A 225461-nucleotide genomic window follows, 5' to 3' on the forward strand; every position below is an offset into this window, starting at 1 on the left:
ATTGGCGATGGCAGTGACCACGATCATGCCAAAGGCCATGGCATAGCCAAGGTTCGGATTGCCCAGCACATCGCCCCGGATCTGGGCGAAAAGCTGGATCGGCACGATGTTCAGCGCCGAGCCGGTCAGTGCGATGGCGGTCGCCACGGCACCGAAGGCATTGGCGAACAGAAGCGCGAAAGTGCCCAGCAGCGAGGGGAACAGGATCGGAAAGGCCACCATGCGCCAGTATTGCGCGGTGGTGGCGCCCAGAACCTCGGCCGCCTCTTTCCATTCGCGCCGCAGCCCCTCCAGCGCCGGGGTGATGATGAGGATCATCAGGGGGATCTGGAAGAACAGATATGTGACCGTCAGCCCCCAGAAGCTGAGGATCGAGAAACCGAGATCACGTTGCAGCACGATGCCGAAATTGTTGCGCAAAAACAGCGTGACAAGGCCGACCGGCCCGAAAGTCGCCAGAAAGGCGAAGGCCAGCGGCACGCCCGCAAAGTTCGAGGCGACGCCTGAAAAGGTCATCAGTGGCGCCTTCATCGCCTTTGGCACCGCGCCAAAGACCACCGCCGCCGCCATGCCAAACCCGATCAGGCATCCCAGAGCCGAGGAGGCGACAGAAATCTTGATGGAAATCCAATAGCTTGACGGGATGGTCCCGGTGTTCAGGTCGCGCAGATTCTGAAGTGTGAACCCACCACTACGGTCCTGAAAGGCACCGATGACGATATACATGGTCGGCAGGATCAGGAACAGCGTGACGAAGATGACAAAGGGCAGAAGCCCCAGCCATGTCAGCGGCAGGCGCCGCCGGGGCGCGGTGGATGCGGTGCTCATGCGGCGCGGGTCTCCGGCTGTGCGGGCGCTGGGTTCCGGGGCGAAGGAACGGGAAACCCGGCCCGCGCAACGCGGGCCGGGCCGGATACATCAGACCTTACTGGACGTTGGCGCCGACGACGGCATCCCAGCCGCCGGTCACGGCCGCCTTGTTGGCGTTCACCTCGTCCAGCGTCGGGAAGTAGGCGGCTTCATAGGCCGCGGCCGGGGGCAGCTTGGCCATGGCATCGGCATCCAGCTTGCCCGCCGCCGACATCGCGTTGAAGCGCGCCGGGTGGCAGTAGCCCTTCAGCCAGAGGTTCTGGCCTTCATCCGAATACAAGTATTCCATCCACAGCTTCGCGGCATTCGGATGCGGCGCATAGGCCGAGATGCCCTGAACGTAGACACCGGCCAGAACGCCCGACTTCGGCACGACCACCTCGACCGGCGGGTTGCCGGCAAGCTCGTCCGACCAGGCAAGGGCGTTGTAGTCCCATGCCACGACGATCGGCGTGGCCCCCTGCGCGATGGTGCCCGCCTTGCCGATGACCGGGACGAAGTTGCCCGCCTTGTTCATCTCTGCAAAATAGTCGAGCCCGGCCTTGCCCGCAGCTTCGCCCGAGGCGGCACCCGTCGAGAGGCCAGCAGCCAGAACGCCGAGAATCGCCTGGTTCGAGGCGCGCGGATCGCCCGCCAGTGCCACCTGACCGGCATATTCCGGCTTCAGCAGATCCGACCAGTCGCCCGGAGCATTGGCCACCAGGTCCTTGTTCACGATGAAGGACATGACGCCGTAATAGTCACCATACCAGTGGCCTTCCGGGTCCTTGATGCTGTCCGGGATGTCATCCCAGGTCGACACCTTGTAGGGCATCAGCAGCCCTTCGTCCTTCATCGAGGGACCATAGGCCAGACCCACGTCGACAACATCCGGGGCCTGCGGGCCCTTGTTGTCCTTGTTGGCCTTCACGGCCTCCACCTCGTCAGCCGAACCCGCATCGGGGTTCAGTTCGTTCACCTGGATTTCCGGGTATTTGGCCTTGAAGCCGGCGATCACGTCGCCATAGCCACACCAGCTGTGCGGCAGGGCGATGGTGGTCAGCATCCCTTCGGCCTTTGCCGCGGCCTCCAGATCGGCCATCGCATCGGCCGAGACCAGACCCGTGGATGCCATCAGCATCCCCACGGTCACGGCGGCGGTGAGTTTCATCTGCATTCCGGTCAACTCCCTTGGGGCCACATCGGCCCATTTCGTCTCAGTCGGGTCTTATTCTTGGCATGTGACAGTTTTGTTTCACCGCCCTGCCAGATGATCTAAGCGCGGAAGAAAGTCTCGCGCAATGAATCTGTTACGTCGCTGTTACTTTTTCTTCACGCGCCGCGCGCATGAATGATCGTTTTCACGCCGAAATGCGCAAAAAAGCGAAACGGGCACCTTTGGGGTGCCCGTCTGCATCTTCGTTTCGCAGCGTTCGGGGCCGAATCGGCCTCAGGCTTCGGTGAACAGCCCCTCGGCCCTGACCTCGGCATAGGCTGCATCAAGCGACCTTGTGGCGCGGTCGATCAGCACGTCGATCTCTTCAGTCGTGATGACCAGCGGCGGCGAGATGATCATGCGGTCATAAACATGGCGCATGATCAGATTGTTGCGGAAGCAATGTTCGCGGGTGCGGAAACCGATGGTGCCGGGCTTGGCCGCGAACTTCGCCCGCGTGGCCTTGTTCGGCGTCAGCTGGAGCGAGCCCATGAGGCCGACAAGACTGGTCTGCCCCACCATCGGGTGATCGCCCAGCTTGTGCCATTTCTCGGCCAGATAGGGATGCGCCACGTCGCGCACATGGTCGATGATGCCGTCTTCCTCGATGATGCGCAGGTTTTCCAGCGCGACGGCCGAGGCGACGGGGTGCCCGGAATAGGTATAGCCATGGTTGAAATCATCATCGGCATTGCCGATCACATGCGCCACCTCGTCACAGACGATGGAGCCGCCGATGGGCTGATAGCCCGAGGACAGGCCCTTGGCGATGGTGATGATATGCGGCTTGATCCCGAAGGTTTCGCAGGCGAACCAGTTGCCGGTGCGGCCAAAGCCGGTGATGACCTCGTCCACGATCAGCAGGATGCCGTATTTGTCGCAGATGCGCTGGATTTCCGGCCAGTAGGTCGAGGGGGGTACGATCACGCCGCCGGCACCCTGGATCGGCTCGCCGATGAAGGCAGCCACCTTGTCGGCGCCGACTTCAAGGATCTTCTCCTCCAGTTCGCGGGCGCGCAGCAGGCCGAAATCTTCCGGCGTCATCTCGCCGCCCTCGGCCCACCAATGCGGCTGGCCGATATGTTCGATCCCGTCGATCTTGCCGCCCGCCGCATGGATGTAGGGCATACCCCCAAGGCTGCCGCCACCCATGGTGGAGCCGTGATAGCCGTTCTTGCGCGCGATGATCACCCGACGCTCGGGCTGACCCTTGATATCCCAGTAGCGGCGCACGAGGCGGATATTGGTGTCATTGGCCTCGGACCCCGAAGAGGCGAAGAACACATGGTTCAGGTCACCCGGCGCCAGTTCTGCCAGCTTCGCGGCCAGCGCGATGGCTGGCACATGGGTCGTCATGAAGAAGGTGTTGTAATAGCTCAGCTCACGCATCTGGCGCGCGGCGGCATCGGCCAGTTCACCCCGGCCGTAGCCCACGTTCACGCACCACAGACCGGCCATGCCGTCAATGATGCGGCTGCCCTCGCTGTCGGTCAGCCAGACGCCCTGCCCCGAGGTGATGACGCGCACGCCCTTCTTCGCCAGCGCCCCGTCCGAGGTGAAAGGGTGCATGTGATGCGCCGCGTCCAGCGCCTGAAGCTCTGCCGTCGGCAGGTGGTTGGTGATCTTGTTCATTCTCGGCCTCGTCGTCAGAAGTGCGGAACCCGGATGCGGATTCGACGGATTGCCCCCACCTTACGGGCTTCGTGTGACAGGCGCAAGAATTTGATCAAATTAAACCTGCCGTCAGTGCAGCCGGAATTCGCCGACCATGTTGCGCCACTCCCCCGGCCCGATCAGCTTGCGATGGGTGAAGCGGACGGAATGCAGCGGCCCCTCGATCTGTTCCTGCCAGAATTCGACAAAGCGGAACAGACGCGGGTAATCCGGCGCCAGATCGTAGTCCTGCCAGATGAAGCTGTTCAGCACATGACGGAAATCCGGCATTCGGTAATAGAATTCCGCGGTCGTCAGGCCATAGCCCTTCAGCATCAGTTCCGTCTCTTGGTGGTCCATATCATGCCTCCACGTTTCTTCTTGTGGAATCATCCTGCCAAATCCGGGTTATTTTTCAATGAAAACAGTTTGTTGTCAGACTGCCTCCCCGGCTGCCAGATCGCGGCCAGATGCGCGGTTGCACCCCATATCTGCGATGGTCTATAGTGCCGCCAACTAGATCCGGGGCCTTGAAACCCCAAGTCAGAAGAAGGCGCCCCGCGTGTCCGATCAGCCGGAAGATATTGAAAACATGGAAGAACCGCCGCGTGGCACCTATGATGGCCCGCAGGTTTCCATCGAGAAAGAGATGAAGACGGCCTATCTCGATTACGCGATGAGCGTGATCGTGAGCCGTGCCATCCCCGATCTGCGCGACGGCCTGAAACCTGTGCATCGGCGCATTCTTTACGCGATGCATGAAACCGGCAACACGCATGACAAGCCCTATCGCAAGTCGGCGCGTCCGGTGGGCGACGTGATGGGGAAATACCACCCGCATGGCGATGGCGCGATCTATGACGCGCTGGTGCGGATGGCGCAGCCCTTCAGCATGTCGCTGAAACTGCTGGACGGTCAGGGCAACTTCGGCTCGATGGACGGCGATAACGCCGCCGCCATGCGTTATACCGAAGTGCGGATGGACAAGCCTGCCGCCTTCCTGCTGGCCGATATCGACAAGGATACCGTCGATTTCCAGGACAATTACGACGGTAAGGACAAGGAACCGACCGTCCTTCCCGCCCGCTTCCCCAATATGCTGGTCAATGGCGCGGGCGGCATCGCTGTCGGCATGGCGACCAATATCCCGCCGCACAACCTTGGCGAGGTGATCGACGGATGCCTTGCCATGATCGAGAACCCCGACCTTTCGACCGAGCGGCTGATGGAGCTGATCCCCGGCCCCGATTTCCCGACCGGCGGCCAGATCCTCGGGCGCGGCGGCATCCGCAAGGCTTACCTTGAGGGGCGTGGCTCGGTCATCATGCGAGCCAAGACGCGGGTCGAGGAAATCCGCAAGGACCGCTGGGCCATCGTCGTCGATGAGATCCCCTATCAGGTGAACAAGGCCACGATGATCGAAAAGATCGCCGAGCTTGTGCGCGAGAAACGGGTGGAAGGCATCGCCAATATCGCCGACGAATCCGACCGGATCGGCGTGCGTGTGGTGATCGAGCTGAAACGCGACGCGACGCCGGATGTGGTGCTGAACCAGCTTTTCCGCTTCTCGCCGCTGCAAGGCTCGTTCGGCTGCAACATGCTGGCGCTGAACGGCGGGCGTCCCGAAACGCTGGCGCTGCGGGATTTCATCAGCCATTTCCTGACCTTCCGTGAGGAAGTTGTTGCGCGCCGCACTTCTTACGAACTCCGCAAGGCGCGCGAGCGCAGCCATATCCTCTGCGGTCTGGCGGTCGCTGTGTCGAACGTGGACGAGGTGGTCGCCACCATCCGGTCCTCGGCCGATCCGGCCGAAGCGCGCGAGCGGCTGATGACGCGCCGCTGGCCCGCGCATGATATCGCGGCCTATATCCGGCTGATCGACGATCCGACCCACAAGATGAACGACGATGGCACCTATAACCTGTCGGAAACGCAGGCCCGCGCCATCCTCGACCTGCGCCTGCAACGCCTGACGGCGATGGGCGTCAAGGAAATCACCGACGAGCTGGAAGAGCTGGCCGCCAAGATCAAGGACTACCTTGATATCCTGTCGTCGCGCGACCGCATCATGGGCATCATCTCGGCCGAACTGACCGAGGTGAAAGACCTGTTCGCCATCCCCCGCCGCACCGAGATCATCGACTGGGCCGGCGACATGGATGACGAGGATCTGATCGAGCGCGAGGATATGGTCGTCACCATCACCTCGGGCGGTTATATCAAGCGCACCCCGCTGGCAGAATTCCGCAGCCAGAACCGGGGCGGCAAGGGTCTGGCCTCGATGCAGACCAAGGAAGACGATGTGGTGACCACGCTGTTCGTGGCCAACACCCATACGCATCTTCTGTTCTTCACGACCGACGGCATGGTCTACAAGCTGAAATGCTGGCGCCTGCCACTGGCGGGGCGCACCGCGCGCGGCAAGGCCATCGTCAACATCCTGCCGATCGAAACCGGCATTTCCATCGCTGCGCTGATGCCGGTGGATGTGCCCGAGGCCGAATGGGACAGCCTGCAAATCGTCTTCGCCACCTCGGATGGGGATGTGCGGCAGAATGACCTCAGCGATTTCACCAATGTGAAGCGCAATGGCAAGATCGCCATGAACCTGCCCGAAGGCGTGTCGCTGGTGAATGCCGCGATTGCCGACGAGAATGACGATGTGATGCTGGTCACTTCGGGCGGGCGGGCGATCCGCTTCTCGACGACCGACATCCGGGTGTTCAAGTCGCGCGGCTCGACCGGCGTGCGCGGCATCCGTCTGGCCGAGGGCGACCGCGTGGTGTCGATGTCGATCATCCGCCATTTCGAGGCCGAACCGGCCGAACGCGCGGCCTATCTGAAACAGCGCCGCCTGATGGCGGGCACGGTGGAGGACGAGGTCGAGGCAGATGATGAAGAGGCCGTGGCCGAAGGGCAGCTTTCGCCCGAACGCTATGCCGAAATGTCGGCGGCAGAGGATCTGATTCTGACCGTGACGGCCAAGGGTCTGGGCAAGCTGTCCTCCAGCCACGATTACCCGGTGCGCGGGCGCGGCGGCATGGGTGTGACCGCTTTTGAAAAGACCATGCGTGGCGGGCAACTGGTGGCCTCTTTCCCGGTCGATCCGTCGGATCAGATCATGCTCGCGACCTCCACCGGGCAGTCGATCCGGGTGCCGGTGGACCAGATCAGCTTCCGCTCGCGTTCTGCCGGGGGGGTGAAGGTGTTCAACACCGGCGGCGACGAAGAGGTGGTTTCGGTCGCCCGCGTGGCCGAAACCGGCGAGGAAGAGTGACAAAGGCCGGGGCAACGCCCCGGCCTTAACCGTTTCGCAAGGCGACTCGGGGTCTGATGCGTCGAAAGGGAGACGCGGATGAACCTTTATCACTGCATGATCGAACTGAAGTCGGAGGCGCGGGCGCTGGCCTTCTCTGCGGCGGTGGATGGCTGGATGGCCTATCTGAAATCGGCGGGGCTGGTGCTGGACTGGCGGTTGATGCGTCGGAAACTGGGGCTTGCCTCGGGGCGGCACACCGATTTCCTGCTGGAAATCTCCCTCCCCGACATGGCCGCGCTGGATGCGGCCTTTGCGCTGCTGGCCAATGCTGATGAACAGGCGGCCCGGCGCTATGACCAGATGCATCAGATGATTGCCGGGGTGGAGGTCGGGCTGTACCGCCCCTATCCCGACCCCGCGCAGAGGGAGCGCATTGCCTTGATCTGAGCCGCGCATGGGTCTATCTGCGGGTCCATGCACGAGAAAATTCATATCATCGGCGGCGGAATGGCCGGATCGGAAGCGGCATGGCAGGCGGCTCAGGCCGGTGTGCCGGTGGTGCTGCATGAAATGCGGCCCGAGGTTGGCACTTTCGCCCATCGCACCGGCAGCTTTGCCGAAATGGTCTGTTCCAACTCCTTCCGCTCGGATGATGACGAGCGGAATGCCGTGGGCCTGCTGCATTGGGAAATGGGGGCGGCGAACGGGCTGATCATGGAAACCGCGCGCGCGCATCGCCTGCCTGCGGGTGGCGCGCTGGCGGTGGACCGCGATCCCTTTGCCGAAGCGGTGACTGCGCGACTGAAGGCGCATCCGCTGATTTCGGTGGAGTATGGCGAGATCACCGAACTTCCACGCGAGGGCCACTGGATCGTGGCGACCGGGCCGCTGACCTCCGGCGCGCTGGCGCAAAGCATCCGGGCAGAAACCGGGGCCGAAAGCCTTGCCTTTTTCGACGCCATCGCCCCCATCGTCTATGCCGAAAGCATCGACATGTCGGTGGCTTGGCGGCAAAGCCGCTATGACAAGGGCGAGACCGAGGAAGAACGCACCGCTTATATCAACTGCCCGATGACCAAGCCACAATATGAGGCGTTCATCGACGCGCTGCTGGCCGCCGACAAGACCGAGTTCCACGAAGGCGAGACGGCGGGTTACTTCGACGGTTGTCTGCCGATCGAGGTGATGGCCGAGCGCGGGCGCGAAACCCTGCGCCACGGGCCCATGAAGCCGGTGGGCCTGACCAATGCGCACAAGCCCGAGGAAAAGGCCTATGCGGTGGTGCAACTGCGCCGCGACAACCAGCTTGGCACGCTCTATAATATCGTGGGCTTCCAGACCAAGATGAAATACGGCGCGCAAACCGCTGTTTTCAAAATGATTCCGGGGCTGGAGAATGCGAGCTTCGCCCGCTTGGGCGGCATCCACCGCAACACATTCATCAACTCGCCCCGGTTGCTGGACAACCAGATGCGGCTGCGCTCGCGCCCGAATATCCGCTTTGCGGGTCAGGTAACGGGGGTGGAGGGCTATGTCGAAAGCGCCGCGATGGGCCTGCTGGCGGGCCGCATGGCCGCAGCGGAAATCAGGGGCGAGACCCTGCCGCCGCCGCCGCCCGAAACCGCGACGGGCGCGCTGATCACCCATATCACCGGCGGGGCGGAGGCCAAAACCTTCCAGCCGATGAATGTGAATTTCGGGCTGTTCCCGCCGATTGATGCGAAAGGCGGGCGCCGGGGCCGGAAGGACCGTTACAAGGCCTATACCGATCGCGCCAAGGATGCCTTCACGCAATGGCTGGCGGCGCAGTAACCCGTTTCGCGCCCTCGCCCACCGGGCCGCTGCACCTGGGCCACGCCTTCGCCGCTATCGTCGCGCATGACATGGCGCGCGACGATAGCGGGCGGTTCCTGCTACGGATCGAGGATATCGACCGCGCCCGCTGCCGCCCGGAATGGGAGGCGCAGATTTCCGATGATCTGCGCTGGCTGGGCCTGACATGGGATCAGCCTGTGCTGCGACAATCCGACCGCCTGCCGGTCTATGCCGCCGCGCTCGACACCCTTGCCGCGCGCGGGTTGACCTATGCCTGCACCTGCACGCGTGGCGATATCCGTGCCGCGCTTTCCGCCCCGCAGGAAGGCGCGCCGTTGATCGGGCCGGATGGGCCGGTCTACCCCGGCACCTGCCGCCATGCCGGGCATGACCGCCGGGAGGCCGCGATCCGGCTGGACATGGCGCGTGCCATGGCTGCGGTCGGGCCACTGGCGTTTACCGAAACCGGCCCTGCTCATGCCGGACATCACCGGATCGACGCGGCGCAGATGATTGCCGGCGTTGGTGACATCGTGCTGGCGCGGCGCGATATGGGCACCTCTTACCATCTGTCGGTGGTGCTGGATGACGCGGCGCAGGGCGTGACGCATGTGACGCGGGGCGAGGATCTGTTTGAGGCGACCGCCATTCATGTTCTGCTGCAACGCCTGCTGGACCTGCCGACGCCGGTCTATCACCACCACCGCCTGATCCGCGATGCAGCGGGCAAGCGGCTGGCCAAGCGCGACGATGCGCGCGCGTTGTCGAAATACCGGGCAGAAGGCGCCACCCCGCAAGATATTCGCGCCCTGATCGGATTGTGACGACGGAAAATGCCGCGCCATGCGTATCATCCGCCGGAACCGCGTGCAGCCGGTTGCCGGAGGATGTGGCCTGACCTAGCTTCTGCGGGCGCCCCACCGCCTGCGACCCAAAAAGAACAGGACCTACAGATGATTGCATCCCGCACAGCCAGCCTGATCGTGCTGGCCGTCACATTGGCCTCGGCGACAGCCTGGGCGCAGACCCCGCCTTCGGAGGCCGCGCGCGGACCTGCCAAGGTGGGCGTGATCGAGATGCGGTTGCAGCCGGTGCGGCGCAGTTCCACAGTGCCCGGACGCGCGGTGGCGTTTGAGCAGGCCAATATCCGCCCCCGCGTCGGTGGCATCGTGACCGAAATCCTTTACACGCCGGGCGCCGAACTGGCCCCCGGCACACCGATGTTCCGGCTGGACCGCACGCAATACGAGGCGGCGGTGGAAACTGCACGGGCGGCGCTGGCGCGGGCACAGGCGGCGTTGCCGGTGGCACTGGCGACGCTGGAACGGGCACGGGCGCTGGAAGGCTCGGGCAGCACACGCGCGACGGTCGAAAGCGCCGAGGCTGCTGCTGCCTCTGCCCGCGCGGATGTCCAAAGCGCCGAAGCCGCGCTGAACGTGGCGGAAACCGAACTGTCCTGGACCGTCGTCACCAGCCCCATCGAAGGGATTGCCGGGGTGCCCGAAGTTTCGGTCGGCGATCTGGTGACGGCGGGGCAAGGCGATGCGCTGGCGACGGTAACCCGTCTGGACCCGATTTATGTCGATATGTTCGAGCCTTCGGCGCGTATCCTGTCGATTCAGGATCAGATCGCGCGGGGAGAGCTGAAGCCTGACGAAACGCTGGAGGTGAAGCTGACGCTGGAAAACGGCCAGACCCATGCCAGCGGCGGCACGCTGGTCGCGCCCTCGGTCACGGTCTCGCCCACCACCGGAACGCAGGACATCCGGTTTCGCTTCGACAACCCCGATCACCGTATCCTGCCCGGCATGTTCCTGCGCGGCGAAGTGGTTCTGGGCACCGTGCAGGCCTATCTGGTGCCGCAGCGCGCCACCACGCTGGGCCGTGACGGCACGCTGTCAGCCTGGGTGGCCACCACTGAAGGGAAGGCCGAACAGCGCCGGTTCGAGGCGCGCGGAACACATGAAAATGCCTGGATCGTGACGGCGGGGCTGTCGGAGGGCGACCGGCTGATCATCGACGGGCTGAACGGGCTGCGCGACGGCGCGGCGGTGGAGCCGGTGCCGGTCACCATCGACGCCATGGGCGTGGTGCAGGATGTGAAGGCGAACTGAGATGGCGGGTTTCTTCATCGACCGGCCGGTCTTTGCCTGGGTTCTGGCCATCATCACCATGCTGGCGGGCGCCTGGGGGCTGACGACCCTGCCCGTCTCGCAATACCCCGACATCGCACCGACCACGATCCGCATTTCCGCAAGCTATCCCGGCGCCTCGGCGGAAACCATTGAGAACTCGGTCACTTCGGTAATGGAGGACGGGCTGACCGGCCTTGACGGCCTGCTTTACATGACCTCGTCCTCTTACGCATCGGGGCGCGCCACGGTCACGCTGACCTTCGGGGATTCGACCGACCCCGACATGGCGCAGATCCAGGTGCAGAACAAGTTGCAGCTGATCCAGAACGGCCTGCCGGAAACCGTGCGCCAGCGCGGCATCAGCGTCACGCGGTCGTCCTCGTCCATCCTGATGGTGGGGGCGCTGGTGTCGCGTGACGGGCGCTTCACCTCGTTGCAACTGGGCGATCTGATGGGCCAGATCGTCGAGGATGCGGTCTTGCGGACCGAAGGTGTTGGCTCGATCAACTCTTTCGGATCAGGCTATGCCATGCGCATCTGGCTCGATCCCCTGAAGATGGCGCAGTATCGGGTGACGACCGCAGATGTGACCTCGGCCGTATCGGAACAGAACAGCACAGTCACCGTGGGCAGCCTTGGCAGCCAGCCGGTCGTGCCGGGGCAGCAGTTGAGCGTGGCACTGAACGCGCAGGCGCAGCTTGCCACGGTGGAGGAGTTTGAACGCATCATCCTGCGCACCACCGCCGATGGCTCGACCGTCTTTCTGGGCGATGTCGCGCGGGTAGAGATCGGGCAGGAAAGCTATGGTGCGAGTTCGCGTTACAACGGCATGCCTGCCGCCGGTTTCGGTATCAACCTGGCCACCGGCGCCAATGCGGTGGACACTGCCGAGCGGGTGCGCGACACCCTGACCCGTGTCAGCGCCGCCCTGCCCGAAGGGGTCGAGGTGGTCTATCCCTATGACACCTCGCCCTTTGTGGAGGCCTCGATCGAGAAGGTCTATCACACGCTGGGCGAGGCGGTGGTGCTGGTGTTCCTCGTCATCCTCGTGTTCCTGCAAAGCTGGCGCGCGACGATCATCCCGACCATCGCTGTGCCGGTCGTGCTGCTGGGCACCTTCGGGATTCTGGCCGCGGCGGGCCTGACGATCAACACGCTGACCATGTTTGCGCTGGTGCTGGCCATCGGCCTCCTGGTCGATGACGCCATCGTGGTGGTGGAAAACGTTGAACGGGTGATGGAGGAAGAAGGGCTGGAGGCGCGCGAGGCCACGCGCAAATCCATGCACCAGATCACCCCCGCGCTGGTCGGCATTGCGCTGGTCCTGTCGGCGGTGTTCCTGCCGATGGCCTTCATGTCCGGCTCCACCGGCGTGATTTACCGGCAGTTCAGCGTCACCATCATCTCGGCCATGATACTGTCGCTGGCTGTCGCATTGATCCTGACCCCGGCGATGTGTGCGAGCCTCCTGCGCCCGCGCCGCCATGGTGACGGCATTGCCCCGGCGCGCTGGTTCAACCGGGGGCTGGACGCCTCGACCAACGGCTATGTGCGAGTGGTGAAACACACCGTGTTGCGGCCTTTCCGCATGGTGATCCTGCTGGGTGCCATCGGCGGTGGAGCGTTCTGGCTGTATCAACACCTGCCCGGCTCGTTCCTGCCGCAGGAAGATCAGGGCGTGTTGATGGCCCAGGTCCGGCTTTCGGAGGGATCGACCACCGCACAGACGCAGGCGGTGTTGGAAGAGGTGGAAAACTGGCTGCTGACGGAACAGGATGGGGTCGTCGCCTCTGCTTATGGCGCGCTTGGCTTTTCGTTCGGCGGTGGCGGGCAGAACTCTGCCATGCTGTTCGTGCGGCTGAAGGACTATGACGAACGCGCGGGCGGCGTGACGGCGGCGCAGTTTGCCCAGACCGCGAACCAGCGGTTTGGCGGGCATCGCGCCGGACGCATCGTCTTTACTCAGCCGCCCGCCATTCAGGGTCTTGGCAATTCCTCGGGCTTCACGATGTATCTGCTGGATCAGGCCGGGAACGGACAGGCCGCGCTGCAGGATGCTGCCACCGATCTGGTGGACCGCGCGACCGAGGACGGGCGCACCGGCTCGTTCCGGGGCTATGAGCAGACCTTCCGCCCGGCCCTGCGGCTGGACATCGACCAGCAGAAGGCCCGCGCCATGGGGCTGAGCCTCAGCGAGGTGAACAGCATGCTGGCGGTGATCTTCTCGGGGCGCGAGGTCAATGATTTCCCGCTTGGGACCGAGCTGAAGCCGGTGATCGTGCAGGGCGAGCCGGAATGGCGCATGCAGCCAGAGGATATCGACGGCTGGTTCGCCCGCAATTCCAGCGGTGAGATGGTGCCTTTTGCCGCCTTCATGTCACAGCGCTGGGATGAAACCTCACCCTCGCTGGATCGCTACGGCGGCGCGCGCGCCATCGAACTGTCGGGCGCGCCAACCGAGGGCACCAGCTCCGGTCAGGCGATGGAGGTGGTGGAGCAACTGGTCGCCGACCTGCCGGGCGGCTATGGCCTTGCCTGGACGGGGCTGTCCTATCAGGAACGGCTGTCGGGCAATCAGGCCCCCCTGCTGTTCGCCATGTCGGCGCTGGTAGTCTTCCTGTGCCTTGCCGCGCTTTACGAAAGCTGGACGGTGCCTTTCGCCGTCATGCTGTCGGTGCCGGTCGGCATTCTGGGGGCGCTGGGGTTTGCGCTGCTGTTCGGCCAGTCGAATGACGTCTATTTCAAGGTGGGGTTGCTCACCACCATCGGCCTTGCGGCGCGCAACGCGATCCTGATCGTTGAGTTCGCGCAAAGCTTGACCGAACGTGGCTATTCACTGGCCGAGGCCGCCGCCATGGCCGCGAAACAACGGTTGCGACCGATCCTGATGACCACATTCGCCTTCATGCTGGGGGTGTTGCCGCTTGCCATTGCGACCGGCGCCGGGGCCATGGCACAGCGCGCCATCGGCATCGGGGTGCTGGGCGGTATGACCTCTTCTGCGGTCATCGGCATCTTCATGGTGCCCGCCTTCTTTGTGATTGTGCGGCGGATGTTCCCGTCGAAGAAGCCGGTGACGGCTTAAAGAAAAACCGCCGCAGGGCATTCCCCTGCGGCGGTTTTACCCTGACGCGTGGTGCTGTGTCAGCCCGGCAGCGTCACCACTATCGGCCCGCGATCCGTGGCGACGACGGTATGTTCATATTGCACCACCGGGGCCGAGGGTTCGGCATAGAGCGTCCAGCCATCCTCGCCCTCCTCTGCCCAAAGCCCGCCGGTGGACAGGAATGGCTCTACCGTCAGCACAAGCCCTTTGGAAATGCGCCGCCGGTCGCCGCGCGTGGGCCAGGTGGCGATTTCCTCGGGCGCTTCGTGAAGGGCGCGACCGATGCCGTGACTGGCCAGATTGCGGATCAAGGTGTAACCCCGCGCCGAGGCAAAGCGCCCCACCGCCGCCCCGATCCCCGCGAGCGGTTTGCCGCTGCCAACCTGCGCCACACCGATCTCGGTCGCGCGCTTGCCGTCGCGGCAGAGCCGGTCCAGCACGGGCGAGACCTTGCCCAGCCGGAAGGTTGCGCCGGTATCGGCGAAGAAACCATCGCGCGAAGCGGAGACGTCGATATTCACCAGATCCCCCAGCGCCAGTTCGCGCGCGCCGGGAATGCCGTGGGCGATTTCCTCGTTCACACTGATGCAGGTTGCGCCGGGAAAGCCGTAGGTCGACTCAGGCGCCGAAATCGCCCCCTCCCGCTCCAGATGCGCGCGGCCGATTGCATCGAGCTCCAGCGTAGTCATGCCGGGCTGCATGGCACGGGCCATGACCTGAACGGTATCGGCGACAATACGACCGATACGGCGCAGCGCCTCCAGCTCGTCTTCCTGGGTGATCGTCATTCCGCGCCGCCGACCGGCAGCACCGCGATGGCGATGCGGCGGCCTTCGCTCAACAGCACGTTGTAGGTGCGGCAGGCAGCGGGCGAGGACATGACCTCGACGCCAAGCCCCGCGGCCTCAAGTTCCGCGCGCAGGGTCGCCGGGGCATGGGCGATGTCGGCCCCCATGCCGAGGAAGATCACATCCACCTGGCCCGCCAGCGCCAGCAGCGCGGCTGTATCCTCCAGCCCGCCCCAGGGGCCGGCGTCCCAGGGCGTGATGATGGCCGCGCCTTGCAGGGCGCGGCCCCCGATGCGGAAGAAGCCGGGGCCATAGCCCTCGACCGGCTGCGCCTCGCCATAGCTGATCTCGGTCAGGCGCATCCGGTCCTCCTCAGGCGTCGATATTGGCGAATTCGTGATCGCCTTTCGACCGCTCTTTCTTCTGCTTCTCGCTGCGGTCCACCCCGAGCATCAGAACGATGTTTTTCGCCACATAAAGTGTCGAATAGGTGCCGATGATGACGCCGAAGAACATGGCGAAGACGAAGCCGCGGATCACGTCGCCACCGAAGATGATCAGCGCGGCCAGCGCCAGAAGCGTGGTTGTCGCGGTCATCACGGTGCGCGACAGGGTTTCGTTGGTGGTCAGGTTCATCATGTCGCGCAGCGGCATGGCCTTGTATTTCGCAAGGTTTTCCCGAAGCCGGTCGAAGATCACGACGGTATCGTTCACCGAATACCCAAGGATCGTCAGCAACGCCGCCACGATGGTCAGGTCGAACTTGAGCTGGAAGATCGCGAAGATGCCGACGGTGACCAGCACGTCATGTACAAGCGCGGCGACGGTTCCAACCGCGAACTGCCATTCGAAGCGCAGCCAGACGTAGAAGGCAATCCCCGCAGAAGCGGCAACTACGGCGATGACAGCCTTCCAGATCAGCTCTTGCGAGACTTTGGGGCCGACGGATTCGACCGAAGGAAAGGTGATCGCCTCGTCAACCTTCTTCAGCGCCTGTTCCACCGCGTCGATGGACTCGGGCGTCACGGCCTCGTCCCCTTCCTGTGGCGCGATGCGCAGCATGGCGACATGCTGATCCTCGCGGAAGGACGGGTCGAACACCTGCGTGATCGACACATCGCCCAGCCCCAGATCGGAAACAGCGGCGCGGTAGACCCCGACATCCACCGCATTGGTGCTTTCGGTACGGATCGTGGTGCCGCCCTTGAAGTCGATGCCGAAGTTCAGCCCCATGATGACGACCGCAAGGATCGACACGATGGAGGCGACGATGGACCCCCCGAAGGTGATCCACTGCCAGCGGAAGAAGTCGATGTTCGTCCTGGTCGGAACAAGTTTCAGACGGAAAGCCATGGCTGCCCCCTCCTCAGACGGTGATCGTCTTGGGGTGGCGCCACCCCAGATACAGATTGATGATCGCCCGCGTCACATAAACGGCGGTGAACATCGAGGTCATGATGCCGATGCCGGTGGTGACGGCGAAGCCGCGCACCGGGCCCGAGCCCACGACAAACATGATGACAGCGGTAATGATGCTGGTCAGGTTCGAGTCGACGATGGCCGACAGCGCCTTTCCAAAACCAATCTCGATGGCCGCGCCGGGCGATTTGCCCTCGCGCAACTCCTCGCGCACGCGTTCATAGATCAGCACGTTGGCATCGACCGCGACCCCCATGGTCAGAACGATCCCCGCAATCCCCGGCAGCGTCAGCGTGGCCCCGATGACCGAAAGCACGGCAAAGATCATGGCGATGTTGAAGGCCAGCGCGATCACGGCGAAGGTGCCGAAGATCCCATAGCTCGCGATCATGTAAAGCGCGACGAGACCCGCCCCGACCAGCGCCGCCTTCTGGCCCGCGTCGATACTGTCCTGCCCAAGTTCCGGGCCGATGGTCCGCTCTTCAAGGAAGGTCATTTCGGCCGGAAGCGCACCTGCGCGCAGCAGCACGGCCAGTTCGGTGCTTTGCTCGACGGTGAACTTGCCGGTGATGATGCCGCGTCCGCCGGGGATGTGGCTCTGGATCACCGGGGCAGAAATCACCTCGTTGTCCAGCACAATGGCGAAGGGCTTGCCGATGTTGTTGGCGGTATAGTCACCGAACTTGCGGGCGCCGCCCGCGTTGAACTGGAACTCCACCGCCGGGCGACCGTTCTGGTCGAAGGCGGGCTGGGCGTTCGTCAGTTCCTCGCCGGTCACAACCGGGGTCTGCTCGACAATATAGTAGACGCCCTTCTCATCCATCGACGGAAGAAGCTCATTGCGCGGCCCCGGATTGGCGCCTGCATCCTGCGTAACACTGACAACCGGATGGAACGTCAGCTTCGCGGTGGTGCCGATCAGCGATTTCAGTTCGGCCGCCGATCCGATGCCAGGCACCTGGATCAGGATGCGGTCTTCGCCCTGACGCTGGATCGTCGGTTCGCGGGTGCCAACCTCGTCGACCCGGCGACGAATGATTTCAAGGCTTTGCTGGATCGTGCGCTGATCGGTGGCCTGCCGTTCGGCCTCTGAAAGCTGCACCACGATATCGGTGCCCTCAGAGGTGACCTCGATGTCGTTCGAGCCGATGCCCGTCAGGCTGACCACCGGGGTCGCCAGCGCGCGCACCTTCTCCAGCGCAACGGCCATGCCATCGGGATTGGAGATGGCGACGCGCAACACCCCGTCGACGGAGGGCTGGCGGCGCACATTGCCGACCTGATCGCGCACACCGCGCAGGGCGTCGCGCACATCGGGCCACATGGCGTCGATGCGGGCGGCATAGACATCCGCCACCTTGACTTCGGCCAGAAGATGCGCACCGCCCCGCAGGTCAAGCCCCAGCGGCACCACATAAGAGGGCAGCCAGTCGGGCCAGAGGCTGCGATCCGCCTCCTGCTCGGGCGTGGCCGTTCCGCCCGCCGTGGTGATCGCCGCTACGGCGTCGTTATGCTTTTCCACCCTGTCATAGAACAGGTTCGGTACGGAAAACGCGACACCGAGGAGCACAATGCTCCAGATCAGCAGGTTTTTCCACAGCGGGGTATGGGTCATGGCGGCCTTCTGTCCTCAGATGCCGGGCCTCAGGCGGCCGCGGCAGGCTCGGTCTTGTTCATCACCTGGGCGATGGTCTGGCGCGGGGTCTTGACCACGACACCTTGCGCGATCTCGACATCCAGCATGCCGTCGTCATGCACCTTCACCACCTTGGCGACGATCCCGCCCTGGGTCAGCACCTGATCACCGCGGCGCAGCTGTTCCACCATGGCCTTGTGGTCTTTCATCTTCTTCTGCTGCGGGCGGATCAGCAGGAAATACATGATGCCGAAAATCAGGATCAGCGGCACGAAGCTGGTAAAGGCCGAGGCGGCGCCTGCTCCGGCGGCCTGCGCATAGGCGGGGGTTACGAACATGGGCGGTCGTCCTCTCGTTAGGCATGGGCCGGCGGGCCGGCTCTTTCGGTGGCGCAACCTATCCGCGCCCCGGGTTCAAGGCAAGGCACGCAGGTGCCTGCCCGCGCTGCACATAGGTGTGAGCGAGCGGGCAGCCAAGGGGCGCACTGCCTTTCCGCTTCACCACGGCGCGCCGATGTTGCATATGAAGGGCATTCGTGACTTGGAGATCAGAGAAATGCACGACATCCGCGCCATCCGCGAAAATCCCGCCGCTTTCGATGCCGCCCTGGCACGCCGGGGTCTTTCGCCGCTGTCGTCGGAGGTGCTGGCGCTGGACGAGGCACGGCGCGCGCTGATCCATGCGGCCGAAACCGCACAGGCGGCGCAGAACGCGGCCTCCAAACAGGTGGGCGCGGCCAAGGCTAAGGGCGACGACGCGGAATTCGAGCGTCTGCGCGCGCTGGTGGCCGAGAAGAAGGCCGAGATCGCCGCGATGACCGCCGAGGCCGACCAGAAGGATGCCGCGCTGCGCGACATGCTGATGCGCATTCCGAATAGCCCGCTGCCCGAAGTGCCCGAAGGCGCCGATGAGGCGGGGAATGTGGAACTGCGCCGCTGGGGCACACCCCGCACCTTTGATTTCGCGCCGAAAGAGCATTTCGACATCGCCGGCGTGAAACCGGGGATGGATTTCGCAACTGCCGCGAAACTGTCGGGCTCGCGCTTCGTGGTGCTGCGCGGCGCGGTGATCCGCGTGCATCGTGCGCTGGCGCAGCTTATGCTGGACACCCATGTCGGAGACCACGGGCTGACCGAGACCTGGACCCCGGTTCTGGTCAAGGAAGAGGCGATGTTTGGCACCAACCAGCTGCCGAAATTCGCCGAAGACAGCTATCAGACCACGAATGGCTGGTGGCTCGTGCCCACATCGGAAGTGACGCTGACCAACACGGTCGCGGGCGACATTCTGGACGAGGCCGCGCTGCCGATCCGCATGACCGCTCATACCCAGTGCTTCCGGTCCGAGGCCGGATCGGCGGGCAAGGACACGACCGGGATGCTGCGCCAGCACCAGTTCGAGAAGGTCGAGATGGTGTCGATCACCACGCCCGAGGCCAGCCTTGCCGAACATGAGCGCATGACCCGCTGTGCCGAGGCGATCCTTGAGAAGCTGGGCCTGCCCTACCGGACCATCGTGCTTTGCACCGGCGACATGGGCTTTGGCGCGACCAAGACCCATGACCTTGAGGTCTGGCTGCCGGGGCAGAACACTTATCGCGAGATCAGCTCGGTCTCGGTCTGCGGCGATTTCCAGGCGCGGCGGATGAATGCGCGCTATCGCCCTGCGGGAGGGAAGCCCGAGTTTGTACATACGCTGAACGGATCGGGTCTGGCGGTCGGACGCTGCCTGATTGCGGTGCTGGAAAATGGCCAGCAGGCCGACGGCTCTGTCGATCTGCCCGAAGCGCTGTGGCCCTATCTGGGCGGCAAGCGGCGCATCGCAGCGAACGGCGATCTGGTCTGACAGAACGAAGGGAGGGGGCTTTCTGCCCCCTCTTGCCTGCGGCAATTCACCCCCGAGAATATTTTTGCCAGGATAAAGGCGCAGGGTGCGGGACAGCGGCCGATCAGCTGCCGAGGATCACCTTCACATAGTTCTTGGTTTCGGCATAGGGCGGGATGCCCCCATGCTTTTCCACGGCCAGAGGACCGGCGTTATAGGCCGCGAGCGCATGACGCCAGTTGCCGAATTTGCCATACATCATCGCCAGATAGCGCGCGCCACCTTCCAGGTTCTGATGCGGGTCATTGATGTCGACGCGCAGCAGTCTTGCGGTATCGGGCATCAGTTGCGCAAGGCCGGTTGCCCCCTTGGGTGAGACGGCATTCGGGTTCCAGCCGCTTTCCTGCTGCACCAGCCGCAGGAACATGTCTTCCGGCACGCCATGCTTGCGCGCCATGGCCTTGGCAACCTCAAGATACTGGCCCTTGTAGCGCCCCGAATAGCGCGGCACCGCCGCGGCGGCCGCGTTCTCGATCTTCGGCTTGTTGGGCTTCAGACGGTCGGAACCTTCATATTGCTTGGCCAGACGGCCATCCAGCAGCGCCGTCTGCGACTTGAACAGCAAACCCCGGTTCTTGGTGGAGCCCGAAAGTTTCAGCCCGTCCGCATGAACCGGCCCGCAGAGCGAGACCCCCGCGACCAGGGCGAGCGAAACCACTTTCCGACGCATGAGCAAACCTTCGGCACCTAATTCCGTTGGGCAGGACTATACGAATTTTCGTCTCGTCTGCCAGAGGATTCGCCGCCCCCCGCCCCGGCCCGGTCAGCCCTGCGCCGGAGCGTTCGGCAGGTTCCCGCCGCCACCGACCAGCGGCGCGCGCAGAAGATCCTCGATCAGGAGCGAGGTCAATTGCCCGCGCCCCGTCACCCCGGCCTTGCGGTAGATGGCGTTCAGATGGGTCTTCACCGTCGCTTCGGCAGAGCCGCGGAAGCCCGCGATCTCAGCGATGGAATAGCCCTTGATGGTGAAGGCCGCGATGTCCTGCTCCGAGGGGGTCAGCTTCCAGTCGCGGAAATAGTTCTCCATGACCTCGTGCAGCGCCCCGGCCGCCACGCTCATCTGTCGTTCCAGCTGCGCCTGGCGGCGCAGAAGCCGAAGCAGGTAGCGCAATTCGAAAGCGACCCCCAGCACAAGGCCGATGGTCGCCCCCAGTTCCGGCATGGTGTGCAGGTCGCGGACGCTTGCCCAGCCCTCGGCCCCGATATCCTCGATCACATCGGCGATGAAGAACAACACGCAGACACTTTGAAACAGGATCAGCGCGGCGAGGCCGATCGGGCGCGCGGGAGTGAAAGGCATGGTCGGGCAGTTCCGTCTGTCGGTCAGTCGCGGGGAAGTCTCTTGTAACCCGTAACCATCGACACGGGAAGGTTGATCCGCAGGCGGCGGCTTTCCAGCGCAACGGCAGCGATATGGGCGACCACCGAAATCTCGGCCCAGGTCACCGCGACCTCGTGCAGTTCCTCAACCCATTCCCGCCCGAAGAACATGAGCGTGGTCTGCATATAGCCACTGATACCGACAATAATCAGCGTGATCAGCAGGTTATAGATCATCAGCGCACCCAGCGGCGAATGGCCGTGATGCGGACGGCGGCGCCATGCAGCCATTTCGGCGGCCTGATCGAAGGCGGCGGAAAGGCTGGGCGGGAAATCGCTGAACCGGGCGTGGCGGCTGCCAATCACCCCCCAGACGATCCGCGCGGCGACAAGGGCCAGCACGAAATACCCGATCCAGTGGTGCAGATCGTGTTCGGGATTGGTGAACAGGGCATTGGCCGCAAAGGCCAGCGCCAGTGACCAGTGAAAGAGACGCACGAAGCCGTCCCATATGTAGGTTTTTTCAGTCATGCTTCGCATCCTGCTTCATCACTGCACACCGTCGACAGCCGGTCCGCCCTCCCGGACGAACCGGCCGGGTGCGGCGGATTATTCGTCGTTCGACTTGACGATGTTCATGGCGTCATCAAGGTACAGTTCGAAAGTCTTGCCGTCTTTCACGGCGTAAACTTCGATCATGCCGTCTTCCATATCGACCTTGCGGACCTCGTAGCCCTGCGCGGTCATGGCGGCGGTGACCTTCTCGCGGGTCGCATCGTCAATCTTGTCGCCCGAAGCGAAGACCGGAGCGGCAACGGCGAGGAAAGCGGCGGCGAGGAGGGGAAGGGTTTTCATCTTGCGTCCTTTCGGGAGCGTTTCGGGTTGCGCCGTGCCGTTGTGGCAGGGCTGGGGCCGATTTGCCCGGTGATCTGCCGGGCCGCCATCCGCAGCGGGTCGCAGGAACCGGCCCTGCAACCCCGGTTGCAGGGGGTTTTCGCAGGCGTTGAAGCCCGCCCCCCGGCCCGTTATAGGAGAGACAACGGAATGTTTACCAAAGCGGGCCAGCCTTGGCCTCGCGGACGAGAATCGAGGGAGTGCGCATGGCGGGTTCGGTCAACAAGGTCATCATCGTGGGGAACCTCGGCCGCGACCCGGAGGTGCGCAGCTTCCAGAACGGCGGCAAGGTCGTGAACCTGCGCATCGCCACCTCTGAAACCTGGCGCGACCGCAACTCGGGCGAGCGCAAAGAGCGCACCGAATGGCATTCGGTCGCCATCTTCAGCGAGCCGCTGGCCAAAATCGCCGAGCAATATCTGCGCAAGGGCAGCAAGGTCTATATCGAAGGCCAGCTGGAAACCCGCAAATGGCAGGATCAGAGCGGCCAGGATCGCTACACGACCGAAATCGTGCTGCGTCCCTATCGGGGGGAGCTCACGTTGCTGGATGGGCGCGGCGAAGGCGGCGGCTCGGGCGGTGGCGGCTATGACGATCAGGGTGGCGGCTACGGCGGCGGCAATGATTACGAGGGCGGCCGGGGCGGTGGCAGCTATGGCGGCAGTTCGGGTGGTGGTTACGGCGGTGGCCGTTCAGGTGGCGGCGGTGGCCAGCAGGGTGGCTTCGGCGGCGGCGGTGGCCGCAACGATATGGATGACGAAATCCCGTTCTGAGCCCCGGACAAGCTGACCGACCGCCATGCAACGCCGCCGCACGCTTGACCTGTTGAAGCTGGCGCTGGCCGTCATGGTGGTCGGCATCCACGTCAATCCCTTTGGGATCGACAGCCGCGCCGTGGTGCTGATCACCGGTGACGGGCTGTTTCGGGTCGCCGTGCCCGCCTTCTTTGTGATCAATGGCTATTTCTTCCAGCCGCGCGTGGCTGCCGGCACCGTCGGCCCCTATCTGCGGCGGCTGGTCTGGCTGTATCTGGTTTGGATGGCGCTGTACCTGCCGGTCTGGCAAAGTGCCTTCTTCGCCTCGGACTGGCTGACCATCGGACGGGTCTGGGCGGTGGGCTGGTGGCATCTGTGGTATCTGATCGCCGCCGCGCTGGCTGCCGCGCTTGCGACTCTGGTCGCGCACTGGTCAACCCAACGCCTGCTGGCACTGGCCGGTCTGGCCTTTCTGGCCGGAGCGGCGGTGATGTGGGGCTTTGCCTGGCAGATCTGGCCTCCGACGCCCTATTGGGTGGGCAGCCCGGTCTGGTTGCACCGGAACGGGCTGTTCCTCGGTCTGCCCTTCTTCCTGCTCGGCCTGCTGATCCGCCGTCACGACCTGCCTGCCCGGCTGGACCGGAACCATGTCGGCATTGTCGCCCTGCTGGCCTGCGCCGCGCTGCCACTGGAATCGCTGGCGCTGGAGGCCATCGCCCCGCAGGGCGTCAGCCATGACAACCTGCTGGGGCTGGCCGTCGCCGCACCTGCGCTTGTGCTCTGGGCGCTGATGGGCCGCAGCAAGACCACCCGCGATTACGGCACCATGGCCAATGCGATCTACTTTTTACATGTGTTCTTCGTGGCCTGGACGATCCGCCTGACCGACCTGCCCTACCCTCTGGTTTTCCTCTGGGCGCTCGCCGGCTCTGCCCTGCTGGGCTGGGGGATGATCCGCAGCGGGCTGGCGCGGCGGTTGCTGTAACGCCGCTCTGGACCTTCGCCCGGCAATCCCTATATATTCGGTCAACTAAATCGCGAGAGACCCATGACCGAGGCTCAGGACCAGATCGAGGGCGCCCCCCTCATCAAACCCTCCACCACCGACCATCCGCTTTATGACAATGTGGTGGAGGCCTGCCGCACTGTGTTCGACCCGGAAATTCCGGTGAACATCTTCGACCTTGGCCTTGTCTATACGGTCGAGATCGGCAGCGCGAACGAGGTGGAGATCGTGATGACCCTCACCGCTCCCGGCTGCCCGGTCGCGGGTGAGATGCCGGGTTGGGTGCAGGACGCTGTGGAGGCCGTGCCGGGCGTGCAATCGGTGCGCGTGCTGATGACCTTCGATCCGCCCTGGGGCATGGAAATGATGTCCGATGAGGCGCGGCTGGAACTGGGGTTCATGTAACCCCCGTGCCACCCCTTGAGGTGGCAGGCGCAAAAACCTATGTTTGTGCCATAGCATAAGGACCAACCCGATGTTCGGCATCCCCGGCAAGCAAGCCGTCACACTGACCCCCGCTGCGACCAGGCAGATCCTCCGTCTGATGGAAAAACAGGCGGCGCAGGGTCTGCGCATCGGCGTCAAGAAGGGTGGCTGCGCCGGGATGGAATACACCATGGATTACGTCTCCGAGGTGAATCCGCTGGACGAGGTGATCGAACAGGACGGCGCGCGGGTGCTGATTGCCCCCATGGCGCAGATGTTCCTCTTCGGAACCGAGATTGATTATCAGGTTTCGGCGCTGGAAGCAGGCTTCCGCTTCAACAATCCGAATGTGGTGGAGGCCTGCGGTTGCGGCGAATCCATCAAGTTCCGCGACGCCCCCGCAAGCTGAACCCTTCCCAACGGCGGACAGGTTTGGCATAACCCCTTCCGAACTTTTGGAAAGGGATGGATATGCGCAGACTGGCCGCCGGAAACTGGAAGATGAACGGCACCGCCGCCGATCTGGCCGAAGTGGTGGCGCTGACCGCCGCGCATCCGGCCCCCGGTTGTGACATGCTGCTCTGCCCGCCCGCCACGCTGATCGACCGCATGGCCCGCGCCGCCCATGGCACTGCGCTGCGCATTGGCGGGCAGGATTGCCACGCCAGGGCCACTGGCGCCCATACCGGCGATGTTTCCGCACCGATGCTGGCCGAGGCCGGGGCGTCTTATGTCATCCTTGGCCATTCCGAACGTCGCGCCGATCATGGCGAAACCGATGCGCAGGTCCGCGCGAAGGCCGAAGCCGCCTGGACAAGCGGCCTGATCGCCGTGATTTGCGTCGGCGAGACCGAGGCGGAACGCGATGCCGGTCAGGCGCTGGCCGTGGTCGGGCGGCAGGTCGAAGGCTCGGTGCCCGATGGCGCCACGGCAGAAAACATCGTGATCGCCTATGAGCCGGTCTGGGCCATCGGCACGGGCCGCACCCCCACCCTGCATGAAATCGCCGAGGTCCACCGCTTCCTGCGCGCCGAACTGGTCAGCCGCTTCGGTGCGGCGGCCAAGGGTATCCGCCTGCTCTACGGTGGCTCTGTGAAACCCTCGAATGCGGCCGAAATCTTTGCCACGGCCGAGGTCAATGGCGCGCTGGTGGGCGGGGCGAGCCTCAAAGCCGCCGATTTCGGCGCCATCGTCGCGGCGCTGTCGGCAGCTTGACCCTCAGCGACATCGCCGGTCGCATATGGTCGCGCGGCTGCGCGCGGCCCGCGCCAGTCTGGCGTCATGCGCATCCCGATGACTCCGCTTCTGGCAAACCTTCTCTGCCTCGGCTCCATGCTGGTCTGGGCCATGGGCCTGCCCGCCGCCGAATATCTGATCGGGCCGATCCCTGCCCTTCCCCTGACTGCGATGCGCATGTCGATCGCGGCGGCGGTGCTGTTGCCGGTCTGGCTGCTGATCGAAGGCCCCGCCCGACTCCGTGCCGCACCATGGCGCCGGGGCCTTGTGCTGGGCGGGCTGAGCTTCGGGCTCAGCGGCGTGCTGCTGGTCATGGCACAGGCGGCAACCGATCCGGTGACAGTGGCGGTGATTTCTTCCGCCATGCCGGTCATCGGCATCGCCATCGAATGCACGGCTGACGGGCGGCGGCTGACCCTGCCGCTGACCCTTGGCCTTGCCCTCTCGGTCGCGGGCGGTATCGTCAGTCTTGGTGGCACCCTCGGCGCGGTGGATCTGGGCTTCGGCGCGTTTTGCGCCGCCGCCTCGATCCTCGCCTATACGCTCGGCTCGCGGTTCAGCGTCACCGCCCTGCCAGGGCTGAGCGCATGGGGCCGAACCACCGTCACCCTGGCGGGCGCGGGGCTTGCCACCGGCATTGGCGCCGGGATTTCCGCCCTGACAGGCGGGCCAGCGGTGCAATGGGCCGCCATTGGCCCGACCGAAGTCGCGGCACTCGCGGTATTTTCGATCTGCGGCATGGCTTTGTGCCAGATCCTGTGGATCGCCTCGGTCTCGCATCTTGGCATCGGCTTCGCGGCACTGCATATGAACGCGGCGCCCTTCTATGTGATGCTGTTTCTCAGCCTGCTGGGACAGCCATGGAACTGGGTTCAGGCCTTGGGCGCGGCCATCGTGGGCACAGGCGTGCTGATCGCACAGCACCGGCCCGCACTGGCCCGATCCCCCTCCTGACGGAACCAGAATGCAAAGCTTCAGCCAGTCGCCTACCGATCCCGATTTTGTGCAGAACCCCTACCCGTTCTATGAACGCGCCCGCGCCGCGGGGCCGTTCTTCCTGTGGCAGGATTACGGGCTGATCTCGACAGGCAATTACGCCGCCGCCAATGCGATCTACCGCGACCGTCGCTTCGGCCGTGAAATCCCGCCCGGGGCGCGACAGCCGATCCCCGACCGGCTCGCCCCGTTCTACGCGGTCGAGGCGCATTCCATGCTGGAACTGGAGCCGCCGCGCCACACCCGCCTGCGCAGTCTCGTGCTGCGCGCCTTCACCTCGCGCCGTATCGCCGCGCTGGCGCCGGAAATCACCGCGCTGTGCCACGATCTGATCGACGGGCTTCCGCAAGGTGAATTCGATCTGCTGGCGGAGTTCGGCCAGCGCCTGCCGGTCATCGTCATCGCCCGCCTGCTGGGCGTGCCCGAAGAAATGGCACCGGACCTGCTGCGCTGGTCCAATGCCATGGTCGGCATGTATCAGGCCGGACGCGACCGCGCGCGCGAGGATGCGGCGGTAGCCGCGACCCAGGATTTCGTCGCGTTCATGCGCCGCTATGTCGAAGACCGCCGCAAGACCCCGCGCGACGACCTGATCACCGCGCTGATCGCAGCCGAGGAAGCGGGCGAGAAACTGTCGACCGACGAGCTGATCACCACCTGCATCCTGCTGCTGAACGCCGGGCACGAGGCAACGGTGCACAGTATCGGCAATGGGGTGAAGCTGCTTCTTGAACACGAAACCCCGCGCAGCACCCTCTCCACAGAGGCCATCACGGGCACGGTGGAGGAAATCCTGCGCCTTGATCCGCCGCTGCACGCCTTCACCCGCTGGGCCTATAAAGAGGTCGAGGTCATGGGCACCTGCATCCCGAAAGGCGCCGAGGTGCAGATCCTGCTCGCTGCCGCCAACCGCGATCCGGCCGCCTTCGATACGCCCGCCCGTTTCGATCCTGCCCGCCCGGTGAAACCAAACCTCAGCTTTGGTGCGGGCATCCATTTCTGCGTCGGCGCCCCGCTGGCCCGGCTGGAATTGCAGATTGCGCTGCCGATCCTGTTCGACCGCCTGCCCGGCCTGCGCCTCGCCGCACCGCCGCGTTACGGCGATGTCTACCATTTCCACGGGCTCGAAGCCCTCCGCGTCACCCCGACCTGAGCCTCTTGCTTCTTGCAAAAATACTCAAAATCCCCGTCGCGGCACCCGCGCCGGGCCAGGGTTAATGCGCCGCCGGCTTGCGCCCGGTCAGCGCCGCCACCACCGGCCCGATAACCCGCGTCACCACCGGGACCAGCAGCAATCCATAAAGCAGCCCCAGCACCCCGTCGCAGAAAGCCGTTACCGCCCAAGCCACCAGCCCGGTCGCCATCGGCACGGCCCCGGCGGCGAGTTCGGCAAGATGATGGATGCTGGCATAGGGTTCGTGGAGGCCAAGCTCATGCAGCCCGTGAATCACGATATTGCCACCGACCCACAGCATCGCCAGCGTCCCGACCGAGGACAGCACCGCCAAAAGCTTCGGCATCCCCCGCACAAGCCCGCGCCCGAGGCCCCGGACCGCAGATCCGCGCGCGGTGCGGGCCAGGTGCAGGCCTACATCATCCATTTTCACGATCAGCGCGACAGCACCATAAACCGCCGCCGTGATCATCACCCCCACCACGGCGAGGGTGATGGCCTCCATCCACGGGCCGCTGTCGGGAATGGCGGCCAGCGAGATGGTCATGATCTCGGCGGACAGGATGAAATCGGTCTTGATGGCACCCGCGACCTTTTCTTCCTCCAGATGTGCCGGATCACGGGTATCGAAATCCTGCTCCACCGCCGCATCGGCATGGGGCGCGAACAGGTGCAGCACCTTCTCCGCCCCTTCGAAACACAAATAGCTGCCGCCCAGCATCAGAAGCGGGGTGATGAAGCCCGGTGCGAAATAATTCAGCGCCAGCAGCGCGGGCAACAGGATCAGCAGCTTGTTGCGCACCGAACCCAGCGCGATGCGTCCGATGATCGGCAATTCCCGATCCGCAGAGAAACCATGCACATAGGCAGGCGTCACCGCGGTATCGTCGATCACGACGCCAGCCGCCTTGGCCCCCGCCTTGGCCGCCGCGGCCGCCACATCATCGACCGAAGCCGCCGCGACCTTGGCAATGGCCGCCACATCATCCAGCAGTGCCAGCAAACCGCTCATTACATTCTCCACATCGCACGCCCCGTCAGACTAGCGAAGCTGCGGCGCGGCGAAAAGGTGCCAAAGGGCAATATTTGTTAGCGAAAACACCGGAAGTTTGCGCTAACATTTTGAAAATGTGTCGTTTTTCAGCTTCCCTGACTCCCCCGCATCAGTTTATAGCCTGCCGCAGTTGCGGGGCTGGAACCACGGAGACGCGAGACATGACCATCACCATCGGCATCAATGGCTTTGGCCGCATCGGGCGCTGCACCCTGGCGCATATCGCGGAATCTGCCCGCAACGATGTGCAGGTCGTGGCGATCAACGCCACCGGCCCAATCGAAACCAATGCCCACCTGCTGAAATATGACAGCGTGCATGGCCGCTTCCCCGGCAAGGTGTCGGTCGAGGGCGATACGCTGGATCTGGGCCGCGGCCCGATCCGGGTGATGTCGACCTACAACCCTGACGAGCTGGACTGGGAAGGCATCGACGTCGTGCTGGAATGCACCGGCAAGTTCAATGACCGCGACAAGGCCGCCGTCCACCTTGGTCGTGGCGCCAAGCGCGTACTGGTGTCGGCCCCCGCCAAGAATGCCGACAAGACCATCGTCTACGGCGTGAACCATCGTTCGCTGCTGTCGGAACACCTGGTCGTCTCCAACGGTTCCTGCACCACCAACTGCCTCGCGCCGCTGGCCAAGGTGCTGAACGATGCCATCGGGATCGAAAGCGGCATCATGACCACGATCCATTCCTACACCGGCGACCAGCCGACGCTGGACCGCCGCCACAAGGATCTGTATCGCGCCCGCGCCGCCGCCATGGCGATGATCCCTACCTCCACCGGCGCCGCCAAGGCCATCGGCGAGGTGCTGCCGGAACTGAAGGGCAAGCTGGACGGTTCTGCCATCCGTGTGCCGACGCCGAACGTCTCGGCGGTCGACCTGACCTTCGTTGCAGGCAAGGATGTGACCGTCGCCGATGTGAACGAGATCGTGCGCGAAGCCGCTGCCGGCCATATGGGTGCGGTTCTGGCCTATGATCCGGAGCCCAAGGTCTCGATCGACTTCAATCACACCAGCCATTCGTCTATCTTCGCCCCTGACCAGACCAAGGTCGTCGGCGGCCGGACCGTCCGCGTTCTGGCATGGTATGACAATGAATGGGGCTTCTCCTGCCGGATGGCCGATGTGGCCGGTGCGATGGGGCGGCTCCTCCAGTAACGGAGGGGTCGTGACCGACCGCATCGCTCTTGTTCTTGGCCTGCTGATTGTGGGTCTTGTCGGCCTCGACGTTTTCCTGAACGGCGGGGCCAGTCTTATTTTTCTGGCCCGCAAGTTGCTGAGCCTGATGGATTACCTGCGCTTCTGGAAGTGACGCGGCCCCTGGGTCGCGGAGTTTTCGGTTGATCTTTGAGCTGTTTTCGCCATGTTAGCGCTACCAGAGCTGGCCGATTCGTCGGCCGGGCCGTGCATGGACAAGGAGGCAGCCATGACCGTCAAAGTTGCTATCAACGGATTCGGACGTATCGGGCGCAACGTTCTGCGCGCTATCATCGAATCGGGCCGCACCGATATCGAGGTCGTGGCGATCAACGATCTGGGTCCGGTGGAAACCAACGCACACCTTCTGCGCTTCGATTCCGTCCATGGCCGCTTCCCGGTCGAGGTCACCACCGGAGACGACTGGATTGACGTCGGCCGTGGCCCGATGCGGGTGACAGCCCTGCGGAACCCGGCGGACCTGCCGTGGTCGGATGTCGATGTGGTGATGGAATGCACCGGCATCTTCACCAGCAAGGAAAAATGCCTCGCGCACCTGGAAAATGGCTCGAAACGCGTGCTGATCTCGGCCCCCGGCGAGGGTGCCGACAAAACCATCGTCTACGGGGTGAACCACGACACTCTGACGGCGGATGACCTGATCGTCTCAAACGCCTCCTGCACCACCAACTGCCTCAGCCCCGTCGCCAAGGTGCTGAACGATGCCATCGGCATCGAAAAAGGCATGATGACCACGATCCACAGCTATACCGGCGACCAGCCGACGCTGGATACGATGCACAAGGATCTGTATCGCGCCCGCGCCGCCGCCCTGTCGATGATCCCCACCTCCACTGGCGCGGCCAAGGCGGTGGGTCTGGTGCTGCCCGATCTGAAGGGAAAGCTCGACGGATTCGCAATCCGGGTGCCGACGCCCAATGTCTCGGTCGTGGATCTGAAATTCCTCGCGAAGCGCGACACGACGGTGGAAGAGGTGAATGCCGCGATCAAGGCGGCTGCCGATGGCCCGCTGAAGGGCATTCTGGGCTACACGCTGTTCAAGAATGTCTCGTCCGACTTCAACCATGACCCGCATTCCAGCATCTTCCACATGGACCAGACCAAGGTGATGGACGGCCGCTTCGTGTCAATCCTCAGCTGGTATGACAATGAATGGGGTTTCTCGAACCGCATGGCGGACACCGCCGTGGCCATGGGCAAGCTGATCTGAGCCCCGCCAGGGATTTTTCTGAAAATCCTTGCAAATTTCCTGCAAGAGATCTGGGGCGCTTTCGGGCGCCCTTTGTCTTTTCCTCCAGCCATGCGGATGCTGCATTGCGGCATTGCCCGGGCTCACCTTGTTAGCGCTACCTTTCGAGCGCATCTAGGCAGTGTGACAGGCATCCGGCCTGACACGTTGACGCCACGAGATGTGGAAGGAAAAGATATGACGAACCTCATCGCCCGCCTGAAATCTGCCGCGGAAAAACGCGCGCGCTATATCGAAACCCGCAACGAGATCGCGCGGCTGCCGCAGGATGTGGCACTGGATCTGGGGCTGTTTCCCGGCGACGCGCATCGCATCGCGCATCAGGCTGTTTACGGCCGGGGCTGAAAAGCCCCTGCCCCTCAGCCGTATTTGCGGCGCAAGGCCGCCTGAACATCGGGCGTGACGAATTTAGACACGTCCCCGCCAAGCCGGGCGATTTCCTTCACCAGCTTTGAGGCAATGGCCTGACGCCGGGCATCGGCCATCAGGAAAACCGTCTCGATGCTGTTATCCAGCGCCCGGTTCATCCCGACCATCTGAAATTCGTATTCGAAATCGGCAACGGCACGCAGGCCGCGCACGATGACCTGCGCGCCGACATCGCGGGCGCAGTCGATCAGCAGATTCTCGAACGGATGCACCACGATCTCGCCGCCACAGGCTTTGGCGATTCCGGCGCATTCCGCCTCGACCATGGCGACCCGTTCCTCAAGCGAGAACAGCGGCCCCTTGTCACGGTTGATGGCCACGCCGATGACCAGCCGGTCCACCAGTTGCATGGCGCGCTGGATGATATCGACATGGCCGAGCGTGATCGGGTCGAACGTGCCGGGATACAGGCCGATGCGCATGGGCTCCCCCCTCATTTGCTGGCGCCACGCAACAATATTGCGCGGCGCTTTGCAAGTGCGAATTTGCCGCGATGCGGCAAGAGGCTCAGAAGCCCTTGATCATCCCTTCCAGCGCGTCCTTCTCGGCGGCCAGTTCCATCAGCCGCGATTGCACCACGTCACCGATGGAGATGAGGCCGATCATTTCGTCCCCTTCCATCACCGGCATGTGGCGGAAGCGGCCCGCACTCATCTTCTGCAACACGTCATGAGTCGTTTCATCCCGCGAACAGGTGACGAGCTTCGTGGTCATCAGCCCATCCACCGCCTCGGCCAGACAGGTCGGCCCGCGCTTGCCCAGTTCGCGCACGATATCGCGTTCCGAAACGATGCCAGCCGGGTGCTTGCCGTCGGAAGACACGATCACCGCCCCGATGCGACGCATCGAAAGAACATGCGCAACCTCGGCGACGCTGGTGCCGGGGGCGACGGTGACAACCCCATCATCCGACTTGGTCTTGAGAATCTGCGCGACATGCATGGCAACCTCCTTGGCTCATGTACAAAGCCTTGCGCCTGCGCAATTTTATGTCAAGAGACAGCTTCCAGGCGTAATACTTCTTTACGAATGCCGTCTCCAAGGAGATCGGCAAAGCGGTTGAGTCGCTCTACACGCTGATCGTCGGCGTGACGGATCAGCCAGAACGCTCGGGTCAAACGCATATCCGGCAGGATGCGTTCCAGTTCCGGCGCCGCGGGGCGGGCAAAGTCATGCACCACACCGATTCCGGCGCCGTGCCGCAGCCAGTTGAGTTGCACCGAAACCGAATTGGACGCCAGCGGCACCGCATCGAGACCAAGCTGGCTGAGGTAATCCAGTTCCTTGTCGAAGATCATGTCGGGGATATAGCCAACGATCCTGTGGCCGTGTAGCGAATCGGGGCCGGTGATCGGTGGATGCTTCGCAAGGTAATCGCGCGAGGCGGCAAGGCTCAGGCGATAATCGGTCAGCTTCTGCACCGTCAGTCGCCCGGTTTCAGGCCGCGACACCGCGATAGCCATGTCTGCCTCACGTTTCGACAGGTTGAAGACGCGCGGCAGGGCGACGATCTGCACCTCCAGCCCCGGATTGGCGTCGCAGATCGCGGCCAGAACCTGCGGCAGCAGATAATTGGCGCAGCCATCCGGCGCGCCGATCCGGATCTGTCCGGTCAGACCTTGCGTCCCGCGCAACTCCTCGGTCACGCCGGTCACCGCCTGTTCGGCGCGTTCGGCATGGGCGAGGATGCGCGCGCCCTCATCCGTCAGGGCATAGCCTTGCGGGCTTTTCACGAACAGCCGCGCACCAAGCGCCTCTTCCAGCCGCGCCACACGGCGGCCGACCGTCGCCGGGTCCAGCCGCAACGCCCGCCCGGCGCCCGACAGGCTTTCACTGCGCGCCACCGCCAGAAACAGTTTCAGATCGTCCCAGTCCATCGCCCGCCTTTGCAGAATTGCAAAACTGATTTGGAAACTTGCCGCTTTTGCCGTGAAATTTGCAAGCCTATTGTAGCGCCAGCAGATCGGGAGGATTCCAATGCAAGAGATCGGACACTGGATCAACGGCAAGATGGTGGCGGGCAAGTCGGGCCGCTTTGCCGATGTCTTCAACCCCGCCACCGGCGAATTGCAGGCGCGCGTCGCGCTGGCCAGCGCCGATGAGCTGGCCCATGCCATCGCCGAGGCAGAAAAGGTGCAGCCCGCATGGGCCGCCACCAACCCGCAGCGCCGCGCGCGGGTGATGATGAAATTCGGCGACCTCATCAATCAGCACATGGATGAACTGGCTGAGCTGGTCGCCCGCGAACATGGCAAGACTATCCCCGACGCCAAGGGCGATGTGCAGCGCGGGCTTGAAGTGATCGAGGTCTGCATGGGCACCCCCGCCCTGCTGAAAGGCGAATATACCGACAGCGCCGGTCCGGGCATCGACCTTTATTCGATGCGGCAGCCGCTGGGCGTGGTGGCCGCCATCACCCCCTTCAACTTCCCCGCCATGATCCCGCTGTGGAAGATGGGCCCCGCCCTGTCCTGCGGCAATGCGGTGATCCTGAAGCCGTCGGAGCGCGTGCCCTCCACCTCGCTGCGCCTGGCAGAACTGGCGAAAGAGGCTGGTATCCCTGACGGCGTGCTTCAGGTGGTGAACGGTGACAAGGAAGCCGTGGACGGGCTGATCGACAACCCGACGGTGCAGGCCATCGGCTTTGTCGGATCGACCCCGATCGCGCAATATATCTATGGCCGCGCCGCCACCAACGGCAAGCGCGCCCAGTGCTTCGGCGGCGCCAAGAACCATATGCTCATCATGCCCGACGCCGATCTGGACAAGGCGGCGGATGCGCTGGTCGGCGCGGGCTTCGGCGCGGCGGGCGAACGCTGCATGGCGATCTCGGTCGCAGTGCCGGTGGGTGATGAAACCGCCGACCGGCTGATCGAAAAGCTGGTGCCGCGCATCGAAAAGCTGAAAGTCGGCCCCTATACCGCCGGCAATGACGTGGATTTCGGGCCGGTCATCACGAAACAGGCGCAAGAGCGCATCCTTGGCCTGATCGGTTCAGGCGTGGATCAGGGCGCGAAGATCGTGGTCGATGGTCGTGGCCTGAAAATCCAGGGCTACGAGAACGGCTTCTACGTCGGACCGACCCTGTTCGATAACGTGACCCGCGACATGGACATCTACAAGCAGGAGATCTTCGGCCCGGTCCTGTCCACCGTGCGCGCCAAGACCTATGAGGATGCTCTGCAACTGGTGATCGACAACGATTACGGCAATGGCACCGCGATCTTTACCGCCGATGGCGACACCGCGCGCGATTTTGCGAGCCGGGTGAATGTCGGCATGGTCGGCATCAACTTCCCGATCCCGGTGCCGCTGTCCTACTACACCTTCGGCGGCTGGAAGAAATCCGCCTTCGGCGACCTGAACCAGTATGGCCCGGATGCCTTCCGCTTCTACACCAAGACCAAGACGGTGACGGCGCGCTGGTTCTCGGGGATCAAGGAAGGCGCGGCGCTGAACTTCAAGGCGCTGGACTGAGTTCGACGTTGCGAGGGGGGCTGTCTGCCCCCCTCTGCGCCTGACGGCGCATTCACCCCCCGAGGATATTTTCGGACAGAAAATGGGGGCGGGTCGCGTGAGGCCCGGCAAGATCGACCCTTGCAAAACTCTCGCAACAATCCAGAAATAAACATGTGTTCAATTCCAGCGGAGGAGGCTCGGGATGGATTTTGCATTGTCCGAGGAACAACAGGCCATTTTCGAAATGGCACAGGCGTTCGGGCAGGAACAGATTGCCCCCTTCGCGCGGGAATGGGAGGCGGCGGGCACCATCCCGCGTGACTTGTGGGCCAAGGTGGCCGAACTGGGTCTGGGCGGGCTTTACGTCAGCGAGGAGTTTGGCGGCACCGGCCTGGGCCGTCTGGATGCGACGCTGGTGTTCGAGGCGCTGGCCATGGCCTGCCCGGCGGTTTCGGCCTTCCTGTCGATCCACAACATGTGCGGCGGCATGATCGACAAATTCGGCAGTGCCGAGATGAAGGCCCGCTACCTGCCCGGCCTGTGCAGCATGGAAAAGGTGTTTTCCTACTGTCTGACCGAGCCCGGCTCAGGGTCCGATGCCGCAGCGCTGCGCACAAAGGCGGTGCGTGACGATCAGGGATGGCGTCTGACCGGCACAAAGGCCTTCATCTCGGGCGGCGGCTATTCCGATGCCTATATCGTGATGGCGCGCAGTGGCGCCGAGGGGCCAAAGGGGATTTCGGCGCTGGTGATCGAAGATGGCGCGGCGGGGCTGAGCTTTGGCGGGCTGGAAGACAAGATGGGCTGGCGCGCGCAACCAACCCGTCAGGTGCAGATGGATGATTGCGCGGTGCCTGCCGCGAACCTGCTGGGCGAGGAAGGCAAAGGCTTTGCCTATGCCATGGCCGGGCTGGATGGCGGGCGGCTGAACATCGCTGCTTCCGCCTTGGGTGGCGCGCAGGCGGCCTTTGACGCGACGCTGGCCTATATGGCAGAGCGGCGGGCCTTCGGAAAGACGCTCGATCAGTTCCAGGCGCTGCAATTCCGTCTGGCGGAACTGGAAGTGAAGCTGCAATCGGCGCGCATCTTCCTTCGACAGGCGGCATGGAAGCTGGATACCGGCGCGCCGGATGCCACAAAGTTCTGCGCCATGGCCAAGCTTTATGTCACCGATGCGGCTTTCGATGTGGCGAACCAGTGCCTGCAACTGCATGGCGGCTATGGCTACCTCGCCGATTACGGGGTGGAAAAGATCGTGCGCGACCTGCGGGTGCATCAGATTCTGGAAGGCACCAACGAGATCATGCGTCTGATCATCTCGCGCGCGCTGGTTTCGGCATGAGCGATATTTTCCTCCGCAAGGTCGGGCGTGCGGGCCGCGTGACCCTGACACGCCAGAAGGCGCTGAACGCGCTGAGCTACGAGATGTGCAAGGCGCTGGATGCGGCGCTGGTGGCCTGGGCCGATGACCCGGAAGTCGCTTTGGTCGTGATCGACGCCGAAGGCGACCGTGCCTTCTGTGCCGGGGGGGATATTGCCGAGCTTTATGCCGAAGGCACGGCGGGTAATGTCGCATATGGGCAAGAGTTCTGGCGTGACGAATACCGGATGAACGCCCGGATCGGCGCCTATCCCAAGCCGGTGGTCACGCTGGTGCAGGGCTTCTGCATGGGCGGCGGTGTGGGTGTAGCCTGCCACGCCAGCCACCGCATCGCCGGCGAAAGCGCACAGATCGCCATGCCGGAATGCGCCATCGGGTTGGTGCCGGATGTCGGTGGCTCGGCGCTGTTGCGGCACGGGCCGGGGCGGCTCGGTTGCTATCTGGGGGCCACCGGGACACGCATGGGACCGGCGGATGCGATCTATGCCGGTTTTGCCGATCATTTCGTGCCCGAAGCGGACTGGCCCGCGCTCATCGCGGCGCTGGAACGCTCCGGCGAGATTGCCGTGCTGCCACCCTTCCTGAAAGCGCCCGAGCCGGGCACCCTGCCCGGCCAGCAAGCCGACATCGACCGGCATTTTGCCAGCGCCGATCTGGCGGTGATCGAGGCGAGCCTTGCTGCCAAGGATTGCGCCTTTGCCCGCGACACGCTGAAGGCGCTGCACCGGGGGGCGCCGCTCGCCGTGGCGACGACGCTTGCGATGCAACATCGCCTGCCCGCCGATGTGGCCCTGCCTGTGGCGCTGGAGATGGAATATCGTGTCACCCATCGCGCGCAGGAAATGACCGACTTTCTGGAAGGCATTCGCGCCATGGTGATCGACAAGGATCGCAAGCCGCGCTGGCGCCATGGCTCGGGCGCCGAGGTGACGGCGGCCGAGGTCGATGCCCTGCTGGCGCCGCTGGGCGCCGAAACCCTGACCTTTACGGAGTAACAGAATGAAGATCGGATTCATCGGCCTTGGCAACATGGGTGGCCCGATGGCGGCCAATCTGGTGAAGGCGGGCCATGCGGTCACGGGCTTCGACCTGACCGCCCCGATGCCGGAGGGCGTGACCAGGGCCGCAACGGCGGCCGAGGCGGCGACAGACGCCGAAGTCGTCATCACCATGCTGCCGAATGGCGCCATCCTGCGCAGCGTGGCGGCGGAGGTGATCCCTGCGATGACGGCAGGGGCGGTGTTGTGCGATTGCTCCACCGTGGATGTCGACAGCGCGCGCGCCGTGGCGGATCAGGCGCAGGCGGCAGGGCTGGGCGCTCTGGATGCGCCGGTATCGGGCGGGGTTGGCGGCGCCACCAATGGCACGCTGACCTTCATGGCGGGCGGCGCGGATGCGGCTTTTGCCACGGTGAAGCCGCTCTTTGACATCATGGGGCAGAAGGCGGTGCATTGTGGCGCCTCAGGCGCCGGACAGGCCGCGAAGATCTGCAACAACATGATCCTCGGCGTGACCATGATCGCCACTTGCGAGGCCTTTGCACTGGCTGACAAACTGGGCCTCGACCGGCAGAAGATGTTCGACGTGGTTTCCACCTCGTCAGGCTATAGCTGGACCATGAACGCCTATTGCCCGGCGCCGGGTGTTGGCCCCGCCTCGCCTGCCGACAATGGCTACAAGCCTGGTTTTGCGGCGGAACTGATGCTGAAAGACCTGAACCTCAGCCAGCAGGCAGCGGTTTCAGCTGATGCCGATACCCCTATGGGTCAGCTTGCAGCCGAGCTTTACCGCCGCTTTGTCGAAGACGAGGCCGGGCGCGGGATGGATTTCTCGGCCATGCTGCCGCGTTTTGAAAGGCGGGGTCGCGCCTGAGGCGATTGCGCGGCGCCCGCGTCAAGGCGCCGCGTGACTTTTGCCCCGTTTCATTCCATATTATGAATATGGAAATGTTCCCGCTACGGAACGAAACGGAGGTTCCCATGCCCACCAATGTCGGCGGTATCGACCGCATCCTGCGCATCGTCATCGGGGCGGCGCTGCTGGTCTGGTTCTTCGTGGATCAGGGCAGCGGTTTCTGGCACTGGGCCAAGCTTATCGGCATCGTGCCGCTGCTGACCGGGCTTCTGTCGACCTGCCCGCTGTATTCGGTCCTTGGGGTAAATACCTGCCCGCTGAAACGCGGCTGAACCGGCAAAGAGCCGCCAAGCGGAAAAATGCTTGTGGAACCCTGAATGCAGGTCGGGAATTTCCTCCCCGACAGCGAGAGGAGGTTCCGATGCTGATGAAACAGATTTCCGTCGCGCTGGTCGCCGCAATTGCGATGGCTGGCCCTGCCCTTGCCGATGGCAAGGCCCATGGCAAGAAACACCACAAAGAGCGGCATGGTGTAATCTACACACAGTCGCATTGCCCGCCGGGCCTCGCGAAGAAATCGCCCGCCTGCGTGCCGCCCGGTCTGGCGAAGGACCGGGTGCATCGTGAGGTGGTGCGCGACGAACGGGTGGTTATCTATCGTCAGGGTGATGTGATCCGCCGCGACTACATCCTGATCGAAGATCCGCTGCGGTATGGGCTTATGGACGGCACCTATTATCGGGCCGGTGATTATGTCTACCGCGTCGACCGCAACACCCATGAAGTTCTGGCGCTGATGGGCGCGGTCAATGCAATCCTGAACTGACCGATGGGCGGCGGATCACTCCGCCGCCACCTTTTTCGGCATCAACATCGGGCCGAGGTAACGGCCTGTATGGCTTTCGGCAACCTGCGCCACCTGCTCCGGGGTGCCGGTCGCCACGATCCGCCCACCGCCATCACCGCCTTCCGGGCCGATGTCGATGAGCCAGTCGGCAGTCTTGATGACGTCGAGGTTATGTTCGATCACCACCACTGTATTGCCCTGCTCCACCAGTTCGTGCAGCACCTCCAGCAGCTTGCGCACATCCTCGAAATGAAGACCCGTCGTGGGTTCGTCGAGGATGTAGAGCGTGCGGCCCGTCGCCCGGCGGCTCAGTTCTTTTGACAGCTTAACCCGCTGGGCCTCGCCGCCGGACAGCGTCGTGGCCTGCTGCCCGACCTTGATATAGCCAAGGCCCACCTGACACAGCGCCTCCATCTTGTCCCGGATGGCCGGAACGGCGCTGAAGAATTCGCGCGCATCCTCACATGTCATATCAAGAACATCGGCGATGCTCTTGCCTTTGAAGCGAATTTCCAAGGTCTCACGGTTATAGCGGTGACCCTTGCAGGTCTCGCAGGTGACATAGACATCGGGGAGGAAGTGCATCTCGATCTTGATGACGCCATCGCCCTGACAAGCCTCGCAGCGCCCGCCCTTCACGTTGAAGCTGAACCGTCCCGGCTGATAACCGCGCGCCTTGGATTCCGGCAGACCGGCGAACCAGTCGCGGATCGGAGTGAAGGCGCCCGTATAGGTAGCGGGATTGGATCGTGGTGTCCGGCCAATGGGCCGCTGGTCAATGTCGATCACCTTGTCCAGATGTTCGAACCCCTTGATCGTCTCGCAGGGCGCGGGCGTCTCATGCGCGCCGTTCAGCCGGGTCGCGGCGGTCTTGAACAGGGTTTCAATGGTCAGGGTCGATTTGCCGCCCCCCGACACGCCGGTCACACAGACGAATTTCCCCAGCGGGAAATCCACCGTCACATCCTTCAGGTTATTGCCCGAAGCCTTTACAACGGTGAGCTTTTTTCCGTTCCCGTCGCGCCGGTCCTTCGGCACCGCGATCTCGCGTTTGCCGGCCAGATATTGCCCGGTCAGGCTGGCGGGATCGGCGGCGATGGCCTGGGGCGTGCCATGCGCCACCACGCGGCCGCCATGCACCCCGGCGCCGGGTCCGATGTCGAAGACGTAATCCGCCTCGCGGATCGCATCCTCGTCATGCTCGACCACCAGCACGGTATTGCCCTGATCGCGCAGCCCCTTCAGCGTGCCCAGAAGCCGGTCGTTATCGCGCTGGTGCAGCCCGATGGAGGGTTCGTCCAGCACATAAAGCACGCCGGTCAGACCCGAGCCGATCTGGCTCGCCAGCCGGATACGCTGGCTTTCACCGCCCGACAACGTGCCCGCATTGCGCGAAAGCGTCAGGTAATCCAAACCGACATTCACAAGGAAACCAAGGCGTTCCCGGATTTCCTTCAGAATGGCGCGGGCGATTTCGTTCTTCTGGTTGGTCAGGTGCTCCGGCACCGTGCCGATCCAGGCATGCGCCTCGCGGATCGACATTTGCACAACCTCGCCGACATGCAGACCGCCGATCTTCACCGCCAGCGCCTCGGGTTTCAGCCGGTAACCGTGGCAGGTGCCGCAGGGGCGGTTGTTCTGGTAGCGCTCCATCTCCTCGCGCGACCAGGAACTGTCGGTCTCGCGGTAGCGGCGTTCCATATTGGGGATGACGCCCTCGAAGGTGCGCGTCACCTGATAGATGCGGCCACCCTCGTCATAGCGGAACTCGATCTCCTCGCCGCCCGAGCCGTAAAGGAACACCTGCCGGACCTTCTCGGGCAGGTCTTTCCACTTCTTCTTGCGGTCGAAGTTGTAGTGCTTCGCCAGCGATTCAATGGTTTGCAGGAAATACGGGCTTTTCGATTTCGACCACGGCGCAATCGCCCCCTGCGCCAGCGTCAGGTTCTGGTCAGGCACGACCAGCCGTTCGTCGAAGAACAGCTCCACCCCCAGCCCGTCACAGGCCGGGCAGGCCCCGAAGGGCGCGTTGAAGGAAAACAGCCGCGGCTCGATCTCGGGGATGGTGAAGCCCGAAACCGGACAGGCGAAGTTTTCCGAGAATGTCTTGCGTTCCGGCGTGTCTGTCGCGGTTTCCAGCACGGCGATGCCATCCGCCAGATCCAGTGCGGTGCGGAAACTGTCAGCCAGCCGCGTCGCCAGATCGGGGCGCACCACGATGCGATCCACCACCACGTCGATGTCATGGCGGAACTTCTTGTCCAGCGTCGGCGGCTCATCCAGCTCATAGAACTGCCCGTCCACCTTCACCCGCTGAAAGCCCTGCTTGCGAAGCTCCAGAAACTCCTTGCGGTATTCGCCCTTGCGGTCGCGCACAATCGGGGCCAGCAGATAAGCGCGCGTGCCCTCTTCCATCGCCAGCACGGCATCCACCATGTCCTGCACCTGCATCGCCTCGATCGGCAAGCCGGTGGCGGGGCTGTAGGGGGTGCCGACGCGAGCAAACAGCAGGCGCAGGTAATCATAGATCTCGGTCACCGTGCCGACGGTCGAGCGCGGGTTTTTGGAGGTGGTCTTCTGTTCAATGGAAATCGCCGGCGACAGACCCGAGATATGGTCCACATCCGGCTTGCCCATCATGTCGAGGAACTGCCGCGCATAGGCCGACAGGCTTTCGACATAGCGGCGCTGGCCTTCGGCATAGATCGTATCGAAGGCGAGACTGGACTTGCCGGACCCCGACAGGCCAGTGATGACGACAAGCTGGTCGCGCGGGATATCCAGATCCACGCCCTTCAGATTGTGCTCGCGCGCGCCGCGCACCTCGATGAACTTCTGTTCCGCCATGACCGACCTCACTGAGACGGCCAAGATTTAAGGCATCACCGGGGAATCGCCAACCGGAAAACGTGAACAATTGGTGAACTTTTGTGATTTTCCGCAAAAGTCACGATTTTGTGGGCAGAGGATGATTTGATCCTCTTGCAAAGCAATCACATTCATTTATTTGAATACAAATTCCTCAAGCCGGAGTCGGAGCCGCGCATGTTTTCCTTCCTCAAACCTTCTGCCCATCGTTGCAAACCCATCGCCCCCGCCGATGCCGTGGCGCGCGCTGCCAGGGGCGATCTGGTGCTGATCGACGTGCGCGACATTTCAGAGCTGAAATCCAGCGGCAAGGCCAGGGGCGCAGTGCATGTGCCGCTGATGGCGCTGCAAAGCCGTATGGCGCCGGGCGCGGCCGATCTGCCCAAGGGCGTGGCGCTGGACACCCCGATCTGCCTTTACTGCGCCTCGGGCGGCCGGTCGGGCATGGCCGCCGATACGCTTTTGGGCATGGGTTACACCGAGGTCTATAACCTCGGGGGCCTCGGTCACTGGCAGGCGGGTGGCGGCGCGATTGAACGGGTCTGACGCCCGCGCCGCCAGCTCTGCACAAGATGCAGGGCAATCCCGGTCGCAGAACACAGCGCCACGAAGGCGGGCACTGCCATGACTCCATGCGCAAGGATCAGCGCTGACAGAAGCGGCGTGCCCAGCGTGGTGCCGACATTCCCCAGTTGCGCAATGGCCCCCGCCGCCAGCGTACGGTCACCTGCACTGGCATTGAGCGCGGGCACGGCGGCAAAGCTTGCCCCCTGCACCAGCCCCAGCGCCGCCCCGATCCAGAGGCTCGCGCCCAGCAGCAGCGCCTCGGACGGCCAGCCGAGCCAGAGCGCTGCGGCACCGATCACGGCCAGTGCAAAGCCCAGCATGACCACCCGCACAGCGCCAAGGCGCCCCATCAGCCAGACCCCCAGCGTCAATGACCCCGCGATGGAAACCAGAGGCAAAAGGCTTGCCATCACCGCATGCAGCCCCTCACCCGCCAGCGGCGGCAGCAGGGTCAGAAGTGCAACGTAAGTAGCTGTATAGCAGACAAAACCCGTGGCAGGCGCGGCGATGAAGGGCGAGGCATAGATCGCCAGATGCGCCCGCAGCACCCCGCCGGGAAAGCGCGGCGTGCGGGGGCGCGGCGGATCGGCGGGCAACATCCGCCAGAGCAGCGCCGCGAAAGCCGCCATCCAGCCCGCATGGGCCAGCAACAGGGCGCCCGGCCCCGCCGCATCGGCGAGCGGCCGCCCCAGCAGCGCCAGCGCGGTGAAGGTGAAGGCAAAGAAGGTGGACCACAGCGCCATGGCCAGCCCCAGCCGGGCGGGCGGCGCGGTCTGCGCGATCATCACCGGGGCGGCGATGACGATGGCCAGATGGCTCAGCCCCTCCAGCACGCGCAGGGCAAGCATGACGGCCAGTGGCGGGAACAGGCTTTCCACCAGCGACAGCACGGCACCCGCCAGCAGCGCCACCACCAGCACCCGCCGATAGCCCGCCCCCTGCACCAGCAGACCCGCCGTGGTGCCGAAGATCAGGCCCGGCACGCCGACGACCGAGACGAAGAGCCCCAGCGCCAGCGGCCCGGCACCGGGATAAAGCCCGGGCGCCAGATCGAAGATAACGCCGATCTTGCCGAATTGCGCGGCGGCCCCCAGCCCCGCGCCCCAAAGCGCCAGAACCAGCCAGAAAGCGGAATGGGTTTTCATGCCTCAGGCTTAGCCCGCACCTGCGTCCGAAGCCAGAGGCGACCGACAGGAAAAAGGGGGCTTTGCGCCCCCTCTTGCCTTCGGCAATTCACCCCTGAGGATATTTGTGAACAGATGAGCCGGCGCCGGATCAGATATGCAGGGCACGACCGTAAGCGTCCAGCACGGCCTCGTGCATCATCTCGCTGAGCGTGGGATGCGGGAAGACGGTGTTCATCAGGTCTTCCTCAGTGGTTTCGAGGCTGCGGCCGACAACATAGCCCTGAATCAGTTCGGTCACTTCAGCGCCGACCATATGGGCGCCCAGCAACTCGCCGGTTTTCGCGTCGAAGACGGTCTTGATCATGCCCTCGGCCTCGCCCAGGGCGATGGCCTTGCCATTACCGATAAAGGGGAAGCGTCCGACCTTCACGGTGTAGCCCGCGTCCTTCGCCTTCTGCTCGGTCAGGCCGACGCTGGCGACCTGCGGGTGGCAATAGGTGCAGCCGGCGATGGAATTGGGTTTGATCGCATGCGGATGCAGGCCCGCGATCAGTTCGGCCACCATGACACCTTCGTGGCTGGCCTTGTGGGCAAGCCAGGGCGCGCCCGCGATGTCGCCGATGGCATAGAGGCCCTCGACCCCGGTGCGGCAATATTCATCGGTCACCACATGGGTGCGGTCGATCTTGACGCCCAGAGCCTCAAGCCCGAGGTTTTCGACATTGCCCACGATGCCCACGGCGGAAATCACCGTGTCGAATTCAGCGGTGGTGGTGCCTTTCGCATCTTCCAGATGCGCAGTGACGCCCACGCCCGGTTTGCGGTCGAGCTTCTTCACCGTGGTCTTTTCGAGGATCTTCATGCCCTGTTTCACGAAGGCTTTCTTCGCGAAGGCACTGATTTCCGCGTCTTCAACGGGAAGCACACGGTCCATCACCTCACACACGGTCACTTCGGCGCCCAGCGTATTGAAGAAACTGGCAAATTCGATGCCGATGGCGCCCGAACCGATCACCAGCAGCTTTTTCGGCATGCGCTTGGGTTGCAGGGCGTGCTTGTAGGTCCAGACCAGATCGCCGTCCGCCTCCAGCCCCGGCAGTTCGCGGGCGCGCGCGCCGGTGGCGAGGATGATCGCGGGGGCCGTCAACTCTTCGGTGCCCTTGTCGGTCTTGACCGAGACCTTACCCCTGGCGGGCAGTGTGGCCGCGCCCATGAAGACGGTGATCTTGTTCTTCTTCATCAGGTGGCCGATGCCACCCGAGAGTTGTTTCGCCACCCCGCGCGAGCGGGCGACAACGGCATCCAGATCGTAGCCGATACCATCTGCCTTCAGGCCGAATTCCTTGGCACGGTGCATCAGGTGAAATACTTCGGCGCTGCGCAGCAGGGCCTTGGTGGGGATACAGCCCCAGTTGAGGCAGATGCCACCCAGATGTTCGCGTTCGACAATCGCGACATTCTTGCCCAGTTGCGCGGCCCGGATAGCGGCCACATACCCCCCCGGCCCGGCACCAACCACGATGACATCAAAATTTCTGGCAGCCATATTTCCCCTCCTCTGGAAAAGTAGTTTGCCATTAAACCATCACGCATCACCCAGCAATGCAGCGCAGCGCATGGGCCGTTGCGCTTAGCGCATGGCTTGGCTCCGAAGATCGTTTACCATTGAAGCATATCCGCCACCTTCCATGAAGGCAGTTTCCTCGGGGCTGGATTCCCGCCCCAGCGCCGCGTTGCGGAAGGGGAAGCGGCCGAAGCGGGCGATGATCGCCTGATGGGCGCGGGCATGCAGCAGGGTTTCATCTGCCTCGGGCAACCGGTCCGCGATCAATTCGACCGCCATCGCCTGATCAGCGGGATCTTCGCTGTGTTCGAAGGGCAGATAGAAGAACTGCCGCTCCGGCGCCGGAACCTCCAGATCCCAGCCCGCCGCCACCGCCTTGCGAGCAACCGCGCGGGCCAGCGGATCGGTAGAGAAGGCCTTGCCTTCGCCCCGGAACATGTTGCGGGAAAACTGGTCGGTCAGCACCAGAAGCGCCAGCGCCCCGGCAGGCCCTTCGGCCCAGTGATCCAGCCCGCCGTCATGGGCGGCCTGCCACAGATCCAGCCAGCGGTCCCGGATATCGGCGTCCAGCGCCTCGCCCCCGGCATACCAGCCTTCCGGGCCAACCTCGCCCAGCCAGTAATCCAGAACCTGAACCGGATCGGACATCGCCGCCTCCCTTGCCTGCCTCGCGTCAAGGCAGGGTGACAGGCTTTCCGGCGGGCCGCAAGTCAGGGTTGCGGCAGCGACGGCTCGCCCGTGTCAGCCTCTTCCATCACCGCACCGACCGCAAGGGCCGAGGCCGTGGGCGCCACCGCCGCATAGGCGCCGGTCACACCAGGCGCCGCGCGGCGCGTCATCCGCCAGGCGGCATAAAGCGCAAGGCCCAGGAAGTTCAGCCCGATGAACAGGAAGAAGCCGCGCGGACCGATCCCCTCCATCAGCCAGCCGGTCAGCAGCGGGCCGAAGATCGCGCCCAGCCCGTTCAGGAACAGCATCCCCGAAGAAGCCGCTGCCATGTCATCCTTGGTCAGAAAGTCGTTGGTGTAAGCGATCAACAGCGAATACAGCGGGTTGGCGATGCCACCCAGCAACATGGCCACCACGATCAGCCCGATGAAATGCACGGGAAACACCGTCGCCAGCGCCATGACGACCGAGGCCGCAGCCGCCAGCCAGAGGATCAGCCCGCGCCGGTCGCGCCGGTCCGACAGCCAGCCGATCGGATATTGCAGGATCAGCCCGCCGACATACATGGCGCCCACGAAAATCGAGATCTGCTGGACGCTGAGGCCGCTTTTCGCCCCCCAGACCGAGGCCATGCCGAACATGGCCGAGAAGATGCCTCCGGTCAGAAGCATGCCGATGCAGCCAAGGGGGGAGATGCGCCAGAGCTTCGGGAAACTGAGCCGCTTGTTGGTCTCGAAGGTCGGGGTCTGCGTCACCGTCAGCAGGATCGGCATGAAGGCAAGGCTCACCAGCACCGAGGGGATCACGAACAGCGTAAAGCTCTCGGGGCTCGCGACATTCATCAGGATCTGGGCCGAGATGATGCCGATCATCTGCACGATCATATAGGCCGACAGCGCCTGCCCCCGCGTCTCGTTGGTGGCGGTATTGTTCAGCCAGCTTTCGGCGGTGATGTAGACGCCGCAGAAGCTGAACCCGATCAGGACGCGCAGGGCAGCCCAGACGGTCCAGTCGGGCGCGACGGGATAGACCACAAGAACGGCCGAAATCGCAGAGCCGAGCGCGGCAAAGACCCGCACATGGCCAACCCGGCGGATCATGTCCGGCACCGTCAGCGACCCGAGCAGGAAGCCCGCGAAATAGGCCGACATGACAATCGACAGCTCGAACGTGCTGAAGCCCTCGATCGTGCCGCGAATCCCCAGCAGGGTGCCCTGCATGCCATTGCCGACCATCAGCAGCATGACGCCCATCAGAAGGGGCCAGGATGAAGAGATGACATTGGGCATGGCGGACTCCGGTTCGGCAGGTTCGGCAGGCAGATCTAGCAGCGGTTCAGAAACAGCAGTGTAACACGGGCGACACGCGGGCGGATGTCCCCGTCACCCCGGCAGCAGCAGCGATGCGTCGCCGTAAGAGAAGAAGCGATATCCTTCGGAAATCGCATGATCATAGACCCGCAGGATACGGTCACGCCCCATCAGCGCCGCGACCAGCATCATCAGCGTCGACCTGGGCAGGTGAAAATTGGTCATCAACCCGTCGGCCACGCGGAAGGTGAACCCCGGATAGATGAAGATGTCAGTCTCGCCCCGCCAGGGCGCAAGTGCGCCACCCTGCGCTGCGCTTTCGATCAGCCGCAGTGCAGTGGTGCCGACCGGAATGACCCGCCCGCCCGCGGCCTTGGTGGCGGCGATCTCGGCCACGGCGGCCTCGGTCACCTCGCCCCATTCGGCATGCATCCGGTGGGTGGTCACATCTTCCACCTTCACCGGCAGGAAGGTGCCCGCGCCGACATGCAGCGTCACTTCGGTGAACTCGACCCCGCGCGCCCTGAGCGCGGCCAGCAGACCCGCGTCGAAATGCAGGCTGGCGGTGGGCGCCGCCACCGCGCCGGAATGGCGGGCAAAGACCGTCTGGTAATCCTGATGATCCTGCGCATCGGGAGCGCGCTTGGCGGCAATATAAGGCGGCAGCGGCATCTGCCCGGCAGCAGCAAGCGCTGCATCGAAATCCGGCCCGGTCAGGTTAAATTCCAGCACCAGATCGGTCTCGCCCTTCCGGCTGACCTGCGCCGAAAGCTGATCTGAAAACACGATCACTTCGCCCTGGGCAAGCTTGCGCAGGGGCTTGGCCAGCGCCCGCCAACCGCCCGAGGCCACAGGTTCCAGCAGGGTGATTTCCACCTTCGCCGAAACCCGGCCCTGCCCCGTATCGCGCCAGCGCGTGCCGTTCAGGCGGGCGGGAATGACCTTGGTATTGTTCAGCACCAGCCGGTCACCGGGGCGCAGCAACGTCACCAGATCGCGGACATGGAGATCGCGGATCGCTTCCCCCTCGGCCAGCAGGAGCCGCGCGGCGGGGCGCGGTTTCACCGGACGGGTGGCAATCAGATGCTCGGGCAGGTCGAAATCGAAATCCGCAAGTTTCATTGCGCGGGCCTCAGCTTCGGCACCGGCTGCCGGAAAATCTCGCGGAACAGGCCAGGTGTCAGGATGGACAGCGGATTGACCGAAATCTCCGGCCGGTCCGATGTGCCGCGGATCTTGTAATTGAAACCGAACAAGCCTTCGCCCTTGCGTGTCAGAACCGAACCGATACCGTTGAGCAGATAGATGGGCGAGATCACGCCTTGCAGGTTCAGCCGCTTGTTGCGGCTGTCGAACGTGCCAGCGGCAGAGACGCCCATGGATGCACCCACAGCGGCGCCCCTGCTGACCTCGACCCCCGCCGGTGTCAAGCGGAACTGCGCGTCCGCCTCGGCAAAGACCAGCCCGGCCCCGTTCAATTGTTCGAGAATGCCAACGACCGATATGGCCGACAGCAGTTCGGCCAGAACCGGGGCATTGGTCACGCGGAAATTGCGGGCGGTCGCGATGCCGTTGTAGGTGTTGGCGCCGACGGGCACCAGTTGCAGATCCAGCGCGCCGCCCCGCGCATTGCCAAAGATCCCGGCCGAGGCGATCACCCCGCCAGCATCGTCCGAGGTGATGCGGATACCGCTGCCGCCCTTCATCGGTGCGACCGTGCCGCGCACCGCCGCCCCCCCGTTCACCCGGCCCGTGAAGGTGCCGCCAAAGCCGCCGCGCGTGGTGAACTCGCCCCGCAGGCCGGTCAGGGCTATGCCGTCGGTGACCTGTACGCTGTCCAGCGCAGCCCGCATCGGCGCACCGTCAGAGGCCCCCCCGCTGCCGCCGCGCTCCGGCAGGCGGCGCAGGTCGATGCGCCCCCCTGTGACCTCAACCCCGACCGCCCGGCCCTTGCCGCGCCCGGTCAGCGTGACCGGCGCGTCCAGCCAGTTTCCGGCCTGCACGCGGGCAAAACGGGCACGGTCCAGCCCGCCCCCCGCGCGCAACGAAATATCGCCCTTCGCGGTCAGGCCCGGCGCCTGCAATGACAGCGCCTGCACTTGTGGCGGCTGCCCCAGCGTCGCCGCCACCTCAAGCCGGCCGGCCGTGGCCGGTGCCTTACGCCAGCCGATTTCGGGCAAAGCCAGACCCAGCCCGCGCAGGTCCGATGTCAGCGCCAGCCGCCCCGCGCCCCCTTTGGGCAGCTCCAGCGTGAACTTCCCGCTGCCCTGCCCCGAAACCATCCGGTCCGGCAGACCCAGCGAGAATTCGGCCACCGCGCGCGGCGACAGTTCGACCGTGCCGGTGATCGTGGATTTGCCGCCCGCCGCCGGACCAAAGGGCAGCTTGTAGGTCGCATCGAACGGCACCGCACCGACCCGCCCCTTGCCGGTAATCGCCAGCCCCGATGGCCCGGCCGTCAGGTTCAGCGCGGGCGCCGACAACTCCTTGCCCGGCACCAGCACGGCAGAGCGCACATCGCTCAGCCTGCCCTCGACCTGATAGGAAACGTCGTCCAGCTTGATATGCGGTACCAGCGGCAGGCGCAGCACCGCCGAAACCTCGGCCCGGCCCTCGCCCAGTTCCACGGGGCGACCCGCTTTGGTCAGAAAGCGGAACGGCTCCTGATCCAGCAGCGACAGCGCGGCGGTCAGGCTGGATTTCGTGCGCAGCTGAATTTCGGATTGCGCGGGCTTTTGCAGGATGTCCAGAACCGAAAAGATCGAGCCATCCATCGTGATCCGCCCCCCCACCGGCGGCGTCACCTGCCCGCGATCCAGCACCATCGTATAGCTGTTGCCCTCGATCGTGGCATAGCCGCTGCCCTGCCGGATCGGCGGCAGGGTCTTGAGGAAACGCACATCGCCATCGGCGAAATCATATCCCAGCGAAAAGCGCGGCTCGGCCCCCGGCTCCATCCGCAGGGCGACCTTCACATTGCGCAGCAGGCCTTCCTGCACATTCTCAACCAGCCATTCGCGGGTCTTGTGAACCGCCGACACCGGCCAGAGGGCCAGCAGCCGGTCATGCCGGATCGCATCCAGCGCCAGATCCAGCGCCAGATGCCAGCCGGAAGCATCGGCGCGGGCCGAGCCTTTCGCCTCCAGCCGCCGCCCGTCCTCCAGCAGGGTCAGCTGCCCCACATCCAGCCGGAACGGATCAAGCCGCAACCGCAGATCCAGCGCACCCTGGCTGAAGGTGACAGGCTCGACGAACAGCCCTTCGGGATCGACCTTCACCTCGGAAAAGGCAATCTGCGCCAGAAACGCCGCCGGTCGGCCGCGCGTTACCCCAGGTGCATAGACGTGGCCGCTGGCACCCAGACGCAGCGACCGGCTTTGCACCGCAATCTCGGTCAGGTCGATACGCTCCTGCGCGGGATCATAGGCCAGGGCCAGACGCGCGGAATCAAATCCCACGGGCTTGCTTTCGGGGCTGGGTTGCAGCGCGCCAGCGCCGAGGGCCAGCTCCGCCTCCAGCCCGGCCACCTGCCCCTCGGCATCGACAGAGCCGTTCAGCCGCCCGGAAATCGGGGCGTCGAGCGCGGACAGGAAGCCCAGTACCGGCGCCTGCAAAGCCAGATCGCGCGCGGCCACCCCTTCGACCGTGGCGCGCAGGCGGGCGCCTGCCGTGCCCCGTTCGGTCCTGACCTGAAGCTGCGCCTGCGCCACCTGCGCGCCACCGGCAAGGGTAAAGCTCAGTTCGGCGCCCAGACCTTCGGGATCATTGGCCAGAACCGCCCGCCCGTCGCCCAGTTGCCAGACCCGCCCGGCGCGGGCATCATCCAGCCGCAGCGACAGCGCCTCGACCGTCACCTCCTGCAGGGCCGCGAGCTGAGGACGCGCGAACAAGGCGTCCAGCGCCGCCATCACCTCCGCGAAACTGCCAAGTTGCGGGCCTGCCCCCGCCTCGCCCAGATCTAGGTCGAACCGCCCCGTCGCATCGCGGCGCAGCCGGATCGACGCGCCGGACAGCACGACAGAGGCGGGGCGCAGACGCAGGGCGGCAATGCTCAGCGGATCGAAGGCCACCCGCGCTTCGGGCAGGCGCAGCAAAGGTGCACCACCCGAACGGGTCAGCCGCAGATCTTCCAGCCGCAGGCGCGGCACCCAGTCCCGGCCCACAGCGATCTCGACACCGCCGATGGACAGGTTGTTACCTCCCATGGGCAGCGCATCGTTCAGCCGCGCCTCGGCCTCCGCCACCGCCCAGACCGGCAGGCGGATCGGCTTTCCGGTCAGCGCCAGCAGACCGAACCCCGCCAGACCCACGACCAGCGCGAGGCTCAGCAGCATCCAGAGCCCGAACCGCATGACGCGGCGCGGCGCGCGGCTGCGCGGGCGAAGCTCCGTCTCTGGTTCTGTTTCGTCGGTCATGCCTGCGTCTTTTCCGGCATTCGGGCTTTTTTCGCCGGGGTTGCCTTTAACTTTGCCCGAAGGCAACTAAAATCCCAAGCATCTTCACAGTATTGGCATGGAGCCGCCCATGACACCTACCCCCGGAACCCTCGCCCCCGATTTTACCCTGCCGCGCGATGGTGGTGGTGAGATCGCGCTTTCGGCCCTGAAGGGTCGCAAGGTGATCCTGTATTTCTATCCCAAGGACGACACGCCCGGTTGCACGACAGAGGCGCTCGACTTCACCGCGCGCGCCGCGGATTTCGATGCGGCCGGGGCCATGGTGATCGGCATTTCCAAAGACAGTGTGAAGAAGCACGACAAATTCGTCGCCAAACACGGGCTGGGCATCGCACTGGCCTCTGACGAGCAAGGCACCACCTGCGAGGATTACGGCGTCTGGGTCGAGAAAAGCATGTATGGCAAGACCTACATGGGGATCGAGCGTACCACCCTCCTGATCGACGCAGAGGGCCGCGTGGCGCAGGTCTGGCCGAAGGTGAAGGTCGCGGGCCATGCCGACGAGGTGCTGGAGGCTGCACGCGCGCTATGACCACACTTGCCGAGATGGCGGTCGAGGTGCTGGCCACCGCCGATGGCCGTGCCAAATGCGCCCTGTCGCAACGCCACGCCGAAAGCTGGTTCGCCGCCCGCGCGGCGGGTGTGCCGATCCCGGTCGGCACCGCCAGCCCGCCGTCGCACCCCGCGCGTCCCGCGCAACCCGAACTGCTGGACCCGCGCGACGTGCCGCGTCGCCGCCCGAGCAGCCCGCAGGGCCGCATCGCGCTGCTGCATGCGGTCGCGCATATCGAACTGAATGCGGTCGACCTGCATTGGGATATCATCGCGCGCTTCGGCCATATCGCCATGCCCCCCGGTTTCTATGACGACTGGGTGAAATCCGCCGCCGAGGAATCCAGACATTTCAACATGATCTGCGATTGTCTTGAGGCATCGGGCAGCCATTACGGCGCGCTGCCCGCCCATGCGGGCATGTGGCGCGCGGCCTCGGACACGGCGGAAGACCTGTTCGGCCGCCTTGCCGTGGTGCCCATGGTACTGGAGGCGCGCGGCCTCGACGTCACCCCCGGCATGATCGACATTTTCCGCCGCGCCGGGGCCGATCAGGCCGTCGCCGCGCTGGAGGTGATTTACGCCGAAGAAGTGGGCCATGTTGCCTATGGCTCCAAATGGTTCAACTGGCTGTGCGGCCGGGATGGGCTGGACCCGAAAGAGGTGTTCCATACCCTTGTACGGCAGTATTTCCACGGCGCGCTGAAACCTCCGTTCAATGAAGAAAAACGCGCCGAAGCCGGGCTGCCCCCCGATTTCTACTGGCCGCTGACCGGGAAGGATGAACCCGTCGACTGATCGGCGGGATATTGCCGATTTCTGCACAGCAGCAGGCGGCATTCGCCTGCATCGGTTCAAATTTGTTGCGGCAGCGGCAGGCGCGCCTTAATCACGTCGCCGGGGATCAGGTGCCAATGCGCACCGATGGCCGGGTAACCGGGGACACGACGTGACTTCCGGTTCCATTGCCGCAACAAAAATGGAAAACCGTGTGCTGACGCGTCTCGCCTACCGGATCAACGCCACGCTCGACCGCTATCTGCCCGAGCAGCGCCTGTTCCTGAAATCGGATACCGCCACCCGCTTTATCCGCCTGCGTCCCGCGACCCAGGCCATTGCCCTTGCGGGCGGCGGCCTTCTGGTGGCATGGACCTTCATCGCAACTTCGATCCTGCTGATGGACAGCATTTCAGCCGGGTCCGACCGCGACCAGTCGCTCCGCCAGCAGGCCCTGTTCGAGGAACGGCTGACCACGCTTTCCAACGACCGCGACCGCCGCGCCGAGGAAGCGGTGAATGCGCAGGACCGCTTCAATCTGGCGCTGGCCGAGGTCAGCGACATGCAGGCCCGGCTTCTGGCCTCCGAAGACCGCCGGAAGGAACTGGAAACCGGCATCGACGTGATCCAGAACACGCTGCGCCGCACCATCAAGGAACGCGACGAGGCCCGCGCCGCCGCCGACAAGGCGCGCACGGCGCTGGCCAGCGCCGGCGGCACCCATACCGAAGCCGGTCGCGCCCGCGATGCGCTGGCCACACTCGACATCATGGCGGGTGCGCTTGGCAATACCGCCAAAGAGCGGGACGAAATGGCGCGTGTGGCCGAGGCCGCCCGCGACGAAACCGCCGCCATCACCCGCTCCAAAGAAGAGCTGGAACTGCGCAACGACGCCATTTTCGCCCGGCTGGAAGAGGCGGTGACCGTCTCGATGGGGCCGCTGGACAAGATGTTCCGCGCCGCGGGCATGTCGCCGGACGATCTGCTGAAACAGGTGAAACGCGGCTATTCCGGCCAGGGTGGCCCGCTGATGCCCTTCGTATCCACCAAGGGCACCACACTCAGCCCCGACGAACAGCGCGCCAATGCGATTCTCCAGGGTCTCGACCGGATGAACCTCTACCGGCTGGCGGCGGTGAAATCGCCCTTCGCCAATCCGATTCCCTCGGGCAACTACCGCTTCACCTCGGGCTTCGGCTATCGCCGCGATCCCAAGGGCGCGGGCACCCGCATGCATGCGGGCCTCGATTTCGCGGGCTCCTATGGCACCGCGATCCGCGCCACCGCCGATGGCGTCGTGGTCCATGCAGGCTGGAGCAACGGTTACGGCCGCATGGTCAAGATCCGTCATGACTTCGGGCTGGAAACGCTTTATGGTCATATGTCGCAAATCCGCGTCAGCGTGGGCCAAAGGGTATCGCGCGGCGACCGGATCGGTGATATGGGCAATTCAGGCCGGTCCACCGGCACACATCTTCACTACGAGGTTCATGTCGGGGGCCGCCCGGTCAATCCGATGACCTTCATCAAGGCAGCGAGCGATGTTTTCTAAAAGCAGAATCAACGAACCCGGTCCGAAACAGGTGGAAGGCGAAAAAGCCAAACCCGCGGACCTGCCTGCCGCCAAGCCCGCGATGGATTTCTCGGCTTCGGCGGTGAAGGCCAAGCCCAATGCTTCGGTGCTGTCCTCCGATCTGACGGTGGTCGGCAATCTGCGCACCACCGGCGATATCCAGGTGGAAGGCACGGTCGAGGGCGATATCCGCGCCCATTTGCTGACCGTGGGCGAAACCGCCACCATCCGGGGCGAGATCGTAGCGGATGACATCGTAGTCAACGGCCGCGTCATCGGTCGCGTGCGCGGTCTGAAGGTGCGTCTCACCTCCACCGCACGGGTCGAGGGCGACATCATCCACAAGACCATTGCCATCGAATCGGGCGCCCATTTCGAAGGCTCGGTCCAGCGTCAGGACGACCCGCTGAATGGCGTTAAGGCCATCGCCGGCCCGAAAGAAGACTGATCGGAGCCTTTCCGATCCATCAGGGGCGCCCGACGGCGCCCCTTTTTCTTTATGCCCTGCTTCTTGCCCAAATACTCAAAACGCCAGCCTCACCGCCCCACGCGCCGTCAGGTCAGTGCGCACCGATACAGATGCCACGAGGCATGGCCCAGCACCGGCAAGGCCACCAGAAGGCCCAGAAAGGCCGGAATCATCGCGACGAACAGCGTGATGGCGATGAATGCGCCCCATGCCAGCATGACCACCGGATTTTCCCGCACCAGCGCAAGGCTCGTCAGCATCGCCGTGACGAAATCCACCTCCCGCTCCAGCAGCAAGGGCAGGCTCACCACCGTCAGCGAAAACAGCAGAGTCGCAAAGACCGCGCCGATCGCTGTGCCCACCGCCAGCATCATCAGCCCCTGCCCGGTCAGGAACAGACCCAGCGAGCTGGAGACATTGGTCAGCGTCGCGGTGCCCAGGAACAACGCGAAGATCATATGCGCGAGGAAATTCCAGAACAGGAAGAACACCACGACCACCGCAGCAATCGAGGGGATCTGCCGGTCCTTCTGACGAAAGATCACCCCGGCAATGCCCCCCCAGTCCAGCGGCTCGCCTGCCTGCAAGCGGCGCGAGATTTCATAGAAACCGCAGGCGATGAACGGACCGAGGATCGGGAAGCCGGCACTTGCGGGTAGCGTCCACCACAATTGTCCGCGCGCGGTCAGCGCCCAGGCCACCAGCCAGCCGCCCAGCACATAGACCGAGGCGAAGGCCAGCCCATAGACAGGTGCCGCGCGGAAATCGCGCCAGCCCGCGCGCAGGCTCGCGCCCAGATCAGCAAAGGTGACCTCGTTGATTTCGGGCACATGCGGTGGCCCGGTCTCGACATGCGTCATAATGTCCTCCCTCTCGGGAGAACCTTAAGCGCGCGGTGTCGGGATCGAAAAGATGTAATTGCGCGGCGAGTTTACCGCGCGCCGTTCAATCCTCGGCGGTGGCCTCGGCACGGCTCTTGCCGGCCACATCCATGGCCAGCGTCGCCTGCATGAAACGGTCCAGATCACCGTTCAGAACCCCGTCGGTATCCGAGGTTTCCACCCCGGTCCGCAGATCCTTGACCATCTGATAGGGTTGCAGGACGTAAGAGCGGATCTGGTTGCCCCAGCCCGCATCGCCCTTCGCTTCATGCGCGGCGTTGATCGCAGCGTTCCGTTTGTCCAGTTCCATCTGGTACAGCCGCGATTTCAGCGCCTTCATGGCGATGTCGCGGTTCTGGTGCTGCGATTTTTCCGAACTGGTCACCACGATGCCGGTGGCAAGGTGGGTGATCCGCACCGCCGAGTCGGTGGTGTTGACGTGCTGGCCACCCGCCCCCGACGACCGATAGGTGTCGATGCGGATTTCGTTCGGCAGCACCTCGATCTCGATATTGTCGTCCACCACCGGATAGACCCAGACCGAAGAAAACGACGTATGCCGCCGCGCAGCCGAGTCGTAGGGCGAAATCCGCACCAGCCGGTGCACGCCACTTTCCGACTTCAGCCAGCCATAGGCATTATGGCCCGAAATCTTGTAGGCGACAGATTTGATGCCCGCTTCCTCGCCTTCCGAAATCGACTGAAGCTCGACCTTGTAGCCCTTCTTTTCCGCCCAGCGGGTATACATCCGCGCCAGCATCGAGGCCCAGTCGCAGCTTTCGGTGCCGCCAGCGCCCGCGTTGATCTCAAGGAAGGTGTCGTTGCCGTCAGCCTCACCGTCCAGCAGCGCCTCAAGCTCCTTCTCGCGCGCGGTCTGCACCAGCGCCCTGATCCCGGCCTCGGCCTCGGTGACGATCTCGTTGTCGCCTTCCATCTCGCCCAGTTCGATCAGTTCCAGATTGTCACGCAGCCCGCTGTCGATCATCCGGTAGGTGCCGATGGCATCCATCAGCATCTGCCGCTCGCGCATCAGCTTCTGCGCCTTGGCCGGATCGTTCCAGAGGTTCGGGTCCTCGATCATGGCGTTGAATTCTTCCAGCCGGTGCGGCGCCGTCTCGTAATCCATCCGCTGCGCCAGCAGGGCCAGCGACTTGCGGATGGTTTCGGCTTGGGACTGGGTTTCGGCGCGCATGGCGGGTTCTCTCGTATCGGATGGACGGCTGCGGGGCCAGGATGCCCGGCGCAGGGTAATAACGCCTCGCCCCCCGCCCGGCAAGGGCGGGGTGGGGACGGAAGTTCAGTAAAGCCCGCCGGAGGACAGGGTGCCAAAGTCGGCCTTCTTCGGAATGACCCGTGTCTTGCCGGTGGCGGTGGTGACGGTGGAGCCGCCGGTTTCCACCTCCCCCTGCGCGAACAGCGGCAGGTTCGCCCCCATCGCAAAGCCACCATCCACCATCGCGCCGATGCCGAAGATCGGGTCTTCGCCCTCGCGGAAATATTCCGACACCACATTGTCGCCGCTGGCGCTGTCCGGCAGACGGGCGCCGGTGAAGCGGTCGATCTTAACGAAATAGCCGCCGGGCGGCACGGCAAACTTGCCACCACCGTATTTCTTGATAGCGCTGCGCATGAAGCTTTCAAAGACCGGGCCGCACAGCCCGCCGCCCGAGGCGCGACCGCCCAGGGTGCGCGGATTGTCATAGCCGATATAGCAACCCGCCGCGATGTTCGAGGTATAGCCGATGAACCAGACATCCTTGGCGTCGTTCGTGGTGCCGGTCTTGCCTGCCACCGGAACCGGCAGGTTGATCCCGCGGGCCGTGCCGCGCTGCACCACGCCCTGCATCATCGAAGTCAGCTGATAGGCCGTGATCGGGTCCATCACCTGATCGCGGGTCGAGCTGATATGCGGTGCCTCACCCGCCGGCAGGGCCGGCGCGCCGCAATCCTCGCATTTGCGCGGGTCGTGTTTGTAGATCGTCTTGCCATAACGGTCCTGCACGCGGTCGACCAGTGTCGGCTCCACCCTCTCGCCGCCGTTGGCGAACATGGAATAGGCGGCCACCATCTTGAACAGCGTGGTTTCCTGCGAGCCCAGGGCGTTCGACAGGAAAGGCTGCATCCGGTCATAGACGCCGAAGCGTTCGGCATAGCCCGCCACCGTCTCCATCCCGATTTCCTGCGCGATCCGCACGGTCATCAGGTTCCGAGACTGTTCGATCCCGGTGCGCAGCGGCGTCGGGCCATAGAATTTATTCGACGCGTTCTTCGGCCGCCACAGGCCCTGCGGCGTGTTCAGCTCGATCGGGGCGTCAACCACGATGGTCGCCGGGGTAAAGCCCGAATCCAGTGCGGCGGCATAGACGAAGGGCTTGAAGCTTGAGCCCGGCTGGCGCGTGGCCTGCGTGGCACGGTTGAAAACCGAGTCCTGATACGAAAAACCGCCCTGCATCGCCAGAACGCGGCCCGAGAACACATCCATCGCCATGAAAGCGCCCTGCACCTGCGGCACCTGCCGCAGCGTCCAGCGTTTGAAGCTGCCGTCGCCATCATTGGTCATGGCACGCACCAGAACCACATCGCCCACGTCCAGCAGGTCAGATGCAACCTTCGCTTTCGGTCCCAGCTTGCCGCCTTGCAGCCGCTTGCGCGCCCAGGTCACATCTTCGGCCGGGATGAAATGGCCGTCCTCGTCTTCGTCCACGCCCTCGATGCCGATGCGGGCGGATTTCTCGCCCAGCGACAGCACGACCGCCGGATGCCAGCCCTCGATATCGCGCGGCACCTTGGCCCCGGCCAGTGCTGCGCGCCAATCGGCCTCAGAGGTCAGCTGCTCGGGCCCGATCTTCTGGCCCGTGCCACGCCATACGCCCTGCGCCCGGTCATAGCGTTCCAGACCAGTCCGCAGCGCCTTGGCCGCAACCTCCTGAAGATCGGGGTCAACCGTCGCCTTGATGGCCAGACCGCCGCCGAAGAATTCCTCATGCCCGAAGCTGCCCGAAAGCTGGCGCCGGATCTCATCGGTGAAATAGTCGCGCGGCGGCAGCGCGGTGCGGAAGGCCGGATAATCGCCGTTCTGCACCGATTTCAGCGGCATGTCCTTTTCGCGCAGATAGGTCGCTTCGTCGATATAGCCGTTCTGCCACATCTCGCGCAGCACATAGTTGCGCCGCTCGGTCACCCGCTTCTTGGCGCGGACCGGATGATATTCGCCCGGCGCTTGCGGCATCGAGGCGAGCATCGCCGCCTCATGCGGAGCCAATTCCGACAGCGACTTGTTGAAATAGGTCTGCGCCGCCGCCGCGACGCCATAAGAGTTCTGCCCGAGGAAGATCTCGTTCAGGTAAAGCTCAAGGATCTTGTCCTTCGACAGCGTCTCCTCCAGCCGGGTGGCGAGGATGATTTCCTTGATCTTGCGTTCGGCCTTGCGCTCGCCGCCCAGAAGGAAGTTCTTCATCACCTGCTGGGTGATGGTCGAGGCACCGCGCACGTTCTGGCCGCGCGATTTCACCGCCTCGATGGCAGCGGCCAGAATGCCCCGCGCATCATAGCCCTTGTGGGTATAGAAATTCTTGTCTTCAGCCGAAATGAAAGCGTATTTCACCAGATCCGGCACATCCTCGATCGGCACGAACAACCGCCGCTCTTCGGCAAATTCGTCGATCATCCGGCCCTCGCCGTCATAGATCCGGCTGATCGTGGGCGGCGTATATTGCGCGAGGCTCTCGTGGCTCGGCAGGTCGCGCGAATACATGTAGAAGACCGCACCGATGGACAGGGCCACGAACAACAGGCCCAGCGTCACCAGTGTGAAGATCGCACCGAAAAAGGATCCGACAAATCGCAGCACGTCTTACCCCCGTCCGAGCCGTGGCCCCCATATAGGCGCTGCGCGGGTCAAGGTCAAAACCTTGCGCCGCCCGCACAGGCACAATCTCGCCGCTGGCGGGGTCACTTCTGGCTTACTGACCCGCCATGCCGGACAGAACCGCATCCTTCGCCGCCCAGTCCTTCAGCCCCGCCACGATGGCCGCCGCCATTTTGGCCCGCCACGCCGCATCCTGCAACCGCGCCAGATCGCGGGCCGAGGACAGGAACCCCAGTTCCAGCAGCGCCGAGGGGATATCGGGCGATTTCAGCACCGAGAAGCCCGCCTCCTGATGCGGATGGCGATGCATCCGCAGCCCCGCCGCCTTGATTGCTGTCACCAGCGCCGCGCTTAAGCGTTCGACCCGCGGCACCGTCTCGGTGCGCGCCATATCCATCAGCACCCCCGCCACCAGATCGTCCTGTTCGGTCAGATCGACACCCGCCAGCAGGTCAGCCCGGTCATGCCGTTCGGCCAGCGTCTGCGCCGCCCGGTCCGAGGCATCGTCGGACAAGGTGTAAACGGTGGCCCCCACCGCCTCACCCTCGGCCAGCGCATCGGCATGCAGCGACAGGAACACATGCGCCCCGGCCGCCCGCGCGATGGAAATGCGGGTTTCCAGCGGCACGAAAACATCCTCCTCCCGTGTCATCACCACGGTGAAGCCCCCCTGCCGCAACAGCGCCTCTTTTAGTTCGCGTGCAAAACCCAGCACCAGTGCGGCCTCGGTCGCGCCGTCCCGCTCGGCCCCCGGATCAATACCGCCATGGCCGGGGTCCAGCACAACGACCAGCGCCCCGCTGCCCGGTGCAGGGGGCCTGGGTACATCCGCAGGCGGCGGCAGCGCCCAGCCCGGCGGCTCCGGTGCCGCCGCCTTTTCCGCGAAGGCCGCCGCATCTGCGGGATGCAGTTCCACCTCGACCCGCGTCGCGCCTTCCGTGACCATCCCCGCTTCGGCCACCAGCATCGGCCCCGGCAGTTCCGCGACCAGCCGCGACCAGCCAGGCCGGAACACACCCGCCCGCAGGTCCGGCAGGCCGGGATGCGCGATACCGCCGATTCCCTGCCAATCCACCTCGCGGAAATCCATCACCAGACGCGGCGGATCGGCCATGACGCGCACCCGCCATGGCACCGGCTGGCTGAGCGCCAGCGACAACCGCACCGTTCCATCCTGCGTGGCCTCGATGCGCGACTCCTGCGGCACCAGCCGGGCCAGCGCCGAAAGCTCCTGCGCCGCCGCACCGAACCCCGCCCAGATCATCGCCAGCGCCAGAATCAGCCTGCGCATCACGCCCCCATTTACCCTGGTCCAAATATCCCCGCCGGAGGCAGCCGACGGCTCAGCCACGCCGCGCCATATACTCTTCAAGACGCCGCAGCCCCTCGGCAATATCCGCCGTCGCCCGCGCATAGGAAAACCGCAAGGTCTGTGCCCCGCGCACCGGATCGAAGTCCAGCCCCGGCGTCACAGCCACTCCGGCATGTTCCAGAAGCTCCGCCGCGAAAGCCAGTGAATTGTCAGTGAGATGGCTGACATCGGCATAGATATAAAACGCCCCGTCCGGCGGCGCGATGCGGTCAAACCCCGCACGCGGCAGATGCTCCAGCATCAGGCGGCGGTTTTCGGCATAAACCGCGCGGTTCGCCTCCAGTTCGTCGATGCAGTCAAGCGCGGCCAGCGCCGCAATCTGGCTCGCATGCGGCGGACAGATGAACATGTTCTGCGCCAGACGTTCCACCACCCTGACATGATCCTCGGGCACGACCATCCAGCCGATGCGCCAGCCCGTCATGCTGAAATATTTGGAGAACGAGTTGATGACATAGATATTATCACTGACTTCCAGCGCACTGACCGCGCGGTCGCCATAATGCAGCCCATGATAGATCTCGTCCGAGACAAAGCTGATTCCACGCTGATCGCAATATCCGATCAGGGACGCCAGCGCCTCATGCGACAGCATGGTGCCTGAAGGATTGCCGGGGCTGGCGACGATCATCCCCGCCATTTCTACCCCGTCCAGATCGGCAGCGACCGGCTGAAGCCGGTTCTCTGGCGCCGCAGGAATGCCCACCGGCGTCAGGCTCAGCGCACGCAGGATCTGGCGGTAGCTCGGATATCCCGGCTCGCCCAGCCCGACGCGGTCGCCCGCATCGAACAGCGCGGTGAAAGCCAGAAGGAAAGCGGCGGAAGAACCCGCCGTCACCACCACCCGTTCAGGATTCAGATCAATGCCATACCAGCGTTTGTACAGCCCCGCGATCCCGGCCCGCAGTTCCGGCAGCCCCAGCGCCACGGTATAGCCAAGCGCCCCAGCCTCCATCGCCTGCGCCAGAGCGGCACGGGCCCCGGCGGGTGCGGGCGTGCCCGGCTGTCCCACCTCCATGTGAATGATGCTGCGCCCCGCCGCCTCGGCGGCGCGCGCCTTCTCCATCACGTCCATCACAATGAAGGGATCGACCAGAGCGCGTCTTGAAACCTGCATGTAAGCCCCCGTAAACTCGGGCCGACACTGGCCCGGCGGGTCGCGCGCGTCAAGCAGGGCCGGACCTGCGTTGTCATGCGTGCCCCGCCCATCGGAGAGACGCATGACCAAGACCTTCCTCGCCTCCACCGCGCTTGCGCTGACGCTGGGGCTTCCCGCCGCCGCGCTGGATCTTGGCGCGATGACCGACGCCGAGCGCGCCGCCTTCGGGGAGGCCGTGCGCGCCTATCTGATCGAGAATCCCGAAGTCATCATGGAGGCCGTCTCGGTGCTGGAACAGCGCCAGCAGCAGCAGGCCGAAGCCGATGATCTGAAACTTCTGGCAGACAATTCGGACGCCCTGTTCAACGACCAGAACTCCTGGCTGGGCGGCAACCCCGAGGGTGATATCACCGTAGTCGAATTCCTCGATTACCGCTGCGGTTATTGCCGCAAGGCCTGGGAAGAAGTCGAGGAACTTGTGAAAACGGATGGCAACATCCGCTTCGTCATTAAGGAATTCCCGATTCTGGGCGAGCAATCGACGATCTCGTCGAAATTCGCCATCGCCACCCGGATCGTGGCGGGCGATGATGCCTACAAGAAGGTCCATGACGCGCTCATCACGCTGCGCGGCGACGCAACGCCTGAAAGCCTGACTGCACTCGCGGGCGATCTGGGCCTCGACGGCGCGGCCATCGTGGCGAAGATGGAAAGCCCCGAGGTCAAGGCGATCATCGACGCCAACCACGCGCTTGGCACGAAAATGCAGATCAACGGCACGCCCAGCTTCGTGATCGACCAGACCATGGTGCGCGGCTACGTCCCGCTGGACGGCATGCGCCAGATCGTCGAGGGGCAACGTCAGGACGGGTGAGTTCCGGCTGCCTTGCGCAAGACAAGGAAAGGCCGCTGTCCGCAGCGGCCTTTTGCATATGTCCCGCAATGGTCAGCAAATCCGCTCTCGACCGGCAGCGACGCGGTTGCGGGGAGCCCCTACTCCGCCGCCTCTGCCTTCGCCGCCTCGATCTGCGCGGCGCGGTCTTCGACCAGGCCGACGATATGGTCGATCATCTGGTCATTGGTCATCTTGTGGCTTTGTTTGCCCGCCAGATAGACCATGCCCGCGCCTGCCCCGCCGCCGGTAAAACCGATGTCGGTCATCAAGGCCTCGCCGGGGCCGTTCACCACGCAGCCGATGATCGACAGGCTCATGCTGGTGGTCACATGGGCCAGCCGGTCCTCCAGCGCCGCCACGGTCTTGATCACGTCGAACCCCTGCCGCGCGCAGGAAGGGCAGGAGATGATGGTGACGCCGCGATGGCGCAGGCCCAGCGATTTCAGGATCTCGAACCCGACTTTCACCTCTTCCACCGGATCGGCCGACAGGCTGACGCGGATCGTGTCGCCAATGCCCATCCACAACAGGTTGCCCAGTCCGATGGCCGATTTCACCGTGCCGGACATGAGCCCCCCGGCCTCGGTGATGCCCAGATGGATCGGCGCATCGGTGGCCTCGGCCAGTTGCTGATAGGCGGCGGCGGCCAGGAAGACATCGGACGCTTTCACCGAAATCTTGAATTCGTGGAAATCGTTGTCCTGCAACAGTTTGATATGGTCCAGCCCGCTTTCCACCATCGCCTCGGGGCAAGGCTCGCCGTATTTGTCCAGCAGATGCTTTTCCAGAGACCCGGCGTTCACTCCGATGCGGATGGAACAGCCGTGATCCTTGGCTGCGCGCACCACCTCGGCCACGCGCTTCGCATCGCCGATATTCCCGGGATTGATGCGCAGGCAGGCAGCGCCCGCCTCGGCGGCCTCAATGGCGCGCTTGTAGTGGAAATGGATGTCCGCCACGATCGGCACCGGGCTTTCGGCCACGATCTCGCGCAGGGCGCGGGTGCTGTCCTCGTCGGGTGTCGAAATCCGCACGATATCGGCCCCGGCCACGGCGCAGCGCTGCACCTGCTCGATCGTCGCCTTCACATCCGAAGTGATGGTGTTGGTCATGGTCTGCACCGAGATCGGCGCATCGCCCCCCACCAGCACCTTGCCCACGCGGATCTGCCGCGACTTGCGCCGGTCGATGTTGCGCCAGGGACGGACGGGATTGTGCGACATGATCACGCCTTTCGGTGGTTTGAGGGCAGGCATAAAGGCAAGACGGCCCCGGGGCAATGCCGCCGGAGCCGTCTCTGGATCACGTCTTGCCGAGGCTTATTCCCGCGGAGCGTCGATCTGCGTAGCCTGCGCCACATTGACTATGCGGGCCAGATCAGCGTCATCCGAAAGATCGGCCTCGGCATATTTCTGGGTCAGCGCCTCTTCCGAAAGCGCGATGTTCTTCACGACCTGCGGGCCGGGCGCGGCGGGACCAAAGGCCTTGCCACCCATGACGAAATAGACCGAGCCGGAATTGCCCGAACGCAGCACCGGCGCCGTATCAAGCTGCGGCACCTTGTAGCGTTCGCCCGCGTTCAGGATCTTTTCGAACAGAGTGGAACCATCGGCCGAGGAAACCCGGACCCAGGAAGGCCGGACCGCGAGGATTTCGACCCCGGGTTCCGCCTGCGCCACCACCTGAACCTGATCCTGCGCCGGATCAGCCGGAGTCGCCACGGCAGCAACGCCCCCCGCCTGCGGCAGGCTGGCAGCGGCCAGCGTCCCGGTCTGACGCGGATCAATCGAGGCGATGGGGCCGTCACGCGATACCAGCACCGGCACATCCAGCGCCTGCGGACGATAAAGGCGGTTCATCAGGTCCGGCGAAGCGCCTGCCACCTGCTGCGCGGCCGGGTCTTCGGTCACCCCGGTTTGTGCCTGCACCGTCGCGCGACCGGCGGAAACACCATCCAGCTGCTCCAGCGGGTCGATGTCAGCCACCACGACCGGCGCCTGATCCACCGGCGCCAGTTGCACGCGCTGCACCTCTTGCAGCACGGACCAGCCGCCATATCCCAGCGCGCCGATCAGGGCCGCCAGCACAAGGACCGAGCCGATGGCACCGGGTTCCACCCGGTGAATCCAGCTTTCGCTGCGCGGCACGAACAGCGCATTGGGGTTGCCCAGCGGATCGCGGGTTTCAGATTGCGTGGCTACGCGCGAACGGGCCGCCGTGATCGTCGCGGGCGCGGCAGCGGCAGACATGCCATGCGCCACCTCGAAATTCGCCTCGGCACAGAAGCGCTTGAAGGCCCAGTCCGGGTCCATGCCCAGATACCGGGCGTAGGAGCGCACATAGCCCGCAACGAAGCCCTGCGTCTCGAAGGCCGAGACATCGCAATTCTCGATGGCGGCGATGTAGGTCGCCTTGATCTTCAGCTCGCGCTGCACATCCAGAAGAGATTTGCCCAGCGTAGCGCGCTCTCCGCGCATCACATCGCCGAGCCGCAGTTCGAAGTCGTCAAAGCCCTTTGGCTTGTCGGCTTCCGCCGTCGAAGGTTGGTTCCTCCGCCAGATCATACGTCGCCTGCCCCGTTTCTGTCCCGCCTGTGCCCTGAGTCGCCCGCGGGGCGACTCGGTGCCAATCTCATTGCTCCAACCCTAGCACAGCACAAGCGGCATTTGCAGCCGCAGAACTGATTCAGGCAGAAACCTCGGCACGATTTAGCGCACAGTGCTGCCAGAGGCGGTCCATCGCCTTCACAACCGCGTCAATCTGGCTTGACTCATGCACCGGAGAGGGCGTGAAGCGCAGCCGCTCGGTACCGCGCGGAACGGTGGGGAAGTTGATCGGCTGCACATAAATGCCGAACTGATCCAACAGCATGTCAGACAGCATCTTGCAATGTATCGGGTCGCCGACGTGCACAGGCACAATATGAGTGCCATGATCAATGATCGGCAGGCCCAGCCCCTTCAGCCGCATCTTCAGGATCTGCGCATGCAATTGCTGCTTGTCGCGCAGTGCCTGCCCCTCAGCGGTCTTCAAAAAGGCGATGGAGGCCGCAGCACCCGCCGCCACGACCGGAGGCAGCGACGTGGTGAAGATGAAGCCCGGCGCATACGACCGGATCGCATCCACCATCTTCGCACTTGCAGCAATATATCCGCCAAAAACGCCGAAAGCCTTACCCAGCGTGGCGTTGATAATGTCCACCCGCGCCATCTGACCATCGCGTTCCGCCACACCGGCACCGCGCGGGCCATACATGCCCACGGCATGAACCTCGTCCAGATAGGTCAGCGCGCCGACCTCTTCGGCCAGATCACAGATTTCACGGATCGGGCCAAAATCGCCGTCCATCGAATAGATCGATTCGAAAGCGATCAGCTTGGGCGCGGCAGGATCATCTGCCGCGATCAGTTCGCGCAGATGGGCGACATCGTTGTGCCGGAAGATGCGCTTGGCGCCGCCGTTGCGGCGTACGCCCTCGATCATCGAGGCATGGTTCAGCGCATCGGAATAGATGATCAGCCCCGGAAACAGCTTGGGCAGCGTCGAAAGCGTCGCGTCATTTGCGACATAGGCACTGGAAAACACCAGCGCCGCCTCCTTGGCGTGCAGATCGGCGATCTCGGCCTCCAGACGCCGGTGATACAGCGTGGTGCCCGAGATATTGCGCGTCCCGCCCGAGCCTGCGCCGGTGGCATCCAGCGCCTCGTGCATCGCGGACAGAACCGCCGGATGCTGGCCCATGCCCAGATAGTCATTACCGCACCAGACGGTGATATCCTTCTCCGTCCCGTCGGGCTTGCGCCAGACCGCATGGGGGAACTGGCCCTTGCGGCGCTCGATGTCGATGAAGGTGCGATAGCGCCCTTCGTCATGCAGGCGCTGGATCGCGCTGTCGAGTGCCTTGTCGTAGTCCATGTCCCGTCTCCTGGCTGCGGCTGGTCTGCCGTGCTGGGCCCTTTCTGAGCGGCCTTTGTGCGCGCCGCCTTGATATTGGTCAAATCCTGTATCGCAAAGGGGACATTTTGTCCCCCCTTTGCCCAGCCCGACCTTTCGGTCAGTCCTGCACCGCCACGATACAATCCTTCGTACCGGCCTTTTCATTGCAGGTCTGCACCGCAAGGTCACCCGCAGCCTCGCCCTTCGTCAATGCGAAACTGCCGGTCGAGGGCGAAATCGCCAGCGCACCGGGCGCCTTGTACTCCTTGCGCAGTGCCGCAGTGGCATCCTGCGACAGCGTCAGATCGGCGGGTTTCCAGCCCTTCGGCAGCAGATGCGCCACCACCACACAGGCCGCCTTACCCTTACGCTTTGCGTCGCAGCCCTGCCGGGCAGCGGTTTCGGCGGCCCCGATCGTGTGATGATTCACGGCGGCCACTGTGGCCTCGACCATCAGCCCCTCGTCGGGGGAAATTGCGATCGCGCCATACCAGGGCTGGCCGGTGCCGACCATGGTCAGCGCGGTCACATCCGCCTCCGGCAGGCCCGCACCGTCGAGCATCTGCACCACGGCGCCCTCGCCGCGATACATCAGCTTCGCCGCCGCCTTGCCGGTCATAGGCTCTGCCACCACGGGGGCCGCCAGCAGCGACAGGCACAAAACTGAAACCGGAACCTTCATCATCACACTCCCGTCAGATAGGAACGGCCCCTGAATACCCCGGCGCGGCGGCTCTGGACAGTGCAAAGCCACCTGCTAGGCTTCGCGCCAAAGTCACGAAAAGGAGATCCCCATGTCGCTCGATGCCGTGCTGAAGCGGATTGATGACGAGATTCCGGCCGCGCTCGACCGCCTGTTCGATCTGCTGCGCATCCCCTCGATCTCGACCGATCCGGCCTTCAGGGCCGATTGTGCCCGCGCCGCCGACTGGCTGGTGGACGACCTGCGCAGCCTCGGTTTCGCCGCAGCCGCCCATGCGACACCCGGTCATCCGATGGTGGTGGCGCAGGGCGGCGAAGGTGGCCCGCATCTGCTGTTTTACGGGCATTATGACGTGCAGCCCGTCGATCCGCTGAGCCTGTGGGACCGCGATCCCTTCGACCCCGAGCTTCAGGACGGCGCGCGCGGCAAGGTGATCCGGGCGCGTGGCGCCTCGGATGACAAGGGGCAACTGATGACCTTCCTTGAGGCGCTGCGGGCCTGGAAGGCCGTGCATGGCACCCTGCCCTGTCGCCTGACGATCTTTTTGGAAGGCGAGGAGGAATCGGGTTCCCCCTCGCTCATACCCTTCATGCGCGAACATGCCGATGCGCTGCGCTCCGATCTTGCGCTGATCTGCGATACCGGGCTGTTCCAGGATACCGCCCCCGCCATCGTCACCATGCTGCGCGGCCTTCTGGGCGAGGAGATCGTGATCCGGGCCGCCAGCAAGGATCTGCATTCCGGCATGTTCGGCGGGCTGGCGCGCAACCCGATCCATGTGCTGTCGAAGATCCTTGCCGACATGCACGACGAGACCGGCCGCATCACCATCCCCGGCTTCTACGATGGCGTCAGCGAATTGCCCGAGGCGATCCGCGCGCAATGGCAGAACCTTGCCTTCGACCATGCGAAATTCCTCGGCGATGTCGGCCTGTCAATCCCGGCGGGCGAGGAGGACCGCACGCCGCTGGAAATGATCTGGTCGCGCCCGACGGCCGAGGTGAACGGCGTGACCGGCGGCTATACCGGCGACGGATTCAAGACCGTGCTGCCCGGCGAAGCGCGTGCCAAGGTCAGCTTCCGTCTGGTGGGGCAACAAGACCCTCTGGCGATCCGCGAAGCCTTCCGCGACTGGGTGCGTGCCCGCGTGCCTGCCGATTGCGAGGTGACCTTCGAGGGCCATGGCGCCTCGCCCGCCGGGACCATGGGCATCGACCACCCCGCCTTCGAGGCCGCGCGCGCCGCGCTGGCCGCTGAATGGGGGCGCCCGGCGTCTTATGTCGGCTGTGGTGGCTCCATCCCGATCGCCGGTTATTTCAAGACCGAACTGGGCATGGATGCCATGTTGCTGGGCTTCGGCCGCGATGATGACCAGATCCACAGCCCGAACGAGAAATACGATCTGGAATGCTTCCACAAGGGCATCCGCAGCTGGGCACGCCTGCTGGCACGTCTGGCGTGATGCCGCCGCCGGGGCCTCACCGCCCCGGCTGCCCCAACAGAACGGACATTCACATGACCCTGACGATCCGCGACATCGCGCCCGCCGACCGCGCGGGATGGGAGGCCCTCTGGTCTGCCTATCTCGCTTTCTACAAGGTCGATCTTTCCCCCGACATCACCGCCCATACCTGGACCCGGATGATGGACCCCGCCAGCCCGCTCAAGGGTCGTCTGGCGGTCGAGGGCGATCAGCCGCTCGGCTTTGCGCTGCATCATCATCACTGCTCAACCTGGGTGATGGGCGAGGATTGCTATCTGGAAGACCTGTTCGTCGCCCCCGAGGCGCGCGGCAAGGGGGTCGGCCGCGCCCTGATCGACGATCTGCGCGATCTGGCCAAGGCGCGCGGCTGGCACCGGCTTTACTGGCACACCGATGAAAGCAATGCCCGCGCCCGCGCGCTGTACGACAGCTACGCACCCTATGACGGCCATGTCCGCTACCGGCTGAAGCTGTAAGCCCGTGCACGATCTGCTCGCCTCGCTGCCCGCCGACCAGCCGGTGCTGATCGCCGGGCCGACCGCCAGCGGCAAATCCGCGCTGGCGCTGGAAGTCGCGCGGGTGCAGGGCGGCGTGGTGGTGAATGCTGATGCGCTTCAGGTCTATGAATGCTGGCGGTTGCTGACCGCCCGCCCCTCGCCTGAGGAAGAAGCGCAGGCGCCACATGCGCTTTACGGCCATATCGGGCGCGACACGCCCTATTCCGTCGGTCACTGGCTGCGCGAGGTGGCAGCAGTGCTGCACAGCGGCCAGCGCCCCATCATCGTTGGCGGCACCGGGCTTTATTTCATGGCACTGACCGAAGGGCTGGCGGAAATCCCGCCGATCCCGCCCGAGGTGCGGGCCGAAGCCGATGCCCTGCGCACCACCGATCCCGCCACTATGATCGCAACACTGGACTCCGCGACCGTGGCAAAAACCGATCTGAACAACCTCGCCCGCGTCCAGCGCGCGTGGGAGGTGCTACGCACCACAGGGCGGGGGCTTGCCGACTGGCAGCGCGACACGCCGCCGCCGCTTTTGCCCCGCACCGCCTGTGCCGCCTTTGTATTTCGCCCTGATCCCGACTGGCTGAACGCCCGCATCGACCTGCGCTTTGACCGGATGATGGCCGCAGGCGCGCTGGAGGAAGCCCGCGCCGAACTGCCGTTCTGGGACCCCGCGCGCCCTTCGGCCCGCGCCATCGGCGCCCCAGAGCTTGTGGCTCATCTGCGGGGGGAAATGCCGCTGGGACAGGCGGTTGCGGAAGCGAAGCTGGCTTCGCGCCAATATGCCAAGCGTCAGCGCACTTGGTTCCGCGCCCGGATGTCGGACTGGACGACGATCCGTCTGCCCTGACACGTTAAGAACGTCGGTTATCCACAGGGCATTGCTGACTTTTCGTCACATATAACCGGCCAGCGGCGCAAATCGGCCGCTGCTGCCATCTTTTTGCTTGGGTCTTGCGGCACAGACTGCTTATCTGGGCCGGTCATCGAGTGTTCCGTTGCCCGTGCCTGCCACCCGAACCCGAAAGACCCTGCGGAATGGACGATCTGAGCGCGCTGAAATCCCTTCGCCTTGTGGCGATTCCCCGCCTGGCCGCCGGTGGCCGCTGGCGGGTCGAGGCGATGCGCGCCTATTCCGAATCCTGCCTTCTGTGGTTCACCAAGGGCCAGGGGCGCATCACCATTGCCGGTGTGACACGCGGTTATACCGCTCATAACGCCATCTTCATTCCGCCCGGCGTCATGCATGGATTCGAGGTCGGACCGCAGGTTTTTGGCACCGCTGTGTTTTTCGGGCGCGATTGCCCGGTGCCCCTGCCGAAAGACCCACAGCACCTGCGTATCCGCGAAACCTTTGCCGCGCAGGAACTGAACGTTACGCTGGATGCGATCCTGCGCGAAATGGATGCCGACACCCCCGCCCATGACCGGGCGACACTGGCGCATCTGGGGCTTCTGGGGGTCTGGCTGGAACGCCAGATCGCCCGCGCAGCGCCGGAACAACAGAAACCCGATGCCGCAAAGCGGCTCGTTGCACGCTACACTGCGCTGCTGGAACGCGAGTTCCGCTCTGGCATGGGCGTTGCTGATTTCGCGGCAAAGCTGGGCGTGACGCCGACGCATCTGACGCGCTGCTGCAAGCTGGCCTGCGGCCGTCCGGCATCGGCCCTGCTGCACGACCGGCTGATCTTCGAGGCCCGGCGCCTGTTGTCGGAAACCGACCTGCCGGTGAACCTGATCGCGGGCAGCCTCGGCTTCACCTCGGCCGCCTATTTCACCCGCGCCTTCCAGCACCAGACCGGCAAATCCCCCACCGCCTTCCGCCGCGCGGGCTGATCCTTTCCCCGGCTGGTCACAGGGCGATTCCGTTTTAACGGAATCGTCTTGTAATTTTAAATCGCTTTTTACGCCTATTTTCCGGGATTCCGTCCATTTCCGGTAGAATTATGTCGCAAAATTGCTTTGGCTTGCCGAAAGCGGGCGTTGACGTCCGGTCCAAAAAGGGCACGATAGTCCTTGTGAAACTCCGATGTGGCCGACCGTGGCACCCGAGGGTGCGACCGGCCACATGGCTATCGCCGCATAAAGACAACCAAAATACCTGTCAGGGAGTAGAGAATGATCCATACCAAACCTATCGCCGTTCACCCCGCCGCCCCGGCCTATGCGGAGGAAGTGCGCGCGGGCAGCCTGAGCCGGCGCGAATTCCTGACCCGCACCACCGCACTGGGGGTATCCGCGACTGCGGCCTATGGTCTGCTGGGTCTGGCGGCGCCGACCCCGGCGCTGGCGCAGGAAACTCCGGTCATGGGCGGCACGCTGCGCATGAACATGGAAACCCGCGCGATGAAAGACCCGCGCACCTGGGACTGGTCGGAGCTGGCGAATTTCGGGCGCGGCTGGCTGGAATATCTGGTGCAGTACAACAGCGACGGCACCTTCGAGGGGCGCCTGCTGGAAAGCTGGACCGCCAATGACGACGCCACCGAATACACGCTGAACGTTCGCAAGGGCGTGACCTGGAATAACGGTGACGAATTCACCGCCGAGGATGTGGTTCACAATATTGACCGCTGGTGCGATGCCGGTGTCGAGGGCAATTCGATGGCCGCGCGCATGGGCGGGCTCGTCGACGAGGCCACCAAGAAGATGCGCGATGGCGCGGTGACGGCGGTCGACAGCCACACCGTCAAACTGATGCTGCCCGCACCCGACATCTCGATCATCGCGGGCTTCGCCGATTATCCGGCGGCCGTGGTTCACAAATCCTATGACAACGGCGACCCGACCGCGAACCCGATCGGCACCGGCCCCTACAAGCCCGAGGCCAACGAGGTCGGCGTCAAGCAGATCCTCGTGAAGAACACCGATCACAAATGGTGGGGCGAAGGCGCCTATCTGGACCGGATCGAGTATATCGACTACGGCACCGACCCGGCCGCAGTGGTGGCCGCCGCAGAGGCGGGCGAGATCGACGCGACCTACCGGACCGAGGGCGATTTCGTCGCCGTCTTCGACGGTCTGGGCTGGGAGAAATCCGAGGCGCTGACCGCCGGTACGCTGGCCGTGCGCTTCCACCACGCCGCCGCGCCCTATGACAATGTCGAAGTGCGCAAGGCGCTGCAACTCGCCGTCGACAACAATGTGGTGCTGGAGCTTGGCTATGCCGGTCTGGGTCAGGTGGCGGAAAACCACCACGTCTGCCCGATCCACCCGGAATACGCCCAGCTGCCGCCGCTGACCGTCGACCCGGCCAAGGCGAAAGAGAACCTCGCCGCCGCAGGCCATGCCGATACGGAATTCGAGCTCATCTCGCTGGATGACAACTGGCAGTCGGCCTCCTGCGACGCCGTGGCCGCGCAGCTGCGCGATGCCGGGATCAACGTCAAGCGGACCATCCTGCCCGGCTCGACCTTCTGGAACGACTGGCTGAAGTATCCGTTCTCGGCAACCGAATGGAACATGCGTCCGCTCGGCGTGCAGATCCTGCAACTCGCCTACAAGACGGGCGTGGCCTGGAACGAGACTGCCTTCTCCAACGCCGAATTCGACGAAAAGCTGAGCGAGGCGCTGGCGATCGCCGATGCCGACAAGCGGCGTGAGGTGATGAAGCGGCTGGAAGAGATCATGCAGGAACAGGGTGTGCTGATCCAGCCCTACTGGCGCTCGCTGTTCCGTCACATGACCGACAAGGTGCGCGGCTGCGAGATGCATCCGACCTTCGAGCATCATCACTACAAATGGTGGCTGGCGGCCTGATCGCCGGACCGGGGCGCGCCGCAATGGCGCGCCCTTCTTTCCTCATACGGGCCACCCGCCCGCGCCCTGAAGCCTGCCGCCCGGAAAGGCCCGTGCCGCCATGGCCAAATTCCTGTTTCGACGCCTGTTCACGATGATCGCCACGGCCCTGTGCCTGACCTTCATTGTGTTCTACCTGACCAACCTGCCCCCAAACCTTGAGAAGATCGCCAAATCGGAGGCCGGATCGCGGATTTCCGATGCCGAGGTGGAAAGCTGGCTGCAAAAGAACGGCTATGCGCAGCCGCTTCTGGGCCGCTACGGTGAATGGCTTGGCGTGCTGCCCGGCTGGACCGCCACCGCCGCTGATGGCAAGGTCACTGGCCGCTGCATCGCCAGAGGGGCGGACCCGGCCGCCGCGCCACGGTTCTGCGGCGTGCTGCAAGGCAACTGGGGCTGGTCCAACGTCTTCAAGGAGCCGGTATCGCAGATCATCGCCACCCGCCTGTCGCTGACCGGCTGGCTGATGCTGTCGGTCATGGCGCTGATGGTGCCGGTCGCGCTGCTGATCGGGGTGCTGGCGGGGATGCGCGAGGGATCGAAGCTTGACCGCACGCTGTCCACCTTCTCCATCGCCACCACGGCGACGCCGGAATATGTGTCGGGCGTTCTGTTCATCACCATCTTCGCGTCTTCGATGACCGGGCTGAAATGGTTCAAAGGCTCGGCCACGTCGGCGATGGACGATATCACCTTTGAAAACTTCTTTCTGCCGGTGCTGACCATCGCGCTGTACGGCATCGGCTATATCGCCCGCATGACCCGCGCCAGCATGACCGAGGTGATGACCGCGCAATATATCCGTACTGCGCTGCTGAAGGGCGTGAGCTTCCGTCAGGTCGTGCTGCGCCACGCGCTGCGCAATGCACTGATCGCGCCCTTCACCGTCATCATGCTGCAATTCCCCTGGCTCCTGAACGGTGTCGTGATCGTGGAAACCCTGTTCAACTACAAGGGCTTCGGCTGGACGCTGGTGCAGGCTGCGGGCAACAACGACATCGACCTGCTGCTGGGCTGTTCCGTGGTCGCCGTCGCCGTCGTGCTGATCACCCAGCTTATTTCCGATATCGGCTATGCCTGGCTCAACCCCCGCATCCGGCTGTCGTGAGGAGCTGATCTGATGGACGCACTCGGCTTCACCCAGATCCTCGTGACGATGATCGGCCGCTTCTGGCCGGTCTGGATCGCGCTGGCCCTGACCTTCGCCCTTTCGATCAGCTTCAAGCGGCGGCTTGGCCTTTACGGCCGCCTGTTCGACAGCCCCATCGGCATGACCGGCTTCGCGCTGGTGATGTTCTGGGTCTTCACCGCTCTGTTCGCCAATATCGTCGCCACCCATGATCCGCTGGCGCAAATTTCCGGCATGAAGAACGCCCTGCCCGGCAGCCCGCTGAAAAACCCGGTCGAGGGCATCTATGCCCATTATCTGCTGGGCGGTGACAACCTCGCGCGCGATGTATTTTCACGCATGGTGGTCGGTGCGCGCTCGGTGCTGACCATCGCGCCCGCCGCCACCGCCTTCGCCTTCATGGCCGGGATCACGCTGGGCCTGCCTGCCGGATATTTCGGCGGGCGGCTCGATACCGGGCTCAGCTTCGTGGCGAACCTCGTGCTGGCCTTCCCGGTGATCCTGATGTTCTACCTGCTGGTCACCCCGGAAATCCGCGAGACCGGGCCGCTGCTGCTGGGCTGGCGCGCCTCGATCCCCAATGTGATGGCGGCAATCCTGTTCGCCTTCCCGATCCTGTTCCTCTGCATCCTGTGGAACGCGCGTTTCTTCACCACCCCCGCGCGGCGCAACCTCTATGTCGGCATCACGCTGGTGCTGGGTCTGTGGATCTATGCGGGCCTTGCCTTCCGGGCCGACCCGTTCGGTCTCTGGATCATGGAGCCGAACCTGCTGAACGTCTTCGTCTCGGTCGTGTTCGTGAACGCCCCCACCGTGTTCCGCATCGTGCGCGGCATCACCATGGACCTGAAATCCCGCGATTACGTCGCCGCAGCCCAGACCCGCGGCGAAGGCCCTTGGTATATCATGCTGTGGGAGGTGCTGCCCAATGCGCGCGGACCGCTGATCGTCGATTTCTGCCTGCGGATCGGCTATACCACCATCCTGCTTGGCACACTGGGCTTCTTCGGCCTTGGCGTCAGCCCGGAAAGCCCGGACTGGGGGTCCACCATCAATGCCGGGCGCAAACTGCTGTCGATCTTCCCGGTCCCCGCATTGGTCCCCGCCGTCGCCCTGATGAGCCTCGTGCTGGGTCTGAACCTGCTGGCCGACGGCCTGCGCGAAGAAAGCCTGAAGGATTGATGCGATGACACGTTCAGACTGGACCCCGGATCAACCCATCCTTGAAATCGAGAACCTCTCGATTTCCTTCTTCACGCGGCTGCGCGAAATCCCGGCGGTGATGGATTTCTCCTGCACCGTCCTGCCGGGCGAGGCGATGGGGCTGGTCGGCGAAAGCGGTTGCGGCAAGTCGACCGTTGCGCTCGCGGTCATGCGCTATCTGGGCAAGAACGGTCGCATCACCGGCGGCTCGATCCGCTTCAAGGGCCGCGATCTGACGCAGATGTCGGATGACGAACTGCGCCGCATCCGTGGCTCGGAAATCGCTATGATCTATCAGGAACCGATGGCCTCGCTGAACCCCGCCATGCGGATCGGCGCACAACTGGCCGAGGTGCCGATGATCCATCGCGGCATGGCAAAGGCCGAGGCCTGGGCGCTGGCCCGCCAGATCGTCGCCGATGTGCGCCTGCCCGACCCCGACCGCATCCTGCAAGCCTATCCGCATCAGCTTTCGGGCGGGCAGCAGCAGCGTATCGTCATTGCCATGGCGCTGATGTCGAAACCAGCGCTGCTGATCCTTGACGAGCCGACCACGGCGCTCGATGTGACGGTAGAGGCCGGGATTGTCGATCTGGTCAAGGAACTGGCCGAAAAATACGGCACTTCCATGCTGTTCATCAGCCACAACCTTGGTCTGGTGATGGAGGTCTGCGACCGCCTGACCGTGATGTATTCCGGCGAGGCCGTGGAAACCGGCAGCGTGGCCGAGGTCTTTGACCGCATGCGCCATCCCTATACGCAGGCGCTGTTCCGCTCGATCCCGCTGCCCGGCGCCGACAAGAACAGCCGTCCGCTGGTCGCCATCCCCGGCAACTTCCCCTTGCCGCATGAAAGACCGAAAGGCTGCAACTTCGGGCCGCGCTGCGATTACTTCGCGGAAGGCCGCTGCAATGCGGGCGACATCGCCATGGCCGAGGTTGGGCCCCGCCACGAAAGCCGGTGCCTGCGGGTGAACGAAATCGACTGGTCCGCGCCGCCGGTCGCCAAGGCAACGCAGGGCAAGGCCGAGATTGGCGAGGTGGTCTTGCGCATGGAAGATCTGCGCAAATATTACGAGGTCACCGGCGGCGGCGTCTTCGGTGGCGGCCCGGCCAAGGTGGTGAAGGCCAATGAAACGCTCAGCTTCGAGGCCCGCGCAGGCGAAACGCTGGCCATCGTGGGCGAATCCGGTTGCGGCAAATCCACCTTCGCCAAGGTGCTGATGGGGCTGGAAACCGCGACCAGCGGCAAGATCATGCTCTATGACCGCGACATCCAGAATACCCCCATCGAGAAACGCAACACCGATACCGTTTCAGGCGTGCAGATGGTGTTCCAGAACCCGTTCGACACGCTCAACCCCTCGATGACCGTCGGCCGCCAGATCATCCGCGCGCTGGAAATCTTTGGTCAGGGCGCGTCAGACGAAGACCGGCGCGAGCGCATGTTGCAGTTGCTGGATCTGGTGAAACTGCCGCGTGCCTTTGCCGACCGCATGCCGCGCCAGTTGTCGGGCGGGCAGAAACAGCGTGTCGGTATCGCCCGTGCCTTCGCGGGGGGCGCCAAGGTGGTGGTGGCGGATGAACCCGTCTCGGCGCTGGACGTATCGGTGCAGGCCGCCGTGACCGACCTTCTGATGGACATTCAGCGCGAGAATGGAACGACGCTGCTGTTCATCAGCCACGACCTGTCGATCGTGCGTTACCTGTCGGACCGGGTGATGGTGATGTATCTCGGCCATGTGGTCGAACTGGGCACCACCGATCAGGTGTTCCAGCCGCCCTACCACCCCTATACCGAGGCGCTGCTGTCGGCCGTGCCCATTGCCGACACCCATGTGCAGAAAAAACGCATCGTGCTGGAGGGGGATATTCCTTCGGCCATGAACCCGCCGCCGGGTTGCCCGTTCCAGACGCGCTGCCGCTGGAAATCGCAGGTGCCGGGCGGGCTGTGCGAACGCGAGGTGCCGCCAGTCCGGCATCTGGCGGGCGGGCATCAGATCAAGTGCCACCTGTCGGACGAAGCCCTGACCACGATGGAGCCGGTCATCAAGATCGCCGCCGAATAGGCGGCGATCCGGGCCGGGTTAGTCTTTCTTCTTGTCCAGATGCTTGCGCAGGCGCGAGGGCGTGCCCCAGTTCTTTTTGTCACGGTAGGGGTTTTTGTCACCCTGACCGCGGAACGTCACCCGGATCGGCGTGCCCGGCATATCGAAATGGTCGCGCAGACCATTGACCAGATAACGGCGATAGCTTTCGGGCATCAGATCGGGGTGTGAACACATCACCACGAAGCCCGGCGGCCGGGTCTTCACCTGCGTCATGTAGCGCAGCTTGATGCGCTTGCCGCCCGGTGCCGGCGGCGGATGCGCCTCGGTCATCGCGCCCAGCCAAGAGTTCAGCCGCGCGGTGGTGATCCGGCGGTTCCAGACGTCATGCGCCTTCAGGATCGCGGCATGCAGCCGGTCCAGCCCGCGGCCGGTCTTGGCCGAAACCGTGACCAGCGGCGCCCCCCGCAGCTGCGGCAGCAGGCGGTCGAACATCTCTTTCAACTCGGCCAGCTTTTCCTGCTTTTCGCCTTCCAGATCCCATTTGTTGACCGCCACCACGACGGCGCGACCCTCGGTTTCCGCGAAATCGGCGATGCGCAGATCCTGTTGCTCGAACGGGATTTCCACATCCAGCAGCACCACCACAACCTCGGCAAAGCGCACGGCGCGCAGCCCGTCGGCCACAGACAGCTTTTCGACCTTGTCAACGACCTTGGCCTTCTTGCGCATGCCCGCCGTATCGAAGATGCGCGTCGGCGTGCCCATCCACTCGCTCCGCACGGAAATCGCATCGCGGGTGATCCCGGCCTCCGGCCCGGTGAGCAGGCGGTCCTCGCCGATGATCTTGTTGATCAGCGTCGATTTGCCCGCATTCGGGCGCCCGATGACCGCGATCTGAAGCGGGTGGCGCGCGGTCGGCTTGTGAGCGTCTTCATCTGCCTCAAGCTCTGCCTCGTCTTCCGATACATCGACATCGACGATGGGCGCATCCTGCACGGCGCGTTCTTCGAACTCTTCGCTGACCGGACGCAGGATGTGATAAAGATCTTCCATCCCCTCGCCATGCTCGGCAGAAAGCCGCACCGGCTCGCCCAGGCCAAGGCTGAACGCCTCCAGCGCGCCCGCATCGCCCGCCTTGCCCTCGGCCTTGTTCACGCCAAGGATGACGCGGGCATTCTTGCGGCGCAGGATGTCGGCAAACACCTCGTCGGACGGTGTGACCCCCACCCGCCCGTCGATCAGGAACAGGCAGACATCGGCCAGTTCCACCGCCCGTTCGGTCAGCCGCCGCATGCGGCCTTGCAGGCTGTCATCCGTCACCTCCTCCAGACCGGCTGTGTCAATCACGGTAAAGCGCAGGTCAAACAGCCGCGCATCGCCTTCGCGCAGGTCGCGGGTGACGCCGGGCTGGTCATCGACCAGCGCCAGCTTCTTGCCGACGAGACGGTTGAACAGGGTCGATTTGCCCACATTCGGGCGGCCGACAACGGCGAGCGTAAAGGTCATCCTGCCCTCCGGGGGCGTGTCACGGGCAAGGCCCGGTTGAAACCGAAGAGGGGCCGATACACCGGATCGGCGTCAACGGAAAGCGTGAAGTTGCCCGTTGCCCCCGACGACGAACAGCATTCCCCCCGCCAGCGCGGGCTGAGCCGCCGCCCCGCCGGGGATCGGTGCGGTGGCAACCAGCGTGCCGTCAGTGGGTGAAAACAGTCGCAGCAGCCCGTCGCCCGAGGCAACGGCGATGCGCCCGCCCGCCAGCACCGGCCCGTAATGCGCGGTGATGGCCTTTTGCTTGCGCGGGTTTTCCTTGTCGAAATAGGGCATCGGAACCGACCACAGGATATCCCCTGTCGCGGCGTCCAGACGCACCAGCTGCGCCTCATCATTCACGAGGAACAGCGAACCGCCCGCCACGACCACCGGCCCCAGCGCGCCCTCGGGCGCCGTCCATTTGGTTTCGCCCGAAGCGGCATCCAGCGCATAGGTCCGCCCGGCGGCATTGCCGACATAGACGGTCTGTCCCGAAATCACCGGATCGCCGGTGATGTCGGTGACGATGCCATAGGCGCGGCCAAGACGCTGGCCGACCACGGCGGCGCCCCAGGTCTTGATCCCTGCATCCTTCAGCACCGCGATCATCTCGCCCGAGACAGTCGGCACCAGAACGGTGCGGTCGGCAATGGCCGGGCCTGCGGTGCCCGTCATGCCGGTCACCCCCGGCGTGCCCGGCACTTCCCAGCGCACCTTGCCGTCGGAAACCGCCACAGCCCAGGCGGCACTGTCGCGGCCCGCCACATAGACGGTATCGCCGTCCACAGCCGGGGCCCCCGCCACGGCGGCACCAAGGCGCTGGCGCCAGATCACATGGCCAGTGCCCGCATCAACCGAAATCAGCTCGCCATAGCTGGTGGCGATGAACACGCGGCCATTGCCATAGGCCAGACCGCCGCCCGAAATCTCGCTCGCGCGGTCGCCCTCAGGCGTCAGATCGGTGGTCCAGACCGGCGCGCCGCCCAGCGAGGTCGCCTGCAACCCCATGCGCGAATCCAGCGTATAGACCTTGCCGCCGCCAATCACCGGCGCGGCCGAGATGCGGTTGCGCCGGCTGTTGGCCTTGCCGATATTCGCCGACCACACCAGTTGCGGCGCGGCGCTCAGCGCGCCATGCGGCGCAAGGTGGCGGGCATTGCCCCCCCGGTGCGACCATTCCGCATTCGCCTGTGCAGCGGGCAGTGCGATCGGCACCGATCTGTTGGCGATCTTGCCCGAGGTATCGACCGGATTGGGCCGCTCCGCAGTCGGGATGCTGGCCTCCAGATCGGCGCGGGTGCCAAAGCGCTCGCCCGGCAGGATCACCTCTTTCTCGCAGGCGGCAAGCAGCGCAACGAGGGCAAGGCCGGAGACGGCGGGTCTGATGAAGGTCACGGAGTCTCTCCCGTTGCAACGTCTTGGCTTGCGGGCGCAGGTCAGCCCTGCGCCGGATCGCCCCCGAGGGCCACAATCATCTGCGAGGCGCGGTTGCGCAAGCCCCCCGGCGCCTCCTGATCCTGCGTCAGCGCGCGCAGGGCGGTGATCGCCTCATCCTTGCGGCCTTCCTCGATCAGCAGATAGGCAAGCTGTTCCGCCGCCATGGTCCGGTAAGGACGGCCCGGCTGGGCCAGCGGTTCCAGCGCGGCGCGGCGATCCGCCAGCGGTGCCTCGGCGCCTTGCAGGATCACGCGGCGCAGCACGGCGAGATCGCGCCAGACCGGCGGCAGCGTTGCATCCGCCTCGACCGCAGCCAGCGCCTGCAATGCACCCGCCCGGTCCTTGACCGGATCGGAGGACAGCAGCAGACCCTTCAGCGCCACCTGGTCGCCCTTTGCCTCGACGGCAGAAAGCGCGGCAATCCGCGCCTCGGGCGTATCAGCATCCAGCGCGCCCAGCAGCGCATCGCCAAAGGCGCGGGCCTGCGACTGCGCGCGGGCCTTCTGCCATTCGGTCCAGGCCGCACCGCCAACGATCAGCAAGACCAGCAGGACACCGATCCAGCCGTATTTGCGGAACATCGCGAACAGCTTGTCGCGGCGAACCTCTTCGGTCACCTCGTCAATGAAGCTTTCGGGGTTGCTCAATGGGTCTCTCCCGGAATTTTCCCTGTCTTACACGCAAGGAAGCGGATTTGCCAAGCCCCGCGCCGGGATCGGTGCCCGCGGGCAGACCACCCGCCCCCCGGTTTCCGGCCTGACCCCAAACCGTGCCGGTTTCGCCAATAATTGACCACAATCCCCGGCAATTGTCGGCCCAAGTGAAATTAGCCTGCCCAGCGGAGTGCGGCCATGGACGTGTATATGGCAATGTATGTCGGTCTCTTCATGCTCTTTCTGGGCTATGAAGCCGATTGGTTTGGCAGCTCCAGCGGCTCGGATGACGAGGCGCCGGAACCCGACCCGGATACCGAAAACCCGCTGTATATCGCTGATGATTACACCGACGAGGTTCAGGGCACCGCAGAGGATGACAATCTGAGCGCGGACGAGCAGGAATCGCTCGCCTGGTTCCTGAATGCGGGCAATGACACGCTCGATGCCTCGACGGGCAATGACTATGCCAATGCCGGTGCAGGCGACGATCATCTGATGATGCGTGAGGGCGATGACATTGCCATCGGCGGCGAGGGCAATGACACGATTGATGCCGGGATCGGACATGACATCGTGCTGGGCGGCCTGGGCAATGATTACATCCACGGCAACGGCGGACAGGATTCGCTGGCCGGTCAGGAAGGAGACGACACCGTTCTGGGCGGCACCGGCTCTGACGAGGTTTATGGCGGCGAAGGCAATGATTACCTGTCCGGCAAGGATTTCGACTCCAGCCAGAACGGCCATGCCACGATGATCGACGGCTTCGATTCGCTGTTCGGCGGCGCGGGCAACGATACGCTGCTGATGGGTGCGGGTGATCAGGGCACCGGCGGCGAGGGGGATGACCTGTTCCAGCTCGACAATCGCGAGGATGGCTTCGGACAGATTTCGCAGGTGCATGACTTCGGCTCGGGTGATCAGATCGAACTGCTCTATCGCCCCGAATACGACACTGACGGCAACGAGGTCGCCCCGAACATCTCGGTCACCGCCAATGACGAGGGAACTGCGGGCATCATCCGCTTCAACGATGTGGTGGTGGCCGAGGTGATCGGTGGCCAGCATCTGACCACCGACGATCTTGTCCTGAAACCGGAATCCGAAGACGCCTGAGCCTCAGGCGGCTTCGGCCTCGTCCTCGGCGGCCTGCCGCGCCCACATGGCAGCATAGCGGCCGCCCCGCGCCAGCAGCGCCTCATGCGTGCCTTCCTCGATCACCCGGCCCGCTTCCAGCACGACGATACGGTCGCTGTCCGCGATAGTGGACAGCCGGTGTGCGATGGTGATGACCGTGCGCCCCTGCCCCATTTCATGCAGGCTTTGCTGGATGTCGCTTTCGGTCTGGGTATCCAGCGCCGAGGTCGCCTCGTCCAGCAGCAGGATCGGCGGGTTCTTCAGCAGGGTGCGGGCAATGCCCACGCGCTGTTTTTCCCCGCCCGACAGCTTCAGCCCCCGTTCCCCCACCGTGGTGTCATAGCCATCGGGCAGCGACAGGATGAAATCGTGGATCTTCGCGGCCCGGGCGGCAGCCTCCACCTCGGCCCGGCTGGCCTCGGGGCGGCCATAGGCGATGTTGTAATAGATCGTATCGTTGAACAGCACGGTATCCTGCGGCACCACACCGATGGCGGCGTGCAGGCTGTCCTGCGTGATGTCGCGCAGGTCCTGCCCATCAATCGTTACCCGCCCGCCGGTCACGTCGTAGAAGCGGAACAGCAGCCGCCCGATGGTGGATTTACCCGACCCCGACGGCCCGACCAGTGCGATGGTCTGCCCGGCCGGAATGTCGATATCGACGCCTTTCAGGATCGGCCGCTCGCTGTCATAGGCGAATTGAACGCCCTCAAACCTGACATGCCCGCCCGCGACCACCAGCGGCGTCGCCTGCGGCGCATCCACGATCTCGGCCGGTTGCGCCAGCAGGCCGAACATCTGCCCCATATCGACCAGCGCCTGCCGGATCTCGCGGTAGACCGTGCCAAGGAAGTTCAGCGGCATGGTGATCTGGATCATGTAGGCGTTGACCATGACGAAATCGCCCACCGTCAGCAGCTTGGCCTGAACCCCCATCGCCGCCATCACCATCACCGCCACCAGCCCGGTGGTGATGATCAGCGACTGCCCGGCATTCAGGAAGCTGAGCGATTGCCCGGTCTTCACCGCGGCTGTTTCATACCCCTCCATCGCGCTGTCATAGCGCGCGGCCTCGCGCTTCGCGGCACCGAAATAGCGCACCGTTTCGAAGTTCAGAAGCGAGTCGATGGCCTTCTGATTGGCGTCATTGTCCTGATCATTCATCTTGCGACGGATCTGCACCCGCCATTCGGTGACCTTGAAAGTGAAAGCGACGTAAAGCGCCACGGTCAAGATAACCACGGCCATATATTGCCAGCCAAAGGCGACCCAGAAGATCACCGCCACCATGCTCAGTTCCAGGATCAGCGGCCCGATGGAAAACAGCATGAAGCGCAGCAGGAAATCGACGCCCTTCACCCCGCGCTCGATGATCCGGCTCAGACCGCCGGTCTTGCGCGTGATGTGATAGCGCAGCGACAGCGCGTGGATATGGGTGAAGGTCTCCAGCGCCAGCTTGCGCAGCGCGCGCTGACCGACCTTGACGAATACCGCGTCGCGCAATTCGCCGAAGACCACCGCGCCGAAGCGGGCAAGGCCGTAGGCCACCGTCATCCCCACCGCCGTCAGCCCGACCAGCAGCGCGGGCGGCGGCGCGTCACCTGCCAGCGCATCCACCGCCGCCTTGTAGAAGAACGGGGTCGAGACGGAGATGATCTTGGCGACAAACAGCATCACCATGGCGATGACCACGCGCTGTTTCACCCACGGCTCGTTGTCGGGCCAAAGGTAGGGCGCTACGCGGCGCAGGGTGGTCCAGCCCGAAGTCGAGGGCGTCTCGGCATCGCTGGAGGTCAGGGAATCGGAGGGTCGGCGCATCGTAAATCCTTGCCCGTGCGGCCTGCCCTGATGGTTGATCGGGCGGCCCTGACGGGCTATGCAGGGTGAATTCAACGTTTCACGAGTAGTTGAAGGATGGAGCGAAGTAAAGTCCTCTCGGCCCTGTCAGCGCTGGCGCATGAAAGCCGGCTGGACCTCGTGCGCCTTCTGGTGCCACGCGGCGACGAGGGCATGGCGGCGGGTGACATCGCACGCACGCTGGGACTTTCGGCCTCGCGCCTGTCCTTCCATCTTTCGGCGCTGGAACAGGCCGGGCTGATCCGCTCGCGCCGGGTGTCGCGCAATGTGATCTACAGCGCCGACCTGTCAGGGATCGGCGGGGCGATTTCCTATCTGCTGGCCGATTGCTGCATGGATCATCCGCAGGTTCTGGCCTGCTGCGGCGCCTCGGCCCGCCATGCGCTGCATCGCGTGGCCGAAGGGGACGCCGCGCCCCGGATCACTGATCCGGAATCAGGAACACCTGACCCGGATAGATGAGGTCCGGGTTGCGGATCTGATCCTTGTTGGCATCGAAGACCTTCACATACAGCACGCCGTCGCCAAAATTTTCGCGCGCGATGCGCCACAGCGTGAAGCCCGGCTGCACCGTTACGCTGACCGGCCGCAGCGGCGCGGTCTCTGCCCCGGTCGCGGCCGGAGCCTCGGGCGTGGCAGTGGCCACGGGCTCGGGCGCGGGTTGCGGCGCGGCGGCGTCGTTCCCGGCCGGGGCCGGAGCTTCCGGCTGCGCCAGCGCGGTCACTGTCGCCGGAACCTTTGCCGGGCCCTGTGCTGCTGGCGCGGGGCTGCCTGCGCCAGGCGGGACCGTGCGCACGGCGCGCGGCTTCATCGCGGCGGCCAAAGCCTCGGGCGCCTCTCGCAGGAAGGGCGTTTCGGATCGCGCCGTCACCTTGCCGTCACCGCCAACCTGATCGGCCCGCAGGGTGTAAAGCCGGGGCGCCACGCCCTGCAACTTTGTCACCCAGCCGCCGGTCGCGCCAACCGGGGCCTCACCGGCCAGCGCATTGTCGAGGTAAAGCCGCACCAGCGCCCCCGGCGTGCCGGAGCCTGCAAGCTGCACCGCGCCATCCGGCGTATAGGTAATGGCCGCAATGGTGACGCCTGATCCGGCGCCCGCCCCCTGCAAGACCTGCGCCCCACTGTCATCCACCAGAATCGCCGTCGGCGCCACGGCGGTTGCAGTTGCCTCGCTGGCCACGACCGGAGCTTCAGTCGGGGTTGCAGCGGGTGCGGCACTTTCCGGCTCTGCCGGAGCGGCAGCCGCCACGGCCTCGGGTGCCGCGACCGGCGCAACCGCCACCGATTGCTGCGATGGCAGTTCTCCCGCCGCCCCATGCGCCAGCAACGTCATCAGACGCGGATCGGCCGAAGGCGGCAGGTCGAACAGCGCCACGAAATTGCCGGTGGCATCGGCATCGGCCCGCGCCACTTCGGCCCCGTCCACCAGAATGGCGACCGAGGCTCCCGGCTCTGCCCGCCCTGCAACCACTGCCGCGCCTTCAGGCGTGATGCGCAACGTATCGAAAGCAGGCGGTTCAACCACCGCCACCGGCGCGGCCTCAGCAGGAGCAGCCGCCGCTCCGGGCGCCGCCTCCGGTGTGGCCGGGGCGGCGCTTTCCGCAGGTGCAGCCTGTGGTGCCGCAGCGGGTGCTTCGCTGACCAATGCCGCCGGCGCCACCGGCGCCGCCGGGCGTTGCGCATACCACAGGATCGCCCCTACGGCGACCGCCCCCGCGGCCAGTCCGGCCACCATGGCCGGGTTCAGCCCTTGCTTGTCGGACATCCCTTATCCCCTTCCCGGCGCAGGTTGTTCCGGCGCCGCTTCCTTTCGCTCAGGAACCCCGATACACGGTCAAAAGGCAACAGTTTTCCGAGGTCCGCGATGCCCAGCACCCCTTCCGTCTGTGTCTTTTGCGGCTCGCGCCCCGGCCGAAACCCGGCCCATGCCGAGGCTGCGCGTGCCACCGGCGCGATGCTGGCGGCCGAGGGCTGGCGGCTGGTCTATGGTGCGGGGGATGTGGGCCTGATGGGCGAGGTCGCGCGCGCCGCACAGGCGGCGGGCGCCATGACACTGGGTGTGATCCCGACCCATCTGATGAAACGCGAAGTCGGCAAGCGCGACCTGACACAGCTGGTGATTACCGAGAACATGCATGAGCGTAAGAAGGTCATGTTCATGAACTCCGACGCCATCGTGGTGCTGCCGGGCGGTGCCGGATCGCTGGACGAGTTTTTCGAGGTGCTGACCTGGGCGCAGATCGGGCTGCACCGCAAGCCGATCTTCCTGTTGGATGTGGCGGGCTACTGGCAGCCGCTGGTGGCGCTTGTCGATCACACGATTGCCGAGGGCTTTGCAGACCCCGGCCTGCGCGATCACTTCGCTGCTGTGGCCGACGTGCCCGCGCTGACCGCCGCCATGCGTACCGCCCTGTCCCGACGGAACCCCTCCAGCGTGTAAAGCGCGAGGCCCGCCCAGATCAGCCCGAAGGCGATGGCATGCCAGCGCCCGAAAGGCTCGGCGAAGATCAGCGTTGCGGTCAGGAATTGCAGCGTGGGGTTGATGTACTGGATCAGCCCGACCGTCGCCAGCCGCACCCGCGCGGTGGCATAGGTGAACAACATGAGCGGACTCGCGGTCAGCGCACCGGACAGCACCAGAAGCCCCGCCGTTCCCGCCGAATCGAGGAAATGCCCGTGCCCCGCCTCCGGGCCGTTCCCGGTGGCAATGATCGCCAGCCAGATCAGCGACAGCGGCGCCAGCACCAGAACTTCGGCCGTGACCGAAGGCACCGGCGGCGCGGCCAGCCGTTTCTTCAGCAGCCCGTAAAGCCCGAAGCTGGAGGCGATGGCCAGCGCGATCCAGGGCGCGACGCCAAGCCCCCAGGTCAGCACACCCACCGCCCCCACCGCCAGCGCGACTGCAACGCCCTGCCCCGGTGTCAGCCGCTCGCCAAAGGCCAGCACACCCAGGGCCACGGCCACCAGCGGGAAGATGTAATACCCCAGCGCCGCCTCGATCACATGGCCCGCCTGCACCGAGAAAATGAACAGGAACCAGTTGAACGAGATCAACCCCGCCGCCAACGCGACCATGGCCAGCCGCCTGCCCCGCAGCAGGGGCCGAAGCGCCGCCAGCCGCCCGGTCGCGGCCAGAAGCCCCAGAAAGATCACCGCCGACCAGAGCGTGCGATGGGCCAGAACCTCCAGCGGCGGCACCTGCGTCAGCAGCTTGTAGTAAAGCGGCGTGGTGCCCCACAGGATGCAGGCCAGCACCATGGCCAGAATTCCCTTGTGCTGTTCCGTCATGCCGCCTCTCCCGTCGCTGCCGCCCTTTCTGGCGCAAGCCGGGGCGAAGCGGAAGGGCTATCCCGTCTCGGCTACCTGAAGGATGGTGCCGGTATCATGGCGGCGGATGTAATCGACCCGCGTGCCGTTCCAGTGATAGCTGTAATGCGGCCCCTGCAACGGGATCGCCACGACATCGGGCCAGAACAGACCGAGACAAAGCCCCTCCGGGTAACGGACGCTGGTCCAGACCAGCCCGTCACTGCCGGCCGCGCGCAGGCTGGCCCCCGCCTGCTGCGAGGCGCCATAATCCGAAACATGCCGCGCCCCCGGCACCGCATCCATATCATGCAGATCACGGTCAACCCTGCCGATCAGCGCGCGGAAATCAGCGGTCCAGCCCTCCGGCTCGGCCGTGGCCGACATGAAGCGGCTGTGATGATGGATGGTCTCGGCCAGCGCCACTTCCTCACGGTCCCCGGCATAGTAAATGCCATAGCTGCCATCGGTGAACCGCCCCGGCCGCGCGATGGAACAATGCACGAAGGGCGCCATGACGAGGCTTGCCCCCGGCCCCGCGACCCGGCGCGCGGGCGGCACCTTGCCCAGATCACCGATTTCATTGCGGATGCGCGGGTTGGTCTTGGCCTCCACCGCCGCCAGCGCCTCCCAGTCGCGGGGGTCGGCAATGTCCTCGAACAGATCGACCGGCGGATAGATCGAGCGGATGATGCGCCATGTCTGCGGCCAGTCCACCCGACGCAGGACAGCGCCGCTCACCATGCGCCGCGCTCGGCGTCCAGCCATTCACGCATCAGCGCCAGATCCGACAATTCCCCGCGCAGCATGAGATCAAGCGCCGACAGGCCGTCGAAAGCCGCGTTCGGCTTGCGCAGCCAGGCGTAGCCGCGCGCGGGGTCGCGGAACAGGTAACGCAGACCTTTATGAATACCCATCAGATGCGCCATCCGCATCCGCAGATCACGGTCGATCCGCCCGGCTTCGCCCTCTTTCCAGCGTGCCCAGGTGCGGGCCGCCATGCCGCCCAGCAGCACCCGCGCCTCGGCATCCGAAAGGGCCCATGCCCGGAACAGGTTGACCGTGGCACGGGCCAGCGCACCTGCCTCGGCCTCGGTAATGACCGGCGAGTCGCTTCGCGCCGGGGTGGTGGTGATCGGTTGAAGCTGCATCGCATCCTCCATCTGGCATAGATATAGCATCTATTTGCCAAATGGCAACGGATACGTTCAGGCCAGCATCGGTGCCGGGCCGCGGCAGAGCAGCGTCACGCAGGTTTCCGCGCCGCGCATCTCGATCCGCGCCAGTTCCAGCGGGCGACGATCCAGCGTGCCGCCGTAAACCTCGATGGTGCCCGCGCCATGGAACGCCGCATCCAGCAGCGACAGCATCGCCCCCCCCTGCAACACCGCCTCCACGCCACCCGCCACCGCCTTCATGCGCAGCGGATTGACCTGCCGGTTGCCGATGATGAGCTGCATAAGCGAATCCCCCTGCCTGCCGCGCCCGGTTTTTCCGGGCCGTTGACAAAGGCTTAGGCGGATTCGGGGGTTTGAGTCCGGCCAGTTTTCCACAGGCCGGGGCGGATTCCTGTGGGCGGAATCGGTATGTCGGGCGGGATTAATCCTCGCCCTTCTCCTCAATAGCGTAGGTCTGGAACAGCCGCGCCTGAGTCATGAAAAAGGCGAACAGCGCCAGCGGCAGGCCGAAGGTCTTGAACTGCACCCAATGTTCCGTGCTGGTGAGCCGCCAGACCGCCTCGTTCGCGGCCGCCAGTGCAAGGAAGAACCACATCACCCGCTTGGTGAGGATCATCCAGCCCTCGGGGCGCATTGGCAGCGCCTCGCCCATCACCGCGCCCAGCCAGCTTTGCCCGCGCAAGAGGCCCAGACCCAGCGCGCCCGCGAACAGCAGGTAAATCATCGTGGGCTTCATCTTGAAAAAACGTTCGTCCTGCAACCAGACCGACAGGCCACCGAACACCACCACCAGAACCAGCGTCACGATCTGCATCTTCGACAGCTTGCCGGTCAGCCACCATGCGGCCGCAGTGGACAGGATCATCAGCGGGATGAAAGCGGCGGTGACGACAAGAAAGCCGGAATATTCGCCCCCGCCGATAAGGAAGGTCTGATCCTTCAGCCGCATATAGGCGACAAAGAACACCAGCAGAGGCCCGTATTCCAGAACGGGCTTCAGCCAGCCCGGGGCTTTCTTGCCGTTTTGCATCTCGGTCATCCGGTAAACTCCACCATGACGGCCCCGGCGGCGATCACCGCCATGAGCAGGAATTGCATGCGTCCCACCTTTTCACCCAGGACCAGCCAGCCGATCAGGGCGGCGAAAACGGTCGAGGTTTCGCGCAGCACCGCCGCCTCGCCCACCTTGTCGAGCCGTGTGGCGAGCATGATGGCGCCGAAGCTGAAATAGGCGACGATAGCGCCCATGACACCCCGTTTCAGCAGAGGCAGCACCTCGGTCCGGGTCAGCCCCCGCCAGCGACGGAAGGTCAGGACCGGCATCAGGAAACTGTCGATCAGGAAGAACCACGCGAGGAAGGTGAACGGATCGGCGGTGGCGCGGATGCCATAGGCATCGTAAGTGGTATAGGCTGCAACGAAGCCGCCTGTGGCGAAGGCAAGCCACAGCGCCGGGATCATCGTCGCGCGCTGCGCTGTGACATGGGCCAGGTTCCACAGCGCCAGCCCGAAGATCCCGCCCGACAGCATCAGCACGCCCAGCCACTGCCCCGGCGCGAAACGCTCGCCAAAGACCAGTCCGGCACCGATAACGGTGAACAGCGGCCCGGTGCCGCGCACCACCGGATAGACCACGGTATAGGCGCCACGCGAATAGGTCATTGCCTGCAAGAGTTTGTAGCCCGCATGGATGACAAAGGCGCCCGCGAAGATCGGCCACATATGCGGCTCGGGCCATGGCACGACAAACAGCGCGAAGGGCAACGCGATGACGCCATAGCTGGCGTCGATGGCAGCGCGGGCGAGCCAGGGATCGTGCCGCCCCTTCTGCAAGGCGCCGAACAGCGCATGCAGGACAGCCGCCATCAGCGCCAGCGCCAGCGCGAGGTCATGCCCGGCTTCGGTGCCTTCAAGGCTGAGGAGCCAGTCACTCATGCCCGGTGCCTGCGCGGGATGTCAGCCGCGACGAGGGGCCGTCTGCCCCCCGCGCCGCCCCCTGCGGGGCGGCCCCCCGAGGATATTTGCAAACAGATGAAGGCAAGAGGTTTACTCGGGCAGGCCTACGAGGGCGCGGGCGAAATCTTCGGGATCAAACGGGGCAAGGTCGTCGATCTGTTCGCCCACCCCGATGGCATGGATCGGCAGGCCGAACTTGTCGGCGAGGCTGACCAGCACACCGCCCTTGGCGGTGCCGTCGAGTTTCGTCATCACGAGGCCCGAGACATCGGCGATCTTGCGGAAGATATCCACCTGCATCACCGCGTTCTGGCCGGTGGTGGCGTCCAGCACCAGCAGCGTGTTGTGGGGCGCAGTTTCGTCCTTCTTGCGGATGACGCGGACGATCTTGGCCAATTCCTCCATCAGGTCGGCGCGGTTTTGCAGGCGGCCCGCAGTATCGATCAGCAGCAGGTCGGCGCCATCAGCCTGCGCGCGGGTCAGCGCGTCGAAGGCAAGGCTCGCGGGGTCAGAGCCTTCCGGCGCGGTCAGCACCGGAACACCGGCACGGGTGCCCCAGATCTGCAACTGTTCCACCGCCGCGGCACGGAACGTATCGCCCGCCGCGATAACCACCGATTTTCCGGCGGCCTTGAATTGCGAGGCGAGCTTGCCAATGGTCGTGGTCTTGCCCGAGCCATTGACGCCGACCACCAGCACCACCTGCGGGCGTTTGGCATAGACCGGCAGCGGACGGGCGACGGGTTCCATGATGCGCGCAACTTCGGCGGCAAGGGCGCGTTTCAGCTCCGTCGCGCCGATCTTGCGGCCCATCCGCCCCTCGGCGATGTTGGCCGCGACGCGGGTCGCGGTATCAACGCCCATATCGGCCTCGATCAGCAGTTCCTCCAGGCTTTCCAGCATCGCGTCATCCATGACGCGGCGCGGCTCCTCCGGCTCGCGGCCGGTCAGCCGGTCCAGCAGGCCGGGTTTCGCCGCCACCGGGGCCTCATCCTCGCTCACCAGCGCATCAAGGCTGCCCGCGATCTTGTCAGAGGACCGGAACATCCGGTCTTTGAGTTTCTTGAAGAAGGACATGGCCGCTCCGGGCTGGTTGCCTTTTTCACCTAGTCAATTCAGGCGCCGGATGGAAGGGCCGAGGCGCCTCAGGGCAGAAGCGCCCAAAGGATCAGCGCCTGACCGCCCCAGTAGGCGGGCCAGAGCGCACAGGACAACAGGCGGCGACGGGCTGGCGCGCGGATCACGAAAATCTCCAGCGCCAGCATCAGGTCGGAAGCCACGAACAGCGCGGCACCAAGGCGCAGCAGCGGTTCGGGCCGGGCAGCGGCCAGCGTGGCCATGGCGCAGATCACCAGCACATAGCCGCGCACCGGCCAGCGCAGCGCGCCCGTGTGCGGGGCCAGCCACGCTTCGGTCGAGGCGGCCAACAGGCCGAGCGCGATCAGCACCGGCCAGCCCGGCATCCCTGCCCCGAAAGCCAGCGCATAGGCCAGATGCCCGGCGGCGAAGGCGGCCATGCCGCCCAGAAAGGCGCCCTCGCCCTGTCGTGACAGCAGGAAATCCCCCACAGCGCCCAGCGCGAGCCCCGCCACGACCGGCGCGGGGGCGCCTCCGGTCAGGCCGGCCAGCGCCAGACAGGCCACCGAGGCGGTCTTGACGGTCGAGCGCGCCGCCGAAGTCGTTCGGGATGCAGCCCAGCGCAGGCCGTAAAGCAGCGCGCAGGCTGCGGCGAAAAGCAGGAAGACCCATGTCATCGCCCGATTGTGCCGCTTGTCCGGCAGGGCACCAAGCATGACGTTGCGGCGTTATCGCATTCGGTTAAGATGCCATTGCTCCGCACATTATGCGGCGAACCTCCTTATCTGCAAAAATTTCCATTGACTCCACATGGGTGGCCGCACATATTCCGAAAAATTCACAACCAAGCAGAACATTATCCGGACATGGACGAGACAGACCGCAAGATCATCGAACTTCTGGCGGAGGATTCCCGCCGCGCGCTTGCCGATATCGGCGCCGTGGTGGGGCTGGCGCCGTCCAGCGTGAATGAACGCATCCGCAGGCTCACCGCCTCGGGCGCGATCCGCCGCTTCACCGTCGACACCGACCCCGCCGCGCTGGGGTTGCCGATGCTGGTCTATCTGTGGCTCGCCCTGCGCGAAGATGCCGACGAGGCCGCCTTTCGCCGTTTTGCCGCCAGCCATCGGCGTGTTCTGGAATGCCATCATGTAACGGGCGCCTGGTCCTATCTCGTCAAGCTGCGGGTCGGGGCGGTGACCGAGATCGAGAGCGTTCTGGCCGAGTTGAAGGCGGGCCGGTTTCTGGGGCGCAGCGAGACGGTGATTGTACTGTCCTCTGCCGTCGCCGGGCCGCATGTTCCGGCACCGGGTGTGTGATGGAAGTCGCGCTTTTCCTCAAAAGCCTTGTGCTGGGTCTTGCGATTGCCGCGCCACTTGGCCCCATCGGGGCGCTGTGCATCAACCGGGTGCTGGAGCGCGGCTTCTGGGCCGGGGTCGCGGGCGGGCTGGGCACCGGCCTCGCCGATGCGGCCTATGCGACACTGGCGGCGCTTGGCTTTGCGGCCTTTTCCGATTTGCTGGCGCGGATCGACCTGCCGTTGCGGCTGGTTGGCGGGATCTTCATGCTGTGGCTGGGCTGGCGAAGCCTGCGCCCCGGACCACCTCGCGCAGCGGCCCGCGTCTCGGCCCGTGACCTTCTGGGCACCACCATCGCCACATTCCTGCTGACCGTGACGAATCCCATGACCATCTTGTCCTTTGCCGCACTCTTTGCGGGGCTGGGGCTGGCCTCGGGCAAGGGTGGCAGCTTTCCCGTCGTTGCGGGGGTCTTTGCAGGGTCGATGTTGTGGTGGGTGGTACTGAGTGGCGGCGTCGCTCTGGCACGCCACCGTCTGCTGCCGGGCTTTGCCCTCTGGGTCGCGCGGCTTTCCGGGGCGGTGCTGATCGGCTTCGGCCTCTGGGCGCTGGGATCGGTCTTCGCCTGAACCACGCGGCAGCCGGTCGCAGTGCGGGGGCTTTGCCCGGCCCGGCCGCGTGCTAAGGTGGCGCCATGATGCAGGTGCCCCCCCGTTTCCTTCCGCTGCCGCGCATGGCGCTGTTCGCCATCGCCGCGACCACCCCCTTCCTTCTGCTGGCCCTCGGGGTCTGGGCCGGAGGCGGTTGGGTCTGGCTGGGGCTGGGCTATATGGCGGGGCTGACCGCACTTCTGGACCGGCTGATCCCCTGGGTCGCCCCGGATGCGCCGGAAGGAGCGGAGTTTCCCGCCGCCGATCGCCTGCTGGCCCTGATCGGTACCGCGCATCTTCTGGCCTTTCCGCTGGCGGTCTGGGCGATTGCGGGCGACAGCGGATTGCCGCTCTGGGCGCGGATTGCACTGTTTCTGGGGTCCGGCCAGTTGTTCGGTCAGGTCTCGAACCCCGCCGCGCACGAACTGATCCATCGCGGCGACCGGCGGCTGTTCCGGCTGGGGATGGCAGTTTATGTCACCCTGCTGAACGGGCATCACACCTCAGCACACCGGCTGGTGCATCACCGGCATGTCGCGACACCGGAAGATCCGAACTCGGCCCGCGACGACGAGAGTTTCTACCAATTCCTGCCACGCGCCTATTTCGGCAGCTTCCGCGCCGGTCTGCGCGCCGAAACCGCGCGGTGGAAACAGACAGGTGGGCTCAACCCCTATGTGATCTATGTCGCGGGCGGTCTTGCCTGCCTCGGGCTGGGCGCCGTTCTGGCGGGCTGGGCCGGGCTTTTTGTCTGGCTGCTGCTTGCAGGTTACGCCACCGCGCAACTGATGCTGTCGGATTATGTCCAGCATTACGGCCTGCGCCGCCGCCTGCTGCCCGATGGCCGGCCGGAGCCGGTGGGGCCACGCCATAGCTGGAATGCCCCGCACTGGTTTTCGTCGGGCGTCATGCTGAACGCACCGCGCCATTCCGATCATCATGCCCATCCCGCGCGTCCCTATCCCGCGCTGCGACTGCCCGAGCCGGACGAAGCACCGTGGCTTCCGTATTCGCTGCCGGTTTGCGGGGCCATCGCGCTGATGCCGCGCCGCTGGCGGCGGATGATGAAGCCCCGTCTGGCGCACTGGCAGGCAGCGCCAACGCATGACGATCAAGCGGGCGTGACTGGCGCCTGACGCGCCGCTCTGTCACCCTGCCCCAAATCCGCAACCCGGAGTCCCCCATGCTGCTGCCCTCCCGCCCCGCCCCTGTGCTTGCGCTGGCCCTGCTTCTGCCGCCGCTTGCTGCCGCCGCGCAAACGCCAATGACGGCGACAGAATTCGAGGCCTATGCCACCGGCAAGACACTGACCTATGCGCAGGGCGGCACGATCTTCGGGACCGAGCAATATCTGCCGAACCGCCGTGTCCGCTGGGCCTTTACCGCGCAGGAATGCCAGGAGGGCCACTGGTACGAGGCCGACAGCCAGATCTGCTTTGTCTATGAAAGCGAGTCCGATCCTCAGTGCTGGGCCTTCTGGCAGGAGGGCGGCAGGCTGAAAGCCCGCTTTGCCGGTGATCCCGACGGCACGGAACTGACCGAGGTCGAGCAAAGCAAGACCCCGCTGGCCTGTGCGGGCCCCGATGTCGGCGTCTGATCGCAGGCTGCCCGATCCGGTGAACCGGCCCCTGCCCTGACTGATGCGCGCGGCACTTCCGACCCCGGCGACCTGACGGTCGTGCGGGGCCTTTTCGCATGCGCCTGCCGCAGGGCGCCGACAGATGCAATCGCACACCACATATACTTGTAATTTTAAAAATACATATGTATTGAGTCTTGAGGCGTCAGGGAGGAACCGCGCGCCGACAGCAGGAATGCCCGACGCCGGGCATACAATCTGGGAGGAATACCATGAAGAAACTGGCCGCCATGCTGGCCGGTGTGGCCCTTGCCATGCCGATTGCCGCCGCCGCGCAGGATGCTGCGGGCACCACCAAGAAAGACAGCTACCGCTTCCTGATCGTCCCGAAGGTGGTTCACCCCTGGTTCGACAAGGTGAACGACGGTGCGCAGATGGCCGCCGCCGCCCTGAAGGCGCAGACCGGCGCTGACGTCGAGATCGTCTATTCCGCACCGCAGACCGCCGATGTCGTGCAACAGGTGCAGATCGTGGAAAGCGCCATCTCCACCCGTCCCGACGGCATCGCCATTGACCTGCTGGACCCGGCAGGCAACCGCGGCTCGCTGGAAGCCGCGCAGGGGCAGGACATCCCGCTGGTGATCTTCGACTCGGTGCCGCCCGAGGGGATGCAGATCCCCTATATCGGCTCGGATTTCTGCGAGCAGGCCAAGATCGCCGCGCGCCGTCTGGTCGAGGTGCTGGGCGGTGAGGGCGAGGTCGCCATCATGATGGGCGTGCCGACCGCGCCGAACCACTCGATCCGTGCCGAATGCCACCGCGAGGTCTTTGCCGAACATCCGGGCATCAAGGTCGTGGCTGAAGGCATCGACAATGACAGCATCGAGACGGCGCAACAGCAGGCCGCTGCCATCATGCAGGCGAACCCCAATCTCAAGGGCTGGGTCGCCTCGGATGCCGCCGGTCCCATCGGCATCGGTCAGGCCATTGTCGAGGCCGGGAAGCAGGGTCAGGTCACGCTGGTCGGTCTGGATAACCTGCCCGAGATGCTCGACATGATCCGTTCGGGCGTCGCCGACAGTTCCTCGGCCTCGCAGCCGGAACTGCAAGGCTACTGGTCGGTCATGCTGCTCTGGGCACAGGCGACCGGCGCGCCGGTTCCGGGCTATCTGGATACCGGGAACGCCTTCCTCACCAAGGACAATCTGGGCAACTGAGCCACGCGCGGCCGGCACCCCGCCGGCCGCACACCAGCCGTGGGAGGAGACATGGCCTATCTCGAAGCACGCGGCCTCGGCCGTGATTTTCCGGGCGTGACCGCGCTTGACGGTGTCGATCTGTCAGTTGAACTGGGCCGCACGCATATTCTTGCGGGCGAGAATGGCGCCGGAAAATCAACGCTTGTGAAGATCCTGACCGGGGCGGATCGCGCCACACGCGGCAGCATCGCCATCGACGGGCAAAACCCGCTGGATCACCCCGACCTGTTCCGCAAGATCGCCTATGTGCCGCAGGAACTGTCGCTGTTCCCCGATGTCAGCGTGGCAGAAAACCTGTTCATGCCGTTTGACCGCACCGGCCATGGCGGGCTGGTGAACCGCCGCCGGATGGAGGCGGAAGCGCAGGAGTATCTGGATCGGTTCGGGATCGAGGCGAAACCATCCGATATGGTGCGCCATATCTCGGTCCCCGATCAGCAATTGTTGCAGATCGCCCGCGCCTCGACCAACCGTGACATGAAGGTGCTGATCCTCGACGAGCCGACTTCGGCCCTGACCGCGCGCGAGGTGGAGCGGGTGTTCAGGGTGATCCGCGGCTTTCTGGACCGCGATCATGCGATCATCTTCATCTCGCACAAGATGGAGGAAGTGTTCGGGATCGGGCAGGATTATACGGTGCTGCGCAATGGCCGGAAGGTCGATGCAGGCCGGGTGGACGAAATTGACGAAGCGGCGCTGATCCGCGCCATGTCGGGCCGCGAGGTGGCGATCGACGAACATTTCCGCCCCGATGGCCCGGTCACCGATACGATCCTGCAGGTCGACAACCTGTCCGGTCCACTGTTCCGCGATGTCAGCTTCACGCTGAAACGGGGCGAGATCCTGGGTTTCGCTGGCCTTGTCGGCGCCGGAAGATCCGAACTGATGCAGACCATCTTCGGCTACCGCAAGGCCAGCGGCGGCCGTGTCCGGGTGGAAGGCCGCGACTGGCGGCTGAATGACACCGCCGCCTCGGTCGCGGGCGGGATGCTGTATCTGTCGGAAGAGCGCAAGGCGCATGGCATCTTCCCGCTGCTGTCGCTGCGCGAGAACATCGGCCTTTCGGTCCTGTCGCTGACCACCGGCGCCACCGGCATCGACAGCGGCAAGGAACGCGGTATCGTCGCCCGCGTGATCGGTGATTACGGCATTCGCGCCTCCGGCCCCGGTCAGCGCATCGCCACCCTGTCGGGCGGCAATCAGCAGAAGGCCATCATCGGCCGCGCCATGGCCACGACGCCGCGCATCCTGATCTTCGATGAACCGACCAAGGGCATCGACATCCGCACCAAGGCCGAAATCTACCGCATCATGAAGCGGCTGGCCGGGGAAGGCGTGGGGATCATCCTCATCTCCTCGGAAATGACCGAGCTGCGCCGCTGTGCCAGCCGCATCATCACCATGCATGGCGGCCGCCTGACCGGCAGCTTCGATGCCGCCAGCACCGAGACCGAAACACTCGTCGGGGCGATCTTCGCCACCGGCACGGGGGCTGGCGGGTCCGCCCCCGAAGACGCAGAGGCTTCTCATGTCGACTGAACACTCCGCACAGACGCGCCGCCCCCCGGCGCTGACACTCCTGATGCGCAACCCGCTGGCCGGGGTTTTCGTGGCGCTTGTGGCGATCTTCGCCATCTCGGCGGTGATTTCCCCATATTTCCTGTCCGGTTACAACATGTCGGTCATCGCGCGGGGCCTTGCCTTCGTGGGGCTGGTCACCATCGCGCAATCTTCGCTGATGATCCTGGGTGAGCTTGACCTTTCGCTGGGCACCATTGGCGGCCTGTGCGGCGTGGTCTCCGGCATGCTGATGGTGCAGGCGGGATTGCCCGCGCCCATGGCGCTGATCCTCGCCCTGTGCCTTGGCCTTGCGCTGGGTTTCCTGAACGGCCTGCTGGTCACCGTGCTGGGGTTGCATTCGCTGGTGCTGACCATTGGCACGGCGGGCATCTATGGCGGCGCCATCCTCGTGCTGACCAAGGGCGTCGCGATCACCGGCATTCCGGCAGAGATCCAGTTCCTTGGCCGGGGCGATCTTCTTGGCGTGCCCGTGCCCTTCCTGATCATGCTGGCGGTGCTGGCCATCGCGCTGTTTCTGTCGCTGAAGACGCCGATGGGCCGGTATATGTATGCCATCGGCAACAACCCTGCTGCCGCCCGCATGCTGGGCATCCGGGTGGACCGCATCCGTCTGCTGGTCTTTACGCTGGCGGGGATGTTGTCGGCACTGGCCGGGCTGCTGATGGTGGCGCGGCTGGGCACGGCGCAGCCCTCCATCGGGCAGACCTGGGTGCTGGCCCCCATCGCCGCCGCCGTGATCGGCGGGGTTGCCACCACCGGCGGGGTAGGCTCGCCGCTGGGGGCGATCTTCGGGGCGGGGATCATCGCCATCATCGAAAACATCATCGTGCTTTTTGGCGTGTCGCCCTATTGGCAGGGCGTGGTATCCGGCGTGATCGTGGTTCTGGCGATCTCGTTCGACGCCCTGTCGCGCCGCTATCTTCGCCGCGACGGCGCCTGACCTGACGAAGTGGATATTCCCATGACTAAGACCAAGAAACTCATCAACGCGCCGGAAGACATCATCCCCCAGCTGATCGCGGGCATGGTCGCCGCCCATCCCGACATGCTGACGGTCGAAGGCCCCACCGGCCGCGCCGTGGTCGCGGTGGACGGGCCGCGCGACGGCAAGGTCGGCGTGGTGGTCGGCGGCGGCTCGGGGCATGAACCGGCCTTCGCAGGCTATGTCGGGCGCGGGCTCGCCGATGCGGCGGCGGTGGGCAATATCTTTGCCTCGCCCTCGCCCGAACAGATCCTCGATGCGGCGCGTGCCGCCGATGGCGGGGCGGGTGTGCTGCTGCTTTACGGCAATTACACCGGCGATGTGATGAACTTCACCATGGCGGCGGAAGAGCTTGCCGCCGCGGGCACCCCGGTGCGGCAGGTTCAGGTGGCCGATGACGTGGCCTCGGCCCCGGTTGAACGGCGCGGGGAACGGCGGGGCATCGCGGGCGATTTCTTTGTCTTCAAGGTGGCCGGGGCTGCCGCCGATCTGGGCGAGCCGCTGGCGCGTGTCGAGGCGTTGGCGCGCAAGGCCAATGACGCCACCCTGTCGATGGGCGTGGCACTGGGGGCCTGTTCACTGCCGCAGACCGGCAAGCCGAATTTCGAGATCGGCGATGACGAAATGGAAATCGGCATGGGTCTGCATGGCGAGCCGGGCATCCGCCGCGACAAGCTGGCCCCGGCCGATCAGGTGACCGATACGCTGATGGAGGCGATCCTGTCCGAGATGGCGCCAGCGCGGGGCGACCGGGTGGCAGTGCTGGTGAACGGGCTGGGTTCGACCTCACTGGTCGAGCTTTACATCCTCTTTGCCCGACTCAGGCAGGTGCTGGATGCGCGTGGCATCACGATCTACCGCTCCTGGGTCGGGGAATATGCGACCTCGCTGGAGATGGCGGGTGCCTCGATTACCTTGATGCGGCTCGATGATGAACTTGCCGCACTGCTGGACCACCCTTGCCGCACCCCGGCGCTGACGGTCGGCGCCATCGAGGGCACCGCCGCCAGCACGGCGCGGTCGGTCCGCAAGACCGTTACGGGGGCCGAACCTGCCGCCCGCAGCGCCCCGACGGTCGCGCTGATCCGCGATGGCGCGATCACGCCCCCGCTGTTCCGCGCCATGATGCAGCGCGCGGGGGACGAGATCATCGCCGCCCGCGACTGGCTGTCGGAACTGGACGGGGTGATCGGAGACGGCGACCATGGTGTCACCATGGAAATCGGCTGGAAGGCCGTGCAGGGCGCGCTGGAAAACGCCCCCGGCGACGAAACCATCGAAGGCAGTTGCAAGCGCATGGCCAAGGCGTTTCTGGATGCGGTCGGCGCCTCCTCCGGCCCGCTTTACGCCACCGCGTTCCTGCGGGCAGGCGCGGCGGTCAGCGACCGGCAGAACCTTGACGCGGGCGCGCTGGCAGCCTGGCTTGCCGCCGCGCTGCAAGGCGTGCGCGACCGGGGCCGGGCCGAACCGGGCGACAAGACCATGATCGACGCCTGGGTGCCCGCCGTGGCCCGCGCGCAGGAGGCCATGGCCACGGGTGCCGAACTTGCAGTGATCGAGGCCGCCCGCGATGGCGCCGAGGCGGGCATGAAGGCCACCGCCGGTCTGGAATCGCGGCGGGGGCGTTCCGCCAAGCTGGGCGCGCGCTCCAAGGGCCATATCGATCCCGGCGCCGCCTCGACTTTCGTGATCCTGCGCGCCATGGCCGCCGCCATGGCCGAGGCGCAGGCCACCGCCTGAGCCCTTACCGTGGCCCCGCCATGAGCGCGCGGGCCACGGCTTCATTCGTGACCAGACGGTTCACATAGCCGCCGCGCAGGATGGCGCGGATGATCTGCACCTTCTCGATCCCGCCTGACACCAGCATGGACATCGGCTTCAGCTTCAGCTTGTCGGGGCTGAGCGCGATGATTGATTCATTCAGGAAATGATCGACCGGCCGGCCCTGCGCATCCAGAAAACAGCCCAGAAACTCGCCCACAGCACCACGTTTCAGCACGTCGTCCAGATGATCCTTCACCACGCGGATCTGCGTCAGCGTCGCATCCTCGGCCAGCGACCCGCAGGAGGTGATACCCAGATCCGCAATTTCGGTGCGGGCCAGAACATCGGTCAGTTCGTCGATCAGCAACAGCGTCTCGCGACTTTCCGGCGAGGCGCAGTACAGCGGCGCGGTCAGGTAATGGCATTCCACCCCCAGACCGCGGGCGAAACTGGTGGCGACCTCGAATGTATTGGTGCCCGAGGACCGCGTGACCCCGCCGGTCAGCCCGACAACCCAGCTGTCGGGATGTGGTTTTGCATGCAGCCGGCGCACCGCGAAACTGAGCGTGCGCCCGGTGGCAACACCGATTCCCAGATCACGCCCTTCCACCAGCGCCCCGGCCATGGCCCCCGCCGCCTCGCCGATCACCCGCTTCTGTTCCAGATAATCCGGCACATCGGGCACCACCACCGCCTCGGCCAGCCCGTAACGCGCGGTCACCGCCTCGGCCAGCGCGATGCAGTCGGTCAGCGGCAGCGTCACGTCGATGCGCACCGCGCCATCCTCGCGCACCTGCCCGATGATCTTGTTGACGCGCAACCGCGTCATGTTCATGCGGGCAGCGATTTCCTGCTGGGTCAGCCCGCCCATGAAATAGAACCACGCGACCCGCGCGCGTTCCAGTTGTTCGGTCAGGTCTTCGGTCGGATCATCCATCGTGGTTTCCTTATACCCGCTGCACCGCATTCGGCCAGCGGCAAGGCGGCGGCAGACGAAAAAGACACCCCGGCGTTTCGCGGTTGACAGCGCCGCCCGAGGCCCCGATGATGCCCGGACGTCAGGGGAGTCCCGCCAAGGGGACTGAGAGGCTGACAGGGGTTCCGATCCGCTCGGACCCCGGTGACGCGACCCTTTGAACCTGACCCAGTTGACACTGGCGTAGGAAGACCGAAGGGTATTTCCGCATTCCTCGCACATCCGGGGGCGGTCCTTTCGGGCCGCTATGGCCCATTCGGCGCAGCCGGGGCCATGTGGTCCCTTTCTGCCGACTGTTTCACTTGGGTCTCATCGCAAGAGGAGACCACAATGAAAGACACGATCCCCGCCATCACCACCGGCGCCCTGCCCGCCTCGCGCAAGGTCTATGTCACCGGCGCGACGCATGACATCCGCGTGCCGCTGCGCGAGATCGGCATTTCCAACGAGGCACCGCTGACCGTCTATGACAGCTCCGGCCCCTATACCGATCCGGCGGCGCAGATCGACATTGCGCAGGGCCTGCCCGATGTGCGCGGTGGCTGGTTGCAGGCGCGTGGCGATGTGGAAAGCTACACGGGCCGCGCGGTGACGGAAGCCGACAACGGCTTTGCCACCGGCGCGCGGCTGACGCCCGCCTTCCCCGTGCAGCGTGCGCCCCTGCGCGCCACGGGCGACCGGGCGGTCACGCAGCTTGCCTATGCCCGCGCGGGCATCATCACGCCCGAGATGGAATTCGTCGCCCTGCGCGAGAACGAGGGGCGCAGCGCCGCCGTCACGCGCGACGGTGAAAGCTTCGGCGCCACGCTGCCCGATCTGGTGACGCCCGAATTTGTGCGCGCCGAAATCGCTGCGGGCCGCGCCATCATCCCTGCCAATATCAATCACCGCGAGTTGGAGCCGATGATCATCGGCCGCAACTTCAGGGTGAAGATCAACGCCAATATCGGCAATTCCGCCGTCACCTCCTCGATGGAGGAGGAGGTGGAAAAAATGGTCTGGGCGATCCGCTGGGGCGCCGACACGGTGATGGACCTCTCCACGGGCCGCAACATCCACAATATCCGCGACTGGATCATCCGCAACGCCCCGGTGCCGATCGGCACGGTCCCGCTGTATCAGGCGCTGGAGAAGGTGGGCGGCGTGGCCGAAGATCTGACGTGGGAGATTTTCCGCGACACGCTGATCGAACAAGCGGAACAGGGCGTGGATTACTTCACCATCCACGCAGGCGTGCGGCTGCACATGATCCCGATGACGGCGAAACGGGTCACCGGGATCGTTTCGCGTGGCGGGTCGATCATGGCGAAATGGTGCCTGCATCACCACCGCGAAAGTTTCCTCTACGAGCATTTCGAGGAAATCTGCGATATCTGCCGCCGCTATGACGTGTCATTCAGCCTGGGCGACGGGCTGCGCCCCGGCTCCATCGCCGATGCCAATGACGAGGCCCAGTTTGCAGAGCTGCGGACACTGGGCGAATTGACCAAAATCGCCTGGGCAAAGGACTGTCAGGTGATGATCGAAGGCCCCGGCCATGTGCCGATGCACAAGATCAAGGCCAATATGGACGAGCAGCTGAAACATTGCCACGAGGCGCCGTTCTACACGCTCGGGCCGCTGACCACCGATATTGCGCCGGGCTACGACCATATCACCAGCGCCATCGGCGCGGCGATGATCGGCTGGTTCGGCACGGCGATGCTGTGTTACGTCACGCCGAAGGAACACCTTGGCCTGCCCGACCGCGATGATGTGAAAACCGGGGTCATCACCTACAAGCTGGCCGCCCATGCCGCCGATCTGGCCAAAGGCCATCCGGGGGCGCAACGGCGCGACGATGCACTGAGCCGGGCGCGGTTCGAGTTCCGCTGGCAGGATCAGTTCAATCTTGGTCTCGACCCCGATACCGCGCGCGAGATGCATGATGAAACCATGCCCGCCGAAGCGCACAAGGTCGCGCATTTCTGTTCGATGTGCGGCCCGAAGTTCTGTTCGATGCGGATTTCGCACGACATCCGCGCCGAGGCCGAAAAACAGCAGGGCATGGCCGCGATGGCCGAGAAGTTCCGCGAGGCGGGGCAGCTTTACATCCCGGCGGAGCCTGCGGAATGATTTCGGTCCTTGGTGCGGGGGTGGCGGGGCTTTGTGCCGCCACCGCCTTGAGCGAGGCGGGGCTGGCGGTCGAGGTCATCACCCCGCCCGGCGCTCCGCCGCCGGTGTCGCGGCTGGCGGGCGGGATGCTCGCCCCGTTCTGCGAAGGTGAAAGCGCGCCGGAAACCGTGGTCACACGCGGTCGCGCGGCGGTGGACTGGTGGGCGGGGCATGTGCCCGGCGTGGTCCGGCGTGGCACGCTGGTGCTGGCTGCACCGCGCGACGGGGCAGAGCTTGACCGCTTCGCCCGCGCGACCACCGGCCACCGACCGGCCGATCCCGGCGCGCTGGAACCTGATCTGGCGGGCCGCTTCACGCGCAGTCTGTTTTACGCAGAGGAAGCGCATCTGGACCCTGTCGTCGCGCTGGCCTCTCTGATCGAGGGCCTGAACGGGCGGGGCGTTGCATTCCGGAGCGGACCGCCCCGTGGCCGCATCGTTGATTGCCGCGGCATGTCTGCCACCCTGCAAGGCCTGCGCGCAGTGCGAGGTGAAATGCTGGAGGTCAGCGCCCCCGGTGCCGCACTGTCGCGCACCGTGCGGCTGCTGCATCCGCGCTTTCCCTGCTACATCGTGCCGCGCGGACAGGACCGCTACATGATCGGCGCCACCATGGTGGAAAGCGCCGACCCCGGCCCGATCACCGCCCGTGCAGTGATGGAGCTGCTGTCCGCCGCCTGGAACGTCCACCCCGGCTTTGCCGACGCGCAGATCCTTGCCACCGGCACCGGCCTGCGCCCCGCCTTCCCCGACAATATTCCCGCCATCCACCAAAGCGGCGGGCACATCCACATCAACGGCATGTATCGCCATGGTTTCCTCATGGCTCCCGCGCTGGCGATGGATCTGGCCCGCCTGCTGACCAAGGAACCCGCCCATGCAGATTGACCTTAACGGAACCCCCGTCGTCACCCGCGCCACCACCCTTGCCGCCCTGATCACTGAGCAGGGCTTTGACGCCGCCTCGGTTGCCACCGCGCTGGACGGGCAGTTCGTCCCCCGACAGGCGCGGGCGGCAACCAGCCTTCACCCCGGCGCCAGGATCGAGGTTCTGGCCCCGATGCAGGGGGGCTGAGTCATGTTCTATGGCATCGACCTGCCCGGCCGCCTGATGCTGGGCACCGCGCAATACCCCTCGCCCGCCATCCTGCGCGACGCCATCGCAGCATCGGGGGCCGGGGTCATCACCGTCTCGCTGCGGCGCGAGGGGCAAGGCGGCGGCGCCTTCCGCCAGATCCTGCGCGACAGCGGCTGTCGCATCCTGCCCAATACCGCCGGGTGCCACACCGCACGCGAAGCGATCACCACCGCCCATATGGCGCGCGAACTGTTCGGCACCGACTGGATCAAGCTGGAGGTCATCGGCCATGCCGATACGCTGCAACCCGATCCCTTCGCGCTGGTCGAGGCGGCGCGGGTGCTTTGCGCCGAGGGCTTCAGGGTCTTTCCCTACACGACCGAGGATCTGATCGTGGGCGAACGTCTGCTGGAGGCCGGATGCCGCGTGCTGATGCCCTGGGGGGCACCCATCGGCTCGGGCCAGGGGCTGCGGCATGTCGAGGCGCTGCGCACGATGCGGGCGCATTTCCCCGAAGTGCCGCTGGTGATTGATGCGGGGATCGGCGCGCCTTCGCAGGCCATGGCGGCGATGGAGATGGGTTTTGACGCGGTGCTTCTGAACACCGCCGTCGCCCGCGCGCTGGACCCGGTGGAAATGGCCCGCGCTTTCGGGCAGGCGGTCAGCGCCGGACGGCTGGCCTACAGGGCCGGGCTGATGCCCCGGCGCGACATGGCGGTCGCCTCCACTCCGGTTTTCGGTCAGGCGGTGCTGGCATGATACGGCCCGACCCCTTTTACCTGATCGTGGGCGATGCCGGGCTGCTGGAGAGGCTGGTGCCACTGGGGGTGCGGCTGGTGCAACTGCGCGTGAAAGACCGGCCGGAGCCGGATCTGCGCGCCCAGATCCTGCGCGCGAAAGCCTGCTGTGCTGCCCATGGCACCCAGCTTGTGATCAACGATCACTGGCAGATCGCCCTGTCGCTGGGCTGTGATTTTGTCCATCTGGGGCAAGAGGATATGGACAGTGCCGATTTTCAGGCCCTGCGTCGCGCCGGGGTGCGCTATGGCCTTTCGACCCATGATCCCGCCGAACTCGACCGCGCCCTGGCCGCTGAACCGGCCTATGTGGCTCTGGGTCCGGTCTGGCCCACCTTGCTGAAGAAAATGAAATGGGGGCCGCAGGGGCTGGACCGTGTGGCGGAATGGGCGCGGCGGGCGGGCGATGTGCCGCTGGTCGGAATCGGCGGGCTGGTGCCCGAACGCCTGCCCGGCCTGTTCGCCGCAGGCGCCGCCAGTGCCGCCGTGGTGACTGACATCGCCCAGGCCAAAGACCCCGAGGCGCGCTGCCGCGACTGGATCGCGGCGACCGAAAGGTATCGGCAATGAACCGCTACATCCGGCAAAGCTGCCTGCCCGAGGTGGGCGCCGGGGGTCAGGCGCGGCTGGCGCAGGCACGGGTTCTGGTCGCCGGGGCGGGCGGACTGGGGTCCGCCCTCCTGCCACTGCTGGCGGGTGCGGGCGTCGGGCATCTGGTGATCTGCGATCCCGACCGGGTGGAGGAACACAATCTCCACCGCCAGACCTTGTACCGTATGACCGATATCGGCGCGCCGAAAGCCGAGGCCGCCGTGCGGCATCTGGCAGCGCTGAACCCCGATTGTGAGGCGCGGCCCGTCCTGGCCCGGCTGGACCCGGAAACCACGCCCGGGGCGCTTGCGGCGGCCGATCTCGTGCTGGACGCGGCCGATAATTTCGCCACCAGCTACGCGCTGTCGGACCTGTGCCGCGCGGCGGGCAAACCGCTCGTCAGCGCCTCGGTTCTGGGGCGACAGGGCTATGTCGGCGGTTTCTGTGGCCCGGCACCCGGCCTGCGCGCCGTCTTCCCCGACCCGCCGCCCCGCGCCGCCACCTGTGCCACCGCCGGGGTGATGGGCCCTGCCGTGGCGACGCTGGGTGCCATGCAGGCCCAGATGGCGCTTTCGGTGCTGCTGGGACACAGGCCGTCACCGCTTGGCCTGATGCTCAGCGTCGATTTCGCGGAATGGCGGGTGGCACAGTTCCGCTTCGACGAGGCCGCAGACCCGCCGCCCAGCCCCAGGGTCATTGCCCCCGGCATGATCCGCCCCGGGGATCTGAGTATCGACCTGCGCAGTCAGGAGGCCCCCGCGACCGTGCCCCATGACCGCCGAGTCGTCTTCCTTTGCGCCAGCGGGCTCAGGGCATGGCGGGCGGCACGCTCGCTGGCCGACCGGGGACATGCCGATGTCGCCATCTGCGCGGTCGGGCCATGAGGCCGCGCGTCCTGTGCATCGGCGGCAGCGATTCCGGCGGCGGCGCCGGGCTGGCGCGCGACATTGCCACCGCCACCGGCATGGGTGCTCATGCCTGCATCGCCGTCACCGCCGTCACCGCCCAGACCGATGCCGGGGTGCTGGCAAGTCATCCGGTGCCGCCTGAAACCGTCGCAGCGCAGATCCGCGCGGCGGGCCGGGTAGATGCAGTGAAAATCGGCATGCTGGTCAGTGCCGCCATTGTCGAAGCGGTGGCGGCGGCCCTGCCGCAGGCGCCAGTGGTTCTGGACCCGGTGCTGGCCTCCAGTTCAGGCCACCCACTGCTGGACCCGCAGGGCGTCGCCGCCCTGCTGCGCTTGCTGCTGCCGCGCGTCACACTGCTGACACCGAACCTGCCGGAATTGCAGGCCCTGACCACGCCGGGACTGGAGGCCGCGCAGGTGCAGACCCTGCGGGATCGGGGCTGCGCGGCGGTTCTGGTCAAGGGCGGCCATGCCGAAACGGCAGATTGCGAGGACCGGCTTTATGCGGCGCGGCGCGGTCCGCATTGCTATTCCGGTCCCCGTTATCCCGCCTCCCTGCGTGGCACCGGCTGCACCCTGGCCAGCGCCATCGCGGTGGCACTGGCGCGTGGCGAGCCGCTGCCCCGCGCCATCGGGACCGCGCGCGACGTGCTGCGGGCACGGTTCACGGAGGCCGCAAGCGTTGACAAGCCGCCGCCGAACCCCGATCCATGACGGGGTGCCGACAAGGCGGGGCAGATGGACAGCGGATCGCAGCGTGACAAGACGCCCGACGGAGGGCCGGAAGTTCTGCCCCTTGGCAGTACCGCATTGCTGCTGCGCTTTGGCCTGTCCGTCACGCCATCGGCCACCGCCGCCGTTCAGGTGCTGCACGACATGCTGGACCACGCTGACCTGCCAGGCGTGACCGAAATCCTGCCAAGCCTCGCCTCGGTCATGCTGCGCTTCGATCCAGCGAAAGTGACACGCGCCGATCTGGCGGCCCGACTGGCCACGTTGACAGAGGCGCGCGACTGGCACGCGGCCACTCCCCGACCCGCCACGCGCCGTTGGCAGGTGCCGGTGGCCTTTGGCGGGGTGCATGGCCCGATGCTGGAGGAAGCCGCCGCCCTTGCCGGTGTCAGCCCCGAAGCGGCGGTGCGGCAGATCGCGGAAACCGAGTTACGGGTGCTGGCCATCGGCTTTGCCCCCGGACAGCCCTATCTGGGCCTGCTGCCCGAGACCTGGAACCTGCCGCGCCTGTCGGACCTTGCGCCGCAGGTGCCACAGGGGGCGGTGACGGTGGCGGTGCGCCAGATCGTGCTGTTCGCCAATGCCTCGCCGACCGGCTGGCGCCAGATCGGCCGCGCGGCCTTCCGCCCCTTCCGCCCCGAGACTCGTGACCCGGCCCCCCTGCGCGCGGGCGACGCATTGCGGCTGGTCCCCTGTTCCGGCGATGAACTGGAGGCGCTGCTGCGCGCGGGCGATCCCGATGGCGGCGCACGCTGTCAGGTGCAGGCATGAGTGGCGCGCTGATCCTGCATCGCGCCGGGCCGGGGCTGACCGTGCAGGACATGGGTCGCCCCGGTCTGGCCCGGCTGGGCCTGTCGCGCGGGGGCGCCGCCGATCGGCTGGCGCTGCTGGAGGCCACGGCCCTGCTGGGCCTGCGCGCGCCCGTCGCCGCGCTGGAGATGCCCGCACTGGGCGGCAGTTTCGAGGTGACGCGACCGACCCGCATCGCGCTGACGGGTGCGCCGATGCGGGCCGATCTGGACGGCAGCGCGCTGCGCTGGTCCGCCAGCCATCTGATCCTGCCGGGTCAGCGTCTGACCATCAGCGCGGCGACCTCAGGGGTTTATGGCTATCTCACCCCGGCGGGCGGCATTCTGGGCCCCGAATGGCAGGGCAGCCGTGCGGCGCATCTGGTGGCGGGGATCGGCGCGACACTGGCGGCGGGCGACCGGCTGCCGCTGGGTGATGACCCCGCGCCTGACGAACCGGCACAGTTTCTGCCGGTCGAAGATCGCTTCACCGGCGGCCTGCTGCGCTGGATCGACGGGCCGCAGACCGCCCTGTTCCCCGAGGCAACCCGCGCGCGCTTTGCCGCCACGCCCTTCCACCGCGCCCCCACCGGCAACCGGCAGGGCATCCGGCTGGATTGCGACGGCCCGCCCTTTGCCGCCGATCTGCCGAAAACCGGCCTCGCCTCCGAGTTCATCCTGCCCGGCGACATCCAGATGACCGGCGACGGGCGACCCTATATCCTGTTGTCGGAATGCCAGACCATCGGCGGCTATCCCCGGATCGGAACCGTCCTGCCCGCCGATCTGCCCCGTGCAGCCCAGGCCGCCCCCGGTGCGGTGCTGCGTTTTCAGCGGGTGACGCTGGCCGAGGCCGATGCACTGGCCCGCCCCCGTGCCGCGCGTCTGGCCAGCCTGCGCGCCGCCTGCCGCCCCCTGCGCCGCGATCCGCGCGACATGCCGGACCTGCTGTCCTATCAGTTGATCAGCGGCGTGACGGCGGGCGACGATCTGGACCCGCCCACCCCTCTGCCCGACTTGGCGTAACCTCGCAGTTAGCGTAAACATGGCGCGCCGGAGAGGACCGGCATGGAGGAACGCATGACCGACACGCCGCTCGCCAGCCCCGCCGCCCCCCGCTGGATCGACGATCCGCAACATCGCGACTGGCTGGCCGCCGAGGCGCGGCGGCAATTCGCTTTCTTTCGTGCCAGCCCACGCAAGGACGGCGGCTTTCACGTTCTGGCCCATGACGGCACACCGCTGCCGGGTGAGGTGCAGGAACTGCATACCACGACGCGGCTGGTACATTCCTACGCTCTGGGCCATCGCGCCGGGGTGGCGGGATGCGAGGCTATCATCGACGCGGGCATGGCTTACCTCTGGTCGCATCACCGCGACGCGGATCATGGCGGCTATCTCTGGTCGCTGGACGGCGCCCCGCCCTGCGACACACGCAAGCTCGCCTATGGTCATGTTTTCGTTCTGCTGGCCGGGGCCAGTGCCCGGCTTGCAGGCCACCCCGATGCCGACCGGCTGATCGACGATGCGACCGCCGTGCTGGACCGGCATTACTGGGAAGACGGCGTGGGCCTGTTTGCCGACGAATGGAACCGCGACTGGGCGCCGTTTTCTGCCTATCGTGGCATGAATGCCAATATGCACGGGGTCGAGGCGCTGCTGGCAGCTTACGAGGCGACGGGGCGCGAGGTCTATCTGACCCGCGCGGGCCGGATTCTGGATTTCTTTCTGAACCGCATCGCCCCTGCCGAAGGCTGGCGCCTGCCCGAACATTACACTGAAAACTGGCAGATCGACCGTGCCTATTCCGGCAACCCGATGTTCCGCCCCGCAGGCACCACCCCCGGCCATTCGTTTGAACTGGGCCGGCTGATGCTGCAACACTGGGATCTGGCGGACCGTCCCAACAACGGCGCCCCGGCAACGGCGCGCCGGGTGATCGAACAGGCGCTGGCCGACGGCTGGGATGTAGAAAAGGGCGGTATCTTCTACACGCTTCAGTTCGGCGGCGCGCCTGCCATCCGTGACCGCTACTGGTGGCCAGTGACCGAAGCCATTGGTGCCTTGTCATCGCTGATCAAGCTGGGCGGCACCGAAGACGACGAGGCATGGTATCGCCGCCTCTGGCAGTTCGCCGATGCGCATTTCATCGACCATGCGCAGGGCGGCTGGTTCCCGGAAATCGACGCGGAAGGCCAGCCTACGGTGACGCAGTTCCACGGCAAGCCCGACATCTATCACTCGGTGCAGGCGGCCTTGCTGCCGCTGTCGCCGGGCGTTTCGCGGCTGGCCGAAACCCTGCCGCAGATCGGATAGCGCAGGGCCTTACTGGCCCTGCACCCCGCCTTCATTCGCCTGACCACGCTCCGCCTCGATGGCGCGCCAGCGCGCCACATTGGCGTTATGTTCCTCCAGCGTGGCCGCAAAGGCGTGACCGCCGCTGCCATCCGCCACGAAGAACAGATAGTCGCTTTGCGCCGGGTTCAGCGCGGCCTCGATGCTCAGCCGTCCCGGATTGGCGATGGGGGTCGGCGGCAGCCCTTCGATGACATAGGTGTTGTAGGGCGTGGCGCGACGCAACTCGCTTTGCCGCAGGCCCCGGCCCAGCACCCCCTCACCCTTGGTGATGCCATAGATCACCGTCGGGTCGGTTTGCAGCCGCATCCCCTTGTTCAGCCGGTTCACGAAGACACTGGCGACCAGCGGGCGTTCATCGGCGATGCCGGTTTCCTTTTCCACGATGGAGGCCATAACCATGGCCTGTTCCTTCGTGTCATAAGGCAGATCGCCCGCGCGCGAGGCCCAGAGATCATCCATGATCCGGGTCTGCTTGTCCTGCATCTGCACCAGCAGCGCCGCGCGCGAGGCGCCCTTGTCCACCTCATAGGCATCGGGGGCAAGCGTGCCCTCGGGCGGCACGGCTTCGATATTGCCGTCCAGGAAATCGGCGCGCTTCAGGCTGTCGACCACCTGCCAGCTGGTCACGCCTTCCGCCAGCGTGATCTGCCAGCGCAGATCGCCCGCCGCCACCGCATACACATATTCCTGCGGCGCGGCATCGGTCGCGGGGGCGAATTTGGCCACCTCGACATAGCGGTTGGTCCCGGCATCCAGTTCGCGCAGAATGATTTCCGCCTTGGCGACGCCGATACGGTAATTCACCTCGCGCCCGCAGGTCGAGGCGCCCCCTGCCGTCACCAGATCAAGGATCTGTGCCATCGACGCCCCTTCGGGCACCAGATAGGAGCCGAATTTCAAGCCCTTGGCCTTGCCGGAATAATCTGCACCGATGCGGAAGATCCGCGCGTCACTGACCGCGCCCTGCGCTTCGAGATTGCGGCTCACCTCGCTCAGCGACGAGCCACGCTCCACCTTCAGGCAGATCGGCTGCGCCAGCGGGCCGGGGCCGTTGAATTCCTGCCGTCCCCAGGCCAGAACCCCGGCGACGGCAATCAGCAACACGATGAACAGGGTCAGCGCGTTGGAGGCGACAGACCGCCACATCAGCCGCGCACCTTGCCCAGAACGAGGCTCGCATTGGTGCCACCGAAGCCAAAGCTGTTCGACAGCGCCACGTCGATCTTGCGCTTCACCGCCTTGTTCGGCGCAAGATCAAGCTTCGGCTGGATCGCCGGATTGTCGAGGTTGATCGTCGGCGGCGCCACCTGATCGCGGATCGCCAGCACGCAGAAGATCGCCTCGACCGCGCCCGCCGCGCCAAGAAGATGCCCGATGCTCGACTTGGTCGAAGACATCGTGGCCTTCGCCGCCGCATCGCCCATCAGCCGCTCCACAGCGCCCAGTTCGATCGTATCGGCCATGGTCGAGGTGCCATGCGCGTTGATGTAATCCACCTGGTTCGGCGAGATCCCGGCACGGGCCAGCGCCGCGCTCATGCTGCGGAAACCGCCATCGCCATCTTCCGACGGCGCGGTGATGTGATAGGCGTCGCCCGACAGGCCGTAGCCCAGCACCTCGGCATAGATCTTCGCGCCGCGCGCCTTCGCGTGTTCGTATTCCTCCAGCACGACGACGCCCGCGCCCTCGCCCATCACGAAACCGTCGCGGTCTGCGTCATAGGGGCGGCTGGCCTTCTCCGGCTCCTCGGCCCGCTTGGTCGACAGCGCCTTGCAGGCGTTGAAGCCCGCGATCCCGATTTCCGAGATCGGGCTTTCCGCCCCGCCCGCCACCATCACATCGGCATCGCCCCACATGATGAGCCGCGCCGCATCGCCAATGGCATGGGCGCCGGTGGAACAGGCGGTCACGACCGCATGGTTCGGCCCTTTGAAGCCGAAGCGAATGGACACCTGACCCGAGATCAGGTTGATCAGCGAACCGGGGATGAAGAAGGGCGAAACCCGCTTCGGCCCCTTTTCCTTGATCAGCACCGCGGTGTCGGCAATCGTCGACAGCCCGCCGATGCCCGAACCGATCATCACGCCGGTGCGCAGGCGGCTTTCCTCGTCCTCAGGCTCCCATCCGGCATCTTTCACCGCCTGAACGGCGGCGGCCATGCCATAGAGGATGAAATCATCGACCTTGCGACGCTCTTTCGGCTCCATCCAGTCATCGGGGTTGAACGTGCCGTTGCTGCCGTCGCCCAGCGGAATTTCGCAGGCATATTTCGTCACCACATTGCTGGCATCGAAGCGCTTGATCGGACCCGCGCCCGATTGCCCGTCCAGCAGCCGTTTCCAGGTCTCCTCCACCCCGCAAGCCAGCGGCGTGACCATTCCAAGACCCGTGACAACAACGCGACGCATCCGATCTTCCTTCTCGCAACGCCCGTGACAGGGCAAGACCTTGCGAAGCTAGATACACGCGGCATCCGCAGCGCGCAACATGGGGCCTCCGGGCGCGGCCGGGCTTTGCCGGAGGGGCGGTGCGGATGAGGAAGCGGATGGGACGCGCGCCCCAAAGGCCGGGACGCTCAACGTGGGTGAGGCTCAGGCCTTGCGGGTCTCGATCCGGTAGCTGCCTTCCGGCAGATCCAGCGCAGCGGCAAGGTCGCGCAACTGCACCATGGACAGCGTGATGACCATGGGTTCCTGCGTGACGGGATGCACCTGTTCCAGTGTGATGCAGTCGTCGAAAGCCGAAATGGTGATGTCTTCCTGCAACCCCTCATGCCCCTCGTCAATGAGGGTGATCACGGTCGCGTCGAATTCGTGCTCGATGGTAAACATGACCTCAGGCTAGCAGGCCCGGCGCGCGGCGCAACGGCAAAAAGGGCCGTGACACTTTGCCGTGACAGGCCACCAGCCCTGGCCGAGGGGTCTTTCCGCCGCCGGGCGTTTTGCTAGATTGGGGAAAACGGCAGGGCAGAAAATGACGACGATGGCAGGATATTCCGGGGCGGGGTTCATGGCGCTGTTGCGGCTGGGGGTTTTGCTGTCTGTCTCACTTGTCCTTGCGGGATGCGTGACCACCGGCCAGCCTGTGCCCGCCCCAGCACCGCCCCCCGCGCCTGCCGCCGCAGGAGCGGACGGCGGGCGCCTTTCGCCGCAGGATGCCGCGCGCAATTTCGTGACCGTGGTGGAACGGGTGGAGCCGGTGGCCGAACGCTTCTGCCGCCAGCAGGCCGGGCCCGGCCAGAACTGCGATCTTCAGATCGTGGTGGACCGCCGCCGCAACCTGCCGCCCAACGCCTTCCAGACCATCGACGAACAGGGCCGCCCCGTGGTCGGCTTCACGCTCGCGCTGATCGCCGATGCCCGCAATGAAGACGAGATCGCCTTTGTTCTGGGGCATGAGGCCTCGCACCATATCCTCGGCCATATCGGGCGCAAGCAGCAGGGCGCCGAAGCGGGCGCGGTTCTGGGCACCATGCTCGGGCAGGCCACCGGCGCCGATGCCGCGACGATGAAGCAATGGCAAAGCTTTGGTGCCAGCATCGGCGCGCGGCGCTATTCCAAGGAATACGAGCTGGAGGCCGATGCGCTGGGGGCCCGTATCGCCTGGTATGCCGGTTACGATCCGGTGCGCGGCGCGGGCTTCTTCAGCCGCCTGCCCGATCCGGGCGACCAGTTCCTCGGCTCGCACCCGCCCAACGCGCAGCGCCTGCAACAGGTGGGCGCCGTGGTCGCCGGGCTGGAGCGGCAGGCCGCATACTGAGAAGGTCGGGTTGAGAAGGTGGAGCAAGATCGGCGCAGGGGGCACCCTTCCCCTTGCACGCCTGCGAACCGGCAGCCCTTGACCTGCCGCGCACAAGGCCGCAGCCTGCCCGAAAACGGGAGGCAGGCGTGATCAGCAAGGCGCGGTGGATCTGGCGGCAGCTCAGCCGCAAGCTGTGGGTGACTTCGGTGGTCTATGCGCTGGCGGCGCTGGCCACGGCGGGCGCGGCCTCGTGGATCGGGCCGATGCTGCCCGAAGGGATCGACTACAGTATCGGCACCGACGCGGTGGAGGCGGTGCTGACCATCATCGCCTCGTCCATGCTGACGGTCACCACCTTCGCCTTCGGCACCATGCTGGGCGCCTTCAACGCCGCTGCCACCAATATCACCCCGCGCGCCACCAACCTGCTGCAACATGACCGGACCACACAAAAGGTTCTGTCGACCTTTCTGGGCAGCTTCATCTTCTCGCTGGTCTCGGTCATCGGGCTGAAGGCAGGCGCCTACGGGCCGAACGGCAAGTTCGTGCTGTTCGTCGTCACGCTGGCGCTGGTGGCGCTGATCGTCATTGGCATGCTGCGCTGGATTGCGCATCTGACGGCCTATGGCCGCCGGGATGATACCCATGACCGCGTGGAACAGGCCGTGGCCGAGGCGCTGCGCGCCCGCACGGACGAGCCGTGGCTGGGCGCGCATCCGATGACCGGCCCCGCGCCTTTCGATGCCCGCGCCGTGATGGCCGACCGGATCGGCTATGTCCGCCATGTCGACCTCGCCGCGTTGCAGGCGGTAGCCGAGGCTGCGGGATGCGCCATCTGGGTTGCGGCCCTGCCCGGCAGCTTTGTCCATCCCGGCGCGCCGCTGTTGTGGGTCGGCGCCCCGGCAAGCGAGGCTGAGGGCGCCACCTGCCTCGATGCCTTTGACATCGGTGCCACGCGCTCTTTCGACCAGGACCCGCGCTTCGGCCTGTCGGTGCTGACCGAAATCGCCGAACGCGCATTGTCACCCGCCGTCAATGACCCCGGATCGGCCATCGACATTCTGGGACGCGCGGTCCGGCTGCTGGCGATCTGTACCGAAACCCGCAGCCCCGAAGTGCGCTACAACCGGCTTTGGGTGCCGCCGCTGACTGTGGCCGAGATGATGGAGGATGTTTTTCCGCCCATCGCGCGCGACGGCGCGGGCATCTTCGCCGTGCAGATCCGGCTGCAAAAGGCGCTGCTGGCGCTGTGCGAGATCGACGCCGCCCTGTTTGGCCGGGCCGCCTCGGAACAGGCCCGCGCGGCGCTGACACGGGCCGAGCCGCAGATGCTGCCCGATGAACTCGCGCGTCTGCGCGACGTGGCGGGCCGGATCGGGGCGCTGTCGGACAACCGTCGCCCGCCAGGAATCTGACCTCTTCCCCCCGCGCCTTGACCTGCATCAAGGCGCGTCCGGCGGCCCCGCGCGACCCTTCCCTCAGAATTGCAGGGAGACGGGCAATGCTTGGATATGTCGAGGCGCCGCGCGCCTGGTGGCTGACACATGGCATGGCACGCGCGGTGGGCGTAGACCTGCCGCGCGCGGTGACGGAGGGCTGGCTGAAACGCAGCGAACTGGCGCAGATCGTCACGCGCTGTCAGGGCTGCGCCAGTTCGGCCGATTGCACGGGCTGGCTGGCCGATCCGGCACATGCCGCCGCCCTGCCCGGCTACTGCCAGAACAAGACGGCCATCGAATCTCTGGCGCCCTGAGTGCTGGCCCTTTCCGGCGCCCGCCGCTAACCTGCCCCAAAGCGGAGGCGGGATGCGTCAGATTGAAAATGTGGTTTCGGACCGGGGGTCGAAATATGCCGTCTCGGGCGGCAGGGTCACGGGCCGCAAGGGCTGCGACGCGTTCGTTGCCGATCTGAAGCGGGTGAAGAAATACGCCAAGGCCACACATAACTCCTGGGCCTGCATCCTGTCGGACGGCGGTCCGGTGAAGAATGACGACGGCGAAAGTGGCGCGGGGGCCGTGATCCTGCGCATGCTGGAACGGGCCGAACTGAAGGACACCATCGTCGTCGTCACCCGCTGGTATGGCGGCGTCCATCTTGGCGGCGACCGTTTCGCCCATGTCGTCACCTGCGTGCGTGCCTTTCTGGCCGGGGAAACCGCGTCTCCACCCCAAGGTTGAGGGCTGCGCCGTGGACAGGCCGGGCGTTTTCGCGATATGCGGCGGCATTCGACCTTACGTCAGTCGGGGAACAGGCATGATCGCACGGCTGCTGGCGGAACTCGCCCGGCTCAGGAATACCGCAACCTGGTCATGGGAGGGCTGGGCCGCCTCATGGCGCAACGAGAAATCGCTGCGGCAGTGGTTTGCCGTCAACATCGCCTCGGCCGCGCTGGCTTTCACGCTGGACCTGACGCCGGGCGAAAGGGCCCTGATCCTTGCGCTTGGCGTATTGCTGCTGGCGGCAGAGCTGATGAACACGGCGGTGGAGGAGGTGGTGGATTACATCTCCACCGATCATGACCCCCGTGCCAAACGCGCCAAGGATGCCGCTTCGGCTGCCGTTGCTGTGACCGCCATCGCGGGTGGTCTGGCCTGGCTGATGATTCTGCTGGGTTAAGCGGATCAAAGCGTCTTGTGCGTGCCGTCGCAGAACGGCGCCTTACCGGACTGCTTGCAGCCGCACAGAAAGGCGGGCTTCGTGGCCTCGGCGGTGAATTTCACCGGGGTGAAGCCGGTTTCCTTGTGGCTGCCATCGCAGAAGGGCTGTTTCTGCGACCGCCCGCAAGCACACCAGAAATAGGTTTTGCCTTCGGTCAGTTCGACCCTGTAGGGCGCTTTCTGCGGGCATTCCGGGCTGTCGGTCATCGGGCTCTCCGCTGGCGGTTGGCTGCGGGAATGCTAGCGCGCGCGCCCCGAACCGCCAAGCGGGGATTTCCGACCTGACGGAACCGGCGGGATGTGGCATCCTGCGGGAAAGGCGGAGGTTCCCATGCGCACCCTATCCATGCTTGTCGCCCTGCTGCCGCTGTTGGCCTGTGTGCAGCCTGCCCCGCCCGGCCCAACCAGCCTGCCGCTGATGGGCGGCTATCGCAACCCGGCCGATCCCTGCCGCCGGGTGGGTGAGGATGCCTTTACCAACCAGTTCCTTGACGATGCCGCCGATCTGGTCGCCTGCCCCGCCGGGATGGAGAACATGGGCGTCTTCGTTACCGAAACCGGCGCCCGCCGCCTTACCGGCGCGGCAGGCTACACGCTGTTCAGCGTGCCACGGCGGTGAGGGTCAGGTCGTGGCGACCCAGCCCCGAAAGGTGAAGCCCGCGTAGAACAGGCCGACATCGGTAAATCCTGCCTCTTGCAACAGGGCCTCATCTTCGGTCGGGGAAAGAAGCGGCAGACGCTCTGCAATCGCCGCAGCCGCCGTTCGGGCGCTTTCCGGCGGAACACCATTGCTTGCCGCGAAATCGGCATAGCGCCGCAACCATAGCGCCCGTCCGGCCTCGGACACACTGTGATGCGCCACGATCAGAGGCGCGCCGGGTTTCAGCCTGCGGTGCAATTCGATCAGGGTGCGCAGACGTTCTTCGCGGGGCAGAAAGTGCAGCGTCAGCAAACAGGTGGCGCCTTCGAACGGCCCCGGCGGTGCATCGTCGATATAACCTTCGTGCCAGCCGATGCGCCCGGCGTGATCCCGCGTGACCTGACGCGCCAGTGTCAGCATTTCTGCCGAGGGATCGACGCCGACGAACCGCCAGTCAGCCCGGTAGCGCGCGAACAGATCCAGCTCCTGCCCGCCGCCCGCGCCCAGCACAAGAATGCCCGCCCCCTCGCCCGCATGTTCCGCCAGCAGCAGCGCCGTCATGCGATGAAGGTCGCGCAGACCGGGAACGAGGCGCGCGGGTCCTTCGGTATAACGTGCAACGGTATCGGGATCGGTGAAAACGCTCATGCCGCCAGTCTAGGGGCGCGGCCCGTCGCTGTCGACCGCCTCAGACCACCCGCCCCCACAGATCATATTCGCTGGCTTCCTCGACCTCGACCGTCACCATGTCGCCGGGCGACAGGGTTTCGAAATCCGCGTCGATGAACAGGTTGCCGTCGATTTCCGGCGCATCGGCCATGGTGCGGCAGGTGGCGCCCTCTTCGTCCACCTCGTCCACCAGAACCTGCATCACCTGCCCCACCTTGGCGGCGAGCTTGGCTTCGGAAATCGCCTGCGCCTTTTCCATGAAGCGTTCCCAGCGGTCCTGTTTCACCTCGGCCGGCACATGGTCGGGCAGATCGTTCGAGCGCGCCCCGGCGACGTTCTCATACTGGAAGCAGCCAACGCGATCCAGTTGCGCCTCATCGAGCCAGTCCAGCAGGGTCTGGAATTCCGCTTCCGTTTCACCGGGATAGCCCACGATGAAGGTCGAGCGCAGCGTGATGTCCGGGCAGGCGGCGCGCCAGGCGGCAATCTCGTCCAGCGTCTTTGCCGCCGCCGCAGGGCGGGCCATGCGTTTCAGCGTCTCGGGATGCGCATGCTGGAACGGGATGTCCAGATAGGGCAGCACCAGCCCCTCGGCCATCAGCGGGATCAGGTCGCGCACATGCGGATAGGGATAGACGTAATGCAGCCGCACCCAGGCGCCCAGCTTGCCCATCTCGCGCGCCAGATCGGTGATATGCGCCCGCACCTCGCCGCCCTTCCAGGGCGAGAGGTCATGCTTGCGGTCCACCCCATAGGCCGAGGTATCCTGCGAGATGACCAGCAATTCCTTCACCCCTGCCTCGACCAGCTTTTCCGCCTCGCGCAGGACGGCATGAGCCGGGCGGCTGACCAGACGGCCGCGCATGTCGGGGATGATGCAGAACCTGCACTTGTGATTGCAGCCTTCCGAGATCTTCAGATAGCTGTAATGGCGCGGCGTCAGCTTCACCCCGCTGGCGGGCAGCAGATCGACGAAGGGGTCGGGCTGCGGCGGCACGGCCTTGTGCACGGCATCCAGCACGGCCTCATACTGATGCGGGCCGGTGACGGCCAAAACCTTGGGATGCGCGCCGGTGATGTAATCCGGCTCTGCCCCCAGACAGCCGGTGACCAGCACCTTGCCGTTTTCACGCAGAGCTTCGCCGATGGCATCAAGGCTTTCCGCCTTGGCACTGTCCAGAAAACCGCAGGTGTTCACGATCACCGCATCGGCGCCCTTGTAATCCGGGCTGATCGCATAACCCTCGGCGCGCAGGCGCGTCAGGATGCGTTCACTGTCCACCAGCGCCTTGGGGCAGCCAAGCGAGACCATGCCGATGGTCGGCTGGCCGGGGCGTGCCACGTCGGGGATCATGGCACGGGCGAGATCGGGGCGGAGGTTCGGCGGGTTCTGCGACATTGGCCCCATATAGCGGTGAAGCAGGCCGCCGCAAAGGGGCCACGCGCAGCCCACCGCCGACCAGCGCCACACGGGATTGTTGCCCGCAACAGCTGCGGTTAGGCTGCGGGCAAGAGTGGAAGGAGGGCCGGATGCGCTGGTTGATGCGGATCGTCTCGTCATTGCTGGTTCTGGTGCTGCTGTTGGCGCTGATGGTGTTCCTAATGCCGAAGGACAGGATCGCCCGGCTGGCGGAAACGGAATTTGCCCGCACCACCGGCCGCGTCATCGAGATCGGCAACCAGATCCGCCCGACGATCTGGCCTGTGCTGGGGGTCACCGCCGGGCCGGTGCGCATCGCCAATCCTGACTGGGCAGCCGGACCGGACCTGCTGCATGCCGACCGCATTGCCATCGGGCTGAAACTCGGGCCTTTGTTCGATGGCCAGATCCGCATGACGGAGGTGGAGATCGACAAGCCCGAACTGCTGCTGGAGCGGCGCAAGGACGGGCGCACCACCTGGGCCATGGGGGGCAGCGGCGGGTCGGGCCCCGCAAGCGGCGCATCCTCCGGCGCGGGCATGACGCTCGGGCGGGGCACGATCCGCGATGGCCGCCTGCGCTTCATCGACCGTCAGAGCGGCACCGAGATCGAGATGACCGACGTCAATATCGACGCCGCCATACCCGAGTTCGATGGCCCGGCCCGGATCGACCTGCGCGGGCTGGTGCGCGGGCAGCCGGTCACACTCAATGCCTCGGTCGAGGCGCTGGGGCCGCTGCTGGCCGGAGAACTGGGCGCGATCGAGCTTCAGGCAGGCGCGGGCAAGGCGGCTTTCGGCTTTAAGGGCAAGGCAAGTCTCGCGCGGGCCGAGGCCGAAGGCCATCTGACCGCCGATCTGGGCGACCGCCCGGCACTGGAGGCGGTGCTGGGCCGCCCCCTGCCCGATCTGCCAGAAGGCCTGGGTGCGCGCGCCATCGGGCTGAGCGCCGATCTGACGCGCACGACCAAGGGCGCGCTGCATCTGCGCAAGGCCGAAATCGCGCTGGACGATACCGTGATCAGGGGCGAGGCCGACCTGTTGCCCGGCGCAGACCGCCCGCGCCTTCAGGGTCGCTTCACGACCGAACGGCTGACCCTGCCCGGCAGCACGACGCAAGGGGACGGCAAGAACACGGGCGATGCGGGCTGGTCCACCACCCCCATTGACGTCTCGGGCCTGTCGGCGCTGGATGCCGAAATCAGTCTGTCCGCCGGGGCCATTGCAGCCGGTCCGCTGAAGCTGGGCCAGACCCAGGCGGGCGTCACGCTGGACCGCGCGCGTGCCGTGGTGAAACTGACCGAAGCCGCAGCCTATGGCGGCGGGATCACCGGGCAATTCGTGCTGAACGGGCGTCAGGGCCTGTCAGTCGGGGGTGACCTTTCGCTGAAGGAGCTCAACCTGCAACCCCTGCTGCAAGACCTGACCGGAACCGACCGGCTGCTTGGTCGCGGAAATGTGAAGCTGAGCTTCCTCGGCTCCGGCGCGTCGGTCGATGCGATCCTCCGCAGCCTGTCCGGGGACATTGCCGTCAAGATGGGCAAGGGCGAAATCCTTGGTCTCGACATCGTGGGGATGCTGCGCACCATGGACCCCGGCTATGTCGGTGAAGGCAAGCGGACGATCTTCGACACCGCCGGAATGACCGCGAAAATCACCAATGGCATCGCGGTTTCGGACGACCTGAACATCGCCGCCAACCTGTTCACCGCAGGCGGCGCCGGGCAGATCGACCTTGGCGCGCGCAGTCTCGACTACCGGCTGCTGCCGCGTCTGGGCGGAGACGACGGCGTAGAAATTCCGGTGCTGATCAAGGGGCCATGGGCATCGCCCAAGATCCGGCTGGATCTGGAATGGCTGACCCAAAAGCGGCTGGATGCCGAAAAGGCCCGCGCGGAAGAACGCGCCAAGGCCCGGCTGGAGGAACTGGCGAAAGACAAGCTAGGTGTCACCCCACAGGAGGGCGAAAGCCTTGAAACCGCCGCCAAACGCCGCGCGCAAGAGGCGCTGGAGGCGGAAACCGGCCGCATCCTCGACAAAATCCTGAACGGAAACTGAGGCTTGCGCGGCCTTACCGTTTAAGAACCTCGACGGTGGCCAGATCGGTCAGCGACAGGCCCGCCGCGCGGAAGGCTGCCAGCGACAGTTGCGCAGCGCCCTCGCCCGGCATCAGGTCAACCTGCACGGTCACGCCACCGGCCGTCCGGATCACCCCCGGCACCGGCGCCGACACCAGCGACGACCGCAGCCAGAATCCCGGCGTGGTCGGATCGCCCAGTGTCACCACCACCTTGCCCAGCGAGCCTCCGGCCGGAACCGTCGCCGCCGTGGCGGCCTTGCGCTGTTCGTCGGTGGTCGTGTCCAGCGTCTCGGCCGTGCGGGCGCCGGGTTTCGGCGGCGGCGCCGAAAGCTCGGGCGTGGGCAGCGGCAGCGGCTCGGAAATTGCGCTTTGCGGTGCAGAGGGGCGCTTGCCGAACTGAGGCATCTTCAAGTCGGCGCAGCCCGCCAGTAGCAGGCACCCCCCCAGAATCGTCAGACCACGCAGCATTCCGCACCTCCTTCTCACGCGCCCGCATCGGGCAGAGTGCAACGATAGTCGGGGGGGAACGGCGCTTCAACTGTCGGATTCGCGCTTGCTGGCCGTTCGGCGAATGCCTACCTTTCAGGCATGAACGCGCCCCTGATCGACCCTTTCGCCCGTGCCATCCGATACCTGAGGGTTTCGGTGACGGATCGCTGCGATTTCCGCTGCACTTATTGCATGGCTGAACACATGACATTCCTGCCGAAGGCAGAGTTGCTGACGCTGGAGGAACTTGACCGGCTTTGCACCGCTTTCGTGCATATGGGCGTGGAAAAGCTGCGCATCACCGGGGGCGAGCCGCTGGTGCGCAAGGGTATCATGACCTTCTTCCGCGCCATGTCGCGCCATCTGGACAGCGGCGCGCTGAAAGAGCTGACACTGACAACCAACGGCAGCCAGCTTGCCCGTTTCGCACAGGAACTGGTCGATTGCGGGATCCGTCGGATCAACGTGTCTCTGGATACGCTCGATCCCGCGAAATTCGCGGAAATCACCCGCTGGGGGCGCCTGCCGCAGGTGCTGGACGGGATCGAGGCCGCGAAGGCGGCCGGACTGCGCGTGAAAATCAATGCCGTGGCGCTGAAGGGCTTCAACGAGGACGAGCTGTTCCCGCTGGTCGACTGGTGCGCGCGGGAGGGCCATGACCTGACCTTCATCGAGGTCATGCCGATGGGCGATCTGGGCGGCGAGGACCGGCTGTCGCAATACTGGGCGCTGACCGACCTGCGGGCCCGGCTGGCCGAACGCTTTGCCCTCACCGATCTGGCGGAACGCACCGGCGGTCCGGCGCGCTATGTGCGGCTGGAGGAGACGGGGCAGAAGATCGGCTTCATCACGCCGCTGACGCATAACTTCTGCGAAAGCTGCAACCGGGTGCGGCTGACCTGCACGGGCGAGCTTTACATGTGTCTCGGGCAGGAAGACATGGCAGACCTGCGCGCGCCGCTGCGCGCCAGCCCCGATGACGCCGGGCTGGAACAGGCGATCCGCGCCGCCATCGCCCGCAAGCCCAAGGGCCATGACTTCGATTACTCGCGCCAGGCCATCGCCGGCCAGATGACCCGCCACATGAGCCACACGGGTGGCTGAAGCCGTGAGCGACAGGCGGAAATGGCTGACTGCCGCGGCAGAGCATCTGCTACCCGCCATGATGATGCCGCGCGGCATCGAAATGCTGCGCGCGGCGGGGGCCATCGGGCTGACACTGGGTCTGGCCGCGCTGATGCAGATGCTGCTTGGCGCCAACGATGCGCGGTTCTCGCTGATCGCCCCGCTGGCGGCCACCACCTTCCTGCTGATCTCGGTTCCCAACAGCCCGCTGACACAGCCCTGGTCAGTGGTGATCGGCAATGGCGCGAGTGCTGCGGTGGCGGTGACCGTGTTGCAATTCGGCCTGCCCGTCCCGCTGACCATTGCGCTGGCGGTGGGCGGGGCGACGCTGGCGATGATGCTGCTGCGTGCCATGCATCCGCCCGGCGCTGCCGTTGCCATGGCCGCCGTACTGTCAGCCCCGGCGACGATGAAGCTGGGCTACCAGTTCGCGCTGACGCCGGTGATGCTGGACAGCACCATTCTGGTGATCGCAGCCATCGCGGTAAACCGGCTGACCGGCCGGGTCTATCCTTTCCGCCTGCCCCATGACGCCACCGCCGCGCCGCGCCGCGCCGACCGCCCCTCGCCAGAGGTGCTGGAGCGGATTCTGGGCGACCTGCGCCTGTCGGCCAATATCGGGGTCGAAGACCTGCGTCGCGTGCTGGACGAGATCGAGAAGCGCGAAAAACCGCCTGTACCGCACCGGAAGCCCCGCTTCAGCGGAGCTGTCGGAGCATTCCGGCCACGCTCTCGTCGCTGAACGGCAGGTCCAGCACCAGGGGCGGCGGCTGTCCCGGCAGCGCCTCGACCGAGGCGCGCAGACTGACATATCGGCCACCCAGCGCCGCTATACGCTCCAGCAGACCGCTGTCGCGCGCCGTGGCGAAAGGCAGGTTCAGGAAAGCCGCCGCCAGATCCACAGCATCGGCCAGTTCGGCCAGCGCCGCCTCGATCTCGGTCGCGACCAGAACCGTCGCCATGCGGTCAGCCTCGCCGATCAGCATGCCCAGATCCTCGGCCACCAGCCGGACCGGGTCGACCACCAGAAACAGCCGTCGCATCCCATTCTCCCTGCGCCAGGATCTCCGGTCACCCGATTCTCCGCCCGATTCCCCGGTAGCATGGAACCGTCTGCGCAGGTTCGCATTAAACTGTGACATAGCCGAAGAGGAATTCGCCATGCCCACAGCCTGCGCCGACTGCCCCCTGCGCTGCCAGCCGATGTTCCAGCCGATGAATGCCGGGGAGGTCGCCTTCATGCAGGCCTTCAAATCGTCAGAGGTGGAGGTGGCCGCCGGACAGGTCTTGCTGTGGGAGGGGCAATCGAGCCCGTGGCTTTACACCGTGCTGCGCGGTCAGGGCCTGCGCAGCAAATCGCTGCCGGATGGTGAACGGCAGGTGGTGAATTTCGTTTTTCCCGGGGATTTCCTTGGCTTGCAGTCGGGAGTTATGGGCGAGATGAAACATTCGGTCGAGGCTACGACCGACATGACCCTGTGCCGTTTTGAACGGAACGAGTTGTGGCGGGTGTTTCGCGATCAACCCGCCCGCGCCTTCGACCTGACTTATCTGGCGGCGACGGAAGAACATTTTCTGGGAGAGGCCTTGCTGACCCTCGGCCAGCGCGACGCGACCAGCCGTCTGGCCTGGGCCTTGCTGCGACTGTGGCGACGGGCGGTTGCGACGGGGATGCAGGGGCCGCGCGGCGTGCCGCTGCCCTGGCGCCAGCGCGATCTGGCCGATGCGCTGGGTCTTTCGCTGGTTCATACCAACAAGACGCTGGCCCGGCTGCGCATCCTGGGCGCCGCGCACTGGTCCGGCGGCTATCTGGCGGTGCCTGATCCGGCGCGGCTGGCCGAACTGGCACAGGAAGAGGACGGGGCTTCGACGCCCCGCCCGCTGTTCTGACCGTCAGGCGGCCGGCATCCGCGTTTCCACCATGCCCGCATACCAGCTTGCGCCGAAGGGAATGGCATTGTCGTCAAAGTTATAGGCCGGGTGATGCACCATCGCGGTATCGCCATTGCCAAGGAAGATATAGGCGCCGGGGCGTTCGTTCAGCATGAAGCTGAAATCCTCGGCCCCCATCAGCGGCGCGGTATTGGTGTCGACATAGCCGGACACCGCCTGCGCCACCTCGGCGGCGAAGCCGGTATTTTCCTCGGTGTTCATCGTCACCGGATAGCCGCGCTGATAGTTCAGCTCGGCCTTCGCGCCCAAAGCCAGCGCCGTGCCCTCAACGATTTCCTTCAACCGCTGTTCCACCTGATCCTGCACCGCCGGGTCCATGGTGCGCACGGTGCCTTTCATCTTCACCACCTGCGGAATGACGTTATGCGCGGTGGAATCGGTGGCGACAGTGCAGATCGAGACGACGACCTGTTTCAGCGGATCGACCGTGCGGCTGGCGATGGTCTGCGCCGCGACGATGATATGGGCGGCGACAACGGTGGTGTCGATGCAGTCATGCGGCTTGGCGGCATGGCCGCCCTTGCCGGTCACGGTGATGTCGAACTGATCCGCCGCCGCCATCATGGCGCCGGGGCGGATGGCGAAATGGCCGACCGGGATGCCGGGCATGTTGTGCATCCCATAGACTTCCTGAATGCCGAAGCGGCCCATCATGCCATCGGCGCACATCTCGCGCCCGCCGCCGCCGCCCTCTTCGGCGGGCTGGAAGATCACCACGGCGGTGCCGTCGAAATTGCGGGTCTCCGCCAGATATTTGGCCGCGCCCAGCAGCATGGCGGTATGGCCGTCATGGCCGCAGGCATGCATCTTGCCGGGGGTCTTGGAGGCATAGGCAACCCCGGTCTGTTCGATGATCGGCAGCGCATCCATATCGGCGCGCAACCCGATGACACGGCCCGTGCTGTCCGTCCGGCCCCTGATGACCCCAACAACGCCAGTGCGGCCGATGCCCTCCACCACCTCGTCGCAGCCAAAGCCGCGCAGCAGTTCGGCCACCTTGCCCGCCGTGCGGTGCACTTCGAACAGCAGTTCCGGGTTTTCATGGAAATCACGCCGCCAGGCAGTGATTTCGGGCAGCAGTTCGGCAAATCGGTTCTTCGGGGGCATGGCGTTCCTCGTGTCCTGGCCGCGCGTGCGGACTTGGATGCCAGCCTGTTACAATCACCGCGCCGCTTCAACCCCGGCGTGTCGGGATTTGATCACAATGACGGGCCGGGTGCGATTTTGCTGCCGTCGGTGAAGCGGGTCAGCCGGAAACGGTGCAGATCGTGGCCGGTATCGTTCCCGGCCACCAGATCGGCGATGACGCGGCCGAAACCGGGGCCGATGCCGAAGCCATGGCCGCTCATCCCCGTTGCCAGCACCAGACCGGGCAGCGCCGCCACCCGGTCCACCACTGGCACCACATCAGGCATCGTGTCGATCATCCCGGCCCATGCTGCCTTGAGCTTCGGCGCCCCGAGATGCGGGAAGCAGGCGGCGAAGCTTTGGCAGACATCGGCAACAATCCGGGCCGAGGGTTCGGGGTTCAGCACGCGCATCCGTTCAAACGGGCTGGTTGCATCCGCCGCCCAGCGACGCGGAGTGCCCCAGGCATCGGGGTAATGCGAAGGTGCGGCGGGATGGAACTTCGTGGAGCGGAAATCCTTTTTCAACACAGGCAGATAGAGGCCGAAGTTGCGAAAGGCATCCGGCCCGATGAAGAAGTCATGCGCCGCACCGGGGGCGAGCGTATAGCCGCCATCGGCACGTCGGCGGAAGGCGAAGGCATCATCTGCCGCATTGCCGGCAAAGACCTGCGGCAAGGGTTCGGTCGCCATCACGGTCGCCCGCACCGAAAGCTGCGGGATCGCCACGCCATGAGCGCGGGCAAACAGCGCCGACCAGGCGCCGCCCGCCAGAACCACCTGATCGCAGGCGATGCGGCCCTGTTCGGTGACAACGCCGGTGACGCGACCGCCCGCGATGTCCAGCGCCCGCACCGCGCAGTTTTCCACGATCACCGCGCCACGCGCCTGCGCGCCCTCGGCCAGCAGCGGCACCGCCACCCAGGGTTCGGCCCGCGCGTCGGAGGCGGTGAACAGCCCGCCCTTCCACGGCGTCGCCGCCCCTGCGATGCGTTCGGCCACCTGCCCCGCGCTCTGCATCTCGGTATCGACGCCAAAGCTGCGGGCCTCGGCGCGCCAGGCCTCGAACCCCGCCATCTCGGCTTCGGTCCGGGCGAGATACATCACGCCTTCCTGACGGAACCCCAGCGCCTCGCCAAATTCCTGCGACAGCGATTTCCAGTGGCGCAGCGATTCCATCATGATCGGCAATTCGCCGAAATCGCGGCCCTGCTGGCGGATCCAGCCCCAGTTGCGGCTGGATTGTTCGCCCGCGATCCGTCCCTTTTCGCACAGCGTGACGCGCAGCCCGCGTTCGGCAAGGTTCCACGCGGTCATCACCCCGATGACGCCGCCGCCGATCACCACCACGTCGCAGGCGTCGGGCAGCGGGCCGGCAAAGCGGACCGGCGTTGCCTCGGAAATCGGGAATGGCATCATTGCGCCAGATCCTCGACCAGCGCCTGCATGAAGCGCCAGCCTGCCTCGAATTCGCTGACCTCCAGATATTCGTCGGGCTGATGAGCCTGCGCGATGTCGCCGGGGCCGCAGACCACGGCGGAATAGCCCTCGGCCTGGAACTGCCCGGCCTCGGTGCCGTAGCTGACAACCATGGTGCCGTTGTCGCCGGTCAGGCGCCGCACCAGCGCCTCGGCCGCGCCATTGGTTTCCGGGGTCAGCGCGGGCACCACGAAGATGCGGTCCAGCAGCACCGCCGCTTCGGGGCGCACGGCCTTCATCGCAGCCTCAACCCGCGTGCATTCAGCCTCGAACCGCGCGGCCCAGTCCTCGACGCTTTCACCCGGCACCACGCGGAATTCCATGACGAACCGACAATCGGCGGCGGTGATGTTATGCGCCGTCCCGCCCGAGATCTGGCCGGAATGCAGCGTTGTGAAGGGCGGGCGGAACAGGCCCGCAATCTCGGTGACCGGCTTCGCCCGGTTCTCGTCATTGCGGTCATTCATCCACTGGATCAGCCGCGCAGCTTCCATGATGGCGCTGACCCCTTCGGGCAGAAGCGAGGAATGCACCTCGAACCCCTTCACATGCACCCAGAAGCCGGTGCCGCCCTTGTGACCATTCACCAGTTTCATCCGCGACGGCTCGCCAATAACTGCCGCAGATGCGCGCGGCAGAGTGCGGGCCATTTCGGCGATCATCGGCGGCGCGCCGGTGCAGCCCAGTTCCTCGTCATAGGACAGCGCGAATTGCAGCGGCCGCTTCACCCCGCGCTGCACCGCCAGCGGCACGGCGGCCAGTGCCAGCGCGACGAAGCCCTTCATGTCGCAGGTGCCGCGCCCGTAAAGCCGCCCGTCCCGCTCGGTCACGGTCCAGGGATCAGAGCTCCAGTCCTGTCCGTCAACCGGAACGACATCGCTGTGCCCCGAAAGGATGACGCCCCCCTCCACCGCCGGGCCCGCGCTGGCATAAAGCGCGGCCTTGTCGCCGGTTTCATTATAGACGCGATGCGCTGCCACGCCCCAGGACGCCAGATAGCTTTCCACCCAGTCCACAAGGTCCAGATTGCTTCCTCGACTGACGGTCGGAAAGGCCACCAGCCGGTCCAGAATCTGACGTGGCGTAAGCTGCTCGGGCATCGCGATCTCCATTTTCCGGGGCGAGCCTGCCCAGTGCCCATGCAATTTGCAAGTGCCGTAGCGTCCATCGCAGGCAGAGCGCAAACTCTTGCCGTCAAAGTGATAGAACTGCCTTGCTAGGTGAAGAAAAATATCTGACACTCTGGTCAAAGATGGCGGCAAAATCCAAATGAGACCGTCCAAACAAGAATAAAAACAAAAACTTGGGGAGTTACATATGCCCGACGGGGCGATGCCCGTACTTGAGGTTCGCGGCCTGAAAACCGTTTTCCACACCCGTGGTGGATCGGTTCACGCGGTCAATGATGTCAGCTTCCATCTGATGCCCGGCGAGCTTCTGGGCGTTGTTGGCGAAAGCGGTTCGGGGAAGTCGGTGACGATGATGTCGCTGATCGGCCTGCTGCCCTCGCCCCCGGCTGATGTGCAATCCGGTCAGGTGCTGCTCGGCGGTCAGGATCTGCTGAAAGCGACGCCGGAGGCCCTGCGCAAAGTGCGCGGCGCCCGCATCGGCTTCGTGTTTCAGGACCCGATGACCTCGCTCAACCCGGTGTTTACCGTGGGCAGTCAGATCATGGCGCCGCTGCGCAAGCACATGGGGCTGTCGAAGGCGCAGGCCGAAGTCCGCGCCGTGGAACTTCTGGAACTGGTGGGCATTCCCGATGCGCGGCGGCGGCTGAAAAGCTATCCGCATCAGTTTTCCGGCGGGATGCGGCAGCGCGTGATGATCGCCATTGCGCTGGCCTGCGACCCCGAGGTGCTGATCGCGGATGAACCGACAACGGCGCTGGATGTGACGATTCAGGCGCAGATCCTCGAACTGGTGAAAGAGCTGCGGCAGAAGCTGGGCATGGCGATTGTCTGGATCACCCATGACCTTGGCGTGGTGGCCGAAATCGCCGACCGGGTGATGGTGATGTATGGCGGTCAGGTGGTGGAACAGGCCCCGGTGAAAGAGCTGTTCCGCAACCCGCGCCACCCCTATACCCGTGCCCTTCTGAAGACGATCCCGAAGCTGGGCGGCCAGCGCGGCGAACGCTTGCAGGTGATCGAGGGGCAGCCGCCGATCCTTGGTTCCGCCCCAGCCGCCTGCCCGTTCCGCGCCCGCTGTGCCCATGCCTTCGCGCGCTGCGAGGCGGAAAACCCGGTCCGCCGCCCGGTGGATGGCCGCCCTGTCGGTCAGGGGCATGACGTGGCCTGCCACTGGTCGCCCGAAGGTGCAGAAGACCCGTCGCAGGAGGCCGCCCATGCGTGACACCACGACGCGCCCTCTGGTCGAGGTGCGCAATCTGAAAATGTATTTCCCGATCCACAGCGGTCTGATGCGCAAGCACACCGGCGATGTGAAGGCGGTGGATGACATCAGCTTTGACATCTATGAGGGCGAGACGCTGGGCCTTGTGGGCGAAAGTGGCTGCGGCAAGTCCACGGTTGGGCGAGCCCTGCTGCGGCTTTACGAACCCACCGCAGGACAGATCACCATTGCGGGCGACGATGTGGCGAGCCTGTCGCCCGAGGCGCTTCGCCGCAAGCGGCCCACCATGCAGATGGTGTTTCAGGACCCGCAGGCCAGTCTCAACCCGCGCATGACGGTGGCCGATATCATCGGCGAGCCGCTGGACGAACACAGCGGGCTGTCGAGTGCGGACAAGCTGGCGCGGATTTATGAGCTGATGGATGCCGTCGGCCTGAACCGCGCCTTCGCCAACCGCTATCCGCATGCCTTTTCCGGCGGTCAGCGGCAGCGGATCGGCATTGCCCGGGCCCTGGCGCTGAACCCCAAGTTCATCGTCTGCGACGAACCCATCGCGGCGCTGGATGTGTCGATCCAGGCGCAGGTGGTGAACCTGCTGGAGGATTTGCAGGACAGGCTGGGCCTGACCTATCTGTTCATCAGCCATGACCTGAGCATGGTGCGCCATATCGCCGACCGCGTGGCGGTGATGTATCTGGGCCAGATCGCGGAAATCTCGCCGGTGGACGCGCTTTATGCCCGGCCGCTGCACCCCTACGCCGAGGCGCTGCTGTCGGCTGTGCCTGAACCCGACCCGAGCCGCGAGGGCGCGCGCCAGCGCATCATCCTGAAGGGCGATGTGCCCTCGCCCGCCAACCCGCCGAAAGGCTGCAACTTCTGCACCCGCTGCCCGAAGGTGATGCCGGTCTGCCGCGAGGTGGAACCTCGGCTTCAGGAGGCGGCGCCCGACCGCCTGGTCGCCTGCCATCTTATTCATCCGATAGACGCCGCGAGAGCCGGGCAAACCGGCCAAGCCGGGGCACAAGAGCACAGCCAACAACAAGGAGTGTAACAATGAAAATGAAAGCCGCCCTGTTGGGCGCCGTCGCTCTGGCCGGGCTCGCCCCGGCCGCCTATGCAGAGCGTGGCGCCGACGGCCATGTGAATATCCTCTATTCCCAGGCGCCCTCGACGCTGAACCCCTATCTGTCCTCGGGGACCAAAGACATCGAGAACGCCTCGCTGGTGATCGAACCGCTGGCAGGCTACGACGAGAAGGGCGTCATGATCCCGCGTCTGGTGGACGAGATCCCGACCCTGGAAAACGGCGGCGTGGCCGAGGACCAGAAATCGATCACCTGGAAGATCAAGCCCGATCTGAAATGGTCCGACGGCTCGCCCGTGACTGCGGATGACGTGGTGTTCACCGCCGAATACTGCATGCATCCCGAAGGTGGCTGCGCCCAGCTTGCCAAGTTCGAGGGCGTGGAAAAGGTGGAAGCGGTCGATCCGCAGACCGTGAAGATCAGCTTCAAGGAAGCGAAGCCCAACCCCTATCTGGCTTTCGTGGGTTCGACGACGCCGGTGCTTCAGAAGGCGCAGTTCGCCAATTGCCTTGGCGCTGCCGCCTCGACCTGTACCGAACAGAACTTTGGCCCCATCGGCACCGGCCCGTTCCGGGTGGTCGAGTTCAAGACCAATGACGTGATCCAGCTGGAAGCCAACCCGGAATACCGTGACCCGGCCAAGCCCGCTTTCGCCACCGTGACGGTGAAGGGTGGCGGCGATGCCGCCTCGGCCGCGCGCGCCGTGATGGAAACCGGCGAATTCGACTATGCCTGGAACACCCAGATCCCGCCGGAACTGCAACAGGCGATGGAACAGGGCGGCAAGGGCGAATTCGTCAGCGGCTTCGGCACGCTGGTCGAACGGATCGAGATGAACATGACCGATCCCTCGCCCGATCTGCCGGAGGGCGAACGCTCCACCGCCAAGCACCCGCACCCGATCCTGTCGGATCTGAAGGTGCGTCAGGCCCTGTCGATGGCGATCGACCGCAACCTGCTGGTGGAAATCGGCTATGGCAATGCCGGTCGTCCGACCTGCAATCTGGTGCCCGCACCGGAAATGTATGCCTCGACCGATAACACCGGCTGTCTGACGCAGGACATCGAAGGCGCCAAGAAGCTGCTGGACGAGGCCGGCTGGACCGACAGCGACGGCGACGGCATCCGCGACAAGGACGGCAAGAAGTTCAGCCTGCTGTATCAGACCTCGGTCAACCCGGTGCGGCAGGACTTCCAGGCGCTGATCAAGGGCTGGTGGAACGAAATCGGCATCGAGGTCGAACTGAAGGCCGTGGACGGTTCGGTGTTCTTCGGCGGCGACGCCGGTTCGCCCGACACGTTCCAGAAGTTCTATGCCGATGTCGAGATGTACGCCAACAACTTCGACGGCACCGACCCGGAGGCCTATCTGGCGGAACATACCTGCGCCAAGGCCCCGCGCCCGGATACCCAGTGGCAGGGCGAGAACATCAACCGCTACTGCGACCCGGCCTATGACGCCATGATCGCGGAGCTGGGCAAAACCGGCGATCTCGAAAAGCGCGCCGAGCTTGCGAAGAAGCTGAACGACATGCTGACCAAGGAAAGCATGACCATCGTGCCGCTGGTGGATCGTGGCCGTCTGTCGGCGCGGTCGAAAACCCTGGGCGGTGTCGTGCTGAACACCTGGGATTCCGAACTGTGGAATGCCTCGGACTGGTATCGCATGAAGTGATGCGGGCCTGAGCCCCGGCTCTGATCCCGGCCGGTGCGGCAACCGCACCGGCCCCCTTCCCGACAAGACCAGGAGGCCAAGACCCATGACCCGAGGTGTCGTGCCATGCTGACATTCACGATCCGCCGCCTGTTGCTGGCCATCCCGACCCTTCTGTTCATCAGTCTCGTGATCTTCCTGCTGCTGGAGCTCGCCCCCGGCGACCCGATGTCGGAAGTGCCACTGACCGTTCCGCCCGAGGTGAAGCAGAAGATGCGCGAGGCGCTTGGCGCCGACCAGCCGATGTTCTTCCGCTATATGCTGTGGCTGAAACAATTCTTCGTCATCGAACCGCTGCACATCCTTGGCGCCATCACCGGCTATGACCTGGCAGGTGACGCGCAGCGCATCATCTCGTGGCAAAGCCGCAGCCCGGTGGCCGACATCATCGCGCAGCGCATCCCGCAGACGCTGACCGTGATCGGCGCGGCCTATCTGATCGGCGTGCTGATCGCCCTGCCCATCGGCATTTATTCCGCCTATCGGCAATACAGCTGGTTCGACCAGCTTGGCACCTTCATCTCGATGATCGGGTTTTCGGTGCCGACCTTCTTTACCGGCGTCCTGCTCATCGTGATCTTTTCGGTGAAGCTGGGCTGGTTCCCCTCGATCTACGACACCACGTTGCGGGTGACGGACTGGGCCAGCTTCGGCAAGCAGGTCAAGCAGATGGTGCTGCCGGTCTCGGTGCTGGCACTTTACAATGCGGCGCAGATCAGCCGCTACATGCGGTCCTCGATGCTGGACAATCTGGGGCAGGATTATGTGCGCACCGCGCGGTCGGTCGGCATGACCGAGCGGGTGGTGGTGCTGCGCGACGTGCTGCGCAATTCCATGATCCCGGTGGTCACGGTGATCGCGCTTGGCATCCCGACAATCTTCGGCGGCGCCATCATCACCGAACAGGTGTTCAAGGTGAATGGCCTCGGCCAGCTGCTGATTTCTGCCATCCACGGCAATGACCTGCCAATGGTGCAGACGCTGACCTTCATCTTCGCAATCCTGATCGTGCTGTTCAACCTGATCGCCGATATCCTTTATGGCATCCTGGACCCGAGAATCCGCTATGACTGAAACCGCTGCCTCCCCCGCCGCGCTGAAACCGCCGCGCAGCCAGTGGCGTGATGTCTGGGATCAGTTCCGCACCCACAAGGGTGCGCTTCTCGGGCTGATCGTGCTGGTGTCTCTGGTGCTGTTCGTCACCATCGGGCCGTTCTTCCGCGATGCGCCCGATCTGACCATCGCGCAGCAGATCAAGCTCCGCAACAAACCGCCAAGCTGGGAATTTCCCTTCGGCACCGACCAGTTGGGCCGCGACATGCTGCTGCGCATGATGGAGGGCGGCAAGGTCTCGATCTCGGTCGGGCTGGTCGCCATGCTCATCTCGATCACGCTGGGATCGACCGTCGGCGTGCTGGCGGGCTATTTCAAGCGCCTGGACGGGCCGCTGATGCGGATGACCGATCTGTTCCTTGCCCTGCCCCTGCTGCCCTTGCTGCTGGTCATGGTGATGCTGTTCCGCGAAAAGCTCGCGGGCGCATTGGGGCCGGAGGCGGGCACCTTCCTGCTGATTGTCTCGGCCATCGGCGTGACAAGCTGGATGCAAGCCGCGCGCATCGTGCGGGGCGAGGTTCTGGCGCTGAAGGAACGCGAATTCGTGCTGGCCGCCCGATCCATCGGCACGCCGCCGCGCCGGGTGATCCTGCGCCATGTGCTGCCCAATGTGATGTCACCCATCATGGTGGCCGCGACCCTGGGCATCGCCAGCGCCATCATCACCGAAAGCGCGCTGAGCTTTCTGGGCCTCGGCTTCCCGCCGGATTTCCCGACCTGGGGGCGGCTTCTGTATGACGGGGTGGAGCAGATGCAGCTGTTCCCCGCCCGCGTGATCTGGCCCGGCCTTGCCATTTCACTGACGGTGCTGAGTGTGAACTACATCGGCGACGGGCTGCGAGACGCGCTGGATCCGCGGATCCGCGGGCGCTGAAACAACAGCCGGGGGCCTCGTGCCCCCGGTTCGCATTTCCAGTCAGTGCATCGCTTGCCGGATACGGCGGATCATCAGCCAGACCCCCAGTATGACCGGCAGCACCAGAAGCGCGGTCAGCATCTCTTTCGGCAGATGCACCAGCTTGCCAAGCGGATACAGCAGATAAGAGGCAAGGCTGACGGCGTAATAGCTGATCGCCACCACAGACAACCCTTCAACCGTATGTTGCAGCCGCAGTTGCAGATCAGCGCGGCGGTCCATGCTTTCCAGAAGACGCTGGTTCTGGGCGCTGCGGTCCACATCGACACGGGTGCGCAGCAGTTCGGCAGCGCGGGCCGTCCGTTCCGACATGGTGGCCAGTCGCGTCTCGGTCGATTTCACCGTACGCATCGCCGGATCATAGCGGCGCATCATGAACTCACCAAAGGTCTGCCGCCCGTCCAGCCGGGTTTCACGCAGCACCGCGATGCGTTGCGATACGATGGCCTCATAAGCCCCTGTCGCGCCGAAGCGGAAGGAATAGCGCACAGCAAGCGACTCCAGCTCGGCCGAAATCGACAGCAGATCATGCAGCACCGCCTCCGGCCCCCGATCCATCGCGTCGAGGCTGGTGACCAGCGCCGACAACCGCGGATCAAGCGCATTGAGCCGCGATGACAGTTCGCGCCCCCGGCTGAGGCCCAGCATCGACATGGCGCGGTAGGTTTCAATCTCGCACAGGCGCTGCACGATCCGGCCCACGCGCCGCGTGCCGACGCCCGGCGCCACGAAAACCGCAAAGCGCATGTGTCCCGCCGCGTCGATGCGGAAATCGCCCGCGATGATCGCCGCGCCATCGACCACGCGTGACACCGCCAGGCTTTCCGAAACAAACCAGTCGTCGATCCGGGCCAGAATCTCTTCCTCGGTTTCCGGCATCGGTTCGACCCGGATCAGGAGCGAGGCAAGCCGCTTGCCCGGCGCCGCCGCCAGCCATTCTGTCGGAAAGACCTTGGCCTCCACCGCATCGAACGGGCGCTCTGACAGGCCCGGAGTAAAGGCGGAATAGGTGACGAACTCGGTATGGCTTTCCCATTTCAACGTCGCACGCCCGATCTCGCCCGAGAAATGCGTGGCATCGGGCTGCGGATGGGCCGAGCCATGCCGGTCCAGCAGCGCCAGCAGATGCGCACGGTCGGCATTCCGGTCGCGGTTATGGGCGTCCACCGGCTCCTTGATCGCCACATAGGCGGCCATGCAGGGCACCTCCAGCGACGGGAAGGGCCGGGCATGAAGTTCGTTCACCAGCGGATAGCGCAGGGGATGGTCGGGGATCTTGGGCATTTTCGGTCTCGGGCTTTTGCCCCTTGATGGGTCGGTCGCCCCCGGATTTGGAAGCGGAATCGAGGCATACCCGCGTATGCATCGCCCCTGTTGCTGAAATGCAAAAGGCCCCGGCGGTGCCGGGGCCTTTCATCATGTCGCGGCGATCACTCGATCATCGGCAGCAGGGCGTCGATGCTCTTTTTTGCGTCACCGTAGAACATGCGCGTGTTCTCTTTGTAGAACAGCGGGTTTTCGATGCCGGAATAGCCGGTGCCCTGCCCGCGCTTGGACACGAAGACCTGTTTCGCCTTCCAGCATTCCAGCACCGGCATGCCGGCGATGGGGCTGTTGGGGTCTTCCTGCGCGGCCGGGTTCACGATGTCGTTCGAGCCGATGACGATGGCAACATCCGTTTCGGGGAAGTCCTCGTTGATCTCGTCCATCTCCAGCACGATGTCATAGGGCACCTTCGCCTCGGCCAAGAGCACGTTCATATGCCCTGGCAGACGGCCCGCCACCGGGTGAATGGCGAAACGGACGTTCTTGCCCTTGGCGCGCAGCTTGCGGGTCAGTTCGCTGACCGATTGCTGTGCCTGTGCCACCGCCATGCCGTAGCCCGGAATGATGATGACAGAGTCGGCATCGTTCAGCGCCGCCGCCACGCCTTCGGCGTCAATGGCGATCTGCTCACCCGTGACTTCCATCGCCGGGCCGGTCGTGCCACCGAAGCCGCCGAGGATCACGCTGACGAACGAACGGTTCATCGCCTTGCACATGATGTAGCTGAGGATGGCACCGGAAGAGCCCACCAGCGCGCCCACCACGATCAGGAGGTCATTCGACAGCGAGAAGCCGATGGCCGCCGCCGCCCAGCCGGAATAGCTGTTCAGCATCGACACCACGACCGGCATGTCGGCACCGCCGATGCCCATGATCAGGTGGTAGCCGATGAAGAAGGCCGCCAGCGTCATCACGATCAGCGCCAGCGTCGAGCCCGATTGCAGATAGACCAGCAGCAGCGCCAGCGACAGCACCGCCGCACCTGCGTTCAGCATGTGACCGCCCGGCAGCTTTTTCGCCTTGCCGTCCACACGCCCCGCCAGCTTGCCGAAGGCGATGACCGAGCCGGTGAAGGTGACCGCCCCGATGAACACGCCGAGGAAGGTCTCGACCCGCAGGATCGACACTTCGACCGGCGTCTTGTGCGCCACCACGGCGGCAAAGCCGTGCAGCGCGGCGCGGGCCGCTTCGTCCATGCCTGCCACGCGGGCAAGTTCGATATGAGTGTTGTACCCGATGAACACCGCTGCCAGACCGACGAGGCTGTGCATCGCCGCCACCAGTTGCGGCATTTCGGTCATCTGCACGCGCTTGGCGACGACCCAGCCGATCGCGCCGCCCGCTGCCACCATGACAACCGAGATCAGCCAGTTGCCCGCACCGGGACCGACCAGCGTGGCCGCCACGGCCAGCGCCATGCCGACAATGCCATACCACACCGCGCGCTTGGCGCTTTCCTGCCCCGAAAGGCCGCCCAGCGACTGAATGAACAGAACTGCCGCAACGACATAGGCGGCCGTGGTGAATCCGTATTCCATTTCCCGGCCTCCCCCTTACGACTTCTGGAACATGGCGAGCATCCGCCGGGTGACCATGAAACCACCGAAGATGTTGATCCCGGCCATGAAGACCGAGGCCGCTGCGAGAATGACGACCAGCCAGTTGCCCGAGCCGATCTGCATCAGCGCGCCCAGAATGATGATCGACGAAATCGCATTGGTCACCGCCATCAGCGGCGTGTGCAGGCTGTGGCTGACGTTCCAGATGACCTGAACGCCGACATAGACCGACAGCACGAAGACGATGAAGTGCGCCATGAAGCTCGCGGGCGCGAACAACCCCGCCAGCAGGATCAGCCCGCCGCCGATGGCCAGCATCAGCACCTGATCACGGGTCTGTTTCCTGAAGGCCGCGGCTTCCTGCGCGCGTTTTTCCTCGGGCGTCAGCTCCTTCGCCTTTTCCTTCGGCTTCTGCGCGGCGATGGCCTGCACCTTCGGCGGCGGCGGCGGATAGGTGATGGCACCGTCTTTGGTCACCGTCGCGCCGCGGATCACGTCATCTTCCATGTTGTGATCGACCACACCGTCTTTCTTCGGTGTAAGATCGGACATCATGTGACGGATATTGTTGGCATAAAGCGTCGAGGCCTGTGCCGCCATCCGGCTGGGGAAATCGGTGTAGCCGACGATGGTCACACCGTTTTCGGTGACGATCTTTTCGTCCGGCACCGTCAGGTCGCAGTTGCCACCGCGCTCGGCCGCAAGGTCGACGATGACCGAGCCCGGCTTCATCATCTGCACCATATCCTCGGTCCACAGTTTCGGCGCGGGCCGACCGGGGATGAGGGCGGTGGTGATGACGATGTCGATGTCGGGCGCCAGTTCGCGGAACTTCTTCAGCTGCGCTTCGCGGAACTCCGGGCTGGACGGGGCGGCATAACCGCCGGTCGCCGCGCCATCGGTCTGCGCTTCACTGAAATCGAGGTAGACGAACTCCGCACCCATCGATTCGATCTGCTCGGCCACTTCGGGCCGCACGTCGAAGGCGAGCGTGATGGCGCCCAGCGAGGTCGAGGTGCCGATGGCCGCAAGACCCGCCACACCGGCGCCGACGATCAGCACCTTGGCCGGGGGCACCTTGCCCGCTGCCGTCACCTGCCCGGTGAAGAAACGGCCAAAGTTGTTGCCCGCCTCGATCACCGCGCGATAGCCCGCGATATTGGCCATCGACGACAGGGCGTCCATCTTCTGCGCCCGGCTGATGCGCGGCACCATGTCCATGGCGACGACCGTGGCGCCGCGTTCCTTCGCGGCCTCCAGCAGTTCGGGGTTCTGGGCAGGCCAGAAGAAGCTGATCAGAGTCTGCCCCTGCCGCAGCATGGCGACCTCGGAAGGCTCCGGCCCGCGCACCTTCACCACCACATCGGCGGCGGCATAAAGCTCTGCCGCAGTGGTGACGATCTCGACCCCGGCGGTGCGGTACGCCGCGTCCGAAAAGCCTGCCTTGGCCCCGGCGCCCGCTTCCAGAACACAGACATGCCCCAGTTTCTGCAACTGCACAGCCGAGTCGGGTGTCAGCGCCACCCGGTTCTCGCCTTCGAATATCTCTCTCGGTGCCCCGATCTTCACTGTTTCTCCCCCGTTCGATGGCGCGTTTCAGCGCGTCAGGTTTCTAGTCGATAATCGCCGCGCAAGAAAATTTCAAAAAGAAAGTTCTGCTCTGCGGCAAAATTGCGTCGCTACGCTGCGGCATATCATATCCATCGCCGCACCTGCGCGGTCCAAAGGTCGTAAGCCGCGCCAAACCGCTGCCGCAGCACCACCTCCTCCGGCAGGATGAAACGGTGCTGGATCACCGCCATGAACACCAGCAGTACCGGCAGTGCGAGCGGCACATCCCACCACAGAATCGCCGCTGCCAGAATCAGCGCATCGCCGAGATAGATCGGATTGCGTGACAGGCGGAACACGCCCCTCGTTACCAGCGCCTGCGGAACGCGGCGCGGAATGACCGTCGTGCGCCCGCCCCACATCTGCATCGCCGCAGCCAGCATCAGAGCCAGACCAAGCCCCGCCAGCACGGGGGCGACGACCGCCCCGGCCGTACCGAAGCCCGCGAAAGGAACAACCCGGTCCATCACCCAGACGAGGGCAATGGCACATGCAAGCCAGAGCGGCGGCCAGTCCAGCGACAGCAAGGCGCGTCCCTCACGTTAGGTCAATACCGGCTTATTCCCGCTCATTTACGACTTTGCAACCCTGTTCGGTCCTGCGTATGGCTATGACAAGGAAAGGTTGCCGCCGCCCCATAAGTTTTAAACTTGAAATTTATGACTTTCAGGATAGAGATATAAGTTGTCGCCCCTCGCCCGACACGCCAATCTGATGCAAAGGCCGTGCGCGTGACTCCCGGCCGCTGACTGCAAGGATCAAGATGACCCGCGATTTCGCTGATACCCGCGCCCTGTTCGATCTGCCCGAAGGGGTGATCTATCTTGACGGAAATTCGCTGGGACCGCTGCCGAAGGCCGCCGCCGCCCGCGTTGCCCGCACCGTGACCGAGGAATGGGGACAAATGCTGATCACCGGCTGGAACAAGGCCGGATGGATGGAACAGCCCTCGAAGACCGGCGACCGGATCGGACGGCTGATCGGCGCCGAACCTGGCCATGTGGTGATGGGCGATACACTGTCGATCAAGGTCTATCAGGCGCTGGCCTCGGCACTGGAAATGAACCCGACGCGGCGGGTGATCCTGTCGGATACCGGCAACTTCCCCTCCGATCTTTACATGGCCGAGGGGCTGTGCCGCACGCTGGGCCCGGATTACAGCCTGAAAACCGTGGCGCCGGAACAGGTGCTGGAGGCGCTGGACGACACGGTTGCAGTGATGATGATCACCGAAGTCGATTACCGCACCGGCCGCCGGCATGACATGGCGGCGCTGACGGCGCGGGCGCATGAGGTGGGCGCGCTCGCGGTCTGGGATCTGGCGCATAGCGCCGGGGCGCTTCCGGTCGAAGTGGCAAAGGGCGGCGCCGATTTCGCGGTGGGCTGCACCTACAAATACCTGAATTCCGGCCCCGGCGGCCCGGCCTTCATTTATGTCGCGCCGCGACACGCGGAAACCGCGCGCCCGGCCCTGTCCGGCTGGCTGGGGCATGAGGCGCCTTTTGCCTTTGACCTGGACTATCGCCCCGGCCGCGGGATCGAGCGCATGCGCGTCGGCACCCCGCCGGTGCTGCAACTCGCTGCGCTCGACGCCTCGCTCGACATCTGGGACAAGGTGGAAATGGCGGATATCCGTGAAGCCTCGCTGGCCCTGACCGACCGCTTCATCGCGGGGGTGGAAACCGCCTGCCCCGGCCTGGAACTCGCCACGCCGCGCGATCATGCGATGCGCGGCAGCCAGGTCAGCTTCCGCCACCCGGAAGGCTATGCCATCATGCAGGCGCTCATCGCGCGCGGCGTCATCGGTGATTTCCGCGCCCCAGACATCCTGCGTTTCGGCTTCACGCCCCTGTTCATCAATGCGGAAGATGTGGACAAGGCGGTCGCCATCATCAAGGATGTAATGGACGGCGCCCTGTGGGACCGCCCCGAATACAAGACCCGCGCCCGCGTGACCTGACCCATAAAGAAACCCGCCCCGTGCTTTACCTTGGTCGAAATATCCCCGCCGGAGGCTCCCGGCCCAACCGGAGGCGCCTCCGGCGGGAGTATTTTGCCAAGGAGCAGGTGCAGAGCGTGCCGCCCCTGTGCCGGCCGGCGGGATGGGTTTGTCTGTGGCGGCGGATCGGTACGGTTTCGGTACTGAACCGGCAGGTGTGCGGCTGACCGCCGCCCTGCCCTTTCAGACACCGGAGTTTCCCATGACCACCTACGATCCCGCCCGCGACGGCGCGCAGATGTCTTTCGACGGCCGCATGTCCTATGGCGATTACCTGCATATCGACACGATCCTGAACGCCCAGAAATTGCTGACCGGCGCGCATGACGAGATGCTGTTCATCATCCAGCACCAGACATCCGAGCTGTGGATGCGGCTGGCGCTGCACGAGCTGGATGCCGCGCGCCGTGCAATTGCGGCGGACGAGGCGCGCTCTGCCTTCAAGATGCTGACCCGCGTCGCGCGGATCTTCGAGCAGCTCAATTCCGCCTGGGATGTGCTGCGCACCATGACGCCCAGCGAATATACCCGCTTCCGCGACGGGCTTGGGCAAAGTTCGGGCTTCCAGTCCTGGCAATACCGGCTGATCGAATATGCGGTGGGCAACCGCAACCTGGCCATGCTGCGCCCCCATGCGCATCGTCCCGACCTGACGGCGAAGCTGGAGGCGGAACTTGGCCGCCCCTCGCTTTACGACGAGGCGCTACGGCTGCTGGCGCGGAAGGGTCTGCCGGTGCCGGAGGCCGTGCTGGCCCGCGACCTGCGCGCACCCTGGGTGGCCGATCCGGGGGTGCAGGCGGCCTGGGAGATCGTTTACCGCGATCCGCAGGCACATTGGGAAGCCTATGAAATGGCCGAGAAACTGGTGGATTTCGAGGATTATTTCCGGCGCTGGCGGTTCAACCATGTCACCACGGTCGAACGTGTCATCGGCTTCAAGCGCGGCACCGGCGGCACGGCGGGCGTGAGCTATCTGCGCCGCATGCTGGAAGTCGAACTGTTTCCCGAATTGTGGCACTTGCGCACGGCTCTGTGAACAATCCGTGATGGACCAAGACGGAACCCTGCAATATCTGTGGGAATTGTGTATCGGGTAAACGGGTTCCGTCCGTTCGGATTCGCTGGGAGAAATTGATGCTGCGTAATGTTCTGGCTCTGGTTCTTGGCGGGATGCTTGTGGGCTCCCTCGGGGCTTGCGTCCAGCCTGCCGTCACCGAGGCGACCAAGTCGCCCGAGCCGCCCGCGCCGGTGGTGAAACAGCCTGTTCCCGAAGATTTCGTGAACAGCTATGTCGCGCGTCAGGACGGCCCCTTCACCATCCCCGCCGTGCCGGAAGAAAAGATCCCGCCGCAGTTCAAGCGGCAGCTGGTAGATTTCCCGACCAATGATCCGGTCGGGACGATCATCATCAACCCGACGAACAAGACGCTGCATCTGGTGACCGCGCCGGGCAAGGCGATGCGCTATGGCATCGCGGTCGGCGCTGACGGCTTCCAGTGGGCGGGTGAGGCGCTTGTGACCAACCGCAAGCACTGGCCCACCTGGACGCCGCCGAAGGAGATGATCGAGCGCAAGCCGCAGCTTGAGAAGTGGAAAGACGGCCAGCCGGGCGGTCCGACCAACCCGCTGGGCGCCCGTGCATTGTATCTGACGACCAATGGCGTCGATTACGGTTTCCGCATCCATGGCACGCCGGAATGGAAGTCGATCGGGCGCAACGCCTCGTCGGGCTGTTTCCGCATGATCAACCAGGATGTGATCGACCTCTATGACCGCGTTCCGAACGGGGTGAAGGTGGTTGTGCTGAATGCCGATGGGTCGCGTCCCGCCGCGCTGAAGCTGCCGCCGCCGCAACCCAAGAAAGCTTCGGTCAAGCCGAAGCAGACGCCGAAACCCGCCGATGCGCCGGTTCCAGCCAAAGCGCCGGGCGCGCCTGCGCCGGGTTTCCCCACCATGACGGCACCTGCTCTGAACCCGCCCGCTCTGGGCGGCGTGCCTGCCGCGCTGGTGGCACCGGCCCAGCCCGCCGCCCCGGCGCCGGAAGCTGCCGCCGTGACCGTGACCCCGCCTGCGGCCGAACCGGCCACCCCCGAGGCTCCGGCCCCTGCCGCAACCTGCGTGCCCACGGCGGAAAAGCCCTGCCCCTGAGGCCGATTGGTGCATCTAATGACAAAGGCGCGGCTTTTGCCGCGCCTTTTGCTTTGCAGGTTGCCGCTTTCGGGATCAGGCGGAGCGAACCGCTGCCGCGCCCTGCCCGGCCCATTCCGCCGCCGCCCGCCCGAAGGCCGCGAACAGCGGCCGCGAGACCGGATCAGCCACCGCATTCCATTCCGGGTGCCATTGCACCGAAAGCGTGAAGCCCGGCGCGTCTTTCACATAAAGCGCCTCGGGTGTGCCGTCGGGGGCCTGCCCGTCGATGACAATGCGCGGACCGGGCCGGTTGATCCCCTGCCCGTGCAGTGTGTTGGTCATCACCTCTTCGGCCCCCATCAGCCGCGCAAATACCCCGCCGGGGGTAAAGCGCACCGGATGGCGCAAGGCGAACTTCTCCTCCAGCGATCCATCGGGTGGCATGCGGTGGTTCATGCGCCCCGGCAGATCGCGGATTTCGGGGTAGAGCGTGCCGCCCATGGCCACGTTCACTTCCTGAAAGCCGCGACAGATGCCAAGGAAGGGCTGCCCCCGGTCCACACAGGCACGGATCAGCGGCAGCGTGATCGCATCGCGCGCGCGTTCAAACGTGCCATGGGCGGGGGTTTCCGCCTCGCCATATTCGCTGGGATGCACGTTCGGCCGCCCGCCGGTCAGCAGGAAGCCGTCACAGAGCGCCAGAAGTTCGTCAACGCTGACCAGCCGGGGGTCCGAAGGGATGATCAGCGGCACGCAGCCCGCCACCTGCGCCACCGCCTCGGAGTTCATCGTGCCCCCGGCATGAACCGGATAGCTTTCGTTCAGCAGGCTCATGTTCCCGATGATCCCCACGACGGGGCGGCGGCTGGCGGCGTGAACTGACATGGTCTGAGCGCATTTCCCTGTGTTTCGCCAAGTCTAGGCCCGCAGCCCGCGGTTTTGAAGCGTGAAACCCGGCTGTTTCGGTGCATGGGTGCAGAACTCGCCGTCATTCCGCGCAGGCTGCCCCGGCTTTGCCCGCCGGACAGGCCGGAAATAATGCCGCTCCAGAGCCGGAAATTGCCCCTTTGCCCCCCGTTCGGGGGATGGCCCGGCAACGGGTCCGGCCGTTAGAAGCAACAGACCCGGAAGGGACACCCCATTGTTCCGACAGAAATTTGTGGAGAGTGCGCATGGCCAAGACCATCGAAAAGGTGAAAACCTGGTTCAACAACACCAAGGATCTCGACCTGCTGGCCTTCGACGCCACAACCTTGTCCAACGGCAAGGTGATGGTGGCCTTCGGGGGTTCGGCGCTGATTGATTCAGGCATCTATGCCAATTCGGTGGTCTATACGGCCACGCTGAACCTCAGGACCGACAAGCTTGGCCCGATCACCACCGCCTCGGTCGCCACCACGCCCGGCGGCTTCGCCCCGATCAGCACATTTCAATATGTGGATCTGATCGCGGGGACCAAGGGCCGCGCATTGCTGACGGGGATGTTCTACAACAACCGCATCGACGGCGACGACCATAACTGGTCGCTGGCCGCACAGGGCTATCGCGGAACGGCGCCGGTTGGCGGCCCCCGGCTGGAGCCGCATTCGGTGACGCCCGGCCAGCCCGGGATCAACCCGGCGACCGACTGGTCGGGGGTCCGGCTGAAGGATGGCAGCTATGCCGTTTTCCACACTCAGCCCGGCGCCAGCGCCACCGACATCTCGACCGGCATCCTGATGACCAAATTCAAGGCCAGCGGCGCGCCCTCGGGCAAGGCCAAGGTGGTGGTCGAGGATCATTCGGTCGGCATCAGCCCCTGGGCGATCGAGGCAAGCCCGGTCGCCCCTTCGGCGGTGGTGCTGGGGAACGGGCGCATAGGGGTCTTCTACAAGGAGGTCGGGGGCGAGACGATCAACGGCATCACCTATACCGACAAGCAGATCACCTATCAGCAGATCACCGCGAGCGGCAAACGTGTGGGCAAGGCCATTGCCATAGACGACACGCTGGGCGCGGGAACCCTGCGCCCCGAGGCGGTGGCGCTGGACAATGGCCGCGCGGTGGTGACGTGGTATGACTCTGCCGATGGAGGGGCGCACAAGGCACGGATCGTCGGTGCCAATGGCAAAGTGGCCAGCAAGACCATCACCCTGAACGAGGACGGCCACGACAGCTGGACCGACCTGAAGGTCATCGCGCTGGCGAAAAACACCTTCGCGCTCAGTTGGTTCGACAGCGACAACAGGCTGTGGCTGGGGCAGGTGTTCGACGGCGACGGCGCAGCCCGCACCGGGCGCTTTCTGCTGACCGACAATGGCGCCGATCTTTCGGTCGTGGAGGGCGAAAAGAACGATGGCGGCATTATCCGTCAGGGCAAGGGGTTTCTTGGCTGGACCATCGGACGGGAAACCGAACTGACGAAGGAACACCTGGACGGTCAGGCCTTCAGCCTGATCTCGACGCAGGGCGCCGAGCGCAATGGCAACGGGCGCGGCAATACCCTGAACGGCACCACGAAGGACGACATGCTGGACGGGCGTGGCGGCAAGGACAAGCTGGACGGGCGCGCGGGCAATGATCTGCTGACCGGCGGGAGTGGGAATGACCGGCTCAAGGGCGGCTCCGGGTTCGACTGGCTGGAAGGCGGCTCGGGCAATGACACGCTCGACGGCGGCAGCGGCACCGATGTGCTCTATGGCGGTGCGGGGCGCGACCGCGTGCTGGGCGGAACCGGGAACGACCGGATCCATGGCGGCGCGGGGGCAGATACGCTGACGGGTGGCGCCGGGGCCGACCATTTCATCTTCACCGCGCGCAGAGAGAGCTTCCGGTTCGTCTTTGACGAAGGCGGCGACACGATCACCGATTTCCGGCCTGGTCAGGGCGACAAGCTGATGTTTTCGGGCTTCGGCGGCGCCAATCCGTTCAATCCGCTGCCCAACGGGACTGCCGCCAGGCCCACCGAGATCGGGTTCTATTTCAACACGAAAACCCATGTGCTGAGCTACGACCCGGATGGCTCGGGCACGCTTTATGAACGGCAGACCGTCGCCAAACTGGTCGGCGTCAATTCTCTGGGCTGGGAGGATATGATCCTGCTGCCCTGAATCCTGCTGCGCGGAGCGGCAATCACAGCGCCTTGCGGAAAAACACGCGGGAAAAGCCCTGATCGACCCGCCGCCCCGTCTCGGTATAGCCGAGGCGGGGGTAAAGCCGCAGGGCACCCGCCATCGCCGCATTGGTGTAAAGCGTGACGGCGGGCAGCCCCGCCGCCCGCGCCTCGGCCTCGCACAGGGCGACCAGCCGGGCGCCAAGACCCCGTCCCTGCGCCTCTGGCACCACCGCCAACACGTCGAGAAGCATGGCCCCGTCTTCGGGCCAGCAGGCCATGACAGCGCCCTCGTCCAGCAGCCAGACCTGACCCGCCGCGATCAGCGCCGCATAATCGGCATCCATCGGCGCCGGACGGCGGCCGATCAGCGGCACATAAGGCGCAAAGGCGGCCTCGACCACCGTCTGCACCTGCGCCAGATCGGCGGGCATGGCGCGGCGCGCGGTCATGCGCCAGCCGCCCCGGCCACCGCATGCGCCGCCGCCGTCAGCGCGCCCGGCCCATGCGGGATGTCCAGCGCGATCATGCCGGCCTCCATCGCCGCCAGTACGCCCAGCGTCATATGGGCATTCACATGGCCCATATGCGCCACCCGCAGAAAGCCGTGATAGGCGGGCTCCGACGGCAAGGCCATGCCCAGACCGATGCCCAGCGTGACCCCCGCACGTTGCTCCAGCCAGTCGCGCAGGCGGCTGGCATTCGGCGCCGGGCCAATCCGGGCCGCTGTCACCGAATGGCCGCGAGACGCCGGATCCGCCACGTTCAGCGCAATCTCGGGGTGCCCCGCGCCCCAGGCATCGAACGCCGCCCAGACGGTGCGGGCAAGCGCGGCATGCCGCGCCCAGACCGCCTCCAGCCCCTCCTCGGCGATCATGTTCAGGCTTTCGCGCAGACCGAACAGGTGATGCGTCGGGGCGGTGCCTGCCCAGTGCTGCCAGAACTCGGTCGCGGTCGCGCGGGGCGTCCAGTTCCAGTAGGGCGTGCGCAGGTCGCTGGTCTTGCAACGCTCCATCGCGCGGTCTGAAAACCACAAAATCCCCAGCCCCGGCGGCACCATAAGCCCCTTCTGGCTGGCCGCTACCACCACATCCACGCCCCAGTCATCCATGAAGAACGCATCGCAGCCCATCGAGGCAATGCAATCCACCGCCAGCAAGGCCGGATGGCCCGCAGCGTCTATGGCGCGGCGGATGGCCGGGATGTCATTTTTCACCGAGCTGGCGGTATCGACATGAGTGACCAGAACCGCCTTGATCCCATGCGCGGTATCGGCCCGCAGCGCTGCCTCGATCCGGGCGGGATCGGCGGGGGCGGCCTTGCCGAAATCCAGAAGTTCGGCCTGCACGCCCTGCGCCGTGGCACTTTCCGCCCAGCCGATGCCGAACCTTCCCGTTGCCACGACCAGCGCCCGGTCCCCGCGCGAGAACAGGTTGGCATTGGCCGCCTCCCACGCACCATGGCCATTGGCGATATAGAGCGCCACATACGCCTTCGTCCCCGCCAGCCGCCGCAGATCGGGCCAGAGGCTTTCCACCATCTCGGGCAACGCCCCGGCATAGATATTGGGCGCCGCCCGGTGCATCGCGTTCAGCACGCGATCCGGCATGGTCGAGGGGCCGGGAATGGCGAGGTAGGGGCGTCCGTTGGCGAGGGTCATCTGCTTCTCCGCGAGTCCTGCCAAATGGCTACGCCCGCGCCGGAGCGGCGTCAACGCGGGGCACGCACGCGCACGCGCCTTGCCCTGCCCTGCCACGCGGGCTATCCCAAGGGCCAGCCGTGACAGGAGCCGCCCTTGGCCAGACCGCCGCAAGACCCGCGTTACACCTCGCGCCGCCTGTTCGGCAGGCTCTGGTCGGGCTACCTGCGCCCCCATGCGGGGCTGATGGCGCTGGCCTTCGGGCTGATGGTGATTGAAGGATCGACGCTCGGCGCGTTGTCCTGGCTGCTGGAGCCGCTGTTCGACAAGGTCTTCGCGCCCGGTGGGGAAGGCGCACTGATCTGGGTCGGCCTTGCCATTCTTGGCCTGTTCCTTGTCCGCGCCGTCACCTCGGTCGCGTCGAAAACCACGCTGACGGCGGTGGCGCAGAAAAGCTCCACCGCCATGCAGGTGGATCTTCTGGCGCATGTGCTGCGGCTGGGTGGCCGGTTCTTTCAGGACAACCCGCCCGGCGCGCTGATGGAGCGGGTGGTGGGCGATACCGCCGCCGTGCAGGGCGTCTGGTCCTCCATCATCATCGGGGTCGGGCGCGACACCATTGCACTGGTGTCACTGTTCGCCGTGGCGCTGTCGATCGACGTGCACTGGACGCTGGCGGCGCTGGTGGGGGCGCCGCTGCTGATCCTGCCGGCGGTGGTTGTGCAGCGCTATATCCGCCGAAAGACCATGCTGATGCGCGAACAGGCAGGCAGCCGCGCCACCCGCCTGGACGAAATCTTTCACGGCATTCTGGCCATCAAGCTGAACCGGATGGAGGACTACCAGACCGGCCGCTTCCGCCGCATCGTCGGCACCATCGTCCGCGCCGAGGTGCGCACCGCCTTTGGCCGCTCCACCATCCCGGCGCTGATCGACGTGGTGACCGGCATCGGCTTCTTCACCGTACTGATGCTGGGCGGGGCAGAAATCGCCGAAGGCGAGCGCACGACGGGCGAGTTCATGTCTTTCTTCACCGCCATGGCACTGACCTTCCAGCCGATCCGCCGCATCGGTGATCAGGCCGGGGTCTGGCAGGTGGCCTCTGCCTCGCTGGAGCGTATCTTCCGCCTGTTCGACACCGCACCGCCCGAACGCCCCCGCGCCGGTGAGGCAGAGCCCGGCCCCCCGCCGGTGGGCATTGTGCTGAACGACATCAGCTTCGGCTATGGCGAAACGCCGGTGCTGCGCGGGCTGAGCTTCACGGCAGAGCCGGGCCAGATGACCGCGCTGGTCGGCGCTTCGGGGGCCGGGAAATCCACGGTCTTTCATCTGCTGACCGGCATGGCAGAACCACAATCCGGGGTGATCACGCTGAACGGGCGCGACATCGCCGGGATGCGCCTGCCGGAGCTGCGCGCGCAATTCGCCGTGGTTTCGCAGGATGCCATGCTGTTCGATGAAACCATCCGCGAGAATGTAACGCTGGGCCGCGACATCGCGCCCGATCGGCTGGAGCGCGCCTTCGAGGCCGCGCATGTCGCCGATTTCCTGCGTGCCCTGCCGGAGGGCGCCGATACCCATGCCGGGCCGCGCGGCTCGGCCCTGTCGGGCGGGCAGCGGCAGCGCGTGGCCATTGCGCGGGCACTGGTGGCCGACGCGCCGGTCCTGCTGCTGGACGAAGCCACCTCGGCGCTGGATGCGGCGTCCGAGGCCATCGTGTCAGAGGCGTTGACCCGTCTGGGCAGCGGCCGCACCACGCTGGTGATCGCGCATCGTCTGGCCACCGTCCGCGCGGCTGACAAGATCGTGGTGATGGATCGCGGTCGCGCCGTCGAGGAAGGCACGCATGACAGCCTGCTTGAAAAGGGCGGGCTTTATGCCGATCTCTACCGTCTGCAATTCCAGGAGTGAGCCATGCGCCGCCTCGTCCGTCTGACCGGCCCCGATGCCCTGAGCTTCCTGCAAGGGCTGGTCAGCAATGATGTATTGCCGCTGAAAGCGCGCGGCATCGTCTATGCGGCATTGCTGACGCCACAGGGGCGGTATCTCGCGGATTTTTTCGTGGTGAACACCGGAACGGAGCTGCTGCTGGACCTGCCCGAAAGCCTTGCTGACGGGGTGATGCGGCGGCTGGCCATGTATCGGCTGCGCGCCGACGTGGCCTTCGCGGCGTCGGATCTGTCGGTCAGCCGCGGCATCGGCGACGCGCCCGAAGGCGCCCTGCCCGATCCGCGCCACCCCGCGCTTGGCTGGCGTCTCTATGGCGCGCCCTTGCCCGAGGCCGCGGTGGACTGGGATGCCATTCGCGTGGCGCATATCATTCCCGAAACCGGGATCGAGCTGATCCCCGACGAGACGCTGATCCTCGAAGCCGGGTTCGAGCGGCTCAATGGCGTCGATTTCCGCAAGGGATGTTATGTCGGGCAAGAGGTGACCGCGCGGATGAAGCACAAGACCGAGCTGCGCAAGGGCTTGGTCCGGCTGCATATCTCGGGCACTGCCCCCGCTGGAACGCCGATCCTGATGGCCGACGGGCGCGAGGCAGGGCGGCTTTTCACGCAATCCGGCGACCGGGCGCTGGCGCAGATGCGACTGGACCGTCTGGCAGGCCCGTTGCAGGCCGGAGATGCCATTTTGCGGACGGACGCATAAAATGCGAAGATTGACAAGCTTTCCCGCAACATGATTTCGGCGCGGGAACGCGCAACCACCCCGAAAAACTGGCGAAAGTTTGACCAGTCCTTGAACCGTTCGGGGCGTATCCTATATCTCGTCGGCACACCCCGGATTTGACCCCAAAACCTAGTGGTATGCGCTGCCAGCCATGACGTAGACGCATGGCAGCCATATCAAACCCGAGATACCGAATCGTCTCGAAAACGTCATATTCCCCGGGCGCCGGAATACGCAAGAGCAAGAACAGGAAAACGGACATGGCTGATTTCATCGACGGCACCGCGTTCAACTATGAGCAGGGGCAACGTGCCCGCAAGCTCTTCGCGGCTGTCGTTCTGGCGGCCCTCGACGATGCCATCGCCGATGACAAGAAATACGGCAACGGGCCGGAGCAGATCGCCCGCTGGGCGCGCTCGCGCGACGGGCGCGAGGTTCTGTCCTGCGCCGGGATCGACCCGAACGAACGTGTCGTGAAGGGCCTTATGGAATTCGTGGCGAAAGGTGTTCGCACCTCTGTCGCGCTGTCGCGCGAGGAAAGCGAACGCCGTCACGCCGCCGAGCTGGAGGCCGAAGCGGCCTGAGCCGCCGGCACCCTGCGAAATGCAAACGCGCGCCGGATGGCGCGCGTTTTTGCTTTTGACGTCAGTCCGATTTCAGGAAAGATCGCGGCTGGCAATCGCGCGACTGATCTCGGCCCGCACCAGCTTGCGCACATTGCGCGTGATGCGTTCACCCAGAGCCCCCTGAAGCTCTTCGCGGATGATGTCGCGCACGACTTCGCGCAGTGCCTCTTCATCGAAATCATCGGCATCGCCGGGTGCGAACAGACCGGGTTCAGCGGCGGCCTGTTCGGCTACCTCGTCCTCGACCGCGCGGCTGAGCTCGGCCACCACCTCAGCCTCAGCCAGATCCGCCGCTGCCGGATCGCTGTCGATCTCGGCCACGGGTTCCGGCTCGTCCAGTTCGGCGGGCTGCGGACCATCCGGCCAGGCCCCGTCGCGCCAGGCATCTTCCATGCGCGCCTGATCGGCCGAAACGAACTGCACCACCTCGGCCTCGGCCACGCTGTCCAGATCCACCTCGACAACCTCGGGCAGGCTCGGCCAGCTTGCCTCGCCCCACTCCGGCTCGGCCGCCTCAGTTTCCCAGGCTTCGTCGGGTTCGACCGCCGCCCCAAGCGAGGCGACCACATCCTCGATGCGCCGCGCCGAAGCGGGCTCTTCCGTCAGGCCGGTGATATCGGTTTCCGGCTGTTCCGGCGGGGCCGCAGGCGCGGGCACAACGCGCAGGGCGGGTGTCAGCAACAGCTTGCCCGGAACGGCTGGCGGGTTGGTGGGCGTGCGATGCGCGGGACGCAGATCGTCGGAGACAAGCCGACGAATCGACGACAGCACATCCTCGATTTCCCGGGAACTCATCGGTTCGTTCATGCCTGCCCCGTTATTCGCCTTTCGGTCCAGACTAGCCGCAGGCGCGCCCGCTTACAAGCGGGCGCCGCCTTATCCGTCAACTTGCGTGCAATCGCCGGTCACGGCTTCTTGCCGATGGACTGCAACACACGGTCCAGTTTCTTGCCCTGGAACGAGGTCGCGGGCGCGTCCTTGACGGCGTTGTAGTAGCCGGTCACGTCATAGGTCGGGATACCGAGGTTCAGATCCGTCACCGTCAGACGGCCCATGGCTGACAGCACGTTGTAGACCGCGAAATAGCGCTCCGCCTCGGATTGCACGCGGGCAGCGCGGGCATCCAGAAGCTCCTGCTCGGCGTCCAGCACCTCAAGCGTGGTGCGCGCACCCAGCTTCGCCTCTTCGCGCAGCCCGTCGAACGCGATCTGCGCCGCCTCGATCTGGCGGTTGTTCGCTGCGATCTGCGCCGCCGCCACATCAAGGCCGGACCAGGCATTGCCCAGATTCTGTTCAATGGAGACGCCGGTCTGGTGCAGCGAGGCGCGTTGTGCCTCACGCTGCGCCATGGCCTTGCGATAAAGCGCCGACAGCCTGCCGCCCGCATACAGCGTCTGGCGGCCGGTGATCCCCACGGTGGCGAGGTTGTAATCGCTGCTGGCCGAGGCCGTGCCTTCGTACATCCCGGCGGTCGCATCGAGCGTCACCGTCGGCTTCATATTCGCCTTGGCGATGTCGACGCCCAGATCGGCGGCCTTCACCAGATGCTGCGACCGGATCATGTCGGGGTGATTGCGCCGCGCAATACCCAGTGCCGCATCTTTCGACGCCGGAAGCTTCGGTGCCTTCGGCAGGGCCGACAGACGCCCCGGGTAGGCGCCGGTCATGGCCTTGTAGGCCTCGCGCGCCACCATCAGATCGCCCTCGGCGGCCGTCAGCGCGGCACGGGCCTGCGCCAGACGCGATTCCGCCAGCGCCACATCCGTCCGCGTCACCTCGCCCACATCGAAGCGGTCCCTGGAGGCTTGCAACTCCTGCGTGATGACGCGGCTGTTGTTCTGCCGCAGCACCACGATCTCCTGCGCCAGGCGCACGTTCACATAGGCGTTGACCGTATTCAGCAGCACCTGCTGTTCCACCGAGACCAGCCCGGCGCGGGTGGCCAGAACCGCTTCTTTGGCGGCTTCGATGGCGAAATGGGTGCGGCCGAAATCAATCAGCAGAAGCTGGAAGGACAGCTCCAGCGAATTGGTGGTGGCGGTCGCCTCGTCCGGAACGGTGCTGAACAGGCCGCTGGACTGCCCGGCATTTTCATAGATCTGGCGCGAGCGGCGGAAATTCGCGGTGAATTCCACCACCGGGCGCAGCGCCGAGACCGCCGAGGCCACATCCTCATCCGCCGCGCGCAGCACGGCCCGGTTCTGGTCCAGCAGGTGCGAGTTGCGGTAAGCGGCAATCAGCGCATCCGCCAGCGTTTCGGACTGTGCCGCAGGGGCCATCATCATGACGGACACCGCCGCCGTCGCAAGAATCCGCCTCATGCCGAACATCGCCTGCTCCTGTTCTATTGCCCGCCTGCCGGGGTCGTTCAGAGTGTAAAGGCTCTCCGCGCCGCGAAGCCCGGCAGAACCGGGGCGGAAGCGTTGAAAGCATAGCGCCAGGTGATCTGGCCGTCGATCTTGTAACCGATGCGGGCGACGCCCAGCGCGCCTTCCATGAACAGGCAGCCGATGCGCCCGCCCTCTTTCAGCTGCGCCAGCAGCGCGGCGGGAACCACCTCGGCTGCGCCCTGCACGGTAATCACGTCATAGGGGCCAGCCTTGGGCGCGCCATCGGCCAGCTTGCCAGCCATCACTGCGGCATTGTCCACGCCATGCGACGACAGCGTGCGCTGTGCCTCGGCCACCAGCGCCTCGTCCTCTTCCACGGCCACCACAGCCTCGGCCATGCGGGCGATGACGGCGGTCGAATAGCCAAGGCCACAGCCGATATCCAGCACGGTTTCCGTCGGCTGAATATCCAGCGCGTCCAGCATCTTGGCCAGCGTGCGCGGCTCCATCAGCACGCGGCCACCGCCCATGGCGACATGCTCGCCCACATAGGCGGCCTCGCGGCGGTCCTGCGGCACATAGGCTTCGCGCGGGACAGTCAGCATGGCCTCGATGATCGGGAATTTCGTGACATCCGAGGGGCGGATCTGCGTGTCCACCATCATGGTGCGGCGCGTGGCGAAATCGGTCATGCTAAACTCGTCGGTCTAGTTTCGGCTCACAAGGTGATGCCACAGAAAACCGGCAACGGCAACAAGCCATCTTCGCCTTCCCGCAGAGACATATTCGATTCACTGAATGCAAATCGCAACCGCCTTTTGCCCGGCTTGACGACAAGCCCGCCTGGCCACAGGATCGGATTATGACAAAGACCGATTTTCCCGTAACGATCTGGCACAATCCCGGCTGTTCGACGTCGCGCAAGGCGTTGCAGGCGATCCGTGATGCGGGGGTGGACCCGCGCGTGATCCGCTATCTTGAAACCGGCTGGGAGGAGGCCGGGCTGCGCGCCCTTCTGGAGGCTGCCGGGCTGACCCCGACGCAGGCGCTGCGCCGCAAGGGTGATCTGGTGGCAGAGCTTGGGCTGGCTGCGGCCGGGGATGCGACGATCTTCGCCGCCATGCTGGCCCATCCGGTGCTGGTGGAGCGGCCCTTCGTGCAAAGCCCGCAGGGAACCGCGCTGTGTCGCCCCCTGGAAAGGCTGACGCCGCTGCTGCCCTGAGGGTCAGTCGATCCAGACCGGCGTGACGCCAAGGCTTTCCAGCCAGCGCAGCAGATCGGCCGGGGCCATGGCCACGGTGCGGTCATTCACCAGCGGATGCATATGCACCAGCCGCGCCTCTTTCAGCGCGCGTTCCAGCACCAGCACCACCCCGGTTTCCGCCCCCGTCACCATGGCCAGCGGGCTGACCGCGCCGGGGCGGATGCCCAGATGCTCCATCAGCCGGTCGGCCGAACCGAAAGACGGGTTCTGTGCCCCGATGGCGGCGCCCAGCGCCTTCAGATCCACTGCGCGATCCTGTTCGACCGTCACCAGATAGTTCCGCTTCTTGCGGTCGCGCAGATAGAGGTTCTTGATGTGATAGCCGCCCGCCTCGCTGCCCAGCATGGCATGCTGCACCTGTTTGGCATCCTCGACCGTGCGCAGGGGCGCGTGGTCGTAGCTTTCAAAGGCGATCCCCGCCGCACGCAGCGCCGCCATCAGCGCATCCGAACTGACCGGCAGTTCATGCTGCGCGGCGGAACTGGCGTCGGGGGCAAGCGTCTGGTCCATGGGGGCACTCCTTTGCCCCCATGAAACGCATGACGCCCCGCGCCGCAAGGCCGGATGCGGCTATTCCCAGTCCAGAACGACCTTGCCGGACAGGCCGGAGCGCATGACCTCAAACCCTTCGGCGAAATCTGCCACCTTGAAGCGGTGGGTGATGACGCGGCGGATGTCGAGGCCGTTTTCCAGCATGGCGATCATCTTGTACCAGGTCTCGAAAATCTCGCGGCCATAGACACCCTTGATCGTGATGGCCTTGAAGACGATGCGCGACCAGTCCACCGGGCTTTTGCCCGGCGGGATGCCCAGCATGGCGATACGCCCGCCCATCACCAGTTGTTCGACCATCTGGTCCAGCGCGGCCTGATTGCCGCTCATCTCCATCCCCACGTCAAAGCCTTGCGTCATCTTCAGCCGTGATTGCACGGCCTTCAGATCCTCGGTCGCCACATTGACCGGCACCACATCGGCTACCTGCCCAGCAAGTTCCAGCCGCGCGGGGTTCACATCGGTAATCACCACATGCCGCGCGCCGACATGCCGCGCCACCGCCGCCGCCATTATGCCGATAGGCCCGGCGCCGGTGATCAGCACATCCTCCCCCACCAGATCGAAGCTCAGCGCAGTATGCACGGCATTCCCCAGCGGATCGAGAATGGCGCCGATCTCGTCATCAATCGAGTCGGGCAGCGGCACCACGTTGAAGGCGGGCAGTTTCAGATAGGTGGCGAAGGCGCCGTTCTCATTCACGCCGATGCCGCGCGTGGCAGGGTCCAGATGGAACTTGCCCGCACGCGACTGGCGCGAGTGGCGGCCGATCAGATGCCCCTCGCCCGAGCAGCGCTGGCCGATGGCCAGATCGGTGACATTACGGCCCAGTTCGACAATCTCGCCCGCGAATTCATGCCCGGTGATCAGACCCACCGGCACGGTGCGCGCCGCCCAGTCATCCCAGTTCCAGATATGGATGTCGGTGCCGCAGATCCCGGTCTTGCGGATGCGGATCAAAACGTCATCCGGCCCGATTTCCGGCACAGGGCGCGTTTCCGCCCAAAGCCCGACTTCGGGTTTCGCCTTCACCAGCGCTTTCATCTGATTGGTCATGCCAGGGCTCCCACCGCCTTGCCCGCTGCCCGGAAGGCATCAAGCGCGAAATCCAGATCATCCCGCGTCAGCCGCGCATTCATCTGCGTGCGGATGCGCGCCTGCCCTTTCGGCACCACCGGGAAGAAGAACCCGGCCACATAAACCCCGCGCTCATACAGGGCCGAGGCCATGTTCTGCGCCAGCACCGCATCGCCCAGCATCACCGGCACGATAGGGTGTTGGCCGGGCAGCAGGCGGAAGCCCGCATCCTCCAGCCCCGCGCGCCAGTAGCGGGCGTTTTCGAACAGTTGCGCCCGCAGATCGTCGGCGGCTTCCACGATGTCCAGCGCCGCGAGACCTGCCGCCACCACGGCCGGCGGCAGGGCGTTGGAAAACAGATAGGGCCGCGCGCGCTGCCGCAGCAGGTCGATCACCGGCTGCGGCCCGGCGATATAGCCGCCCAGCGCACCGCCCAGAGCCTTGCCCAGCGTGCCGGTCAGAATGTCGACCGAAACCCCGGCATGGGCCGGCGTCCCGCGCCCCTGTGGCCCCATGAAGCCGGTGGCATGGCAGTCATCCACCATCACCATCGCCCCGTAACGGTCTGCCAGCGCCCGGATCTCCGCCAGCTTCGCCAGATAACCATCCATCGAGAACACGCCATCCGTCGCCACCAGAATGAACCGCGCGCCATCGGCGCGGGCGGCCTGCAACTGCACCTCCAGATCCGCCATATCGGAATTGGCGTAGCGGTAGCGCTTCGCCTTGCACAGGCGGATGCCGTCAATGATGCTGGCATGGTTCAGGCTGTCGGAAATCACCGCATCCTCCGGCCCCAGCAGCGGTTCGAACAGCCCGCCATTGGCGTCGAAACAGGCGGCAAAGAGGATCGCATCCTCCATCCCCAGAAAGCCCGCGATCCGTGCCTCCAGCGCCCGGTGCATGTTCTGCGTGCCACAGATGAAGCGGACCGAGGCCATGCCATAGCCCTGCCCCTCCATCGCGCCGCGCGCCGCCGCCACCAGACGCGGATCATCCGCCAGCCCAAGGTAGTTATTGGCGCAGAGGTTCAGGAGCCTGCGCCCCGCCACCTCGACATGCGCGCCCTGCGGGCCGTGGATCAGCCGCTCGCGCTTCATCAGCCCCTCGGCCTCAATCCCCGCCAGCACCTCGCCAAGATGCGCCAGAAACGCCGCCTTCCCCGAATCCGTCATCGCAGAACATCCTCCGTTATGGCGGACAAATTGCCGCAAAACCGGAAATCCGTCAAGATAGCGGATACGCATCCGCCAAAACGGATTTCTTTTTCACTGCCCGAGCCGCCGCCCTAGCTGTCCTGCACGATCAGGATGGCCCGCGCCCCGGCTTCGGCCCGGATGGCATGGGCGCGATCCGCCGCATAGCGCGCGGTATCGCCCACGGCCAAAGCCTGTTCATCCTCGCCGCTTTGCACCAGCAGCGCACCTTCGATCACGGTCAGATGTTCGCGGCAGCCGGGGCTGTGCGGATCGGACACCAGCGCGCCGCCGGGCTGGAAGATCAGTTCGTAAACCTCGTGTTCCCCCACCGCCTCGGCAGGGGAAAGGATGCGGATGCGCACGCCACTGCCCCGCCCGGCAATGACCGGCGCAGCACCGGCACGGATCACCTCGATCCCGCCAGAGGGGCGGCCTTCCAGCAGCCCCGCGAAATCGACCTGAAGAGCCTGCGTCAGGTTCCACAGCGTCGCCACGGTGGGCGAGCTTTCGCCACGTTCGATCTGGCTGACCATGGAGCGGCTGACACCCGACAGCTTTGCCACCGCATCAAGGCTCAGCCCGCGCGCCTTACGCGCCTCGCGCAGCGACGCGGCCAGCCGGTCATGGATGTCGGATCTTGCGTTCATGACTCATAGTCCCCGGCGGCACCGCGCCGCGCAACTGGTATTTTCGCGGCGTCAGGTGCCACAGAAGGTGCGGAAGCCCTGCGCAAAGTCCTGCGGCGCGGGCAACGCATAGGCCTCCAGCCCCGGCCTTTCGCCAAAGGGCTGCGTCACCACATCCAGCAGCGCGTGGAAAGGCGCCATGTCACCCGCCTCCGCCGCCGCCAGCGCCTCTTCCACCCGCAAATTGCGCGGGATGTAGACCGGATTGATCGCCGCCATCCGCGCCGCGAAATCCGGCGCGCGCCGTGCCTGCCAGCGCGGCCACCAGACGGCCAGCGCGTCCGGATCGGCGAACAGCCCCGCCAGGGCCGCCGCATCGGGTGCGTCCGCTAGCCGGTGAAAGCCCAGCGTCCAGTCAGTGCCTTCCAGCGCTTTCAGGAAATCGCCAATCAGCGCACCATCGCCGTCCTCCTCGCCCGCCAGCCCCAGCTTCGCCCGCATCACTGCCAGCCATTCGGCGCGGAACTGCCCGGCAATCGCCTCCAGCCGCGCATTGGCCAGATCCACGGCGCGATCCTCGTCGGCATCGAACAGCGGCAGCAGTGTCTCGGCCAGCCGCGCGAGGTTCCAGCTCAGGATCTGCGGCTGGTTGCCATAGGCATAGCGCCCCTGCCGGTCGATGGAAGAAAACACCGTGCCCGGCGCATAGGCCTCCATGAAGGCGCAGGGGCCATAGTCGATGGTTTCGCCAGAAATGGTCATGTTGTCGGTGTTCATCACGCCATGAATGAAGCCAAGCCCCATCCAGCGCGCCACAAGCCGCGCCTGCGCCGCCGTCACCGCCTCGAACAGCCCGAGATAGGGGTTTCCGGCGTTCAACGCCTGCGGATGGTGCCGGGCAATGGCATAATCGGCCAGCCGTTTCACCATGTCGCCCTGCCCGCGCGCGGCGAAGAACTGGAAGGTGCCGATACGCAGATGGCTTGCGGCAACGCGGGTCAGCACCGCGCCGGGCAGCGGGCGCTCGCGCAGCACCTGCGCGCCGGTCGCCACGGCGGCCAGCGCCCGGCTGGTCGGCACGCCCAAAGCCGCCATCGCCTCGCCCATCAGATATTCGCGCAGGACCGGCCCCACCGCCGCGAAACCGTCGCCGCCACGCGAAAAGGCGGTGGGGCCAGAGCCTTTCAGCGCGATATCGCGGCGCTCGCCCTTCCGGTCGATCACCTCGCCCAGCAGCAGCGCCCGGCCATCGCCCAGTTGTGGGGAAAAGCCGCCGAACTGGTGGCCTGCATAGGCCTGGGCGACAGGTTCGGCGCCGTCAGGCAGCAGATTGCCGGAAAATACCTCGGCTGCGCGGGCCTCCAGTGCTTCAGGTTCCGCGCCAAGTTCCTCTGCCAGTTCCCTGTTGAACATCAGAAGCTTCGGCGCCACCGCCCGGCGCGGTGCCTGTTCCAGCCAGGCGCCCGGCAGATCGCGCACATAGCTGTTGTCGAAGCGCAGCCCAAAGCTGCCCGCCGCCTGTTCCGCCTGTGCCATGATCCGCCCTTTCCTGTCGCGCCTTTCCGATATGGACCCCGCGTGCCGGGGCGGCAAGCCTCAGCGCGGCAGGGTCAGGCGCATCTCGGCGCCGATCTCGGCCGCGCGCCCCTCGTAAACCCGCGCCTCGCCCGCCAGAGCCACACCGCGGCGCGGTTCTTCCAGCACCAGCCCCAGCCGGGCGTAGGGGCGGCGTGTCATCACGGTTTCAGAAACGTCCAGCAAGGCCGAACGCACCGTCACCCGCGACCGTGCCGCCTGCATCCCCAGCCCCAGCACCACCTGCCCCGAAAGGGCGCCAAGATCCGCGCGGCGGCTCAGCGCCAGTTCGGGCGTGACCGACAGGCTGCGAAAGCCGATGTCCACCGGATCGGTCAGGATGCCCATGCCCTTGGGCAGGCGGTAGCGGCTTTCGCCGATCCCGGTCAGCACCGAGGCCTCCAGCCCGAAGCCCGCGCCCAGATCGGTCTCGCGCGACAGCCGCAGCCCGATCAGGCGGTCGCGCACCAGATCATGCGGCGTGTCGCTGTCCGGGCCAAGCACTTCGGGGTCGATCTCCAGCCCGAAGGCGGGGGACCGGTTCCGCGCAGGAACCGCCGCAGGTGCCATGACGAAGCGAGCCGCGGTGACGCGCAGCGCAGGCTCCACATGACCGCGTCTGTCCTGCCCCAGAACCAGCGCACTGCGGCAGCCCTGACAAGCCCCCGTACAGCCCGAAAAAACGGCCAGAACCGAAGCCGCCGCGACAAGGCGTCGCCACCCCCTTTGGCGGGGCTGGAGGGGCCACAATTGCCCTTGCATTCCCAGCGTCGCCCTTCCAGATTTGCTGCAATTTTCCAAGGAGGTATACATGTCCACGCTGCGCATCAACACATCGCTTGTCGATGTCATCCAGAAGACGGTCGCCCAGATCGGCGCGAAACCCGGCCTTTACCTCCCCTCGCTCAAATATGCGGACCGGCTTGACCTGTTTGGTGATGTCATCGACGCCGTCACCCCACGCGTGACGCAGCTGTCCTCCACCAAGATCACGCTGGCTTTCAGCGCGGAGTCCAACTGGACGCTGAGCCTTGCCGGCAAGGGGATCAGCCCGGTCGGCAATATCCAGACCCTCATCGAAGCGATCCAGGATGGCGTGGCAAAGGGCGAGTTCGACAGCCTGACCCTGAAACAGGGCAAGACCACGCTGATGAACATTGATTTCTCGCCCACCGGCTACACGCTGAAAACCGGCACTGACACGCTGCGCATCACCGGCAGCCTGCCGGATTCGATGGCTGACATTTATGCAATCGCCGCTGTCGTCGGCCAGATCGGCGATCTTGAGGACATGACGCCCAGCCAGCGCGAACAACTGGCCGATGCGCTGTCTGATTACGGCATCACCGGGCTGAGCCTTACCAACGCGACTCGCGAGGTGTTTTCGTTCAGCCTGACCGAAGACACGCTGGCGCTGAAGCTCTTTGGCTATACGCTCCAGTTCGATGGCGTCTTCCCCACCAATTTCGGCGAGATGCTGACGGTGGGCTGGGATCTGCTGGCCCAGATGGGCGAAGACCCGGATCTGTCGTCCATCGCGGGGCTGGCGCTGGATGGCATGAAGCTGACCGCGCCCGACGGCACGACGCTGATGAACCTGACCGGCCCGCTCGACACTTCCGATCCCGGCCATATCGACCGCTTCGTGGTGGATGGCGTCCGCTCGCCGGTCGGGACGATCCTGATGTTCGATCCCACCGCCGAAGGGGATCGTGACAACGAACTGATCATGGGCACCTGGGGCCGCGACAGCCTCAGCGGCAATGGCGGGCGCGACCATCTGATCGGCTACAAGGGCAACGACATGCTGTCCGGCGGCACGGGGGCGGATACGCTGGTCGGCAGTCAGGGCAACGACAGCCTGTATGGCGGCAGCCAGAACGACCGGCTGGAAGGCGGCGTCGGGCGCGATGTGCTGACCGGCGGCAAGGGCGCCGATCATTTCGTGTTTGGCAATGGGTCTGGCCGCGACACGATCACCGACTACCGCGATGGCACTGACAAGATCGTGATCGGCTGGAGCCGCGCCGACAGCTTCGCCGACCTGACGATCACCGACACGAGCCTTGGCGCCCGGATCACCGATGGCAAGAATATCGTCATTCTGCACGATGTTGCGGCTTCGGTTCTGGATGCAGGCGACTTCATCTTTGCCTGAAACCCCCGGCGGGGCGGCCCCGCGCAGGGGCCCCCCGCCCCTGCGGCGTTTTCCGCCAATACCGGCCTCGGGCCTTTTCTCGACCCCGTCCTGCGTCTATGCTAATGCCATTCCGGCGGCAGGGCAGTTGCCGCAACGAGCGAATGAAGCGCAGCCCGGCAGAAGGCGCGCCATAATGAGGGTTAGGAATGGCACGAGCAGCGGTCGGACATCTGGTCATGGCGGTGGTTTCCGTCGGTCTTCTGACAGCCTGTGAAGCAGGCAAGAATCCTTTCGCCCCGAAACCGAAGCCGGAGGTCGCGGCCACCGGCAGCGGAGAAAGCCCGGCGGCGACCTCGGTCAAGCTGGTCGACCGCGATGTCGAGGCGCCCGAGATCTTTCAGACCACCGATACGGCGCTCTGGGATGGTCGTCCCTCACTGGGCGGCGTCTGGGTGGCCTCGCCCGATGCGAAAGACCCGGAGCGGGTGATCCTGCGCAATCCGGCGAACGGCAAATTCGTCATCGGGGCGCTGTTCCGCCGCGAACGTGACAATCCGGGGCCGAAGCTGCAAATTTCCTCCGATGCCGCTGCCGCGCTGGGGCTTCTGGCCGGGCAGCCCGGCAAGATCAACGTGACCGCCCTGCGCCGCGACGAGGCGCCGACGCAGACCGATGCGTCGAAGCCGATCCTTGACGCCGCCGAAACCGTGGCAGCGGAACAGCCCGCAGCCCCCGCGCCCGTTGCAGGGGCCAAGCCGATCGCGGGCGCGCCCGTCACCGCGCAGCCGCTGGACAAACCGGCAGCCGCCGCTGCGGCCCCGGCCGCGAAACCGGCGGCCCCGGCGGCCAAGGCAGCCCCCAAGGGCAAGACCACGACGATCCAGATCGGGATCTTCTCGGTCGAGGCCAATGCCAAACGCGCCGCCGATGCGCTTGGCAAGGCCGGTGTCTCGGCCAGCATCAAGCCCGGCCAGACCCAGGGCAAGGCACACTGGTCGGTCACTGCCTCGGGCAGTGGCGACCGCACCGCCCTTCTGAACAAGGTCAAGGGGCTGGGCTTCGCCGACGCCTATCTTCTGTCGAAATGACCGCCTGACACACACGCGGCGCCCGCCCGATGCGGGCGCCCCCAGACCACGGATCGCTGCCATGATGAAACCGCTTCGCCTCGCCCTTGCGCTCCTTCTGCTTTCGGCGCCTGCGCAGGCGTTCGAAACCCAGGCCCGCGCGGCATGGGTCTATGACATGACGACCCATACCGTTCTGATGGACAAGGATGCCGACGAGCCGCTTCCGCCGGCCTCGATGTCCAAGCTCATGACCATCAACATGCTGTTCGAGGCGCTGCGCGACGGGCGCGTGCAGTTGTCGACGCCTTTCGCCGTGTCGTCGCGCGCCAAGGCGATGCAGGGGTCGACCATGTTCCTCAACGAACGCGACCGCCCGACGGTCGAGGAACTGATCCATGGCATGATCATCAATTCGGGCAATGATGCCTGCGTGGTGGTGGCCGAGGGTCTGGCGGGCACGGAAGAGGCCTTCGCGCGCCAGATGACCGAACGCGCCGCCGCGCTGGGAATGGAAAATTCGCATTTTGCCAATTCCAGCGGCTGGCCCGACCCGAACCAGCGCATGAGCATGGAGGATCTGGGCATCCTTGCCGTGCGGCTGATCAGCGAATTTCCCGAATATTACCCGATCTTCGCGCAAACCGAGTTTGATTATCAGGAGCGTTCGCCCGCCAACCGCTTCAACCGCAATCCGCTGCTGAAACTGAACATCGGCGCGGACGGGCTGAAGACCGGGCATACTGCCGAGGCGGGCTATGGCCTTGTCGGTTCGGCCAAGCAGGGTGACCGCCGCATCGTCTTCACGATCACCGGCCTGCCGAGCGACAAGGCCCGCGCCGAAGAGGCAGAGCGGATCGTGAACTGGGCCTTCCGGCAGTTTTCGATGAAGACCGTGGTGAAATCGGGCGTGCGCATTGCCGAGGCCGATGTCTGGATGGGCGAGCAGGCCCGCGTGGGCCTTGTGGCCGCCGAGGATGTCACCCGCCTGGTGCCCGCGCTGGCGCAGGACACCATGACGGCCGAGGTGGTCTATTCCGGCCCGGTCAAGGCACCGATCACGGCCGGGCAGAAGGTCGCCGATCTGGTGATCCACATTCCCGACCTGCCGGATGCGCGGATCCCGCTGGTGGCTGAAACCGATGTCGCCAATGCGGGCTTCGCGCAGCGGATGCTGGGCGCCGCCAGGGTACTGATCTCGCGCGCCCTGCCCGCCGACAGCCCCGCGAGCTGATGCCGGGACGGTTCATCAGTTTCGAGGGCATTGACGGCTCGGGCAAAAGCACGCAGGCGCGGCTGCTGACCGATGCTTTGCGCGCGCGTGGCCAGTCGGTCGTGCTGACGCGCGAGCCGGGCGGCAGCCCCGGCGCCGAAGAAATCCGCCGTCTGGTGCTGGAGGGCAACCCCGACCGCTGGTCGGCGGAAACCGAGTTGCTGCTGTTCACCGCCGCCCGCCGCGACCATCTGGAAAAGACCATCCGCCCGGCTCTGGCGCGGGATGAGACCGTGATCACCGACCGCTTCGCCGACAGCACCCGGATGTATCAGGGCATCTCGCGCGGGGATCTGGCGGCTGTGGTCGACCAGTTGCACCGGCTGATGATCGGGGTGGAACCCGATCTGACGCTGCTGATCGACATTGACCCGGAGGTCGGCCTGTCGCGTGCCGTGGCGCGGCAAGGGGCGGAACAGCGGTTCGAGGATATGGGGCTGGATCTGCAACGCCGGATGCGCGCCGGGTTCCTTGCGCTGGCGGCGGCCCATCCGGGCCGCTTTCGCGTGATCGACGGCGCCCGCGATCCGCAGGCGGTGGCCGCCGATGTGCTGGCCGCCGTGACGGGGGGCTGACATGCCCTCGGTCTTTCTGGACGACTTTCCCGAACCCGACCGGATCGAGGGTGCCCCCCATCCGCGCGAGACCGCGCATCTTTACGGCCACGCGGCGGCACAGGCGGATTTCCTCGCTTCCTATCGGGCGGGACGGCTGCACCATGCCTGGCTGATCACCGGGCCGCGGGGCCTTGGCAAGGCGACGCTGGCCTGGAAGCTCGCGCGCTTCCTGCTGGCCACGCCCGCCGATGACGGCGGCATGTTCGCCCCGCCCCCGCCCGAGACGCTGGACATTCCAGCCGACCACCCGGTCGCCCGGCGCATGGCGGCGCTGTCGGAGCCCCGGCTTTACCTGCTGCGGCGGGGCCTGAACGAAAGCGAAAAGGCGGTGGCGCAGGATATTCTGGTGAAGGAAGTCCGGCTGCTGAAGGAATATTTCGCGCTTTCCGCCGCCGATGGCGGCCGCCGCGTCGCCATCGTGGACAGCGCCGACGACATGAACGTCTCGGCCGCCAATGCGCTGCTGAAGCTCTTGGAAGAGCCGCCGGGCAATGTGACCTTCTTCCTGATCTCGCATCAGCCCTCGCGGCTCTTGCCCACCATCCGCTCACGCTGCCGCGAATTGCGTCTGTCGCCGCTGGCGGCGGGCGACATGGCCGCCGCGCTGGATCAGGCGGGCACCGCCATTGACGACGCTCAGGCCATGGCGGAACTTGCCGGCGGCTCGGTCGGCGAGGCGCTGCGGATGATCCACCTCGACGGGCTGGAGCTTTACGGCAAGCTCGTCACCCTGCTGGGCGCCCTGCCCCGGATGGACCGGCCGCGCCTTCTGACGCTGGCGGAGACCGGCACCGGCAAGGGGAACGAGGCGAAGTTCGACCTGATGGTGTCGCTGATCGACCTCATGCTCGCACGTCTGGCGCGGGCGGGCACGCTGGGCATGACACCGCCCGAGGCCGCACAGGGCGAAGCCGCGCTGCTGGCCCGCCTGTCGCCCGACCCCTGGGCCGCGCGGGCATGGGCCGACCTTGCGCAAAGCCTGTCGGCGCGGGCACGGCGCGGCAAGGCGGTCAACCTTGACCCTGCCGCGCTTCTCATGGATATGTTCCTTCAGATCGAACAGACGGCGGCCATGCTCGCCGCAAGGTGACGCATGACCCTGCCCGAAATCGTAGACAGCCATTGTCACCTCGACTTCCCGGATTTCGAGGGTGAACTGCCGCGCATCATCGACGCGGCCCGCGCCGCCGGGGTGCGCCGCATGGTGACAATCTGCACCCGGCTGAAGAACGAGCCCCGCGTCCGCGCCATCGCCGAGGCGCATGACGGCGTATTCTATGCCGCAGGCACCCATCCGATGAGCGCGGCGGAAGAACCTATGGCGACGCTGGACGAGTTGATCGCGCTGGCCGCGCATCCGAAATTCGTGGGCATCGGCGAGACGGGCCTTGATTACCATTACACCGCCGACAGCGCCGAGGTGCAGAAGACTTCGCTGCGTCTCCATATCCGGGCGGCCCAGGAAACCGGGTTGCCGCTCATCATCCATTCCCGCGCGGCGGATGACGACATGGCGCAGATCCTGACCGAAGGCTTCCGCGAAAAGCCCTATGCCTGCGTCATGCACTGCTTTTCCTCCAGCGCGGAACTGGCGCGGGCGACGCTGGATCTGGGGTTTTACCTCTCGATGTCCGGCATCGCCACCTTCCCCAAAAGCCAGGAGCTGCGCGACATCTTCGCTGCCGCGCCGCTGGACCGCATCCTATTGGAAACCGACAGCCCCTATCTGGCCCCGGTGCCCTATCGCGGCAAGCGCAATGAACCGGCCTATACTGCCTTCACCGCCAGGACCGGCGCGCACCTGTTTGGCCTGACCGAAGCCGAGTTTGCCGCCGCCACAACCGCCAATTTCGACCGGCTGTTCCGCAAGGCCCGTGTGAGCGAGGCCGCCTGATGCATCGCTTCACCATCCTCGGCTGCGGATCGTCGGGCGGCGTGCCGCGCATCGGGGGCGACTGGGGCGACTGTGATCCGATGAACCCGAAGAACCGCCGCCGCCGCTGTTCCATGCTGGTGGAACGGATCGGGCCGGAGGGCACGACACGGGTGCTGATCGACACCTCGCCCGACATGCGCGAACAACTGCTGGATGCGGGCGTCGGCACGCTGGATGCGGTGGTCTTCACCCATTCACATGCCGACCATGTGCATGGCATCGACGACCTGCGCCAGATCGTGTTCAACCTGCGCCGCCGCCTGCCGGTCTGGGCTGACGGGCCGACGCAGGGCGCGCTGATCGACCGTTTCGGCTATGCCTTCGTACAGCCCGCAGGCTCGCCCTATCCGCCGATCCTGGACCTGAACACCATCGACGGCGATTTCACCATCGACGGCGCGGGCGGGCCGATTGTGCTGACCCCGTTCCTCGCCGATCACGGTTCCATCGACGCGCTGGGGTTCCGTATCGGCGGGCTGGCCTATCTGCCCGATGCCGTGGCGATCCCCGAGGCCAGCTGGCCTGCGCTGGCGGGGCTGGAGATCTGGGTGCTGGACGCGCTGCGCCGCAAGCCGCACCCCACTCATGCCCATCTGGCGCTGGCGCTGGAATGGATGACCCGTGCCGCGCCCCGGCGCGGCGTGCTGACCAACATGCATCTCGACCTTGATTACGAAACGCTGGCGGCCGAATTGCCGCCGCATATTGAACCCGCCTTCGACGGTATGGTTCTGGAGCTTCCTGACATATGAGCGCCCTTCTCGACGTCATCATGCCGGTCTTTCTGGTCATCGGGGGGGGCTGGCTGGCGGCGCGGGCGAAGCTGTTCAGCGATGCGGCCGTTGACGGGCTGATGCGGTTTGCACAGACCTTCGCGGTGCCGGTGCTGCTGTTCCTGTCAATCTCGCGGCTGGACCTGTCGGCGGCCTATGACATCGGCCTGTTCATCAGCTTCTATGCCGGGGCCTTTGCGGCCTTCGGCCTTGGCATCCTTGGCGCGCGTCTGCTGGGGCGGCCCGGCACCGATGCTGTGGCCATCGGTTTTGCCTGCCTGTTTTCCAACTCGCTGCTGCTGGGCCTGCCGATCACCGAACGCGCCTATGGCACTGATGCGCTGGCGGCAAACTACGCCATCATCTCGATCCACTCGCCGCTGCTTTACGCAACCGGCATCACGGTGATGGAACTGACGCGTAGCCATGGCCAGGGCCTGCCTGCAGGGCGGCTGGCGCGGCAGGTGCTGCGCGCGATCTTCTCGCAGCCCATGGTGCTGGGTATCTGTGCCGGGTTTTTCGTCAATCTGACCGGCCTGCCGCTGCCCGATTTCGCATGGTCGGCGCTGAAGATGATCGGCGGCGCGGCGATCCCGACAGCGCTGTTCGGGCTGGGTGGCGTTCTTTATCGCTACCGCCCCGAGGGGGACGGCCGTGCCATCGCGCTGGTCGTCGGGCTGTCGCTGCTGCTGCATCCGGCGATCACCTGGCTGCTGGGCAGCAAGGTTTTCGGCCTGTCCGTCGAGCAACTGCGCTCGGCGGTGGTGACCAGTTCGATGGCGCCGGGGGTGAATGCCTATCTGTTCGCGCATCTCTACGGCGTGGCGAAACGGGTGAATGCCTCGGCTGTGCTGCTGGCCACCGCCGCCTCCATCGGAACGATCTGGATGTGGCTGCATATCCTGCCGTGATCCCGGGAAATCAGAATGAAAAAGGGGGCCGCATGGCCCCCTTTCTGCATTCCTGACACCCGGATTACTGCGGGGTGACGCCCCGGATCCGCTCCGACCGGCGGCGCAGCAGTTCCACCGTGGCCAGCAGGGCAATCGAGATCAGCACAAGGATGGTTGCCACCGACAGGATGGCCGGGCTGATTGCCTCGCGGATCCCGTTCCACATCTGGCGCGGGATGGTCTGCTGGTCGGGACCGGCGATAAACAGCACCGCCACCACCTCGTCAAACGAGGTCACGAAGGCAAACAGCGCACCCGAGATCACACCCGGCAGGATCAGCGGCAGGACCACCTTGAAGAAGGTACGCGAGGGCGACGCGCCCAGCGAGGCGGCAGCGCGGCTCAGCGACTGGTCGAAACCGATCAGCGTCGCTGTCACGGTGATGATGACAAAGGGAATACCAAGTGTGGCATGGGCCAGCACGACGCCGGTATAGGTGGAGGTCAGCCGCCCGCATTCGAAGCCAAGCATGGAACAGGGGTTCGAATAGAAGAAGAACAGGCCGGTGGCGATAATGATGATCGGCACGATCATCGGCGAGATCAGAACCGCCATGATCAGCCGCCGATAAGGCATTTCGGACCGCGACAGACCAAGCGCCGCCAGCGTCCCCAGAACGGTCGCGACAATGGTTGACCAGAAGCCGATGATGACCGAGTTTTTTGCGGCCTTCACCCAGGCGGCATTGGCCCAGACATCTTCCCACCAGCTGCTGTCGCGCGGGGCATCCGGTGCGACCATGCCGTGCGTCAGCAGAAGGTCATACCAGCGCAGGCTGTAGCCCTCGGGGTCGAAGGTCAGCATCTTCTGCGTGAAGGTGAAATAGGGCTCGGCGTTGAAGCTGAGCGGCATGACGATCAGTATGGGCGAAATCAGGAAGACGAAGATCGCCACGCAGATGACGTGGTAGGTGTAATACCACAGGCGTTCCAGCGGATCGGCATAGACGGGAAGAGCCATCGGTTTCTCCTCGGGCCGGATCGCCGGGGGCGCTGCCCCCGGACCCCCGGGATATTTGGACCAGGATAAAGGGAGGCGCGGGGGCGCCTCAGCCCAGTTTCAGCTTGTCGATGCCGACGAGGCGGTCATAGAGCCAGTAGAGCACCAGAACCCCGGCCAGCAGCATCGCCGAAAGTGCGGCAGCCAGCGACCAGTTGGATTTGCTCATGTGGAACTGGATCAGGTTCGAGATCAGCTGCCCGTCGGCCCCCCCGACCAGAGCAGGGGTGATGTAGTAGCCGACCGCAAGGATGAAGGTCAGCAGCGCCCCTGCGCCGATCCCCGGCAGGGTCTGCGGCAGATAGATGCGGCGGAACGTTGTCCAGCTGGTCGCGCCCAGACTGCGCGCGGCACGGGCATAGGAGGGCTTGATCGTGCGCATCACCGAATAGAGCGGGAGCACCATGAAGGGCAGCAGGATATGCGTCATCACGATGATGGTGCCGGTCTGGTTGTAGATCATGGTGATCCGGCCATCATCACCGATCACGCCCAGTGAAACTAGGATATTGTTCACCACGCCCTGCCCTTGCAGAAGCACAATCCAGCTGGTCGTCCGCACCAGAAGCGAGGTCCAGAACGGCAGCAACACAAGGATCATCAGCAGGTTGGATTTCGACATCGGCAGCGTGGCCAGCAGATGTGCGATCGGGAAGGCGAGGATCAGGCAGAGGAACGTAATGACGCCGGACAGGATGAAGGTCTTGCCAAACAGCCAGAGATAGATGCGCTCGTTTTCCGGCACCCGCTCGATCCCGCCGTCGGCAGTGCGCTGGCGGTCGGTGGCGATCAGGTAGAAATCCGAGGTCCAGGGGCTGGAGGCTTCGCGCATCGCCTGCCAGATCACCGGCTCGCCCCATTTAGCATCCAGCGCCAGCAACGCCTCCTTGTAGGGCGGCTCCAGCTTGTCGGCGCCACGGGCGGAGGAGGTGAACAGCGACCGGGTGCCGGGCACGGTATAGTTGATCCGCGTGCCTGCCTCCCCCGCCGTCTTGTCCTTTTTCATCAGCGCGAGATCGGAGGCCAGCGCGGCATAGGCGCTTTCGTCGAAGTCGCTGCCATCGGGATGGCTGCTGAACCATTCGCCAAGCGCGGGGGCAGAATTGGAAAATCCGTCGTGATAGACCGAGCGTTGCAGCATCTGGCCAATCGGCAGAATGAAGGTCACCACCACGAACAGCAGAAGGGGCGCCACGAGGAGGAAGGCACGGCGTCGCGCGCGCGCCTGAGCGGCGGCCAGAGCCGCCTTGAGGGGGCGGCCGTCGGCAGTGGTCAATTGCGAGTATGCATCGGTCATCGTCAGTCCTTGAACAAGGCTGAAGCAGGGTCAGTCCGGGGAAACGGGAAGCCGGGCCGGGGTGAAATGCCCCGGCCCGGATCTGCCATCAGTTGGCGGCGAGCCAGGCGTTGAAACGCTCATTCAGCTCGGAATCGCGGTCGACCCAGAACTCGTAGGACGACGGCAGCGCGTTGGTCAGGTTTTCAGCGGCGGTGGGCATATGCGGGCCCATCTCGGTCTTGCCGTCCTGATAGAGACCGACCAGCGCGCCCGAGGATTTGCGGGCCGGGCCATAGCTGATCCACTTGGCCTGATCGGCAAGGCGCTGGGTGTCCGTCGCATAGGCGAGGAACTTCTTGGCCTCTTCGAGGTTCGGGGCACCTTTCGGGATCACGAAGAGGTCATATTCATAGACCTGACCGTCCCAGACCACCTGGAAGGGTTTGCCCTCGGCCACGGCGGCGGCGAAGATCCGGCCGTTATAAGCGGTGGTCATCGCCACCTCGCCATCGGCGAGCAGCTGCGGCGGCTGGGCACCGGCTTCCCACCAGATCGTGTCCTTCTTGATCTTGTCGAGCATCGCGAAGGCACGATCCACCCCTTCCGGGGTTTCCAGCGTAGCGTAGACATCGGCCGCCGGCACGCCGTCAGCCATCAACGCCATTTCGAGGTTGGCCTTGGCGCCCTTGCGCATCGCGCGCTTGCCGGGGAATTTCTCCAGATCGAAGAAATCGTGGATCGAGGTCGGACCTTCCGGGAACTTCGACGAGTCGTAGGCGAAGACGGTCGAGAACACGATGGTCGCAACGGCGCAATCGGTCAGCGCGCCCGGCAGGAAATCCTCGGTCGCCGGGGTGCCATCGGGAGCCGGGGGCAGCATGGCCGGGTCGATCTCTTCCAGCATGCCTTCGTCGCACAGGCGGATCGCATCGGCATATTCCACGTCGGCGATATCGACCGTCACGTTATTGGCTTCGACCATGGCCTTCACCGGGGTCGCCGGGTTGTCGGCGTCGACCATGGTGACCTTCACGCCGGTCTCGGCGCTGTAGGGCTTGATATAGGCTTCGGTCTGGCTGGTGCCGTAGGCGCCGCCCCAGGACATGACCGTAACATCGGCCACGGCCGGAAGGGCCATGCCGGTCAGGGCGGTCGAAAGGACGAGAAGTTTCTTCATGTTATGGTGCTCCCGTTGGTTGGACGTTATTGGCCGCGTCCTTGCGGCATCTCCGGCGGCAACCGCCGGACATTCGATATCTTACATCGGATCCAGCGCGCGGGCATCCGCCGGATGCCAGCCCACCTTGATCTGCTGACCGGGCGACAGTTTGGTCTGACCCAGCGTGTTGCGCATCTTCATCACGAAATCATCGCTGCCCGCCACGCGCAGCCGCACGCGCAGGATATCCCCCATATAGATCACCTCAAGCACGGTGGCGTCGATCATATGGGCGCCTGCCGGCATCATCTCGGGCTTAAACTCCACCCGCTCGGGGCGGATTGACACAAGGGTCTTCTGACCCTTCGCCGTCACGTTGACGGGCGTCGCGTCGATCAATTCGCCGGTTCCCAGACGCACCAGCGCCTTGTCGCCCGAAAGCTCCTCGATGGTGCCCGGCAGTTTGTTGTTCTCGCCGATGAACTGCGCGACAAAGCTGTTGTCGGGGCGTTCATACAGATCGGACGGCGGGCCAAGCTGCTGGATCTTGCCATCGTTGAACACCGCCACGCGGTCGCTCATCGTCAGCGCCTCGCCCTGGTCGTGAGTCACATAGACCACGGTGATGCCGAGGCTTTCGTGCAGGTGCTTGATCTCGAACTGCATGTGTTCGCGCAACTGCTTGTCGAGCGCGCCCAGAGGTTCGTCCATCAGCACAAGTGCCGGGTCGAACACCAGCGCGCGGGCCAGCGCGATCCGCTGCTGCTGGCCACCGGAAAGCTGGGCCGGGCGGCGGTTGGCAAAGGCACCCATCTGGACCATATCCAGCGCGCGCCTGATCTTGGCTTCGCGCTCGTCCTTGCCCATGCCGCGCACTTCCAGCGGGAAGGCGAGGTTTTCGCCCACCGTCATATGCGGGAACAGGGCGTAGTTCTGGAACACCATGCCGATGCCGCGCTTGTGCGGCGGTACGAGGTTGATGTTGCGCCCGTCCAGCCGGATCTCACCATGAGTGGCGGTCTCGAACCCGGCCAGCATCATCAGACAGGTGGTCTTGCCAGAGCCGGACGGCCCGAGCATCGTCAGAAACTCGCCCTTGCCAATGTTCAGGTTGAGGTCTTTGACCACCAGAGAAACGCCGTCATAGCTTTTCTGCACATGGTCGAAGACGACGAAATCGTCGTTGCGGGCTTCTGTCGTCACCCTGGTCTCCCCGTGTATCGGCAGGTCGTCCTGCACTTTCTCTTGTTCCGACTAAAGCGGATGCGTCGCTGCATTGCAACGCTGTTCTGATGCCCGGCAGTGTCGTTGCGTCACTGCCCCCATACCGGCAATAAAACGACACTTGTCCGCACGGCAGCGGCGAGAATGGAAAAGGCGGGCCTGAACCTGTCAAAATTGGCGCATTTCAGGTTCACAACCGGCATGACAGAGTCGATTCGCGGCATAATTGACAGAATCACTCAAAGTGCGGGCGAGGTCGCGATGTATGCAATGGCACACGAAAACGACATCGCGTGAACGGCGCCGGATGTCGTTTTCCATCATGCTGCAACTGCGAGATAGCCGGCCAGAATGACAAAAGCGCCGCGGCTTTCGCCCGGCGCTTCAGTCAGTCATGGTGCGGTTGAAAGGACTCGAACCTTCACGGGAGTTACCCCACAGCGACCTCAACGCTGCGCGTCTACCAATTCCGCCACAACCGCATGCTCTGGCTTGGTGACGGGCTGTTTAGCGAAGCCTCTGCGCGAAGGAAAGGGGGATTTCACCGCCCGCCGGAAAAATTTTATCCGACGGGCGGGGAGCGATCAAACGGCCTATTGGCCGAGCATCAGGCGGGGCAGCGCGGTCATCACCGAAACCGCCCGCGCGGCGACCGGCGTCGTCGCTGGGGGCGTAGCGGACGTGGCCTGCGGGGCCGCCGCGATCACCGTTTCCGCCGGAGCCGGTGCGGCCTCGACCACCACTTCGGGCGCGGAGGGTGCCGGCGCCAGAACCGGCAGCGGCGCGGCAGGCTGGGCCGGGCCATCGCTGCGGCCGTTCAGCATGAAGACTGCCTTGCGCACCAGATCCCCCTGCCCTGCGGGCGTGCCGGGCAGGCCAGGCGCCCCCGCGGGTGTCAGCTCAAACCAGCCCATCGCCAGATCGGGCCGCCGCGTCGCGCCGATCCCGTCGGCGAGGTGATAGCCCGGCAGGGCGGCATAGCCGCTTTCTCCCAGCGCGGTCAGCACCAGTGCCGATCCCAGCGCCACATCGGCATCATCCAGTGCATAGCCGACACCCAGACAGATCTTCGACGTGCCAGAAAGCTGCGCGGGCGACATGCCCGATCCGGCGATGAACTGTGTTACACCAGCCAGAACCTCGGGCGCAGGTTTCAGCGATACCGCCGTCACCTGATCCTTCAGCACGGGGCCAAAGGCCTTGCACTGATCCGCCACCTGCTGCGGTGTGACGCCCGGCACCGCACGCGACAGCGCCTCGCCCTGCTGGATCGCCGCCGCACGGCTAAGGCAGAACTGTTCTGACAATGCCTGTGCCGGATCGCTCATGTTGGCGACCGTCATATAACCGCCGTTGGCGTTGGTTTTCAGTGCGATCGTGTTGCAATGCGAGCTGAGCGAAACCAGAGTGCCACCGAAGGACGGCAAGGCTGGCGCTGCCGGGGCAGGCGCGGGTTCGGCCACCAGCGCGGGCAGCGCCGGTGCGGGCGCCACCGGCTGCACCGGCTCGGCGGCCATCATCGCACCGGCCCCGGCCATCGCACCGGCAACGGCCATGCCCTGCCCCGTCATCTGGCCCGCCATCTGACCCGGCATCTGCGTTGGCAGACCCGCCATCTCGTCCCGTTGCAGCAGCAGCAGGCCCTTGATCCCCATGGGATGCGTGCCCATCACCTGCATGACCTGCGGACCGCCCGCGACGGCACGGTGATAGGCCGTCACCAGCAGCGTGCGTTCATAGTCGGTCAGCTGCCCGGTGGGCGGATAGCCCAGCGTCGCCTGATAGGACGAGATCGCCGACCGGCTCTTTGGCCCCAGCGAACCGTCCGGCGTACCGACCGGATAGCCGAAGTGATTGAGCGCGGTCTGCACCTCGCGGTTCTGTTCGCGCTGCGCAGCCGAGATGCCGGTGGATTTCGTTGATTTCGTGCTGGTCGACCGCCGGGTGGTCGTCGTCTGCTTGCGGCGCTGCTGATCCTTGGCAATGGCATGACCGATGATGCCGCCAATCAGTGCACCGGCAATCGCATCGCCCGCATCGGCCCGAACCGGGCTGGCAGGCGACAATGCCATGGCTGCCGCCACGGCACAGGTGGTTGCAACTGTCCTGACTTTCATCGAAAGACTCCTGAAGAAAGGCGTAAGCTATCCTGTCAGCGTAACACGCCATCGTTACATTGCGAGAAAAAACCGCGTCTGAGGAGGATGCCCATGGTCGAATGGCGCCACATGCCGGGCCTCAGCCCCTATGCCGAGACACTGGCCGCGATGGAGGCCCGGGCGGCAGCCATCGCCGCGGGCGAGGCGGAGGAGGCGATCTGGCTTCTGGAACATCCGCCGCTTTACACCGCCGGAACTTCGGCCCGGCCCGAGGATCTGGTGGAGCCGGACCGCTTCCCGGTTCATGCGGTCGGGCGCGGCGGTCAGTATACCTACCACGGCCCCGGCCAGCGCATCGTCTATGTCATGCTGGATGTGAAGAAGCGCGGCGGCGATGTGCGCTGCTTCGTGCGCCACTTGGAAAACTGGGTCATCGCCGCGCTGGCCGAATTCAACGTGAAAGGCGAAATCCGCCCCGGCCGCGTCGGCGTCTGGGTCGAACGGCCTGACCGGCCACGCAATGCCGATGGCTCGGTCGCCGAGGACAAGATCGCCGCGCTTGGCATCAAGATCCGCAAATGGGTCAGCTTCCACGGCATATCGATCAATGTGGAGCCGGACCTGAGCCACTTCGGCGGCATCGTGCCCTGCGGCATCCGCGACCATGGGGTGACCAGCCTCGTCGATCTGGGGCTGCCCGTTACTATGGCCGATCTGGATGCCGCGCTGATGGCCACCTTCGACGCCGCGCTGGAGGCGCCGTCCTGCCGGGCCTAGACATTTTGACAATTGTCAAAGCGCGACAAGCCGCCTCATGGTAAAGCCTCGTGGCACGGCACTATCCATCTGCCGAAGCCCTAGCCACCGGACGCGCCCGCCGCGCGCCGGGCCTGACGCCAGACAAGGACGATCACGATGAAACTGACACTCACCGCCGCCCTCGCCACCCTTGCGCTCGCCGCCCCGGCCTTTGCCGGAGACGCCGCCAAGGGCGAGGCCGATTTCAAGAAATGCAAGGCCTGCCACATGATCGTCGCCCCGGACGGGACCGAGATCCAGAAAGGCGGCAAGACCGGCCCGAACCTTTATGGCGTGGTCGGCCGCAAGGCGGGGTCGCTTGAGGGCTTCAATTACTCCAACGCCCTGGTCAAGCTGGGCGAGGCCGGTGAGGTCTGGACGGAAGAAGACATCGCGCATTACGTCGCCGATCCGAACAAATACGTCGATGAAAAGACCGGCGACAAGACGCTGAAGACCAAGATGACCTTCAAGCTGACCAAGGGCGGCGAGGACATGGCGGCCTATCTCGCCTCGGTCGCTCCGGCGCCCGAAGGTGCGTCGAACTGACGCACCATCTTGCGGAGTTTGCGCGGCTTTTCTTGATCTGCGTCAAAGTCTGCGATTGCCCGCAGGGCAGTGCCGCTCTAGTAATGGCTCATAATGCGGCCGGGATTCCCTTCCCGGCCGCTGGGACATAAGGGAGCAACGTATGGCAGACGCAGCCATTCATGGTCATGACCATGATACCCGCGGGTTCTTCACCCGCTGGTTCATGTCGACCAACCACAAGGACATCGGGATCCTCTATCTGTTCACCGCCGGCCTCGCCGGGCTGATCTCGGTGGGTTTCACCGTTTTCATGCGGCTTGAACTGATGGAGCCGGGCGTTCAGTACATGTGCCTCGAAGGCACCCGGCTTTTCGCGGATGCCACCCGCGAATGCACGCCGAACGGCCATCTCTGGAACGTGTCGATCACCGCGCACGGCATCCTGATGATGTTCTTCGTGGTCATTCCGGCGCTGTTCGGCGGCTTCGGCAACTACTTCATGCCGCTTCAGATCGGCGCGCCGGACATGGCGTTCCCGCGCATGAACAACCTGTCCTACTGGCTTTATGTCGCGGGCACTTCGCTCGCCGTGGCCTCGGTGTTCTCGCCGGGCGGCAATGACCAGCTGGGTTCGGGTATCGGCTGGGTGCTCTATCCGCCGCTCTCGACCTCGGAAGGCGGCTATTCGACCGACCTCGCCATTTTCGCCGTGCACCTCTCGGGCGCCTCGTCGATCCTCGGCGCGATCAACATCATCACCACCTTCCTGAACATGCGTGCCCCCGGCATGACCATGCACAAGGTGCCGCTGTTCGCCTGGTCGGTCTTCGTCACCGCCTGGCTGATCCTGCTGTCGCTGCCCGTGCTGGCTGGCGCCATCACCATGCTGCTAACCGACCGGAACTTCGGCACCACCTTCTTCCAGCCCTCGGGCGGCGGTGATCCGATCCTCTACCAGCACATCCTGTGGTTCTTCGGTCACCCGGAAGTGTATATCGTGATCGTGCCGGGCTTCGGCATCGCGTCGCAGGTCATCGCTACCTTCTCGCGCAAGCCGATCTTCGGCTATCTGCCGATGGTCTATGCGATGGTCGCCATCGGCGTGCTGGGCTTCGTCGTCTGGGCGCACCACATGTACACCGTCGGCATGTCGCTGACCCAGCAATCCTACTTCATGATGGCCACCATGGTGATCGCGGTGCCCACCGGCATCAAGATCTTCTCGTGGATCGCGACGATGTGGGGCGGCTCTATCGAGTTCAAGACGCCGATGCTGTTCGCGCTCGGCTTCCTGTTCCTGTTCACCATCGGCGGCGTGACCGGCATCGTTCTGAGTCAGGCCGGTGTGGACCGCGCCTATCACGACACTTATTACGTCGTGGCGCACTTCCACTACACCATGTCGCTGGGCGCTGCCTTCTGTATCTTCGCCGGGATCTACTTCTGGTTCGGCAAGATGTCGGGCCGCCAGTACCCGGAATGGGCGGGCAAGCTGCACTTCTTCATGTTCTTCATCGGTGCGAACCTGACCTTCTTCCCCCAGCACTTCCTCGGCCGTCAGGGGATGCCGCGCCGCTACATCGACTATCCCGTGGAATTCGCCTACTGGAACCACGTCTCGTCGATCGGCGCCTTCATCTCGTTCGCCTCGTTCCTGTTCTTCCTCGGCATCGTGTTCTACACGCTGTTCGCGGGCAAACGCGTGCCCGAAAAGAACTACTGGAACGAATATGCCGACACGCTGGAATGGACGCTGCCCTCGCCGCCGCCGGAACACACCTTCGAGCAACTGCCGAAGCGTGAGGACTGGGACAAGGGCCACGCCCACTAAGCGCTGAAACCACAGAAGGCCCCGGCACCGCGCCGGGGCCTTTTGCATTCCGCCTCCCGCCCCTTCATCTGTTCGCAAATATCCCCGGGGGTGAATTGCCGCAGGCAAGAGGGGGCGGAAAACCCCCTGTCGACAGCAGACATATCCCATGCCCTATGAATGGCTTCCCCCCTCGCCCGAAGGCGCACGGCTGCATCTCTGGCCCTATCGCTCGCTGCCGCGGCGCGGTTTCGTGTGGTTTGTCGGCGCCACTGCCGCGCTGATCGCCGTGCCGCTGATCGGGGTGCTGGGGTCGCCCGTGCTCTGGGCGCTGCTGCCCTTCCTGATCGCCGCCATCGCCGCGATCTGGTGGGCGCTGGACCGCTCATACCGTGATGCCGAGATCGTCGAGGATCTGCTTCTGACCCCGGCGCGGATGACGCTGACCCGCCACGGCCCGCGCGGCCGTCACCAGAGCTGGGAGGCGAACCCGCATTGGGTGCGGGTGGAGCGTCACGAAACCGGCGGGCCGGTGCCGCAATACCTTACCTTCTCCGGTGGTCCGCGCCCGGTGGAGATCGGCGCCTTCCTGACCCCCGAAGAGCGGCTGACGCTGGAGCATGAGCTGCGCCAGCATCTGCGCGCGCTGCGCTGAGACTGTCGCCTTTGTTCAATACGGCGGCGACCTGCATGCGCAATCTGGCCCGGTCGAAAGGAGCCAGACATGATTTTCCGCTATACGATCCTTTACGTTCAGGATGTGCCCGCCACCCTGGATTTCTATACCCGCGCCTTCGGGCTGGAGCGCGGCTTTCTGCATGACTCCGGCGATTATGGCGAGGTGCAGACCGGCGAGACTCGGCTTGCCTTCAGTTCGGTCGCGCTGATGCAGCGGCTGGGCAAACGCATCGCGACCGGGGCGCCCGCCCTGCCCGCTTTCGAAATTGCCTTTGAAACCGCCGACGTCGCCGCCGCGCTGGAGAGGGCCGTCGCGGCCGGTGCCGAACAGGTGCAAGGGGTCGAGCGGATGGAGTGGGGCCAGACCACGGCCTATGTCCGCACCCCGGATGGCACGCTGGTCGAGCTTTGCACAAAAGTCGGCTGACCGCCTAAAGACCCGGCGCCAGCAGCGCCGCCATGGCCACGGGATCGGCCAGAAGCCGGGCGGGCGGCGCGCCATGGAAGTGGCGCGCCTCGCGGGTGAAATGCGCCTGATCGGCATAGCCGGCACCGGCGGCGGCCATGGCCAGGGGCATGCCCTCGGCGGCTTCAGCCATCGCCCGGCGCAGGCGCGCCAGCCGAAGCCAGAACAGCGGCGGCTGGCCGGTTTCCGCACGGCTCAGTCGTTGCAGGCTGCGCAGGCTTTGCCCCAGTCTGCGGGCCAGCGCCCCGGCCCCGTCCGGTGGTTCCGCCAGCGCCGCAAGCATTTCGGTCAGGGCAGGATTGCCGGTGCAGATCGCACTGATCGCCGCCACCTCGTCCGGTTTCTCGGGGTCCAGCGCCGACCAGAGCGTCGCGGGCACACGAATTCCCGGCGCCAGACGAAAGCCCCGCATCGCTGTGCCGGTCAGTCCTCGCACCACCCGGACCCGAAGGTCCAGCGTGGAAACTTTCCAGACCGGCGCCTGTCCGGGCATATGTTGCCAGATCACATCCTGACAGCCATCTGGGAAGATCCGCACCGGGCCGGGACGCAACCGCGCCACCTGCCAGGTCTCAAGGCCCCCCCCCCCGTCATGCGCGGTCCTTCAGGCCAGCTTGTCCTTCACCATCGGGCCGACTGCACCAAAATCCATCTGGCCGGTGTATTTGCCCTTCAGCACCGCCATGACCTTACCCATGTCGCGGATGCTGGTGGCGCCCGCCTCGGCAATTGCGGCCTCGATGGCGGCAGCGACTTCCGCTTCGGTCAGCTGCTTCGGCAAGAATTCGGAAATCACCGAGATTTCGGCCAGTTCCTTCTCGGCCAGTTCCAGCCGCCCGCCCTCTTCATAGGCGCGCGCGCTTTCCTGACGCTGTTTCACCATGCGGCCCAGAATAGCCAGAATGGCAGCATCATCGACCACGGCACCGTCGCTTTCGCCCCGCACCGCGATCTCGCGATCCTTGATTGCGGCGTTGATCAGCCGCAGCGTGGAGAGCCGGTCGGCCTCCTTCGCCTTCATGGCATCTTTCAGCGTGGCTTGAAGCCGGTCACGCAAGCTCATGAAACACCCATCCCCAGGTTGCCCGAAGTCGGCAGTCTAACCGTTCACGCTCTGTAACACAACCAGCCGAAAAATGTGTAAGATACTGATTTTTATGAAATAATAATTTCACGCTTCGTAAGGATCATCGGCCTTGACCCCGCCGCCTGTCGCCCTTAGGTTCCCCCCGTTTATCCGGAGAGTCGCCATGCCCCAGACGCAAGTCCCCACCGCCTGCCTCGCGCTTGCAGACGGAACGATCTTCTACGGCAAGGGTTTCGGCACCCCCGGCGAAACGGTGGCCGAACTGGTGTTCAACACCGCAATGACCGGCTATCAGGAAATCATGACGGATCCCTCCTACGCCGGGCAGATCGTCACTTTTACCTTCCCGCATATCGGCAATACCGGCGTCACCGTCGAGGATGACGAAACGGCCGAGCCGGTGGCAGCGGGCATGGTGGTGAAATGGGATCCGACAGAGCCGTCGAACTGGCGCGCGACTTCGGATCTGCAAGCCTGGATGGCCGCGAAGGGCCGTATCGGCATCGGCGGGATCGACACCCGCCGCCTGACCCGCGCGATCCGGCAACAGGGTGCGCCGCATGTGGCGCTGGCCTTTGATCCCGAAGGCAAATTTGACCTTGAGGCGCTGGTCGCCAAGGCCCGCGCCTGGCAAGGGCTGGTGGGCCTCGATCTGGCGAAAGACGTGACCTGCGCACAAAGCTATCGCTGGGACGAAATGCGTTGGGCCTGGCCCGAGGGTTACAGCCGCCGCGAAGGTCCGGGCCTGCGTGTCGTCGCCGTGGATTACGGCGCCAAGAGGAACATCCTGCGCTGCCTCGCCTCGGCGGGTTGCGAAGTGACCGTGCTGCCCGCCACCGCGACTGCGGAAGAGGTGCTGGCGCATGACCCGGAAGGCGTGTTCCTGTCGAACGGACCGGGCGACCCGGCCGCGACCGGCGTTTATGCCGTTCCGATGATCCAGGAAGTGCTGAAGCGCGACCTGCCGGTCTTCGGCATCTGCCTCGGCCATCAGATGCTGGCGCTGGCACTTGGCGCGCAGACCGTGAAAATGGGCCACGGCCATCACGGCGCCAACCATCCGGTGAAGGAGGTCGGCACCGGCAAGGTGGAAATCACCTCGATGAACCACGGCTTCACCGTGGATGCGCAGACCCTGCCCGCCGGTGTGGTGGAAACCCATGTCTCGCTGTTTGACGGCACCAATTGCGGTATCGCCGTTGAAGGCAAGCCGGTGTTCTCGGTCCAGCATCACCCCGAGGCCAGCCCCGGCCCGCAGGACAGCTTCTATCTGTTCGACCGTTTCGCCGAGGCGATGCGTGCCCGTCGCGCCGGCTGAGCCAGACCTCCGGCCGTTAACCCCGCGTTAACGGCTTTCCGTCGATCCTGCCGCCGGATTGCACGGGATCGGCATGACGGCACACAGACCCGAGTTGCGGCAGGACCGGACCGCGCCCGTTGCGGGCGGCGGCGGGCTTGGTGTTGCCCTGCTGCGCGAGGGTCTGGTTCCGCCGCATGAGATCGTCACAGCGCTTGCCGATGTTCAGGCCACGCACCACGACCTCGCCGATGCTCTGCGGGGCGGCGGGCCGCAGCGTCCCGCGGTTTACGACAGCATGGCACGGCACTGGCGCGTCGATATCGCCAACCTGTCGCGCCAGCCGCCCGATCCGCGCCTGATCGACCGGCTGGGCATTGCCGCCTGCCTGCGGGACCGGCTGGTGCCCTGGCGACAAAGCGGGGCGCTGACCATCATTGCCGTGTCTCACCCCGATGTCTTTCATCGCCAGCAATGCTCGCTGGAGGCGGTCTTCGGGCCGGTAGGCATGGCCATCGCCCCGCCTGAGGAGATCGAGGCTGCCCTGATCGCCGTGCGCGGGCCGCAGATGGATCGTGCCGCCCGGTTCAAGGTTGCGGCAGAGGAAAGCTGCCGTGACTGGGGCGGGCACCGCCATGCCAGTGTCGCCCGCACTGCGCTGGTTCTGGCAATCATCTGGCTGACGCTCGCGCCGGTCAGCCTCGCGGCGGCTCTCGCCTTCTGGGCAGTGCTGACGCTGCTGTTCGCGACGCTGATGAAGTCCGCCGCCATCCTTGCCGCGCTGCGCAAACCGCCACCGGAGCCACCCCTGCCGCATATCGCCCGTCAGCCCGCCATCTCGATCATGGTGGCACTTTACCGCGAGGCCGATATCGCCCCGCGTCTGGTGCGGCGGCTGGGCCGTCTGGATTATCCGCGGGACTGTCTTGAAATCCTGCTGGTGGTCGAAGAGGAGGACAGCCTGACCCGCGCCGCGCTGGCCAGCGCCCGCCTGCCCGACTGGATGCGCGTTGTCGTGGTGCCGGATGGACCGCTGAAAACCAAGCCACGCGCGCTGAACCACGCGCTGAAGGCCTGCCGGGGCACCATCATCGGCGTCTATGACGCAGAAGACGCGCCGGAGCCTGACCAGCTGCGCCGCGTGGTCGAGCGTTTCCATCGCCGCGGCCCCGAGGTCGCCTGTCTGCAAGGAGTGCTGGATTTCTACAACCCGCAGACCAACTGGCTCAGCCGCTGTTTCACCATGGAATATGCCACATGGTTCCGCATCATCCTGCCGGGACTGGAGCGGCTGCGGCTGGCCATCCCGCTGGGCGGCACAACCCTGTTCTTCCGCCGCGATGCGCTGGAGCGGCTGGGCGGCTGGGATGCCTATAATGTGACCGAGGACGCCGATCTGGGCATCCGCCTCGCCCGCCACGGCTTTCGCACCGAGCTGTTGCCGACCACCACCTTCGAGGAGGCGAACTGCCGCGCCCTGCCGTGGATCAGGCAGCGCTCGCGCTGGCTGAAGGGCTACATGATGACCTATGCGGTGCATATGCGGTCACCCCGCCTGCTGCTGCGGCAGTTGGGCTGGTGGAAATTCGCAGGCTTTCAGGTGTTCTTCCTGACCACATTGTCGCAATTCCTGCTGGCGCCGGTGATGTGGTCGTTCTGGCTTGTGCCGCTGGGTGTGCCGCACCCGCTGGTCACCGCCATGCCCGGCTGGCTTTATGCGCTGACCGCCGGGATTTTCATGTTTACCGAGGTCATGCTGCTGATCGTCACCCTGGTGTCACTGCGACTGACCCCGAACCGGATCAACCCACTCTGGGCGCCGGTGCTGCATTTCTATTTCCCGCTCGGGGCGCTGGCCTCCTACAAGGCAGCGTGGGAGCTGGTGACGCGCCCGTTCTGGTGGGACAAGACGCATCACGGTCTGTTCGACCCGCTGAACGACGGCTGAAATCAGCGCAGCCGCAACTCGCCCGCATCAACCCTCAGCCGGGTTTCGAATGCCTTGGAAATATGCGCCTTCAGCGCCGCATAGGCGGCATCGCCGTCCCGCGCGGCAATCGCCTGCACGATTTCGTCATGTTCGCAGATCGCCACCTCGTCGCGCCCTTCGGCCGCGAAAGAGGTATTGGCCATCAGGGCCATCGAGCGATGCACGAGGTCGAGCTGCTGCACAAGAAAACGGTTGTGCGAGGCAAGGTGAATCTGCTTGTGGAACCGCTTGTTCGCCCGGCTCAGCGCACGAGGGTCGCCCCCCAGCAGCGCACGGTCTTCCTCGACCATCGAGCGCAGCACGCGGATTTCCTCATCCGTGGCATGGCGGGCGGCGAGCCGCGCGGCCAGCCCCTCCAGTTCCGTCCGCACGGTATAAAGCTCAGCCAGCTGGTTGTGATCCAGCGTCGCCACAATCAGGCTGCGGCCATCGCGGGTCAGCATCGACTGGGTCTCCAGACGCTGCAAGGCCTCGCGCACCGGGGTGCGGGACACGCCCAGCCGCTCGGCCAGCTCGGATTCAACCAGCCGCGAACCCGGCTTGTAATCCCCGGCCTCGATCGCTTCGAGGATCAGCGTGTAGGCGTCTTTCTGCAAGGGGTACTCCTTATCGCATCGCGCGACACTAAGCCGGGCGCATTGTCCGGTGCAAGCGCCATTGCCGCCAGAAGCCCGCTGCGATAGCTCTGGGATATGGTAGCCCAATCCTTCTCGCATGTCCGTCACTGGGTCTTCGACCTCGACAATACGCTTTACCCGCCCGAGGCGCGGCTGTTCGACCAGATCGAGCGCCGGATGACCGCTTGGGTGATGCAGGAGTTGAAGATGGACCAGCCGGAGGCCGACCGGCTGCGCCGCCACTACTGGCAGCTTTACGGGACCACCCTTGCCGGGCTGATGGCAGAACACGGCATCGACCCGCATGGCTACATACACGAGGTCCATGACATCGACTTCACGGTGCTGACGCCGGACGCCGGTCTGGCCGCACGCATCCGTGACCTGCCGGGGCGGCGGATCGTCTATACCAATGGCAGCGCGCCTTACGCAGAAAAAGTCCTGGCCGCGCGGGGGCTTGCCGGGGTGTTCGACGCCATCTACGGGGTGGAGCATGCCGGTTTTCGCCCGAAGCCGGAGCGCGCGGCCTTCGAGACGGTCTTTGGCCGCGACGGGATCGTGCCGGAAACCGGCGCCATGTTCGAGGATGATCCGCGCAACCTTGCCGCCCCGCATGACATGGGGATGCGCACAGTGCATGTGGCCCCCGCCCCTGCCCCAGCGCCGCATATCCACCACCATACCGACGATCTGAGTGGTTTTCTCGCCCGGCTGCTGCCCTGACGACCTGCGACAGCCTGTCGCGCGTCAAGTTGTATTCTGGAAACACCTTTGAGCGGCGGCGATAAACCGGCCACGCAAACAGGAGAGTTCCATGACCGCGCTTCCCGCCACCGGCCTTGGCCGTCTGCCGCTGATCGGCTTCATCGCCCGCGATATTGCCCGTGACATCAACGTCATTTTCTACATGCTGACCATTGTGGTGACGATGATCACGCTGGCGGTGATGACATGGGGCGTCGTCGCCCTCGCCATGGTGGCGCTGGCCATGGTGCCGGTGATGTTCTGTATTCTCATCGCCATCACGCGGGGCTGACGCTTCGTCGCGTGGACGACCCCTGCCTTCTGGTCTATCTGACAGGAGAACGGAGGGCTGGCCATGCGTGAGACGACCGACATCCTGATTTCCGGCGGCGGCGTGGCGGGGCTGGCGGCAGCCTGTGCCTTCGGCAGCGCGGGTTTTTCGGTGATCTGCGTAGAGCCGAACCCGCCGGTGACCGAGGCGGAGGCCGATGGCTCGGACCTGCGCACCACCGCCTTCCTGCATCCGTCAATTCCGGTGCTGGAGGCGGCGGGGCTTTGGCAGCGGCTGGAACCCCATGCCGCTGCGCTTCAGATCATGCGGATCGTCGATGCGGGTGGCGAAAAACCCGAGCCGCGCGTCATCAAGGATTTCGACGCCGCCGACCTGTCGGACAAGCCCTTTGGCTGGAACTTGCCAAACTGGCTTTTGCGGCGCGAGATGCTGGCACGGATCGGGGAGTTGCCCAATGTGCGGTTTCTGCCCGGCGTCGGCACCGCCAGCGTGCTGACCCGCGAGACCGAGGCGCTTGTCGGCCTCAGCGACGGGCGGCGCATCGCGGCGCGGTTGCTGATCGGCGCCGACGGGCGCAACAGCACGGTCCGGCAGGCGCTGAACATCCCGGTGAAAACCCTGCGCTACGGCCAGAAGGCGCTGGCCTTCGCGGTCAGCCACCCGATACCGCATGGCAATATCTCGACCGAGATCCACCGCTCCGGCGGGCCCTTCACCTTCGTGCCCCTGCCTGACCGCGACGGGCTGCCGCGATCTGCCGTGGTCTGGATGGACCACTCGGCCGAAATCGACCGCCGCATGGCGCTGTCCGTGGCCGGTTTCGAGGCCGAGATGATGGAGCGCTCCTGCGGGCTGCTGGGGCCGCTGACGCTGGTAAGCCGCCTGACAAGCTGGCCGATCATCGCTCAGATCGCCGCCCGCATGTCGGGCGAGCGCGTGGCGCTGATGGCCGAGGCCGCGCATGTGATGCCCCCCATCGGGGCGCAGGGCCTGAACATGAGCCTCGCCGACCTGACCGCGCTGCTGGATCTGGCGCAGGCTGATCCCGCGCATCTGGGTAATGCCGCGATGCTGGACGCCTATCACCGCAAGCGGCATCTGGATGTGGAAGCACGGGTGCGCGGCATCGACCTGTTGAACCGCGCCTCGCAGATCGGGGCGCAGCCGCTGCGTGATCTGCGGGCGGCAACGCTGGACGCGCTCTATTCCGTGGCGCCGGTCCGGCGCGGGCTGATGCGGGCGGGGATCGGGGTGCGGTGAGACACGGCTGAACCGGGGTCTGCCCCCGGTTCGCCACCCTATTTTCGGCGGAGTGAATGCTCTGCCCGTCAAAGCACCTTGTCGAGCACGGCTTTCAGGCGGGCCACGGTGCCATCCACATCCTTCAGCTTGTCGAGACCGAACAGACCGAGGCGGAAGGTGCGGAACTCCGGCCCTTCGCCCACCTGCAAGGGCACGCCCGCCGCGATCTGCATGCCTTCGGCGAGGAACTTCTTGCCATTCTGAATGTCGGGATCGTCGGTATAGCTGACCACCACGCCCGGCGCACCAAAGCCTTCGGCCGCCACCGACTGCACGCCCTTTTCCGCCAGCAACGCGCGGACGGCGCGGCCTAGTTGCCACTGCGCGGCCTTCGCCGCCTCGAACCCCAGCGTGCGGGTTTCGGCCATGGCATCCCGGAAGCCGATCAGCGCGTCGGTCGGCATGGTGGCGTGGTAGGCATGGCCGCCCCCCTCATAGGCCGCCATGATCGCGCGCCATTTCTTCAGGTCCAGCGCAAAGCTGCTGGAAGTCGTGGCCTCCAGCCGTTCGACGGCGCGCGGCGACAGCATCACAAGGCCGGCCGAGGGCGAGGCCGACCAGCCCTTTTGCGGCGCCGAGATCAGCACATCCACGCCGGTCGCCGCCATATCGACCCAGATCGTGCCCGAGGCGATGCAGTCGAGCACCATCAGCGCGCCGACCTCATGCGCGGCCTCCGCCATCGCGCGGATATAATCGTCGGGCAGGATCAGCCCCGCCGCGGTTTCCACATGCGGGGCAAAGACCACATCGGGGCGGGTGTCGCGGATCTTCGCCACCACCTCGTCAATCGGCGGCGGTGCAAAGGGGGCGCGGGCGCCATTGCCGGATTGCCGCGCCATGACGACCGTCGTGTCCCCGGCAAAGCCGCCTGCTTCGAAAATCTGGCTCCAGCGGTAGGAGAACCAGCCGTTGCGCACGATCAGCGCATGGGCGCCGCTGGCGAACTGGCGCGCGACCGCCTCCATCGCATAGGTGCCGCCCCCGGGCACCAGCGCCACGGCGGCGGCGCCATAGACCTCGCGCAGGAGGCCGGAGATATCGCGCATCGCCTGTTGAAAACGGTGCGACATATGGTTCAGCGAGCGATCGGTGAAGACCACCGAAAATTCCTGCAAGCCTTCCGGGTCCACTTCGGGGCGCAATCCGGGCATGACGATCTCCTCTCATTCTTCCGGGGAACCCTAGCGCGAGACGGCACGGCTGCGCCCGCGAAATCCGACATGAATTCCGCCGGATTGCGCGAAAGCACTTGTTTCGGTTTGCGAAAGCCGCCCTCAGCCCAGCGGGCCGGGGCGCGGTTCTTCGGACAGGACCACATTCGCCTCGACCTGCCCCACCCCGGGCAGGGTCATGATCCGCCGCCGCAGCACGCGTTCGAAATCCGAAATGTCGCGGGCGACAACGCGCAGGCGGTAGTCGAACAGGCCAAGGACATGCTGCACCACCTGCACCTCGGGAATGGCGGTCACGGCGCGTTCGAAGTCCTCAAGACTGACGCGGCCCTTGGTGGCCAGCTTCACACCCAGAAACACCGTCACCCCGAAGCCAAGCGCCGCGCGATCCACCAGCACGCGCTGGCCCTTCAACACACCGGCATCGGTCAGCCGCTTCACCCGACGCCAGGCGGCAGGCTGGCTCAGGCCATGACGGCGGCCCAGTTCGCCTGCCGACAGCGTGCCGTCACGGGCAAGGTCGCGCAGCAGCGCACGGTCGGTGTCGTCCAGGTCGATCACAGCGGCAGCCCCGCGCTGTCCTTGATGGTGGCCACCAGCATCAGCGCCTCGATGTCATTGATATGCGGCAGGGTCAGGATGCGTTCGCGGTAGATCTGCTGATAATGCTGCAGATCGCGCGCGATCACGTTCAGACGCACGTCGACGCGGCCCAGAAAGGTTTCGAAACCAATGACCTCGGGCACCTCGCGCGCCGCTTGCAGGAATTCATCGAAAGCGCGGGGGTGGGTCTTGTCGAGCGTGAAGCGCAGCGAGACTTCCACCTCATACCCCAGCGCATGCCAGTCGATCACCGCCTGCCGGGCCTGAATGACCCCGCTGTCGGCCAGCCGCTCCAGCCGGCGCCAGCAGGTCGCGGTGGTCAGGCCCGCACGCTCTGCCAGCGTGGCGGTCGGCAGGCCTGGTTCGGCCAGCAGATGCCGCAAAAGCCGCCTGTCGCTGTCATCAAGCATGATGCTCACATGAATCCTCTATTTCGCGAATGAGATTTTCGCAGAAACCCTGTCCCGGGTCAAACCGGCGCCAGCCACCTTTCTGCCACAGTGCCGGATAAACCGCTGCCCCACCGCCGAATTCCGGCAACATCATGCAGCCGTGCGGGTAAGCTTGGCCAAAGCAGTGCGCCCTGCAACGACAGGGTACGAGAAGAACAGGCCCCATCGGATGACCGAACGCACCATCTATGTCTTCGCCAAAAGCGGGGTCTCGATCACCCGTATCAACGGCGCCGCCACCAACCAGAATGACATCATCGGCAATGCGCTGAACGGAGATGCCTTCAGCTGGGAAGTGCCTTATGATCTTGCGCTGACCTTCTCGGGGCCGACCACCGCCATTCATTTCGATGACAGCGACGGCTATCTGACGGATGATCCATTCTCCGGCGCCACCGTGATCGACCAGCGGCTGACGCAATCGCTGAACATCAACGGCACCACCTACAACCCGTCGAATGAAACGATCCGTTGGAAATACCCGCCGCCGGTGGGCGTGGAAAACGAATATGAGGTCACGCTTTATGATGCGGCGGGGCACAGCTACCGCATGGTGGGCGTGTCGATCACCCAAGGCTATACGACCCAGGTTGTCGGTGTCATGTTCGAGGGGGAGCAGCCCCCCGCAGGCACCAAGCTTTATTACCTGCAGCGGATCTCCAGCTATTCGGGCTATGGCCAGTCCACGCCGATCATCGACCCGGTCACCTGTTTCCTCGCCGGAACCCGGATCGAAACCGGGGATGGTCCGCGCCCGATCGAAAGCCTGCGCGCGGGCGATATGGTGCGGACCCTGCATCACGGCATGCAGCCGCTACGCTGGATCGGGCACAGCACCGTGCGCGGCATCGGGCTGAATGCGCCGGTGCAGATTGCCGCCGGGATCATGGGCAATACCGAGGCCCTGAGCGTTTCGCCCAATCACCGCATCCTGCTGCGCTGCGCCGAGGCCGAGCTGTTCTTTGGCAGCACCGAGGTACTGGTGCCCGCAAAATTCCTGATCGATGGCCAGAGCGTGCACAGCATGCCCGCACGGCAGGTCGATTACCTGCATCTGCTGCTGGACCGGCACGAAACCGTGTTTTCCAACAACGTGGCAACCGAAAGCCTGTTTGCCGGTCAGGTGGCTCTGGATTCGCTCGATACCGCCGCGGTGGACGAGTTGCGTGACCTGATGCCCGGTCTGGATCTGCGGCACCACCGGCTCAGCCACCGCAGCCTGAACCGGGGAGAGGCAGCATTGCTGCTGTCGCATCTGCGGGCCGGTGGCACGGGGATGCGGCTGCCCGGGATCGTGCTGTCAGCCCCCCCCGCCCGTACGCGCAAAGCGGCATGATGAATTGAAATCCGACTGATAGCTCATCTGGCGCATGATTTTTGCGGCAGACCGGATCAATCAGAGAATTTTGCACAGAACCGCGCAGGAATTTCCCTATTCTGCCCATCATCAAGGCAAGGAAAGGACCGCCTCATGCGCGTGTATTACGACCGCGATTGCGACATCAACCTGATCAAGGACAAGAAAGTGGCCATCCTGGGCTATGGCTCGCAAGGCCACGCCCATGCGCTGAACCTGCGCGACTCGGGTGCCAAGAACGTGGTCGTCGCGCTGCGCGCCGGTTCGGCCTCGGCCAAGAAAGCCGAAGGCGAAGGCCTGAAGGTCATGGAAATCGCGGAAGCCGCCGCCTGGTGTGACGTGATCATGTTCACCATGCCCGATGAGCTGCAAGCCGAAACCTACAAGAAATACGTCCGTGACAACCTCAAGCCCGGCTCGGCCATCGCCTTCGCCCACGGCCTGAACGTGCATTTCGGCCTGATCGAGGCGCCGGAAGGCGTGGACGTCATCATGATGGCGCCGAAAGGCCCGGGCCACACCGTGCGCGGTGAATACGTCAAAGGCGGCGGCGTGCCCTGCCTCGTGGCCGTCCATCAGGACGCGACCGGCAAAGCGCTGGAAATCGGCCTGAGCTACTGCTCGGCCATCGGTGGCGGCCGCTCGGGCATCATCGAGACCAACTTCCGCGAAGAATGCGAAACCGACCTGTTCGGCGAACAGGCCGTGCTGTGCGGCGGTCTGGTCGAACTGATCCGCATGGGCTTTGAAACCCTGGTCGAAGCCGGTTACGCCCCGGAAATGGCCTATTTCGAGTGCCTGCACGAAGTGAAGCTGATCGTGGACCTGATCTACGAAGGCGGCATCGCCAACATGAACTACTCGATCTCGAACACCGCCGAATATGGCGAATATGTCTCGGGCCCGCGCATCCTGCCCTACGAGCAGACCAAGAAAGCCATGAAGGAAGTCCTGACCGACATCCAGACCGGCAAGTTCGTGCGCGATTTCATGCAGGAAAACGCCGTGGGTCAGCCGTTCTTCAAGGGCACCCGCCGCCTGAACGACGAGCACGAGATCGAGCAGGTCGGCGCCAAGCTGCGCGCGATGATGCCCTGGATCTCCAAAGGCAAGATGGTCGACCGTTCGCGCAACTGAGCCGCGACCATTCGCATCAGAAGGGGCGCCTTGCGGGGCGCCCCTTTTTCGTTCAGGGTCAAGGCGTTGAAAGAGGTGCCCCATGCCCGATCTGCCACCTGACAAGATTGACGCCATTCTGGCGGAACGCGCGCGGTTCTTCACCGCCGGCTGGTTCCGCGAGTTGCTGGCGGGGCGGATGACGCCGGGCGAAACCTTTTGGGCGGGCACCTATGGGCCGCTGCTGTTTCTGGTGCCGGGGCTGGTGCTGCTGGCCATGCTGCTGGCGATCTTCGCGCCGGCCGCCAGCACGCCGGTGATGGCGCTGAGTTCGATCTTTTTCGGCATCTACCTGCTGGTGCTGCTGCGGGCGCTCGTCCGCAGCACGGCACGCGCGACGAGGCCAAAGACCTGGCCCCGCGTCGGGATCATTGTCACGCTACTGAATGCGCTGGCCAATATCGGCACAGGCGTGGTGCTGCTTGTGGCCTAGACAGCCGCCTCCACCGCCGCGACGATGCCCGCGACCTCGGCCTGCAACAGCGCCTCATCCTCACATTCGGCCATGACGCGGATCAGCGGTTCGGTGCCCGACTTGCGGATCAGCACGCGGCCCCGGCCGGTCAGCCGCGCTTCGGCCTCGGCAATGCGGGCCTTGACGGTTGCGTCGGAAAGCGGTTGTTTTCCAGCCTCATAGCGCACGTTCTTCAGAAGCTGCGGCACGGTTTCGAACGTGTGCAGCAGGTCCGAGGCCGGACGCTCGGTACGGGCCATCTCGGCCAGGAATTGCAGTCCGGCCACCAGCCCGTCACCAGTGGTGGCGTAATCGGTCATCACGATATGGCCAGATTGCTCGCCGCCCAGGTTGAAGCCACCGCGCCGCATCGCCTCGACCACATAGCGGTCGCCAACGGCGGTGCGTTCCAGCCGCAGCCCGCGCCCTTGCAGAAAACGTTCCAGCCCGAGGTTCGACATCACCGTTGCGACCAGCGTGCCGCCGCGCAGCCGTCCCTCCTCGGCCCAGCGGGCAGCGAGAAGCGCCATGATCTGATCGCCGTCCGCCGTACGGCCGTTCTGATCGAGGATCATCACCCGATCCGCATCGCCATCCAGCGCGATACCGACATGGGCGCCATGCGACACCACCGCCTCGGCAGCGGTCTGGGTATGGGTCGAGCCGCACCTTTCGTTGATATTGGTGCCGTTCGGGGACACGCCGATCGGGATGACCTCGGCCCCCAGCTCCCACAGCACCTCCGGCGCGGCCTTGTAGGCGGCCCCATTCGCGCAGTCGATCACCACTTTCAGCCCGTCCAGCCGCAGGCCCGCCGGGAAGGTGGTTTTGACGAATTCCTGATAGCGCCCGCGCCCGTCTTCGATCCGCCGGGCGCGGCCGATGTTCTGCGGCTGGGCGGGCGCAATTTCGCCCTCAAGGATCGCCTCGATCTCGGCCTCGGCCTCGTCGGACAGCTTGAATCCGTCGGGACCGAAAAACTTGATCCCGTTATCGTGGTGCGGATTGTGGCTGGCCGAAATCATCACGCCCAGATCGGCGCGCATGCTGCGGGTCAGGAACCCGACCGCCGGTGTCGGCACCGGCCCCAGCAGCAACACATTCATGCCGGTCGAGGTCAGCCCGGCCGTCAGCGCGTTTTCCAGCATGTAGCCGGAAAGCCGGGTATCCTTGCCAATCACCACGCGATGCGCCGAACCGCCGTCACGGCGGAAAAACCGCCCGGCGGCTGCGCCAAGGCGCAGCGCCATCTCGGCAGTCATCGGATAGGTATTGGCGCGGCCCCGAACCCCGTCGGTGCCGAAAAGCTTGCGGCTCATGCCACATCTCCTGTCGTGACGGAGCGCCACAGGGTCAGGGCCTGCCGCGTCTCCCATACATCATGGACACGCAGAACCTGCGCGCCCTGCGCCACCCCGGCCAGCGCCACGGCAACCGAGCCGGGCGCCCGGCGCGCGGCTTCAGCCTCGCCGCCCAGCGTGCCGATGAACTTCTTGCGGCTGACCCCCAGCAAAATCGGGCAGCCAAGGCCGTGAAACAGGCTCAGCCCCCGGATCAGCATCAGGTTATGGTCCAGCGTCTTGCCAAAGCCGATACCGGGATCGACCATGATCCGCGCGCGGGGAATGCCTGCGGCTTCCGCCTCGGCCACCTTGGCGGCGAGGAAATCATAGACATCCAGCAGCACGTCATCATAGCACGGGTCCAGTTGCATGGTCTGCGGCGTGCCCTGCGCATGCATGAGGCAAACCGGCGCACCGGCATCAGCCGTCACCTGCTTCAGCGCCGGGTCATAGGTGAAGGCGGAAACATCGTTGACGAAGCTCGCCCCCGCAGCCAGCGCCGCCGAAGCCACGGCCCCCTTGCGCGTGTCGATGGAAATGGCCGCCTCGATCCCGCCGGCGCGCAGGGCGGCGATCACCGGGGCGGTGCGCGCGGTTTCCTCCGCCGCCGGCACCTCGACCGCACCGGGCCGCGTGCTTTCGCCTCCGATGTCGATGATATCGGCCCCCGCCCCAGCCATCATCTGCCCCTGGCTCAGGGCCGCTTCCGGCGCAAGGAACTGGCCGCCGTCGGAAAAGCTGTCGGGCGTAACGTTCAGGATACCCATGAGGCGCGGGCGGTCCATCGAAAGCCCGGCGAAATCGGCGCGCGGCGCCGTCAGTCGCGCGCGTGCCTCTTCCGGCAGGTCCGCAGCGGCGATGAGATGTGACGGGCGGTCGCGCTCCCGCACTTCGACGCGGTCAAACCAAAGCCAGCCACCGGCCAGCGTCAGGGCGCCGTCGGGACGGCAGGGATCGGAGGAGGTGACAGGTCTGTAATATCGCATGCCTTCGGATAGGCCCTTGCTGCGATACAGGCAAGCCGCCCGTGTCAGCCGCGCTCCAGCCGCACGCGGCTTCCCGCCGGAACTGTTACATCGCCGTGAACGATCAGCGCCTCGGCCGCGGTCAGTTCCGCCAGCCAAAGCGCCAGCGCCTCGGGGGCGCGGGAATGCGGGCCATCGACAGCATCCAGCACCAGTTTCGAGGGTGCCCAGACAATCGTTTGCCCGTGCTTCATGGCCCAGTCTATTTCGGTGCGGGTGGACACCACCACACAGCGGTCATCGCGCGCGGCAAGTGTCCAGGCGTTCTGTTCGATGGCCAGAAGGTCGATCCGGCGCTGCGTCGGCTTGTGGCCGGTCACCGGGCGCGGGAAATCGGGCAGACCTACCGTCAGGATCAGCGGCAGGCCCCGTGCCTGCCAGGCATCAAGGCGCTGCGGCAGATCGGGCGCCGCGATGGCGGCATTGTCGAGATGGATCACCAGCGGATGCAGCGCCTGCATCGCGCCCTCGCTGTCCAGCGCCTGTACCGGCGCCTCCGCCCGGCTGCGCACGATTTCCACCCCCAGCGCACCGGGGCCACGGTCCAGCTTTTCGACCCGCACGAAAACCCGCATCGCCTGCGGCTCGGCCAGCACACGCTCCGCCACCTTTTCGGCCAGCGTTTCCAGCAGGTTCAGCCGCTCTTCCGCCAGTTCGGCGGCTATCGCCTCGGTGATCCGGTCGTAGGACAGGATGCGGTCGACATCATCTTCCAGCGGGGCAGGATGTGGGCGCACCTCGACCACCACATTGAAGCGCAGGCGCTGCTTGTGGCCACGTTCCTGCTGGAAGGCGCCAATATCGGCCTCAACCACATGGTCACGCAGGGAAATGCGATCCCGCGGGGCGGCCCCGGCCGATGCAAGGCTGCGCTCTTCCGGGTGGGCAAAGGCGAGACGGGTGTCGCTGGTCATATCGCCCTCCGGCGTTCGGGTCTTTCTGCGGGCAGTTTAGAGGCCCGAGACGGCTATGCCCTGCCCGCCAGCGGCAGGCAAGGCCCAAGACCCGACATCAACGCGGTTACTGCCGGTAGAAAAGATGCGCGCCGATCGCGGCGGTCCGCTCGAAGCGGCGCGACCAGGACGGCCGAATATTGACCGTATGGAAATGCGTCGCCCCCGCTGTCAGCGCACGAGGCGCCCCATCCAGCATCAGCCGCGCGATTTTGCCGGCGCGATTCCACGCGCCCTTCTCGTTCGCGCGGTCGGATTTGCCATCACAGGTATAGGAGAACTGACACCCCTGATTGACGACACCGCAGATCGTTCCGGGATAAGAGGCACTGTCGACCCTGTTCAGAATGACCTCGGCCACTGCGAACTGGCCCCGGATCGTTTCGCCACGCGCCTCGTGATAAAGCGCGGTGGTCAGGCACTGCCATTGCTGATCGCCCGAGGTAACCGGCAGCGCATCAAGGAAACTGTTGTCATACCGGATGAGGTTTGGCGTCGAAATCTCTGGCAGGCCAGACTTTTTCGCCACGCGCTTCACCGCCGGACGCTTGACCTGCACCCCGTCTGCCAGCGCAGCAAGCCGGGCGGGCGCCACCTGGCCCATGGCCGTGCGCTCCATCCCCAGCAGCGACGTCATCTGACCTCCCAGCGTGATTGAGGGGTCATTCGACTGGCTCACCGTCACATCGGCGAAGGCCGCTCCACTGAGGACGACAGTAGCCGAAACGGCCATCGTCCAACCTTGTAGCAAGCGCATTAACTCTGTTCCCGGTCCTGTTCCAGCGCCGCGCGCAGCTGAGAAAATTTGTAAACAACGCGCAACAAGGGGCGCCCTTAGCCCAGGACAGCGGTCCGAGTCTACCCTAGTGGCAAAAAAACCACACAGAATCAGCGAATTTTGCGCAATTTGTTGCCGAAGCTCTTTTTGAAACCGCAAGAGGAAACAGCGGAAGCATCGCCGTTTCCGCTTGTTTTTCCACAGTTTTCATTGCTTCGGATCGGTCAGCGCCAGATGTGCCGCCGCAAGTCGCGCCAGAGGAACGCGGTAAGGCGAACAGCTGACATAATCGAAGCCCGCCTTGCGGCAGAAGGCGATTGATTCGGGGTTTCCGCCATGTTCGCCGCAAATCGAAAGGGTGAGATTCGGCCGGGTCTGACGGCCCCGCTCCGCCCCGATCAGCAGCAGTTCCCCTACGCCATCCACATCGAGAATGTGGAACGGATCTTCGCTGAACACCCCCTCCTGCACATAGGTATTCATGAAGCGTCCGGCGTCATCGCGGCTGAGCCCGTAGGTCATCTGCGTCAGGTCATTGGTGCCGAAGGACAGGAAGGCCGCGTGCTGCGCGATCTCGCCCGCCCGCAGCGCGGCGCGCGGGGTTTCCACCATGACACCCAGCCGGTAGTCGAAGCTGACCCCGGTTTTCGTCCGCACCAGCGCCGCCACCGCGTCGATCCGGGTTTTCACCAGTTCGACCTCGCGCCGCGCCGATACGAGGGGGATCATGATTTCCGGCACCACCGGCTCGCCCGCGCGCACGGTTTCCACTGTCGCCTCGAAAATAGCACGCGCCTGCATGTCATAGATTTCGGGCAGGACAACGCCCAGCCGGACGCCCCGCATCCCCAGCATCGGGTTGAACTCGGCCAGCGCCTCGGCCCGACGCGTGACCTCGGAAAGCGGGCGGTCCAGCGCCTCGGCCAGTTCGCGCATACCTTCGCGGGAATGCGGCAGGAACTCATGCAGCGGCGGGTCGAACAGGCGGATGCAGACTGGCAAACCCTTCATGATTTCAAAGAGTTGCACAAAGTCCGCGCGCTGCATCGGCAAAAGCCGTGCCAGCGCCGCAGCCCGGTCGGGGGCGGTATCGGCGAAGATCATTTCGCGCATGGCCACCAGCCGCGCCTCTTCAAAGAACATGTGTTCCGTCCGGCACAGCCCGATGCCCTGCGCCATGAAGTCGCGCGCGGTCTGGGCATCCGACGGCGTGTCGGCATTGGCGCGGATTCCGATGTCGCGCAGCTCGTCCGCCCAGGCCAGAAGCTGCCGGAACGACTCCCCCTGCGCCGAGGGCAGCATGTCCGCCGCCCCCACCAGCGCCTCGCCCGAGGTGCCGTCGATGGTGATGATATCCCCCTCACGGAACACCCGGCCATCGCGGGCGGTCAGCTTGCGGTCTCGGGTATCCAGCCGGATATCGGAGGCGCCCACGATACAGGGCAGGCCAAGGCCGCGCCCGATCACCGCCGCGTGGCTGGTCATGCCGCCACGTTCCGTCAGCACCGCCGCCGCCGAATGCATGCCGCGAATGTCTTCCGGCGCGGTTTCCCGGCGCACGAGGATACAGGCCTCGCCCCGCGCGGCGCTGGCCTGTGCCGCCTGCGAGGAAAACACGATGCGCCCGGTTGCGGCACCGGGGCTGGCGGCGATGCCACGGGCGAAAACGTCGCGCGGCCCGCGCGGATCGACCTGCGGGTGCAGCAGTTCGGACAGCGCGCGGGGTTCGACCCGCAGCACCGCCTCGGCGGGGGTGATCACACCGTCGCGCGCCAGCGCCACGGCGATCTTTAGCCCTGCACGGGCCGACCGCTGCACCTTCACCGCATCCAGCACAGCCAGCTTGCCATCCTCGATGGTGAATTCGATCTGCATTTCCTCACGCAGGCGCTGGCGGCAGATCGCGCCCTCGCGGATCAGCTCGGCGAAGATTTCAGGCGCCAGTTCCTCCAGCGAGGGGCCGCGCGGGTCACGGGTCAGATACAGCGCCTCGCCCTTCTTCAGCGCGTCGCGGCCCTGGCTTTGCCCCAGATAACGGCCGATCACCTTGGGATTGCCCGTCACCGGATCGACGAACTGGATCACGCCCGAGCCAGAGATCCCCTGCCCGATGCCTTGCGCCATCTGTTGCACCACCAGCCCCAGCGCCGCCTCCGCCGGGGCGCCCTTGGCCTGCCGCAACAGCCGCGCGGTCGTTCCCTCCCATGCGCGGGCCATGGACCGCAGCACATCGGCCAGTTGCCGCGCCGGGTCTTCGGGGAAGGGTTCGTCCATCTCCATCTCATAGGCGCGCAGCGCGTCGTTCAGCCCGCGCGCGCCGGGTTCCAGCCCCTCGAACATATCGGGGTCAAGGCGGGCGACGTGCACGGCATAGCCCTGAACGAAGCGCAGATACAGCGCATCAGCCGCCGCCTGCCCGTGGCTTTTGGCCAGCAGATCATGGCGCGCTGCGTTGAACCCGATGTTGAGGATGGTGGCAGGCCCGCCCCAATCGGGGTTTTCCGGGCTTGGGCGCACCGAAATCAGCGGGCTGTCGCCGAAATGGCCCAGCACCGCCGGGCAATCCAGCATCTGCCCGGCCGCAATGGCCCGCACGGTCGAGGCGGGCAGCGTTACCGTTTTCGGGACGGGCAGTTCCAGCCGGATCAGCCGTTGCAGGCATTTCGCCCGCCAGCCATGGCGCGGGGTCGAGACCTCGGCCGAGGGGGTGATGACGGTGAAATCGGTAAGAAGTTCGGTTTTCTGCACTGCGGCGCCCTTTCGGTTCGCGGGCAGAATACGCCGTTCGGGGCGTGGCGCAAGCGGCGCTGGCAAAAGGGGGGCTTTCCGCCCCCCTCGCCCGTTCCGGGCTCACCCCCCGGAGGATATTTTGGCCAAGATGAAGGGGATCAGCCCTCGACCTTGGTGAAGTCGGCCACCTGTGCCACCAGCGCGCGGATGCGGTGGAGCAAGTTCAGACGGTTGCGCCGCACGATGGCGTTGTCGGTATTGATCTGAACGGCGGTGAAGAAGGCGTCGATGGGCGCGCGCAGTTTGGCCATGGCGGCCATGGCGGCGGCGAAATCTTCCTGCACCATGGCCGGAGCAATGGCAGCCTCGCCCGCGTCGAGCGCGGCGAACAGGGCGCGTTCCTCGTCGGTTTCGGCGAATTTGGGATCGGCGCCGAAGGAATATTCCACTCCGTCCTTCTGTTCGGCCTGTGTCAGGATGTTGTTCGCCCGCTTGAAGCCTTGCAGCAGGTTGGTGCCATCGTCAGAGCCAAGGAAGGCTTGCAGCGCCTCGGCGCGTTTCACCAGCAGGGTGAGGTCGTCATTGCCGGGCATGGCAAGGCAGGCGTCGATGACGTCGTGGCGAATACCCTGATCGCGGAGGAAGACCTTGAGGCGGTCGTGGAAGAAGGAGAGGAGATCCGCCATCACCTCATTTGAGAACTTAAACGGTCCATTTTCAGTGAGCTTTTGCTGCAAGAGATGGACCATACGGATATCGGCAATTCGCCAACGCACCCCATTCCCCAGCACCAGCCGGATCACCCCCAGCGCGGCGCGGCGCAGCGCGAAGGGGTCTTTGCTCCCCGTCGGCTTCTCGTCGATGGCCCAGAACCCGGTCAGCGTGTCGATCTTGTCGGCCAGCGCCACCGCCACCGAAACCGGCTCTGACGGCACAGCATCAGAAGGCCCCAGTGGCGAGTAATGGTCGCGGGCGGCGTTGGCGATGGTTTCGGGTTCGCCCGCCTCCAGCGCGTAATAGCGGCCCATGGTGCCTTGCAGTTCGGGGAATTCACCGACCATGGCAGAGCGCAGGTCGAGCTTCGCCAGACCGGCGGCGCGGGCGGCCTGATCCGGGTCAGCCCCCACCAGCGGCGCGATCTCGCGGGCGAGCGCGGCGATACGGGCGATGCGGTCGGCCTGACTGCCCAGCTTGTTGTGGAAGGTCACGGCCTTCAGCCCCTCGGCCCAGTCGCCCATACCGGCCTTGGCGACGCGCAGGTCGTTTTCCCAGAAGAAGCGGGCGTCGGACAGGCGGGCGGACAGCACCTTCAGGTTGCCCTTCAGGATGGTCGCGCCATTGTCGGCGGTTTCGCGGTTGGCGACGGTCACGAAGCCCTCGATCCGGCCCGATTTCGGGTTTCTGACCGAGAAGAATTTCTGATGCTCGCGCATCGAGGTTTGCAGCACTTCGGGCGGCAGGTGCAGGAATTCGGCGCCGATGGCGCCCATCAGCACCACGGGCCATTCCACCAGCCCCGCCACCTCGGTCAGCAATCCCGCATCAGGGACAAGTTCAAGACCGCGCGCAAAGGCCTGATTTTGCGCATCATTCCAGATATGCGCCTCACGTTCAGCGCTGTCGAGCATCACGAAGGCGCGGCGCAATTTCGCGGTATAGTCGTCAAAGGACGAAACCGCGAACCGCGCGGGCGCCATGAAACGGTGGCCCCCGGTGGTATTGCCCGCGACGATCCCGTCAACCGACATCGGCACGACCTCGGCCCCGCCCTCGTCGCCCAGAAGGCAGAGGATGGAGTGCAGCGGCCGCACCCAGCGCAGGCTGCCCGAGCCCCAGCGCATCGACTTCGGCCAGGGGAACGTGCGGATGGTGCGTTCCAGCACCTCGGCGATGATTTCGGCGGCCTTGCGGCCGGGTTTCTCGATGACGGCGAAATAGACCTCGGCCTTCTTGTCGGCGCGCTTTTCCAACTGGTCCAGCGTCAACCCGGTGGAGCGCAGGAAGCCGTCCAGCGCGGCCTGCGGCGCGTCGGTGCGGGGGCCTTTGCGTTCCTCGCGCACGGGTTTGCTTTCGGGCGTCAACCCCTGCACCGTCAGCACCAGCCGGCGCGGCGTGGAAAACGCCCGGGCGCTTTCATAGGTCAGACCCGCCTCGACCAGACCGTCCGTCACCAGCTTCTTCAGGTTCTCGCGCGCGGCGGCTTGCATCCGCGCAGGGATTTCCTCGGAAAACAGTTCGATCAGCAGGTCGGACATGGAGATCTTCTTTCAGCTTCGCGGATCATCCGGGCGCGGCCGCGCCCTGCCTGCGGCATACAGGCCCGGCCGTCGCCACGCAAGCGGACCGGGGCGATTTTGCGGCACATCCCGAGGGCGAAACGGCACCGCGCCCGGCCCTGCCGCTTACTTCAGGATGCCCTTGGTCGGGTCTTCCTTCAGCTTGTCGTTCAACTGGTGCCAGGCATAGGCATTGCCGTTCGGAAAGACCGCGACAACCCGATCCACGCCCGGCACGATGTCATGGACCGACAGGAAGGCGATGGCTTCGCCCGTTTCCAGCGCCTCGCCGATCTTTTCGGCATTGAAGCAATCGAACCACGGCGGGCCGACCAGCGGTTCGGCCTGATCATAGACCCTGTAGGTCTCGGTCAGCATGGCTTGGCTCATCGGGGTGTGGAAACAGGCCCGGAAGCGCAGCGGCGAGGATGTGGCGTCAATGCCTTCCACATTCTCGGCCAGAATCGCCTCGGGCGCATCCCCAAGGATCGGGGTCAGCTGGATTTCCGCCCCCGGCTGAAAGGTGGCGGGTTCATAGAAGGCGTAGACCTGCAACCAGTAGATTGCGATTCCTGCGATTGCGGCGATCAAAACGATTCCCCCCGCGATGAGCTTGCCACTCACGCCGCCGTCTCCACCGAGGCGCCCGCCTCGGTCTGGACGAAGGCATCGGCGCATTTCTTCGCCAGCGCGCGCACCCGGCCGATATAGGCCTGCCGTTCGGTGACCGAGATCACGCCGCGCGCGTCGAGCAGGTTGAACAGATGGCTGGCCTTGATGCACTGGTCATAGGCGGGATGCGCCATGATGATGCGCTTGCCGCTGTTCGGATCTTGCGGATCAAAGGCCAGCAGGCGTTCGCATTCAGCCTCGGCATCCTCGAAATGGCGCAGCAGCATCTCGGTCGTGGCGCCGTCGAAATTGTGGCGGCTGTATTCCTCCTCCGTCTGGCGGAAGATATCGCCGTATTTCAGGGGGATCGGCGATTTCGGGTCGTTGAACGGCATGTCCATGACGTGATCAATGCCCAGCACATACATCGCCAGCCGCTCCAGACCATAGGTCAGCTCGCCCGAGACCGGCTTGCAGTCATGCCCGCCGACCTGCTGGAAATAGGTAAACTGGCTGACTTCCATGCCGTCGCACCAGACTTCCCAGCCCAGCCCCCAGGCGCCCAGCGTCGGGCTTTCCCAGTCATCCTCGACAAAGCGGATGTCATGCAGGCTTGTGTCGATGCCGATGGCGTTCAGGCTGCCCAGATACAGCTCCTGCAGATCGGGCGGCGAGGGTTTGATCAGCACCTGATACTGATAGTAGTGCTGAAGCCGGTTCGGGTTCTCGCCGTAACGGCCATCGGTCGGGCGGCGCGAGGGCTGCACATAGGCGGCGGCCCAGGGTTTGTTGCCAAGGCTGCGCAGCGTCGTCGCCGGGTGGAAGGTGCCCGCGCCCACCTCCATGTCATAAGGTTGCAGCACGGCACAGCCCCTTGAACCCCAGTAGGTCATCAGGCGCAGGATGATTTCCTGAAAGCTGCGGGGCGTATCGGTGGCGGACATGGCGGACCTCAGGGAAGACGGGGCCGGACGGCGGCAATTCCCCGTCTGCATAGGCAGAAGGGCCGCGAGGGTCAATGGGATGCCGCCCCCGCTTCGCGGCGGCGCGCCTGCTCGCGGAACTGTCAGATTTCAGGGATGCACAGCGTTTGCATGCGGCGGCGGGCGAGTGTAACGCTCGGGTGAGGTGGACGTGACGGGATTACAGTGGGAATGAGACATATTCTTTATCTGCTTGGCCTTGTGGTGCTGCTGGCACTGCCGCAGGGAGCACGGGCGCAACAGCAATACTGGCTTCAGATCGAGGCGCAGCCGACCCTGCGCGAGGCCGAGGATCGCGCGCGCGCCTGGTCGGCGCTGTTTCCCGATGTGGCGGGCTTCACCCTGGGGGCGGGCTGGTATGCGCTGACGCTGGGTCCGCATCTGGATCGCGACTCTGCGCAGGAACGGCTGGTGCAACTGAAACGCGAGGGGCTGATCCCGCGGGACAGCTATGTGACCGACAATCGCGCGCTGCGCGAGCCCTTTTGGCCCACCGGCATGAATCTGGCTCCAGCCCCCGCCGAACCCGAGGCACAGCCCGTTACCGTACCCGAAGTGCAGACCCTGGCCCTGCCCGACGCCGGAACCGGCACCGACCCGGCCCCCGCACCGGAACCGGAGGCGCAGGCGGCGCCCCCCGAGCCTTCGCCCCCGGCGATCATCGAGGAAAGCCCGGCCGAAGCCCGCGCCTCGGAAGCCCTGCTGAGCCGGGATCAGCGGATGGAATTGCAGGCCGCCCTGCAATGGTATGGCTTCTACAATGCCAGCATCGACGGCGCCTTCGGACCCGGCACCCGCAAGAGCATGGCAGACTGGCAGACCGCGAACGGGCTGGAGCCGACCGGCATCCTGACCACGATGCAGCGCGACACGCTGGTCGCGGCGCACCAGCAGGCGCAGGCGGAACTCGGCCTGCAAACCGTGACCGAACAGGAGGCGGGGATCGAAATCACCCTGCCGACCGCGCTGGTGGAATTTGACCATTACGAACCGCCCTTCGCGCATTTCCGCGAAAAGAACGGCTCGGGCGTGCGGGTCATCCTGATTTCGGAACCGGGCGATCAGTCGACGCTCTACGGGCTTTACGACGTGCTGCAAACGCTTGAGGTCGTGCCTCTGTCGGGCGAGCGCAGCCGTGCCGAACGCAGCTTCACCATCGACGGGCGCAACGGCACGGTGGCAAGCCATACTTATGCCGAACTGTCGAAGGGACTGATCAAGGGTTACATGCTGATCTGGAACCCGGCGCAGGACGAGCGCATGGGCCGCGTGCTGGCAGCGATGCAGTCGAGCTTCCGTTCGGTCGGGGACAAGGCGCTGGATCCGGGTCTTGTGCCGCTGTCCGACGACAGCCGCCGCAGCTTGATGGCCGGGCTGGAAGTTCGGCGCCCTGAACTGTCGCGCACCGGCTTTTATGTCGATGGCAGTGGCGCCGTGCTGACCACCCGCGAGGCGGTGGAAGGCTGCAACCGTATCACGCTGGACCTGCGCACCGACGCCACCGTCACCTTCTCGGATGCCGCGACCGGGCTGGCGCTGCTGAAGCCCGCGCAACAATTGTCTCCACCCGCCGTCGCCGAATTGCTGACCGGGCCGGCGCGTCCCGGACAGGAAGTTGCCGTCTCGGGCTACAGCTATGAAGACACCCTGCCCGCCCCGACCCTGACCTTCGGCACGCTGGAGGAAATGAAGGGGCTGGACGGTGAGGCGGGCATCGCGCGTCTGTCGCTTCAGTCGCTGCCCGGCGATGCCGGTGGCCCGGTGCTGGACGGCGCGGGCACCGTCATCGGTATGCTCATGCCGCGCGACACCGCAGGCAGCCGCAAGCTGCCCGACAGCGTGACCTATGCCGCGCAGGCCGCCACCATCGCTACCCGCCTGACCGAAGCGGGGATCACCCCGCATGCCTCGGCGCGCAGCGGCGCCATGGCGCCCGAAGATCTGAGCCGGATGGCGCGAGGCATGACCGTTCTGGTCTCCTGCTGGTAAGCCACCGGAGCCCGCAGACAAAAAGGGGCCGCCACGCGCGCGGCCCCTTTTGCATGTCAGTCGCGCCAGAACCGCGCCATGAACAGCACATAGACCGACAGCAGCTCCAGCCGCCCCAGGATCATCCCGGCAATCAGCAGCCATTTGGAGGCGGGCGGAAAACCATCCACCGCGCCCGTACGCCCGACCTCGGGCCCCCAGACCGGCCCGATATTGGCAAGCGAAGTCCAGGCCCCGGTCAGCGCCGCGCTGTCCGACAGGCCGCTGAGCGACAGCGCCACCACCAGTAAGCCGAAGGTCAGCACGAACAGCGTGAAGAACATGATGACCGAATCCAGCACGTCATCACTGACCGGATGCCCGCCATAGCGCATCTGCACCGCCGCACTGGGATGGCGCAGACGACGCAATTGCACCTTCACCGCCTCGAACAGGATCAGATAGCGGAACACCTTGACCGAACAGACGGTGGAGGAGGTGCAGCCGCCGATCAGCCCCACGGTCAGCAGCACTGTAAAGGCGAAAGCCCCCCAGAGCGTGACATCAACCGAGGCATAGCCGGTGCCGGTGAACACAGTAACGACGTTGAACAGCACATCCGTCGCAATACGCTCCGGCGCGATCTCGTGCTGCCACCAGGCGATGAACAGGATCAGCCCTACCGCGACCGCATTCCAGCGCAGGAAGGCCCGCACCTGAATATCGCGGAACAGCGGCGCCACATCGCCCCGCATCACCTGCACATAGCGGATGAACGGCAACGAGGCCATGAGCATGAACAACACCGCCACCAGCTTCGATGCCTCGGGGAAGGCCGCGAAGCTCAGATCGCGGGTCGAGAAGCCGCCGGTAGAAACGCAGGTCAGCGCATGCATCACCGCCTCGAACCCCGACATGCCCAGCGCCCGGAAGGCCAGCGCACAGGCCACGGTGATCAGCGCGTAGATCTGGATCAGCCCGACCGAGATTTCAAAGGCGCGGGGCAGGATCTTGCCCAGCGTGTCAAACCCTTCCGAGCGGAAGAACTGCATCCCGCCGACTTTCATCACCGGCAGAAAGATCAGGGCCACGATGACGATCCCCAGCCCGCCCAGCCATTGCAGCATGCCGCGCCAGAGGTTCGTGCCCATCGGCAGCAGGTCAAGCCCCGGCGCGCCGGTTTCGGCATCGGGGCCGATGATGGTGGTTCCGGTGGTCGTCATGCCCGAAACCGCCTCGAAATAGGCATCCGTCGCGCTCAGCCCCGGTTCGCCCAGCATGAAAGGCAGCGCTCCGAAGGCGGGCAGGATCGTCCACACGGCCGTGGTCAGCACGAAGGCCTGTTTCACGGTCAGCCCCGTACCCGTCGCATTGGAACAGGTCAGGGCCATCACGGCGCCGGTCACAGTGGTCACCGTCGCCGCCGAGAGGAAGGCCAGCCAGTTGCCATGCCCGGTGATGCGGTCCAGCCCCAGCGGCAGCAGCATCAGCCCGCCCAGCACAACCAGCAGGAGGCCAAGGATATAGACGATCGGTCGCAGATCAATCATGCACAGAACCTCGCCCCGCAGCAGCCAGCTGTCAATCGCGCCAGAAACGCGGCATCAGGACCACCAGAAAGGCCAGCAGCGACAGGCGGCCCAGCAGCATTGCGGCGATGAGAATCCACTTCGCCGCCGTCGGAAATTCGATGAAGGTTCCGGTGCCCGCAACCAGCGGGCCGATGCCGTAGCCGATATTGCCGATCGAGGTCCAGACCGCGAACAGCGCACTTTGCATGTCGACGCCGGTGAAGGTCAGCGCGGCACTCAGCACGCCGATGATCAGGATATAGGAGGTGACGAACATCATCACGCCATTCATCGTCTCGGTATCCACCCGCCGACCGTCATAGCGCACAGCGGCAATCCGGTCCGGCATGTCGATCTGGCGCAGTTGCGCGATGACGGCCCGCACCGAAAGCTGCACCCGGAAGACCGTCAGCGCGCCCGAGCTGGAGCCGGAGCAGCCGCCGATGACCCCAAGGATGAAGGCCGCCACCAGCACGAAGCCTCCCCAGTTGGAGAAGGTTCCGGCAAAGAAGCCGGTGCCCGTCATGATCGAAGTGGCATTGAACAGCACGTCACGGAAAATCGGCTCTGGGTCGCCGCCTTCGGTCAGCACCCGCCAGAGCGTCAGGATCAGCACCGCCACTGCCAGCCAGATGACGAAGGCGCGTGCCTGCGGGTCACGCCACAAAGCGCCATGGCGGCCGGTGACCATCTGGACGTAGCGGATATAGGGCAAGGCGGCCAGCACCATGAACAGCGCCCCCGCATATTCGGGCAGGCCCGGATAGGCACCGAAAGAGGCATCCTGCGGGGAAAACCCCCCGGTGGCGATGGTGGCGAAAGCATGCACTACCGCATCCAGCGGTGCCATGCCGACCCCCAGATAGACCACCAGACAGGCCAGCGTCAGCCCGGCATAGACCCCCAGCAGCGAAAGCGCGATATCGCTTGCCCGCGGCAAGACCTTGCCCAGCGTGTCAAAGCCTTCGGTCTTGAAGAACTGCATGCCGCCGACCCGCATCACCGGCAGGAAGATCATGGCGATGAAGGCGATGCCCAGCCCGCCCAGCCAGTTCAGCATGCCGCGCCAGAGATTCAGACCCTGCGGCTGATCCGCCAGCCCGATGATCACGCTCGATCCGGTGGTGGTGATGCCCGAGACCGCCTCGAAATAAGCGTCCGTAAAGCTCAGCCCAGGTGCGCCGGTCATCATCGGCAGCGCTGCGAACATCGGCAGGACCACCCAGATACCAAGGGTCAGCAGAAAGGCTGACCGGGTATCAAAACCCCGGTTCAGCCCGGCCCGCGTTGCCATGGCGACCAGCATGCCGGTTCCTGCGGTTATAATGGCCGCCTCGACAAAAGCCCCGGCATTGCCGTTGTCCATTGCCCCGTCGAGCAGCGCCGGGATCAGCATGAGACTGCCCAAGATGAACAGCAGTCGTCCAAGGATACTCGCGGCGGGGGTCAGGTCGATCATGATGCGCAAGACCTCGACCGCCCGCAGGCGTTTGTCAAGCGTGGCCCTGCGACAGGGCCGCGCGCCCCGGATCAGCCGACGTGGAACAGCGTGCCGAACAGGCGGGGATCAAGGCTTGCCTGCGCGAAGGTTGGGCCTTCGGTCAGCACGCTGACGGCATCATGGCTGTGCAGGCTTTCCTGATGGCTGGCCACGATACGGAAATCGCCCACCCGCGGATCGGCCTGCAACTGCGCACAGAACAGCCGCGCGGCATCCTCAACGAAGATCGGATTGGCGGCATTCAGTTCCGCAAAAGCCTGTTCATCCTCGCGCTTCACCATCACCTGAGTCTCGGTCGGCACGGCGCGGCGGCACAGTTCGATCAGATCCTCGAACCACAGCGCAGGGCCCGGATTGGCCACGACCGAAATGCGCGCCACCGACCGCTGCGAATGCGGCGTGGCCAGTTGACCGCGCGTGCGGCGGGCATGTTCGCTGAGTTCCAGCGAGCACGGGCAGGTCGAGGAGTAAACATAGTCGAGGTGCATGATCTTCAGCCGCTCGCCCGCGCGGTCCACCAGTTCCAGCGCGATGTCGTAATATTGCCAGCCCGACAGCCCTGACCGCAGCGACGGCACCTTCACGGGGAAGGAAAACCGCATCTGGATACGCGCATCGAAGCTTTCCAGATCGCGTTTGTAGTCGCTCAGCGCGTGTTCGATGACATCGAAGCTGAAATCCCGCTCGGCATGGGTATAGAAGGACCGCATGATGCGGCTCATGTTGATGCCCTTCTTTTCCGCCTCAAGGCTCACCGTTCCGGTGACGCTGGTTTCCAGCAGCACCTCGCCCGCATCGCGGGTGCGATAACGGATGGGCAGGCGGAAATTGGAAATCCCGACATGCTGGATCTGCGTCTTCGCCCCCCGGATCAGACTGGCCGGGCCGTTCTGCAAATCGGGCAGCGTCGCCTTGTAGGCGGCATCGGCACGGAATTCAGCCGGATAGATGGTGGACAGGTCGGGATAGCCGTCGCCGATCAGCGCCCGCGCGGCGGGATCAAGCGCCAGCATCTCCGTGTCGGAAGCCTTGGAGGCCCATTGACGGATCAGCGCCAGCGCCGCCTCCACCTCTTCAGGCCCAGGCTTGCGATCCAGTTCGGGGGTGCGGATGTTCATTGGCGGTCCTTTCGGTTCCGGCGCGGGAGAGACAGGTTCCTTGTCCGCGCCTTCAATGTCAGCAGGATATACGAAGGGCCGCGCCCCCCGGATCACTCACGCCCCGGTCTCCCGGAGCGCAGGGTCAACATAGGCATGGCCAAGGATCATTGTAAGGCCGGAGGCGACGCGAAAAAGCGCATTTGCGCCGCCTGCCGGTGCCGGGATCAGACCGCCGCCAGCGCGTTCTTCAGGTCTGCCACCAGATCGCCCGCATCTTCCAGGCCGACCGAGAACCGGATCAGGCCAGGCGTGATGCCCAGCAGGTCCTTCTGATCCTGCGGCAGCCGCTGGTGGGTGGTGGTCGCGGGATGGGTGGCGATGGATTTCGCATCACCCAGATTGTTGGAAATCTTGATGATTTCCAGCGCGTTCATGAAGCGGAACGCTGCCTCTTTCCCGCCCTTGATGTCGAAGGCCACCATGGTGCCGCCCGAGCCCATCTGCTCCATCGCCAGCGCGTGCTGCGGATGGCTGGCAAGGCCGGGGAAGATCACCCGCGACAGCCGCGCATCACCTTCCAGCGCCTGCGCCACCGTCAGCGCGCTGTCCGCCATGGCACGACAGCGCAGGTCCAGCGTCGCCATGCCGTTCAGCATGATCCAGGCGGTGAAGGGGCTCATCGAGCCGCCGGTGTGCTTCATGTAGGGTTCAACCGTCTTGCGGATGAACTCGGTCGTTCCACAGATCACCCCGCCCAGCGCGCGGCCCTGCCCGTCGATGTGCTTGGTCGTCGAATAGATCACCGCGTCTGCACCCAGTTCCACCGCCCGGCTGAAGATCGGGGTCGAGAACACGTTGTCCACAATGACCAGCGCGCCCGCCGCATGGGCGATATCCGCCACGCCCCTGATGTCCACCAGCTCCAGCGTCGGGTTCGACATGCTTTCAAAGAACACCGCCTTCGTCACGCCGGGCCGCACCGCTGCGCGCCATTGGTCCAGATCGGCGCCATCGACGAAGGTGACCTCCACCCCGTAGCGGCCCAGCACCTCTTCAAGGATGTAAAGGCACGAGCCGAACAGCGCCCGCGCCGACACCACATGATCGCCCGCGCGCAGTGCCGACACCAGTGCCCCGTTCACGGCCGCCATGCCGCTGGCGGTGGCAAAGGCGTCTTCAGTGCCTTCCAGCGCCGCGATGCGTTCCTCGAACATCCGGGTCGTCGGGTTGCCGTAGCGGGCATAGATGAACTCGTCGCCCTCGATCTTCAGGAACCGCGCCTCGGCTGCCTCGGCCGTCGGATAGGCAAAACCCTGCGTCAGAAAGATTGCCTCGGCCATCTCGCCATACTGGCTGCGGCGGCTGCCCTCATGCACCAGCGTGGTGCGCGTTTTCCAGTCTTTGCTCATCGCTGCCTCCGGCAAAACAAAACCCCGAAGACCGTCCGGCTTCGGGGTCAGAGCCCTTCACCTTTTAGCGGTTTGTTTAACGTGGCCCGCAATCCGGTCACAAAGCGCCACAAGGCCCGCCATACGCCCGGCGCACGAAAAGGTCAACGCCACGCAGGTTGCGCGCAACCCGGCTTTGCGTTTTTGTGAGCGCAAACAGGAGATGCCGCCATGACCATCGCGCTTTACTACTGGCCCACGCCGAACGGCCACAAGATCACCATCGCGCTTGAAGAACTGGACCTGCCCTATGAGGTGAAGCTGGTGAACATCGGCAAGGGTGACCAGTTCGCCCCCGATTTCCTGAAGATCGCGCCGAACAACCGGATGCCCGCCATCGTCGATCCCGACGGGCCGGATGGCGAACCGATCCCGATCTTCGAAAGCGGCGCGATCCTGCAATACCTCGCCCGCAAGACCGGCAAGCTCTACGGCCGGACCGAGCGGGAGCGCGTGGCGGTGGATCAGTGGCTGATGTGGCAGATGGGCGGCGTCGGGCCGATGGCCGGTCAGGCGCATCACTTCCTGAAATACGCGCCGCAGATGGACCCGCCGCAGGTGCTACCCTATGCGCAGGAGCGCTACAGGAAAGAGGTTGGCCGCCTGTACGGTGTGCTGGACCGGCAGTTGCAGGGGCGCGAATTCGTCGCGGGGGACAGCCTGAGCATTGCCGATATTGCCATCTGGCCCTGGGCGATGGGCTGGGAAGGCCAGCAGCAGACGCTTGACGACAAGCCCGATCTCGCCCGCTGGCTGAAGGCTCTGGGCGCGCGTCCCGCCTTCCAGAAGGGTCGCGCCGTCGCCGCCGAAGCCCGCCAGCCCACGATGGACAAGCAGGCGATGGAGACGCTTTTCAAACGCTAGACCGCGCCGCGCGGTCAGGCGCTCAGCAGCGCTGCGATCTCACGCCGGTGCGGGCGCTGGCGGTGTTCCATCACATAGACGCCCTGCCAGCGCCCCAGCGCCAGCCGCCCGCCGATCAGCGGGATGATCAGGCTGACCGGCAGCAGTGCCGCCTTGATATGGGCGGGCATGTCATCCGGCCCCTCATAGGTATGGGTCAGCCAGCGCATCGAGGGATGGGTGGCCGGCGGCACGAGCCGGTCCATCCAGCCGGTCAGATCGCCCTGCACCTCCGGGTCGGCATTCTCCTGGATCAGCAGACTGGCCGAGGTATGGCGGATGAACAGTGTCACCACGCCTTCGGTGCGCCCTGCACCTTCGGCCCAGTTGCGCAATTCGCGGGTAAACTCATAAAGGCCGGGGCCCTGGGTTGGGATCGTGAACAGCGTATTCATGGTGCCTCCGGTGTCAGGGTGCCGCGATAGCGGATCAGCAACCCGCCCCACGGCAGGCAGGCCGCCACGTCGAAGGCCACGCCTGTTTCTGTTCCCGTCTCGGCCACCTCCGCCCGTGGCAGGCAGAAGCGTGGCACCGGCAGACCCAGAACGCGTCCGCCGGTGACATGCAGACGAAATCCGCCGGGGATGGGCTCGGGGCGCATCATCAGCACGAAGGGGCCAAAGCGCTCCACCACCCTGCCCGCCCGGAAGCTGAGTATTGACGGCGTGCACCGGCCCCCAAAGTCGCGCAGCCAATGCACCATTGCCCCTTCGCGCCGCGTGGTCAGGTGCAGGTCAACCGTGCCCGCAGCGGGAAACCGGCCCAGCCACAGCAAAAGCCCGGCCACGATGCCGTTGCCGCGCTCCACCCGGCACGGGCCGGACCAGCGCCGGGGTGCCGCCTTCGGGCTGTGCAAAGCACGCAGGCGGACCGGCAGGTCAACGGCCCCCAGCGCTTGCAGGAACGGGTCGCTCATCCCCCGAAACCGCCGGGCAGAAAGCGGCTGCGCACCTCCGGCCCCGGCATCAGACAGGTCTCGGTCCGCCCGAACAGGCGATAGCGGTTGCGCGCAATCAGGTGATAGGCCGGATCTTTCATTACCCCCGGCAGAAAGCGCAGCAGGCCAGCCAGCGCCCAAGGCCCGCCCAGCCGCCGCATCGCCGCCGAAAAGGCATCGAGCCGCTGGTGGATCTGTCCGTCCACCACCACCAGATTGGTCTCAAATTCGGTCAATGGCAGGTCCAGCGCGGCATAAAGCGCCTGCCCCAGCGGGCTTTGCGCGGTGGCAAAGCTGAAATGTCGCTGCCGATCCCTGCGCAGCATGAAGCGGAAGAAGCCCGAACACAGCACACAGACCCCGTCAAACACGATCAGGTCGCGGCCCGACAGACGGGCTTGCAGAACGGGGGGCAGACTGGAAACCGGGACAGGCATGATCCGGGTGTAGGCCGCAGGCCCGCATGGGTCAATGCGGGCTAAAGGCGCATCCCGCGAAACACTTTGGGCAGTTCGCCGGGCAGATCCTCGGCAATCAGGCCGGGGCCGAAGCTGCGCGCGGCCTCGACATGCAGCCAGGCGCCGGTCGCGGCCGCATCGAAAGCGCCGAGGCCACGCGCCATAAGGCCCGTGATAATCCCCGCCAGCACATCCCCCGCCCCGGCGGTGGCGAGCCATGGCGCCGCACGGTCGTAAACCGCCGCATTGATGCGGCAAGCCCCGGAAGGCGCGGCGATCACCGTATCCGCCCCCTTGAACAGCAGCACGCAGCCCGCCCGCGCCGCCGCCGCCCGCGCGGCATCCACCCTGGAAAAGGCCGGGCCGCGGGTCGCGGGCTCTGCCAACCGGGCGGCGATGTCGGGGAACAGCCGGGCGAATTCGCCCGCATGCGGCGTCAGCACGCAATCCCCGTGAAGCATCGCAAGCAGCCCCGCATCCCGCGCCAGCAACGTCAGCGCATCGGCATCCAGCACCAGCGCGCGGCGGCTGCCCAGCGCCTCCGCCACATGCCGCGCCTGCAAGACCCCGAGGCCAAATCCCGGCCCCAGGCACAGCGCATTGATCCGCCGGTCCGCCAATACCGGCGCCAGCCCCGCGCCACCAACATGCCGCAGCATGATGGCATCCAGCCGCGCCGCATTCTCGGCCATTGCATCAGGCGGACAGCCCAGCGTCACCAGCCCCGCCCCCACCCGCAGCGCCGCACGCGCCGAAAGCCGCGCCGCGCCACCGCGTCCCTGCCCGCCCGACAGGATCAGCGCATGACCGTGATCGAACTTGTGCTGCCCGCTGCCCTTGCCCATCTGCGCGTTTGCCCCGGCCAGCGTCACATCCTCCCCGGCGGTTCGTCCCAGCCCGATATCGACCAGCCGCAACGCACCACAATGCAACGGACCTTCCGACAGCACATGACCCAGCTTCCGTGCATGGAAAGTGACGGTCAGCGCGGCGGAAGCCGCCGCCTCCCCCAGCACGCGGCCGCTGTCCATGCACAGGCCGGATGGCGCATCAACCGCGACAAGCCGCCCGGCGGGAAGCCCCGTCATCACTGCCGCAACCTCGGGCGGGAGCGGCCGGGTCAGCCCGGTGCCGAAAACCGCATCGGCGATCACATCCGGCACCTTGGCCCCGGCCTGCCCGATGATCGCCGCAGCCTCCCACTGCCCAATCTCACCCATCACGCGCCAGAGGTCGTAATTCACCCGCGCATCAGGCGGCAACTTTGCGGCATCGCCGTAGAGGAAAACCGCAACCTCCCAGCCCCGCTCCCGCAAAAGCCGCGCCACGACGAAACCATCCCCGCCGTTGTTGCCCGGCCCGCACAGCACCAGCGCCCGGCGCGCCTCAGTTTCTGTCCGCAAAAAGGCCGGCGTCCGGGGCAGAACCCCGGGCGCGGCCCCGCGCCCGTCGGCCAGATCGGGCCATTCCGCCAGCAAGGCCGACACTACGCCGGAGCCCGCACGTTCCATCAGCTCCAGCCCGGTCACGTCATCAGAGGCGATGGCGGCCTGTTCGATGGCGCGCATTTGGGCAGCGCTCAACAATTCGGTCATCTTTGAGGCTCTTGTTGATTCAACTTTGCCGCCAATCGGGGCAATATGCACAAATATTGTGCAAATGCGGCGATTTTGCCGGTTCATATCCGACACCGAAAGGCTAGCCGATTGTCCCCCCCGCCGGGAAGTGGTCACTGACCGTCAAGACGCAATTGCCAGCGGGGAGTCGGCCCATGAAGAAGATCGAGGCGATCATCAAGCCCTTCAAGCTCGACGAAGTGAAAGAAGCACTTCAGGAAGCGGGCATTCAGGGCCTGTCGGTCACCGAGGTCAAGGGCTTCGGTCGCCAGAAAGGCCATACCGAACTCTATCGCGGCGCCGAATATGTCGTCGACTTTCTGCCGAAGGTGAAGATCGAAGTCGTGCTGTCCGATGACATGGTGGACACCGCCGTCGAGGCCATCATCTCGGCCGCGCGCACCGACAAGATCGGTGACGGCAAGATCTTCATCTCGCCGGTGGAACAGGCCATCCGCATCCGCACCGGCGAAACCGGCGACGACGCCGTCTAAGGCTTTCACCGACCCCGGCACGCCCGGGGTCCGGCCCCGCCCATACCGGGCCCGCAAGGCCCGCCCCCGACAACCCAACCGAAAGGCAGACTCATGAGCGCAGTCGCTAAGGCTCTGAAACTGATCAAGGACGAAGAGATCGAATATGTCGACGTCCGTTTCACCGATCCGAAAGGCAAACTCCAGCACGTCACGCTGATCGTCGACCTGATCGACGAAGACTTCTTTGAAGAAGGCTTCATGTTCGACGGCTCGTCCATCGCGGGCTGGAAGTCGATTGACCAGTCGGACATGAAACTGATCCCCGATGCGACTTCGGTCTACATCGACCCCTTCTATGCCGAGAAGACGCTGTGCGTGCACTGCGACGTGGTCGAGCCGGACACCGGCGAAGCCTATGACCGCTGCCCGCGCCAGATCGCCAAGAAGGCCGAAGCCTACATGAAGTCCTCGGGCATCGGCGATACTGCCTATTTCGGCCCGGAAGCCGAATTCTTCATCTTCGACGACGTGCGCTATTCGGTCACGCCGCAGAAGGTTGCCTTCTCCATCGACGCGGAAGCCGCGGCATGGAACACCGATGCAGCCATCGAGGGTGGCAACCTCGCCCACCGCGCCGGTCACAAAGGCGGCTACTTCCCGGTCAACCCGATCGACGAAGCCCAGGACCTGCGCGGCGAGATGCTCTCGACAATGAAGCGCATGGGCATGAAGGTCGACAAGCACCACCACGAGGTTGCGACCTGCCAGCACGAACTGGGCATGATCTTCGGTGGTCTGGTCGAACAGGCCGACAACATCCAGAAGTACAAATACGTCATCCACAACGTCGCGGCTGCCTATGGCAAGACCGTGACCTTCATGCCGAAGCCTATGAAGGGCGACAACGGCTCGGGGATGCACGTCAACATGTCGATCTGGAAAGACGGCAAGCCGCTGTTCGCAGGCGACAAATACGCTGACCTGTCGCAGGAGGCGCTGTATTTCATCGGCGGCATCCTGAAGCATGCGAAAGCACTGAACGCCCTGACCAACCCCTCGACCAACAGCTACAAGCGTCTGATCCCGGGCTTCGAGGCTCCGGTGCTGCGGGCCTTCTCGGCGCGCAACCGTTCGGGTTGCGTCCGTATTCCGTGGACCGAATCGCCGAAAGCCAAGCGTGTGGAAGCCCGCTTCCCCGATCCGGCGGCGAACCCCTATCTGGCTTTCGCTGCCCTGCTGATGGCTGGTCTTGACGGCATCAAGAACAAGATCGATCCGGGCCCGGCTTCGGACAAGGATCTTTACGATCTGCCGCCGGAAGAGCTGGCCGAAATCCCGACCGTCTGCGGTTCGCTGCGCGAGGCGCTGGAGGAGCTGGAGAAGGACATGGACTTCCTGCTGGCCGGCGACGTGTTCACCAAGCCGCAGCTTGAGGCCTATATCGGCCTGAAGTGGGAAGAGGTCTATGCCTACGAGCACACCCCCCACCCGGTCGAATATCAGATGTACTACTCCTGCTGATCCCTTTCGGATCGCAGTCAAAGGGCGCCTCCGGGCGCCCTTTGCTTTTGGGCCTCCGGCGCAATTATGGCAAAGATAGGGCATTCCTGCGCAACAATTCCCTGATTTGACCATGCTTCCCCCGCGAGCACGGCACAATCCAGAGGTTAGCTGCCCTCAGAACACGCCTGTTGGAGGTATGCCATGTGGTCACGACCCGACAGTATGATTGCCCAGATTCTGTACACCGGCGGCCCCGTGCCGAACTTTGCCGCGCTCGTCAGCATGATTGACCGGCACCTGACACGCCACTTTCCGGCCGGGCACAGCCTGACCTGGGACCATGATGACATCGCCAGTTTCGACGCAGGCGCACTGCGCCTGCTGCTGGCGAAAAACGAGCCGGCGCCAAGCGGTTACACGGCAAGCCTGACACTTGCTGCCGGTCCGCGCCCTGATCTGGAGGAAGGCACCCTGCCGCTGCTGAGCCAGGAAAACCTGTCGCGCGTGCTGACCCAGATTGTCGAAGGCACCCTGCGCCAGCATCCGGCGGAAACCGTTCTGTGGCAACACCGGCCGGAACCGCTGGATTCCGATCTGGCCGATGCCGTGGCGCTTGGCCTGCCGGCACGCGAGGAGGTCGACTATCTTTCCAATGGCGAATCGGCCAATTTCACGACTGTCCCAACAGTGTGGAGCCCACATCCCGTACCACAGCCCTCGCCGCAGCCCCGACCCGAGATGCGGCACGAGGATGGCCATGACCGTGCCGCCATGGCCCGGGTCAGGGATGCGCTTTATGGCGAGATGCCCGCGGCAGTGACGCCGCAGCCGAAGGCCGAAGCCTCACCGCAGATGCGGCTGGCTGTCCATGCGATGAACTGCACACTGATCGCCGTGGCGCTGCCTGTCGGCACCGCGATGATGGCTTACAGTTTCCGCAAGGGCGAAAACCTCGCCGCCAGTGCGCGTGCGCTTGCGCTGACTGGCATGGGGCTGGCGCTCTGGCACAATGTGGCATCCTTGCCACTGCCGGTCTGACCCCCTCTTGCGCAAGGTCCGGGCGGGTTCCATATGAACGGCACGGGGCGTCAGGCCCCCGCCGTCCGCAGGGCAAGTGCCCATGGTGAAGCCTGACCCGTGACCCTTTCCTCAAGGTCATCCGGCAAGGCCAATGCGGACAGCTTTGAACGCCCGCTGCATGACCATGCGAAAGGGTTACACCATGACGACGACGATCCCCGCGACCACCGCGATGAAAGCGCAGGCCCGCAGGCTGCGCAGCGCCCTTGGCGCACGCGGCCAGACCCTCAGCCACTCTGCCGCGCTGGAGCTGGTGGCACAGACCCACGGCCTTGCCGACTGGAACACCGCTGCGGCGCTGTCGCCTGCCGGGCAGCCGCTGCAACCGCATACGGTGGGCGAGCCGGTGCGCGGCCACTACCTCGGCCAGCCCTTCACCGGACGGGTGCATGCCCTGCGCCGCAAGGGTGCCGCGCATATGGAAATCGAGATCCAGCTTGATCAGCCGGTGAACGTGTCCCGCTCGGCCCTGTTCGAGGCGCCCCGGAGGCGCATCCGCGCCACCATCGGCCCCGAGGGCCGGTCGATCGGTGCCACCTCGGACGGGGTGCCGCATCTTCAGATCGCGGCGGCCTGATCCATAAGCCGGTCCAGCGCGCGGATCGCCCGCGCCTCGAACACCGCAAGCCGCGCCGGGGTCACATCCTCGGCGCGGTAAAGCGCTGCAAAGCCGAAACGGGCTTTTGGCGCACAGACCTTCAGAACGCCCCAGCGCAGCACCCGCCGCACCGGACGGCGCATCACCAGCCAGTCCACCCAGCCCGGCGCGCCCAAAGTGGTGACGGCCAGCAGACCCCGCAGCCCGGTCAGCCGCCCCTTGATCGGGCCAAGATCGCTGGCATGGTCATAGGCGTGCCCCGGCGCCCAGACCCGGTCGATCCAGCCTTTCAGGATCGCGGGCAGGCCGAACCACCATGTCGGGAATACCAGCACAACCAGTTCGGCGCGCTTCAACTGCGCGATTTCTTTCGCAACCGCGCTGGCATCATAGGGTTCGACATAGGTGGACCGCCGTTCCTCTGCCGTCAGTGCGGGGGCAAAATCCGCTGCGTAAAGGTCCAGCCGCTCCACCACCGCACCACGCGCCTCGAGTCGCTGCACAAGCTTGTTGGAAAGCTGCCCGGTCAGGCTGTCAGACAAAGGATGCGCGCTGACCAGCAGAACCCGCATCATAGCCCCGCTGCCACCATGCCTGCGCGTGCTTCCGGCTCCAGATCTTCCAGCCGCACCAGATAGGTGTGGATGGTGAAGACCACAGCCCGCGTGTCCGGCAGACGCAGCAGGCATTGCCGCTCGCACCGCATATAAAGCCTTTCGACCGGCGGCGGGCGGCGGGCACCTTCGGGACGCGGCTGGAACAGCGCGGGATCGTCATAGACCAGCGCATTCATCCGCCACAAAGCCTGTTCCGGCCGGATCGCATCGAACAGCCGCTGCACCCGGCGGGCCACATCGTCGGTGTAATGCTCGACCGGCACATGGATGCGTGTCATCGCCCGGCCGATCTTTTCGGCCAGGGTCCAGCTTGCCGGAAAGCACAGAACCGCGCCGGTCAGAACATGTTCGGTGCCATCATGCTGAAGCAGGCACAGATCCTCCTGCACCAGACGCCCGGCGGTCATCAGCGGGCGGCTGCGGTCCAGCGGTACGATTACGCCATCGGGGCGCGTCACGGCATCAGCACCGACCCGGTAACCCGGCACCTTTGCGACCTTCGCCAGCACGGCGGACAGCAGTTCCTCCGCCGCCGCCCTGGCCTGCGGCAGCAGGGCGTGAACCAGAGCCGGATCACTGGCCAGACGCGCGTCACGTTCAGCCATCTGGCCCGCGAAAGCATCATCGGCGCGCAGCCAGTCATCGCCCTCGACCGGCAGGATACCGGGCAGGCGCGCGGTGCGCGGGTCCATCCAGGGAGCGAACGGCAGGCGGGATTGCAGGATCGGCTGTGTCATAGCGCAGAGGCTAGCCTGCCACAAGCACAACCGGAAGGGGGAAGTCCTTGAAAAAACATCTGCAACTCAGGTTGCAGATGACGATATAGCATGTCGGGTACGATTGACCGCCCGTCCCCGTCAGCCCAGATGCCGACCCAGCCCTGCGAGCCTTCAGGCCGCTTAGCCACGGACCCGCGAATGACCCTTCCCCGCCCCAAACCGCTCAGCGCCGCGATGCTCGTCGCGCTGACCTGCCTGTTCATCATGGCCACGGCCAATGCCACGCATTTCCGCAACGGCGCCCGCATCTTCGAAGGCGCCCCCCTGGCCTTCGTGACGCTGGAGGCGGCGCTGTTCTTCCTGTTCTACGCGCTGATCCTGCCGTTCAGCCAGCGCTGGATCGTGAAGCCCGTTCTGGTGTTCCTGCTGCTCGTCTCGGCCTCGGCCTCGCATTTTCTGGAAACCTACGGCACGATCATCGACCGCGAGATGATCCAGAACGTCATGAACACCACCACGACCGAAGCCGGACATCTGATCACATTCGGCTTCATCCGTGATATGCTGATCTTCGGTGTCCTGCCTTCGGCTGTCGTGCTCTGGGTGCCGCTGAAGGATGAGCGCTTCCTGCCGAAGCTGCTGCGCACGGCGGTCATCGCCGTGGTCAGCTTCGCGCTGTGCCTCGGCCTGCTGCTGACTGACTACAGCCGCTTCGCCGCGATCTTCCGCGAACAGAAGGAACTTATGGCGACCTGGAACCCCGGCGCGCCGATCACCGGGACCATCCGCTATGCCAAGCTGATCATGCGCAGCCAGAACATCGTCGTGGCCCCCCTTGGCACTGATGCGAAGGCGGGCCCCTACCTGTCGCAACCCGGCAAGCCGGTGCTGGCGGTGATCGTGGTGGGCGAGACCGGCCGCGCTGCCAACTGGTCACTGAACGGCTACAGCCGCGACACCAACCCTGAACTGGCGAAACGCGACATCACCTATTTCACCGATGTGACCTCCTGCGGCACCTCCACCGCGGTTTCGGTGCCCTGCATGTTCTCGGCCCTTCCGCGCGAGGATTACACCTACACCAAGGGGCTGTCGCAGGAAAATCTGGTCGATGTGCTGGTCCGCGCCGGGTTCGATGTGAAATGGTGGGACAACAACACCGGCTCGCAGCATGTCGCCAAGCGCATCGGCGAGCAGGAATATGACAAGGAGAAAGATCCGGTGGCCTGCGCGCTGGGGGAATGCGATGACCGTATCCTGCTGAAACAGCTTGCCGCCGAACTGCCGAAGATCACGAAGAATACCGCGATCATCCTGCATACGGTGGGCAGCCACGGCCCGTCCTATTACCTGCGCTACGATCCGGCGACGGCGCCCTTTGCCCCCACCTGCCAGACCGGCGAGCTGGGCAAGTGCAGCAGCGAGCAGATCGTGAACACCTATGACAATACCATCGCTTTCACCGACCGCATTCTGGCGGAAACGGTCGACATGCTCGCGGGGGCGCCGAATGTGGTGCCGGTGATGTATTACGTCTCGGATCATGGCGAGAGTCTGGGTGAGAACGGCCTCTACCTCCATGCGGCGCCCTGGTTCATGGCGCCGACGGAACAGACCCATGTGCCGATGGTCACCTGGGTCTCGCCCGAGGCCGAAAGCCGGCTGGGCCTGACGAAAGCCTGTCTGGATGCCCGCAAGGCAGATACCCTGTCACATGACAACATGTTTGCGACGGTGCTGGGGATGCTGGACATCCAGACCGAGGCGCGTGACCCGGCGCTGGACCTGACCGCCGACTGCCGCAACTGAGGCTGAGGTCAAGAACGACAGGCGCGCGTCGCATCCCGGCGCGCGCCTTTCCCATGCTGCGGCCCAGTCTGAACCCGGACACGGAGGCCGCCATGCAAAGCTATGCCGATACCCGCCGCAAGATCGACCCGAGCCGGGGTGACCGGCTGGGCGATGGCACCCCCAACGACAATGACCGCGTAGAGATCGGGCCGACCCAGCTTGCCTTTGCCGAATGGGCGGCGGCGGGGCTGGAATTGCCGGACCTCGACCGCATGCGCCATTACCGCTGGGACCGGCTGGTCAGGGCGCTGGTGGCGCGCGATGTGGGCGGCCTTCTGATGTTCGACCCGCTGAACATCCGCTATGCCACCGACACCACCAACATGCAGCTCTGGAACAGCCACAACCCGTTCCGTGCCTGCCTGATCTGCGCTGACGGGCATATGGTGGTCTGGGAATACAAGAACTCGCCCTTCCTCGTGACCTTCAACCCGCTGGTGAAGGAACTGCGCTCGGGCGCGAGCTTCTTCTACAACGTCTGCGGCGACCGAACCGCGCAGGACGCCGGTTCATTCGCCGCACAGGTGGACGAAGTGATGCGCGCCCATGCCGGAGCAAACCGGCGGCTGGCGGTGGACAAGATCATGGTCCACGGCTTGCGCGCGCTGGAAGCAGCGGGGTTCGAGGTGCTGGAGGGCGAAATCATCACGGAACGCACCCGCGCCATCAAGGGCCCGGACGAGATTCTGGCCATGCGCTGCGCTCACCACGCCTGCGAATCCGCCATTGCCGGGATGGAAGCGTTCACACGGGAAAACGTGCCGAAGGGCGGCGTGTCCGAGGATGACATCTGGGCCGAACTGCACAAGGGCAACATCCGCCGGGGCGGCGAATGGATCGAGACGCGGCTTCTCGCCTCCGGCCCCCGCACGAACCCATGGTTTCAGGAATGCGGGCCGCGAATCGTTCAGAACAATGAAATCGTCGCCTTCGACACCGATCTGATCGGCAGCTACGGCATCTGTATCGACATCAGCCGCAGCTGGTGGATCGGCGACGCACGGCCCTCGAATGCGATGATTTCCGCGATGAACCATGGGCTTGACCATATCCGCGACCATCAGGCCCGGCTGAAACCCGGTGTCACCATCCGCGAACTGACCTTCGGCGGTCATCAGCTGGAGGATCGCTATTGGAAGCAGAAATACTCCTGCAAGATGCACGGGGTCGGGCTGTGCGACGAATGGCCCTTCGTGCCCTACCCCGATGGCTGGATGGATGGCGCTTTCGAGGTCGCACTGGAACCGGGCATGGTGCTTTGCACCGAGGCGCTGATCAGCCCGGAGGGCGGAGACTTCTCGATCAAGCTTGAAGATCAGGTGCTGATTACGGAGAATGGCTGCGAGAACCTGACCCGCTATCCCTTCGACCCGCGCCTGACGGGCGAAGCCTGACCGACGGAGCCCGCCAATGCCCTTCCGCCCCGCCCTTGCCTTTGCCGCTCTGGCCCTTTGCGCGGGATGCGGTGGCGGGGGTGGCCGGCAGGCGGCCGAACCGTCGAACAGCCGCTGGGCCAGCATGTCGAACCCCGCCTCGCAATATTGCGCAGAACTGGGCGGGCGACTGGAGATGCGGCAGGAACAGGCGGGCGAGGCGGGCTATTGCCATATGCCCGACGGCACCGTGGTCGAGGAGTGGCAGCTTTATCGCGGCAAGAACGCGCTCTGACCCGTCAGGGCAGCAGCGCATCCAGTTGCACCTCCAGCCCCGCACGCATATCGGCGCCTGTGGTCAGGCGCAGCTCCATCAGCCCCAGCGTCGCGGCATAGAACAGCCGCGCCGCATGTGCCGGATCATCGTGACGGGCTTGCGTGAAAAAGCTTTCCAGCACCGCCAGCCGCCGCGTATCCATCGCCGCCACCGCCTGCGCGACCTTTGGTTCGGTCCGCGCCCAGCCACGCAGCGCGGGCTCGACACCGGCGCCACCGTAAGCGGCGGGCGGTGCAACGGAAATCCGCCCGATCAGCGCCTGTAGCGCCGCCCGCCCCTCGGCCCCGCTGGCCAGCACTGTGGTGGTGATCTCTTCTTCCGCCAGCCGCTGCCACAGTGCGACCATCTGCACCTTCAGTGCCGCCAGATCAGCGAAATGCCAGTAGAACGAACCCTTGCTGGTTCCAAGACCACGCGCCAGCGGCTCCACCCGCAGCGCGGGGGCGCCGCCGTTCACCAGCGCCCTGAATCCCGCCGCAATCCAGTCGCGAGGGGTCAGGCGGGTGCGGTCTGTCTGCAAGGCAGGTATGGTCATGCGCGAACCATACGATAGCGTATGGACTCGGGGCAAGCAGCCATGCCACAAACCATACGCAACCGTATGGAGCTGGCCATGTCCCTGCATCGCCTCACGGCCCTGGCACTGGCCGCCTTCCTGATCAGCCACCTAGCGCATCACCTGGCGGGGCTGATCGCCGGACCGGCGCTGCATCTGGCGCTCTCGGCCCCCTTCCGCGCCTTCTGGCGGCAGCCGATTGTCGAGGTCTTGCTGCTGACCGCCTTCGCGGTGCAGATCACCACTGGCCTGCGCCTGTTGTGGCGTGGAAGGGCCTGGCGCTGGCGCGGCCTGCGCCGCTGGCAGGCACTGTCCGGCGTCACCCTCGCGGGGTTCCTGTGTATCCATGTCGGCGCGGTGCAGGCCGCCCGCGTCACGGGCACCGACACCAACCTGCATTTCGCCGCCGCCGGGA

General features: G+C 65.2%; 217 protein-coding genes, 1 tRNA gene and 1 riboswitch (2 of these 219 running past the window's edge). Of the genes, 113 read left to right on the plus strand and 105 right to left on the minus strand.

The annotated features are described in order from the left end of the window. From C8N34_RS01040 to C8N34_RS01055, 4 genes are all read right to left on the minus strand, one after another. Positions 1-828: the 5' portion of an ABC transporter permease gene (locus C8N34_RS01040; RefSeq protein WP_108126973.1), read on the minus strand. 48 nt of this gene lie to the left of the window's left edge; 828 of the gene's 876 nt are visible here — the first part of the coding sequence; the start codon lies at positions 826-828; the stop codon falls past the left edge of the window. Positions 829-925: 97 nt separating this feature from the next. Continuing rightward, positions 926-2026, minus strand: coding sequence for an ABC transporter substrate-binding protein (locus tag C8N34_RS01045; protein WP_054303414.1), 1101 nt, complete (start codon positions 2024-2026; stop codon positions 926-928). A gap of 273 nt (positions 2027-2299) precedes the next feature. Continuing rightward, positions 2300-3697: an aspartate aminotransferase family protein gene (locus C8N34_RS01050; protein WP_108126975.1), complete on the minus strand. Its 1398-nt coding sequence runs from the start codon at positions 3695-3697 to the stop codon at positions 2300-2302. A 111-nt stretch (positions 3698-3808) separates the two neighbouring features. Then, positions 3809-4078 carry an usg protein gene (locus tag C8N34_RS01055; RefSeq protein ID WP_054303412.1) on the minus strand — a complete coding sequence of 90 codons (270 nt, stop codon included), beginning with the start codon at positions 4076-4078 and terminating at the stop codon, positions 3809-3811. 232 nt (positions 4079-4310) lie between these two features. Between C8N34_RS01055 and gyrA the strand changes: the two genes are divergently transcribed. The 6 genes from gyrA to C8N34_RS01085 all read left to right on the plus strand — a co-directional run bounded on the left by gyrA (position 4311) and on the right by C8N34_RS01085 (position 14012). Beyond that, on the plus strand, positions 4311-6995 hold the full coding sequence (gene gyrA / locus C8N34_RS01060) for a DNA gyrase subunit A (RefSeq protein ID WP_108127414.1): 2685 nt from the start codon (positions 4311-4313) through the stop codon (positions 6993-6995). Between the two features lie 78 nt (positions 6996-7073). Then, positions 7074-7424, plus strand: coding sequence for a DUF6614 family protein (locus C8N34_RS01065; protein WP_108126977.1), 351 nt, complete (start codon positions 7074-7076; stop codon positions 7422-7424). 27 nt (positions 7425-7451) lie between these two features. Beyond that, complete coding sequence (gene trmFO / locus C8N34_RS01070) at positions 7452-8789, plus strand: methylenetetrahydrofolate--tRNA-(uracil(54)-C(5))-methyltransferase (FADH(2)-oxidizing) TrmFO (protein ID WP_108126979.1); 1338 nt, start codon at positions 7452-7454, stop codon at positions 8787-8789. After that, entirely contained in the window at positions 8771-9616 is an 846-nt protein-coding gene (gene gluQRS, locus C8N34_RS01075) for a tRNA glutamyl-Q(34) synthetase GluQRS (RefSeq protein WP_108126981.1), read from the plus strand. Before trmFO ends, gluQRS begins: the two co-directional genes overlap by 19 nt. 129 nt (positions 9617-9745) lie before the next feature. Beyond that, positions 9746-10906 carry an efflux RND transporter periplasmic adaptor subunit gene (locus C8N34_RS01080; RefSeq protein ID WP_108126983.1) on the plus strand — a complete coding sequence of 387 codons (1161 nt, stop codon included), beginning with the start codon at positions 9746-9748 and terminating at the stop codon, positions 10904-10906. Position 10907: 1 nt separating this feature from the next. Further along, positions 10908-14012, plus strand: coding sequence for an efflux RND transporter permease subunit (locus C8N34_RS01085; RefSeq protein WP_108126985.1), 3105 nt, complete (start codon positions 10908-10910; stop codon positions 14010-14012). A gap of 59 nt (positions 14013-14071) precedes the next feature. Here the strand turns inward: C8N34_RS01085 and map are convergent, their stop codons facing one another. From map to yajC, 5 genes are read right to left on the minus strand one after another with little or no spacing between them, the layout of a single operon-like run. Beyond that, the gene (gene map, locus C8N34_RS01090) at positions 14072-14821 is read right to left on the minus strand and encodes a type I methionyl aminopeptidase (protein WP_054303405.1); all 750 of its coding nucleotides are present in this window, start codon (positions 14819-14821) and stop codon (positions 14072-14074) included. After that, positions 14818-15183 carry an Mth938-like domain-containing protein gene (locus C8N34_RS01095; protein ID WP_108126987.1) on the minus strand — a complete coding sequence of 122 codons (366 nt, stop codon included), beginning with the start codon at positions 15181-15183 and terminating at the stop codon, positions 14818-14820. Before C8N34_RS01095 ends, map begins: the two co-directional genes overlap by 4 nt. Positions 15184-15193: 10 nt before the next feature. Then, positions 15194-16174: a protein translocase subunit SecF gene (gene secF / locus C8N34_RS01100; RefSeq protein WP_054303403.1), complete on the minus strand. Its 981-nt coding sequence runs from the start codon at positions 16172-16174 to the stop codon at positions 15194-15196. A 13-nt stretch (positions 16175-16187) separates the two neighbouring features. Next, a complete protein-coding gene (secD, locus tag C8N34_RS01105) occupies positions 16188-17855 on the minus strand; it encodes a protein translocase subunit SecD (RefSeq protein WP_054303402.1) in 1668 nt (555 codons plus the stop codon). Between the two features lie 29 nt (positions 17856-17884). Further along, positions 17885-18214: a preprotein translocase subunit YajC gene (gene yajC, locus C8N34_RS01110; RefSeq protein ID WP_054303401.1), complete on the minus strand. Its 330-nt coding sequence runs from the start codon at positions 18212-18214 to the stop codon at positions 17885-17887. Between the two features lie 217 nt (positions 18215-18431). Between yajC and serS the strand changes: the two genes are divergently transcribed. Beyond that, positions 18432-19721: a serine--tRNA ligase gene (gene serS, locus C8N34_RS01115; protein ID WP_108127416.1), complete on the plus strand. Its 1290-nt coding sequence runs from the start codon at positions 18432-18434 to the stop codon at positions 19719-19721. A gap of 103 nt (positions 19722-19824) precedes the next feature. On the opposite strand, the gene C8N34_RS01120 is transcribed toward serS, so the two are convergent. The 4 genes from C8N34_RS01120 to C8N34_RS01135 all read right to left on the minus strand — a co-directional run bounded on the left by C8N34_RS01120 (position 19825) and on the right by C8N34_RS01135 (position 21935). Then, positions 19825-20430, minus strand: a complete 606-nt coding sequence (locus C8N34_RS01120) for a lytic transglycosylase domain-containing protein (protein WP_054303399.1) — start codon at positions 20428-20430, stop codon at positions 19825-19827. A gap of 93 nt (positions 20431-20523) precedes the next feature. After that, positions 20524-21060 carry a helix-turn-helix transcriptional regulator gene (locus C8N34_RS01125; RefSeq protein ID WP_108126989.1) on the minus strand — a complete coding sequence of 179 codons (537 nt, stop codon included), beginning with the start codon at positions 21058-21060 and terminating at the stop codon, positions 20524-20526. A 23-nt stretch (positions 21061-21083) separates the two neighbouring features. Continuing rightward, on the minus strand, positions 21084-21611 hold the full coding sequence (locus C8N34_RS01130; protein WP_054303397.1) for a cytochrome b/b6 domain-containing protein: 528 nt from the start codon (positions 21609-21611) through the stop codon (positions 21084-21086). Positions 21612-21689: 78 nt separating this feature from the next. After that, the gene (locus C8N34_RS01135) at positions 21690-21935 is read right to left on the minus strand and encodes a PepSY domain-containing protein (protein ID WP_054303396.1); all 246 of its coding nucleotides are present in this window, start codon (positions 21933-21935) and stop codon (positions 21690-21692) included. A gap of 245 nt (positions 21936-22180) precedes the next feature. On the opposite strand from C8N34_RS01135, the gene ssb reads away from it, so the two are divergent. The 7 genes from ssb (at position 22181) to C8N34_RS01170 (ending at position 27546) form a co-directional block, all read left to right on the plus strand. Then, positions 22181-22747, plus strand: coding sequence for a single-stranded DNA-binding protein (gene ssb / locus C8N34_RS01140; RefSeq protein WP_054303395.1), 567 nt, complete (start codon positions 22181-22183; stop codon positions 22745-22747). Between the two features lie 25 nt (positions 22748-22772). Continuing rightward, complete coding sequence (locus C8N34_RS01145; protein ID WP_108126991.1) at positions 22773-23714, plus strand: acyltransferase family protein; 942 nt, start codon at positions 22773-22775, stop codon at positions 23712-23714. A 63-nt stretch (positions 23715-23777) separates the two neighbouring features. Next, positions 23778-24140, plus strand: a complete 363-nt coding sequence (locus C8N34_RS01150; RefSeq protein WP_054303393.1) for an SUF system Fe-S cluster assembly protein — start codon at positions 23778-23780, stop codon at positions 24138-24140. Positions 24141-24210: 70 nt separating this feature from the next. Continuing rightward, a complete protein-coding gene (locus C8N34_RS01155) occupies positions 24211-24570 on the plus strand; it encodes a HesB/IscA family protein (RefSeq protein WP_054303392.1) in 360 nt (119 codons plus the stop codon). A gap of 62 nt (positions 24571-24632) precedes the next feature. After that, positions 24633-25376: a triose-phosphate isomerase gene (tpiA, locus tag C8N34_RS01160; protein ID WP_108126993.1), complete on the plus strand. Its 744-nt coding sequence runs from the start codon at positions 24633-24635 to the stop codon at positions 25374-25376. Positions 25377-25454: 78 nt separating this feature from the next. Continuing rightward, a complete protein-coding gene (locus C8N34_RS01165; RefSeq protein WP_158640438.1) occupies positions 25455-26351 on the plus strand; it encodes a DMT family transporter in 897 nt (298 codons plus the stop codon). Between the two features lie 10 nt (positions 26352-26361). Beyond that, on the plus strand, positions 26362-27546 hold the full coding sequence (locus C8N34_RS01170) for a cytochrome P450 (protein ID WP_108126995.1): 1185 nt from the start codon (positions 26362-26364) through the stop codon (positions 27544-27546). 61 nt (positions 27547-27607) lie between these two features. Here C8N34_RS01170 and C8N34_RS01175 read toward each other — a convergent pair whose 3' ends face one another. Then, entirely contained in the window at positions 27608-28579 is a 972-nt protein-coding gene (locus tag C8N34_RS01175; protein WP_108126997.1) for a DUF808 domain-containing protein, read from the minus strand. 203 nt (positions 28580-28782) lie between these two features. On the opposite strand from C8N34_RS01175, the gene gap (C8N34_RS01180) reads away from it, so the two are divergent. The 4 genes from gap (C8N34_RS01180) (at position 28783) to C8N34_RS26140 (ending at position 31441) form a co-directional block, all read left to right on the plus strand. Beyond that, a complete protein-coding gene (gene gap / locus C8N34_RS01180) occupies positions 28783-29787 on the plus strand; it encodes a type I glyceraldehyde-3-phosphate dehydrogenase (protein ID WP_054303387.1) in 1005 nt (334 codons plus the stop codon). A 10-nt stretch (positions 29788-29797) separates the two neighbouring features. Then, entirely contained in the window at positions 29798-29941 is a 144-nt protein-coding gene (locus C8N34_RS26135) for a hypothetical protein (RefSeq protein WP_170120518.1), read from the plus strand. Positions 29942-30055: 114 nt separating this feature from the next. Further along, positions 30056-31057 carry a type I glyceraldehyde-3-phosphate dehydrogenase gene (gap, locus tag C8N34_RS01185; protein WP_108127418.1) on the plus strand — a complete coding sequence of 334 codons (1002 nt, stop codon included), beginning with the start codon at positions 30056-30058 and terminating at the stop codon, positions 31055-31057. Between the two features lie 216 nt (positions 31058-31273). Next, positions 31274-31441: a hypothetical protein gene (locus tag C8N34_RS26140; RefSeq protein ID WP_170120519.1), complete on the plus strand. Its 168-nt coding sequence runs from the start codon at positions 31274-31276 to the stop codon at positions 31439-31441. A 14-nt stretch (positions 31442-31455) separates the two neighbouring features. Here the strand turns inward: C8N34_RS26140 and coaD are convergent, their stop codons facing one another. From coaD to C8N34_RS01200, 3 genes are all read right to left on the minus strand, one after another. Then, on the minus strand, positions 31456-31947 hold the full coding sequence (coaD, locus tag C8N34_RS01190; RefSeq protein ID WP_054303385.1) for a pantetheine-phosphate adenylyltransferase: 492 nt from the start codon (positions 31945-31947) through the stop codon (positions 31456-31458). 85 nt (positions 31948-32032) lie between these two features. Then, entirely contained in the window at positions 32033-32467 is a 435-nt protein-coding gene (locus tag C8N34_RS01195; protein ID WP_108126999.1) for a CBS domain-containing protein, read from the minus strand. Positions 32468-32517: 50 nt separating this feature from the next. Then, positions 32518-33402: a LysR family transcriptional regulator gene (locus tag C8N34_RS01200; RefSeq protein WP_054303383.1), complete on the minus strand. Its 885-nt coding sequence runs from the start codon at positions 33400-33402 to the stop codon at positions 32518-32520. A 100-nt stretch (positions 33403-33502) separates the two neighbouring features. Here C8N34_RS01200 and C8N34_RS01205 point away from each other — a divergent pair, with 100 nt between their 5' ends. From C8N34_RS01205 to C8N34_RS01230, 6 genes are all read left to right on the plus strand, one after another. After that, complete coding sequence (locus tag C8N34_RS01205) at positions 33503-35002, plus strand: CoA-acylating methylmalonate-semialdehyde dehydrogenase (protein WP_108127001.1); 1500 nt, start codon at positions 33503-33505, stop codon at positions 35000-35002. Between the two features lie 184 nt (positions 35003-35186). Continuing rightward, positions 35187-36326 (plus strand): acyl-CoA dehydrogenase family protein, encoded by a 1140-nt coding sequence (locus C8N34_RS01210; protein ID WP_108127003.1) that lies wholly within the window; start codon positions 35187-35189, stop codon positions 36324-36326. Then, positions 36323-37360 carry an enoyl-CoA hydratase/isomerase family protein gene (locus C8N34_RS01215; protein ID WP_054303380.1) on the plus strand — a complete coding sequence of 346 codons (1038 nt, stop codon included), beginning with the start codon at positions 36323-36325 and terminating at the stop codon, positions 37358-37360. Before C8N34_RS01210 ends, C8N34_RS01215 begins: the two co-directional genes overlap by 4 nt. Before the next feature lie 4 nt (positions 37361-37364). Beyond that, a complete protein-coding gene (gene mmsB, locus C8N34_RS01220) occupies positions 37365-38237 on the plus strand; it encodes a 3-hydroxyisobutyrate dehydrogenase (protein ID WP_108127005.1) in 873 nt (290 codons plus the stop codon). A gap of 107 nt (positions 38238-38344) precedes the next feature. Continuing rightward, positions 38345-38551 carry a YgaP family membrane protein gene (locus C8N34_RS01225; protein WP_108127007.1) on the plus strand — a complete coding sequence of 69 codons (207 nt, stop codon included), beginning with the start codon at positions 38345-38347 and terminating at the stop codon, positions 38549-38551. Positions 38552-38640: 89 nt separating this feature from the next. After that, positions 38641-39045 carry a hypothetical protein gene (locus tag C8N34_RS01230; protein ID WP_242013744.1) on the plus strand — a complete coding sequence of 135 codons (405 nt, stop codon included), beginning with the start codon at positions 38641-38643 and terminating at the stop codon, positions 39043-39045. Between the two features lie 15 nt (positions 39046-39060). Here C8N34_RS01230 and uvrA read toward each other — a convergent pair whose 3' ends face one another. Next, on the minus strand, positions 39061-41913 hold the full coding sequence (uvrA, locus tag C8N34_RS01235; RefSeq protein ID WP_108127009.1) for an excinuclease ABC subunit UvrA: 2853 nt from the start codon (positions 41911-41913) through the stop codon (positions 39061-39063). 198 nt (positions 41914-42111) lie between these two features. Here uvrA and C8N34_RS01240 point away from each other — a divergent pair, with 198 nt between their 5' ends. Next, complete coding sequence (locus tag C8N34_RS01240; RefSeq protein WP_054303696.1) at positions 42112-42480, plus strand: rhodanese-like domain-containing protein; 369 nt, start codon at positions 42112-42114, stop codon at positions 42478-42480. Here C8N34_RS01240 and C8N34_RS01245 read toward each other — a convergent pair. The 6 genes from C8N34_RS01245 to C8N34_RS01270 all read right to left on the minus strand — a co-directional run bounded on the left by C8N34_RS01245 (position 42441) and on the right by C8N34_RS01270 (position 51586). Then, the gene (locus C8N34_RS01245) at positions 42441-43646 is read right to left on the minus strand and encodes an MFS transporter (RefSeq protein WP_108127011.1); all 1206 of its coding nucleotides are present in this window, start codon (positions 43644-43646) and stop codon (positions 42441-42443) included. The genes C8N34_RS01240 and C8N34_RS01245 overlap by 40 nt on opposite strands. Before the next feature lie 130 nt (positions 43647-43776). After that, on the minus strand, positions 43777-45174 hold the full coding sequence (gene lpdA, locus C8N34_RS01250; protein ID WP_108127013.1) for a dihydrolipoyl dehydrogenase: 1398 nt from the start codon (positions 45172-45174) through the stop codon (positions 43777-43779). A gap of 84 nt (positions 45175-45258) precedes the next feature. Continuing rightward, on the minus strand, positions 45259-45840 hold the full coding sequence (locus tag C8N34_RS01255; RefSeq protein ID WP_108127015.1) for a DUF924 family protein: 582 nt from the start codon (positions 45838-45840) through the stop codon (positions 45259-45261). Between the two features lie 62 nt (positions 45841-45902). Next, positions 45903-47150, minus strand: a complete 1248-nt coding sequence (locus C8N34_RS01260) for an MFS transporter (RefSeq protein WP_054303375.1) — start codon at positions 47148-47150, stop codon at positions 45903-45905. Between the two features lie 93 nt (positions 47151-47243). Then, positions 47244-48293 (minus strand): tRNA preQ1(34) S-adenosylmethionine ribosyltransferase-isomerase QueA, encoded by a 1050-nt coding sequence (gene queA / locus C8N34_RS01265; protein ID WP_054303374.1) that lies wholly within the window; start codon positions 48291-48293, stop codon positions 47244-47246. Next, positions 48290-51586, minus strand: coding sequence for a YhdP family protein (locus tag C8N34_RS01270; RefSeq protein ID WP_108127017.1), 3297 nt, complete (start codon positions 51584-51586; stop codon positions 48290-48292). The genes queA and C8N34_RS01270 overlap by 4 nt, the downstream gene beginning before the upstream one ends. A 109-nt stretch (positions 51587-51695) precedes the next feature. Between C8N34_RS01270 and bcp the strand changes: the two genes are divergently transcribed. The 4 genes from bcp (at position 51696) to C8N34_RS01290 (ending at position 54978) form a co-directional block, all read left to right on the plus strand. Continuing rightward, on the plus strand, positions 51696-52160 hold the full coding sequence (gene bcp, locus C8N34_RS01275; RefSeq protein WP_108127422.1) for a thioredoxin-dependent thiol peroxidase: 465 nt from the start codon (positions 51696-51698) through the stop codon (positions 52158-52160). After that, a complete protein-coding gene (locus C8N34_RS01280) occupies positions 52157-52978 on the plus strand; it encodes a ferritin-like domain-containing protein (protein ID WP_108127019.1) in 822 nt (273 codons plus the stop codon). The genes bcp and C8N34_RS01280 overlap by 4 nt, the downstream gene beginning before the upstream one ends. A gap of 193 nt (positions 52979-53171) precedes the next feature. Continuing rightward, entirely contained in the window at positions 53172-54509 is a 1338-nt protein-coding gene (locus C8N34_RS01285) for a M23 family metallopeptidase (protein ID WP_108127424.1), read from the plus strand. Then, positions 54499-54978 carry a bactofilin family protein gene (locus tag C8N34_RS01290; protein WP_054300915.1) on the plus strand — a complete coding sequence of 160 codons (480 nt, stop codon included), beginning with the start codon at positions 54499-54501 and terminating at the stop codon, positions 54976-54978. The genes C8N34_RS01285 and C8N34_RS01290 overlap by 11 nt, the downstream gene beginning before the upstream one ends. Positions 54979-55085: 107 nt before the next feature. On the opposite strand, the gene C8N34_RS01295 is transcribed toward C8N34_RS01290, so the two are convergent. The 5 genes from C8N34_RS01295 to C8N34_RS01315 form a co-directional block, all read right to left on the minus strand. Then, positions 55086-55859 (minus strand): DUF2189 domain-containing protein, encoded by a 774-nt coding sequence (locus C8N34_RS01295; RefSeq protein WP_108127021.1) that lies wholly within the window; start codon positions 55857-55859, stop codon positions 55086-55088. Between the two features lie 85 nt (positions 55860-55944). Continuing rightward, a complete protein-coding gene (prfB, locus tag C8N34_RS01300; RefSeq protein WP_054300917.1) occupies positions 55945-57072 on the minus strand; it encodes a peptide chain release factor 2 in 1128 nt (375 codons plus the stop codon). A gap of 105 nt (positions 57073-57177) precedes the next feature. Further along, a complete protein-coding gene (locus C8N34_RS01305) occupies positions 57178-59730 on the minus strand; it encodes a penicillin-binding protein 1A (protein WP_108127023.1) in 2553 nt (850 codons plus the stop codon). 112 nt (positions 59731-59842) lie between these two features. After that, positions 59843-61039, minus strand: coding sequence for an N-acetylmuramoyl-L-alanine amidase (locus C8N34_RS01310; RefSeq protein WP_108127025.1), 1197 nt, complete (start codon positions 61037-61039; stop codon positions 59843-59845). Positions 61040-61091: 52 nt separating this feature from the next. After that, the gene (locus C8N34_RS01315; RefSeq protein WP_108127426.1) at positions 61092-62237 is read right to left on the minus strand and encodes a pyridoxal phosphate-dependent aminotransferase; all 1146 of its coding nucleotides are present in this window, start codon (positions 62235-62237) and stop codon (positions 61092-61094) included. A gap of 103 nt (positions 62238-62340) precedes the next feature. Here C8N34_RS01315 and C8N34_RS01320 point away from each other — a divergent pair, with 103 nt between their 5' ends. Further along, positions 62341-63093 carry a DsbA family protein gene (locus C8N34_RS01320; protein ID WP_054300920.1) on the plus strand — a complete coding sequence of 251 codons (753 nt, stop codon included), beginning with the start codon at positions 62341-62343 and terminating at the stop codon, positions 63091-63093. A 119-nt stretch (positions 63094-63212) separates the two neighbouring features. On the opposite strand, the gene ispG is transcribed toward C8N34_RS01320, so the two are convergent. The 4 genes from ispG to C8N34_RS01340 form a co-directional block, all read right to left on the minus strand. Further along, positions 63213-64337, minus strand: a complete 1125-nt coding sequence (gene ispG, locus C8N34_RS01325; protein ID WP_054300921.1) for a flavodoxin-dependent (E)-4-hydroxy-3-methylbut-2-enyl-diphosphate synthase — start codon at positions 64335-64337, stop codon at positions 63213-63215. A 96-nt stretch (positions 64338-64433) separates the two neighbouring features. Then, positions 64434-65678, minus strand: coding sequence for a helix-turn-helix domain-containing protein (locus C8N34_RS01330; protein WP_108127027.1), 1245 nt, complete (start codon positions 65676-65678; stop codon positions 64434-64436). Positions 65679-65799: 121 nt separating this feature from the next. After that, the gene (gene hemA / locus C8N34_RS01335; RefSeq protein ID WP_054300923.1) at positions 65800-67029 is read right to left on the minus strand and encodes a 5-aminolevulinate synthase; all 1230 of its coding nucleotides are present in this window, start codon (positions 67027-67029) and stop codon (positions 65800-65802) included. Positions 67030-67168: 139 nt separating this feature from the next. Further along, positions 67169-67735, minus strand: coding sequence for a 5-aminolevulic acid synthase (locus C8N34_RS01340; RefSeq protein WP_108127029.1), 567 nt, complete (start codon positions 67733-67735; stop codon positions 67169-67171). A gap of 109 nt (positions 67736-67844) precedes the next feature. On the opposite strand from C8N34_RS01340, the gene C8N34_RS01345 reads away from it, so the two are divergent. The 8 genes from C8N34_RS01345 (at position 67845) to C8N34_RS01380 (ending at position 77940) form a co-directional block, all read left to right on the plus strand. Continuing rightward, entirely contained in the window at positions 67845-69215 is a 1371-nt protein-coding gene (locus tag C8N34_RS01345; protein ID WP_108127031.1) for a M20/M25/M40 family metallo-hydrolase, read from the plus strand. Positions 69216-69268: 53 nt separating this feature from the next. Continuing rightward, positions 69269-69712 carry a GNAT family N-acetyltransferase gene (locus tag C8N34_RS01350; RefSeq protein ID WP_108127033.1) on the plus strand — a complete coding sequence of 148 codons (444 nt, stop codon included), beginning with the start codon at positions 69269-69271 and terminating at the stop codon, positions 69710-69712. Positions 69713-69716: 4 nt separating this feature from the next. Then, complete coding sequence (miaA, locus tag C8N34_RS01355) at positions 69717-70592, plus strand: tRNA (adenosine(37)-N6)-dimethylallyltransferase MiaA (RefSeq protein WP_199750629.1); 876 nt, start codon at positions 69717-69719, stop codon at positions 70590-70592. 188 nt (positions 70593-70780) lie between these two features. Continuing rightward, a complete protein-coding gene (locus C8N34_RS01360; protein ID WP_054300927.1) occupies positions 70781-71578 on the plus strand; it encodes an AraC family transcriptional regulator in 798 nt (265 codons plus the stop codon). 282 nt (positions 71579-71860) lie between these two features. Further along, the gene (locus C8N34_RS01365) at positions 71861-73501 is read left to right on the plus strand and encodes an ABC transporter substrate-binding protein (RefSeq protein WP_054300928.1); all 1641 of its coding nucleotides are present in this window, start codon (positions 71861-71863) and stop codon (positions 73499-73501) included. 100 nt (positions 73502-73601) lie between these two features. After that, on the plus strand, positions 73602-74648 hold the full coding sequence (locus C8N34_RS01370; protein ID WP_108127035.1) for an ABC transporter permease: 1047 nt from the start codon (positions 73602-73604) through the stop codon (positions 74646-74648). Between the two features lie 12 nt (positions 74649-74660). Further along, positions 74661-75851 (plus strand): ABC transporter permease, encoded by a 1191-nt coding sequence (locus C8N34_RS01375; protein ID WP_108127037.1) that lies wholly within the window; start codon positions 74661-74663, stop codon positions 75849-75851. A 4-nt stretch (positions 75852-75855) separates the two neighbouring features. Then, entirely contained in the window at positions 75856-77940 is a 2085-nt protein-coding gene (locus C8N34_RS01380) for a dipeptide ABC transporter ATP-binding protein (protein ID WP_054300931.1), read from the plus strand. Positions 77941-77958: 18 nt separating this feature from the next. Here the strand turns inward: C8N34_RS01380 and der are convergent, their stop codons facing one another. The 3 genes from der to C8N34_RS01395 form a co-directional block, all read right to left on the minus strand. Then, entirely contained in the window at positions 77959-79428 is a 1470-nt protein-coding gene (gene der / locus C8N34_RS01385; protein WP_108127039.1) for a ribosome biogenesis GTPase Der, read from the minus strand. A gap of 72 nt (positions 79429-79500) precedes the next feature. Then, positions 79501-80847 (minus strand): outer membrane protein assembly factor BamB family protein, encoded by a 1347-nt coding sequence (locus tag C8N34_RS01390; protein WP_242013745.1) that lies wholly within the window; start codon positions 80845-80847, stop codon positions 79501-79503. Positions 80848-80888: 41 nt separating this feature from the next. Continuing rightward, positions 80889-81536, minus strand: a complete 648-nt coding sequence (locus tag C8N34_RS01395; RefSeq protein ID WP_054300933.1) for a hypothetical protein — start codon at positions 81534-81536, stop codon at positions 80889-80891. 204 nt (positions 81537-81740) lie between these two features. Here C8N34_RS01395 and C8N34_RS01400 point away from each other — a divergent pair, with 204 nt between their 5' ends. Continuing rightward, positions 81741-82661, plus strand: coding sequence for a calcium-binding protein (locus tag C8N34_RS01400; RefSeq protein WP_054300934.1), 921 nt, complete (start codon positions 81741-81743; stop codon positions 82659-82661). A gap of 3 nt (positions 82662-82664) precedes the next feature. Here the strand turns inward: C8N34_RS01400 and C8N34_RS01405 are convergent, their stop codons facing one another. After that, the gene (locus C8N34_RS01405; RefSeq protein WP_108127041.1) at positions 82665-84500 is read right to left on the minus strand and encodes an ABCB family ABC transporter ATP-binding protein/permease; all 1836 of its coding nucleotides are present in this window, start codon (positions 84498-84500) and stop codon (positions 82665-82667) included. A 96-nt stretch (positions 84501-84596) separates the two neighbouring features. Here C8N34_RS01405 and C8N34_RS01410 point away from each other — a divergent pair, with 96 nt between their 5' ends. Continuing rightward, positions 84597-85001, plus strand: a complete 405-nt coding sequence (locus tag C8N34_RS01410) for an ArsR/SmtB family transcription factor (protein ID WP_082400630.1) — start codon at positions 84597-84599, stop codon at positions 84999-85001. On the opposite strand, the gene C8N34_RS26625 is transcribed toward C8N34_RS01410, so the two are convergent. Continuing rightward, positions 84961-86304: a LysM peptidoglycan-binding domain-containing protein gene (locus C8N34_RS26625; protein WP_242013746.1), complete on the minus strand. Its 1344-nt coding sequence runs from the start codon at positions 86302-86304 to the stop codon at positions 84961-84963. The two genes, C8N34_RS01410 and C8N34_RS26625, sit on opposite strands and share 41 nt — an antisense overlap. 99 nt (positions 86305-86403) lie before the next feature. Between C8N34_RS26625 and C8N34_RS01420 the strand changes: the two genes are divergently transcribed. Beyond that, positions 86404-86979, plus strand: a complete 576-nt coding sequence (locus tag C8N34_RS01420; protein WP_108127043.1) for an LOG family protein — start codon at positions 86404-86406, stop codon at positions 86977-86979. On the opposite strand, the gene rarD is transcribed toward C8N34_RS01420, so the two are convergent. The 8 genes from rarD to C8N34_RS01460 all read right to left on the minus strand — a co-directional run bounded on the left by rarD (position 86895) and on the right by C8N34_RS01460 (position 92733). Beyond that, the gene (gene rarD, locus C8N34_RS01425) at positions 86895-87827 is read right to left on the minus strand and encodes an EamA family transporter RarD (protein ID WP_108127045.1); all 933 of its coding nucleotides are present in this window, start codon (positions 87825-87827) and stop codon (positions 86895-86897) included. The two genes, C8N34_RS01420 and rarD, sit on opposite strands and share 85 nt — an antisense overlap. Before the next feature lie 57 nt (positions 87828-87884). After that, complete coding sequence (locus C8N34_RS01430; protein ID WP_229825277.1) at positions 87885-88613, minus strand: RES family NAD+ phosphorylase; 729 nt, start codon at positions 88611-88613, stop codon at positions 87885-87887. Then, positions 88583-88996 carry an MbcA/ParS/Xre antitoxin family protein gene (locus C8N34_RS01435; RefSeq protein WP_054301685.1) on the minus strand — a complete coding sequence of 138 codons (414 nt, stop codon included), beginning with the start codon at positions 88994-88996 and terminating at the stop codon, positions 88583-88585. Before C8N34_RS01435 ends, C8N34_RS01430 begins: the two co-directional genes overlap by 31 nt. 57 nt (positions 88997-89053) lie before the next feature. Next, entirely contained in the window at positions 89054-89305 is a 252-nt protein-coding gene (locus C8N34_RS01440) for a hypothetical protein (RefSeq protein ID WP_108127049.1), read from the minus strand. A 139-nt stretch (positions 89306-89444) separates the two neighbouring features. Next, complete coding sequence (locus tag C8N34_RS01445) at positions 89445-90062, minus strand: inner membrane-spanning protein YciB (protein ID WP_242013747.1); 618 nt, start codon at positions 90060-90062, stop codon at positions 89445-89447. Further along, a complete protein-coding gene (locus C8N34_RS01450) occupies positions 90059-90958 on the minus strand; it encodes an EamA family transporter (RefSeq protein WP_108127053.1) in 900 nt (299 codons plus the stop codon). Before C8N34_RS01450 ends, C8N34_RS01445 begins: the two co-directional genes overlap by 4 nt. 111 nt (positions 90959-91069) lie before the next feature. Beyond that, positions 91070-92056 (minus strand): signal recognition particle-docking protein FtsY, encoded by a 987-nt coding sequence (gene ftsY, locus C8N34_RS01455; protein ID WP_108127055.1) that lies wholly within the window; start codon positions 92054-92056, stop codon positions 91070-91072. A 68-nt stretch (positions 92057-92124) separates the two neighbouring features. Then, on the minus strand, positions 92125-92733 hold the full coding sequence (locus tag C8N34_RS01460; RefSeq protein ID WP_158640439.1) for a lysoplasmalogenase family protein: 609 nt from the start codon (positions 92731-92733) through the stop codon (positions 92125-92127). A gap of 189 nt (positions 92734-92922) precedes the next feature. Here C8N34_RS01460 and C8N34_RS01465 point away from each other — a divergent pair, with 189 nt between their 5' ends. The 8 genes from C8N34_RS01465 (at position 92923) to dhaL (ending at position 101145) form a co-directional block, all read left to right on the plus strand. Beyond that, on the plus strand, positions 92923-93375 hold the full coding sequence (locus C8N34_RS01465; RefSeq protein ID WP_108127059.1) for an Lrp/AsnC family transcriptional regulator: 453 nt from the start codon (positions 92923-92925) through the stop codon (positions 93373-93375). Beyond that, positions 93375-93983: a LysE family translocator gene (locus C8N34_RS01470; protein WP_108127061.1), complete on the plus strand. Its 609-nt coding sequence runs from the start codon at positions 93375-93377 to the stop codon at positions 93981-93983. The genes C8N34_RS01465 and C8N34_RS01470 overlap by 1 nt, the downstream gene beginning before the upstream one ends. Before the next feature lie 65 nt (positions 93984-94048). Further along, a complete protein-coding gene (locus C8N34_RS01475; RefSeq protein WP_242013748.1) occupies positions 94049-95140 on the plus strand; it encodes an alkane 1-monooxygenase in 1092 nt (363 codons plus the stop codon). 47 nt (positions 95141-95187) lie between these two features. Further along, the gene (locus tag C8N34_RS01480) at positions 95188-95601 is read left to right on the plus strand and encodes a hypothetical protein (protein WP_108127064.1); all 414 of its coding nucleotides are present in this window, start codon (positions 95188-95190) and stop codon (positions 95599-95601) included. A 254-nt stretch (positions 95602-95855) separates the two neighbouring features. Then, positions 95856-96800, plus strand: coding sequence for a substrate-binding domain-containing protein (locus tag C8N34_RS01485; protein WP_054301676.1), 945 nt, complete (start codon positions 95856-95858; stop codon positions 96798-96800). Between the two features lie 51 nt (positions 96801-96851). Beyond that, complete coding sequence (locus tag C8N34_RS01490) at positions 96852-98381, plus strand: sugar ABC transporter ATP-binding protein (RefSeq protein ID WP_108127066.1); 1530 nt, start codon at positions 96852-96854, stop codon at positions 98379-98381. Next, positions 98371-99363, plus strand: a complete 993-nt coding sequence (locus C8N34_RS01495; protein ID WP_054301674.1) for an ABC transporter permease — start codon at positions 98371-98373, stop codon at positions 99361-99363. Before C8N34_RS01490 ends, C8N34_RS01495 begins: the two co-directional genes overlap by 11 nt. Before the next feature lie 21 nt (positions 99364-99384). Beyond that, positions 99385-101145 carry a dihydroxyacetone kinase subunit DhaL gene (dhaL, locus tag C8N34_RS01500; RefSeq protein ID WP_108127068.1) on the plus strand — a complete coding sequence of 587 codons (1761 nt, stop codon included), beginning with the start codon at positions 99385-99387 and terminating at the stop codon, positions 101143-101145. Between the two features lie 4 nt (positions 101146-101149). Here the strand turns inward: dhaL and C8N34_RS01505 are convergent, their stop codons facing one another. Continuing rightward, positions 101150-102106 carry a sugar-binding transcriptional regulator gene (locus C8N34_RS01505; protein ID WP_108127070.1) on the minus strand — a complete coding sequence of 319 codons (957 nt, stop codon included), beginning with the start codon at positions 102104-102106 and terminating at the stop codon, positions 101150-101152. A 369-nt stretch (positions 102107-102475) separates the two neighbouring features. Here C8N34_RS01505 and thiC point away from each other — a divergent pair, with 369 nt between their 5' ends. The 10 genes from thiC to C8N34_RS01555 are packed head-to-tail and all read left to right on the plus strand — an operon-like array spanning position 102476 to position 111507. Continuing rightward, entirely contained in the window at positions 102476-104260 is a 1785-nt protein-coding gene (gene thiC, locus C8N34_RS01510; protein WP_108127072.1) for a phosphomethylpyrimidine synthase ThiC, read from the plus strand. Next, complete coding sequence (locus C8N34_RS01515) at positions 104257-105186, plus strand: FAD-dependent oxidoreductase (RefSeq protein WP_108127074.1); 930 nt, start codon at positions 104257-104259, stop codon at positions 105184-105186. Before thiC ends, C8N34_RS01515 begins: the two co-directional genes overlap by 4 nt. Continuing rightward, positions 105176-105373: a sulfur carrier protein ThiS gene (gene thiS, locus C8N34_RS01520; RefSeq protein ID WP_108127076.1), complete on the plus strand. Its 198-nt coding sequence runs from the start codon at positions 105176-105178 to the stop codon at positions 105371-105373. The genes C8N34_RS01515 and thiS overlap by 11 nt, the downstream gene beginning before the upstream one ends. Before the next feature lie 3 nt (positions 105374-105376). Further along, on the plus strand, positions 105377-106135 hold the full coding sequence (locus C8N34_RS01525) for a thiazole synthase (protein ID WP_054301669.1): 759 nt from the start codon (positions 105377-105379) through the stop codon (positions 106133-106135). After that, complete coding sequence (locus C8N34_RS01530) at positions 106132-106743, plus strand: thiamine phosphate synthase (RefSeq protein WP_108127078.1); 612 nt, start codon at positions 106132-106134, stop codon at positions 106741-106743. The genes C8N34_RS01525 and C8N34_RS01530 overlap by 4 nt, the downstream gene beginning before the upstream one ends. Continuing rightward, positions 106740-107648 (plus strand): HesA/MoeB/ThiF family protein, encoded by a 909-nt coding sequence (locus C8N34_RS01535; RefSeq protein WP_108127080.1) that lies wholly within the window; start codon positions 106740-106742, stop codon positions 107646-107648. The genes C8N34_RS01530 and C8N34_RS01535 overlap by 4 nt, the downstream gene beginning before the upstream one ends. Then, positions 107645-108385, plus strand: a complete 741-nt coding sequence (locus tag C8N34_RS01540; RefSeq protein WP_108127082.1) for a bifunctional hydroxymethylpyrimidine kinase/phosphomethylpyrimidine kinase — start codon at positions 107645-107647, stop codon at positions 108383-108385. Before C8N34_RS01535 ends, C8N34_RS01540 begins: the two co-directional genes overlap by 4 nt. 24 nt (positions 108386-108409) lie before the next feature. Further along, positions 108410-109174: a 5-oxoprolinase subunit B family protein gene (locus tag C8N34_RS01545; RefSeq protein ID WP_108127084.1), complete on the plus strand. Its 765-nt coding sequence runs from the start codon at positions 108410-108412 to the stop codon at positions 109172-109174. Continuing rightward, entirely contained in the window at positions 109171-110217 is a 1047-nt protein-coding gene (locus C8N34_RS01550; protein WP_108127086.1) for a 5-oxoprolinase subunit C family protein, read from the plus strand. Before C8N34_RS01545 ends, C8N34_RS01550 begins: the two co-directional genes overlap by 4 nt. 54 nt (positions 110218-110271) lie before the next feature. Beyond that, a complete protein-coding gene (locus C8N34_RS01555; protein WP_108127436.1) occupies positions 110272-111507 on the plus strand; it encodes an AGE family epimerase/isomerase in 1236 nt (411 codons plus the stop codon). 9 nt (positions 111508-111516) lie between these two features. Here the strand turns inward: C8N34_RS01555 and mltG are convergent, their stop codons facing one another. From mltG to C8N34_RS01570, 3 genes are all read right to left on the minus strand, one after another. Then, the gene (gene mltG / locus C8N34_RS01560) at positions 111517-112695 is read right to left on the minus strand and encodes an endolytic transglycosylase MltG (RefSeq protein ID WP_108127088.1); all 1179 of its coding nucleotides are present in this window, start codon (positions 112693-112695) and stop codon (positions 111517-111519) included. Next, positions 112695-113957, minus strand: a complete 1263-nt coding sequence (gene fabF, locus C8N34_RS01565; RefSeq protein ID WP_108127090.1) for a beta-ketoacyl-ACP synthase II — start codon at positions 113955-113957, stop codon at positions 112695-112697. The genes mltG and fabF overlap by 1 nt, the downstream gene beginning before the upstream one ends. A gap of 183 nt (positions 113958-114140) precedes the next feature. Continuing rightward, on the minus strand, positions 114141-114380 hold the full coding sequence (locus C8N34_RS01570) for a hypothetical protein (RefSeq protein ID WP_054301661.1): 240 nt from the start codon (positions 114378-114380) through the stop codon (positions 114141-114143). A gap of 184 nt (positions 114381-114564) precedes the next feature. Between C8N34_RS01570 and C8N34_RS01575 the strand changes: the two genes are divergently transcribed. The 5 genes from C8N34_RS01575 to C8N34_RS01595 all read left to right on the plus strand — a co-directional run bounded on the left by C8N34_RS01575 (position 114565) and on the right by C8N34_RS01595 (position 117906). Further along, positions 114565-115308 carry a M48 family metallopeptidase gene (locus tag C8N34_RS01575; protein WP_170120527.1) on the plus strand — a complete coding sequence of 248 codons (744 nt, stop codon included), beginning with the start codon at positions 114565-114567 and terminating at the stop codon, positions 115306-115308. A 128-nt stretch (positions 115309-115436) separates the two neighbouring features. Continuing rightward, positions 115437-116705: a DUF2254 domain-containing protein gene (locus tag C8N34_RS01580; RefSeq protein WP_199750631.1), complete on the plus strand. Its 1269-nt coding sequence runs from the start codon at positions 115437-115439 to the stop codon at positions 116703-116705. An 86-nt stretch (positions 116706-116791) separates the two neighbouring features. Continuing rightward, positions 116792-117043 (plus strand): DUF6455 family protein, encoded by a 252-nt coding sequence (locus C8N34_RS01585; RefSeq protein WP_108127092.1) that lies wholly within the window; start codon positions 116792-116794, stop codon positions 117041-117043. A 52-nt stretch (positions 117044-117095) separates the two neighbouring features. Beyond that, entirely contained in the window at positions 117096-117467 is a 372-nt protein-coding gene (locus C8N34_RS01590) for a YigZ family protein (RefSeq protein ID WP_108127094.1), read from the plus strand. Between the two features lie 76 nt (positions 117468-117543). Beyond that, positions 117544-117906: a diacylglycerol kinase gene (locus tag C8N34_RS01595; protein ID WP_108127096.1), complete on the plus strand. Its 363-nt coding sequence runs from the start codon at positions 117544-117546 to the stop codon at positions 117904-117906. Between the two features lie 5 nt (positions 117907-117911). On the opposite strand, the gene C8N34_RS01600 is transcribed toward C8N34_RS01595, so the two are convergent. After that, positions 117912-118154, minus strand: a complete 243-nt coding sequence (locus C8N34_RS01600; protein WP_054301655.1) for a CDGSH iron-sulfur domain-containing protein — start codon at positions 118152-118154, stop codon at positions 117912-117914. 124 nt (positions 118155-118278) lie between these two features. On the opposite strand from C8N34_RS01600, the gene C8N34_RS01605 reads away from it, so the two are divergent. Then, positions 118279-118566: a hypothetical protein gene (locus tag C8N34_RS01605; protein WP_108127442.1), complete on the plus strand. Its 288-nt coding sequence runs from the start codon at positions 118279-118281 to the stop codon at positions 118564-118566. A 3-nt stretch (positions 118567-118569) separates the two neighbouring features. Here C8N34_RS01605 and C8N34_RS01610 read toward each other — a convergent pair whose 3' ends face one another. Both C8N34_RS01610 and rimO read right to left on the minus strand, forming a co-directional pair. Continuing rightward, positions 118570-119235 (minus strand): class I SAM-dependent methyltransferase, encoded by a 666-nt coding sequence (locus C8N34_RS01610; RefSeq protein WP_108127098.1) that lies wholly within the window; start codon positions 119233-119235, stop codon positions 118570-118572. A gap of 40 nt (positions 119236-119275) precedes the next feature. Then, positions 119276-120655, minus strand: a complete 1380-nt coding sequence (gene rimO, locus C8N34_RS01615) for a 30S ribosomal protein S12 methylthiotransferase RimO (RefSeq protein WP_108127100.1) — start codon at positions 120653-120655, stop codon at positions 119276-119278. A gap of 131 nt (positions 120656-120786) precedes the next feature. Here rimO and C8N34_RS01620 point away from each other — a divergent pair, with 131 nt between their 5' ends. Further along, positions 120787-122733 carry an AsmA family protein gene (locus C8N34_RS01620; protein ID WP_108127102.1) on the plus strand — a complete coding sequence of 649 codons (1947 nt, stop codon included), beginning with the start codon at positions 120787-120789 and terminating at the stop codon, positions 122731-122733. A 13-nt stretch (positions 122734-122746) separates the two neighbouring features. Here the strand turns inward: C8N34_RS01620 and C8N34_RS01625 are convergent, their stop codons facing one another. Further along, positions 122747-123223, minus strand: coding sequence for a D-galactarate dehydratase (locus C8N34_RS01625; RefSeq protein ID WP_108127104.1), 477 nt, complete (start codon positions 123221-123223; stop codon positions 122747-122749). Positions 123224-123343: 120 nt separating this feature from the next. On the opposite strand from C8N34_RS01625, the gene moaA reads away from it, so the two are divergent. Then, positions 123344-124348: a GTP 3',8-cyclase MoaA gene (gene moaA / locus C8N34_RS01630; RefSeq protein WP_108127106.1), complete on the plus strand. Its 1005-nt coding sequence runs from the start codon at positions 123344-123346 to the stop codon at positions 124346-124348. After that, a complete protein-coding gene (locus C8N34_RS01635; protein WP_108127108.1) occupies positions 124341-125111 on the plus strand; it encodes an HPP family protein in 771 nt (256 codons plus the stop codon). The genes moaA and C8N34_RS01635 overlap by 8 nt, the downstream gene beginning before the upstream one ends. On the opposite strand, the gene C8N34_RS01640 is transcribed toward C8N34_RS01635, so the two are convergent. Continuing rightward, positions 125068-125412 carry a hypothetical protein gene (locus C8N34_RS01640; RefSeq protein ID WP_054301647.1) on the minus strand — a complete coding sequence of 115 codons (345 nt, stop codon included), beginning with the start codon at positions 125410-125412 and terminating at the stop codon, positions 125068-125070. The genes C8N34_RS01635 and C8N34_RS01640 overlap by 44 nt on opposite strands. A 118-nt stretch (positions 125413-125530) precedes the next feature. Here C8N34_RS01640 and C8N34_RS01645 point away from each other — a divergent pair, with 118 nt between their 5' ends. Beyond that, entirely contained in the window at positions 125531-126259 is a 729-nt protein-coding gene (locus tag C8N34_RS01645; protein ID WP_054301646.1) for a Crp/Fnr family transcriptional regulator, read from the plus strand. Between the two features lie 3 nt (positions 126260-126262). On the opposite strand, the gene C8N34_RS01650 is transcribed toward C8N34_RS01645, so the two are convergent. The 3 genes from C8N34_RS01650 to argE form a co-directional block, all read right to left on the minus strand. Beyond that, the gene (locus C8N34_RS01650) at positions 126263-127429 is read right to left on the minus strand and encodes a M20 aminoacylase family protein (protein ID WP_108127110.1); all 1167 of its coding nucleotides are present in this window, start codon (positions 127427-127429) and stop codon (positions 126263-126265) included. A 92-nt stretch (positions 127430-127521) separates the two neighbouring features. Next, entirely contained in the window at positions 127522-128865 is a 1344-nt protein-coding gene (locus tag C8N34_RS01655; protein WP_199750640.1) for an NAD(P)/FAD-dependent oxidoreductase, read from the minus strand. Then, the gene (gene argE / locus C8N34_RS01660; protein WP_108127444.1) at positions 128865-130028 is read right to left on the minus strand and encodes an acetylornithine deacetylase; all 1164 of its coding nucleotides are present in this window, start codon (positions 130026-130028) and stop codon (positions 128865-128867) included. Before argE ends, C8N34_RS01655 begins: the two co-directional genes overlap by 1 nt. Before the next feature lie 217 nt (positions 130029-130245). Here argE and C8N34_RS01665 point away from each other — a divergent pair, with 217 nt between their 5' ends. The 5 genes from C8N34_RS01665 (at position 130246) to C8N34_RS01685 (ending at position 136066) form a co-directional block, all read left to right on the plus strand. Then, entirely contained in the window at positions 130246-131280 is a 1035-nt protein-coding gene (locus C8N34_RS01665; RefSeq protein WP_108127114.1) for an ABC transporter ATP-binding protein, read from the plus strand. Next, positions 131273-132331, plus strand: coding sequence for an ABC transporter ATP-binding protein (locus C8N34_RS01670; protein WP_054301642.1), 1059 nt, complete (start codon positions 131273-131275; stop codon positions 132329-132331). The genes C8N34_RS01665 and C8N34_RS01670 overlap by 8 nt, the downstream gene beginning before the upstream one ends. A 2-nt stretch (positions 132332-132333) precedes the next feature. Continuing rightward, the gene (locus C8N34_RS01675; RefSeq protein WP_054301641.1) at positions 132334-134040 is read left to right on the plus strand and encodes a peptide ABC transporter substrate-binding protein; all 1707 of its coding nucleotides are present in this window, start codon (positions 132334-132336) and stop codon (positions 134038-134040) included. A gap of 105 nt (positions 134041-134145) precedes the next feature. Then, positions 134146-135153 carry an ABC transporter permease gene (locus C8N34_RS01680; protein ID WP_054301640.1) on the plus strand — a complete coding sequence of 336 codons (1008 nt, stop codon included), beginning with the start codon at positions 134146-134148 and terminating at the stop codon, positions 135151-135153. Beyond that, positions 135146-136066, plus strand: coding sequence for an ABC transporter permease (locus tag C8N34_RS01685; protein WP_054301639.1), 921 nt, complete (start codon positions 135146-135148; stop codon positions 136064-136066). Before C8N34_RS01680 ends, C8N34_RS01685 begins: the two co-directional genes overlap by 8 nt. 42 nt (positions 136067-136108) lie before the next feature. Here C8N34_RS01685 and C8N34_RS01690 read toward each other — a convergent pair whose 3' ends face one another. From C8N34_RS01690 to C8N34_RS01705, 4 genes are all read right to left on the minus strand, one after another. After that, positions 136109-137392 carry a DUF3422 family protein gene (locus C8N34_RS01690; RefSeq protein ID WP_054301638.1) on the minus strand — a complete coding sequence of 428 codons (1284 nt, stop codon included), beginning with the start codon at positions 137390-137392 and terminating at the stop codon, positions 136109-136111. A 146-nt stretch (positions 137393-137538) separates the two neighbouring features. Continuing rightward, entirely contained in the window at positions 137539-138972 is a 1434-nt protein-coding gene (locus C8N34_RS01695) for an NAD(P)(+) transhydrogenase (Re/Si-specific) subunit beta (protein WP_054301637.1), read from the minus strand. A 15-nt stretch (positions 138973-138987) separates the two neighbouring features. Continuing rightward, complete coding sequence (locus C8N34_RS01700) at positions 138988-140562, minus strand: Re/Si-specific NAD(P)(+) transhydrogenase subunit alpha (RefSeq protein WP_108127116.1); 1575 nt, start codon at positions 140560-140562, stop codon at positions 138988-138990. Between the two features lie 125 nt (positions 140563-140687). After that, positions 140688-141131, minus strand: a complete 444-nt coding sequence (locus tag C8N34_RS01705; protein WP_108127118.1) for a methyltransferase family protein — start codon at positions 141129-141131, stop codon at positions 140688-140690. A 236-nt stretch (positions 141132-141367) separates the two neighbouring features. Here C8N34_RS01705 and kynU point away from each other — a divergent pair, with 236 nt between their 5' ends. From kynU to C8N34_RS01720, 3 genes are all read left to right on the plus strand, one after another. Next, positions 141368-142564: a kynureninase gene (kynU, locus tag C8N34_RS01710; protein ID WP_108127120.1), complete on the plus strand. Its 1197-nt coding sequence runs from the start codon at positions 141368-141370 to the stop codon at positions 142562-142564. Positions 142565-142805: 241 nt separating this feature from the next. Next, the gene (gene kynA / locus C8N34_RS01715; RefSeq protein ID WP_054301634.1) at positions 142806-143639 is read left to right on the plus strand and encodes a tryptophan 2,3-dioxygenase; all 834 of its coding nucleotides are present in this window, start codon (positions 142806-142808) and stop codon (positions 143637-143639) included. A gap of 98 nt (positions 143640-143737) precedes the next feature. Then, positions 143738-144751, plus strand: a complete 1014-nt coding sequence (locus C8N34_RS01720; protein ID WP_229825268.1) for a L,D-transpeptidase — start codon at positions 143738-143740, stop codon at positions 144749-144751. 75 nt (positions 144752-144826) lie between these two features. Here the strand turns inward: C8N34_RS01720 and C8N34_RS01725 are convergent, their stop codons facing one another. Continuing rightward, a complete protein-coding gene (locus C8N34_RS01725) occupies positions 144827-145618 on the minus strand; it encodes a gamma-glutamyl-gamma-aminobutyrate hydrolase family protein (RefSeq protein WP_054301632.1) in 792 nt (263 codons plus the stop codon). 287 nt (positions 145619-145905) lie between these two features. On the opposite strand from C8N34_RS01725, the gene C8N34_RS01730 reads away from it, so the two are divergent. Next, positions 145906-147822 carry a calcium-binding protein gene (locus C8N34_RS01730; protein WP_158640440.1) on the plus strand — a complete coding sequence of 639 codons (1917 nt, stop codon included), beginning with the start codon at positions 145906-145908 and terminating at the stop codon, positions 147820-147822. Between the two features lie 22 nt (positions 147823-147844). Here the strand turns inward: C8N34_RS01730 and C8N34_RS01735 are convergent, their stop codons facing one another. Together C8N34_RS01735 and C8N34_RS01740 are read right to left on the minus strand one after the other, a co-directional pair. After that, the gene (locus C8N34_RS01735) at positions 147845-148276 is read right to left on the minus strand and encodes a GNAT family N-acetyltransferase (protein WP_108127124.1); all 432 of its coding nucleotides are present in this window, start codon (positions 148274-148276) and stop codon (positions 147845-147847) included. Then, complete coding sequence (locus C8N34_RS01740; protein WP_108127126.1) at positions 148273-149484, minus strand: pyridoxal-phosphate-dependent aminotransferase family protein; 1212 nt, start codon at positions 149482-149484, stop codon at positions 148273-148275. The genes C8N34_RS01735 and C8N34_RS01740 overlap by 4 nt, the downstream gene beginning before the upstream one ends. Before the next feature lie 135 nt (positions 149485-149619). On the opposite strand from C8N34_RS01740, the gene C8N34_RS01745 reads away from it, so the two are divergent. From C8N34_RS01745 to C8N34_RS01755, 3 genes are all read left to right on the plus strand, one after another. Then, positions 149620-151374, plus strand: a complete 1755-nt coding sequence (locus C8N34_RS01745; protein ID WP_108127128.1) for an ABC transporter ATP-binding protein — start codon at positions 149620-149622, stop codon at positions 151372-151374. A gap of 3 nt (positions 151375-151377) precedes the next feature. Continuing rightward, positions 151378-152115 (plus strand): CAF17-like 4Fe-4S cluster assembly/insertion protein YgfZ, encoded by a 738-nt coding sequence (gene ygfZ / locus C8N34_RS01750; RefSeq protein ID WP_108127130.1) that lies wholly within the window; start codon positions 151378-151380, stop codon positions 152113-152115. Between the two features lie 281 nt (positions 152116-152396). Further along, entirely contained in the window at positions 152397-152720 is a 324-nt protein-coding gene (locus C8N34_RS01755; RefSeq protein ID WP_054300712.1) for a DUF6280 family protein, read from the plus strand. Positions 152721-152792: 72 nt separating this feature from the next. Here the strand turns inward: C8N34_RS01755 and C8N34_RS01760 are convergent, their stop codons facing one another. From C8N34_RS01760 to C8N34_RS01770, 3 genes are all read right to left on the minus strand, one after another. Further along, complete coding sequence (locus C8N34_RS01760) at positions 152793-153557, minus strand: hypothetical protein (protein WP_145693509.1); 765 nt, start codon at positions 153555-153557, stop codon at positions 152793-152795. Between the two features lie 110 nt (positions 153558-153667). Next, a complete protein-coding gene (locus tag C8N34_RS01765) occupies positions 153668-155083 on the minus strand; it encodes a TolC family outer membrane protein (protein ID WP_108127448.1) in 1416 nt (471 codons plus the stop codon). Positions 155084-155130: 47 nt separating this feature from the next. After that, positions 155131-155784, minus strand: coding sequence for a protein-L-isoaspartate O-methyltransferase family protein (locus C8N34_RS01770; RefSeq protein WP_054300714.1), 654 nt, complete (start codon positions 155782-155784; stop codon positions 155131-155133). 170 nt (positions 155785-155954) lie between these two features. Between C8N34_RS01770 and arsC the strand changes: the two genes are divergently transcribed. Then, positions 155955-156314, plus strand: a complete 360-nt coding sequence (gene arsC, locus C8N34_RS01775; RefSeq protein WP_108127134.1) for an arsenate reductase (glutaredoxin) — start codon at positions 155955-155957, stop codon at positions 156312-156314. Positions 156315-156317: 3 nt separating this feature from the next. On the opposite strand, the gene C8N34_RS01780 is transcribed toward arsC, so the two are convergent. The 6 genes from C8N34_RS01780 to C8N34_RS01805 all read right to left on the minus strand — a co-directional run bounded on the left by C8N34_RS01780 (position 156318) and on the right by C8N34_RS01805 (position 161994). Continuing rightward, positions 156318-156866: a prolyl-tRNA synthetase associated domain-containing protein gene (locus tag C8N34_RS01780; RefSeq protein ID WP_108127136.1), complete on the minus strand. Its 549-nt coding sequence runs from the start codon at positions 156864-156866 to the stop codon at positions 156318-156320. Positions 156867-156926: 60 nt separating this feature from the next. Continuing rightward, positions 156927-157952, minus strand: a complete 1026-nt coding sequence (gene tdh, locus C8N34_RS01785; RefSeq protein ID WP_108127450.1) for an L-threonine 3-dehydrogenase — start codon at positions 157950-157952, stop codon at positions 156927-156929. Positions 157953-157960: 8 nt separating this feature from the next. Next, on the minus strand, positions 157961-159160 hold the full coding sequence (locus tag C8N34_RS01790) for a glycine C-acetyltransferase (protein ID WP_108127138.1): 1200 nt from the start codon (positions 159158-159160) through the stop codon (positions 157961-157963). 113 nt (positions 159161-159273) lie between these two features. Beyond that, on the minus strand, positions 159274-159831 hold the full coding sequence (locus C8N34_RS01795) for a helix-turn-helix domain-containing protein (RefSeq protein WP_054300719.1): 558 nt from the start codon (positions 159829-159831) through the stop codon (positions 159274-159276). A gap of 51 nt (positions 159832-159882) precedes the next feature. Continuing rightward, positions 159883-161346, minus strand: coding sequence for a protein adenylyltransferase SelO (locus tag C8N34_RS01800; RefSeq protein ID WP_108127140.1), 1464 nt, complete (start codon positions 161344-161346; stop codon positions 159883-159885). 60 nt (positions 161347-161406) lie between these two features. Next, entirely contained in the window at positions 161407-161994 is a 588-nt protein-coding gene (locus C8N34_RS01805) for a hypothetical protein (RefSeq protein ID WP_108127142.1), read from the minus strand. 202 nt (positions 161995-162196) lie between these two features. Between C8N34_RS01805 and C8N34_RS01810 the strand changes: the two genes are divergently transcribed. From C8N34_RS01810 to C8N34_RS01845, 8 genes are all read left to right on the plus strand, one after another. Then, entirely contained in the window at positions 162197-163543 is a 1347-nt protein-coding gene (locus C8N34_RS01810; protein WP_108127144.1) for a calcium-binding protein, read from the plus strand. Positions 163544-163731: 188 nt separating this feature from the next. Beyond that, complete coding sequence (locus C8N34_RS01815; protein WP_108127146.1) at positions 163732-164613, plus strand: SPOR domain-containing protein; 882 nt, start codon at positions 163732-163734, stop codon at positions 164611-164613. 61 nt (positions 164614-164674) lie between these two features. Continuing rightward, entirely contained in the window at positions 164675-165826 is a 1152-nt protein-coding gene (locus tag C8N34_RS01820; protein WP_369814575.1) for a D-alanyl-D-alanine carboxypeptidase family protein, read from the plus strand. After that, the gene (gene tmk, locus C8N34_RS01825) at positions 165826-166440 is read left to right on the plus strand and encodes a dTMP kinase (RefSeq protein ID WP_054301271.1); all 615 of its coding nucleotides are present in this window, start codon (positions 165826-165828) and stop codon (positions 166438-166440) included. The genes C8N34_RS01820 and tmk overlap by 1 nt, the downstream gene beginning before the upstream one ends. Before the next feature lies 1 nt (position 166441). Beyond that, positions 166442-167572 (plus strand): DNA polymerase III subunit delta', encoded by a 1131-nt coding sequence (locus tag C8N34_RS01830; RefSeq protein ID WP_108127148.1) that lies wholly within the window; start codon positions 166442-166444, stop codon positions 167570-167572. A gap of 3 nt (positions 167573-167575) precedes the next feature. After that, on the plus strand, positions 167576-168376 hold the full coding sequence (locus C8N34_RS01835; protein ID WP_108127150.1) for a TatD family hydrolase: 801 nt from the start codon (positions 167576-167578) through the stop codon (positions 168374-168376). Further along, complete coding sequence (locus C8N34_RS01840; protein ID WP_108127152.1) at positions 168376-169170, plus strand: MBL fold metallo-hydrolase; 795 nt, start codon at positions 168376-168378, stop codon at positions 169168-169170. The genes C8N34_RS01835 and C8N34_RS01840 overlap by 1 nt, the downstream gene beginning before the upstream one ends. After that, positions 169167-170102 (plus strand): AEC family transporter, encoded by a 936-nt coding sequence (locus C8N34_RS01845; protein WP_108127154.1) that lies wholly within the window; start codon positions 169167-169169, stop codon positions 170100-170102. Before C8N34_RS01840 ends, C8N34_RS01845 begins: the two co-directional genes overlap by 4 nt. 64 nt (positions 170103-170166) lie before the next feature. Here the strand turns inward: C8N34_RS01845 and C8N34_RS01850 are convergent, their stop codons facing one another. From C8N34_RS01850 to C8N34_RS01875, 6 genes are all read right to left on the minus strand, one after another. Continuing rightward, a complete protein-coding gene (locus tag C8N34_RS01850; RefSeq protein ID WP_054301276.1) occupies positions 170167-171105 on the minus strand; it encodes an ABC transporter permease in 939 nt (312 codons plus the stop codon). Positions 171106-171193: 88 nt separating this feature from the next. After that, positions 171194-172441 carry an ABC transporter permease gene (locus C8N34_RS01855; RefSeq protein WP_108127156.1) on the minus strand — a complete coding sequence of 416 codons (1248 nt, stop codon included), beginning with the start codon at positions 172439-172441 and terminating at the stop codon, positions 171194-171196. An 88-nt stretch (positions 172442-172529) separates the two neighbouring features. Then, positions 172530-173600 carry an ABC transporter substrate-binding protein gene (locus tag C8N34_RS01860; RefSeq protein ID WP_108127158.1) on the minus strand — a complete coding sequence of 357 codons (1071 nt, stop codon included), beginning with the start codon at positions 173598-173600 and terminating at the stop codon, positions 172530-172532. Positions 173601-173681: 81 nt separating this feature from the next. After that, positions 173682-174785 (minus strand): ABC transporter ATP-binding protein, encoded by a 1104-nt coding sequence (locus C8N34_RS01865; RefSeq protein WP_108127452.1) that lies wholly within the window; start codon positions 174783-174785, stop codon positions 173682-173684. Positions 174786-175201: 416 nt separating this feature from the next. Beyond that, positions 175202-175288: transfer RNA gene (locus C8N34_RS01870), tRNA-Leu, on the minus strand. 111 nt (positions 175289-175399) lie between these two features. Beyond that, positions 175400-176923, minus strand: a complete 1524-nt coding sequence (locus C8N34_RS01875) for a peptidoglycan-binding domain-containing protein (protein ID WP_108127160.1) — start codon at positions 176921-176923, stop codon at positions 175400-175402. Between the two features lie 87 nt (positions 176924-177010). Between C8N34_RS01875 and lipB the strand changes: the two genes are divergently transcribed. From lipB to C8N34_RS01900, 5 genes are all read left to right on the plus strand, one after another. After that, the gene (gene lipB / locus C8N34_RS01880; protein WP_108127162.1) at positions 177011-177682 is read left to right on the plus strand and encodes a lipoyl(octanoyl) transferase LipB; all 672 of its coding nucleotides are present in this window, start codon (positions 177011-177013) and stop codon (positions 177680-177682) included. 138 nt (positions 177683-177820) lie between these two features. After that, a complete protein-coding gene (locus tag C8N34_RS01885) occupies positions 177821-178252 on the plus strand; it encodes a c-type cytochrome (protein WP_054301175.1) in 432 nt (143 codons plus the stop codon). A gap of 142 nt (positions 178253-178394) precedes the next feature. Further along, positions 178395-180065, plus strand: a complete 1671-nt coding sequence (locus tag C8N34_RS01890) for a cytochrome c oxidase subunit I (RefSeq protein ID WP_108127164.1) — start codon at positions 178395-178397, stop codon at positions 180063-180065. 148 nt (positions 180066-180213) lie between these two features. Continuing rightward, positions 180214-180699, plus strand: a complete 486-nt coding sequence (locus C8N34_RS01895; RefSeq protein ID WP_108127166.1) for a DUF2244 domain-containing protein — start codon at positions 180214-180216, stop codon at positions 180697-180699. 69 nt (positions 180700-180768) lie between these two features. After that, positions 180769-181149 carry a VOC family protein gene (locus C8N34_RS01900; protein ID WP_108127168.1) on the plus strand — a complete coding sequence of 127 codons (381 nt, stop codon included), beginning with the start codon at positions 180769-180771 and terminating at the stop codon, positions 181147-181149. Between the two features lie 4 nt (positions 181150-181153). On the opposite strand, the gene C8N34_RS01905 is transcribed toward C8N34_RS01900, so the two are convergent. Further along, positions 181154-181750: a helix-turn-helix domain-containing protein gene (locus C8N34_RS01905; RefSeq protein WP_108127170.1), complete on the minus strand. Its 597-nt coding sequence runs from the start codon at positions 181748-181750 to the stop codon at positions 181154-181156. Between the two features lie 42 nt (positions 181751-181792). After that, a complete protein-coding gene (locus C8N34_RS01910; RefSeq protein ID WP_054301180.1) occupies positions 181793-182251 on the minus strand; it encodes a GatB/YqeY domain-containing protein in 459 nt (152 codons plus the stop codon). Between the two features lie 187 nt (positions 182252-182438). Between C8N34_RS01910 and carA the strand changes: the two genes are divergently transcribed. Together carA and C8N34_RS01920 are read left to right on the plus strand one after the other, a co-directional pair. Continuing rightward, a complete protein-coding gene (gene carA, locus C8N34_RS01915; protein ID WP_108127172.1) occupies positions 182439-183593 on the plus strand; it encodes a glutamine-hydrolyzing carbamoyl-phosphate synthase small subunit in 1155 nt (384 codons plus the stop codon). 73 nt (positions 183594-183666) lie between these two features. After that, a complete protein-coding gene (locus C8N34_RS01920; protein WP_108127174.1) occupies positions 183667-185520 on the plus strand; it encodes a glycosyltransferase in 1854 nt (617 codons plus the stop codon). Positions 185521-185522: 2 nt separating this feature from the next. On the opposite strand, the gene C8N34_RS01925 is transcribed toward C8N34_RS01920, so the two are convergent. Then, entirely contained in the window at positions 185523-186158 is a 636-nt protein-coding gene (locus tag C8N34_RS01925) for a GntR family transcriptional regulator (RefSeq protein ID WP_054301182.1), read from the minus strand. A gap of 96 nt (positions 186159-186254) precedes the next feature. Here C8N34_RS01925 and C8N34_RS01930 point away from each other — a divergent pair, with 96 nt between their 5' ends. From C8N34_RS01930 to C8N34_RS01940, 3 genes are all read left to right on the plus strand, one after another. Beyond that, complete coding sequence (locus C8N34_RS01930) at positions 186255-186902, plus strand: pyrimidine 5'-nucleotidase (protein WP_108127176.1); 648 nt, start codon at positions 186255-186257, stop codon at positions 186900-186902. 91 nt (positions 186903-186993) lie between these two features. Next, positions 186994-187215: a hypothetical protein gene (locus tag C8N34_RS01935; protein WP_054301184.1), complete on the plus strand. Its 222-nt coding sequence runs from the start codon at positions 186994-186996 to the stop codon at positions 187213-187215. Positions 187216-187278: 63 nt separating this feature from the next. Next, a complete protein-coding gene (locus tag C8N34_RS01940) occupies positions 187279-188475 on the plus strand; it encodes a UbiH/UbiF family hydroxylase (RefSeq protein WP_108127178.1) in 1197 nt (398 codons plus the stop codon). A gap of 68 nt (positions 188476-188543) precedes the next feature. On the opposite strand, the gene C8N34_RS01945 is transcribed toward C8N34_RS01940, so the two are convergent. The 3 genes from C8N34_RS01945 to C8N34_RS01955 all read right to left on the minus strand — a co-directional run bounded on the left by C8N34_RS01945 (position 188544) and on the right by C8N34_RS01955 (position 190705). Further along, on the minus strand, positions 188544-189671 hold the full coding sequence (locus tag C8N34_RS01945; RefSeq protein ID WP_108127180.1) for an aminotransferase class V-fold PLP-dependent enzyme: 1128 nt from the start codon (positions 189669-189671) through the stop codon (positions 188544-188546). A 123-nt stretch (positions 189672-189794) separates the two neighbouring features. Continuing rightward, positions 189795-190253, minus strand: coding sequence for an Lrp/AsnC family transcriptional regulator (locus C8N34_RS01950; protein ID WP_054301187.1), 459 nt, complete (start codon positions 190251-190253; stop codon positions 189795-189797). Further along, complete coding sequence (locus C8N34_RS01955) at positions 190250-190705, minus strand: Lrp/AsnC family transcriptional regulator (protein ID WP_054301188.1); 456 nt, start codon at positions 190703-190705, stop codon at positions 190250-190252. The genes C8N34_RS01950 and C8N34_RS01955 overlap by 4 nt, the downstream gene beginning before the upstream one ends. Positions 190706-190916: 211 nt before the next feature. Here C8N34_RS01955 and C8N34_RS01960 point away from each other — a divergent pair, with 211 nt between their 5' ends. From C8N34_RS01960 to C8N34_RS01970, 3 genes are all read left to right on the plus strand, one after another. Further along, complete coding sequence (locus C8N34_RS01960) at positions 190917-192083, plus strand: Hint domain-containing protein (RefSeq protein WP_108127182.1); 1167 nt, start codon at positions 190917-190919, stop codon at positions 192081-192083. A gap of 135 nt (positions 192084-192218) precedes the next feature. After that, complete coding sequence (gene ilvC / locus C8N34_RS01965) at positions 192219-193241, plus strand: ketol-acid reductoisomerase (RefSeq protein WP_108127184.1); 1023 nt, start codon at positions 192219-192221, stop codon at positions 193239-193241. An 82-nt stretch (positions 193242-193323) separates the two neighbouring features. Next, on the plus strand, positions 193324-193713 hold the full coding sequence (locus C8N34_RS01970; protein ID WP_108127186.1) for a hypothetical protein: 390 nt from the start codon (positions 193324-193326) through the stop codon (positions 193711-193713). Here the strand turns inward: C8N34_RS01970 and glmM are convergent. The 8 genes from glmM to C8N34_RS02010 all read right to left on the minus strand — a co-directional run bounded on the left by glmM (position 193710) and on the right by C8N34_RS02010 (position 204395). Continuing rightward, a complete protein-coding gene (glmM, locus tag C8N34_RS01975) occupies positions 193710-195053 on the minus strand; it encodes a phosphoglucosamine mutase (protein WP_108127188.1) in 1344 nt (447 codons plus the stop codon). The two genes, C8N34_RS01970 and glmM, sit on opposite strands and share 4 nt — an antisense overlap. Further along, the gene (gene folP, locus C8N34_RS01980; protein ID WP_108127190.1) at positions 195050-196063 is read right to left on the minus strand and encodes a dihydropteroate synthase; all 1014 of its coding nucleotides are present in this window, start codon (positions 196061-196063) and stop codon (positions 195050-195052) included. Before folP ends, glmM begins: the two co-directional genes overlap by 4 nt. A 44-nt stretch (positions 196064-196107) precedes the next feature. Next, a complete protein-coding gene (locus C8N34_RS01985) occupies positions 196108-197016 on the minus strand; it encodes a dihydroneopterin aldolase (RefSeq protein ID WP_054301194.1) in 909 nt (302 codons plus the stop codon). Positions 197017-197122: 106 nt separating this feature from the next. Beyond that, the gene (locus tag C8N34_RS01990) at positions 197123-197812 is read right to left on the minus strand and encodes a cell wall hydrolase (RefSeq protein ID WP_108127192.1); all 690 of its coding nucleotides are present in this window, start codon (positions 197810-197812) and stop codon (positions 197123-197125) included. A 228-nt stretch (positions 197813-198040) separates the two neighbouring features. Then, positions 198041-200581, minus strand: a complete 2541-nt coding sequence (locus C8N34_RS01995) for a putative PEP-binding protein (protein ID WP_108127194.1) — start codon at positions 200579-200581, stop codon at positions 198041-198043. Between the two features lie 140 nt (positions 200582-200721). After that, complete coding sequence (gene glyS / locus C8N34_RS02000) at positions 200722-202818, minus strand: glycine--tRNA ligase subunit beta (protein WP_108127196.1); 2097 nt, start codon at positions 202816-202818, stop codon at positions 200722-200724. Positions 202819-202965: 147 nt separating this feature from the next. Continuing rightward, positions 202966-203463, minus strand: a complete 498-nt coding sequence (locus C8N34_RS02005; protein ID WP_054301198.1) for a DUF6446 family protein — start codon at positions 203461-203463, stop codon at positions 202966-202968. Beyond that, the gene (locus C8N34_RS02010; protein WP_108127198.1) at positions 203460-204395 is read right to left on the minus strand and encodes a glycine--tRNA ligase subunit alpha; all 936 of its coding nucleotides are present in this window, start codon (positions 204393-204395) and stop codon (positions 203460-203462) included. The genes C8N34_RS02005 and C8N34_RS02010 overlap by 4 nt, the downstream gene beginning before the upstream one ends. 210 nt (positions 204396-204605) lie before the next feature. On the opposite strand from C8N34_RS02010, the gene C8N34_RS02015 reads away from it, so the two are divergent. Beyond that, positions 204606-206423 carry a trypsin-like peptidase domain-containing protein gene (locus C8N34_RS02015; protein WP_108127200.1) on the plus strand — a complete coding sequence of 606 codons (1818 nt, stop codon included), beginning with the start codon at positions 204606-204608 and terminating at the stop codon, positions 206421-206423. A 56-nt stretch (positions 206424-206479) separates the two neighbouring features. Here C8N34_RS02015 and C8N34_RS02020 read toward each other — a convergent pair whose 3' ends face one another. The 4 genes from C8N34_RS02020 to metZ form a co-directional block, all read right to left on the minus strand. After that, positions 206480-207952 carry a TrkH family potassium uptake protein gene (locus C8N34_RS02020; RefSeq protein WP_108127202.1) on the minus strand — a complete coding sequence of 491 codons (1473 nt, stop codon included), beginning with the start codon at positions 207950-207952 and terminating at the stop codon, positions 206480-206482. A gap of 31 nt (positions 207953-207983) precedes the next feature. Then, positions 207984-209432: a TrkH family potassium uptake protein gene (locus C8N34_RS02025; protein WP_108127204.1), complete on the minus strand. Its 1449-nt coding sequence runs from the start codon at positions 209430-209432 to the stop codon at positions 207984-207986. Between the two features lie 71 nt (positions 209433-209503). Beyond that, a complete protein-coding gene (gene folE2, locus C8N34_RS02030) occupies positions 209504-210592 on the minus strand; it encodes a GTP cyclohydrolase FolE2 (RefSeq protein WP_108127206.1) in 1089 nt (362 codons plus the stop codon). Between the two features lie 206 nt (positions 210593-210798). Then, entirely contained in the window at positions 210799-211983 is a 1185-nt protein-coding gene (gene metZ, locus C8N34_RS02035; protein WP_108127208.1) for an O-succinylhomoserine sulfhydrylase, read from the minus strand. Between the two features lie 44 nt (positions 211984-212027). Continuing rightward, a riboswitch (SAM riboswitch) is annotated at positions 212028-212104 on the minus strand. A gap of 89 nt (positions 212105-212193) precedes the next feature. Between metZ and C8N34_RS02040 the strand changes: the two genes are divergently transcribed. After that, positions 212194-212886 carry a glutathione S-transferase N-terminal domain-containing protein gene (locus tag C8N34_RS02040; protein WP_108127210.1) on the plus strand — a complete coding sequence of 231 codons (693 nt, stop codon included), beginning with the start codon at positions 212194-212196 and terminating at the stop codon, positions 212884-212886. 14 nt (positions 212887-212900) lie between these two features. Here C8N34_RS02040 and C8N34_RS02045 read toward each other — a convergent pair whose 3' ends face one another. From C8N34_RS02045 to C8N34_RS02060, 4 genes are read right to left on the minus strand one after another with little or no spacing between them, the layout of a single operon-like run. Beyond that, positions 212901-213320, minus strand: a complete 420-nt coding sequence (locus C8N34_RS02045; RefSeq protein ID WP_108127212.1) for a secondary thiamine-phosphate synthase enzyme YjbQ — start codon at positions 213318-213320, stop codon at positions 212901-212903. Further along, positions 213317-213841, minus strand: coding sequence for a DUF4166 domain-containing protein (locus C8N34_RS02050; RefSeq protein ID WP_108127214.1), 525 nt, complete (start codon positions 213839-213841; stop codon positions 213317-213319). Before C8N34_RS02050 ends, C8N34_RS02045 begins: the two co-directional genes overlap by 4 nt. Next, positions 213838-214299 carry a thiol-disulfide oxidoreductase DCC family protein gene (locus C8N34_RS02055; RefSeq protein WP_108127216.1) on the minus strand — a complete coding sequence of 154 codons (462 nt, stop codon included), beginning with the start codon at positions 214297-214299 and terminating at the stop codon, positions 213838-213840. The genes C8N34_RS02050 and C8N34_RS02055 overlap by 4 nt, the downstream gene beginning before the upstream one ends. Before the next feature lie 41 nt (positions 214300-214340). Next, complete coding sequence (locus C8N34_RS02060) at positions 214341-215915, minus strand: NAD(P)H-hydrate dehydratase (protein ID WP_108127219.1); 1575 nt, start codon at positions 215913-215915, stop codon at positions 214341-214343. Positions 215916-216091: 176 nt separating this feature from the next. Here C8N34_RS02060 and C8N34_RS02065 point away from each other — a divergent pair, with 176 nt between their 5' ends. The 4 genes from C8N34_RS02065 (at position 216092) to C8N34_RS02080 (ending at position 219572) form a co-directional block, all read left to right on the plus strand. Further along, positions 216092-216430 carry a P-II family nitrogen regulator gene (locus C8N34_RS02065; RefSeq protein WP_054301210.1) on the plus strand — a complete coding sequence of 113 codons (339 nt, stop codon included), beginning with the start codon at positions 216092-216094 and terminating at the stop codon, positions 216428-216430. Between the two features lie 93 nt (positions 216431-216523). Continuing rightward, the gene (gene glnA, locus C8N34_RS02070; RefSeq protein ID WP_054301211.1) at positions 216524-217933 is read left to right on the plus strand and encodes a type I glutamate--ammonia ligase; all 1410 of its coding nucleotides are present in this window, start codon (positions 216524-216526) and stop codon (positions 217931-217933) included. Positions 217934-218116: 183 nt separating this feature from the next. Next, positions 218117-218953 (plus strand): hypothetical protein, encoded by an 837-nt coding sequence (locus tag C8N34_RS02075; protein ID WP_145693510.1) that lies wholly within the window; start codon positions 218117-218119, stop codon positions 218951-218953. Between the two features lie 184 nt (positions 218954-219137). After that, positions 219138-219572 (plus strand): glyoxalase superfamily protein, encoded by a 435-nt coding sequence (locus tag C8N34_RS02080; protein ID WP_108127223.1) that lies wholly within the window; start codon positions 219138-219140, stop codon positions 219570-219572. Here C8N34_RS02080 and C8N34_RS02085 read toward each other — a convergent pair. Both C8N34_RS02085 and C8N34_RS02090 read right to left on the minus strand, forming a co-directional pair. After that, positions 219554-220168: an NAD(P)H-dependent oxidoreductase gene (locus C8N34_RS02085; RefSeq protein WP_242013750.1), complete on the minus strand. Its 615-nt coding sequence runs from the start codon at positions 220166-220168 to the stop codon at positions 219554-219556. The genes C8N34_RS02080 and C8N34_RS02085 overlap by 19 nt on opposite strands. After that, entirely contained in the window at positions 220165-220947 is a 783-nt protein-coding gene (locus C8N34_RS02090) for a heme-dependent oxidative N-demethylase family protein (RefSeq protein ID WP_108127225.1), read from the minus strand. Before C8N34_RS02090 ends, C8N34_RS02085 begins: the two co-directional genes overlap by 4 nt. A 180-nt stretch (positions 220948-221127) precedes the next feature. On the opposite strand from C8N34_RS02090, the gene C8N34_RS02095 reads away from it, so the two are divergent. From C8N34_RS02095 to C8N34_RS02105, 3 genes are all read left to right on the plus strand, one after another. Beyond that, positions 221128-222738 carry a phosphoethanolamine transferase gene (locus tag C8N34_RS02095; RefSeq protein WP_158640441.1) on the plus strand — a complete coding sequence of 537 codons (1611 nt, stop codon included), beginning with the start codon at positions 221128-221130 and terminating at the stop codon, positions 222736-222738. Positions 222739-222830: 92 nt separating this feature from the next. Beyond that, positions 222831-224174 (plus strand): dimethylsulfonioproprionate lyase DddP, encoded by a 1344-nt coding sequence (dddP, locus tag C8N34_RS02100; protein ID WP_108127456.1) that lies wholly within the window; start codon positions 222831-222833, stop codon positions 224172-224174. 16 nt (positions 224175-224190) lie between these two features. Further along, entirely contained in the window at positions 224191-224448 is a 258-nt protein-coding gene (locus C8N34_RS02105; RefSeq protein WP_108127228.1) for a putative hemolysin, read from the plus strand. Between the two features lie 4 nt (positions 224449-224452). On the opposite strand, the gene C8N34_RS02110 is transcribed toward C8N34_RS02105, so the two are convergent. Continuing rightward, positions 224453-225025, minus strand: a complete 573-nt coding sequence (locus C8N34_RS02110) for a TetR/AcrR family transcriptional regulator (RefSeq protein ID WP_158640442.1) — start codon at positions 225023-225025, stop codon at positions 224453-224455. A gap of 78 nt (positions 225026-225103) precedes the next feature. On the opposite strand from C8N34_RS02110, the gene C8N34_RS02115 reads away from it, so the two are divergent. Beyond that, a protein-coding gene (locus C8N34_RS02115) for a hypothetical protein (RefSeq protein WP_145693511.1) crosses the window boundary here: on the plus strand, positions 225104-225461 show its 5' portion. 227 nt of this gene lie beyond the right edge of the window; the window shows 358 of its 585 coding nt (coding positions 1-358); its start codon is at positions 225104-225106; its stop codon lies off the right edge, out of view.

The organism is Gemmobacter caeni, assembly GCF_003054195.1.
In the GTDB taxonomy this organism is placed as follows: domain Bacteria; phylum Pseudomonadota; class Alphaproteobacteria; order Rhodobacterales; family Rhodobacteraceae; genus Gemmobacter; species Gemmobacter caeni.

Bases quoted from the DNA above. Each gene is read 5' to 3' on its own strand.
- C8N34_RS01045 (WP_054303414.1), bottom strand. From the start codon at position 2,026: ATGCAGATGAAACTCACCGCCGCCGTGACCGTGGGGATGCTGATGGCA.
- C8N34_RS01050 (WP_108126975.1), bottom strand. From the start codon at position 3,697: ATGAACAAGATCACCAACCACCTGCCGACGGCAGAGCTTCAGGCGCTG.
- C8N34_RS01055 (WP_054303412.1), bottom strand. From the start codon at position 4,078: ATGGACCACCAAGAGACGGAACTGATGCTGAAGGGCTATGGCCTGACG.
- gyrA (WP_108127414.1), top strand. From the start codon at position 4,311: ATGGAAGAACCGCCGCGTGGCACCTATGATGGCCCGCAGGTTTCCATC.
- C8N34_RS01065 (WP_108126977.1), top strand. From the start codon at position 7,074: ATGAACCTTTATCACTGCATGATCGAACTGAAGTCGGAGGCGCGGGCG.
- trmFO (WP_108126979.1), top strand. From the start codon at position 7,452: ATGCACGAGAAAATTCATATCATCGGCGGCGGAATGGCCGGATCGGAA.
- gluQRS (WP_108126981.1), top strand. From the start codon at position 8,771: ATGGCTGGCGGCGCAGTAACCCGTTTCGCGCCCTCGCCCACCGGGCCG.
- C8N34_RS01080 (WP_108126983.1), top strand. From the start codon at position 9,746: ATGATTGCATCCCGCACAGCCAGCCTGATCGTGCTGGCCGTCACATTG.
- C8N34_RS01085 (WP_108126985.1), top strand. From the start codon at position 10,908: ATGGCGGGTTTCTTCATCGACCGGCCGGTCTTTGCCTGGGTTCTGGCC.
- map (WP_054303405.1), bottom strand. From the start codon at position 14,821: ATGACGATCACCCAGGAAGACGAGCTGGAGGCGCTGCGCCGTATCGGT.
- C8N34_RS01095 (WP_108126987.1), bottom strand. From the start codon at position 15,183: ATGCGCCTGACCGAGATCAGCTATGGCGAGGCGCAGCCGGTCGAGGGC.
- secF (WP_054303403.1), bottom strand. From the start codon at position 16,174: ATGGCTTTCCGTCTGAAACTTGTTCCGACCAGGACGAACATCGACTTC.
- secD (WP_054303402.1), bottom strand. From the start codon at position 17,855: ATGACCCATACCCCGCTGTGGAAAAACCTGCTGATCTGGAGCATTGTG.
- yajC (WP_054303401.1), bottom strand. From the start codon at position 18,214: ATGTTCGTAACCCCCGCCTATGCGCAGGCCGCCGGAGCAGGCGCCGCC.
- serS (WP_108127416.1), top strand. From the start codon at position 18,432: ATGCACGACATCCGCGCCATCCGCGAAAATCCCGCCGCTTTCGATGCC.
- C8N34_RS01120 (WP_054303399.1), bottom strand. From the start codon at position 20,430: ATGCGTCGGAAAGTGGTTTCGCTCGCCCTGGTCGCGGGGGTCTCGCTC.
- C8N34_RS01125 (WP_108126989.1), bottom strand. From the start codon at position 21,060: ATGCCTTTCACTCCCGCGCGCCCGATCGGCCTCGCCGCGCTGATCCTG.
- C8N34_RS01130 (WP_054303397.1), bottom strand. From the start codon at position 21,611: ATGACTGAAAAAACCTACATATGGGACGGCTTCGTGCGTCTCTTTCAC.
- C8N34_RS01135 (WP_054303396.1), bottom strand. From the start codon at position 21,935: ATGAAAACCCTTCCCCTCCTCGCCGCCGCTTTCCTCGCCGTTGCCGCT.
- ssb (WP_054303395.1), top strand. From the start codon at position 22,181: ATGGCGGGTTCGGTCAACAAGGTCATCATCGTGGGGAACCTCGGCCGC.
- C8N34_RS01145 (WP_108126991.1), top strand. From the start codon at position 22,773: ATGCAACGCCGCCGCACGCTTGACCTGTTGAAGCTGGCGCTGGCCGTC.
- C8N34_RS01150 (WP_054303393.1), top strand. From the start codon at position 23,778: ATGACCGAGGCTCAGGACCAGATCGAGGGCGCCCCCCTCATCAAACCC.
- C8N34_RS01155 (WP_054303392.1), top strand. From the start codon at position 24,211: ATGTTCGGCATCCCCGGCAAGCAAGCCGTCACACTGACCCCCGCTGCG.
- tpiA (WP_108126993.1), top strand. From the start codon at position 24,633: ATGCGCAGACTGGCCGCCGGAAACTGGAAGATGAACGGCACCGCCGCC.
- C8N34_RS01165 (WP_158640438.1), top strand. From the start codon at position 25,455: ATGACTCCGCTTCTGGCAAACCTTCTCTGCCTCGGCTCCATGCTGGTC.
- C8N34_RS01170 (WP_108126995.1), top strand. From the start codon at position 26,362: ATGCAAAGCTTCAGCCAGTCGCCTACCGATCCCGATTTTGTGCAGAAC.
- C8N34_RS01175 (WP_108126997.1), bottom strand. From the start codon at position 28,579: ATGAGCGGTTTGCTGGCACTGCTGGATGATGTGGCGGCCATTGCCAAG.
- gap (WP_054303387.1), top strand. From the start codon at position 28,783: ATGACCATCACCATCGGCATCAATGGCTTTGGCCGCATCGGGCGCTGC.
- gap (WP_108127418.1), top strand. From the start codon at position 30,056: ATGACCGTCAAAGTTGCTATCAACGGATTCGGACGTATCGGGCGCAAC.
- C8N34_RS26140 (WP_170120519.1), top strand. From the start codon at position 31,274: ATGACGAACCTCATCGCCCGCCTGAAATCTGCCGCGGAAAAACGCGCG.
- coaD (WP_054303385.1), bottom strand. From the start codon at position 31,947: ATGCGCATCGGCCTGTATCCCGGCACGTTCGACCCGATCACGCTCGGC.
- C8N34_RS01195 (WP_108126999.1), bottom strand. From the start codon at position 32,467: ATGCATGTCGCGCAGATTCTCAAGACCAAGTCGGATGATGGGGTTGTC.
- C8N34_RS01200 (WP_054303383.1), bottom strand. From the start codon at position 33,402: ATGGACTGGGACGATCTGAAACTGTTTCTGGCGGTGGCGCGCAGTGAA.
- C8N34_RS01205 (WP_108127001.1), top strand. From the start codon at position 33,503: ATGCAAGAGATCGGACACTGGATCAACGGCAAGATGGTGGCGGGCAAG.
- C8N34_RS01210 (WP_108127003.1), top strand. From the start codon at position 35,187: ATGGATTTTGCATTGTCCGAGGAACAACAGGCCATTTTCGAAATGGCA.
- C8N34_RS01215 (WP_054303380.1), top strand. From the start codon at position 36,323: ATGAGCGATATTTTCCTCCGCAAGGTCGGGCGTGCGGGCCGCGTGACC.
- mmsB (WP_108127005.1), top strand. From the start codon at position 37,365: ATGAAGATCGGATTCATCGGCCTTGGCAACATGGGTGGCCCGATGGCG.
- C8N34_RS01225 (WP_108127007.1), top strand. From the start codon at position 38,345: ATGCCCACCAATGTCGGCGGTATCGACCGCATCCTGCGCATCGTCATC.
- C8N34_RS01230 (WP_242013744.1), top strand. From the start codon at position 38,641: ATGCTGATGAAACAGATTTCCGTCGCGCTGGTCGCCGCAATTGCGATG.
- uvrA (WP_108127009.1), bottom strand. From the start codon at position 41,913: ATGGCGGAACAGAAGTTCATCGAGGTGCGCGGCGCGCGCGAGCACAAT.
- C8N34_RS01240 (WP_054303696.1), top strand. From the start codon at position 42,112: ATGTTTTCCTTCCTCAAACCTTCTGCCCATCGTTGCAAACCCATCGCC.
- C8N34_RS01245 (WP_108127011.1), bottom strand. From the start codon at position 43,646: ATGAAAACCCATTCCGCTTTCTGGCTGGTTCTGGCGCTTTGGGGCGCG.
- lpdA (WP_108127013.1), bottom strand. From the start codon at position 45,174: ATGGCTGCCAGAAATTTTGATGTCATCGTGGTTGGTGCCGGGCCGGGG.
- C8N34_RS01255 (WP_108127015.1), bottom strand. From the start codon at position 45,840: ATGTCCGATCCGGTTCAGGTTCTGGATTACTGGCTGGGCGAGGTTGGC.
- C8N34_RS01260 (WP_054303375.1), bottom strand. From the start codon at position 47,150: ATGCCCAATGTCATCTCTTCATCCTGGCCCCTTCTGATGGGCGTCATG.
- queA (WP_054303374.1), bottom strand. From the start codon at position 48,293: ATGAAACTTGCGGATTTCGATTTCGACCTGCCCGAGCATCTGATTGCC.
- C8N34_RS01270 (WP_108127017.1), bottom strand. From the start codon at position 51,586: ATGACCGACGAAACAGAACCAGAGACGGAGCTTCGCCCGCGCAGCCGC.
- bcp (WP_108127422.1), top strand. From the start codon at position 51,696: ATGACACCTACCCCCGGAACCCTCGCCCCCGATTTTACCCTGCCGCGC.
- C8N34_RS01280 (WP_108127019.1), top strand. From the start codon at position 52,157: ATGACCACACTTGCCGAGATGGCGGTCGAGGTGCTGGCCACCGCCGAT.
- C8N34_RS01290 (WP_054300915.1), top strand. From the start codon at position 54,499: ATGTTTTCTAAAAGCAGAATCAACGAACCCGGTCCGAAACAGGTGGAA.
- C8N34_RS01295 (WP_108127021.1), bottom strand. From the start codon at position 55,859: ATGACGCATGTCGAGACCGGGCCACCGCATGTGCCCGAAATCAACGAG.
- prfB (WP_054300917.1), bottom strand. From the start codon at position 57,072: ATGCGCGCCGAAACCCAGTCCCAAGCCGAAACCATCCGCAAGTCGCTG.
- C8N34_RS01310 (WP_108127025.1), bottom strand. From the start codon at position 61,039: ATGCGCAGGCTGATTCTGGCGCTGGCGATGATCTGGGCGGGGTTCGGT.
- C8N34_RS01315 (WP_108127426.1), bottom strand. From the start codon at position 62,237: ATGCAGGTTTCAAGACGCGCTCTGGTCGATCCCTTCATTGTGATGGAC.
- C8N34_RS01320 (WP_054300920.1), top strand. From the start codon at position 62,341: ATGACCAAGACCTTCCTCGCCTCCACCGCGCTTGCGCTGACGCTGGGG.
- ispG (WP_054300921.1), bottom strand. From the start codon at position 64,337: ATGTCGCACAATCCCGTCCGTCCCTGGCGCAACATCGACCGGCGCAAG.
- C8N34_RS01330 (WP_108127027.1), bottom strand. From the start codon at position 65,678: ATGATCTGGCGGAGGAACCAACCTTCGACGGCGGAAGCCGACAAGCCA.
- hemA (WP_054300923.1), bottom strand. From the start codon at position 67,029: ATGGACTACGACAAGGCACTCGACAGCGCGATCCAGCGCCTGCATGAC.
- C8N34_RS01340 (WP_108127029.1), bottom strand. From the start codon at position 67,735: ATGATGAAGGTTCCGGTTTCAGTTTTGTGCCTGTCGCTGCTGGCGGCC.
- C8N34_RS01345 (WP_108127031.1), top strand. From the start codon at position 67,845: ATGTCGCTCGATGCCGTGCTGAAGCGGATTGATGACGAGATTCCGGCC.
- C8N34_RS01350 (WP_108127033.1), top strand. From the start codon at position 69,269: ATGACCCTGACGATCCGCGACATCGCGCCCGCCGACCGCGCGGGATGG.
- C8N34_RS01360 (WP_054300927.1), top strand. From the start codon at position 70,781: ATGGACGATCTGAGCGCGCTGAAATCCCTTCGCCTTGTGGCGATTCCC.
- C8N34_RS01365 (WP_054300928.1), top strand. From the start codon at position 71,861: ATGATCCATACCAAACCTATCGCCGTTCACCCCGCCGCCCCGGCCTAT.
- C8N34_RS01370 (WP_108127035.1), top strand. From the start codon at position 73,602: ATGGCCAAATTCCTGTTTCGACGCCTGTTCACGATGATCGCCACGGCC.
- C8N34_RS01375 (WP_108127037.1), top strand. From the start codon at position 74,661: ATGGACGCACTCGGCTTCACCCAGATCCTCGTGACGATGATCGGCCGC.
- C8N34_RS01380 (WP_054300931.1), top strand. From the start codon at position 75,856: ATGACACGTTCAGACTGGACCCCGGATCAACCCATCCTTGAAATCGAG.
- der (WP_108127039.1), bottom strand. From the start codon at position 79,428: ATGACCTTTACGCTCGCCGTTGTCGGCCGCCCGAATGTGGGCAAATCG.
- C8N34_RS01400 (WP_054300934.1), top strand. From the start codon at position 81,741: ATGGACGTGTATATGGCAATGTATGTCGGTCTCTTCATGCTCTTTCTG.
- C8N34_RS01405 (WP_108127041.1), bottom strand. From the start codon at position 84,500: ATGCGCCGACCCTCCGATTCCCTGACCTCCAGCGATGCCGAGACGCCC.
- C8N34_RS01410 (WP_082400630.1), top strand. From the start codon at position 84,597: ATGGAGCGAAGTAAAGTCCTCTCGGCCCTGTCAGCGCTGGCGCATGAA.
- C8N34_RS26625 (WP_242013746.1), bottom strand. From the start codon at position 86,304: ATGTCCGACAAGCAAGGGCTGAACCCGGCCATGGTGGCCGGACTGGCC.
- C8N34_RS01420 (WP_108127043.1), top strand. From the start codon at position 86,404: ATGCCCAGCACCCCTTCCGTCTGTGTCTTTTGCGGCTCGCGCCCCGGC.
- rarD (WP_108127045.1), bottom strand. From the start codon at position 87,827: ATGACGGAACAGCACAAGGGAATTCTGGCCATGGTGCTGGCCTGCATC.
- C8N34_RS01430 (WP_229825277.1), bottom strand. From the start codon at position 88,613: ATGGCTGGACGCCGAGCGCGGCGCATGGTGAGCGGCGCTGTCCTGCGT.
- C8N34_RS01435 (WP_054301685.1), bottom strand. From the start codon at position 88,996: ATGCAGCTTCAACCGATCACCACCACCCCGGCGCGAAGCGACTCGCCG.
- C8N34_RS01440 (WP_108127049.1), bottom strand. From the start codon at position 89,305: ATGCAGCTCATCATCGGCAACCGGCAGGTCAATCCGCTGCGCATGAAG.
- C8N34_RS01445 (WP_242013747.1), bottom strand. From the start codon at position 90,062: ATGACCGAGATGCAAAACGGCAAGAAAGCCCCGGGCTGGCTGAAGCCC.
- C8N34_RS01450 (WP_108127053.1), bottom strand. From the start codon at position 90,958: ATGAGTGACTGGCTCCTCAGCCTTGAAGGCACCGAAGCCGGGCATGAC.
- ftsY (WP_108127055.1), bottom strand. From the start codon at position 92,056: ATGTCCTTCTTCAAGAAACTCAAAGACCGGATGTTCCGGTCCTCTGAC.
- C8N34_RS01460 (WP_158640439.1), bottom strand. From the start codon at position 92,733: ATGACATGGGTCTTCCTGCTTTTCGCCGCAGCCTGCGCGCTGCTTTAC.
- C8N34_RS01465 (WP_108127059.1), top strand. From the start codon at position 92,923: ATGGACGAGACAGACCGCAAGATCATCGAACTTCTGGCGGAGGATTCC.
- C8N34_RS01470 (WP_108127061.1), top strand. From the start codon at position 93,375: ATGGAAGTCGCGCTTTTCCTCAAAAGCCTTGTGCTGGGTCTTGCGATT.
- C8N34_RS01475 (WP_242013748.1), top strand. From the start codon at position 94,049: ATGATGCAGGTGCCCCCCCGTTTCCTTCCGCTGCCGCGCATGGCGCTG.
- C8N34_RS01480 (WP_108127064.1), top strand. From the start codon at position 95,188: ATGCTGCTGCCCTCCCGCCCCGCCCCTGTGCTTGCGCTGGCCCTGCTT.
- C8N34_RS01485 (WP_054301676.1), top strand. From the start codon at position 95,856: ATGAAGAAACTGGCCGCCATGCTGGCCGGTGTGGCCCTTGCCATGCCG.
- C8N34_RS01490 (WP_108127066.1), top strand. From the start codon at position 96,852: ATGGCCTATCTCGAAGCACGCGGCCTCGGCCGTGATTTTCCGGGCGTG.
- C8N34_RS01495 (WP_054301674.1), top strand. From the start codon at position 98,371: ATGTCGACTGAACACTCCGCACAGACGCGCCGCCCCCCGGCGCTGACA.
- dhaL (WP_108127068.1), top strand. From the start codon at position 99,385: ATGACTAAGACCAAGAAACTCATCAACGCGCCGGAAGACATCATCCCC.
- C8N34_RS01505 (WP_108127070.1), bottom strand. From the start codon at position 102,106: ATGGATGATCCGACCGAAGACCTGACCGAACAACTGGAACGCGCGCGG.
- thiC (WP_108127072.1), top strand. From the start codon at position 102,476: ATGAAAGACACGATCCCCGCCATCACCACCGGCGCCCTGCCCGCCTCG.
- C8N34_RS01515 (WP_108127074.1), top strand. From the start codon at position 104,257: ATGATTTCGGTCCTTGGTGCGGGGGTGGCGGGGCTTTGTGCCGCCACC.
- thiS (WP_108127076.1), top strand. From the start codon at position 105,176: ATGCAGATTGACCTTAACGGAACCCCCGTCGTCACCCGCGCCACCACC.
- C8N34_RS01525 (WP_054301669.1), top strand. From the start codon at position 105,377: ATGTTCTATGGCATCGACCTGCCCGGCCGCCTGATGCTGGGCACCGCG.
- C8N34_RS01530 (WP_108127078.1), top strand. From the start codon at position 106,132: ATGATACGGCCCGACCCCTTTTACCTGATCGTGGGCGATGCCGGGCTG.
- C8N34_RS01535 (WP_108127080.1), top strand. From the start codon at position 106,740: ATGAACCGCTACATCCGGCAAAGCTGCCTGCCCGAGGTGGGCGCCGGG.
- C8N34_RS01540 (WP_108127082.1), top strand. From the start codon at position 107,645: ATGAGGCCGCGCGTCCTGTGCATCGGCGGCAGCGATTCCGGCGGCGGC.
- C8N34_RS01545 (WP_108127084.1), top strand. From the start codon at position 108,410: ATGGACAGCGGATCGCAGCGTGACAAGACGCCCGACGGAGGGCCGGAA.
- C8N34_RS01550 (WP_108127086.1), top strand. From the start codon at position 109,171: ATGAGTGGCGCGCTGATCCTGCATCGCGCCGGGCCGGGGCTGACCGTG.
- C8N34_RS01555 (WP_108127436.1), top strand. From the start codon at position 110,272: ATGACCGACACGCCGCTCGCCAGCCCCGCCGCCCCCCGCTGGATCGAC.
- mltG (WP_108127088.1), bottom strand. From the start codon at position 112,695: ATGTGGCGGTCTGTCGCCTCCAACGCGCTGACCCTGTTCATCGTGTTG.
- fabF (WP_108127090.1), bottom strand. From the start codon at position 113,957: ATGCGTCGCGTTGTTGTCACGGGTCTTGGAATGGTCACGCCGCTGGCT.
- C8N34_RS01570 (WP_054301661.1), bottom strand. From the start codon at position 114,380: ATGTTTACCATCGAGCACGAATTCGACGCGACCGTGATCACCCTCATT.
- C8N34_RS01585 (WP_108127092.1), top strand. From the start codon at position 116,792: ATGCTTGGATATGTCGAGGCGCCGCGCGCCTGGTGGCTGACACATGGC.
- C8N34_RS01590 (WP_108127094.1), top strand. From the start codon at position 117,096: ATGCGTCAGATTGAAAATGTGGTTTCGGACCGGGGGTCGAAATATGCC.
- C8N34_RS01595 (WP_108127096.1), top strand. From the start codon at position 117,544: ATGATCGCACGGCTGCTGGCGGAACTCGCCCGGCTCAGGAATACCGCA.
- C8N34_RS01600 (WP_054301655.1), bottom strand. From the start codon at position 118,154: ATGACCGACAGCCCGGAATGCCCGCAGAAAGCGCCCTACAGGGTCGAA.
- C8N34_RS01605 (WP_108127442.1), top strand. From the start codon at position 118,279: ATGCGCACCCTATCCATGCTTGTCGCCCTGCTGCCGCTGTTGGCCTGT.
- C8N34_RS01610 (WP_108127098.1), bottom strand. From the start codon at position 119,235: ATGAGCGTTTTCACCGATCCCGATACCGTTGCACGTTATACCGAAGGA.
- rimO (WP_108127100.1), bottom strand. From the start codon at position 120,655: ATGTCGCAGAACCCGCCGAACCTCCGCCCCGATCTCGCCCGTGCCATG.
- C8N34_RS01620 (WP_108127102.1), top strand. From the start codon at position 120,787: ATGCGCTGGTTGATGCGGATCGTCTCGTCATTGCTGGTTCTGGTGCTG.
- C8N34_RS01625 (WP_108127104.1), bottom strand. From the start codon at position 123,223: ATGCTGCGTGGTCTGACGATTCTGGGGGGGTGCCTGCTACTGGCGGGC.
- moaA (WP_108127106.1), top strand. From the start codon at position 123,344: ATGAACGCGCCCCTGATCGACCCTTTCGCCCGTGCCATCCGATACCTG.
- C8N34_RS01640 (WP_054301647.1), bottom strand. From the start codon at position 125,412: ATGCGACGGCTGTTTCTGGTGGTCGACCCGGTCCGGCTGGTGGCCGAG.
- C8N34_RS01645 (WP_054301646.1), top strand. From the start codon at position 125,531: ATGCCCACAGCCTGCGCCGACTGCCCCCTGCGCTGCCAGCCGATGTTC.
- C8N34_RS01650 (WP_108127110.1), bottom strand. From the start codon at position 127,429: ATGCCCCCGAAGAACCGATTTGCCGAACTGCTGCCCGAAATCACTGCC.
- C8N34_RS01655 (WP_199750640.1), bottom strand. From the start codon at position 128,865: ATGCCATTCCCGATTTCCGAGGCAACGCCGGTCCGCTTTGCCGGCCCG.
- argE (WP_108127444.1), bottom strand. From the start codon at position 130,028: ATGCCCGAGCAGCTTACGCCACGTCAGATTCTGGACCGGCTGGTGGCC.
- C8N34_RS01665 (WP_108127114.1), top strand. From the start codon at position 130,246: ATGCCCGACGGGGCGATGCCCGTACTTGAGGTTCGCGGCCTGAAAACC.
- C8N34_RS01670 (WP_054301642.1), top strand. From the start codon at position 131,273: ATGCGTGACACCACGACGCGCCCTCTGGTCGAGGTGCGCAATCTGAAA.
- C8N34_RS01675 (WP_054301641.1), top strand. From the start codon at position 132,334: ATGAAAATGAAAGCCGCCCTGTTGGGCGCCGTCGCTCTGGCCGGGCTC.
- C8N34_RS01680 (WP_054301640.1), top strand. From the start codon at position 134,146: ATGCTGACATTCACGATCCGCCGCCTGTTGCTGGCCATCCCGACCCTT.
- C8N34_RS01685 (WP_054301639.1), top strand. From the start codon at position 135,146: ATGACTGAAACCGCTGCCTCCCCCGCCGCGCTGAAACCGCCGCGCAGC.
- C8N34_RS01690 (WP_054301638.1), bottom strand. From the start codon at position 137,392: ATGCCCAAGATCCCCGACCATCCCCTGCGCTATCCGCTGGTGAACGAA.
- C8N34_RS01695 (WP_054301637.1), bottom strand. From the start codon at position 138,972: ATGGAATACGGATTCACCACGGCCGCCTATGTCGTTGCGGCAGTTCTG.
- kynU (WP_108127120.1), top strand. From the start codon at position 141,368: ATGACCCGCGATTTCGCTGATACCCGCGCCCTGTTCGATCTGCCCGAA.
- kynA (WP_054301634.1), top strand. From the start codon at position 142,806: ATGACCACCTACGATCCCGCCCGCGACGGCGCGCAGATGTCTTTCGAC.
- C8N34_RS01720 (WP_229825268.1), top strand. From the start codon at position 143,738: ATGCTGCGTAATGTTCTGGCTCTGGTTCTTGGCGGGATGCTTGTGGGC.
- C8N34_RS01725 (WP_054301632.1), bottom strand. From the start codon at position 145,618: ATGTCAGTTCACGCCGCCAGCCGCCGCCCCGTCGTGGGGATCATCGGG.
- C8N34_RS01730 (WP_158640440.1), top strand. From the start codon at position 145,906: ATGGCCAAGACCATCGAAAAGGTGAAAACCTGGTTCAACAACACCAAG.
- C8N34_RS01735 (WP_108127124.1), bottom strand. From the start codon at position 148,276: ATGACCGCGCGCCGCGCCATGCCCGCCGATCTGGCGCAGGTGCAGACG.
- C8N34_RS01740 (WP_108127126.1), bottom strand. From the start codon at position 149,484: ATGACCCTCGCCAACGGACGCCCCTACCTCGCCATTCCCGGCCCCTCG.
- ygfZ (WP_108127130.1), top strand. From the start codon at position 151,378: ATGCGCCGCCTCGTCCGTCTGACCGGCCCCGATGCCCTGAGCTTCCTG.
- C8N34_RS01755 (WP_054300712.1), top strand. From the start codon at position 152,397: ATGGCTGATTTCATCGACGGCACCGCGTTCAACTATGAGCAGGGGCAA.
- C8N34_RS01760 (WP_145693509.1), bottom strand. From the start codon at position 153,557: ATGAGTTCCCGGGAAATCGAGGATGTGCTGTCGTCGATTCGTCGGCTT.
- C8N34_RS01765 (WP_108127448.1), bottom strand. From the start codon at position 155,083: ATGAGGCGGATTCTTGCGACGGCGGCGGTGTCCGTCATGATGATGGCC.
- C8N34_RS01770 (WP_054300714.1), bottom strand. From the start codon at position 155,784: ATGACCGATTTCGCCACGCGCCGCACCATGATGGTGGACACGCAGATC.
- arsC (WP_108127134.1), top strand. From the start codon at position 155,955: ATGACAAAGACCGATTTTCCCGTAACGATCTGGCACAATCCCGGCTGT.
- C8N34_RS01780 (WP_108127136.1), bottom strand. From the start codon at position 156,866: ATGGACCAGACGCTTGCCCCCGACGCCAGTTCCGCCGCGCAGCATGAA.
- tdh (WP_108127450.1), bottom strand. From the start codon at position 157,952: ATGAAAGCGCTGGTGAAGGCGAAACCCGAAGTCGGGCTTTGGGCGGAA.
- C8N34_RS01790 (WP_108127138.1), bottom strand. From the start codon at position 159,160: ATGACGGATTCGGGGAAGGCGGCGTTTCTGGCGCATCTTGGCGAGGTG.
- C8N34_RS01795 (WP_054300719.1), bottom strand. From the start codon at position 159,831: ATGAACGCAAGATCCGACATCCATGACCGGCTGGCCGCGTCGCTGCGC.
- C8N34_RS01800 (WP_108127140.1), bottom strand. From the start codon at position 161,346: ATGGCACAGGCGGAACAGGCGGCGGGCAGCTTTGGGCTGCGCTTCGAC.
- C8N34_RS01810 (WP_108127144.1), top strand. From the start codon at position 162,197: ATGTCCACGCTGCGCATCAACACATCGCTTGTCGATGTCATCCAGAAG.
- C8N34_RS01815 (WP_108127146.1), top strand. From the start codon at position 163,732: ATGGCACGAGCAGCGGTCGGACATCTGGTCATGGCGGTGGTTTCCGTC.
- C8N34_RS01820 (WP_369814575.1), top strand. From the start codon at position 164,675: ATGATGAAACCGCTTCGCCTCGCCCTTGCGCTCCTTCTGCTTTCGGCG.
- tmk (WP_054301271.1), top strand. From the start codon at position 165,826: ATGCCGGGACGGTTCATCAGTTTCGAGGGCATTGACGGCTCGGGCAAA.
- C8N34_RS01830 (WP_108127148.1), top strand. From the start codon at position 166,442: ATGCCCTCGGTCTTTCTGGACGACTTTCCCGAACCCGACCGGATCGAG.
- C8N34_RS01835 (WP_108127150.1), top strand. From the start codon at position 167,576: ATGACCCTGCCCGAAATCGTAGACAGCCATTGTCACCTCGACTTCCCG.
- C8N34_RS01840 (WP_108127152.1), top strand. From the start codon at position 168,376: ATGCATCGCTTCACCATCCTCGGCTGCGGATCGTCGGGCGGCGTGCCG.
- C8N34_RS01845 (WP_108127154.1), top strand. From the start codon at position 169,167: ATGAGCGCCCTTCTCGACGTCATCATGCCGGTCTTTCTGGTCATCGGG.
- C8N34_RS01850 (WP_054301276.1), bottom strand. From the start codon at position 171,105: ATGGCTCTTCCCGTCTATGCCGATCCGCTGGAACGCCTGTGGTATTAC.
- C8N34_RS01855 (WP_108127156.1), bottom strand. From the start codon at position 172,441: ATGACCGATGCATACTCGCAATTGACCACTGCCGACGGCCGCCCCCTC.
- C8N34_RS01860 (WP_108127158.1), bottom strand. From the start codon at position 173,600: ATGAAGAAACTTCTCGTCCTTTCGACCGCCCTGACCGGCATGGCCCTT.
- C8N34_RS01875 (WP_108127160.1), bottom strand. From the start codon at position 176,923: ATGAAAGTCAGGACAGTTGCAACCACCTGTGCCGTGGCGGCAGCCATG.
- lipB (WP_108127162.1), top strand. From the start codon at position 177,011: ATGCCCATGGTCGAATGGCGCCACATGCCGGGCCTCAGCCCCTATGCC.
- C8N34_RS01885 (WP_054301175.1), top strand. From the start codon at position 177,821: ATGAAACTGACACTCACCGCCGCCCTCGCCACCCTTGCGCTCGCCGCC.
- C8N34_RS01890 (WP_108127164.1), top strand. From the start codon at position 178,395: ATGGCAGACGCAGCCATTCATGGTCATGACCATGATACCCGCGGGTTC.
- C8N34_RS01895 (WP_108127166.1), top strand. From the start codon at position 180,214: ATGCCCTATGAATGGCTTCCCCCCTCGCCCGAAGGCGCACGGCTGCAT.
- C8N34_RS01900 (WP_108127168.1), top strand. From the start codon at position 180,769: ATGATTTTCCGCTATACGATCCTTTACGTTCAGGATGTGCCCGCCACC.
- C8N34_RS01910 (WP_054301180.1), bottom strand. From the start codon at position 182,251: ATGAGCTTGCGTGACCGGCTTCAAGCCACGCTGAAAGATGCCATGAAG.
- carA (WP_108127172.1), top strand. From the start codon at position 182,439: ATGCCCCAGACGCAAGTCCCCACCGCCTGCCTCGCGCTTGCAGACGGA.
- C8N34_RS01920 (WP_108127174.1), top strand. From the start codon at position 183,667: ATGACGGCACACAGACCCGAGTTGCGGCAGGACCGGACCGCGCCCGTT.
- C8N34_RS01930 (WP_108127176.1), top strand. From the start codon at position 186,255: ATGGTAGCCCAATCCTTCTCGCATGTCCGTCACTGGGTCTTCGACCTC.
- C8N34_RS01935 (WP_054301184.1), top strand. From the start codon at position 186,994: ATGACCGCGCTTCCCGCCACCGGCCTTGGCCGTCTGCCGCTGATCGGC.
- C8N34_RS01940 (WP_108127178.1), top strand. From the start codon at position 187,279: ATGCGTGAGACGACCGACATCCTGATTTCCGGCGGCGGCGTGGCGGGG.
- C8N34_RS01945 (WP_108127180.1), bottom strand. From the start codon at position 189,671: ATGCCCGGATTGCGCCCCGAAGTGGACCCGGAAGGCTTGCAGGAATTT.
- C8N34_RS01955 (WP_054301188.1), bottom strand. From the start codon at position 190,705: ATGCTTGATGACAGCGACAGGCGGCTTTTGCGGCATCTGCTGGCCGAA.
- C8N34_RS01960 (WP_108127182.1), top strand. From the start codon at position 190,917: ATGACCGAACGCACCATCTATGTCTTCGCCAAAAGCGGGGTCTCGATC.
- ilvC (WP_108127184.1), top strand. From the start codon at position 192,219: ATGCGCGTGTATTACGACCGCGATTGCGACATCAACCTGATCAAGGAC.
- C8N34_RS01970 (WP_108127186.1), top strand. From the start codon at position 193,324: ATGCCCGATCTGCCACCTGACAAGATTGACGCCATTCTGGCGGAACGC.
- glmM (WP_108127188.1), bottom strand. From the start codon at position 195,053: ATGAGCCGCAAGCTTTTCGGCACCGACGGGGTTCGGGGCCGCGCCAAT.
- folP (WP_108127190.1), bottom strand. From the start codon at position 196,063: ATGCGATATTACAGACCTGTCACCTCCTCCGATCCCTGCCGTCCCGAC.
- C8N34_RS01985 (WP_054301194.1), bottom strand. From the start codon at position 197,016: ATGACCAGCGACACCCGTCTCGCCTTTGCCCACCCGGAAGAGCGCAGC.
- C8N34_RS01990 (WP_108127192.1), bottom strand. From the start codon at position 197,812: ATGCGCTTGCTACAAGGTTGGACGATGGCCGTTTCGGCTACTGTCGTC.
- glyS (WP_108127196.1), bottom strand. From the start codon at position 202,818: ATGTCCGACCTGCTGATCGAACTGTTTTCCGAGGAAATCCCTGCGCGG.
- C8N34_RS02010 (WP_108127198.1), bottom strand. From the start codon at position 204,395: ATGTCCGCCACCGATACGCCCCGCAGCTTTCAGGAAATCATCCTGCGC.
- C8N34_RS02015 (WP_108127200.1), top strand. From the start codon at position 204,606: ATGAGACATATTCTTTATCTGCTTGGCCTTGTGGTGCTGCTGGCACTG.
- C8N34_RS02020 (WP_108127202.1), bottom strand. From the start codon at position 207,952: ATGATTGATCTGCGACCGATCGTCTATATCCTTGGCCTCCTGCTGGTT.
- C8N34_RS02025 (WP_108127204.1), bottom strand. From the start codon at position 209,432: ATGATCGACCTGACCCCCGCCGCGAGTATCCTTGGACGACTGCTGTTC.
- folE2 (WP_108127206.1), bottom strand. From the start codon at position 210,592: ATGAACATCCGCACCCCCGAACTGGATCGCAAGCCTGGGCCTGAAGAG.
- metZ (WP_108127208.1), bottom strand. From the start codon at position 211,983: ATGAGCAAAGACTGGAAAACGCGCACCACGCTGGTGCATGAGGGCAGC.
- C8N34_RS02040 (WP_108127210.1), top strand. From the start codon at position 212,194: ATGACCATCGCGCTTTACTACTGGCCCACGCCGAACGGCCACAAGATC.
- C8N34_RS02045 (WP_108127212.1), bottom strand. From the start codon at position 213,320: ATGAATACGCTGTTCACGATCCCAACCCAGGGCCCCGGCCTTTATGAG.
- C8N34_RS02050 (WP_108127214.1), bottom strand. From the start codon at position 213,841: ATGAGCGACCCGTTCCTGCAAGCGCTGGGGGCCGTTGACCTGCCGGTC.
- C8N34_RS02055 (WP_108127216.1), bottom strand. From the start codon at position 214,299: ATGCCTGTCCCGGTTTCCAGTCTGCCCCCCGTTCTGCAAGCCCGTCTG.
- C8N34_RS02060 (WP_108127219.1), bottom strand. From the start codon at position 215,915: ATGACCGAATTGTTGAGCGCTGCCCAAATGCGCGCCATCGAACAGGCC.
- C8N34_RS02065 (WP_054301210.1), top strand. From the start codon at position 216,092: ATGAAGAAGATCGAGGCGATCATCAAGCCCTTCAAGCTCGACGAAGTG.
- glnA (WP_054301211.1), top strand. From the start codon at position 216,524: ATGAGCGCAGTCGCTAAGGCTCTGAAACTGATCAAGGACGAAGAGATC.
- C8N34_RS02075 (WP_145693510.1), top strand. From the start codon at position 218,117: ATGTGGTCACGACCCGACAGTATGATTGCCCAGATTCTGTACACCGGC.
- C8N34_RS02080 (WP_108127223.1), top strand. From the start codon at position 219,138: ATGACGACGACGATCCCCGCGACCACCGCGATGAAAGCGCAGGCCCGC.
- C8N34_RS02085 (WP_242013750.1), bottom strand. From the start codon at position 220,168: ATGATGCGGGTTCTGCTGGTCAGCGCGCATCCTTTGTCTGACAGCCTG.
- C8N34_RS02090 (WP_108127225.1), bottom strand. From the start codon at position 220,947: ATGACACAGCCGATCCTGCAATCCCGCCTGCCGTTCGCTCCCTGGATG.
- C8N34_RS02095 (WP_158640441.1), top strand. From the start codon at position 221,128: ATGACCCTTCCCCGCCCCAAACCGCTCAGCGCCGCGATGCTCGTCGCG.
- dddP (WP_108127456.1), top strand. From the start codon at position 222,831: ATGCAAAGCTATGCCGATACCCGCCGCAAGATCGACCCGAGCCGGGGT.
- C8N34_RS02105 (WP_108127228.1), top strand. From the start codon at position 224,191: ATGCCCTTCCGCCCCGCCCTTGCCTTTGCCGCTCTGGCCCTTTGCGCG.
- C8N34_RS02110 (WP_158640442.1), bottom strand. From the start codon at position 225,025: ATGACCATACCTGCCTTGCAGACAGACCGCACCCGCCTGACCCCTCGC.